The 228,322-nt window shown below is 62.9% G+C and carries 207 protein-coding genes, 4 tRNA genes and 4 rRNA genes (2 of these 215 only partly in view); 78 read left to right on the top strand and 137 right to left on the bottom strand.

What is annotated here, in order from left to right:
• The 11 genes from U0004_RS04595 to U0004_RS04545 all read right to left on the bottom strand — a co-directional run.
• Positions 1–327, bottom strand: partial view of an AmpG family muropeptide MFS transporter gene (locus tag U0004_RS04595; RefSeq protein WP_070254357.1) — the 5' end (the start) only. Its footprint begins 933 nt before the window's first position; only the first 327 of its 1,260 coding nucleotides appear in the window; its start codon is at positions 325–327; its stop codon lies off the left edge, out of view.
• The gene (metW, locus tag U0004_RS04590) at positions 327–938 is read right to left on the bottom strand and encodes a methionine biosynthesis protein MetW (protein ID WP_034784683.1); all 612 of its coding nucleotides are present in this window, start codon (positions 936–938) and stop codon (positions 327–329) included. Before metW ends, U0004_RS04595 begins: the two co-directional genes overlap by 1 nt.
• Positions 935–2,134, bottom strand: coding sequence for a homoserine O-succinyltransferase MetX (metX, locus tag U0004_RS04585; RefSeq protein ID WP_071653281.1), 1,200 nt, complete (start codon positions 2,132–2,134; stop codon positions 935–937). Before metX ends, metW begins: the two co-directional genes overlap by 4 nt.
• A 135-nt stretch (positions 2,135–2,269) precedes the next feature.
• Positions 2,270–4,012, bottom strand: a complete 1,743-nt coding sequence (ptsP, locus tag U0004_RS04580; protein ID WP_034785303.1) for a phosphoenolpyruvate--protein phosphotransferase — start codon at positions 4,010–4,012, stop codon at positions 2,270–2,272.
• Between the two features lie 44 nt (positions 4,013–4,056).
• Positions 4,057–4,326 (bottom strand): HPr family phosphocarrier protein, encoded by a 270-nt coding sequence (locus U0004_RS04575; protein WP_070254359.1) that lies wholly within the window; start codon positions 4,324–4,326, stop codon positions 4,057–4,059.
• Between the two features lie 92 nt (positions 4,327–4,418).
• Positions 4,419–4,823, bottom strand: coding sequence for a PTS sugar transporter subunit IIA (locus U0004_RS04570; RefSeq protein WP_035824452.1), 405 nt, complete (start codon positions 4,821–4,823; stop codon positions 4,419–4,421).
• 13 nt (positions 4,824–4,836) lie between these two features.
• On the bottom strand, positions 4,837–5,793 hold the full coding sequence (gene gshB / locus U0004_RS04565; protein WP_070254360.1) for a glutathione synthase: 957 nt from the start codon (positions 5,791–5,793) through the stop codon (positions 4,837–4,839).
• Between the two features lie 97 nt (positions 5,794–5,890).
• Positions 5,891–7,189, bottom strand: coding sequence for a glutamate--cysteine ligase (gene gshA / locus U0004_RS04560; RefSeq protein WP_070254361.1), 1,299 nt, complete (start codon positions 7,187–7,189; stop codon positions 5,891–5,893).
• 204 nt (positions 7,190–7,393) lie between these two features.
• Positions 7,394–8,929, bottom strand: coding sequence for an ammonium transporter (locus U0004_RS04555; RefSeq protein ID WP_034784678.1), 1,536 nt, complete (start codon positions 8,927–8,929; stop codon positions 7,394–7,396).
• An 11-nt stretch (positions 8,930–8,940) separates the two neighbouring features.
• Positions 8,941–9,279 (bottom strand): P-II family nitrogen regulator, encoded by a 339-nt coding sequence (locus U0004_RS04550; protein ID WP_010393464.1) that lies wholly within the window; start codon positions 9,277–9,279, stop codon positions 8,941–8,943.
• A gap of 11 nt (positions 9,280–9,290) precedes the next feature.
• Positions 9,291–10,058 carry a TorF family putative porin gene (locus U0004_RS04545; RefSeq protein ID WP_070254362.1) on the bottom strand — a complete coding sequence of 256 codons (768 nt, stop codon included), beginning with the start codon at positions 10,056–10,058 and terminating at the stop codon, positions 9,291–9,293.
• A gap of 270 nt (positions 10,059–10,328) precedes the next feature.
• Between U0004_RS04545 and U0004_RS04540 the strand changes: the two genes are divergently transcribed.
• From U0004_RS04540 to U0004_RS04525, 4 genes are all read left to right on the top strand, one after another.
• On the top strand, positions 10,329–10,577 hold the full coding sequence (locus tag U0004_RS04540; RefSeq protein ID WP_034749434.1) for an accessory factor UbiK family protein: 249 nt from the start codon (positions 10,329–10,331) through the stop codon (positions 10,575–10,577).
• 110 nt (positions 10,578–10,687) lie between these two features.
• Positions 10,688–12,208, top strand: a complete 1,521-nt coding sequence (locus U0004_RS04535; protein WP_070254363.1) for a YifB family Mg chelatase-like AAA ATPase — start codon at positions 10,688–10,690, stop codon at positions 12,206–12,208.
• 63 nt (positions 12,209–12,271) lie between these two features.
• Positions 12,272–12,817, top strand: coding sequence for a hypothetical protein (locus tag U0004_RS04530; RefSeq protein ID WP_070254364.1), 546 nt, complete (start codon positions 12,272–12,274; stop codon positions 12,815–12,817).
• A 180-nt stretch (positions 12,818–12,997) separates the two neighbouring features.
• Positions 12,998–13,342, top strand: a complete 345-nt coding sequence (locus U0004_RS04525) for a DUF1840 domain-containing protein (RefSeq protein WP_034749443.1) — start codon at positions 12,998–13,000, stop codon at positions 13,340–13,342.
• Positions 13,343–13,402: 60 nt separating this feature from the next.
• On the opposite strand, the gene rrf (U0004_RS04520) is transcribed toward U0004_RS04525, so the two are convergent.
• The 7 genes from rrf (U0004_RS04520) to U0004_RS04490 all read right to left on the bottom strand — a co-directional run bounded on the left by rrf (U0004_RS04520) (position 13,403) and on the right by U0004_RS04490 (position 20,071).
• Positions 13,403–13,515, bottom strand: a 5S ribosomal RNA gene (gene rrf, locus U0004_RS04520).
• A 179-nt stretch (positions 13,516–13,694) separates the two neighbouring features.
• A 5S ribosomal RNA gene (rrf, locus tag U0004_RS04515) occupies positions 13,695–13,807 on the bottom strand.
• Positions 13,808–13,945: 138 nt separating this feature from the next.
• A 23S ribosomal RNA gene (locus U0004_RS04510) occupies positions 13,946–16,821 on the bottom strand.
• Positions 16,822–17,059: 238 nt separating this feature from the next.
• Positions 17,060–17,135, bottom strand: a tRNA-Ala gene (locus tag U0004_RS04505).
• A 66-nt stretch (positions 17,136–17,201) separates the two neighbouring features.
• Positions 17,202–17,278, bottom strand: a tRNA-Ile gene (locus tag U0004_RS04500).
• 100 nt (positions 17,279–17,378) lie between these two features.
• A 16S ribosomal RNA gene (locus U0004_RS04495) occupies positions 17,379–18,909 on the bottom strand.
• Together the 16S, 23S and 5S rRNA genes with 2 tRNA genes alongside form the textbook arrangement of a ribosomal RNA operon.
• A 385-nt stretch (positions 18,910–19,294) precedes the next feature.
• The gene (locus tag U0004_RS04490; protein ID WP_070254127.1) at positions 19,295–20,071 is read right to left on the bottom strand and encodes an enoyl-CoA hydratase; all 777 of its coding nucleotides are present in this window, start codon (positions 20,069–20,071) and stop codon (positions 19,295–19,297) included.
• Positions 20,072–20,133: 62 nt separating this feature from the next.
• Between U0004_RS04490 and U0004_RS04485 the strand changes: the two genes are divergently transcribed.
• The gene (locus U0004_RS04485; RefSeq protein ID WP_231958534.1) at positions 20,134–21,453 is read left to right on the top strand and encodes an MFS transporter; all 1,320 of its coding nucleotides are present in this window, start codon (positions 20,134–20,136) and stop codon (positions 21,451–21,453) included.
• Between the two features lie 137 nt (positions 21,454–21,590).
• On the top strand, positions 21,591–22,028 hold the full coding sequence (locus U0004_RS04480; RefSeq protein ID WP_070254126.1) for a universal stress protein: 438 nt from the start codon (positions 21,591–21,593) through the stop codon (positions 22,026–22,028).
• 41 nt (positions 22,029–22,069) lie between these two features.
• On the opposite strand, the gene mltA is transcribed toward U0004_RS04480, so the two are convergent.
• The gene (gene mltA, locus U0004_RS04475) at positions 22,070–23,335 is read right to left on the bottom strand and encodes a murein transglycosylase A (protein WP_231958533.1); all 1,266 of its coding nucleotides are present in this window, start codon (positions 23,333–23,335) and stop codon (positions 22,070–22,072) included.
• Between the two features lie 10 nt (positions 23,336–23,345).
• On the opposite strand from mltA, the gene U0004_RS04470 reads away from it, so the two are divergent.
• Positions 23,346–23,492, top strand: a complete 147-nt coding sequence (locus U0004_RS04470; RefSeq protein WP_167468630.1) for a hypothetical protein — start codon at positions 23,346–23,348, stop codon at positions 23,490–23,492.
• Positions 23,493–23,514: 22 nt separating this feature from the next.
• Here the strand turns inward: U0004_RS04470 and apaG are convergent, their stop codons facing one another.
• Complete coding sequence (apaG, locus tag U0004_RS04465) at positions 23,515–23,889, bottom strand: Co2+/Mg2+ efflux protein ApaG (RefSeq protein ID WP_034785627.1); 375 nt, start codon at positions 23,887–23,889, stop codon at positions 23,515–23,517.
• Positions 23,890–24,054: 165 nt separating this feature from the next.
• Between apaG and rpe the strand changes: the two genes are divergently transcribed.
• The 7 genes from rpe (at position 24,055) to U0004_RS04430 (ending at position 30,193) form a co-directional block, all read left to right on the top strand.
• Positions 24,055–24,729 carry a ribulose-phosphate 3-epimerase gene (gene rpe, locus U0004_RS04460; RefSeq protein WP_070254125.1) on the top strand — a complete coding sequence of 225 codons (675 nt, stop codon included), beginning with the start codon at positions 24,055–24,057 and terminating at the stop codon, positions 24,727–24,729.
• Positions 24,729–25,433 (top strand): phosphoglycolate phosphatase, encoded by a 705-nt coding sequence (locus U0004_RS04455; protein ID WP_070254124.1) that lies wholly within the window; start codon positions 24,729–24,731, stop codon positions 25,431–25,433. Before rpe ends, U0004_RS04455 begins: the two co-directional genes overlap by 1 nt.
• A gap of 269 nt (positions 25,434–25,702) precedes the next feature.
• A complete protein-coding gene (gene trpE / locus U0004_RS04450) occupies positions 25,703–27,199 on the top strand; it encodes an anthranilate synthase component I (RefSeq protein WP_070254123.1) in 1,497 nt (498 codons plus the stop codon).
• Position 27,200: 1 nt separating this feature from the next.
• On the top strand, positions 27,201–27,764 hold the full coding sequence (locus U0004_RS04445; RefSeq protein ID WP_070254122.1) for an anthranilate synthase component II: 564 nt from the start codon (positions 27,201–27,203) through the stop codon (positions 27,762–27,764).
• Between the two features lie 65 nt (positions 27,765–27,829).
• A complete protein-coding gene (gene trpD / locus U0004_RS04440; protein WP_070254121.1) occupies positions 27,830–28,873 on the top strand; it encodes an anthranilate phosphoribosyltransferase in 1,044 nt (347 codons plus the stop codon).
• Positions 28,874–28,907: 34 nt separating this feature from the next.
• Positions 28,908–29,708, top strand: coding sequence for an indole-3-glycerol phosphate synthase TrpC (gene trpC, locus U0004_RS04435; RefSeq protein WP_070254120.1), 801 nt, complete (start codon positions 28,908–28,910; stop codon positions 29,706–29,708).
• 20 nt (positions 29,709–29,728) lie between these two features.
• Complete coding sequence (locus tag U0004_RS04430; RefSeq protein WP_070254119.1) at positions 29,729–30,193, top strand: hypothetical protein; 465 nt, start codon at positions 29,729–29,731, stop codon at positions 30,191–30,193.
• Here U0004_RS04430 and U0004_RS04425 read toward each other — a convergent pair.
• The 9 genes from U0004_RS04425 to dkgB form a co-directional block, all read right to left on the bottom strand.
• Positions 30,144–31,313: a GGDEF domain-containing protein gene (locus U0004_RS04425; protein WP_231958530.1), complete on the bottom strand. Its 1,170-nt coding sequence runs from the start codon at positions 31,311–31,313 to the stop codon at positions 30,144–30,146. The two genes, U0004_RS04430 and U0004_RS04425, sit on opposite strands and share 50 nt — an antisense overlap.
• 215 nt (positions 31,314–31,528) lie before the next feature.
• Positions 31,529–33,331: a M61 family metallopeptidase gene (locus tag U0004_RS04420; RefSeq protein WP_070254129.1), complete on the bottom strand. Its 1,803-nt coding sequence runs from the start codon at positions 33,329–33,331 to the stop codon at positions 31,529–31,531.
• 117 nt (positions 33,332–33,448) lie between these two features.
• Positions 33,449–34,057 carry a nucleotidyltransferase family protein gene (locus tag U0004_RS04415; RefSeq protein ID WP_070254117.1) on the bottom strand — a complete coding sequence of 203 codons (609 nt, stop codon included), beginning with the start codon at positions 34,055–34,057 and terminating at the stop codon, positions 33,449–33,451.
• Between the two features lie 13 nt (positions 34,058–34,070).
• A complete protein-coding gene (locus U0004_RS04410) occupies positions 34,071–36,335 on the bottom strand; it encodes a xanthine dehydrogenase family protein molybdopterin-binding subunit (protein WP_070254116.1) in 2,265 nt (754 codons plus the stop codon).
• Positions 36,336–36,345: 10 nt separating this feature from the next.
• Complete coding sequence (locus U0004_RS04405) at positions 36,346–36,804, bottom strand: (2Fe-2S)-binding protein (protein WP_034753534.1); 459 nt, start codon at positions 36,802–36,804, stop codon at positions 36,346–36,348.
• A gap of 132 nt (positions 36,805–36,936) precedes the next feature.
• Positions 36,937–37,653 (bottom strand): DsbC family protein, encoded by a 717-nt coding sequence (locus U0004_RS04400; protein ID WP_034785648.1) that lies wholly within the window; start codon positions 37,651–37,653, stop codon positions 36,937–36,939.
• A 159-nt stretch (positions 37,654–37,812) separates the two neighbouring features.
• Positions 37,813–39,051, bottom strand: a complete 1,239-nt coding sequence (locus U0004_RS04395; RefSeq protein ID WP_070254115.1) for an FAD-dependent monooxygenase — start codon at positions 39,049–39,051, stop codon at positions 37,813–37,815.
• Positions 39,052–39,117: 66 nt separating this feature from the next.
• On the bottom strand, positions 39,118–40,047 hold the full coding sequence (locus U0004_RS04390; protein ID WP_070254114.1) for an LLM class oxidoreductase: 930 nt from the start codon (positions 40,045–40,047) through the stop codon (positions 39,118–39,120).
• Between the two features lies 1 nt (position 40,048).
• Positions 40,049–40,873: a 2,5-didehydrogluconate reductase DkgB gene (dkgB, locus tag U0004_RS04385; protein WP_034785660.1), complete on the bottom strand. Its 825-nt coding sequence runs from the start codon at positions 40,871–40,873 to the stop codon at positions 40,049–40,051.
• Between the two features lie 186 nt (positions 40,874–41,059).
• On the opposite strand from dkgB, the gene U0004_RS04380 reads away from it, so the two are divergent.
• A tRNA-Phe gene (locus tag U0004_RS04380) sits at positions 41,060–41,135 on the top strand.
• Positions 41,136–41,274: 139 nt separating this feature from the next.
• Here U0004_RS04380 and U0004_RS04375 read toward each other — a convergent pair.
• Entirely contained in the window at positions 41,275–41,814 is a 540-nt protein-coding gene (locus U0004_RS04375; protein WP_034784389.1) for a DUF2058 domain-containing protein, read from the bottom strand.
• Positions 41,815–42,079: 265 nt separating this feature from the next.
• On the opposite strand from U0004_RS04375, the gene U0004_RS04370 reads away from it, so the two are divergent.
• The gene (locus U0004_RS04370; protein WP_034784390.1) at positions 42,080–42,385 is read left to right on the top strand and encodes a PsiF family protein; all 306 of its coding nucleotides are present in this window, start codon (positions 42,080–42,082) and stop codon (positions 42,383–42,385) included.
• Positions 42,386–42,435: 50 nt separating this feature from the next.
• Here U0004_RS04370 and U0004_RS04365 read toward each other — a convergent pair whose 3' ends face one another.
• Together U0004_RS04365 and ptsJ are read right to left on the bottom strand one after the other, a co-directional pair.
• Positions 42,436–43,155 (bottom strand): glutamine amidotransferase-related protein, encoded by a 720-nt coding sequence (locus U0004_RS04365; RefSeq protein WP_070254113.1) that lies wholly within the window; start codon positions 43,153–43,155, stop codon positions 42,436–42,438.
• Positions 43,156–43,188: 33 nt separating this feature from the next.
• Positions 43,189–44,490 (bottom strand): MocR-like B6 salvage transcription factor PtsJ, encoded by a 1,302-nt coding sequence (gene ptsJ / locus U0004_RS04360; RefSeq protein WP_070254128.1) that lies wholly within the window; start codon positions 44,488–44,490, stop codon positions 43,189–43,191.
• A 92-nt stretch (positions 44,491–44,582) separates the two neighbouring features.
• Between ptsJ and U0004_RS04355 the strand changes: the two genes are divergently transcribed.
• The 3 genes from U0004_RS04355 (at position 44,583) to U0004_RS04345 (ending at position 50,272) form a co-directional block, all read left to right on the top strand.
• A complete protein-coding gene (locus tag U0004_RS04355) occupies positions 44,583–45,389 on the top strand; it encodes a YggS family pyridoxal phosphate-dependent enzyme (protein WP_070254112.1) in 807 nt (268 codons plus the stop codon).
• Positions 45,390–45,527: 138 nt separating this feature from the next.
• The gene (locus U0004_RS04350) at positions 45,528–47,792 is read left to right on the top strand and encodes a putative bifunctional diguanylate cyclase/phosphodiesterase (protein ID WP_115057406.1); all 2,265 of its coding nucleotides are present in this window, start codon (positions 45,528–45,530) and stop codon (positions 47,790–47,792) included.
• A 92-nt stretch (positions 47,793–47,884) separates the two neighbouring features.
• A complete protein-coding gene (locus U0004_RS04345; RefSeq protein ID WP_115057405.1) occupies positions 47,885–50,272 on the top strand; it encodes a S9 family peptidase in 2,388 nt (795 codons plus the stop codon).
• Between the two features lie 42 nt (positions 50,273–50,314).
• Here the strand turns inward: U0004_RS04345 and U0004_RS04340 are convergent, their stop codons facing one another.
• Entirely contained in the window at positions 50,315–51,310 is a 996-nt protein-coding gene (locus U0004_RS04340) for a cytochrome-c peroxidase (RefSeq protein ID WP_070259844.1), read from the bottom strand.
• A 208-nt stretch (positions 51,311–51,518) separates the two neighbouring features.
• Here U0004_RS04340 and U0004_RS04335 point away from each other — a divergent pair, with 208 nt between their 5' ends.
• Positions 51,519–51,947 (top strand): hypothetical protein, encoded by a 429-nt coding sequence (locus U0004_RS04335; RefSeq protein WP_070259846.1) that lies wholly within the window; start codon positions 51,519–51,521, stop codon positions 51,945–51,947.
• 42 nt (positions 51,948–51,989) lie between these two features.
• Here U0004_RS04335 and U0004_RS04330 read toward each other — a convergent pair whose 3' ends face one another.
• The gene (locus tag U0004_RS04330) at positions 51,990–52,760 is read right to left on the bottom strand and encodes a hypothetical protein (protein ID WP_230522979.1); all 771 of its coding nucleotides are present in this window, start codon (positions 52,758–52,760) and stop codon (positions 51,990–51,992) included.
• A gap of 119 nt (positions 52,761–52,879) precedes the next feature.
• Here U0004_RS04330 and U0004_RS04325 point away from each other — a divergent pair.
• The 4 genes from U0004_RS04325 to U0004_RS04310 all read left to right on the top strand — a co-directional run bounded on the left by U0004_RS04325 (position 52,880) and on the right by U0004_RS04310 (position 56,395).
• Positions 52,880–52,955, top strand: a tRNA-Phe gene (locus tag U0004_RS04325).
• A 286-nt stretch (positions 52,956–53,241) separates the two neighbouring features.
• Positions 53,242–53,583 carry a hypothetical protein gene (locus tag U0004_RS04320; protein WP_070259850.1) on the top strand — a complete coding sequence of 114 codons (342 nt, stop codon included), beginning with the start codon at positions 53,242–53,244 and terminating at the stop codon, positions 53,581–53,583.
• 122 nt (positions 53,584–53,705) lie between these two features.
• Positions 53,706–56,078, top strand: a complete 2,373-nt coding sequence (locus U0004_RS04315; RefSeq protein ID WP_115057404.1) for an acyl-CoA dehydrogenase — start codon at positions 53,706–53,708, stop codon at positions 56,076–56,078.
• A 71-nt stretch (positions 56,079–56,149) separates the two neighbouring features.
• A complete protein-coding gene (locus U0004_RS04310; protein WP_070259852.1) occupies positions 56,150–56,395 on the top strand; it encodes a DUF1059 domain-containing protein in 246 nt (81 codons plus the stop codon).
• Here the strand turns inward: U0004_RS04310 and U0004_RS04305 are convergent.
• Positions 56,392–57,612, bottom strand: coding sequence for a TCR/Tet family MFS transporter (locus U0004_RS04305; protein WP_070259854.1), 1,221 nt, complete (start codon positions 57,610–57,612; stop codon positions 56,392–56,394). The two genes, U0004_RS04310 and U0004_RS04305, sit on opposite strands and share 4 nt — an antisense overlap.
• Before the next feature lie 106 nt (positions 57,613–57,718).
• On the opposite strand from U0004_RS04305, the gene U0004_RS04300 reads away from it, so the two are divergent.
• The 9 genes from U0004_RS04300 to gdhA all read left to right on the top strand — a co-directional run bounded on the left by U0004_RS04300 (position 57,719) and on the right by gdhA (position 68,862).
• On the top strand, positions 57,719–58,357 hold the full coding sequence (locus tag U0004_RS04300) for a TetR/AcrR family transcriptional regulator (RefSeq protein WP_070259856.1): 639 nt from the start codon (positions 57,719–57,721) through the stop codon (positions 58,355–58,357).
• Positions 58,358–58,578: 221 nt separating this feature from the next.
• Positions 58,579–59,967: an FAD-binding oxidoreductase gene (locus U0004_RS04295; RefSeq protein WP_070259857.1), complete on the top strand. Its 1,389-nt coding sequence runs from the start codon at positions 58,579–58,581 to the stop codon at positions 59,965–59,967.
• 92 nt (positions 59,968–60,059) lie between these two features.
• On the top strand, positions 60,060–61,421 hold the full coding sequence (gene trhP, locus U0004_RS04290; RefSeq protein ID WP_070259858.1) for a prephenate-dependent tRNA uridine(34) hydroxylase TrhP: 1,362 nt from the start codon (positions 60,060–60,062) through the stop codon (positions 61,419–61,421).
• A 184-nt stretch (positions 61,422–61,605) separates the two neighbouring features.
• Positions 61,606–62,853: a DUF819 family protein gene (locus U0004_RS04285; RefSeq protein WP_070259859.1), complete on the top strand. Its 1,248-nt coding sequence runs from the start codon at positions 61,606–61,608 to the stop codon at positions 62,851–62,853.
• Positions 62,854–63,124: 271 nt separating this feature from the next.
• A complete protein-coding gene (locus U0004_RS04280; RefSeq protein ID WP_167468629.1) occupies positions 63,125–63,925 on the top strand; it encodes a Stf0 family sulfotransferase in 801 nt (266 codons plus the stop codon).
• Positions 63,926–63,979: 54 nt separating this feature from the next.
• Positions 63,980–65,020 carry a polysaccharide pyruvyl transferase family protein gene (locus U0004_RS04275; RefSeq protein ID WP_139144274.1) on the top strand — a complete coding sequence of 347 codons (1,041 nt, stop codon included), beginning with the start codon at positions 63,980–63,982 and terminating at the stop codon, positions 65,018–65,020.
• A 2-nt stretch (positions 65,021–65,022) separates the two neighbouring features.
• The gene (locus tag U0004_RS04270) at positions 65,023–66,324 is read left to right on the top strand and encodes a Rieske 2Fe-2S domain-containing protein (protein WP_167468628.1); all 1,302 of its coding nucleotides are present in this window, start codon (positions 65,023–65,025) and stop codon (positions 66,322–66,324) included.
• Positions 66,321–67,310, top strand: coding sequence for a glycosyltransferase family 2 protein (locus U0004_RS04265; RefSeq protein WP_070259863.1), 990 nt, complete (start codon positions 66,321–66,323; stop codon positions 67,308–67,310). The genes U0004_RS04270 and U0004_RS04265 overlap by 4 nt, the downstream gene beginning before the upstream one ends.
• Positions 67,311–67,518: 208 nt before the next feature.
• On the top strand, positions 67,519–68,862 hold the full coding sequence (gdhA, locus tag U0004_RS04260; RefSeq protein ID WP_034784281.1) for an NADP-specific glutamate dehydrogenase: 1,344 nt from the start codon (positions 67,519–67,521) through the stop codon (positions 68,860–68,862).
• A 59-nt stretch (positions 68,863–68,921) separates the two neighbouring features.
• Here the strand turns inward: gdhA and U0004_RS04255 are convergent, their stop codons facing one another.
• A complete protein-coding gene (locus tag U0004_RS04255) occupies positions 68,922–69,479 on the bottom strand; it encodes a flavin reductase family protein (protein ID WP_070259865.1) in 558 nt (185 codons plus the stop codon).
• A 176-nt stretch (positions 69,480–69,655) separates the two neighbouring features.
• Between U0004_RS04255 and U0004_RS04250 the strand changes: the two genes are divergently transcribed.
• Together U0004_RS04250 and U0004_RS04245 are read left to right on the top strand one after the other, a co-directional pair.
• Positions 69,656–70,285 (top strand): head GIN domain-containing protein, encoded by a 630-nt coding sequence (locus tag U0004_RS04250; RefSeq protein ID WP_070259867.1) that lies wholly within the window; start codon positions 69,656–69,658, stop codon positions 70,283–70,285.
• 42 nt (positions 70,286–70,327) lie between these two features.
• Positions 70,328–71,125 (top strand): enoyl-CoA hydratase, encoded by a 798-nt coding sequence (locus U0004_RS04245; protein WP_070259869.1) that lies wholly within the window; start codon positions 70,328–70,330, stop codon positions 71,123–71,125.
• Positions 71,126–71,181: 56 nt separating this feature from the next.
• Here the strand turns inward: U0004_RS04245 and U0004_RS04240 are convergent, their stop codons facing one another.
• From U0004_RS04240 to U0004_RS04220, 5 genes are all read right to left on the bottom strand, one after another.
• Entirely contained in the window at positions 71,182–71,919 is a 738-nt protein-coding gene (locus U0004_RS04240; protein WP_070259871.1) for an AIM24 family protein, read from the bottom strand.
• Positions 71,920–71,922: 3 nt separating this feature from the next.
• Positions 71,923–72,564: an AIM24 family protein gene (locus U0004_RS04235; protein ID WP_070259873.1), complete on the bottom strand. Its 642-nt coding sequence runs from the start codon at positions 72,562–72,564 to the stop codon at positions 71,923–71,925.
• Positions 72,565–72,581: 17 nt separating this feature from the next.
• Positions 72,582–73,199, bottom strand: a complete 618-nt coding sequence (locus tag U0004_RS04230) for an AIM24 family protein (protein WP_034784290.1) — start codon at positions 73,197–73,199, stop codon at positions 72,582–72,584.
• Between the two features lie 157 nt (positions 73,200–73,356).
• A complete protein-coding gene (locus U0004_RS04225) occupies positions 73,357–76,521 on the bottom strand; it encodes a S8 family serine peptidase (RefSeq protein ID WP_070259875.1) in 3,165 nt (1,054 codons plus the stop codon).
• A gap of 1 nt (position 76,522) precedes the next feature.
• Entirely contained in the window at positions 76,523–77,338 is an 816-nt protein-coding gene (locus U0004_RS04220) for an NF038120 family PEP-CTERM protein (RefSeq protein ID WP_070259877.1), read from the bottom strand.
• Positions 77,339–77,767: 429 nt separating this feature from the next.
• On the opposite strand from U0004_RS04220, the gene U0004_RS04215 reads away from it, so the two are divergent.
• Positions 77,768–78,682, top strand: a complete 915-nt coding sequence (locus U0004_RS04215) for a histidine kinase (RefSeq protein WP_070259879.1) — start codon at positions 77,768–77,770, stop codon at positions 78,680–78,682.
• Positions 78,679–79,347 carry a response regulator transcription factor gene (locus tag U0004_RS04210; protein ID WP_231958528.1) on the top strand — a complete coding sequence of 223 codons (669 nt, stop codon included), beginning with the start codon at positions 78,679–78,681 and terminating at the stop codon, positions 79,345–79,347. The genes U0004_RS04215 and U0004_RS04210 overlap by 4 nt, the downstream gene beginning before the upstream one ends.
• Here U0004_RS04210 and U0004_RS04205 read toward each other — a convergent pair.
• Both U0004_RS04205 and U0004_RS04200 read right to left on the bottom strand, forming a co-directional pair.
• On the bottom strand, positions 79,344–81,845 hold the full coding sequence (locus U0004_RS04205) for a TonB-dependent receptor (RefSeq protein WP_071653748.1): 2,502 nt from the start codon (positions 81,843–81,845) through the stop codon (positions 79,344–79,346). The two genes, U0004_RS04210 and U0004_RS04205, sit on opposite strands and share 4 nt — an antisense overlap.
• Before the next feature lie 93 nt (positions 81,846–81,938).
• Positions 81,939–82,400 carry an Lrp/AsnC family transcriptional regulator gene (locus U0004_RS04200; RefSeq protein WP_034784295.1) on the bottom strand — a complete coding sequence of 154 codons (462 nt, stop codon included), beginning with the start codon at positions 82,398–82,400 and terminating at the stop codon, positions 81,939–81,941.
• A 99-nt stretch (positions 82,401–82,499) separates the two neighbouring features.
• On the opposite strand from U0004_RS04200, the gene ilvB reads away from it, so the two are divergent.
• A complete protein-coding gene (gene ilvB / locus U0004_RS04195; RefSeq protein ID WP_115057402.1) occupies positions 82,500–84,260 on the top strand; it encodes a biosynthetic-type acetolactate synthase large subunit in 1,761 nt (586 codons plus the stop codon).
• A 98-nt stretch (positions 84,261–84,358) separates the two neighbouring features.
• On the opposite strand, the gene U0004_RS04190 is transcribed toward ilvB, so the two are convergent.
• Positions 84,359–85,216 carry a helix-turn-helix domain-containing protein gene (locus U0004_RS04190; protein WP_070259884.1) on the bottom strand — a complete coding sequence of 286 codons (858 nt, stop codon included), beginning with the start codon at positions 85,214–85,216 and terminating at the stop codon, positions 84,359–84,361.
• A gap of 114 nt (positions 85,217–85,330) precedes the next feature.
• Between U0004_RS04190 and U0004_RS04185 the strand changes: the two genes are divergently transcribed.
• From U0004_RS04185 to bamE, 5 genes are read left to right on the top strand one after another with little or no spacing between them, the layout of a single operon-like run.
• On the top strand, positions 85,331–86,773 hold the full coding sequence (locus tag U0004_RS04185) for a cytochrome P450 (RefSeq protein ID WP_070259917.1): 1,443 nt from the start codon (positions 85,331–85,333) through the stop codon (positions 86,771–86,773).
• A 36-nt stretch (positions 86,774–86,809) separates the two neighbouring features.
• Positions 86,810–87,271 carry a GNAT family N-acetyltransferase gene (locus U0004_RS04180; RefSeq protein ID WP_070259886.1) on the top strand — a complete coding sequence of 154 codons (462 nt, stop codon included), beginning with the start codon at positions 86,810–86,812 and terminating at the stop codon, positions 87,269–87,271.
• Positions 87,268–87,627: a nucleotide pyrophosphohydrolase gene (locus U0004_RS04175; protein ID WP_070259888.1), complete on the top strand. Its 360-nt coding sequence runs from the start codon at positions 87,268–87,270 to the stop codon at positions 87,625–87,627. Before U0004_RS04180 ends, U0004_RS04175 begins: the two co-directional genes overlap by 4 nt.
• 48 nt (positions 87,628–87,675) lie before the next feature.
• Entirely contained in the window at positions 87,676–88,464 is a 789-nt protein-coding gene (locus U0004_RS04170) for a hypothetical protein (protein ID WP_070259890.1), read from the top strand.
• Positions 88,461–88,769: an outer membrane protein assembly factor BamE domain-containing protein gene (gene bamE / locus U0004_RS04165; RefSeq protein WP_070259892.1), complete on the top strand. Its 309-nt coding sequence runs from the start codon at positions 88,461–88,463 to the stop codon at positions 88,767–88,769. Before U0004_RS04170 ends, bamE begins: the two co-directional genes overlap by 4 nt.
• Positions 88,770–88,837: 68 nt before the next feature.
• Here bamE and U0004_RS04160 read toward each other — a convergent pair whose 3' ends face one another.
• The 3 genes from U0004_RS04160 to U0004_RS04150 form a co-directional block, all read right to left on the bottom strand.
• Positions 88,838–90,499: a methyl-accepting chemotaxis protein gene (locus U0004_RS04160; RefSeq protein ID WP_070259894.1), complete on the bottom strand. Its 1,662-nt coding sequence runs from the start codon at positions 90,497–90,499 to the stop codon at positions 88,838–88,840.
• Positions 90,500–90,935: 436 nt separating this feature from the next.
• Positions 90,936–93,092 (bottom strand): DEAD/DEAH box helicase, encoded by a 2,157-nt coding sequence (locus U0004_RS04155; protein WP_071653749.1) that lies wholly within the window; start codon positions 93,090–93,092, stop codon positions 90,936–90,938.
• 271 nt (positions 93,093–93,363) lie between these two features.
• Positions 93,364–94,209 carry an alpha/beta fold hydrolase gene (locus U0004_RS04150; protein ID WP_070259896.1) on the bottom strand — a complete coding sequence of 282 codons (846 nt, stop codon included), beginning with the start codon at positions 94,207–94,209 and terminating at the stop codon, positions 93,364–93,366.
• 135 nt (positions 94,210–94,344) lie between these two features.
• Between U0004_RS04150 and U0004_RS04145 the strand changes: the two genes are divergently transcribed.
• On the top strand, positions 94,345–95,961 hold the full coding sequence (locus tag U0004_RS04145) for a M28 family peptidase (protein WP_070259898.1): 1,617 nt from the start codon (positions 94,345–94,347) through the stop codon (positions 95,959–95,961).
• A gap of 91 nt (positions 95,962–96,052) precedes the next feature.
• Here U0004_RS04145 and U0004_RS04140 read toward each other — a convergent pair whose 3' ends face one another.
• The 3 genes from U0004_RS04140 to U0004_RS04130 form a co-directional block, all read right to left on the bottom strand.
• On the bottom strand, positions 96,053–96,469 hold the full coding sequence (locus U0004_RS04140) for an SRPBCC family protein (RefSeq protein WP_071653432.1): 417 nt from the start codon (positions 96,467–96,469) through the stop codon (positions 96,053–96,055).
• Between the two features lie 140 nt (positions 96,470–96,609).
• Complete coding sequence (locus U0004_RS04135) at positions 96,610–97,308, bottom strand: dienelactone hydrolase family protein (RefSeq protein WP_070259900.1); 699 nt, start codon at positions 97,306–97,308, stop codon at positions 96,610–96,612.
• An 88-nt stretch (positions 97,309–97,396) separates the two neighbouring features.
• Positions 97,397–100,516: a polymer-forming cytoskeletal protein gene (locus U0004_RS04130; protein WP_139144275.1), complete on the bottom strand. Its 3,120-nt coding sequence runs from the start codon at positions 100,514–100,516 to the stop codon at positions 97,397–97,399.
• Between the two features lie 154 nt (positions 100,517–100,670).
• Here U0004_RS04130 and U0004_RS04125 point away from each other — a divergent pair, with 154 nt between their 5' ends.
• On the top strand, positions 100,671–101,675 hold the full coding sequence (locus U0004_RS04125) for a GlxA family transcriptional regulator (RefSeq protein WP_070259904.1): 1,005 nt from the start codon (positions 100,671–100,673) through the stop codon (positions 101,673–101,675).
• A 4-nt stretch (positions 101,676–101,679) separates the two neighbouring features.
• Here U0004_RS04125 and U0004_RS04120 read toward each other — a convergent pair whose 3' ends face one another.
• Together U0004_RS04120 and U0004_RS04115 are read right to left on the bottom strand one after the other, a co-directional pair.
• Positions 101,680–101,913 carry a hypothetical protein gene (locus tag U0004_RS04120; RefSeq protein WP_034784311.1) on the bottom strand — a complete coding sequence of 78 codons (234 nt, stop codon included), beginning with the start codon at positions 101,911–101,913 and terminating at the stop codon, positions 101,680–101,682.
• A gap of 115 nt (positions 101,914–102,028) precedes the next feature.
• Positions 102,029–103,135 (bottom strand): S-(hydroxymethyl)glutathione dehydrogenase/class III alcohol dehydrogenase, encoded by a 1,107-nt coding sequence (locus tag U0004_RS04115; protein ID WP_070259906.1) that lies wholly within the window; start codon positions 103,133–103,135, stop codon positions 102,029–102,031.
• Positions 103,136–103,393: 258 nt separating this feature from the next.
• Here U0004_RS04115 and U0004_RS04110 point away from each other — a divergent pair, with 258 nt between their 5' ends.
• The 3 genes from U0004_RS04110 to U0004_RS04100 all read left to right on the top strand — a co-directional run bounded on the left by U0004_RS04110 (position 103,394) and on the right by U0004_RS04100 (position 106,256).
• Positions 103,394–104,842, top strand: a complete 1,449-nt coding sequence (locus tag U0004_RS04110) for a PQQ-dependent sugar dehydrogenase (protein WP_070259908.1) — start codon at positions 103,394–103,396, stop codon at positions 104,840–104,842.
• A gap of 131 nt (positions 104,843–104,973) precedes the next feature.
• On the top strand, positions 104,974–105,417 hold the full coding sequence (locus U0004_RS04105; protein ID WP_034784316.1) for a thioesterase family protein: 444 nt from the start codon (positions 104,974–104,976) through the stop codon (positions 105,415–105,417).
• A 41-nt stretch (positions 105,418–105,458) separates the two neighbouring features.
• On the top strand, positions 105,459–106,256 hold the full coding sequence (locus tag U0004_RS04100; RefSeq protein ID WP_217495275.1) for a substrate-binding periplasmic protein: 798 nt from the start codon (positions 105,459–105,461) through the stop codon (positions 106,254–106,256).
• On the opposite strand, the gene U0004_RS04095 is transcribed toward U0004_RS04100, so the two are convergent.
• Positions 106,244–106,786: a DUF3016 domain-containing protein gene (locus U0004_RS04095; protein ID WP_070259909.1), complete on the bottom strand. Its 543-nt coding sequence runs from the start codon at positions 106,784–106,786 to the stop codon at positions 106,244–106,246. The genes U0004_RS04100 and U0004_RS04095 overlap by 13 nt on opposite strands.
• 157 nt (positions 106,787–106,943) lie before the next feature.
• Positions 106,944–107,441, bottom strand: a complete 498-nt coding sequence (locus tag U0004_RS04090) for a DUF3016 domain-containing protein (protein ID WP_070259921.1) — start codon at positions 107,439–107,441, stop codon at positions 106,944–106,946.
• Positions 107,442–107,876: 435 nt separating this feature from the next.
• Between U0004_RS04090 and U0004_RS04085 the strand changes: the two genes are divergently transcribed.
• Positions 107,877–109,382, top strand: a complete 1,506-nt coding sequence (locus U0004_RS04085) for a DUF3369 domain-containing protein (RefSeq protein WP_070259910.1) — start codon at positions 107,877–107,879, stop codon at positions 109,380–109,382.
• A gap of 255 nt (positions 109,383–109,637) precedes the next feature.
• Here the strand turns inward: U0004_RS04085 and U0004_RS04080 are convergent, their stop codons facing one another.
• Positions 109,638–111,584 (bottom strand): GAF domain-containing sensor histidine kinase, encoded by a 1,947-nt coding sequence (locus tag U0004_RS04080; RefSeq protein WP_070259911.1) that lies wholly within the window; start codon positions 111,582–111,584, stop codon positions 109,638–109,640.
• A 185-nt stretch (positions 111,585–111,769) separates the two neighbouring features.
• Between U0004_RS04080 and U0004_RS04075 the strand changes: the two genes are divergently transcribed.
• From U0004_RS04075 to U0004_RS04055, 5 genes are all read left to right on the top strand, one after another.
• Positions 111,770–113,317: a C13 family peptidase gene (locus tag U0004_RS04075; protein WP_070259912.1), complete on the top strand. Its 1,548-nt coding sequence runs from the start codon at positions 111,770–111,772 to the stop codon at positions 113,315–113,317.
• A 42-nt stretch (positions 113,318–113,359) separates the two neighbouring features.
• On the top strand, positions 113,360–113,722 hold the full coding sequence (gene czcI, locus U0004_RS04070) for a cation efflux protein, CzcI family (protein WP_070259913.1): 363 nt from the start codon (positions 113,360–113,362) through the stop codon (positions 113,720–113,722).
• 91 nt (positions 113,723–113,813) lie between these two features.
• Complete coding sequence (locus tag U0004_RS04065; protein ID WP_147284976.1) at positions 113,814–115,052, top strand: TolC family protein; 1,239 nt, start codon at positions 113,814–113,816, stop codon at positions 115,050–115,052.
• Positions 115,053–115,064: 12 nt separating this feature from the next.
• The gene (locus U0004_RS04060; protein ID WP_070257734.1) at positions 115,065–116,282 is read left to right on the top strand and encodes an efflux RND transporter periplasmic adaptor subunit; all 1,218 of its coding nucleotides are present in this window, start codon (positions 115,065–115,067) and stop codon (positions 116,280–116,282) included.
• 25 nt (positions 116,283–116,307) lie between these two features.
• Positions 116,308–119,463 (top strand): efflux RND transporter permease subunit, encoded by a 3,156-nt coding sequence (locus tag U0004_RS04055; protein WP_070257733.1) that lies wholly within the window; start codon positions 116,308–116,310, stop codon positions 119,461–119,463.
• A 70-nt stretch (positions 119,464–119,533) separates the two neighbouring features.
• Here the strand turns inward: U0004_RS04055 and U0004_RS04050 are convergent, their stop codons facing one another.
• Positions 119,534–120,043 (bottom strand): hypothetical protein, encoded by a 510-nt coding sequence (locus U0004_RS04050; protein ID WP_070257732.1) that lies wholly within the window; start codon positions 120,041–120,043, stop codon positions 119,534–119,536.
• A 365-nt stretch (positions 120,044–120,408) separates the two neighbouring features.
• Between U0004_RS04050 and U0004_RS04045 the strand changes: the two genes are divergently transcribed.
• The gene (locus U0004_RS04045; RefSeq protein WP_167468627.1) at positions 120,409–121,047 is read left to right on the top strand and encodes an Npun_F0296 family exosortase-dependent surface protein; all 639 of its coding nucleotides are present in this window, start codon (positions 120,409–120,411) and stop codon (positions 121,045–121,047) included.
• Positions 121,048–121,131: 84 nt separating this feature from the next.
• Here U0004_RS04045 and U0004_RS04040 read toward each other — a convergent pair whose 3' ends face one another.
• Positions 121,132–121,368, bottom strand: a complete 237-nt coding sequence (locus tag U0004_RS04040; protein ID WP_139144203.1) for a hypothetical protein — start codon at positions 121,366–121,368, stop codon at positions 121,132–121,134.
• 212 nt (positions 121,369–121,580) lie between these two features.
• Here U0004_RS04040 and U0004_RS04035 point away from each other — a divergent pair, with 212 nt between their 5' ends.
• Positions 121,581–121,955, top strand: coding sequence for a hypothetical protein (locus U0004_RS04035; RefSeq protein WP_081345725.1), 375 nt, complete (start codon positions 121,581–121,583; stop codon positions 121,953–121,955).
• Here the strand turns inward: U0004_RS04035 and U0004_RS04030 are convergent, their stop codons facing one another.
• Positions 121,956–124,955 carry a sensor domain-containing diguanylate cyclase gene (locus U0004_RS04030; RefSeq protein ID WP_256608165.1) on the bottom strand — a complete coding sequence of 1,000 codons (3,000 nt, stop codon included), beginning with the start codon at positions 124,953–124,955 and terminating at the stop codon, positions 121,956–121,958.
• A 263-nt stretch (positions 124,956–125,218) separates the two neighbouring features.
• Here U0004_RS04030 and U0004_RS04025 point away from each other — a divergent pair, with 263 nt between their 5' ends.
• Positions 125,219–125,938: a helix-turn-helix domain-containing protein gene (locus tag U0004_RS04025; protein ID WP_070257730.1), complete on the top strand. Its 720-nt coding sequence runs from the start codon at positions 125,219–125,221 to the stop codon at positions 125,936–125,938.
• Here U0004_RS04025 and U0004_RS04020 read toward each other — a convergent pair.
• Positions 125,922–126,827 carry a sterol desaturase family protein gene (locus tag U0004_RS04020; protein ID WP_070257743.1) on the bottom strand — a complete coding sequence of 302 codons (906 nt, stop codon included), beginning with the start codon at positions 126,825–126,827 and terminating at the stop codon, positions 125,922–125,924. The genes U0004_RS04025 and U0004_RS04020 overlap by 17 nt on opposite strands.
• A gap of 78 nt (positions 126,828–126,905) precedes the next feature.
• The gene (gene queC, locus U0004_RS04015) at positions 126,906–127,628 is read right to left on the bottom strand and encodes a 7-cyano-7-deazaguanine synthase QueC (protein ID WP_034784336.1); all 723 of its coding nucleotides are present in this window, start codon (positions 127,626–127,628) and stop codon (positions 126,906–126,908) included.
• A 222-nt stretch (positions 127,629–127,850) separates the two neighbouring features.
• Here queC and U0004_RS04010 point away from each other — a divergent pair, with 222 nt between their 5' ends.
• Together U0004_RS04010 and U0004_RS04005 are read left to right on the top strand one after the other, a co-directional pair.
• Entirely contained in the window at positions 127,851–129,764 is a 1,914-nt protein-coding gene (locus U0004_RS04010) for an autotransporter assembly complex protein TamA (protein WP_070257729.1), read from the top strand.
• Complete coding sequence (locus tag U0004_RS04005) at positions 129,764–134,188, top strand: translocation/assembly module TamB domain-containing protein (RefSeq protein WP_070257728.1); 4,425 nt, start codon at positions 129,764–129,766, stop codon at positions 134,186–134,188. Before U0004_RS04010 ends, U0004_RS04005 begins: the two co-directional genes overlap by 1 nt.
• A 106-nt stretch (positions 134,189–134,294) precedes the next feature.
• On the opposite strand, the gene U0004_RS04000 is transcribed toward U0004_RS04005, so the two are convergent.
• Positions 134,295–134,534 carry a hypothetical protein gene (locus U0004_RS04000; RefSeq protein ID WP_034753464.1) on the bottom strand — a complete coding sequence of 80 codons (240 nt, stop codon included), beginning with the start codon at positions 134,532–134,534 and terminating at the stop codon, positions 134,295–134,297.
• Positions 134,535–134,558: 24 nt separating this feature from the next.
• Complete coding sequence (locus U0004_RS03995; protein WP_167468626.1) at positions 134,559–134,711, bottom strand: hypothetical protein; 153 nt, start codon at positions 134,709–134,711, stop codon at positions 134,559–134,561.
• Positions 134,712–134,932: 221 nt separating this feature from the next.
• Between U0004_RS03995 and U0004_RS03990 the strand changes: the two genes are divergently transcribed.
• Positions 134,933–135,451, top strand: coding sequence for a hypothetical protein (locus tag U0004_RS03990; protein WP_034784345.1), 519 nt, complete (start codon positions 134,933–134,935; stop codon positions 135,449–135,451).
• A gap of 9 nt (positions 135,452–135,460) precedes the next feature.
• Here U0004_RS03990 and U0004_RS03985 read toward each other — a convergent pair whose 3' ends face one another.
• The 8 genes from U0004_RS03985 to U0004_RS03950 all read right to left on the bottom strand — a co-directional run bounded on the left by U0004_RS03985 (position 135,461) and on the right by U0004_RS03950 (position 145,169).
• Entirely contained in the window at positions 135,461–136,270 is an 810-nt protein-coding gene (locus U0004_RS03985; protein ID WP_070257727.1) for a hypothetical protein, read from the bottom strand.
• Positions 136,271–136,331: 61 nt separating this feature from the next.
• Positions 136,332–136,931 (bottom strand): nucleotidyltransferase family protein, encoded by a 600-nt coding sequence (locus U0004_RS03980; protein WP_231958535.1) that lies wholly within the window; start codon positions 136,929–136,931, stop codon positions 136,332–136,334.
• Positions 136,932–137,086: 155 nt separating this feature from the next.
• Positions 137,087–138,115 (bottom strand): DUF4424 family protein, encoded by a 1,029-nt coding sequence (locus U0004_RS03975; protein ID WP_167468625.1) that lies wholly within the window; start codon positions 138,113–138,115, stop codon positions 137,087–137,089.
• Positions 138,112–140,943: an ATP-binding protein gene (locus U0004_RS03970; RefSeq protein WP_070257726.1), complete on the bottom strand. Its 2,832-nt coding sequence runs from the start codon at positions 140,941–140,943 to the stop codon at positions 138,112–138,114. The genes U0004_RS03975 and U0004_RS03970 overlap by 4 nt, the downstream gene beginning before the upstream one ends.
• Positions 140,944–140,951: 8 nt before the next feature.
• Positions 140,952–141,698: a hypothetical protein gene (locus tag U0004_RS03965; RefSeq protein WP_070257725.1), complete on the bottom strand. Its 747-nt coding sequence runs from the start codon at positions 141,696–141,698 to the stop codon at positions 140,952–140,954.
• Positions 141,691–143,061, bottom strand: coding sequence for a hypothetical protein (locus U0004_RS03960; protein ID WP_092608970.1), 1,371 nt, complete (start codon positions 143,059–143,061; stop codon positions 141,691–141,693). The genes U0004_RS03965 and U0004_RS03960 overlap by 8 nt, the downstream gene beginning before the upstream one ends.
• Before the next feature lie 224 nt (positions 143,062–143,285).
• Complete coding sequence (locus tag U0004_RS03955; RefSeq protein WP_070257724.1) at positions 143,286–144,050, bottom strand: DUF3108 domain-containing protein; 765 nt, start codon at positions 144,048–144,050, stop codon at positions 143,286–143,288.
• Positions 144,051–145,169, bottom strand: coding sequence for a DUF3108 domain-containing protein (locus U0004_RS03950; protein WP_231958525.1), 1,119 nt, complete (start codon positions 145,167–145,169; stop codon positions 144,051–144,053).
• A 149-nt stretch (positions 145,170–145,318) separates the two neighbouring features.
• On the opposite strand from U0004_RS03950, the gene U0004_RS03945 reads away from it, so the two are divergent.
• Positions 145,319–146,023: a PhaM family polyhydroxyalkanoate granule multifunctional regulatory protein gene (locus tag U0004_RS03945; protein WP_070257723.1), complete on the top strand. Its 705-nt coding sequence runs from the start codon at positions 145,319–145,321 to the stop codon at positions 146,021–146,023.
• A 21-nt stretch (positions 146,024–146,044) separates the two neighbouring features.
• Here the strand turns inward: U0004_RS03945 and U0004_RS03940 are convergent, their stop codons facing one another.
• From U0004_RS03940 to pdxR, 11 genes are all read right to left on the bottom strand, one after another.
• A complete protein-coding gene (locus U0004_RS03940; RefSeq protein ID WP_010394693.1) occupies positions 146,045–146,260 on the bottom strand; it encodes a hypothetical protein in 216 nt (71 codons plus the stop codon).
• Between the two features lie 64 nt (positions 146,261–146,324).
• Positions 146,325–148,055, bottom strand: a complete 1,731-nt coding sequence (locus tag U0004_RS03935; RefSeq protein WP_070257722.1) for a response regulator — start codon at positions 148,053–148,055, stop codon at positions 146,325–146,327.
• An 11-nt stretch (positions 148,056–148,066) separates the two neighbouring features.
• Positions 148,067–148,786: a sensor histidine kinase gene (locus U0004_RS03930; RefSeq protein ID WP_070257721.1), complete on the bottom strand. Its 720-nt coding sequence runs from the start codon at positions 148,784–148,786 to the stop codon at positions 148,067–148,069.
• 156 nt (positions 148,787–148,942) lie between these two features.
• A complete protein-coding gene (locus tag U0004_RS03925) occupies positions 148,943–150,748 on the bottom strand; it encodes a family 2A encapsulin nanocompartment cargo protein cysteine desulfurase (protein WP_070257720.1) in 1,806 nt (601 codons plus the stop codon).
• Positions 150,723–151,652: a family 2A encapsulin nanocompartment shell protein gene (locus U0004_RS03920; RefSeq protein WP_034784363.1), complete on the bottom strand. Its 930-nt coding sequence runs from the start codon at positions 151,650–151,652 to the stop codon at positions 150,723–150,725. The genes U0004_RS03925 and U0004_RS03920 overlap by 26 nt, the downstream gene beginning before the upstream one ends.
• 117 nt (positions 151,653–151,769) lie before the next feature.
• Positions 151,770–151,994, bottom strand: a complete 225-nt coding sequence (locus tag U0004_RS03915) for a helix-turn-helix domain-containing protein (RefSeq protein ID WP_034784364.1) — start codon at positions 151,992–151,994, stop codon at positions 151,770–151,772.
• Positions 151,995–152,001: 7 nt separating this feature from the next.
• Positions 152,002–152,997 (bottom strand): serine O-acetyltransferase EpsC, encoded by a 996-nt coding sequence (gene epsC / locus U0004_RS03910; protein WP_070257719.1) that lies wholly within the window; start codon positions 152,995–152,997, stop codon positions 152,002–152,004.
• A gap of 19 nt (positions 152,998–153,016) precedes the next feature.
• Positions 153,017–153,514, bottom strand: a complete 498-nt coding sequence (locus tag U0004_RS03905) for a rhodanese-like domain-containing protein (protein ID WP_081345721.1) — start codon at positions 153,512–153,514, stop codon at positions 153,017–153,019.
• Positions 153,515–153,727: 213 nt separating this feature from the next.
• Complete coding sequence (gene mnmC, locus U0004_RS03900; RefSeq protein ID WP_070257739.1) at positions 153,728–155,359, bottom strand: FAD-dependent 5-carboxymethylaminomethyl-2-thiouridine(34) oxidoreductase MnmC; 1,632 nt, start codon at positions 155,357–155,359, stop codon at positions 153,728–153,730.
• Entirely contained in the window at positions 155,359–155,922 is a 564-nt protein-coding gene (locus tag U0004_RS03895; RefSeq protein ID WP_070257738.1) for a DNA-3-methyladenine glycosylase I, read from the bottom strand. Before U0004_RS03895 ends, mnmC begins: the two co-directional genes overlap by 1 nt.
• A 38-nt stretch (positions 155,923–155,960) precedes the next feature.
• Positions 155,961–157,445 (bottom strand): MocR-like pyridoxine biosynthesis transcription factor PdxR, encoded by a 1,485-nt coding sequence (pdxR, locus tag U0004_RS03890; protein WP_070257718.1) that lies wholly within the window; start codon positions 157,443–157,445, stop codon positions 155,961–155,963.
• Positions 157,446–157,551: 106 nt separating this feature from the next.
• Here pdxR and U0004_RS03885 point away from each other — a divergent pair, with 106 nt between their 5' ends.
• Positions 157,552–158,013, top strand: coding sequence for an OsmC family protein (locus tag U0004_RS03885; protein ID WP_070257717.1), 462 nt, complete (start codon positions 157,552–157,554; stop codon positions 158,011–158,013).
• Complete coding sequence (locus U0004_RS03880; protein WP_070257716.1) at positions 158,014–158,667, top strand: FMN-binding negative transcriptional regulator; 654 nt, start codon at positions 158,014–158,016, stop codon at positions 158,665–158,667.
• Between the two features lie 124 nt (positions 158,668–158,791).
• Here U0004_RS03880 and U0004_RS03875 read toward each other — a convergent pair whose 3' ends face one another.
• The 5 genes from U0004_RS03875 to U0004_RS03855 form a co-directional block, all read right to left on the bottom strand.
• Positions 158,792–158,923 (bottom strand): hypothetical protein, encoded by a 132-nt coding sequence (locus U0004_RS03875; protein WP_256608155.1) that lies wholly within the window; start codon positions 158,921–158,923, stop codon positions 158,792–158,794.
• 10 nt (positions 158,924–158,933) lie between these two features.
• Positions 158,934–159,065: a hypothetical protein gene (locus tag U0004_RS03870; RefSeq protein ID WP_256608153.1), complete on the bottom strand. Its 132-nt coding sequence runs from the start codon at positions 159,063–159,065 to the stop codon at positions 158,934–158,936.
• 10 nt (positions 159,066–159,075) lie between these two features.
• Positions 159,076–160,029, bottom strand: a complete 954-nt coding sequence (locus U0004_RS03865; RefSeq protein WP_034778494.1) for an AEC family transporter — start codon at positions 160,027–160,029, stop codon at positions 159,076–159,078.
• A gap of 99 nt (positions 160,030–160,128) precedes the next feature.
• Positions 160,129–160,566, bottom strand: coding sequence for a CHRD domain-containing protein (locus U0004_RS03860; protein ID WP_070257715.1), 438 nt, complete (start codon positions 160,564–160,566; stop codon positions 160,129–160,131).
• A 166-nt stretch (positions 160,567–160,732) separates the two neighbouring features.
• On the bottom strand, positions 160,733–161,290 hold the full coding sequence (locus U0004_RS03855) for a winged helix-turn-helix transcriptional regulator (RefSeq protein WP_034753667.1): 558 nt from the start codon (positions 161,288–161,290) through the stop codon (positions 160,733–160,735).
• A 254-nt stretch (positions 161,291–161,544) separates the two neighbouring features.
• On the opposite strand from U0004_RS03855, the gene U0004_RS03850 reads away from it, so the two are divergent.
• On the top strand, positions 161,545–161,781 hold the full coding sequence (locus U0004_RS03850; protein ID WP_070278994.1) for a hypothetical protein: 237 nt from the start codon (positions 161,545–161,547) through the stop codon (positions 161,779–161,781).
• Here U0004_RS03850 and U0004_RS03845 read toward each other — a convergent pair.
• The 4 genes from U0004_RS03845 to U0004_RS03830 are packed head-to-tail and all read right to left on the bottom strand — an operon-like array spanning position 161,778 to position 166,465.
• Positions 161,778–162,785, bottom strand: coding sequence for a Csu type fimbrial protein (locus tag U0004_RS03845; RefSeq protein ID WP_070257713.1), 1,008 nt, complete (start codon positions 162,783–162,785; stop codon positions 161,778–161,780). The genes U0004_RS03850 and U0004_RS03845 overlap by 4 nt on opposite strands.
• Positions 162,785–165,136, bottom strand: coding sequence for a fimbria/pilus outer membrane usher protein (locus U0004_RS03840; RefSeq protein ID WP_070257712.1), 2,352 nt, complete (start codon positions 165,134–165,136; stop codon positions 162,785–162,787). Before U0004_RS03840 ends, U0004_RS03845 begins: the two co-directional genes overlap by 1 nt.
• 57 nt (positions 165,137–165,193) lie before the next feature.
• Positions 165,194–165,922 carry a fimbrial biogenesis chaperone gene (locus U0004_RS03835; RefSeq protein WP_225317167.1) on the bottom strand — a complete coding sequence of 243 codons (729 nt, stop codon included), beginning with the start codon at positions 165,920–165,922 and terminating at the stop codon, positions 165,194–165,196.
• Between the two features lie 12 nt (positions 165,923–165,934).
• Complete coding sequence (locus U0004_RS03830) at positions 165,935–166,465, bottom strand: Csu type fimbrial protein (protein ID WP_034778485.1); 531 nt, start codon at positions 166,463–166,465, stop codon at positions 165,935–165,937.
• 349 nt (positions 166,466–166,814) lie between these two features.
• Between U0004_RS03830 and U0004_RS03825 the strand changes: the two genes are divergently transcribed.
• Complete coding sequence (locus U0004_RS03825; RefSeq protein WP_070257711.1) at positions 166,815–167,618, top strand: response regulator transcription factor; 804 nt, start codon at positions 166,815–166,817, stop codon at positions 167,616–167,618.
• Here the strand turns inward: U0004_RS03825 and U0004_RS03820 are convergent.
• Together U0004_RS03820 and pnuC are read right to left on the bottom strand one after the other, a co-directional pair.
• On the bottom strand, positions 167,615–170,173 hold the full coding sequence (locus U0004_RS03820; protein WP_070257710.1) for a TonB-dependent receptor: 2,559 nt from the start codon (positions 170,171–170,173) through the stop codon (positions 167,615–167,617). The genes U0004_RS03825 and U0004_RS03820 overlap by 4 nt on opposite strands.
• A 331-nt stretch (positions 170,174–170,504) precedes the next feature.
• A complete protein-coding gene (gene pnuC, locus U0004_RS03815) occupies positions 170,505–171,095 on the bottom strand; it encodes a nicotinamide riboside transporter PnuC (RefSeq protein ID WP_034778474.1) in 591 nt (196 codons plus the stop codon).
• A gap of 229 nt (positions 171,096–171,324) precedes the next feature.
• On the opposite strand from pnuC, the gene U0004_RS03810 reads away from it, so the two are divergent.
• Entirely contained in the window at positions 171,325–172,080 is a 756-nt protein-coding gene (locus U0004_RS03810) for a substrate-binding periplasmic protein (protein ID WP_254676117.1), read from the top strand.
• Positions 172,081–172,086: 6 nt separating this feature from the next.
• Here the strand turns inward: U0004_RS03810 and U0004_RS03805 are convergent, their stop codons facing one another.
• Together U0004_RS03805 and U0004_RS03800 are read right to left on the bottom strand one after the other, a co-directional pair.
• Positions 172,087–172,788 (bottom strand): isochorismatase family protein, encoded by a 702-nt coding sequence (locus U0004_RS03805; protein WP_217495255.1) that lies wholly within the window; start codon positions 172,786–172,788, stop codon positions 172,087–172,089.
• A gap of 66 nt (positions 172,789–172,854) precedes the next feature.
• Positions 172,855–173,721: a pirin family protein gene (locus tag U0004_RS03800; RefSeq protein WP_070257707.1), complete on the bottom strand. Its 867-nt coding sequence runs from the start codon at positions 173,719–173,721 to the stop codon at positions 172,855–172,857.
• Positions 173,722–173,840: 119 nt separating this feature from the next.
• On the opposite strand from U0004_RS03800, the gene U0004_RS03795 reads away from it, so the two are divergent.
• Together U0004_RS03795 and U0004_RS03790 are read left to right on the top strand one after the other, a co-directional pair.
• Positions 173,841–174,746: a LysR family transcriptional regulator gene (locus tag U0004_RS03795; protein WP_070257706.1), complete on the top strand. Its 906-nt coding sequence runs from the start codon at positions 173,841–173,843 to the stop codon at positions 174,744–174,746.
• A 46-nt stretch (positions 174,747–174,792) separates the two neighbouring features.
• Positions 174,793–175,596 (top strand): metallophosphoesterase family protein, encoded by an 804-nt coding sequence (locus tag U0004_RS03790; protein WP_070257705.1) that lies wholly within the window; start codon positions 174,793–174,795, stop codon positions 175,594–175,596.
• On the opposite strand, the gene U0004_RS03785 is transcribed toward U0004_RS03790, so the two are convergent.
• Complete coding sequence (locus U0004_RS03785) at positions 175,593–175,766, bottom strand: hypothetical protein (RefSeq protein WP_167468624.1); 174 nt, start codon at positions 175,764–175,766, stop codon at positions 175,593–175,595. The genes U0004_RS03790 and U0004_RS03785 overlap by 4 nt on opposite strands.
• 301 nt (positions 175,767–176,067) lie before the next feature.
• Entirely contained in the window at positions 176,068–177,021 is a 954-nt protein-coding gene (gene bla, locus U0004_RS03780) for a subclass B3 metallo-beta-lactamase (protein ID WP_070257704.1), read from the bottom strand.
• 85 nt (positions 177,022–177,106) lie between these two features.
• Between bla and U0004_RS03775 the strand changes: the two genes are divergently transcribed.
• Positions 177,107–177,964: a metallophosphoesterase family protein gene (locus U0004_RS03775; protein WP_230523033.1), complete on the top strand. Its 858-nt coding sequence runs from the start codon at positions 177,107–177,109 to the stop codon at positions 177,962–177,964.
• On the opposite strand, the gene U0004_RS03770 is transcribed toward U0004_RS03775, so the two are convergent.
• Positions 177,961–178,488, bottom strand: a complete 528-nt coding sequence (locus U0004_RS03770) for a dihydrofolate reductase family protein (protein ID WP_070257703.1) — start codon at positions 178,486–178,488, stop codon at positions 177,961–177,963. The genes U0004_RS03775 and U0004_RS03770 overlap by 4 nt on opposite strands.
• A 41-nt stretch (positions 178,489–178,529) precedes the next feature.
• On the opposite strand from U0004_RS03770, the gene U0004_RS03765 reads away from it, so the two are divergent.
• Positions 178,530–179,117 carry a TetR/AcrR family transcriptional regulator gene (locus U0004_RS03765; protein WP_167468623.1) on the top strand — a complete coding sequence of 196 codons (588 nt, stop codon included), beginning with the start codon at positions 178,530–178,532 and terminating at the stop codon, positions 179,115–179,117.
• A 7-nt stretch (positions 179,118–179,124) separates the two neighbouring features.
• On the opposite strand, the gene U0004_RS03760 is transcribed toward U0004_RS03765, so the two are convergent.
• The 28 genes from U0004_RS03760 to U0004_RS03625 all read right to left on the bottom strand — a co-directional run bounded on the left by U0004_RS03760 (position 179,125) and on the right by U0004_RS03625 (position 207,943).
• Positions 179,125–179,802, bottom strand: a complete 678-nt coding sequence (locus U0004_RS03760; RefSeq protein WP_070257701.1) for a type 1 glutamine amidotransferase domain-containing protein — start codon at positions 179,800–179,802, stop codon at positions 179,125–179,127.
• A gap of 22 nt (positions 179,803–179,824) precedes the next feature.
• Positions 179,825–180,982, bottom strand: coding sequence for an iron-containing alcohol dehydrogenase (locus U0004_RS03755; RefSeq protein ID WP_070257700.1), 1,158 nt, complete (start codon positions 180,980–180,982; stop codon positions 179,825–179,827).
• 89 nt (positions 180,983–181,071) lie between these two features.
• Positions 181,072–181,671: a TetR/AcrR family transcriptional regulator gene (locus tag U0004_RS03750; protein ID WP_034778440.1), complete on the bottom strand. Its 600-nt coding sequence runs from the start codon at positions 181,669–181,671 to the stop codon at positions 181,072–181,074.
• 123 nt (positions 181,672–181,794) lie between these two features.
• A complete protein-coding gene (locus U0004_RS03745; protein WP_034778437.1) occupies positions 181,795–182,574 on the bottom strand; it encodes an enoyl-CoA hydratase in 780 nt (259 codons plus the stop codon).
• A gap of 72 nt (positions 182,575–182,646) precedes the next feature.
• Positions 182,647–183,843 carry an acetyl-CoA C-acyltransferase gene (locus U0004_RS03740; protein WP_034778434.1) on the bottom strand — a complete coding sequence of 399 codons (1,197 nt, stop codon included), beginning with the start codon at positions 183,841–183,843 and terminating at the stop codon, positions 182,647–182,649.
• 60 nt (positions 183,844–183,903) lie between these two features.
• On the bottom strand, positions 183,904–184,350 hold the full coding sequence (locus tag U0004_RS03735) for a PaaI family thioesterase (RefSeq protein ID WP_070257736.1): 447 nt from the start codon (positions 184,348–184,350) through the stop codon (positions 183,904–183,906).
• A gap of 62 nt (positions 184,351–184,412) precedes the next feature.
• The gene (locus U0004_RS03730; protein WP_070257699.1) at positions 184,413–186,812 is read right to left on the bottom strand and encodes a 3-hydroxyacyl-CoA dehydrogenase/enoyl-CoA hydratase family protein; all 2,400 of its coding nucleotides are present in this window, start codon (positions 186,810–186,812) and stop codon (positions 184,413–184,415) included.
• Between the two features lie 14 nt (positions 186,813–186,826).
• Positions 186,827–188,617: an acyl-CoA dehydrogenase C-terminal domain-containing protein gene (locus U0004_RS03725; RefSeq protein WP_034753387.1), complete on the bottom strand. Its 1,791-nt coding sequence runs from the start codon at positions 188,615–188,617 to the stop codon at positions 186,827–186,829.
• Positions 188,618–188,694: 77 nt separating this feature from the next.
• Entirely contained in the window at positions 188,695–189,297 is a 603-nt protein-coding gene (locus U0004_RS03720) for a TetR/AcrR family transcriptional regulator (protein WP_034753385.1), read from the bottom strand.
• 258 nt (positions 189,298–189,555) lie between these two features.
• Positions 189,556–189,945 carry an RNA-binding S4 domain-containing protein gene (locus tag U0004_RS03715; protein WP_034778428.1) on the bottom strand — a complete coding sequence of 130 codons (390 nt, stop codon included), beginning with the start codon at positions 189,943–189,945 and terminating at the stop codon, positions 189,556–189,558.
• Positions 189,942–191,105, bottom strand: coding sequence for a cardiolipin synthase ClsB (clsB, locus tag U0004_RS03710; protein WP_034778426.1), 1,164 nt, complete (start codon positions 191,103–191,105; stop codon positions 189,942–189,944). The genes U0004_RS03715 and clsB overlap by 4 nt, the downstream gene beginning before the upstream one ends.
• A gap of 9 nt (positions 191,106–191,114) precedes the next feature.
• Positions 191,115–191,936, bottom strand: a complete 822-nt coding sequence (locus U0004_RS03705) for an endonuclease/exonuclease/phosphatase family protein (protein WP_034778424.1) — start codon at positions 191,934–191,936, stop codon at positions 191,115–191,117.
• A gap of 72 nt (positions 191,937–192,008) precedes the next feature.
• Positions 192,009–192,302, bottom strand: a complete 294-nt coding sequence (locus U0004_RS03700) for a hypothetical protein (protein WP_070257698.1) — start codon at positions 192,300–192,302, stop codon at positions 192,009–192,011.
• A 19-nt stretch (positions 192,303–192,321) separates the two neighbouring features.
• Positions 192,322–192,786, bottom strand: coding sequence for a dihydroneopterin triphosphate diphosphatase (gene nudB, locus U0004_RS03695; protein WP_070257697.1), 465 nt, complete (start codon positions 192,784–192,786; stop codon positions 192,322–192,324).
• 87 nt (positions 192,787–192,873) lie between these two features.
• Positions 192,874–194,676, bottom strand: a complete 1,803-nt coding sequence (gene aspS, locus U0004_RS03690) for an aspartate--tRNA ligase (RefSeq protein ID WP_071653294.1) — start codon at positions 194,674–194,676, stop codon at positions 192,874–192,876.
• 63 nt (positions 194,677–194,739) lie between these two features.
• A complete protein-coding gene (locus U0004_RS03685; RefSeq protein ID WP_034778417.1) occupies positions 194,740–195,381 on the bottom strand; it encodes a DUF502 domain-containing protein in 642 nt (213 codons plus the stop codon).
• Positions 195,382–195,421: 40 nt separating this feature from the next.
• A complete protein-coding gene (locus U0004_RS03680) occupies positions 195,422–195,730 on the bottom strand; it encodes an FmdB family zinc ribbon protein (protein WP_070257696.1) in 309 nt (102 codons plus the stop codon).
• Between the two features lie 79 nt (positions 195,731–195,809).
• The gene (locus U0004_RS03675; protein WP_070257695.1) at positions 195,810–196,412 is read right to left on the bottom strand and encodes a methyltransferase; all 603 of its coding nucleotides are present in this window, start codon (positions 196,410–196,412) and stop codon (positions 195,810–195,812) included.
• 19 nt (positions 196,413–196,431) lie between these two features.
• The gene (ubiB, locus tag U0004_RS03670) at positions 196,432–198,003 is read right to left on the bottom strand and encodes a ubiquinone biosynthesis regulatory protein kinase UbiB (RefSeq protein ID WP_034778413.1); all 1,572 of its coding nucleotides are present in this window, start codon (positions 198,001–198,003) and stop codon (positions 196,432–196,434) included.
• Positions 198,000–198,638, bottom strand: coding sequence for a ubiquinone biosynthesis accessory factor UbiJ (locus tag U0004_RS03665; protein ID WP_070257694.1), 639 nt, complete (start codon positions 198,636–198,638; stop codon positions 198,000–198,002). Before U0004_RS03665 ends, ubiB begins: the two co-directional genes overlap by 4 nt.
• A gap of 152 nt (positions 198,639–198,790) precedes the next feature.
• Positions 198,791–199,747: a Tim44 domain-containing protein gene (locus U0004_RS03660; RefSeq protein ID WP_115057397.1), complete on the bottom strand. Its 957-nt coding sequence runs from the start codon at positions 199,745–199,747 to the stop codon at positions 198,791–198,793.
• A gap of 42 nt (positions 199,748–199,789) precedes the next feature.
• Entirely contained in the window at positions 199,790–200,524 is a 735-nt protein-coding gene (ubiE, locus tag U0004_RS03655) for a bifunctional demethylmenaquinone methyltransferase/2-methoxy-6-polyprenyl-1,4-benzoquinol methylase UbiE (protein ID WP_034778407.1), read from the bottom strand.
• Between the two features lie 29 nt (positions 200,525–200,553).
• Positions 200,554–201,795 carry an RNA polymerase sigma factor gene (locus U0004_RS03650; protein WP_070259601.1) on the bottom strand — a complete coding sequence of 414 codons (1,242 nt, stop codon included), beginning with the start codon at positions 201,793–201,795 and terminating at the stop codon, positions 200,554–200,556.
• A 2-nt stretch (positions 201,796–201,797) separates the two neighbouring features.
• The gene (locus U0004_RS03645; RefSeq protein WP_034778403.1) at positions 201,798–202,142 is read right to left on the bottom strand and encodes a YciI family protein; all 345 of its coding nucleotides are present in this window, start codon (positions 202,140–202,142) and stop codon (positions 201,798–201,800) included.
• 98 nt (positions 202,143–202,240) lie between these two features.
• Positions 202,241–202,693: a gamma-butyrobetaine hydroxylase family protein gene (locus U0004_RS03640; RefSeq protein WP_070259599.1), complete on the bottom strand. Its 453-nt coding sequence runs from the start codon at positions 202,691–202,693 to the stop codon at positions 202,241–202,243.
• A 9-nt stretch (positions 202,694–202,702) separates the two neighbouring features.
• On the bottom strand, positions 202,703–203,146 hold the full coding sequence (locus U0004_RS03635) for an HIT family protein (protein WP_081345865.1): 444 nt from the start codon (positions 203,144–203,146) through the stop codon (positions 202,703–202,705).
• Positions 203,143–207,183 (bottom strand): DUF3683 domain-containing protein, encoded by a 4,041-nt coding sequence (locus U0004_RS03630; protein WP_070259597.1) that lies wholly within the window; start codon positions 207,181–207,183, stop codon positions 203,143–203,145. Before U0004_RS03630 ends, U0004_RS03635 begins: the two co-directional genes overlap by 4 nt.
• Positions 207,184–207,451: 268 nt before the next feature.
• Positions 207,452–207,943: a YqaA family protein gene (locus U0004_RS03625; protein ID WP_034778395.1), complete on the bottom strand. Its 492-nt coding sequence runs from the start codon at positions 207,941–207,943 to the stop codon at positions 207,452–207,454.
• Between the two features lie 201 nt (positions 207,944–208,144).
• Here U0004_RS03625 and ilvA point away from each other — a divergent pair, with 201 nt between their 5' ends.
• The 5 genes from ilvA (at position 208,145) to rapZ (ending at position 213,730) form a co-directional block, all read left to right on the top strand.
• Entirely contained in the window at positions 208,145–209,680 is a 1,536-nt protein-coding gene (gene ilvA, locus U0004_RS03620; RefSeq protein WP_034753344.1) for a threonine ammonia-lyase, biosynthetic, read from the top strand.
• A 221-nt stretch (positions 209,681–209,901) separates the two neighbouring features.
• A complete protein-coding gene (queF, locus tag U0004_RS03615; protein WP_070259595.1) occupies positions 209,902–210,744 on the top strand; it encodes an NADPH-dependent 7-cyano-7-deazaguanine reductase QueF in 843 nt (280 codons plus the stop codon).
• Positions 210,745–211,087: 343 nt separating this feature from the next.
• Positions 211,088–211,570: a PTS sugar transporter subunit IIA gene (locus U0004_RS03610; RefSeq protein ID WP_034753339.1), complete on the top strand. Its 483-nt coding sequence runs from the start codon at positions 211,088–211,090 to the stop codon at positions 211,568–211,570.
• A gap of 39 nt (positions 211,571–211,609) precedes the next feature.
• Positions 211,610–212,545, top strand: coding sequence for an HPr(Ser) kinase/phosphatase (hprK, locus tag U0004_RS03605; protein ID WP_034753337.1), 936 nt, complete (start codon positions 211,610–211,612; stop codon positions 212,543–212,545).
• 321 nt (positions 212,546–212,866) lie between these two features.
• Complete coding sequence (gene rapZ, locus U0004_RS03600) at positions 212,867–213,730, top strand: RNase adapter RapZ (RefSeq protein WP_035824128.1); 864 nt, start codon at positions 212,867–212,869, stop codon at positions 213,728–213,730.
• Here the strand turns inward: rapZ and U0004_RS03595 are convergent, their stop codons facing one another.
• The 8 genes from U0004_RS03595 to U0004_RS03560 all read right to left on the bottom strand — a co-directional run bounded on the left by U0004_RS03595 (position 213,731) and on the right by U0004_RS03560 (position 220,450).
• On the bottom strand, positions 213,731–214,816 hold the full coding sequence (locus U0004_RS03595) for an enoyl-CoA hydratase/isomerase family protein (RefSeq protein ID WP_070259594.1): 1,086 nt from the start codon (positions 214,814–214,816) through the stop codon (positions 213,731–213,733).
• A 135-nt stretch (positions 214,817–214,951) separates the two neighbouring features.
• A complete protein-coding gene (gene hpf / locus U0004_RS03590) occupies positions 214,952–215,314 on the bottom strand; it encodes a ribosome hibernation-promoting factor, HPF/YfiA family (RefSeq protein ID WP_034778388.1) in 363 nt (120 codons plus the stop codon).
• A 69-nt stretch (positions 215,315–215,383) separates the two neighbouring features.
• Entirely contained in the window at positions 215,384–216,862 is a 1,479-nt protein-coding gene (locus U0004_RS03585; RefSeq protein WP_070259592.1) for an RNA polymerase factor sigma-54, read from the bottom strand.
• A 4-nt stretch (positions 216,863–216,866) separates the two neighbouring features.
• Complete coding sequence (gene lptB / locus U0004_RS03580) at positions 216,867–217,622, bottom strand: LPS export ABC transporter ATP-binding protein (protein ID WP_034778383.1); 756 nt, start codon at positions 217,620–217,622, stop codon at positions 216,867–216,869.
• A complete protein-coding gene (gene lptA / locus U0004_RS03575; RefSeq protein ID WP_034778381.1) occupies positions 217,622–218,203 on the bottom strand; it encodes a lipopolysaccharide transport periplasmic protein LptA in 582 nt (193 codons plus the stop codon). The genes lptB and lptA overlap by 1 nt, the downstream gene beginning before the upstream one ends.
• A 25-nt stretch (positions 218,204–218,228) precedes the next feature.
• Positions 218,229–218,840 carry an LPS export ABC transporter periplasmic protein LptC gene (gene lptC / locus U0004_RS03570; protein WP_070259590.1) on the bottom strand — a complete coding sequence of 204 codons (612 nt, stop codon included), beginning with the start codon at positions 218,838–218,840 and terminating at the stop codon, positions 218,229–218,231.
• Positions 218,841–218,882: 42 nt separating this feature from the next.
• Positions 218,883–219,416 (bottom strand): KdsC family phosphatase, encoded by a 534-nt coding sequence (locus U0004_RS03565; RefSeq protein WP_070259588.1) that lies wholly within the window; start codon positions 219,414–219,416, stop codon positions 218,883–218,885.
• On the bottom strand, positions 219,416–220,450 hold the full coding sequence (locus U0004_RS03560) for a KpsF/GutQ family sugar-phosphate isomerase (RefSeq protein WP_070259613.1): 1,035 nt from the start codon (positions 220,448–220,450) through the stop codon (positions 219,416–219,418). Before U0004_RS03560 ends, U0004_RS03565 begins: the two co-directional genes overlap by 1 nt.
• Positions 220,451–220,534: 84 nt before the next feature.
• Here U0004_RS03560 and U0004_RS03555 point away from each other — a divergent pair, with 84 nt between their 5' ends.
• On the top strand, positions 220,535–222,514 hold the full coding sequence (locus tag U0004_RS03555) for a monovalent cation:proton antiporter family protein (protein ID WP_034778378.1): 1,980 nt from the start codon (positions 220,535–220,537) through the stop codon (positions 222,512–222,514).
• Here U0004_RS03555 and U0004_RS03550 read toward each other — a convergent pair whose 3' ends face one another.
• The 3 genes from U0004_RS03550 to U0004_RS03540 all read right to left on the bottom strand — a co-directional run bounded on the left by U0004_RS03550 (position 222,515) and on the right by U0004_RS03540 (position 225,781).
• A complete protein-coding gene (locus U0004_RS03550) occupies positions 222,515–223,672 on the bottom strand; it encodes a GGDEF domain-containing protein (RefSeq protein WP_070259586.1) in 1,158 nt (385 codons plus the stop codon). It abuts the gene before it with no gap.
• A 34-nt stretch (positions 223,673–223,706) separates the two neighbouring features.
• Complete coding sequence (locus tag U0004_RS03545) at positions 223,707–224,558, bottom strand: MOSC domain-containing protein (RefSeq protein ID WP_070259584.1); 852 nt, start codon at positions 224,556–224,558, stop codon at positions 223,707–223,709.
• 128 nt (positions 224,559–224,686) lie between these two features.
• Complete coding sequence (locus U0004_RS03540) at positions 224,687–225,781, bottom strand: type II asparaginase (RefSeq protein ID WP_070259582.1); 1,095 nt, start codon at positions 225,779–225,781, stop codon at positions 224,687–224,689.
• Positions 225,782–225,914: 133 nt separating this feature from the next.
• Between U0004_RS03540 and U0004_RS03535 the strand changes: the two genes are divergently transcribed.
• Together U0004_RS03535 and U0004_RS03530 are read left to right on the top strand one after the other, a co-directional pair.
• Positions 225,915–226,409, top strand: a complete 495-nt coding sequence (locus tag U0004_RS03535; RefSeq protein ID WP_139144268.1) for a tetratricopeptide repeat protein — start codon at positions 225,915–225,917, stop codon at positions 226,407–226,409.
• Between the two features lie 23 nt (positions 226,410–226,432).
• Positions 226,433–227,269: a MipA/OmpV family protein gene (locus tag U0004_RS03530; protein ID WP_070259579.1), complete on the top strand. Its 837-nt coding sequence runs from the start codon at positions 226,433–226,435 to the stop codon at positions 227,267–227,269.
• A gap of 2 nt (positions 227,270–227,271) precedes the next feature.
• Here the strand turns inward: U0004_RS03530 and U0004_RS03525 are convergent, their stop codons facing one another.
• Positions 227,272–228,322: the 3' portion of a TonB-dependent receptor gene (locus U0004_RS03525; RefSeq protein WP_070259577.1), read on the bottom strand. Its footprint extends 1,403 nt past the window's final position; only the last 1,051 of its 2,454 coding nucleotides appear in the window; its start codon lies beyond the right edge, outside the window; it ends in the stop codon at positions 227,272–227,274.

The following is a 228,322-nucleotide window of genomic DNA, read 5'->3' as shown; positions in this document are numbered from 1 at the left end:
CTGCGTGAGCGGATCGAGCATGCCCATGCCGCCGATGGAAAAGAACAGTGCCACTTGCGTCAGGGCCATCCAGCCGCGCCGGCGTCCCAGTCCCAGGATGCGGTAGCGGTCCATCAGGGGCGCCCACAGGAACTTCCAGATGTACGGGAACTGCACCAGGGCGAACAGCCCCAGCGCCTTGACGTTCAAGCCCGACTTGGCCAGCCATGCCTGCAGCAGGTACAGCAGGATAAACAGGGGCAAGCCGGAACTGAAGCCCAGCACCAGCACGGCCAGCATGCGGCCATTGGCATAGGAACGCCAGCCTGGCGCCGGGCTTGTGGTCATCAATGCACCGCTTTTTTACGCAGGCGAAAGACGGCCAGGTCGCCGCGCAGGTTCGGCAGCACGGAGACCATCTTGCCTTCGGCCAGGGCCACGCATTCGATCACTTCCAGGCCGCATTCCTCGGCCAGTTCGCGGAAGTCATTGATGGTTGCGCAGCGTACGTTGGGCGTGTCATACCACTGGTAAGGCAGCGATTTCGACACGGGCATGCGGCCTTTGAGCAGCGCCACGCGGTGCGGCCAGTAGGCGAAGTTGGGGAACGAGACGATGGCCTCGGCGCCCACGCGCACGATGTCGCGCAGCAACGGCTCCACCTGCTTCATCATCTGCAAGGACGACAGGCACAGCACCGTATCGAAGCTGTTGTCGCCAAAGATGGCCAGGCCCTTCTCCATGTCTTGCTGGATCACGTTCACGCCGCGCACGGTACTGGCCAGCACCTTGTCGTCGGCGATCTCGATGCCGTAGCCGCTGCACTCCTTGTCGCTTTGCAGATACTGCAGCATCACGCCTTCGCCGCAGCCCACGTCCAGCACATGCGCGTTATTCGGCACCCAGTGGGCGATGAAGGCCAGGTCGGGGCGCAGCGCGCTCAATTCGTCAAAAGTCATGCGGTCTCCTTCGCGCCCTGGCGGACGGCGGTGTGCTGTGCAGGAGCGGGCAAGCCCGCCCCGATGTCGTTCCATACCTGGCCATAATAGGCGCGCACCATGTTCATGTAGCGCGCATCTTCCAGCAGGAAGGCGTCGTGGCCGTGCGGCGCATCGATTTCCGCATACGTGACCTGGCGGCGGTTGCATACGAGCGCTTCGACAATCTCCCGGCTGCGCTCGGGCGAAAAGCGCCAGTCGGTGGAAAACGAGGCGAGGAAGAACTTGGCCTTCGTGCCCGACAGGGCCTTGGCCAGGTCGCCGCCATGCGCGCGCGCCGGATCGAAATAATCGAGCGCCTTGGTGATCAAGAGATACGTGTTGGCGTCGAAGTATTCGGAAAACTTGTCGCCCTGGTAGCGCAGATACGATTCGATCTCGAAGTCGATGCCGAAGCCGAATTTGTAGTCGCCCGTCTGCGCCGCGTCGCGCAGCTTGCGGCCGAATTTCTCTGCCATGTCATCGTTCGACAGATACGTGATGTGGCCCACCATGCGCGCCACGCGCAAGCCGTTCTTCGGCACCACGCCATGGGCATAGAAATCGCCGCCATGGTAATCGGGATCGGACAGGATGGCCTGGCGCGCCACGTCATTGAAGGCGATATTCTGCGCCGACAGCTTGGCCGTCGAGGCGATCACCACGCAGTGGCGCAGGCGCTCGGGGAACATGATGCTCCACGCCAGCGCCTGCATGCCGCCCAGGGATCCCCCCATCACGGCGGCAAACTGCCTGACGCCCAGTTCATCGGCCAGGCGCGCCTGCGCGCTGACCCAGTCTTCCACCGTGACGACGGGGAAGGAGGCGCCATACGGCTTGCCGGTGGCGGGATTGGTGTGCATGGGGCCAGTCGAACCGAAGCAGGAACCCAGGTTGTTGACGCCGATGACGAAGAATTTGTTGGTATCGAGCGGCTTGCCGGGACCAACCATATTGTCCCACCAGCCCGTGCTTTTCGGTTCGTCCGCGTAGACGCCGGCCACGTGGTGCGAGGCGTTCAGGGCGTGGCAGACCAGCACCGCGTTCGATTTGTCGGCGTTCAGGGTGCCGTAGGTTTCATACATCAACATATAGTCTTGCAGCGATGCTCCGCTTTGCAGCTGCAAGGGTTGCGCAAAATACATGGTTTGCGGCGAAACGATTCCAATGGATGACATGTGTGTCGGTTTATAAAAGGAGGTTGGCCCCACGGGCCATAGTCGATGCAGCACCGCGATGATAGGTGCTGCAACTTTAGCATCAGGACACATCTTGCCGCGCGCGATGTGTCCTGATGCCGATAGGGTGACAGTTTACATGAGCTGCAACTGTTGTACGGCTTCCGCGATCACATTTGGTTCCATGGAACGCATAATTTTGCGCATTTGTGGCGCAATCAGGCCCAGGTCGCTGTTGAGGATCTCTTGCTTGACCGCCAATAGTTGCGCCGGATGCATGGAAAACTCGCGTAGTCCCATGCCCAGCAGCAAGCGCGTAAGCTTCACGTCGCCCGCCATTTCGCCGCAGACGGCCACGTCGATGCCCGCCTTGTGGCCGGCGGCGATCGTCATGGAGATCAGTTGCAGCACGGCCGGGTGCAGCGGGTTGTACAAATGCGCCACCTCGTAATCGACGCGGTCGATGGCCAGCGTGTACTGGATCAAGTCATTCGTGCCGATCGACAGGAAATCCATGCGCTTGACGAACATGGGCAGGGCCAGCGCCGCGGCCGGGATCTCGATCATGGCGCCCACTTCGACCTCGTCGTCGAACTTGACGCCCTCCTCGCGCAGGCTGGCCTTGGCTTGCGCGATCATGGCCAGCGACTGGTCGATCTCGAACGCATGCGCCAGCATGGGAATCAGGATGCGCACCTTGCCAAAGGCGGAGGCGCGCAGAATGGCCCGCAGCTGCGTCAGGAACAGTTGCGGCTCGGCCAGGCAGTAACGGATGGCGCGCAAGCCCAGGGCGGGATTCAATGCCGTATGGTCGGCCTGGTCGAGCGGCTTGTCGGCGCCGATGTCCAAGGTGCGGATCGTCACCACGCGTCCCTTCATCGACTGCACCGTGTTGCGGTAAGCCTCGAACTGCTCGTCCTCGGTGGGTATCTTGTGGGCGCGGCCCATGAACAGGAATTCGGAGCGGAACAGGCCCACGCCGCTGGCGCCCGATTCCAGCGCAAACGGGCAATCCTCGGGCAACTCGATATTCGCCAGCAGGGTGATGGGGGTGCCGCATTTGGTCACGGCCGGCGTCTTTTTCAGCTTGCCCAGCTTTTTGCGCGCGCGCTGCATGGCCGTCTGGCGCTCGCGGTACTGTTCCAGCACCAGGGCGCTGGGGTTGGCGATGACGACGCCGGCATCGCCGTCGATGATCAGCCAGTCGTCCTGCTCGATCAGCATCGACGCCTGCGACATGCCGACGGCGGCCGGGATATCCAGGCTGCGCGCGACGATGGCCGTGTGCGAGTTCTGCCCGCCCACGTCGGTGATGAAGCCGATGAAGGAACGGTCGCGGAACTGCAGCATGTCGGCCGGCGAGATGTCGTGCGCGACGACGATCATCTGCGCCATCAATTCATCTTCGGCGGCCGCCTTGGGCAACAGCTGCTCGGTGCCCAGCAAGACTTTCAAGACGCGTTCGGCAACCTGCTGGATGTCGGCCTTGCGTTCGCGCAAATACGGGTCTTCGATTTCGTCGAACTGGGCCGACAATTCATCGATCTGCGTGAGCAGCGCCCATTCGGCGTTGTAGTGGCGCTTGCGGATGATGTCGAGCGGCGCTTCGGAAATCATCGGATCGGACAGGATCAGCGCGTGCACGTCGATGAAGGCGCCCAGTTCCGTGGGCGCATCCTTGGGCAGCTCGTTCCACAGGGTTTGCAGTTCCTTGTGGACGGTGGCGATGGCGCTTTGCAGGCGCTGGACTTCGGCTTCGATCTGTTCCTGGGCGACCAGGTAATGTTTGACGTCAAGGGCGGCCGGCGCCAGCAGATGCGCGCGGCCAATGGCGATGCCGCGGGAGACCGGGATGCCGTGGAGCGTGAAAGATGCCATGGGGTGACCTGTCGGAATGCGGCTGCGGCTGCGTTCGGCGGGCATTACTCGCCTTCGCCAAACCTGTCATTAATCAGGGCGGTGAGCGCATCGACACATGCCAGCTCATCATCGCCCTCGGCTTCCAGGGTCACTTTCGCGCCCTTGCCGGCGGCCAGCATCATCACGCCCATGATGGACTTGGCGTTGATGCGGCGCGCGTTGCGGGTCAGCCAGACGTCGCTCTTGAACTTGGCGGCGAGCTGGGTAAATTTGGCGGAAGCGCGTGCGTGCAATCCCAGCTTGTTGATGATTTCGAGTTCTTTTTGAATCATTTTTGTATGGTCTCTATCCCTGAATGCACTACGCTGATGACAATCTTGGCCTATAAAACCCGCCGCCTTCAGGGCGGCGGCCATGTACTTCCTTATTCGCCCACGCGGATGCGGTTATCGACGCGCACGGCGCCGCTTTGCGCACCGGCCAGCGCCATCTCCACCACCACGTCGAGCGTGTCGCGGCGATACGTGATGGCGCGCAGCAGCATCGGCAGGCTGATGCCGGCGATGACTTCCACCCGACCCGCATCGGCCAGCTTGTTGCAGCAGTTCGACGGCGTGCCGCCCTTCACGTCGGTAATCACCAGCACGCCGGAGCCGTCATCGAGGCGGCAGATGGCGTCCGACGCCAGTTTCTGCACTTCCGCCAGGTCCTGGTCGGCGACGACGTCGATGGCTTCAAAACGTTCCGTTGGCCCGCGAAACACATGCGCGCAGGCGGCGATGAATGCCTGTCCCAGCGGTGCATGTGTCATGAGCAAAATCCCTACCATAGTCATTCCACCTTTAGCGCTGCTGCGTTTGCGCAACGCCATGCTCGACGGCGTCGATAAACATGGCCGCCACGTCAAAACCCGTCTGCTGCATGATTTCCTGGAAGCAGGTCGGGCTGGTGACATTGACTTCCGTCAGATAGTCGCCGATCACGTCCAATCCTACCAGCATCAGGCCGCGCGCGGCCAGGATCGGACCCAGCTTTTCAGCGATTTCCAGGTCGCGCGCCGTCAATGGCTGCGCTACGCCCGTGCCGCCGGCGGCCAGGTTGCCCCGCACTTCGCCCGCCTGCGGGATGCGCGCCAGCGAAAATGGCACCGGCTTGCCCCCGATGACGAGGATACGCTTGTCGCCCTTGTCGATGTCGGGGATAAACCGCTGCGCCATGATGGTTTGCGCGCCGTTCTCGCTCAGGGTCTCGATGATGGCGCCCAGGTTCAGGCCATCGGCCTTGACGCGGAAGATGCCCGTGCCGCCCATGCCGTCGAGCGGCTTGAAGATGACGTCCTGGTGCTTGGCGTGGAAGGCGCGCAGGCGCGCTTCGTTCGACGTCACCAGGGTCGGCGAGGTGAATTCGGAAAACTGGGCGATGGCCAGTTTTTCATTGTTGTCGCGGATGGCGGACGGCTTGTTGAAGACGCAGGCGCCCTGCTTTTCCGCCAGCTCCAGCAGATACGTGCCGTACACGTATTCCATGTCGAACGGCGGATCCTTGCGCTCGATGATGGCATCCAGGGCCGACAGGCGTACTTCTTCGGTGGACACCACCTTGTACCAGTCGTGTTCGTCGCCCGTCAGCTCGATGTGCTGTACCCGTGCCGTGACGATGCCCTCTTCCAGCGCCATGTCCTTCTGTTCGAAGGCGTACACGGCATGGCCGCGTTTGGCGGCCTCGCGCATCATGGCGAAGGTGGAATCTTTGTAAGTCTTGAAGCCTGCCAGCGGGTCGGCAAGGAATGCAATTTTCATGGTGCGTCCAATCGGGGAGCCTGGATAAGGAATGCTTGATTCTAGCCGAGATCGCCAGGCGCGGTAGTCGGCGCGCCCGGCAAGCCTCATTGGTGGATCAATACACCTCGGGATTCGGGTCCGTGCGCTCCATTTCCAGCGACGCGGCCAGCAAGGCCAGGCGCGCCACCACGCCATACACATAGAAGCGGTTCGGCGCGGCCGTGCCCGGCTTGGCCTTCAAGTCCGGCACGGCATGCTGCTGGGCAAATGCCAGCGGCACGTACTGCGAACCGGGCGCGTTCAGGTTCTGGTCCACGCCACGCTCAGCATGTACGCGGTAGAAACCGCCCACCACGTAGCGGTCGATCATGTAGACGACCGGCTCGGCCACGGCATCCTTGATGCTTTCAAAGGTCGGCACGCCTTCCTGGATGATCACGTCGGTAACGACTTTGCCATCCTTGACGATGGACATCTTGTCGCGCTGCTTGCGCGACAGGTCGCGCACTTCGCTGGCGTCGCGCACCGTCATGATGCCCGTGCCATACGTGCCCGCATCGGGCTTGACGATGACGAAAGGCTTTTCCTTGATGCCGTATTCCTTGTATTTCTTGCGGATCTTGGCCAGCAGCACGTCGACGCTGGCGGCCAGCGCATCTTCGCCCTCGCCTTCCTGGAAGTTGACGTCGCTGCACTTGGCGTGGAAGGGATTGAGCATCCACGGATCGACATCGATCATCTTGCCGAATTTTTTCACCACTTCATCGTAAGCCGTGTAGTGGTTGCTCTTGCGGCGCAAGGCCCAGCCCGCGTGCAAGGGCGGCAACAGGCTTTGCTCATGAATATTTTGCAAGATATCGGGGATGCCGTCTGACAAGTCGTTATTCAGCAGAATCGTGCACGGGTCGAAATCCTTCAAGCCCAGGCGGCGGCCATTGTTCAGACGCACGAGCGGCTCGATGACGAGCATGTTGCCATCTGGCAACGCCAAGGGTGTCGGCTGGGTGATGTCGGGCGACCAGGAGCCGAAACGCACGTGCAGCCCCGTCTGGCGGAAGATCTGCATCAGGCGCGCCACGTTCTGCAGATACTGCGGCGTAGTGTTGTGCAATTCCGGCACGATCAGCAGGTTGCGGGCGTCCGGGCAATACTTGTCGATGGCGGCCATGGCCGCCTGCACGGACAAGGGCAGCATTTCCGTGGCCAGGTTATGGAAACCGCCTGGGAACAGATTGGTATCGACGGGCGCCAGCTTGTAGCCGGCGTTACGCAAGTCTACCGAGCAATAGAAGGGCGGCGTGTGTTCTTGCCACTCCATGCGAAACCAGCGCTCAATGGCCGGCGTCGCGGCCAGAATCTTTTTTTCGAGGTCGAGCAGCGGTCCGGTCAGGGCCGTGACGAGATGGGGAACCATAGTTACATCCTTAAATTATGTGCAGTATTCAAAAAAGCACACAGAACTGCCGACTATATTACCGTGTAAGTACCCCAAATCGGGGCAAAAGCCTTGTTTTAAAGACCTTTTACATTCCCACAACGAAAAAAAGGCACCTCAATGAGGTGCCTTTTCCAGCTGGACATGCCGCGCCGGGGCTCTGGCATGCCAGATAATGCCTATTTAGCCATGATACGCTTGCTCGCCGTGGCTGGTGATATCGAGACCTTCGCGCTCTTCTTCTTCCGGTACGCGCAGGCCGATGACGATGTCGACCAGTTTATAGGCGATAACGGAGACGATGGCCGACCAGAGGATGGTGGTGCCGACCGCTTGCGCCTGCACCCACACCTGGTGGCCGATCGAGTACGGATCCGCCGACATCTTGTTGGTGACATAGTCGAATACGCCCTGGCCGCCCAGTTGTGGCGCAGCAAACACACCCGTCAGCAAGGCACCGAGGATACCGCCCACGCCATGCACGCCGAACACGTCGAGCGAATCGTCGGCGCCGATCAGGCGTTTCAGGCCATTCACGCCCCACAGGCAGACGACACCGGCCAGCAAGCCGATGACCAGGCCGCCCATCGGGCCGACAAAACCGGCCGCCGGGGTGATCGCCACCAGGCCGGCCACGGCGCCGGACGCGCCACCGAGCATGGAAGGCTTGCCTTTGCTGATCCACTCGCCAAACACCCACGACAGGGTGGCGGCGGCCGTTGCCAGCAAGGTGTTGACGAAGGCCAGGGCAGCCACGTCGCCCGCTTCCATCGAGGAACCGGCATTGAAACCGAACCAGCCCACCCACAGCAGCGACGCGCCGATCATGGTCATCGTCAGAGAGTGCGGTGCCATCGATTCGCGGCCGTAGCCGACGCGTTTGCCGATCATGATGGCGCCCACCAGGCCGGCGACAGCGGCATTGATGTGCACCACGGTGCCGCCGGCGAAGTCCAGTGCGCCTTTTTGCCAGATCCAGCCCGCTTTCAGGGCTTCGCTGGCCGAGGTGGCGGCGCTGGTGATCAGGTCAGGCCCGGTCCAGAACCACACCATGTGAGCCGCTGGCAGGTAGGCGAACGTGAACCACAGCACGACGAAGGCCAGCACGGCGGAAAACTTGGCGCGCTCGGCAAAGGCGCCGACGATCAGTGCGCAAGTGATGGCGGCAAACGTGCCCTGGAAAGCAACGAAGACGAACTCGGGAATGACGACGCCCTTGCTGAAGGTGGCGGCGGCGGCAAACGTACCCTTGGCCGGATCCCAGATACCATTCAGGAACAGGCGGTCGAAGCCACCGAAGAAGGCGGTTTTTTCCGTGAAAGCGATCGAGTAGCCGTAGATACACCACAGCACGATGACCAGCGCGAACACCATGAACACTTGCATCAGCACCGACAGCATGTTTTTCGAGCGCACCAGTCCGCCGTAGAACAGGGCCAGGCCGGGGATCGTCATCAAGATCACCAGCAAGGTGCTGATCATCATGAAACTGGTGTCGCCCTTGTTGGCGACAGGCGCGGCGGCTGGTGCTGCAGCAGCGGGGGCCGGAGCGGCGGCGGCAGGCGCTGCGTCAGGAACCGGCGTGACGGCGGGAGCGGCGACGGCCGTGGTTGTGGCCGCCTCCGTCTTGGCGGGCGCATCGGCAAAGCTTGGCGTGGCAATGCCAAACGCACACAGGCAGGCTATCCCAGCTAGCAATTTTGTTATATTTTTATGCATCAATATTCCCCTTAGAGCGCTTCGTTGCCGGTTTCACCGGTACGGATGCGGATGACCTGTTCCAGGTTGTAGACGAAAATCTTGCCATCACCGATTTTACCGGTACGCGCGGCACCTTCGATCGCTTCGATGGCCTGGTCGACAATGGCGTCATCGACGGCCGCTTCAATCTTGGTCTTTGGCAAGAAATCAACGACATACTCGGCGCCACGGTAGAGTTCCGTGTGGCCTTTCTGGCGGCCGAAGCCCTTGACTTCCGTGACGGTAATGCCTTGCACATTGATAGCCGACAAAGCTTCGCGTACTTCGTCCAGTTTGAACGGTTTAATGATTGCAGTAATCATTTTCATGGCAGTCTCGCTTAAAAGGTTTTGGACACGGTCAGCACGAGACCGGATTTCGCCAGATTCTTGCCGTTCGGAGCCAGCGATACGTTATTGGCCTTGACGGCCGCCAGGGAAACGGTCGCCACGCCGAAGTCCTTGGTCACGCCAATCTTGTAATCGCTGTAGCTGAGAGAATCATTGTGCTCGACCTTCTGACGTCCGACATGCAGGTTCAGCATGTAGCCATCATGCACCTCGACGTTGGCACCCACGTCGAGGTAGCCGCTGTTCTTGCTGTCGGCGACACCGAACAGATTCGTCGTCGAATGCGAGTATTTGACATATATCGGGCCATAGCCGAGTTGGCCGTACAGCTCGAAGGTGTTGGCATTGGTGCTCAGTCCATTCGAGGGATAGAAATAGTACAGGCCGCCCACGTCATAGGTAAAATCCTTGCTGATCTCGCCCCGCTTGCCGCCGTAGATATCCCATTCCAGATTGGTGTCGCCGCCGCCATCCTTGATCCATTTGATACTCGACAACCAGGTGCCCACATACAGGCCCGTCGGGTTATGGGTATAGTCGGCGCCGCCGCTGATGGCCGGTTTCAAGCGGCTTTGCGACAGGCCGCGGTAACGGTAGTCGCTGGTCAGCGCCACGTTATAGCTCACCACGTTATCAGGCACGGCTTCGGCCGCAGCAGGCGCCGCCACTGCATCCTGGGCCATGGCGCTACCGCACATGGCGGTCATGGCCAGCGTCAACGCTGCAGCTAAAGTCATGTTCTTGGACAGATTCTTCATGGCGATTCCCTTTTATTGAACTTTTAAAGCGGTTGAGGTTTAAAATCTTGGCTGGAGATCACAAAGCGTTCATACCTTCTTTAGCAGAATACGTGCCAGCTCCATTGCCACCTTGACAGGTGCGTTTCCGGCCACACATACCCTACAAGCCTCTGGGCATGCGGGTACGGGCTGCTAAAGCATTGTGAATTTGCCCAGATTCGCACCAGATTAACGCCGCTGTGCACCGCAATGGTGCGATGCACAGGCCGCACCATAAAAGGACTGACCATGGACATGAATACCTTCTTTAACGATTTGCAAGGCAAGATCCATCAAGCCATCGAAAACTCGCCGGCCAAGGATATCGAGAAAAACGTGAAGTCGATGATGACCCAGGGCTTCGCCCGCCTCGATCTCGTCACGCGCGAGGAATTCGATATCCAGGCGCAAGTACTGGCCAAGACCCGCGCCAAACTGGACGCACTGGAATTGCGCCTGATCGAACTGGAAACGCGCCTGAACGACACCAAGGCGTAAACTGCGGCCGGCAGGGCCCGTTATTGACGGCCTTGCTGGCATACCTCAAGCCTGGCGGCGTTTCTAGCGCTAGACTGATCCTGCCCGCGCCCGCGCTACAGGGGAGTCTGATGAGCCTGGCCGTCCTGAAAAGCCGCGCCCTGGCCGGCATGGAGGCGCCCGAGGTAAGTGTCGAAGTCCACCTTGCCAACGGCTTGCCTTCGTTTACGATTGTCGGCTTGCCGGATACGGAAGTGAAGGAATCGCGCGACCGTGTTCGTGCCGCGTTGCAAAACTGCGGCTTTGAAATGCCGGCGCGGCGCATCACGGCCAATCTGGCACCAGCGGACTTGCCCAAGGAATCGGGCCGCTTCGACTTGCCCATTGCACTGGGCATCCTGGCCGCCTCCGGCCAGTTGCCGGGCGATCAATTACATCACTATGAATTCGCGGGCGAACTGTCGCTCTCAGGCCAGTTGCGCCCCATCCGCGGCGCCCTGGCCATGACCTTTGCCATGCAGCGCAACCAGTCGGGCGCGCCACGCGCCTTCATCCTGCCGCAGGCAAACGCGGACGAGGCCGCTCTCGTCGGCGATGCCTGCATCTATCCCGCCCACAGCCTGCTCGAGGTCTGCGCGCATTTTGCCGCGCACGCCAGCCAGAACGCCCTGCAACGCCACCAGCCCGTGCTGGTAGCGCACGCTTTTCCGTATCCCGACTTTGCCGACGTGCAGGGGCAGCAGCAGGCGCGGCGGGCACTGGAAGTGGCGGCAGCGGGCGGTCACAACGTCTTGATGGTGGGGCCGCCAGGCGCAGGCAAGACCATGCTGGCCAGCCGCTTTCCCGGCGTGCTGCCGCCCATGAGCGATGAAGAAGCGCTGGAATCGGCTGCCGTGCATTCGCTGGGCGGCCACTTCAAGGTGGAACACTGGAAACGGCGGCCCTATCGCTCCCCGCACCAGACAGCATCCGGCGTGGCACTGGTGGGTGGCGGCAACGTACCGCGCCCGGGAGAAATCTCGCTGGCCCACTGCGGCGTGCTGTTTCTCGATGAAATTGCCGAATTCCAGCGCCGGGTACTCGATGTGCTGCGTCAGCCCATGGAATCGGGCGTGATCAGCATTTCACGCGCGGCCCGCCAGGCCGAGTTTCCTGCCCGCTTTCAACTGATCGCCGCCATGAATCCCTGCCCGTGCGGCTATCTGGGGCACGCTTCCGGCCGCTGCCGCTGCACGCCAGACGCCGTGCTGCGCTATCACAATCGCCTGTCCGGCCCGCTGCTCGACCGTATCGACCTGCAGATTGAAGTGGCCGCCATGCCGCCGGCCGCGCTGGGCCGGCAGGCCGGTGCCGGAGAATGCACGCAGCGGATCGCCACGCGGGTAGCGGCAGCCTATGCCTTGCAGCTGGCGCGCCAGGGAAAATCGAACCAGCAGCTGAGCAACACGGAAATCGAGCAGCATTGTCGCCTTGAAAAGCATGGCGAACAGTTGCTGCATGGCGCCATGACGCGTCTGCACTGGTCCGCGCGCACCTATCACCGGGTACTGCGCGTGGCGCGCAGCATCGCGGACCTGGCGGGCAGCCCGGCCATCGTGCAGCCACATGTTGCCGAAGCGATCCAGTACCGGCGCGTACTGCGTGAAATATAAGGCGGCCATGAGCCCCACGCGTGCACGATTGCGCGTGATGGACGGCGCTGCTACCATCTGCTGATGAAAAAAACATCACTTTCCCTCGTCCTGGCGACGCTCGCGGCTGCCAGCGTCCTGTCCGCCTGTAGTCCGAAATTCGACTGGCGCGACTATCGCAGCCCCGATGCCCAGTTCACGGCCCTGTTTCCAGGCAAGCCGGCCGTGCTGACGCGCGAGATCGATCTCGATGGCAAGAAAGTCAGCCTGACCATGACGGCGAGCGAGGTCGATGGCAATACCTTCGCCATTGGCAGCGCCGTGCTCGACAGTGCGGAACAGGCACAAACGGCCCTGCCCGCCATGCAGATGGCCCTGTTGAAAAATATCAAGGGTACCGTGCGCAGCGAAAAATCGGCCTCGGCGGCCAGCAGCACGGCGGCCGGCAGCCATCAACGCAGTTCGCTGAGCATCGAAGCGACGGGGACGCAGCAGGGCAAGCCCGTCCTGCTGGTCGGCCGTTTTGTGGCGCAGGACAAACGCATCTTCCAGGTCATCATTCTCGGTGAAGAAAGCAAGCTGTCGCGTGACACCATCGACACCTTCATGGACTCCGTGAAACTAGATTGAGACTTAACGATCGCTTAAACGGGTGTTTTCACGATAAACAAGCTCTTGTAAATGCGTGCGGTGTCCAACAGATGGCCCTATCCGGCTTGCAAATGTGCAATCCGGGCAATCGGACGGCCTGTGCGACATTTCAAGTCGTGATATTGTTTCGACACTAACAACAAGTTTCAGAAAGCGCTTATGTTGATCTCATTCAAATCCAAATCCTCCCCAGAAGTGCTGATGTACCAGGAACATGCCCAACGCATCCTCGACATCCTGCACAAGAACCCCACGCGCGGCGTCATCACGCCAGCGGAAGCGGGCGATGCCCTGGCCCTGCTGGAAAAAGAAGTCGCGGAAAGCAAATTGCATCCGGAAAACGACATCGAACACGATGCGCATACGCCGGAAACCCTGGAAGATGGCGAAACGGGCGCCCATGCGCGCGCGCAAAAAGTGCATTTTTCGCAGCGCGCCTATCCCTTGATGGAAATGCTGCGCTCGGCCAAGGCGGAAAATGAAAGCATCACCTGGGGCATCTGATCCGATGAACGCTGCAGACGAAAAAAAACCCCGCACACGCGGGGTTTTTTTATATAACAAGCCTGACGATAACCTACTTTCACACTGGTTGCAGCACTATCATCGGCGCAAAGTTGTTTCACGGTCCTGTTCGGGATGGGAAGGGGTGGGACCAACTTGCTATGGTCATCAGGCATAACTTTTTCAACAGCCTGCTCCCAACGGGGCAGCAAACCATCTGATCTGAGGAGGCGAATTATATAGCAATTTTCCTGAAGATGGGACTAAATGTGGGCTTTTATAGCGATAAAAGCGTCAAACAAAAAAAAACCCGACCATTGCTGATCGGGTTTTTCTCTACTGCGAATAACAAGCCTGACGATAACCTACTTTCACACTGGTTGCAGCACTATCATCGGCGCAAAGTTGTTTCACGGTCCTGTTCGGGATGGGAAGGGGTGGGACCAACTTGCTATGGTCATCAGGCATAACTTGTACTGGCGTTTGTCTCCTGTGGGACGACAAAGCCTGAATCTGGAAGAAGCAAAGATTGGGGTAATGACTGGTAGTATCAACACACACGCAACGTTGTACCGTCTTATCCTCTGCACCTGCTAAGGTTATAGGGACAAGCCGTACGGGCAATTAGTACTGGTTAGCTTAATGCATTACTGCACTTCCACACCCAGCCTATCAACGTCCTGGTCTCGAACGACCCTTCAAAGAGCTCAAGGCTCTGGGAAATCTCATCTCAAGGCAAGTTTCCCGCTTAGATGCTTTCAGCGGTTATCTCTTCCGAACTTAGCTACCCGGCAATGCCACTGGCGTGACAACCGGTACACCAGAGGTTCGTCCACTCCGGTCCTCTCGTACTAGGAGCAGCCCCCTTCAAATTTCCAACGCCCACGGCAGATAGGGACCAAACTGTCTCACGACGTTTTAAACCCAGCTCACGTACCACTTTAAATGGCGAACAGCCATACCCTTGGGACCGGCTACAGCCCCAGGATGTGATGAGCCGACATCGAGGTGCCAAACTCCCCCGTCGATATGAACTCTTGGGAGGAATCAGCCTGTTATCCCCAGAGTACCTTTTATCCGTTGAGCGATGGCCCTTCCATACAGAACCACCGGATCACTATGTCCTACTTTCGTACCTGCTCGACTTGTCAGTCTCGCAGTTAAGCACGCTTATGCCATTGCACTATCAACACGATGTCCGACCGTATCTAGCGTACCTTCGAACTCCTCCGTTACACTTTAGGAGGAGACCGCCCCAGTCAAACTGCCTACCATGCACTGTCCCCGATCCGGATAACGGACCAAGGTTAGAACCTCAAACAAACCAGGGTGGTATTTCAAGGTTGGCTCCACGAGAACTAGCGTCCCCGCTTCAAAGCCTCCCACCTATCCTACACAGATTGGTTCAAAGTCCAATGCAAAGCTACAGTAAAGGTTCATGGGGTCTTTCCGTCTAGCCGCGGGTAGATTGCATCATCACAAACATTTCAACTTCGCTGAGTCTCGGGAGGAGACAGTGTGGCCATCGTTACGCCATTCGTGCAGGTCGGAACTTACCCGACAAGGAATTTCGCTACCTTAGGACCGTTATAGTTACGGCCGCCGTTTACTGGGACTTCAATCAAGAGCTTGCACCCCATCATTTAATCTTCCAGCACCGGGCAGGCGTCACACCCTATACGTCCACTTTCGTGTTTGCAGAGTGCTGTGTTTTTATTAAACAGTCGCAGCCACCAGTTTATTGCAACCCTTTCACCCTCATGGAGTAAACCAATCAAGCTACCGGGGCGTACCTTTTCCCGAAGTTACGGTACCAATTTGCCGAGTTCCTTCTCCCGAGTTCTCTCAAGCGCCTTAGAATACTCATCTCGCCCACCTGTGTCGGTTTGCGGTACGGTCTCGTATGACTGAAGCTTAGAGGCTTTTCTTGGAACCACTTCCGATTGCTTCGTGAACAAGTTCACTCGTCTCAACCCCTTGAATTGCGCACCCGGATTTGCCTAAGTGCCTTCTATGAGCCAAAAACCAACTATTCCAACAGTTGGACAACCTTCCGCGATCCGTCCCCCCATCGCATCATACGACGGTGCAGGAATATTAACCTGCTTCCCATCAGCTACGCATCTCTGCCTCGCCTTAGGGGCCGACTCACCCTGCTCCGATGAACGTTGAACAGGAAACCTTGGGCTTACGGCGTGGAGGCTTTTCACCCCCATTATCGCTACTCATGTCAGCATTCGCACTTCTGATACCTCCAGCATCCTTTACAAGACACCTTCGCAGGCTTACAGAACGCTCTCCTACCATATCCAATAAAGGATATCCGCAGCTTCGGTGACTGGCTTAGCCCCGTTACATCTTCCGCGCAGGACGACTCGATCAGTGAGCTATTACGCTTTCTTTAAATGATGGCTGCTTCTAAGCCAACATCCTGACTGTTTTAGCCTTCCCACTTCGTTTTCCACTTAGCCAATCTTTGGGACCTTAGCTGGCGGTCTGGGTTGTTTCCCTCTTGACGCCGGACGTTAGCACCCGACGTCTGTCTCCCAAGCTCGCACTCATCGGTATTCGGAGTTTGCAATGGTTTGGTAAGTCGCAATGACCCCCTAGCCATAACAGTGCTCTACCCCCGATGGTGATACTTGAGGCACTACCTAAATAGTTTTCGGAGAGAACCAGCTATTTCCAAGTTTGTTTAGCCTTTCACCCCTACCCACAGCTCATCCCCTAATTTTTCAACATTAGTGGGTTCGGACCTCCAGGGCGTGTTACCGCACCTTCATCCTGGCCATGAGTAGATCACTTGGTTTCGGGTCTACACCCAGCGACTGATCGCCCTATTCGGACTCGATTTCTCTACGGCTTCCCTATCTGGTTAACCTTGCCACTGAATGTAAGTCGCTGACCCATTATACAAAAGGTACGCAGTCACGGAACAAGTCCGCTCCTACTGTTTGTATGCACACGGTTTCAGGATCTATTTCACTCCCCTTCCGGGGTTCTTTTCGCCTTTCCCTCACGGTACTGGTTCACTATCGGTCGATTACGAGTATTTAGCCTTGGAGGATGGTCCCCCCATATTCAGACAGGATGTCACGTGTCCCGCCCTACTTGTCGTACGCTTAGTACCACCGGTCCGATTTCACATACGGGGCTATCACCCGCTATGGCTCCTATTTCCAGAGGATTCTGTTATCGGTCCGACTATCACGTACAGGCTCTTCCCATTTCGCTCGCCGCTACTTTGGGAATCTCGGTTGATTTCTTTTCCTGCAGCTACTTAGATGTTTCAGTTCGCCGCGTTCGCCTTGCATACCTATGTATTCAGTATGCAATACCCTAAAAGGGTGGGTTGCCCCATTCGGAAATCTGCGGATCAAAGTGTGTTTGCTCACTCCCCGCAGCTTATCGCAAGCTACTACGTCCTTCATCGCCTGTAATCGCCAAGGCATCCACCATGTGCACTTATTCGCTTGTCCCTATAACGTTAGCCTCTGATTACCTAAATAATCAAAGAGCGCTACAGGGATAAGAAAGTACAACGTTGTTGCTTGTTTGTTGATACATACAATCATTACCCATCGATTTACCTTTTACGGCAAACCGATCAATAAATAATCTTTACTTCTTCCAGATTGTTAAAGAACGAAACAGCTTTGATCGCTAAAAGATCAAACCTAAACCTGACGGCTTACGTTTGCACTTTCGAGTAAAACGTGGTGGAGGATGACGGGATCGAACCGACGACCCCCTGCTTGCAAAGCAGGTGCTCTCCCAGCTGAGCTAATCCCCCTGGGGTATTACATACTGGTAGGTCTGGCTGGACTAGTGTCCACCTTACCCCCGGGTCTGTTTTTACTGGTAGGGCTGGTTGGACTCGAACCAACGACCCCCGCGTTATCAACACGGTGCTCTAACCAGCTGAGCTACAGCCCCAACGCGGAACTACTACGACTACTGTTTCTTCTTCATTTAACAGTCGATAAGTGTGAACATTTGATGCGTGAACCAGTTACCTGATTCGTGCAAACTCTAGAAAGGAGGTGATCCAGCCGCACCTTCCGATACGGCTACCTTGTTACGACTTCACCCCAGTCACGAATCCTACCGTGGTAAGCGCCCTCCTTGCGGTTAAGCTACCTACTTCTGGTAAAACCCGCTCCCATGGTGTGACGGGCGGTGTGTACAAGACCCGGGAACGTATTCACCGCGACATGCTGATCCGCGATTACTAGCGATTCCAACTTCATGCAGTCGAGTTGCAGACTACAATCCGGACTACGATACACTTTCTGCGATTAGCTCCCCCTCGCGGGTTGGCGGCGCTCTGTATGTACCATTGTATGACGTGTGAAGCCCTACCCATAAGGGCCATGAGGACTTGACGTCATCCCCACCTTCCTCCGGTTTGTCACCGGCAGTCTCATTAGAGTGCCCTTTCGTAGCAACTAATGACAAGGGTTGCGCTCGTTGCGGGACTTAACCCAACATCTCACGACACGAGCTGACGACAGCCATGCAGCACCTGTGTACTGGTTCTCTTTCGAGCACTCCCCAATCTCTCGGGGATTCCAGCCATGTCAAGGGTAGGTAAGGTTTTTCGCGTTGCATCGAATTAATCCACATCATCCACCGCTTGTGCGGGTCCCCGTCAATTCCTTTGAGTTTTAATCTTGCGACCGTACTCCCCAGGCGGTCTACTTCACGCGTTAGCTGCGTTACCAAGTCAATTAAGACCCGACAACTAGTAGACATCGTTTAGGGCGTGGACTACCAGGGTATCTAATCCTGTTTGCTCCCCACGCTTTCGTGCATGAGCGTCAATCTTGACCCAGGGGGCTGCCTTCGCCATCGGTGTTCCTCCACATATCTACGCATTTCACTGCTACACGTGGAATTCTACCCCCCTCTGCCAGATTCTAGCCTTGCAGTCTCCAATGCAATTCCCAGGTTGAGCCCGGGGATTTCACATCAGACTTACAAAACCGCCTGCGCACGCTTTACGCCCAGTAATTCCGATTAACGCTTGCACCCTACGTATTACCGCGGCTGCTGGCACGTAGTTAGCCGGTGCTTATTCTTCAGGTACCGTCATTAGCAGGAGATATTAGCTCTCACCGTTTCTTCCCTGACAAAAGAGCTTTACAACCCGAAGGCCTTCTTCACTCACGCGGCATTGCTGGATCAGGCTTTCGCCCATTGTCCAAAATTCCCCACTGCTGCCTCCCGTAGGAGTCTGGACCGTGTCTCAGTTCCAGTGTGGCTGGTCGTCCTCTCAGACCAGCTACTGATCGATGCCTTGGTAGGCTTTTACCCTACCAACTAGCTAATCAGATATCGGCCGCTCCACGAGCATGAGGTCTTGCGATCCCCCACTTTCATCCTTAGATCGTATGCGGTATTAGCGTAACTTTCGCTACGTTATCCCCCACTCTAGGGTACGTTCCGATATATTACTCACCCGTTCGCCACTCGCCACCAGAGCAAGCTCCGTGCTGCCGTTCGACTTGCATGTGTAAGGCATGCCGCCAGCGTTCAATCTGAGCCAGGATCAAACTCTTCAGTTTAATCTCTGTTACTTTGCCGTTTTACCGGCACCGTCATTGCTGACGGGTCGCTCACTTCAAAAACAACTGACAGGCCACTTCTTGCGAAGCGTCCTATTTCATTTATTTATTCGTGAACATTTGATATTTTAAGTTAGACGCCAATCCGAAGATTGACGCTGCACTTGCATCAAATGCCCACACTTATCGACTGTTAATTGTTAAAGAACTGTATTCGGTTACTGCTTTCGCGCTATCGACAAAGCGTTGTGTTTGTCAGCTGCGAAGAAGGAAGAGTATGAAGCGTTTGCAGCATTTCGTCAACCTTCTTTTTTACTACCCAGCCCCGGAAGGCCGTCCCTTTTGTGCCGCAAACTAGTGCGTCTCATCGGGGAGGCGAATCATATCAAAGACCGTCGAAGTTTGGCAAGCGCTTTTCCAGGAAAGCGTGCATGCCTTCTTTTTGCGCAGGCGTACCGAAGGCAGCCTGGAACAAACGGCGCTCGTAGGCGACGCCATCCGTCAAGGTGGTTTCAAAGGCGCGGTTGACGCAATCCTTGATCATCATGGCAACCGAGGTCGGCATGGCGGCAATGGTCTTGGCGGCAGCCAGGGTTTCTTCCAGCAATTTATCGGCCGGCACCACGCGCGACACGAGGCCGATGCGTTCCGCCTCGGCAGCGTCGATGGCGCGCGCCGTCAGCAACAGGTCCATGGCCTTGGCCTTGCCGATGGCGCGCGGCAGACGCTGCGTACCGCCCGCGCCTGGCGTGACGCCGACCTTGATTTCCGGCTGACCGAATTTGGCGCTGTCGGCAGCGATCAGGAAGTCGCACATCATGGCCAGTTCGCAGCCGCCACCGAGCGCATAGCCCGCCACCGCGCCCACCACAGGTTTGCGCACGCGCAAGATATGTTCCCAGTTGCGGCTGATGTAGCCCTGGGTAAAAGTGTCCGGATAGGTGTAATCGGCCATGGCGGCGATGTCGGCGCCGGCGGCAAACGCTTTTTCGCTGCCCGTGAGCACGATGCAGCCGATATTCTCGTCGGCATCGAACTTCAGCAAGGCGTCGCCCAGCTCATTCATCATGTTGTCGTTCAAGGCATTCAATGCCTTCGGGCGATTCAGGCGGATGACCGCCACTTTGTCCTGGATATCGATGATCAAGTCTTCGTATTGCATATAGTCTCCTCTGGATGAACACGGTGCAACGATTGTAGCGGCTAACGGCAGCGGCGCGGCAGGTGCGCTGCTATTATTGTGAGCCTGATCATTTTCATATCGAGCAAGATATTTTCTCCTCCCTCTTCCAGTACTGCGCCCATTACCTGCGCGGCGACGGCAGCGCCGCCAGCGTCAATTTCCGCCGCCTGTGGTTCAGCAACGGCCTCAATTGCTTCGGCGCCCAGATCACCTCGCTGGCCCTGCCCTTGTGCGCGGTACTGTTACTGCATGCGACGCCGGAACAGATGGGCATGCTGGTCGCCCTGCAGGCGCTGCCGTTCGCCCTCTTCGGCTTGCCCGTCGGCGTGCTGCTGGACCGGCGCAGCAAGCACCCGATCATGCTGTTCAGCGAAAGCATGTCTGGCCTGGCTCTGGCCAGCGTGGCCGTGGCTTACTGGTGCGGCGTGCTGTCCATGCCGTGGTTATATATAGTGGGGTTCATCATCGGCACGGGCTTCGTCGTCGGTGGCGGTGCCGAACAGGTGTTTCTGACTTTCCTGGTGGGCCGCGACGGCTTGATCGATGCGCAATCGAAATTTGCCGCCACCGAATCGGCGTCGCGCCTGATCGGTCCCGGCCTGGCCGGCGTGCTGGTGCAAGTCTTGTCAGCGCCCGTCGCCATCCTGTGCACGGCGTGCGGCTATCTGATTTCCGTCTTCAATTTGCGTGCCATGAGCGTGCGCGACCCGCACCCTGCCCCATCCGACAAACATGCCTTGCGCGACATCGCCGACGGCTTGCTGTTCGTCTGGCGCGAACCGCTGCTGCGCGCGCTGGCCTGGGGCGCCGGCATCTGGCACTTCCTGTTTTACGCCAGCATGGCCTTGACGGTGCTGTTCGCCACGCGCGACCTGGGCATGAGTCCTGGCGTGCTGGGCATGACGCAGATGCTGGGCGGCGCCGGCGTCTTGCTCAGCGCCTTCATCGTCAAGCCATTGACGAAGCGCTACGGCGCCGGCCGCACCATCCTGATCGGCCTGGCATCGACCTCGCTCTGCTTTGCCCTGACGCCAACGATTCCCGCCGCGCTGTTCGGCAGCGCCGCCGCCAGCGCCTTGGCGTATGCCATATTGATGTTCTTTTTCGATTGCGGCGTGATGCTGTTCTTTATTCCCTATCTGGGCCTGCGCCAGAAAGTCACGCCCGACCCCATGCTGGGCCGCATGACGTCGACCATGCGCTTCCTGACGGTGGCGACGGCGCCGCTGGGCGCGCTGGCCGCCGGCTGGATCGCGGAACACTTTGGCGTGCGCAATGGACTGGCCTGCATCGCGGCCGGCAGCATCCTGTTGACAGCCGCCATGGTGTGGGGCACGCCGCTGCGTAGTGTGCGCACCTGATGCGATGAACAGGCATACACTGCTAAAAGATTGCCTTGGCGACACTATTCACGCCAAAGCCTATGAGGTTTGATTTATATCAAGGTTTGAATTGATATAAATCCATAAGCTGTCTTACATCACTTGAGGAGCACGCTATGTTTAACACCATCTTATTTCCCACCGACGGCTCGCCGTTGTCCGACAAGGCCGCCGAGACCGCCCTCGCCTTCGCCCAACTGAACAAAGCCAAGCTGGTCGCCATCAGCGTGGTGCAGCCTTTCCCGTTTTCGCCGATGGCCGACGGCGGCATCGTGCTCGACGCCAGCCTGTATGAACAACAGATGCAGGAAGCGTCGCAACGCGCCATCGACAAGATCGGCGCAGCGGCCCGCACCGCCGGCGTGCCCTTCGAAGGCGTGGTGGCCGTGTCACCTAGCCCGCACGATGAAATCGTCAATGCGGCGCAGACCTACCATTGCGACATCATCCTGATGGCCTCGCATGGCCGCAAGGGCTTGAACAAGCTGTTCGTGGGCAGCGAAACGCAAAAAGTGCTGGCCCACACGCACTTGCCAGTGATGGTTCTGCGCTAAGCTGACGCCAGACCATCACCCGCCGGCGCCGCGCACCTCCTCTAGCGCGCCGGTGCCTGCTTCGGCAACAACACCCACACGGCGCCGCTCTGCTTCATGCGGCCCGCATTCTCGGCCGCTTCCGCGCCAAAGCCAAAGAAATAATCGACACGGATCGGCCCGCGAATGGCGCCGCCCGTATCCTGCGCCATCACCAGGCGCTGCATGGGGATCTCGCTATTGGCTTGCGTGGTGGACAAGAACACGGGCGCGCCCAGCGGCAGGAAACGCGAATCGATGGCTACCGAGCGCTGCGGCGTCAGCGGCACGCCCAGCGCGCCCTTCGGCCCCACTTTCGGGTCGGGCAGGCGCTCTTCCTTGAAGAAGACATAGCTGGGATTAGCGTTGAACAATTCATCCTTGCGCGTGGGATGGCCGGCGATCCACGCCTTGATGCCTTGCGCGGATGCCTGGCTCAAGGTCAGCTCGCCCTTGTCGACCAGGTAGCGGCCGATCGATTTATACGGATGGCCGTTTTGATCCGCATACGCCACACGCACGGTTTCCTGCGTATCGGTCAACTGCACGCGCCCGGAACCCTGCACTTGCAGGAAGAATGCCTCGACTTCGTCATCCACCCACAGCAATTCCTTGCCCGTGACGGAGGTGGCGCGCTCGATGTCGGCGCGGGTTGCGTACGGTATCACCTTCTTGCCGACCAGCTTGCCGCGCAAGCGCATGTTTTTCAGTTCCGGATACACGCCGGCCAAGTCCACCGAAACCAGGTCGTCAGGCACCTTGTACAGCGGTGTCTGGTATGGACCGCCGCGCTTGCGCGCGCCGTGCAGCAATGGCTCGTAATAACCGGTCACCAGTCCAGTATTGGCGCCATCGGCGGTGACGACTTGATTGGGCACAAAGAAGGTCTCGAAAAACAGGCGGATGGCCTTGTCGCTGTCGGCATTCACCTGGCGCGCAATCGTGCACGATTCTTTCCAGTCCGGACGCTTGACGAGCACGCCGCACGACGCCATAAAGGCGGGCCAGGCCGCGCGCATGTCGTCGCGGGCCCAGCCAGGCAAGGCGGCAAACTTGGCGGGCACGAATGTGGGGGCTGCCGCATCCGTGGCATCCTTGGCGTCGGCAGGCTTGGCCGGCACCGGCCTGACGACGGTCGGCGCGATGGCGGGCGCCTTGCCGCTGGAAGCAGCGGGTGGCGTGGACGGCGTGGTGCAGGCGGAAAGCGCAAGCGCGACGCCACCGGCTGAAACGAGTAGACTACCGCGTGTAAACAGACGGCTGGTAAATGGGCTGCGTGTAAATAACATAGGGGTGCGTATGTGGATCTTGATGATAGAGGCGCTGGTGGCGTTCTTCTTGCTGGCATTTATAGTCTGGTGGACCATGTACTCGGGCAAAAAGCCCGCACCGCCGGCGCGCAAGCAGCTCAGTGAAGAACAGGACGCCACCGAAAAACTGAAATAAGGGGCAAGCCCCCGGCGTTTCCTTAATGCAGGGTGCGCGGCACCGACAGCACGAACTCGGGAATCGGCGCTTCGAACTGATGGCCGTCTTCGGCCACGCAAAAGTATTCGCCATGCATCGAGCCTTGCGGCGTGCCCAGCATGGTGCCGCTCGTGTATTCGAACTGCTCGCCCGGCTGCAGCAGCGGCTGGTGGCCGACGGCGCCCAGGCCGCGTACCTCTTCCACCTTGTTGTTCGCATCCGTGATGACCCAGTGGCGCGAAATCAGTTGCGCGCCAGCCGTGCCCGTGTTGACGACGCGGATCGTGTAGCTGAACACGTGCCGCCCCTGGTCGGGTGCCGATTGATCGGGCAGGTATTGCGTCTTGACCGTTACCGTAAATTCATAAGTCGCCATCGTCATTCCTATTCAGACATTGCCAGTCATATTGAGTGTCGCGCGCGCCGCATTGGCCATCGCGCGATGCGTATTCTGTATTTCACCGTACTTCAATGAGGCACGGTAGCGGCGTCAGGCGTAAAATAGCGCAAATCGCATTTTCTATCCTTTGGCTACTTCACCATGACAACATTCCGTATCGCTCCCAGCATCCTGTCCGCCGACTTTGCCCGCCTGGGCGAGGAAGTGCGCAACGTCGTTACCGCCGGCGCCGACATCATCCACTTCGACGTGATGGATAACCATTACGTGCCGAACCTGACCATCGGCCCCCTGGTGTGCGAAGCGATCCGCCCGCACGTGCAAGTACCCATCGATGTGCATCTGATGGTCAAGCCTGTCGATCGCATTATCCCGGATTTCGCCAAGGCTGGCGCGAACATCATCACCTTTCACCCGGAAGCGTCGGATCACGTCGACCGTTCGCTGCAGCTGATCCGCGACAATGGCTGCAAATCGGGCCTGGTGTTCAACCCCGGCACGCCGCTGCACTACCTGGAACACGTGATGGACAAGATCGACATCATCCTGATCATGTCCGTCAACCCGGGCTTCGGCGGCCAGTCCTTCATTCCGCAAGCGCTGAAGAAGATCGCCGAGGCACGCCGCATGATCGACGAGTCGGGCCGTGACATCATGCTGGAAGTCGATGGCGGCATCAAGATCGACAACATCGCCGCTGCCGCCGCCGCCGGCGCCGACACCTTTGTCGCCGGCTCGGCCATCTTCGGCAAGCCGGACTACAAGGCCGTCATCGACGCCATGCGCGCCGAGCTGGCAACTGTCAAAGGCGCCTGATGCAAGCGGGCACGGTGAAAGACCACGTACTGGCCGGCGTGCGCGCCGCCATCATCGACCTCGATGGCACGATGCTCGACACCGTGCCCGATTTTCATGTTGCCATCAATGGCATGCGCGCCGAACTGGACCTGGCGCCCATCAGCGCCGACGCCATCGAACTGATGGTGGGCAAAGGCTCGGAAAACCTGATCCGCACCGTGCTGGCGCTCGACTTCGATGCGGCCGGCGTGGAACAGCGCTTCGAGCAGGCGATGGACGGTTACCAGCGCCACTACCTGGCCATCAACGGCCAGTTCAGCACCTTGTACCCGGACGTGGAAGAGGGACTGGCGGCGATGAAGGCGGCGGGCTTGCGCCTGGCCTGCGTCACCAACAAGCCGATCGCCTTCGCTCTGCCCCTGCTGAAACTGAAAAACCTGGACCAGTATTTCGAGATCGTCTACGGCGGCGATTCGCTGCCGCAGAAAAAACCGCACCCCATGCCGCTGCTGCAAGTGTGCGCGGACTTCGACTTGCCGCCCTCCAAAGTGGTGGCCATCGGCGACTCCTCGAATGACGCACAAGCGGCCAGGGCTGCGGCTTGCCCCGTACTGACGGTACCGTATGGCTACAATCACGGACACTCTATACACGATACCGATTCCGATGGTATAGTAAAGACACTGCTCGAAGCAGCCCGTTTTATTAGCATGCAAAATTAACCAGCATACTGACCAAACCCAACACCATATCGTGAACACGTTTCTCATCAAAAAACACAATGTCACCCAAACCGGCTCGATTGAGGCCTGGCTTTGGCGACGCTGGCAATCCTGGCAGGCCTAAGGGCCGAGCCGTTACGATTGCTGCCGGCTGCACACGCGTCCTTTGCGCATTTTGCGCATATTGCATGTCCCGGCAAGTTTTTTGATAACCCACCGCAGGGTTTGTGCACTATGCACACTCATACCCTGACGGCATGGAGAGAAACATGACCGAACTCGAATTCAAATCGCTGGCCCAGCAAGGCTACAACCGCATCCCCCTGATCGCGGAAGCGTTCGCCGACCTGGAAACCCCGCTCACCCTGTACCTGAAACTGGCACAGTCCCAACAAGGCGGCAAGAACACCTTCCTGCTCGAATCCGTCGTCGGCGGCGAACGCTTCGGCCGCTACTCCTTCATCGGCTTGCCCGCCACGACCGTGTTGCGCAGCTACGGCAAGCGCACCGAAATCGTCAAGAACGGCACGGTGATCGAAGAGCACGAAGGCAATCCGCTCGACTTCATCGAACAGTTCCAGTCGCGCTTCAAGGTAGCCCTGCGCCCCGGCATGCCGCGCTTCTGCGGCGGCCTGGCCGGCTACTTCGGCTACGACACCGTGCGCCACATCGAGAAAAAACTGGCCGGCGGCGCGCCGAAAGATGACTTGAAGCTGCCCGACATCCAGCTGATGGTGACGGAAGAACTGGCCGTCATCGACAACCTGTCCGGCAAACTCTACCTGATCGTCTACGCCGACACCACGCAGCCCGAATCGTTTTCGAAAGCACAGCAGCGCCTGAAGGACTTGCGCATGATGCTGCGCCGCGGTGTCGATGCACCCGTCACCAGCGCTTCCGTGCGCACGGAAACCATCCGCGATTTTTCCAAGGAAGACTACCTGAAGGCCGTCGCCAAGGCGCATGAATACGTGATGGCGGGCGACCTGATGCAGGTACAGATCGGCCAGCGCATCCGCAAGCCGTATGTCGATTCGCCGCTGACACTGTACCGCGCCTTGCGTTCGCTCAATCCGTCCCCGTATATGTACTTCTATAATTTCGGCGACATGCAGATCATCGGCGCCTCGCCGGAAATCCTGGTGCGCAACGAGAAGACGGCGGACGGCGGCAAGAAAGTCACCTTGCGTCCGATTGCCGGCACCCGTCCGCGCGGCGCCACGCCAGAGCGCGACGCCGAACTGTCGGCCGAGCTGCTGGCCGATCCGAAGGAGATCGCCGAGCACGTGATGCTGATCGACCTGGCGCGCAACGATATCGGCCGCATCGCCGAAACGGGCAGCGTGCAGGTTACCGACCGTATGGTCATCGAAAAATACTCGCATGTGCAGCACATCGTCTCGAACGTGGAAGGCACGCTGAAGGATGGCCTGTCGAACCTGGACGTGCTGCGCGCGACCTTCCCCGCCGGCACCCTGACGGGCGCGCCGAAAGTGCGCGCCATGGAAGTGATCGACGAACTGGAAATCACCAAGCGCGGCATCTACGGCGGCGCCTGCGGCTACCTGTCGTTTGGCGGCGAAATGGATGTGGCGATCGCCATCCGCACGGGCGTGGTCAAGGACGGCATGCTGTACGTGCAGGCCGCGGCCGGCATCGTCGCCGACTCCATCCCCGAAATGGAATGGCAGGAAACGGAAAACAAGGCGCGTGCCGTATTGCGTGCCGCCGAACAAGTGCAAGATGGCCTGGATGGAGGGTTTTAAGATGCTGCTGATGATCGACAACTACGACTCCTTCACCTACAACATCGTGCAGTATTTCGGTGAACTGGGCGAAGACGTGCGGGTCTACCGCAACGATGAAATCACGATCGCACAGATCGAGGCGCTGAACCCGGACCGCATCTGCATCTCGCCCGGGCCGAAAGCGCCGGCACAGGCGGGTATTTCGGTGGAAGTGCTCAAGCACTTCGCCGGCAAGAAACCGATATTGGGCGTGTGCCTGGGCCACCAGGCCATCGGCGAAGCGTTTGGGGGCAAGGTCATCCGCGCCAAGCAAGTCATGCATGGCAAGACTTCCCTCATCGCGCATACGGGCGTGGGCGTTTTCAAAGGCATGCCCAGCCCCTTCACAGTGATCCGCTACCACTCTTTGGCGATCGAACGCGCCTCGCTGCCTTCCTGCCTGGAAGTGACGGCGTGGACGGACGACGGCGAAATCATGGGCGTGCGCCACCGGGAATACGATATCGAGGGCGTGCAGTTCCACCCCGAATCGATCCTCTCGGAGCACGGCCACGCCCTGCTGAAGAACTTTCTCGAGCGCTGATTTTCCGCGCACGCCACGGCGTGCCATCAGTGTCGTCCTGCGCCATCATTGAAGAAGGAAGCATCATGCCGATCACCCCACAAGAAGCCCTGCTGCGCTGCATCGAACACCGCGAAATCTTTCACGACGAAATGCTGTACCTGTTCCGCCAGATCATGTCCGGCGAAATGTCGCCCACCATGATCGCCGCCCTGACCATGGGCTTGCGCGTGAAAAAGGAAACCATCGGCGAAATCGCCGCCGCCGCGCAAGTGATGCGCGAGTTTTCCACCAAGGTGCCCATGGCCGACACCACCAACCTGCTCGACATCGTCGGCACGGGCGGCGACGGCGCGCACACTTTCAATATTTCCACCGCCTCGATGTTCGTCGCGGCGGCGGCCGGCGCGCGCGTCGCCAAGCATGGCGGGCGCAGCGTCTCGTCCTCGTCCGGCAGCGCCGACGTGCTGGACTCCCTGGGCGTCAACATCAACCTGCAGCCCGAGCAGATCGCCCAGTCGATCGCGCAGACGGGCATCGGCTTCATGTATGCGCCGAACCACCATGCGGCCATGAAGCATGCGGCGCCCGTGCGCAAGGAGCTGGGCGTGCGCACGATTTTCAACATCCTCGGTCCGCTGACGAATCCGGCCGGTGCGCCGAACATCCTGATGGGCGTGTTCCATGCCGACCTGGTCGGCATCCAGGTGCGCGTGCTGCAGCGCCTGGGCGCGCAGCACGCCATCGTCGTGTATGGCCGCGACAATATGGATGAAGTCTCGCTCGGTGCCTCTACCCTCGTCGGCGAACTGGTCAACGGCGAAATCCGCGAATATGAAATCCATCCCGAAGACTTCGGCATGTCGATGATCGCCAGCCGCAACCTGAAGGTGGCCGATGCCGCCGAATCGAAGGCCAAGATGATGGAAGCGCTGCGCGGCGAGCCAGGTGCCGCTGCCGACATCGTCGCCCTGAACGCGGGCACGGCGCTGTACGCGGCCGGCGTGGCCAGCTCGATCGAAGACGGCCTGGCGCGCGCGCGCGCCGCCGTCGGCTCGGGCGCGGCGCTTGCGAAACTCGCTCAATTCGTGCAGGTCACGCAGCAGCTGGGCACCCCGGCAAAAGCGTAAGCTCCCCGCCCTCCCTTATAGAATAGCGACCATCATGTCCGACATACTCGATAAAATCCTGGCCGCGAAGGCCGATGAAGTGGCCAAGGCCAAAGCCCGCCGCAGCCTGGCCAGCCTGCGCGGCGACGTGGAAAGCGACAGCGCACTGCGCGCCGGCCTGCGCGGCTTTGAAGCGAGCCTGCGCCAGCACATCGCCGCCGGCAAGCCCGGCATCATCGCCGAAGTGAAAAAAGCGTCGCCGTCGAAAGGCGTGATCCGCGCCGACTTCCGTCCGGCTGATATCGCCGCCAGCTATGCGGCGCATGGCGCGGCTTGCCTGTCCGTGCTGACGGACGAACAGTTCTTCCAGGGATCCGTGGAGTATCTGCAGCAGGCGCGCGCCGCCTGCGCCATCCCCGTGCTGCGCAAGGATTTCATGGTCGACATGTACCAGATCTATGAAGCGCGGGCCATGGGCGCCGACTGCATCCTCCTGATCGTCGCGGCGCTCGACCATGGCCTGATGGCGGAGATGGAAGCGTGCGCCCACGAACTGGGCATGGGCGTGCTGATCGAAAGCCACGACGGCGAAGAGCTGACGGCGGCCCTGAAACTCAAGAGCGCGCTGATCGGCATCAACAACCGCAACCTGCGCACCTTCGAAACGTCGCTCGACACGACCATCAATCTCTTGCCGCGCATCCCGCAAGACAGATTGATCATCACGGAATCGGGCATCCACAGCACGGCCGACGTGCAACGCATGCGCGACGCGCACATCCACAGCTTCCTCGTGGGCGAAGCGTTCATGCGTGCGCCAGACCCCGGCGTGGAGCTGGAACGCCTGTTCAGCTAAACCATGGTAGGCTGGCAGGCATGAGACACGCGATAATCGTCCTTGCCACCGCCAGCCTGCTGTCGGCTTGCCAGACTGCGGCCCCGCCAGCGGCGCGCACGCCCACACCTACGCCCGCTCGCACGCCCGCCGCAATACAGCTCGCCGCCAGCATCGACGCCTACAAATCACTGGTGGCGCAGCAGATCATGGAGGCCAACGCTGCATACACGTTCAGCGGACGCCTGCCGCCCATGCTGCCGGCCATCGTCGTGCTTGACCTGAGCGTGGGGCCCGACGGCGAGCTGAAAAGCGTGCACGTCCACCGTTCGCGCGACAGCGAAGCATCGGCTGCGGCCCTGGCCGCCGTGCGGCGCGTGCAGGCGCTCTTTCCGCCGGCGGCACACCTGATGCGCCGCCATGCCAAGACCTTCGATTTTTCCGAAACCTTCCTGTTCAACGACCAGTACCGATTCCAGCTGCGGACATTGTCCGGTCCACAGTAAGCGCAGCGGTATCGAGTTCGATGCGGTCGCGTCCCCGCTCCTTGGCCAGGTACAGGGCCGCATCGGCGCGCGACAGCAACTGTTCCAGCCCTTCCACCACCGATGCCTGGCAAGCGACGCCGATGCTGACCGTACACGAAGGCAGTCCCGCATGACGAGACTCACGCAGCAAGGTGCGGATGCGTTCGGCCACGCCCAGCGCACTTTGCGCCGGCATGTCCGGCATCAGCACGACGAATTCCTCGCCGCCGTAACGCGCCACGCAATCCGATTCGCGCAAGGCCCCGCCGATGACAGTGGCCACATGCGCCAGCACCTGGTCTCCCACCGCGTGACCGTAGCGGTCATTGATCGATTTGAAGTAATCGAGGTCGATGCTGAGCAGTGTCAGCGGCAAACGGCGGCGCCGCAGATTGCCCATTTCGCGCGCATAGGCGTCGCCAAAGCCGCGCCGGTTCAGCACCTGCGTCAGCGGATCGTGGGTCGAGCGGCGCTCCAGTATCTGCTGCAGGCGACGCGTCGCCACCGTCATGAAGCCCACCGTCAGCAGCAGCGCCATGAAATTGGCGACCGCCAGATAGATGCCGGCCGGCGTGCCGGCCACCGTCAGGTTCACGCTGGCGCCGCCATGCAGCAAGGCAGACACGCCGCGCGCCAGCACCACGATCGCCTGTGTCAGCATCAGCGCGCCAAAGAAAAAACTCGAGAAATGGCGCTCGCCATGGCGCCACACCAACTGCGCCTGGCGGGCGTAAAACAGGAAGACCAGCAGGGAGAAGACCGCCACGCGCGCCGAGAAATCAGGGTGCACCAGCAGCCACCAGCTATTGCCGGCGATGGCCAGGGCAAGTATCAGCAGATAGGCGCGGCGGCTGGGCGCCAGGCCAAAGAATGTCTCCGTGCCCAGCATCGACAGGCCGATGCCAGCCACCAGCGCCGCATTGGCCGCGATCACGGACAATGCCGGCGGCAGCACTTCGCGGGTGCCGAACAGCAGGGACGCGCACACCAGCAACAGCAAACCGGCCGCCCAATGCCCCAGGCCATGCACCTCGCGCCGGAAACTGCGATACACCGAAAACATGACGATGCTCATCGCCCCGCACATTAGGGTCGTCATCAGCATAATCGTTCGGGGATCGAGGGTTTGCACGTTGGGTGCGATCTAAAAGAAGCGGTTCGGCAATTTTAGTTTAGTTAAAGAAAAATTAGTTCATTTGCAGTAAATATGATGGCAAGCCGCCAGTTTCGTCGGATAAATTGCATTTGAGAAATTGTTTCTTGAAATAAAAAACCGGCCAGTGACGGCCGGTTTTCTGTCTTACTGCATGAGCATCATGCCGCGCTAGGACGCTTCGGCCCCGCGGCTTTCTTTGGCGCCGGCAGCAGCGCCAGGCTGACACCCGGCACCCGGTCGCCCTGCAGCACGGCCGCGAACGTCATCAGCTCGTCGCGGCGGAAGGCGTGCACCGCCACCTTGGCGCCCACCGCATAGCGGCCCAGCAGGGTGTCCAGGTTGGTTCCCGTCACGCGCAAGCCGTCGATGGCCACCAGCACGTCGCCCGCGGACAGGCCGGCCAGGTGGGCGGCGCCGCCCTGGTGCACCTGCGCCAGCTTGGCATCGTTGCCGTCGCGGCCCAGGTTGACGTCCAGGCTGGCCTTTTCCGCCTTGCGCGCATCGCTGTATTTCACGCCGAACGGCGCCAGCAGGCGCGCCAGCGGCACGTCGTCCGTGCCGCGGATGTAGCGCTCGAAGAACGGCTTCATGCGTGTGCCGGCAATCTCATCGAACAGGGCTTCGACTTCCGCCGGCGTCACGCCGCGCGCTTTGCCCTTGTAGAAATCGCGGCCATAGCGCTGCCACAAGGCCTGCATCACGTCGTCCAGCGACTTTGCGCCGTTCGTCTTGCTGCGCAGCGTCAGATCGAAGGCCAGCGCGATCAGCGAACCCTTGGTGTAATAGCTGACGATGGCATTCGGCGCGTTTTCATCCTGGCGGTAGTACTTGCCCCAGGCGTCGAAGCTGGAATCGGCCACGCTTTGCTTGGTGCGGCCGCTGCCGCGCAAGACGCTGTTGACGGTTTTCCCGAGCAGCTTGAAATAGGCTGCCTCGTCGATCAGGCCCGCGCGCACCAGCATCAGGTCATCGTAATAGCTGGTGAAGCCTTCGAACAGCCACAGCAGCGGCGAATAGCTTTCCGCCTGCAAGTTGTACGGCGCAAAAGCGGCCGGCTTGATGCGCTTGACGTTCCAGGTGTGGAAGTACTCGTGGCTGCACAGGCCCAGGAATTTCAGGTAGCCGTCGCCGATCTCCGTACTGATCGACGCCGTCGTCGGCAAGTCGGCGCGCGCGCAGATCAGCGCCGTCGAGGCGCGGTGTTCGAGGCCGCCGTAACCGTCGCCGACGGCCATGGTCATGAACACATAGCGGTCCATCGGCGCCTTCTTGGTCTTCGGCTCGAAGAAGGCGATCTGTGTTTCGCAGATGGCTTTCAGGTCGCGGCACAGACGGTCCAGGTCCAGGTTCGGCACCTTGCCCGTGACGACGATATCATGCGGCACGCCATGCGCGGTAAAGGTGGCCAGCGCGAAGTCGCCCATCTCCACCGGGTGGTCGATCAGCTCATCGTAGTTGGCCGCCTGGTAGCTGCCGAAGCCATAGCGCTTCGCTTTCAGTTCCGGCAGGGTGGTGGCCACCTTCCAGGTCTTGCAGGCCGCATCCTTCGGCTGCACGATGTGCACTTCATGCGGCTCGGCCTCCTGGCCCAGCACGCGCAGGAACACGCTGGTGCCGTTGAAGAAGCCGTGATTCTGGTCCAGGTGGGCGGCGCGCACGGACAAGTCCCAGGCATACACGTCGTATTCCACCGTCAACGGGCCTTTGCAAGGGGCGGCTTGCCACGAGTGCTTGTCCAATTTGGTCAGCGCCACGGCCTTGCCTTCGGACTCGGCGCGGATGCTGACGATGTTGCGCGAAAATTCGCGGATCATGTAGCTGCCCGGGATCCAGGCCGGCAAGGACAAGACCTGGCCGATGGCGGCCGGCGACTTGACTGTCAACGTCACCTTGAACATGTGGCCGGCCAGGTCGGCAGCGGCGATGCTGTAGATGATGCCGGCGGCTGGTGTGGTTTTCACTGCGGTTTTCGCTACGGCTTTGCTTGTGGCTTTGCCGCTTGCCTTGGCTCCCGCCTTGGCGGTGATTTTTTGAATCGGTGCTTTCTTCATGTTTTCCTCGTGTCTGGCATGGATGTTCTACAATCGCCCGGGTGCGCCAGGCACCGGCGACAAATCGTCAGGTGTATCAATATCGCGCAAGATGCCGCTGTCGTCCACTGTCACTTCGCATACGGCATGGCTGTTGACGATGCTGCGCGCGCCCTGGTCGCCATCGAGCGCCAGCAGCAGCGGCAAGTGAAAGGCGCTGAAGGCGACAGGATTGCCGCGCCGGCCCTGGAACACGGGCACGGCGATGTGCGCGCCATCGCCGATGGCTTGCGACAAGGCAGCGATTGTAGCCGCTTCCACCCAGGGCATGTCGCCCAGGGCGATCAGCCAGCCCGGCGCGCCGCGCACGTAATCGATGGCGCAGGTAAGCGAGGCGGCCATGCCCGTGTCGGCGTCATGGCAGACGCGCACCTCGCAGCCCAGCGCACCGAGCACGCGCGCCACCTGCGTATCGTCGGCACGCACCACGGCCAGCACGCGCGGCAAGGCCGCCAGCATGGCTTTTGCGGCAACCGCCACCACCGGCAAGCCCGCATGCGGGCCTTCGGCCAGCGGCTGCAATAATTTATTCTGTACGCCGGAAGGGTCGAACCTGCGCCCCCTTCCGGCTGCCAGCAAGATGCCGACCGTACTCAAAAAACCGCTGCCGTCATGCGGCCGCCAGGTCGAATGGCAGCTTGCGCAGGCGCTTGCCCGTCAGCGCGAACAGCGCATTGGCGAATGCGGGCGCCAATGGCGGCACGCCCGGTTCGCCCATGCCCGTTGGCGCGTCGCCCGATGGCACCAGGTGCACCTCGATCACCGGCATGTCTTGCATGCGCGGTACGGGGTAGTCGCCGAAGTTCTGCTGCTCCACCACGCCATCCTTGAGCGTGATGGCCGCACCGGGGATGGTCATGCCCAGCGCCATCAGCGCGGCTCCCTGTACTTGCGCCTCGATCGTCAAGGGGTTGACGGCCAGGTTGCAATGCACGCCGGCCCATACCTGGTGCAGCTTGGGCGCGCCTTCCACCACGGAAGCCGTCACCACGTAGGCGACGACGGAATTGAACGATTCATGCATGGCCACGCCCCAGGCCTGCCCTTTCGGCAGCTTCTTCTTGCCATAGCCGGACTTGGCCACGGCCAGGTCCAGCGCGGCGATGTGGCGCGTGTGCCTGGCGTCGATCAGCTGCTTGCGGTAGGCGACGGGGTCCATCTTCGCCACGTGCGCCGCCTCGTCGATCAGGGTTTCCATGACGAAGGCCGTGTGCGTCGAGCCGACGGAGCGCCACCACAGCACAGGCACGTTCGCCTTGGCCGTGTGCACGGACAGCTTCATCGGCAGGGTGTACGGCTCGCCCATGCCTTCGACCATGGTGCCGTCGACGCCATTTTTCACCATGAAGGCTTCGAATGGCGTGCCGGCCATGATGGACTGGCCCACGATGGTGTGGTCCCAGGCGAGGATTTTCCCTTTGGCGTCGAGACCGATCTGCGCGCGGTGCACATGCGACGGCCGGTAGTAGCCGCCCTTGATGTCATCCTCGCGGCTCCACATCAGCTTTAAGGGGCCGCTCTTGCCCGCCGCCCTGTATGCCTTGGCGACGTTGACGGCTTCGACCACATAATCGGACGAGGGCACGGCGCGCCGGCCGAAGCCGCCGCCAGCCATCATGGTGTGCAGCGTCACCTGCCCGGGTTTCAGGCCGGAAGTAGCCGCGATGGCCGCCTGGTCGCCGGTCTGGAATTGCGAGCCCACCCACATCGTGCATTTGTCCGCTTGCAGGTCGACGACGCAGTTGAGCGGCTCCATCGGCGCGTGCGCCAGGTAGGGGAACTCGTACACGGCTTCGATCTTTTTCGGCGCCTTGGCCAGCTTGTCCATGTCGGCAGGTTTGGCGACCGTGCCCGGCGTTTTCGCCAGCGCCTTGAAGGCGGCCAGCTGCTTGTCGCTGCTGACCTTTTCCACGGCGCTCGTATCCCACTCGATCACCAGCGCGTCGCGTCCCTGCTTGGCGGGCCAGTAGCCGTCGGCGATGACGGCCACGCCGCTGCCGCCACGGTCGGTCTTCACTTCCAGCACCTCGAGCACGCCCTTGATGGCTTTCGCCTTGCTGGCGTCGAATTTCGCCACCTTGGCGCCAAACACGGGCGGGCGCGCCACCATGGCCACTTTCGCGCCGGGCGGCTTGAAATCGATGCCGAACTGCTGTTTTCCCGTGGACTTGGCGGCCGCGTCGAGGCGTTTCACGGGTTTGCCGATGATGACAAATTCGCGCGGGTCTTTCAGCTTGACGGTGGCGGGCACGGGTTGGCGCATGGCCGCGTCGGCAAACTCGCCATACGTCGCCTTTTGTCCGCCAGGGCCATACAGCACGCCCTTGGCGGCACGCACCTGGTCGGGACTGACCTTCCACTGCGCGGCAGCGGCGCCCACCAGCATCGCGCGCGCCTTGGCGCCGATTTCGCGGTACTGCGTAAACGAGTGGGCGATGCTGCCCGAACCGCCCGTCATCTGCATGCCGTAGGCGGCATCCTTGTACTGCTCGCCGGCCGGCGCCAGGGCGCCGTGCACCAGGCTCCAGTCGGCGTCGAGTTCCTCGGCGATCAGCATGGGCAAGCTCGTTTGCACGCCCTGGCCGAATTCCAGCCGGTTCACCTGCACCGTCACCGTGTTATCGGGAGCGATGTGCAAGAAGGCGTTCGGCGCATACACGGGCTTGGCGGGCGCGGCATCGGCCGCCTGCGCCAGCTTGCCTGCGCCGGGCAGGAAAAAGCCCAGCATCAAGCCGCCGCCGGCCGCAGCGCCGGCCTTCATGAAACCGCGCCGCGACACGCCATCGGCAACGGCCACCGGCGCCGATGCCAGCGCCGCGCCCAGGGTCACCCCGCCATGCTGCAATGCTTCCTGATTCAACCATTCGATACGCATGTCGCTCTCCTCAGGCCAGGGTCTTGGCCGCGTCCTTGATGGCTGCGCGGATCCGTTGATAGGTGCCGCAGCGGCAGATATTGCCGCTCATGGCGCCGTCGATGTCGGCATCGCTGGGCGCCTTGTTGGTGCGCAGCAGCGCCGTGGCGCTCATCACCTGGCCGCTTTGACAGTAGCCGCATTGCGGCACGTCGTGGCGTACCCATGCCGCCTGCACGGCCTTGCCAACCTGGTCGTTTTCCATCGCTTCGATGGTGGTGATCTTTTGCGCGCCCACCGAGGAAATCGGCGTGATGCAGGAGCGGATCGGCTGGCCGTCGAGGTGCACCGTGCAGGCCCCGCACAGGGCCGCGCCGCAACCGAACTTGGTGCCCGTCATATTCAGGTTGTCGCGCAGCGCCCACAGGATGGGCGTGGAAGGATCGGCGTCGACCTGCGTGTCGCGTCCGTTGATATTCAAGGTAATCATCTGCTGCTTCCCCTTTTTTGGATTGTTATGGCGTCTACGAACAACACTTGATGATACGACAGCGGAAAAAAGTGCAAAAAAAAGCGCGCCTTGCGAGGGCGCGCCGTCCAGCCTTCCTGGCGACAGCCCGGATTACTTAATGGTCGAGAATTTCTGTTCCAGCGTCTTCGCATCGACCGCGCCCGGAATGCGGCTGCCGTCGGCAAAGAAGATGGCTGGCGTGCCCGAGACGCGCAATTGCTGGCCCAGGGCGAGGATTTTTTCATGCGGGTTGGCGCAGGTGGCGGCCACCGTGGCCGGCGCCTTGCCGTTCAACATCCAGTCATCCCAGGCCTTGTTGCGGTCCGGCGCGCACCAGACATTGCGCGACTTGACGATGGAGTCGGGCGACAGGATGTTGTACATGAAGGTGTAGACGGTGACGTTGTCGATTTCCTTCAGCGCATTCTGGCGGAAACGCTTGCAATAGCCGCAGTTCGGATCTTCGAACACGGCGATCACGCGCTTGCCATTGCCCTTGACGGTCTTCATGGCGGAATCGAGCGGCAAGTCGGAGAACTTGATGCGATTGACTTCGTCCAGGCGCACCTTGGTCAGGTCTTGCGACGTCTTGGCGTCGAAGACGTGGCCGACGAACAGGTATTGCGCGGCTTTATCCGTGTACAGGATATCGCCGCCCGTGCGCACTTCGTACAGGCCGCCGTACGGCGTTTCCTTGACCGAATCGACCTTGGCGCCTTCGCCCAGGCGCGGCTCGATCAGCTTTTTGATGTTCGCTTCCGTCGGCGTTTCCGCGCCGGCGCACGACATCATCAGGCCCGAGGCCAGTACCAATGCGATTCTGCTCATTTTTATCACTATCACTTCTCCACTTGAAACGCCTGGCGGGACTGGCCTCTGGTCCGGCGTCATGATCTCTTTGACAAAACGATCGCCGCAGACCAGCTGCGGCGACCTTGAATTTTCACACCTGCCATTATCCGGCGATATCTTAAGATTCGCTGATATTTACTGATGTCCCAATGCGTGCGCAATCATTTTTCGCTTCAGGGCCGGCAATTTATCCAGCAAGTTTAATCCCAAATTGCGAACCACGCGCAACGGTTCCAGATCGGCGCCAAATAATCGCGCCAGGCCATCGGTCGCCAGCTGCATCAACAGCACGTCTTCCTTGCGCGCGCGCGCATAGCGGGCCAGCACGCGTTCGTCGCCGATGCCGCGGTGCGCTTCGCGTTCGCTGATCGTATTGACCAGCTGCGCCACGTCGGCAAAACCGAGGTTCATGCCGTGGCCCGCCATCGGATGCACCACGTGGGCGGCGTCACCCACCAGGGCCACGCGCGGCGCCACCATGGCGTGCGGACGCATCAGGGTCAATGGGAAGGCGCGCACCAGTTCCGGCTGCAGCGGCGTGAGTTTGCCCAATTTGTCGTGGCAATAGGCGGCCAGGCGCGCGGCCAGGGCATCGGCCGATTCGGCCATCAAGGTATCGGCCAGCGCATCGGGCGCCGACCAGACCAGCGAAACGCGGTCACCCGGCAGCGGCAGCAGGGCGACGATGCCTTCGCTGCCCGTGAACCACTGGTGGGCCGCGCCATGGTGCGGCTTTTCGCAGGCGAAGTTGCTGACCACGCCGCGCTGGCCATACGCGCGGTAATCGAGGCCGATATCGCACTGGCCCCGCACCCACGATTGGGCGCCATCCGCGCCCACTACCAATGCGCAAGTGATGGTGTCGCCGCCATCGAGGTGCACGATGGCCGAATCATTCGTCCATTCCAGGCGGCTGGCGCGGCCCTGCAGCACGCTGACGTTCGGCGCGAACTTGAGGGCGGCGTCCAGCGCCTGGCCCAGATTGCGGTCTTCGATGATCCAAGCCAGCGTGCCCACATGGGCGCCGTAGGCGTCGAAACCGAGTCCGCCCGCCTGCGCGCCGTCGCCGTTGACCAGCATGGCGTCAACGGGCGCCACCCTGTCGGGCGCCAAAGCACCCCATACCTTCAGCGACGACAGCAACTGGTGCGCCGTATGATTGAGCGCATACACGCGCACGTCCCAGCTGGCTTCGACCGGCTTGGCAGCCGAAGCGGGGGCGGGCGCGCTCACCGGGGATAACAGGGTGACGCTTTGTCCTGCCTGGGCAAACGCCAGCGCCGTGGTTTTCGCGATGGCGCCATTGCCGACGATGCAAACGTCGCTGTGGCTATGCATGAAGCGCCGCATGGTAGGGGGAGTGGGACTGTTCATGCGGCCATTATAGCGTTTGCCCCACCCTTTTCAGATAGTCCGGAAGTACAGGACACGTGCCCCAGATCAAGCGGCGCCATGAAAGACGGGCAGCACATGGTCCGCGATCTCCTGCATCGTCTCGGCCAGCGGGCGGCGGTTCTGCCGCAGCTGCAAGCCGATATGCCGCACGCCGGCCGCGCGCATGGCGTGCAGTTCCGCAATCAGGCCATGGCGCCCCGTGCGGCCGCCGAAACGAAAACGCTGCAGCGGCAGGTTCGGATCCTCGTCCAGGTCCAGGTGGATGAAGCTGACATACGGCTTGTCATCGCCAGCCACGGCGCGCCATTGCGCCGAGCGCCGCGCATGGTCGTCCGGCGTGCCAGGATAGGCGAGCCAGCCATCCATCTGCGCGCCGATCCACGCGGGCGACTGCTGCGCCAGGCCCGCCACCAGCAGGGGCAAGGGCGCGGCTGGCTTGGGCAGCAAACGGATGCCTGGCGGCAGACGCGTCTCGCCCCAGTCGCGCAGCATGGCGACCTGCTCGCGGAAGGCGGCGCCGCGCCCGTCGAAATCGCGGCCAAACACGGGATACTCGACGGGCCGGTCGCCGCTGGCCACGCCCAATAGCAAACGCCCGCCGCTCAACTGGTCCACGCTGGCCGCCGCTTTTAGCGTCAGCACGGGCTCGCGCAGCGGCAGCACCACGGCGGCCGTGCCCAGCAAGATGTTCCCGGTGATGCCGGCCAGGTAGCCCAGGTAGGTAAACACCTCAAAGACCTGGGCCGCGTCGCCGAACGACGGGTCGTACAAAGGCACGTCGCGCAGCCACAGGGCCCTGAAACCGAGGCGGTCGGCCAGCTTCGCCAGTGCCGCATGCTGTTTCAGGTCAGGTTCGCCCGGCACGCGGCCGGAGACCGCATTCACCTGGCGTCCCATGGACGACCAGTCATTGTCGAGCGGCAGTTCCAGGCCGATGCTGAAACCGCCCTGCCCCAGCTTTGTCATGGCGCCCATCTCAATCCCACTGCGGCGCCAGGCCGTCCGGGTTGGCCAGGCGTTCGCCCCGTTCCAGGGTCGCCATCTGCGCCATCTCGTCCGGCGACAGGGTGATGCGCTGGAAATGCAGGTTCGCTTCCAGGTTGGCACGTTTCGTCGACGAGGGGATCACGGCAAAGCCCTGCTGCAGCGACCAGCTCAAGGCCACTTGCGCCGGCGTCACGCCGTGCTTCGCGGCGATGGCGGCGATCACGGGGTCCGCCATCACCTTGCCATACGCGAGCGGCATGTAGGCCGTGATGTGGATGCCCTGGCTGCGCACAAAATCGATGACCTTGCGGTTTTGCAGGAACGGGTGGATCTCGATCTGCTGCGTGGCGATTTCCGCCGCCCCCACCGTATCGATGGCTTGCTGCAGCTGCGCATTCGTGAAATTCGATACGCCGATGGCCTTGGTCAGCCCCTGCGCCTTGGCCTCCGCCAGCGCCGCCATGTATTCGGCGACGGGAATCGCGTCCTGCGGCGACGGCCAGTGGATCAGCGTTAAATCCAGCTGCTCCAGCTGCAGCTTGTGCAGGCTGTCTTTCAAGCTGGGAATGAGTTTGTCGCGCCGCAAGCTCTCGATCCAGATCTTGGTGGTGACGAACAGCTCGTCGCGCGGGACGGGGCTGGCGGCGATGGCCTGGCCCACTTCGGCTTCATTGCCGTAGATTTGCGCCGTGTCGATATGGCGGTAGCCGACGTCCAGGCCCGTGGCGACGGAATCGATGACGACCTGTCCCTGCAGGCGGAAAGTGCCCAGGCCGATTTCAGGGATGGCGGTGTGATGGGTGGTGGCGTTCATGCGGTAATCCTCTCAAGTCAGTAACGATGGCCACACTATGCGCCCATCCTTTGTTGAGAAAAATACCGTTTATATCAAATCATATTTGACCCGCAAGCAAGTAATGTGTTGCCTATGCAGAAAATCGGGGGAAAGTCACAGCCGGCTCTTGCATTCCCGTTTTGGTCTGCTATAATTCGCCACCTTGGCCTGGTAGCTCAGTCGGTAGAGCAGAGGATTGAAAATCCTTGTGTCGGTGGTTCGATTCCGCCCCGGGCCACCAAGAATATGTTTTACGTTCAAAAACGCCACCTTCGGGTGGCGTTTTTGTTTGTGGCGCCGTGTATGCGCCACAAACAAAAACGGGCCGCTTCCGGCCCGCAATTACTCCCCGGCGCCGTCAGCGCCGGGCAAGCCCCCTCTTACCACATCAAATCATCGGGAATCTGGAACGCCGCATACGGATCGTCCTCGTCCACTTCCGTGCTGGCCTGTTTCACGCGCACGACGATGGCGGGGTCGCGTTCGGCGATCTTGTCGGCGATGATGCGCGGCACCAGTTCCACGGCGCCGCCCAGGCAGATGATGACCAGGCGGCCCGCCACCAGGTGGGCCTGCACGGCGGCCGTCACGTAGATGCGCTCGATCTTGTTATTAAATGTAAAGTTGTACGGCACGTCGCCGTTGTTGCCCTTGCTCTGGCGGTTCTTTTGCACCATTTGCGCGATCTGCGCCACGATGGCCTTCTGGTTGGCGGCCGCGTCGCGCTGGGCGTTCAGTTCGCGCGCGCGTTCCGCATTCTTGCGCTGGGTCTCGAGCGCGGCCAGGCGCACTTCGTCGACGCTTTGCGTGCCGCTCTTGCGCTCGTCCTTTTTTTGCTTGCTCTTGTCCTGGTTGGCCAGTTTGACCTTCTTCTTGTCGACCAGGCCGGCCTTTAAAAACTGCTCTTGCAACGAGACCATAACTACTCCGTATTGAGGGTGCGCCGGCCAAGGCAGCGGCATCGACCGGTGGAAAGTCGCTAGCATAGCAAAAAACAGGGGGGCTGCCGCCGCAAGATGGCTGCCCGGGGCAGCCGGCAGGTTCCTGGCGCCGGCCAGTAACAAAAAGACACACTCGATTGCAAATTTTGTTGATAAATGTCATATAGTTAGTTACGTTCTGCATATCGGCATTGCCTGCCGGTTGCATGTCCCCTTCCACTGACTGCGTCTACAAGGATTTGCCATGAAACAATTATTCGCCCTCTGCATCGCCGCCGCGTTTGCCAGTACCGCCTTTGCCGCCGCGCCGGAAGCGGCGCCCGCCGCCAAGACGGCCCAACAGTCAAAAATGACGACCTGCAATGCGGACGCCGCCGGCAAGAAAGGCGATGAGCGCAAGGCATTCATGAAGGAATGCCTAAGCGCCAAGCCGGCGCCGGCCATGACGCAGCAAAACAAGATGAAGGCATGCAATGTCGACGCCAAGGACATGAAGGGCGATGCCCGCAAGGCTTTCATGAAGGAATGCCTGAGCGCGCCGAAAAAATAAGCGCCTCGTCTGCTTGCCCCACAACGCCAGCATCATGCTGGCGTTTTTTTTCACGGCGATGCGTAGGCCTGCATGAGCCGGTCAAGGAAACCGAACAGCTTGCCGTTCATGGCCTGCCAGTCGTGGGCGCGCAGGGTCGCTGGCTGCTGCACGAAGCGGTGCGACTCCAGCGTGGCCAGTTCCGTTTCTGAGGCGGCGATCAGCAGGTCGACCACCTCCGGCGTGAACTCCATATGGCACTGGAATCCGTACACCAGATTGCCGTATTCGACGATCTGGCGGGGGCAGCCTTCGCTGTGGGCGATGACCTTCGCGCTGTCAGTCAGGCCCGGCATGTCGCTATGCCAATGCCCGGTCTCCAGGACATCGCCGAAATGGGCGAACTTGTCGTTCGCCTGTCCTTCTCGCGTCAGCATGATGGGGAACTTGCCGATCTCCTTTTCAGGGCTGTGCGCATGGCGCGCTCCCAGGGCAGCGCCGATCAGCTGCGCCCCCAGGCAGACGCCGATGACCGCCTTGCCCGCCGCGGCACATGCGGCGATCAAGGCCTGTTCGGCGGCGGCGTCGAAATGCGGGCATTCCTCGCGCGTCGTCGACGGCGACTGCGGTCCGCCCATGACGACCAGCAGGTCGATGTCCGCGATGGATGGGGGCAGCGGGTCATGGGCGTGGACGCGGGAATACGTGGCCGCGTAGCCGCGCTCGCGTACCCATGTCTCGTAGGCGCCAGGCGCCTCGAACGCTTCATGCACGATGAAATGGACTTTCATGATGTTCCCTTTCTGTGGCGAGGAATTAAAAAACTATGGCCGGCCCAGCACCTGGGCCAGCACGCCGGCGAACGACTGCGCACGCGCTGCGTCCATGGTCGATACGGTGATCCGCAATCCCTGCGCCGGCGCCTGCACACCGAAGGCTTCGCCGCCGCGCACCAGCCAGCCATGCCGGGCCAGCGCCAGCACGGCCGCCTGGCTGCCGCCCGGCAGCGGCAGCCACAGGTTCAGTCCATCGGCAGGACTGGCGCAGACCAGGCCTTGCGCCGCCAGCGCATCGGCCAGGATGCCGCGGCGGCGCGCATAGTCGGCGCGGGCCAGGGCCACCTGCGCGGACACTTCGGGTGACGACAGGCAGGCGCTCACGGCATCCTGCAGGAGATGGCTGACCCAGTTCGTGCCGGGCGCCAGGCGCAGGCGCAGGCGCTGGGCGGTCTGCCCGTCGCTGGCGACAACGGCCAAGCGCAGGTCGGGGCCGAAGATCTTCGATACCGAACGGATCAGCGCCCAGCGCCGGGCAGCATGGGGAATCACGTCCTGGTAGCTGGCGACGGACAGCAGCGAGAAATGGTCGTCGATGATGACCAGCACGTGCGGGTAAGCGGCCAGCACCGCGCGCAGCTGGTCCGCGCGCGCAGCGCTCAGGCTGCATCCGGTCGGATTGTGCGCACGCGGCGTCACGATGACGGCTTGCACGCCTTGCGCCAGCGCCCGTTCCAGCGCCTCGGCCTGCATGCCCTCGGCATCGACAGCCACGCCAACGGCGTGCAGCCCGGCGATGCGCAAGGTGTTGATGCTGCTGACGAAGCACGGGTCTTCCACGGCCACCTTGTCGCCCGCGACCAGATACGCGGCCAGCAGGCGCTCCACCGCATCGACCGCCCCATTCGTCAGGGTGATGTCGTGGCCCTCAGGGCAATCGCCGGCCATCCAGCGCCGCGCCAGGGCTTCCAGCTCCGGATCCAGCGTGGCTTCGCCATACAGGCGCGGGCGGTATGGCTTGCGCGCCAGGGCCGCGCCGACATCGGGCAGCCAGGCAAGGTTAGGATTGCCGCCGCCCAGGTCGGCCAGCGGCGAGCCGGGCAGCAGGCCTTCCTGCTCGCCGGGATCGCGCTGTGCGCGGATGGCCGTGCCCAATCGCCCTTGCGTGACCGCGATCCCGGCCGTCGCCAGGCGCTTGTACGCCAGCGACACGGTATTGCGGTTGACGCCCAAGGTCGCGGCCAGCTCGCGCACGGTCGGCAACTCCTGGCCCGGCGCCAGTTCGCCAGCCTGCGTCAGAGCACGGATGCTGGCGAACAGCTCCGCAGCGGTTTTCCCTGCAATCTTCATGATAGTCTCAGACATGATATATTTTGGCATAGGACAATCATACATCACTGCGGCGACTCCTGCCGCTCATAAGGCTGACACAAGGCTGACACATGAACAATGACACTCCCCTGCTCACTGCGACCATGCACGCGCAGCATGGGCACTGGCCGCAAGCCGTGTCGGTGGACGACTTCCGCCGCAATCTGGCCGCCGTGCACGCGCGCATGGCCGCCGCATGCCAGCGGGTCGGCCGCGATCCGGCCGGCGTGCGCCTGCTGCCCGTCAGCAAGACCAAGCCCGAGGCGAGCCTGCGCCTGGCCTACGCCGCGGGTTGCCGCATGCTGGGAGAAAACAAGCCGCAGGAGGCAGGCCGCAAGTGGGAAGCGATGGCGGACCTGGGCGATCTGCAATGGTCGGTGATCGGCCATTTGCAGACCAACAAGGCCAAGCTGGTGGCGCGCTTTGCCAGCGAATTCCAGGCTCTCGACAGCCTGCGCGTGGCCGAGGCGCTGGAACGGCGCCTGCAAGCGGCAGGACGGGGGCTCGATGTGTTCGTGCAAGTGAACACATCGGGAGAAGCCAGCAAGTACGGCTTGCCGCCGGACGAGGTGGCCGCTTTCCTGCGCGAGCTGCCCGCCTTCCCGGCGCTGCGGGTACGCGGACTCATGACATTGGCGCTGTTGTCGGCGGAAGCCGTGCGCGTGCGCCGCTGCTTCGTTCTGCTGCGCACGCTGCGCGACCGGCTGCGCCAGGATGTTCCCGATGGCATCGGCCTCGACGAGCTGTCGATGGGCATGTCCGGCGACTATGAAATCGCCATTGAAGAAGGCGCCACCGTCGTGCGGGTCGGCCAGGCCATCTTCGGCGCACGGGACACGCCGGACAGCCACTACTGGCCCACGGCGGAAAAGGAATAGACGGCCCGATGCGCCCTGCGGGTGGTCGCGCAGTCAATCATATCGAATGATCAAGATGACATGCAGAACGATACCGCGTAATATTTTTACCATACTGCTCAGCTCGGCAGCACAGCTCCTTGGGGAAAGGACGGCAGCGTGGCCGCGTCAAACGATCTCGCGCACTGGCGCGGACAGATTTTTGCGCGCTTGCTGCAGGCGGTGCTGCTGCTTGGCATCGTCACTGCCATTCCCAGCGCCCTGCTGGCGGCGCGCGAAGCTATCTGGTCCATAGTCGCCCTCGACGTGCTGGCCATCGGCTGGGTCGGTCTCATCTGGCATCTGCGCGCCATGCCCTACCGCTGGCGCGTGTGGCAATTCCTGATCGTCGCCTACCTGGTGGGTGTGGGCCTGCTGCTGAAAATCGGCCCCGTCAGCCAGATCTACATGATGCTCATGCCCGTGCTGGCGGCCCTGCTGCTGGGGATGCGGCCAGCCTTGTCGACCCTGGCCCTGACTTCGCTGACCATCTTTTTCCTCGGCCTGCATCCCGACGTGGAGCTGCAATTGCGCGGCGTGCCCGCCTCCCCCGTGCTGCGCGCGCTGATCGCGGCCCTGAACTTCCTGTTCATCGCCGCCGTGTTGACCCTCTCCTGCGCTTTCCTGCTGCGCCACCTGGAACGCAGCAGCCAGGCCCTGTCGCAGCTGAACGCCGATCTGCGCCTGACGGCCACGGCGCTGGCCCGCCTGAACGACATGGTGATGCTCGCGGAAGTGGCCGATGTCCCGCCAGGCGCGGGTGCGGCGCCGGCCACGCGCATCATCTTCGTCAACGACGCCTTCGAGCGCAGCAGCGGCTATGCGCGCGCCGAGGTGCTGGGCCGCAGCCTGCTGTTCCAGCAAGGCCCCGCCACCGATGCGGGCGAACTGGCGCGCATCGCCGCCGCCATGGCCCGCGCCCAGCCGGCACGCGCGGAATTGCTCAATTACAACAAGGCCGGCAAGGCGTACTGGGTCGAAGCGGAACTGGTGCCGTTCACGGATGCGGACGGCAGGCAGACGCACTGGGTGGCCGTCGAGCGCGAAATCGACGAGCGCAAGAAATCGGAAGCGGACATCCACCGCCTGGCCTTCTACGACGTGCTCACGGGCCTGCCCAACCGGCGCCTGCTGATGGACCGCATCGGCCACCTGCTGGCCGCCGCGCCGCGCGGCCATACCATCAGTGCGCTGATGTTCATCGACCTCGACCACTTCAAGCACATCAACGACGCGCGCGGCCACGCCACCGGCGACGCGCTGCTGCGCCTGGCCGGCGAACGGCTGGCGCAGCTGATGCGCAAGGCCGACACGGTGGCGCGCATCGGCGGCGACGAATTCGTCGTGCTGCTGGCGCACCTGGCCGATGACCTGCACAACGCCGCCCGCGCGGCGGCCCAGGTGGCCGAGAAAATCCGCGCCGCCATCGCGCGCGACTTCGAGATCGAAGGGCAGTCCTATCATTGCAGCGCCAGCATCGGCGTGACCCTGCTGCCGAAAGCGGGCCAGCAGGCGCACGACCTGCTGCGCGAAGCGGACATCGCCATGTACCGGGCCAAGGCGGAAGGACGCAACGGCATCGCCTTCTTTGAAGCGGCCATGCAGGCGGGCGTGGAACGCCGCCTGACCCTGGAAAGGACACTCGCGCGCGCCCTCGATGCCGGTGAATTATGCATGCACGTGCAGCCGCAGGTCGACCGCCATGGCCGGGTGACGGGCGCCGAACTGCTGATGCGCTGGCCGCAGGCGGACGGCGGCCATATCGCTCCCGGCATCTTCATCCCCATCGCCGAGGAATCGGGGCTGATCGTCAAGCTGGGCCACTGGGCCCTGCGCGAAGCGTGCCGCGCCGCCGCCATGCTGGCGCGGGCCGGATCGCCCGTCGCCCTGTCCGTGAATGTGAGTCCGGCCCAGTTTCGCCAGCCCGATTTTGCCGCCCGCGTGCAGGCCGCGCTGGCCGAATACGGCACGCCGGCCGGCGCCCTGATTCTGGAACTGACGGAAGGCTTGCTGATCGACCAGCGCGACGCCTCGCTGGCGCGCATGCGCGAACTGGCGGCCCTCGGCATCCGCTTTTCCATCGACGATTTCGGCACCGGCTATTCCAGCCTCGCCTACCTGACGTCGATGCCGCTGTACGAACTCAAGATCGACAAGCGCTTCATCGACGACACGCCGCACGATGCGCGCGACACGGCCATCGTGCAAGCGATCCTGGCCATGGCGCGCCACCTGGGCTTGCGCGTGGTGGCCGAAGGCGTGGAAACGCAGGAGCAGGCCGATTTCCTGGTCGCCCACGATTGCGACGGCTTGCAGGGCTACCTGTATGCGCGGCCGATGCCGCTCGATGACTTTCTCGCCTGGCTGGCCCAGCGCCAAGCTTAGCTTTCCGACATTTCCTGCACGAAACTCCTCCGCTAGAATACCGGCCTCATAGCCTGTACCTTCACCATCCCCTTTGATTAAAGTGATCCCCGATGCGTCTGGTTCTTCCCCTGCTGCTCACCCTGATAGCCGCCGCCCTGCCCGCCGCGCATGCGGCCCCATCCACCATCCCCCCCCCGCCGATCACGCTGGACCAGGCCATGGCCGACCCCGACTGGATCGGCACGCCCGTCGAAGCGGCATGGTGGGGCTGGAATGGCCAGCTCTACTACAAGCAAAAACGCCTCGGCTCGCCCCTGCGCGACACGTATCAATTGCCAGGCGCAAACGCCAAACTGAATAGCGGCAAGAAGGTCGACGATGCGCAGCTGGCCAATCTCGATGGCCAGCAGATGGTCGTCAACCGCTCCGGCACGCGCGCCATCCTGCTGCGCAACGGCGACTTGTTCGAGCGCGACCTGAAAAGCGGCGCCTTGACGCAAATTACGCGCGGCGTCTCGGCCATCAGCGACCCGCAATATTCCGCCGACGGCGCCGCCGTGCAATACCGCAGCGGCACCGACTGGTTCAGCTGGAGCCGCGCGGAGCGTCTGAGCGCCCCCGTCGCCCTGCTGCGCGCCGCCAAGGACCCGGACGCCACACCGGAAGCGGACGCCCTGCGCGACCTGCAGCTGCGCCTGATCGTCAACCTGGCACGCCAGAAGCAAGACCGCGACGCGAACCGCGAACGCCGCCATGAAGAGCGCCGCCTGGACGCCACGCGCGCGCCGGAACCGATCTACCTGGGCGACAAAGTCACCATTTCCGGCAGCGCCCTGTCGCCGGACGGCCGCTGGCTGCTGTTCGTCACGCAAGACAAGGCGGCCGAGAAGGGCAAGCTGGGCAAACTGGCCCGCTACGTGACGGAAACGGGCTACCCGGACGTCGATGACGAGCGCACGCGCGTGGGCCGCAACATGCCGATCGCGCAAAGCCTGAAGCTGGCCGACCTGCGCACGGGCACCGTGCGCGAGATCGGTTTCGACAGCCTGCCCGGCATCGCCACCGACCCGCTGGCCAGTCTGCGCGCCGAACAGAAGCTGCCGCCCCTGAAAGGCAACCGTGCCGTGCGCATCGACGCCCAGCGCGACGGCATCGCCTGGACCGATGACGGCAGCAAGGTGGCCGTGCGCATCCGCGCCGTCGACAACAAGGATGGCTGGCTCGCCAACGTCGACCTGGCCAACGCCGCCCTCGTGCCCGTGCACCGCATCAGCGACACGGCCTGGGTCAACCGCCGCGCCGACGAATTCGGCTGGCTGCCCGACAACACCACCCTGTGGTATCTGTCCGAGGAAAGCGGCTACGCCCACCTGTACACGAAGACGGGCGCGGCCCCGGCACGCGCATTGACGCAAGGCAAATGGGAAGTGAGCGCCGTCGAATGGAGCCGCGACGGCAAGCATGCCTATTTCATGTGCAACCGGCAGGCGCCCGGCACCTATGAAGTGTGCGCCAGCACGGCAAGGGATGGCGGCGCGCGCGAAGTGACGAATTTGAAAGGCGTGGAAAACTTCGGCCTGTCGCCCGATAACGGCAAGCTGCTGCTGCGCTATTCGACCAGCTATATGCCGGCCCAGCTGGCGACGGTTGCCGTCACGGGCGGCAAGGAAAATATCCTGACCGATACGCGCAGCGACGCCTTCAAGGCGCGCAACTGGGTCATGCCGGAACTGGTGCAAGTACCGTCCATGCATGGCGCGGCGCCGATCTGGGCCAAGCTGTACCGCCCGGCCCAGCTGGAAGCGGGCAAGAAATATCCCATCGTCATGTTCGCGCACGGCGCCGGTTACCTGCAGAACGTGACCCAGCGCTACCCTGTCTACTTCCGCGAACAGATGTTCCACAACCTGCTGGTGGAGCAAGGCTACATCGTGCTCGATGTCGACTACCGCGCCTCGCTCGGCTACGGCAGCGCCTGGCGCACGGCCATCTACCGCCAGATGGGTCATCCGGAACTGGAAGATTTCATCGATGGCGCCCACTGGCTGGCAGCCCAGCACCAGGGAGACATCCGGAACGTGGGCATCTACGGCGGCAGCTATGGCGGCTTCATGAGCCTGATGGCCCTGATGCGCGCGCCGGAAATCTTCAAGTCCGGCGCCGCCCTGCGTCCCGTGACGGACTGGACCACCTACAACCACGAGTACACGGCGAATATCCTGAACACGCCGGACGTCGATCCGCAAGCCTATAAAGTCTCGTCGCCGATCGAATACGCGGACAAGCTGACGGGCAACCTCCTGATCGCCCACGGCATGATCGACGACAACGTGTTTTACCAGGATTCCGTGCGCCTGTCGCAGCGCCTGATCGAACTGAAAAAGGATAACTGGGAAATGGCCAGCTACCCGATGGAGCGCCACGGCTTCGTGCAGCCGGAAGCGTGGTATGACGAGTACCGCCGCATCTATCAGTTGTTCCAGAGAACATTGAAATAGACCCCGATGCCCGCTTGATGCGGGCATTTTTCATGGACTCATTCAGTCAAACGGCACCGGCCGCGGCGTCGTGTCCGACGATGGTGGCAGGATCGGCAGCACGAGGTGCGGCTGCTTGCCCGTCAGGGTTTTCAGGAAGGCTACCAGCTTGGCGTTTTCATCGGGCGTGAAGGTGCGGCCCAGCTGCAGGCGGCCCATCACGTCGACGGCTTGCGTCAACGTCGCCGCTTCGCCATCGTGGAAATAGGGATACGTCAGTTCCACGTTGCGCAAGGTCGGCACCTTGAAGTTGAAGCGGTCCGCATCCTTGCCCGTCACGGCCGAGCGTCCCTGCGCCGTCATCGCCGTTTTATACGGTTCCACCACGCCCATCTTCTGGAAGGTGTTGCCGCCCACGGCGGGGCCGTTATGACAGGCGATGCAGCCGCTCGATTTGAACAGCTGGTAGCCGGCCAGTTCGTCCTTCGTCAGCGCGCTTTTCTTGCCCGACAGCCATTGATCGAAACGGGAACCGGGCGTCACCAGCACCTCTTCAAAGGCGGCGATGGCGCGCGTGACTTGCTCGATGGTCAGCTTATCCTGGCCAAACACTTGCCGGAACTCCGCGCGGTAGGCGGGAATCGAGGCCAGCACGTCGATGGCCAGCTCGTGCGTAAAAGCCATTTCGCCGGGATTGGCGATGGGACCGCCCGCCTGTTCCTGCAAATCCTTGGCGCGGCCATCCCAGAATTGCGCCACGTTCATGCTGGAATTGAGCACCGTGGGCGAATTGATGGGCCCGCGCTGCCAGTTGTGGCCGATCGAGGTCTTGATATTGTCCGTGCCGCCCATGCTCAGGTTGTGGCAGCTATTACAGGAAATAAAGCCCGAACGCGACAGGCGGGGATCGAAAAACAGCTTCTTGCCCAATTCGACCATGGCCGGATTGGCGATCTTGGCGGCAGTGATGGGCTGGATCGGCTCCTTGTCGGCGGCATGCAGGACGCCGCCAAGGGCCAGGCTGGTGATGAAGAGAAAGGGTGAAAGGGTGCGGCGCATAATCTAACTCCTGGAAGCATTCCCGAATCGGCGGCGCGCGCCGGCGCGGGAATGCAGCGCACCGGCCCGGTTGCCACCCGTACATCGCTGGTTGGATGTTGATTTATATTAACTTTGACTAGTTAATAAGGAAAATGACCAGGGTCAAGGTTCTCGCCAAGTGCGAATCGCGCTTGCCATTTACGCAAGCGTGGCACATGATAAAGGCATGCACACACCTACCTACTCCCTGCTGCGCGCCGCGTGCGCCAGCTTCCTGCTGCTGGCCGCCAGCGCCTGCGGCAGCGCCCCCACGCAAGATGATGCGCCGCCCGCCCCCGGCAATGCCGGCTTGCTGGCGCAAATCCAGGCGGAAGTGGGCGTAGCCGCCTGCGATTCCACCCAGCAATGCCAGACCATCGCCATCGGCGCCAAGGCTTGCGGCGGCCCCGAGCGCTACCTGGCCTGGTCCAGCAAGGGCAATGACGGCAAGAAACTCAAGGCACTGGCCCAGGCGCAAGCCGAGGCGAGCCGCAAACAGCAGCAAGCGGACGGCATGATGTCGACCTGCTCCATCGTCACGGACCCGGGCGCCACCTGCGAGGCGGGGCGCTGCGTGCTGCAAAAGAGCGCCCTGGGCGGCAGCGCCGCCATGTAAACAAAGCCGCTGGATCAGCGGCTTGAGTGCTTCTGCAACACGTCAGGACTGCAATTGCAAGGTCTTGACGATCTTGCTCTCCACCTTCTCGCCCGCGCCCGCGGTGGCATTCTTGCTCTCCTTGCGCAGCAACAATAAATGGTCGCCGCTGACGCCATACTGGCGCGTCTCGTCCGACTTCTGGGTAAAGCTGACGACGACAAAGGCGCGCCCGCTCACGTCAAAGTGGAAATGGCTGGCCAGCGGCGTGCCGTCCGCGGCGATCCATACCTCGATGCCGCCTTCGAACTTCTTCACATACTTGCGGTCTTTCTCAGGCACCTTGTCAAGCGACAAGGTAAAGCTGAGCAAACGCGCCGGCTTGCCCTTGTAGCTATCCATCTTTTCGCTGCTGAACACGGCTTCCTCGATCTCGCGCGACAGGGCATCGGCCGCCGACACCATGGAGCGCAGCTCCGTTGCCTTCATTTCCCCCAGCGCAAAGCCGATCGGCGTCTTGACCTTCGGATCCTTCACCCTGGCGCGCTGCTCGGCTTCCACTTTCGCCAGCAAGTCCTTGCCGTAAAGCACCTGCAAGCCCGCCGGCCCGCCCTCGACAGTGACAGTGGCCTGGCCGCTATCCTCTTCCGCCGCCTTGCCCTCGCCCTCGCGGCGCCAGGATTTCGATTCGACCTGCGCCTTGATGGGCATCTGGCCCTGCAAGCGCGCCAGCGCCGCATTCAAATCAGCCAGCCCGTCGGCCCGCGCCGCGCCGCACAACAAGCCGAACAAGCCCGCCGCCGCCAGGCCTTGCACTCCAATACGTCGCTGCATCGCCACATCCCTTCAGTTCATACAAGGATGCCAAAACACTATGTTTTGGCCATCTGTTGCATTTGAACACAGCTAGCTCTGGTCAGGTGGAAAGTCTTTCTGCTATAATTCGCCGCCTTGGCCTGGTAGCTCAGTCGGTAGAGCAGAGGATTGAAAATCCTTGTGTCGGTGGTTCGATTCCGCCCCGGGCCACCAAGAATTCAGCAGAACATAGCAAAAAGCCAACCTTCGGGTTGGCTTTTTTGTTTCTCTTTGCCAAACCCTCCCCCACCACGCCGCTATGTACGCAAACGTACGGACTGCGGCCGCCCAAGAGCACATGCTGCAGGCAGACCACACCCCCTTCCCGCCGCCAGCGTCCTGCGCGACACGGCGCAACGGCCACCTGATCAGATTCTCTCCGTAACACCGCCATGCGAAACTCGCGCCCGACGCCGTCGAGCCGTTCCGTACATCACGGCACACTGCCAAAGGATGCATCATGAAAACTACCCTGATATTGCTCGCGCTCGCCTCTACCCTCGCCTTGACCGCTTGCCAGCGCGAAGCGCCACCTGTCGTGCAAGTCATCGCTGGCCCGGCCGGCGCGCCTGGTCCTGCCGGCGCTACGGGTGCGACGGGCGCTGAAGCCCCTGCCGGCGCGACCGGTGCGACCGGCGCCACGGGCCAGACCGGCGACAGCGGTGCCGCCGGATATGACGGCGCCAAGGGCGCCACTGGCGCACAAGGCAACGATGGTGTTCAAGGCAACGATGGCGCCAAGGGCGACGACGGCGCCAAAGGCAAGACGGGCGACACGGTGATTGTCGTCCCGCAACGCTAATACGCCCCACACCATACAGCACAACGCCAACCCATGCGGTTGGCGTTGTGCGTATGCGCTGTACCGCACAGTAACATTCACCAAATCGGCCTACCCTGTACTTATTACACAGGGAGATACGCATGCTGACGATCCTACTGATGGTAGCCCTGCTGGGCTTGGCTTTACTGTTCGCCCCCGGCCCCGTGCGCCGCGCCCTGCTCACCCCGCGCTTGCTGGCCTTGTTCAAGCGCATCTTGCCAACCATGTCCGACACGGAACGCGACGCGCTCGAAGCGGGTACCACGTGGTGGGACGCGGACCTGTTTTCCGGCCGGCCCGACTGGCCCAAGCTGCTGGACTATGGACGTGCCTCGCTCACGACCGAGGAGCGTCACTTTCTCGAGCATGACGTCGAGCGGCTGTGCGAACTGGTCAACGACTGGGAAACGCAGCAGGCGCAGGACTTGCTGCCCCAGGCCTGGGCCTACATGAAGGCGCAAGGTTTCCTCGGCATGATCATCCCGAAACAATACGGCGGCAAGCAATTCTCCGCCTACATGCACTCGCAAGTGGTCATGAAATTGTCGAGCCGCTGCTCGGCGCTGGCCGTCACCGTGATGGTACCCAATTCGCTGGGGCCGGCCGAGCTGCTGCTGCATTACGGCACCGAAGAACAGAAAAACCATTATCTGCCGCGATTAGCCGCCGGCACCGAGATTCCCTGTTTTGCCCTCACCAGCCCGTATGCGGGTTCCGATGCGGCCGCCATTCCCGACCTCGGCGTCGTGTGCATGGGCATGCATGAGGGCCGCGCCACGCTGGGTTTCCGCCTCACCTGGAACAAGCGCTACATCACCCTGGCGCCCGTGGCGACCTTGCTGGGACTGGCATTCCAGACCAGCGACCCCGAACATCTGCTGTCCGAGAATGACACGCCGGGCATCACTTGCGCCCTGATCCCCGCCAGCCACGACGGCGTGGTGATCGGCCGCCGCCATCACCCATTGAACGCCGCGTTCCAGAACGGCCCCACCTCGGGCAACGATGTCTTCATCCCCATCGACTGGGTCATCGGCGGCCAGGCGCAAGTGGGCAAGGGATGGCGCATGCTGATGGAGTGCCTGGCGGCCGGGCGCGCCATTTCGCTGCCCTCGTCCAGCGTGGGCATGGGCAAGATGGCCGTGCGCGGCACCGGCGCGTATGCGGCCGTGCGGCGCCAGTTCAACATGGCTATCGGCAAATTCGAAGGGGTGCAGGAAGCGCTGGCCCGCATGGGCGCCAACCTGTACCTGATGGACGCGGCCCGCACGCTGGCCGCGCACGCCGTCGACCTGGGCGAAAAGCCGGCCGTCATTTCCGCCATCGTCAAATACCACGTCACGGAACGGGGCCGCGCGCTCGTCAATGACGGCATGGACATTCTCGGCGGCAAGGGCATCTGCGTGGGGCCCAACAACTTCCTCGCCAGCGCCTACCAGCAAATCCCCATCGCCATTACCGTCGAAGGGGCCAACATCCTCACGCGCAGCCTGATCATCTTCGGCCAGGGCGCCATCCGCGCGCATCCGTATGTGCTCAGGGAAATGGCCGCCGTCAACGAAAGCGATGGCCGCAAGGCCCTGCGGGATTTCGACGCTGCCTTCTTTGGCCACGTGGGCTTTGTGCTGGGCAACCTGGCCAGGGGATTATGGTACGGACTGGGCGGCGCGCGCCTGGCGGCCGCGCCCGACACCGGCGCGCCCGCACTGGCGCCCTACTACCGCGCCCTGACGCGGCTGTCGACGGCGTTTGCCGTCATGACGGATATGTCGATGTTCGTGCTCGGCGGCGAGCTCAAGCGCCGCGAGCGGCTGTCCGCCCGGCTGGGCGACGTGCTGGCGCAGCTGTACCTGGCTTCGTCCGTGCTGAAGCGCTACGAGGACGATGGCCGGCCCGAGGCCGACCTGCCCTATGTGCACTGGTCGCTGCAAGATGCGCTGGTCAAGGCGCAGCAGGGCTTGACGGGCGTACTCGACAATTTCCCCGCGCGCGTGCTGGCCGTGCTGCTGCGCACCCTGCTGTTCCCGTTCGGCCTGCCGCATCGCCCGCCTTCCGACGAGCTGGGCAGCGAAGTGGCGCTGGCCCTGCAAACGCCGGGTGCCGACCGCGAGCGCCTACTGGCCGACGGTTATGTGGCCAACGACAACACAGATCCCGTGGCTTGCGCCGAGCGGGCACTGGCCCTGTTAGCCGACGTGCTGCACATCGAAAAACGCCTGAAAGACACGCCCGCAGGCGCAGCCCTGCGGCACCTGCCGCAAAGCCTGTCCGCCATGCAGCAGTGGCTGGCAACGGCCAAGGCCGCAGGCTCGGTCAGCTGCCAGGAGCACAATACCTTGCTCGAATATGCGCGCCTGGTCGACGGCTTGATCCAGGTCGACGATTTTCCCGCCGATGCGGCGCATCTGGCTCAAGGCGGCGGCGTCGTGCAGCGTCTTGATGACGAATCCGCTGGCGAGAGCCGCGCAGCCTAGGCGGGGCTGCTTTGCGGCCTATACTGAATGGAGCGGGTGCGGTGCCCGCTCTTTCCAGAAAGGAGTCGATCATGACGCGCAAATACATCGATTGCAGGGAATTCCCAAGCGACACGCATTGCTCGGTAACCATCTCGGCTGACAGCGAGGAAGAGCTGCTGGGCATTGCTGTGGAACACGCAGTCTCGGTACACCATCACCACGACACGCCGGAGCTGCGCCAGCAACTACGCCAATTGTTCAAGGACGGCATGCCGCCCGAACATCTGCCCATGACCGGGCAAGCCGGCAGCAGCGGGGCCTCGCACGCGCACTAGCCTGCCTGGGCTTGCGCCGGCTTCTGCAAGCGCAAGCCCAGCACGAGCGGCACCAGTGCCGCGTACACGACAATCACCGACAGCCAGACGGCGCCGGGCCAGTACGCCCTGACGCCAAAATAGATGCTGGAAAACACCAGCGGGCACAGCACGGACGCCAGGCTCACGGCCGAGGCCAGCACACCCTGGAACTGGCCTTGCCGGTCCTCGGCCACCTGGCGCGTGGCCAGCGACTGCAGGGCCGGCGCGCCGATGCCGCCCAAGGCGAACACGGGCATGATGGCGAAGATCATCCAGCTGCGCGTGGCAAACGCCATGACGGTCAATGCCACGCAGGCGCAGGCCACGCCCGCCAGGATGGTGGCGCGCTCGCCCAGCAGTTTCACGGCCGGGCCAGGTAGAAAAGCCTGGGCCAGCGCCTGGCACACGCCAAAGGCGCCCAGCGACAGGCCGATCCACAGCCCGTTCCACGCGAACGCATCGTGGCCCCACAGCGCCCAGCACACGCCATACACTTCGCCGGCCGCGCTGAAGGTAAAGAAGATGACGGTAATCGGCAACAAGCTTTTCTCCGAGAAAACCCAGCGCAACGGGCGCAGAGGGTTCAATGCCGCCAGGTCGTTTTTCCCCCGTGTCGGCGTGCGCGAGGGGTGGCGTGATTCTGGCAGCAGATGCCAGGCCAGCAGCAAATTACCGGCATTCAAAACGGCTGCCGCCATGAACGGCAGGCGCAGCCCGTAATCGCCCAGCGCGCCTCCCAGCACGGGACCGATGATGAAGCCTGCGCCGAACATGGCGTTGAGCAAACCGAAGCGGTGCGCCCGCTTCGCCTCGGGAGAAATGTCGGTGATGTAGGCGGTGGCCACGGAAACGTTGGCGCTCGTCAACCCGGCGATGGCACGCCCCAGCAGCAGCATCCACAGGCTCGGCGCAAAGGCGAGGAACAGGTAATTGACGGCCGCGCCCGCCAACGAAAGCAGCAGCACGGGGCGCCGCCCCAGGCGGTCGCTCAGGGCCCCCAGCACGGGCGCAAAGATGAACTGCATCAACGCATACAGGGCCGTCATGATGCCGATATACGGCGCCACGTTATCGGCGTGCGTGACCTCCCGCAGCAGCGCCGGCAGGATGGGAAAGATCAGGCCGATGCCGACGGCGTCGAGCACGACAGTGGTAAAGATGACGGGCAATGCCGCCACAGGAACAGATTCTTTCATATACTCAATCTAAATATGTACTCAGTACATAAAATAGTACGCCCAACCTTGCCGCGCCAGCAAGCCTTATCTGTACTCAGTACACTTCGTGTATGATCGTGGCAACATGACGATTCCTTCCGACCTCCGCTCCCGCAAACGCCTTGCCACCCGCCAAGCCATCTCGAATGCCGCCACGCGCCTGTTCTTCGTGCGCGGCTTCGAGCAGGTGACGGTGGACGAGATCGCGGCGGCGGCCAGCGTGGGACGCATGACGGTGTTCAACCATTTCCCGCGCAAGGAAGACATGTTCTTCGACCGCGAGGAAGAAGGGCGCGAACTGCTGCGCGACGCCTTGCGCCAGCGCGATCCCGCCATCCCGCCCATCGAAACCCTGCGCCTGCTGGCGCACCGGCTGGTACTGGAAGACAGTCCCTACATCACCTTTTCCGCCGCTGGCCAGGGTTTCATTGCCACCATCGAAGCCAGCGATACCTTGAAAGCGCGGGCGCGGGCCATCCGCGACGAACTGGCGCAAGTAGTGGCGCAAGCGCTGACCGAATCCACGGGGCGCGATGCAAGCGATCCCCTCGCGCACCTGGCGGCCAGCCTGCTGCTGGCCACGTGGAGCACCGCCCTCATCGAGGCGCACCGTGCCTTCACGCAACATGGCGACGCGCAACTGGCCAAGGCCGGCTTCCTGTCCCTGGTAGACCGGGGACACACGGGCTTGAACGCCGCCATGGCGGGCACGCCCTACGCCTGAAGCGGCAACCCCGTCGTTCAGGCAGCCCATCGTCTGTCGCAGCGCAAGCCCTCGCACTTCCTTGTTTCAGTTGCCAGCACCTGGGCTTGCGTACCGTCTGGTGCCTTCCTATCATGAAACCACGCGCTGGCAAACGATGCATGCAGGCCGGCACGCGGGGACAGTCCTCCTGCTTCCCGTCACCATACCCATAACCGCATGCAGCCGCTGGGAGGTACACGATGAATACCTTGACGAACGGCCAGCTCAATGAGTTGCAAGCCTCATTGAGAGGGCAACTGTTACAAACGAACGACGCCGGCTACGACAGCGCGCGCGCCGTCTGGAATGCGATGATCGACCGGCATCCGGCCCTCATCGCGCGCTGCGCGGGCATGGCCGACGTGCGCACGGCGCTGGCATATGCGCGCGACCACGGCCTGCCCCTGGCCGTGCGGGGCGGCGGCCACAATATCGCCGGCAGCGCCCTGTGCAACGATGGCCTGGTGATCGACCTGTCCGGCATGCGCTCGGTGCATATCGATCCGCAACAACGCCGCGCCCACGTCGAAGGCGGGGCTACCTTGCACGACTTCGACCACGAGGCGCAAGCGTTCGGCCTGGCCACGCCGCTGGGCATCAATTCCACCACAGGCGTGGCAGGACTGGCCCTGGGCGGCGGCTTTGGCTGGCTCAGCCGCACGCTGGGCCTGGCGGCCGACAACCTGCTGGCGGCCGACGTCGTCACGGCCGACGGACAATTCCTGCATGCGAGCGCGACGGAGCATCCCGACCTGTTCTGGGCCTTGCGCGGCGGCGGCGGCAACTTCGGCGTGGTCACGCGCTTCGAATTCCAGCTGCATCCGGTGGGGCCGCAAGTCACGGCTGGCCTCATCGTGTTTCCTTACGCGCAAGCCAAGGCGGTGCTGACGAAATACCGCGACTTCGTCGACGGCATGCCCGATGAATTGACCGTCTGGGCCGTCTTGCGCAAGGCGCCGCCGCTGCCCTTCCTGCCACCGGAAGTGCACGGCCAGGACGTGCTGGTCCTGCCCGTCTTTTCACCTGTGCAATCTGCCGCCATGCAGGAAGCGATCGAGCGCATCGGCAGCTTCGGCCAGCCGCTGGGCATGCACCTGGGCAGCATGCCGTACACGGCCTGGCAACAGGCGTTCGATGCCCTGCTCACGCCGGGCGCGCGCAATTACTGGAAATCGCACAACTTCACGCAGCTCAGCGACGCGGCCATCGATACTGTCATCCGCCATGCCGGCAAGCTGCCGACGCCGCAATGCGAAATCTTCCTCGGCCTGCTGGGCGCGCAGGCGAGCCGGCCGGCGCCGCAGGATACGGCCTATCCGCACCGCGACGCCCTGTACGTGATGAACGTGCACACGCGCTGGGACGAGCCGGCCGATGATGCGCGCTGCATCGCCTGGGCTCGCGACTTCTTCAACGACGCGGCACCGTATGCGACGGGCAGCGTCTACGTCAATTTCCTGACCGAGGATGAAAGCGGGCGCACGGCCGACGCGTATGGCGTGAACTATCCGCGCCTGGCGCGCATCAAGAAGCAATACGATCCCGCCAACCTGTTCCGCGCCAACCAGAACATCTGTCCGGCCACCTAGGCTGCCACGGCGCAGCGCCTTGCAATCCCTTGATCCAGGGCAATGCAATGCGCTCGCCGCCCGCTTACAATCGCCGGCTTTGCCCCTCCTCCATGCGCCACGCTCCCGAACTCCTCCTGCCTGCCGGCTCCCTGGCCAAGATGCATGCCGCCTTCGACTTTGGCGCTGACGCCGTCTACGCGGGCCAGCCGCGCTACAGCTTGCGTGTGCGCAATAATGATTTTTCGACCTTGCAAGCCTTGCAGGAGGGAATTGAAGGCGCGCATGCGCGCGGCAAGCAATTTTTTGTCGCCAGCAATATCTTCGCCCACAACGCCAAGCTGAAAACGTATTTGCGCGACATGGAGCCGGTGATCGCCATGCGTCCCGACGCGCTGATCATGGCCGACCCGGGCCTGATCATGATGGTGCGCGACAAGTGGCCGGACGTCCCCGTGCACCTGTCGGTGCAGGCGAACGCCGTTAACTGGGCCGACGTCAAATTCTGGCACCGCATGGGCTTGACGCGCGTGATCCTGTCGCGCGAATTGTCGCTCGACGAAATCGAGGAAATCCGCCAGCGCTGCCCGGAAATGGAGCTCGAGGTATTCGTCCACGGCGCCCTGTGCATCGCCTATTCGGGCCGCTGCCTGTTGTCCGGTTATTTCAACCACCGCGATCCGAACCAGGGTACGTGCACGAATTCCTGCCGCTGGGATTACAAGGTGAAAAATGCGTCCGAAGACGCCAGCGGCGACTTGGGCGGCATGCAGGTAGTGCCGCTGGAATTTCACCAGGCGCTGGCCGAAGCCGACAACAACGCGTTTTCCGCCCTGCACCAGCAGCCGCGCCACCCGCTGGCCGACCAGCCATATTTTATTGAAGAAGCCCAGCGTCCGGGCCAGCTGATGCCGATACTCGAGGACGAGCACGGCACCTACATCATGAATTCGAAGGATTTGCGCGCCGTCGAGCACATCGAGCGCCTGGTGAAAATCGGCGTCGACTCGCTGAAGGTCGAAGGCCGCACCAAGTCGCTGTACTACGCGGCGCGCACGGCGCAAGTCTACCGCCAGGCCATCGATGACGCCGTGGCGGGCCGCCCCTTCGATATTGGTCTCTTAGGTCAGCTGCAAGGCCTGGCCAACCGCGGCTATACGGATGGTTTCTACCAGCGCCACCACACGCAGACGCACCAGAACTACATGCGAGGCGCGTCCGAGGCGGACCGCAGCCAGTACGTGGGCGACGTGCTGGGCGTGACGGACGGCTGGGCCAGGGTGGAAGTGAAAAACCGCTTCGCCGTGGGCGACCGCATCGAGGCCGTGCATCCGGGTGGCAACCGCGATTTCACCATTGCGCGCATGCTCGACGACGATGGCAGCGAGATCCAGGTGGCGCCCGGCAGCGGCCACTTCGTGCGCATCGAACTCGACGGGGCCCTCGACAAGGCCTTGCTGGCACGTTATTTGTAACCGCCAGTCTGCCGCGCGGGGTGAGGAACCAGTATCTAAGTGTTTGATTTGGCAAGTAAAAATCCACGCACCACCGTCTAAGCAATTTGTTTAGGCTTCAACATTGCTATACGATACGGCCACCCTGCGCCCGGGGGCCTGATCGGCACCCGGTGCGTCCCTGACACGTTCACCGGAATCCCCGATGCCACCTGCCACTACCGCCCTGATCACCAATGACGCCGTCGTCCTCGGCTTGCTCGCCCTGACCCTGGGGACCGTCTTCTGGACCGCCTCCCGCCAGGATGGCTTCTGGAAAAAGTTTTATACGTATATCCCGTCGCTGCTGATGTGCTACCTGATCCCGGCACTGCTCAACACGTTTGGCATCATCGATGGCAACGCTTCCGGCCTGTATGCGGTGGCGCGCGACTACCTGCTGCCCAGCGCGCTGGTCCTGCTGTGCGTGGCCATCGATTTCGGCGGCATCATCCGCCTCGGCCCCAAGGCCATCATCATGTTCTTGACCGGCACCCTGGGCGTCATGCTGGGCGCCCTCGTCTCGTTCGAAGCCTTGCGTTTGATCCACCCGGAAACGGTGGCAGGCGACACGTGGCGCGGCATGACCACCGTGGCCGGCTCGTGGATAGGCGGCGGTGCCAACCAGGCGGCCATGAAGGAAGTGTTTGAAGTGGATGCCACCCTGTTCGGCCAGTTCGTCGCCGTCGACGTGCTGGTGGCCAACGTCTGGACGGCCGTGCTGCTGTTCCTGGCCGGCCGCGCGGGCGCCTTCGACCGCTGGACGGGGGCCGATTTGACGGCCATCAACGCGCTCAAGGACAGCATCGAAAGCTACCGCACGCAACACGCGCGCATCGCCACCCTGACCGACATCATGATCATCCTCGGCGTGGGCCTGGGCGTGACGGGCCTGTCGCACTTCCTGGCCGGCCCCATCATCAGCTGGATCAACACCATGCCCGCCGCATGGCGCTTGCAGGACTACAGCCTGACGTCGAACTTCTTCTGGATCGTCGTGCTCGCCACCACCTTCGGCTTGCTGCTCAGCTTTACCAAGGCGCGCAGCCTGGAAGGCGCGGGCGCCTCGACCATCGGCTCGGCCATGCTGTACGTGCTGGTGGCGACAATCGGCATGCACATGGACCTGGGCGCCCTGCTCGACAAGCCGTTTTTGTTCCTGCTGGGCCTGATCTGGATCGCCGTGCATGGCGGCCTGATGCTGCTCGTCGCCAAACTGATCCGCGCGCCCCTGTTCTTCATGGCCGTGGGATCGCAAGCGAACATCGGCGGCGCCGCCTCCGCCCCCGTCATCGCCAGCGCCTTCCATCCGGCCCTGGCCCCCGTCGGCGTGCTGCTGGCCGTGCTTGGCTATGCGCTGGGCACCTACGGCGCCTACATCACGGGGCTGATCCTGCGCAGCATGGCGGGGTGATGACGATCCTGGCTTGACCAGGCGATCCGCAACGACAACGCCAGCCTTCGGGCTGGCGTTGTAGTTGGTGCGCGGCTCAACTTGCTAGCGGCCACCAATAGTTGCTAGAGAGAGACATGCAAACATAAATAAAATGCAATTTCGTTCCATAGATAGCATGAAGTACGATAGTATTTTAAAGCAATATATTTTCAAAAGAAGTCAGTTGCTCCCTTGCTTTGAATACATCCGATCGCACGTAACATGGCGCAGCTGGCCTATCTCCCTATTCATGAATGAACGTTCTCCAACTTCGTTGACTGAAGCCAAGTCCGTGTGGACAGGCGCCACGCGCCCGACACCCGCAGAAATGCGTGAGTTTCCTTACGATACTACGTCGCCGGCGTTCCCCGATAAAAAGCTGCTGGTCTGCGCAGCGCCACGCGCATCGAGCAAGCGGCTGGCCCGCCTGTTACTCGGCGCAGGGATCGGCGTGCCGCTGGAGTATTTCAATGACAATAGCGTGCAGGCGCTGACGGAGCGCTGGCAAATCAACAAACAGGATTACCTCGCGCATATTTTTGCCAGGCGTTCTGCGAATGGCCTGTTCGCATCGAATATCCAGTTTCCCCAGATGCAAAAATGGCCGTATCCGCACGACTTTACCGCCTTGTTCGAAGGCGCGACGGTCGTTCATTTGATCCGCGACAACAAGCTCGCCCAGGCGGCATCCCTGGCGACCTGCATGATCACGGGGCGCTGGGGTTTCGAAGTCGCCCCGGTAACAAAAAATTACTCGACCTGGCGCCTCAAACTGGCGGCGCGCAAGGCCATGCAGTTGATTGCCGTGGATGAACAGCTTTGGCAGGACTGGTTCAGGCAACGGGGTATCGAACCGCTCGTCATCAGTACCGAACGTGTCAACCGGCACGACATGACGCTGATCGATGACATCGCCGCCTTGCTCGGCGTCAACGCCGATGCGGCAAGCGCCCAGCGCATGCTGGACGTGGATCGGGGCGCCTACCCGGGTGATCTGGAACTGAAATCGCGCATGCGCACGCTCGTCGAAGAACTTGCGGCACGCGGCTAATCAACGCCCCGCCTCCCCATTTTCCTTAAACACGTACAACAAGAAGGACGAACATTGAATATCTTTATGGTGCGGCCCACCACTCGCAACATCGGCAACGACCTCATCGGCTACGCTACAGCAGAGCTCCTCTACGAAGTGTTCGGAGCAGCCACCAATGTCGTCAGCATTCCCGCCTTGAAGGGACCGCAGTTTGGCGGCCTGGTGCCACGCCAGATCTATGACATGAACCGCCTCGCCGACGCCGTTATCGTCGGCGGCGGGAACCTGTTTGAAAACGGCCAGCTATCCTATGATGTCCAGGCCGTCAATGCCTTGCGCCGGCCGATGATGCTGATGGGCCTATCCCACGGCCGCATCACGGGCCGCGACGGGCAAATGGAAGACCGCACCGATGCGCTCAGCCCGACTGCGATACGGCACCTGGTCGAGCACGCCAAGGTGGCCATGGTGCGCGACACGGGTTCGCAGGAAATCCTCGCCGACCTTGGCGCCAAGGTGACGGTCGGTGGCTGCCCCACGCTGTACCTGCCGCCGAATGCCGAGGGTGAAGCGGCCAGGGGCGGCGTGATCATTTCCATCCGTCATCCCATGCGCATGAGCGTTCCTGCCCCCTTACAGTGGCGCATCGCCGAAGACTTGCGCCGCCTGATTGCCGCCCTGCGTGCCGAATATGCGCAACCGGTCTATCTGGCCTGCCACGACTACATCGACCTCGAATTCGCCGCCGGCTTCCCGGACGCGGCGCCCCTGTACTTTGACGAAGTCGGCCGCTACATCGAGGCGCTGCGCACCTGCAAGCTGCACGTCAGCTACCGCTTGCATGGCTTCCTGCCCTGCCTGGCCATGGGCTCGCACAGCATCAACCTGTCGTATGACGAACGGGGCCGCTCGATGCTGTCCACCATCGGCATGGCGTCGTGGGATGTCGATCTGATGCAAAGTGGCGACTGCGTGAGCGCCATCATGGACCGCGCGCGCTCGGCCGCGCAGTATTACCGCGCCCGCCAGAACGCCCTGCCGCTGATACAAGAATTGCGCCAGATCACGGTGCACGGCTTGCAGACATTGCGCACCCTGGCATCGGAGCAATGAAGATGAGCGCTCCATCCTCGACACAGGGCGTGTGGCTCAAGTGTCACGTCCGTGAACTCGCTCCGTGGGCAACGATGACCGAACGCGTGCTCAGCGAAATCATTTCCACGGTCGAACAAATGAAGGGCACCGCGGCAGCCCAGGTGCTGCGCCAGCATGGCATCGAGCGGCTGCACGAAGTGATCGACACCGACGATGTGACGTCCTTGCGCAACCAGGTGCTGGAACGCTTGCGCCAGCCCTTGCTGGCCATGGCGACGGCCGTCGGCCGCCAGATCCTGGGCTGGGATGGTGATTTCTATGTGGATGACTATTTGATCCTGCGCATCAACTTCCCCTATGAAGTGGCGCGCAAGACCAATCCGGCGAGCGAAAATCCCGGCATTGGCCGCCTCAGCGCGTCCGTGCGCGAGCAATTTCAAGCCCGTAAAGTCGTTGACCCCGTGTACGCGCCGAAAGACTATCACCGGGGCCACCCGCCCGCCGCCTGGGCGCATGGTCCGCACATCGATAGCTGGGCCGGCCATTCGCGGGACGGGCGCAATATCTGGTGGGCCATCGGCGAAGTGCCGGCGGAAGCGGGCATGGTGCTGTATCCGGAATTGGCCAACGCCTCGCTGCCCTGCGAGCGACGCACGCTGTACCTGCAAGCGGGCTACCGCCTGCCGGTGCCGACTTATCTGCCGCTGGCGGCAGGCGAAATGCTGGTCTTCGATCCAGAAGTGCTGCACGGCACGCACCTCAATACGACGGACGCGACGCGCGTGGCCATTTCCATGCGCCTCAATGCTTCCCGCCCGACCTTCGATCCCGCCTGTTTTTACTCGCGCGAATTCTGGCGCCGGGCCGCCGATATCGAGCAGTGCCACGATGAAGTGCTGCACCTGCGCCGCGAAGATAATTTCGGCGCGCCCGTCGTCGCCGCCCCCGTGCAGACGCCGGCAGCCGTTCCCGTCATTGCCGGCCAGCTCGACCAGGCGAGCGGCTTCATACATGGCCAGCTGCCTGCCGCCGGGCCGGACACCCAGCGCATCATCGTCGATGCCGCGCCGTATCGCATCATGCTGGTGCGCACCAGCGACGGCACCCGCGCCTACGACGCGGCCTGCCCGCATTACGGCGTAGACCTGGCCGATGGCGGATCCGATAGCGACAAAGTGTATTGCCCGGCCTGTGCCATCTCGTTCGACTTGCAAACAGGAAAATCATCGTGCCCGTCATTGACACTGCAACCGTATGACATCCGGCAAGACGGCGCAGCCATCCGCATCCGTGTTGCGCCGCCAGAAGCCGTGGCGCCATGAGCGTCGCCCCCGTCAGCGTCATCATTTGCACCAGGAACGGCTGGTCCAGGGGCTTTCTCGACGACACCTTGCAATCGCTGCTGGCCCAGTCCAGGCCCGCGCAGGAAATCTTGCTGATCGATGACGCCAGCAGCGATGGCACGGCCGCCTACGTCCGGCAAGCCTACCCGCACGTAATCATCGTGCACAATGCGGGCACCGGCCTGGCGGCCGCCCGGAACACGGGAGTGGCCGCCGCCCGTTTTCCATGGGTCGCCTTCATCGACGACGATGACATCTGGTGTCCTGGAAAACTGGCTGAACAACTGGCACAGGTACACGCATCAGTAACGCCAGATGCGATCATGTATGTATCGCAAGTTGCCACGCTGAACAGCCATGGCGGCAATCCCGTGGCTTGGGCAACGCCACGGCAGTTTGCCACCTGGCCCGCCTGCCTGCTGGGTTCTCCCATCCAGCCATCCGGCGTGTTGCTCAGCAAACGGCTGCTCTCCCGTATCGGGCCATTCAGCGAACAACTGAAGGAAGGTGCCGCTTACGACTACTGGATACGCTGCCTGAGTGCCGGCATGTCCATCCGCTACAGCAGCAACGTCCTGCTGCACTATCGGCAACATCATCCGCAGATGACGGCACCGGCGCGCAAGTTCGAGCATTTCCTGAATATGGATGCCATTGTCGCGCCCTATCTCGAGCAGCTGGCGCCAGCGCTGGCGAAGCGGATCCGTTGCGCGCGCCGGCTGAACAATCTGCGTTCCCTGCTGAGCCATACCGGCATGCGGGCGGCGCTACGTTACTGGCGCGCCAGCGTGCCGCGCCCGGCATCCAGCCTGCGCACCCTTTCCTATTTCTTGTTAGACACTATTGCATGCCGGGCCCCGCACCGGATTCGCCACACGCTGCGGCAGCGCGCCATGCAGCTACTCATCGGCAAGGAAGCACTCTTGCCTGAGCTGCGCCCGAAACGATCCGGGCATCCGATGTAACGGCCCGCAACGCCAGCGCTCGCGCTGGCGTTTTTTGTTTTTCGGTCATTTTTTCCACCAGACCACTATCTGCTTTGCCTCGCCGCTTGATGGGAAAGCGCGCTCCAGAATGTAGCAGAAACCCCTCAAAACCAAATTTCCGCACCATTTTCGTGCAAAATCTGCGATGATAGTTGCCCAAATAACCGTTTACCTCCATGGAATTCTGATGAAATACGCATCTGCTCACGAGTATGTCCAGCATGTCGCCGCACGCAATCCAGGTCAACCCGAGTTTCTGCAAGCCGTCACCGAAGTCATGGAGAGCTTGTGGCCATTCCTGGAACAGCACCCGAAATACGCGGAACAAGGCTTGCTGGAACGCTTGATCGAGCCGGAACGCGTGGTGATGTTCCGCGTGTCGTGGGTCGATGACCACGGGCAAGTACAAGTCAATCGCGGCTACCGCATCCAGCACAGCATGGCCATCGGGCCGTACAAGGGCGGCATCCGCTTCCACCCTTCCGTCACCTTGTCCGTGCTGAAATTCCTCGCCTTCGAACAGACGTTCAAGAATGCCCTGACCACCTTGCCGATGGGCGGCGGCAAGGGCGGCGCCGATTTCGATCCGAAGGGCAAGAGCCCGGGCGAAGTGATGCGCTTCTGCCAGGCCTTCGTGAGCGAACTGTTCCGCCATGTGGGTTCGGACACGGACGTGCCGGCCGGCGACATCGGCGTGGGCGGGCGTGAAGTGGGCTATATGGCCGGCATGATGAAAAAACTCAGCAACCGCGCCGACTGCGTATTCACGGGCAAGGGCGCCAGCTTCGGCGGCTCGCTGATGCGTCCGGAAGCGACGGGCTACGGCACCGTGTATTTCGCGCAGGAAATGCTGAAAACCCGGGGCCGCTCGTTCGAAGGCATGCGCGTGTCCGTGTCCGGCTCGGGCAACGTGGCGCAATACGCGGTCGAGAAAGCCATGGCCATGGGCGCGAAAGTCATCACCGTCTCCGATTCGAGCGGCACCGTCATCGACGAGGAAGGTTTCACGCCGGAAAAGCTGGCCATCCTGATGGAGATCAAGAACCATCTGTATGGCAGGGTCAGCGATTACGCCGCGCGCACGGGCGTGCGCTTCGAAGCAGGCGTATCGCCATGGCATGTGCCGGTCGACATCGCCCTGCCCTGCGCCACGCAAAATGAACTGAACATCGACGATGCGCGCACCTTGATTGCCAATGGCGTGCAGTGCGTGGCCGAAGGCGCCAACATGCCCACCACCATCGAGGCCGCCAAGGCCTTCGAAGCGGCCGGCGTGCTGTACGCGCCGGGCAAGGCCAGCAATGCGGGCGGCGTGGCGACGTCCGGCCTGGAAATGAGCCAGAACGCGGCCCGCATATCGTGGCCGCGCGAAGAAGTCGATGCGCGTTTGCTGCAGATCATGCAAGGCATCCACGCCGCGTGCAAGCAGTACGGCACGCGCGCCGACGGCACGGTCAGCTATGTGGATGGCGCCAATATCGCCGGCTTCGTCAAAGTGGCCGACGCGATGCTGGCGCAGGGGGTGATTTAATCATCGGCCAACGGTGTTGTCGGATTACGCGCTTGCACGCTAATCCGACCTACACGGACCTACAACATTTCAGGTTTCATTAAACTCTTGCGGCTGATGGTGCGGCCCGACACCATGAACTCGCCGTTGCCACGGTAGTGCAGGGTTTCGGGCAGCTTGGGCGACGTGGCCACGTGGGCTTTCACGCACTCGAAAATGAAGAAACCGCCTTTCGGGTTGCCCGACACCTGGGCCAGCTTGCATTCGAAGTTGGCGTAGCACTCGGCGATCAGGGGCGCGCCCACCTGCTCGGCCGGCTGGGCCGTCAGGCCGAAGGCCGTGAACTTGTCCGTATCTTCGCCGCTGCAATTGCCGATGGCCACCACCTGGTCGACCATATCGGCCGTGGGCAGGTTGATCACGCACTCCATGCTGCGCTTGATCATTTCATAGCTGTGGTTCGCGTCGGAAATGAAGCAGCCCAGCAAGGATGGCGTAAATTCCATCAGCATGTGCCAAGCCATGGTCATGACGTCGCTCTCACCCTTCCACGTTGAACTGACGAGCACCACAGGCCCCGGTTCAAGGAAGCGCCGGATGTCGGCGACGGGATAATCTTCTTTGTGGTAATTTTTCATCTAGTCTCCAGGACGCGGTACGCCATAGCATAGCCCAATGGCGCCTTGCCGGGCGCGCGGCTGCCCGATGGCGGTCGTATCATCCGCGCCGCGATTTGTGCAGTTCATCGCAAATTTCTCCCCAATGGAGATGTTGCACAATAGAATACACTGATCAACTACTCAAGGAAACCGCCATGCGCCCTCTGTTCCTGTTGTCAGTCCTGTCCCTTGCCTGCCTCTCCACCCTCGCGCATGCCGACGAGCAAACCCGCACAGTCGGCGCCTTCAACGCCATCGACATCCGCGGCCCCATCAGCATCGAAGTCGAATCGGGCAAGGAGCAAAGCCTGCTGCTGCGCGGCGACCAGAAATTCCTCAGCGGCGTGATCACGGAAGTGGTCGATGGCGAGCTGAAAATTTCCATGAAGGACAAGGACATCAAGAAGACGGATGGCGACCCGCGCGTCATCATCACCATGCCCACCTTGCGCAAGCTGATCGCGGAAGGCGCGGGAGAAAAGATATTGACCAAGCTCAATGGTCCACGAGTCGATATCAGCTACAAGGGCGCGGGCCGCCTGGCGGCCGATGGACAGGTCGACTGGCTGCGCCTGAAGGCGCAAGGCGTGGGCGAAGTCGATACGAAAGCCTTGTTGGCGAAAAACGTCGACGTCAATTTCGACGGCATCGGCTCCGTCAAGGTGTATTCCTCAGGCGAACTGAACGCCGTGGTGCGCGGCATGGGCGAACTGATCTATTACGGCAAGCCGAAGATCGTGCACAAGTCGATCGCCGGCATCGGCAGCGTCAACGCCGCCAAATAAGATTTCCTAAAATAACAAGGCCAGCAGGCCACTGGAGACCGCATGACCGCAACACATGACACGCAAGCACCGCTGGTGCTGCGCGAGGACGAGGGTGGCCTGGTCACCCTGCGCCTGAACCGTCCCCTGCAATTCAATGCCCTGTCGGAAGCCATGCTGGCCGCGCTGCAGGCTGAACTCGACTTCATCGCCGGGCAGCCGCACGTGCGCTGCGTGGTGCTGGCCGCCGAAGGCAAGGCGTTTTGCGCAGGCCACGATTTGCGCCAGATGCAGGCGACGCGCCAGCTTGCGTATTACCAAATCCTGTTCGCGCAATGCTCGCGCGTGATGCAAGCCATTCAAACCTTGCCCGTGCCCGTGATTGCCCGCGTGCACGGCATCGCCACGGCGGCCGGCTGCCAATTGGTCGCCAGCTGCGACCTGGCCGTGGCGGGCGCGTCCGCGCGCTTTGCCGTGTCCGGCATCAACGTGGGCCTGTTCTGCGCCACGCCATCCGTGGCCCTGTCACGCAATGTCTCGCCCAAGCGGGCCTTCGACATGCTGGTGACGGGCCGCTTCATCGACGCCGACACGGCCGCCGACTGGGGCCTGATCAACGAAACGGTGGCCGACACAGCGCTCGACGAGGCCGTGGCGCGCCTGGCGCAGCAGATCATGGCAAAAAGCCCGACGGCCATCCGCTACGGCAAACAGATGTTTTACCAACAGCGCCAGCTGCCGCTGGACGACGCGTATGCGTACGCGGGCGACGTGATGGCGCGCAACATGATGGAAGAGGATGCGGACGAAGGCGTCACCGCCTTTTTGGAGAAACGGCCGCCCGGCTGGGCGCGGCCTTGAGCACCTGACCGAACCTACTGCGCGTCGGTTCTGTCAGGTACTCTTGAATGAGTAAGCTAACGAGCATCCTTCATCTGCTGCTGGACGGAAAGACTCAAGGTACCGAGGTCTTCCTTGCCCAGCAGCGGCAATTGCGCCAGCAGCTGCATCAGGGCGGAACTGCCCGTCACGTCCAGCTCGGACGACTGCACCAGCACCGTGCCGGCGCCCGTGAAGTCGATCTGTTTTTCCTCGCCCGACAAACTGAAACCGGTCAGCGCGCCGGCGGCCGAGGCCCAGCCCTGCACGTGGGCGTAATCGTAGTGATACGAGGGGCTGGGGCAATCGGCCCAGCCCAGCACTGCCTGCTCGTCCACGCGGCACGGCAGTTCCAGGAAGTGCACGGGTCCGTTCGACGAGGCGATCACCTTGCCCGTGCCGATCATCGTCAGATAACCGGGCAAGGTCGATTCCTGGCAAATCACGTCCTTGGTAAAACCCAGCAGGTTTTTCGCGCGGATGGTCATGTTGGCGTTGTCCAGGTCGTAGCACGCCAGGTCGTTGCCGTTGTCACCCAAGATCAATTGGCCCTGGCCTTGCGCCACGACAAAGTGGTGAATGTATTTCGGTGCATTGAAGGCGTTGCGCACGATCAAGTCGAGCATGCTGCTGCCCATGGCTTCGAAGCGCAGTTCGCCATAGAAGGCGATCATCTTGCCCTTGCGAATGAATATCTGTTCCTTGACGTCGATGACATACGAAAAACGGTTCAGGTTATCGTTCTTCGGCAAGGTATCGGGATTGTAAATCGTCATGGCTTACCTTTCGCTCGCTTGGATGTAGACCGTGCCCTGGCCCGTGAACTTCACCTGGTACGATTCGCCGGACGCCTGGCCGACGAAGGTTTTCCAGTTCAGGTCCGTGACGATGGTCGAGCTCAGCTGCCCCGTATGGCCGATATACGCTTGCGGGTCGACAAACACGGGCACATCCGGCGTGACGGGCAAGCCGATGGCGTTACCATCGGACAAAATCGCCACTTCGCCCGTGCCTTGCAAGGTGGTGGTAAACAAGCCCTGGCCCGAGGCCATGCCGCGCACCACGCCCTGCACGCCGCCCTGGTTGCCGAGGAACATGGTGCCAACCGTCAGGCGCGCATCGAAGGCCAGCAGGGAATCGCTTTCCACATAAAACGTTTCGCCGCGCACGGGGACGATGGTGACGAACAGGCCGCCCTGGGCGTAAAACACGCTGCCCGTGCCACGCGCCGACATCATGGCGTAGCCTTCATTCGTGACGGCGCGCATGGCCAGGCTTTGCACGCCCTGGCCGGCCAGGAAGGAGCGGCTGAACGCCACGTCGCCCTGGTACGACACCATGGCGCCCTTGCGCGCGAACACTTCCTCATTGCCGAGTTTGACCTCAAGCATCTTTTCATTGATCTGCTGATAGACAGGCATCGCGGGTCCTCGCTGACTTAACGTTCGGCGGGCTGGATGAACACCACGCCCTGGCCTGTGAATTTGTGCTGGTACGATTCGCCCGAGCTCTGGCCGATCATCGTGCGCCAGTTGACATCAAAAACGAATTCCTGGCGGATGTCGCCCTTGAAGCCAACGAAGGCGTCCGGGTCCACGCGCAGCGGATGCGCCGGCGTCACTTCCAGCATGATTAGGTTGCCGCGCGAAATGACGGCCAGGTTGCCGTTGCCTTCCACGGTGGTGGAAAACAGGCCCTGGCCGGAACTGGCGCCGCGCAAACCCGCAAAGCTGGTGCCCGTTTTCAGGCTCGTGTCGTAGGCCAGCAGGCTGCTGCTTTCGATGGTCAGCTTTTCGCCGGCCAGCGCCATGACGGTGATCTCGGCCGCATTCTGCGCGAAAAACACGGTGCCCGTGCCGGCGGCCTGCATCACCTGCATGCCTTCGTTCGTCACCTTGCGCTTGAGCGCGCCAAAGATGCCCTCGCCACCGAGCAGGGACTTTTCAAATTTGATGGCGCCCGTATAGGCGACCATGGCGCCGGCAATCGCCAGCACTTTTTCATCCTGCAGGCGCACTTCCAGCAGGCGGTCGGTATTGGTGCGGAAACTGGTCACGCGCGACTCCCCAAGAATGCCAGGGCACAAAGCCATGGCTATCCGACAAGATACCGGTGGCTTTGCCGGCGCGCAAGCGCTATTCCTCCCGAACGGGGATGCGTGCATAAAAAAAGGCGTGCCCGGAGGCACGCCTTGCGTTCACACAATGAACGGTTTATTCCGCCAGCACCGGCCTGGTGCCGCGCGCGTTCTGGAACAGCGGCACGGGATCATTGGTATTGACCTCGACCACCGTCACGCCCTGCACCACGCCAGCCACCTGGTAGCCGACGGCGCCCAGGTGGCGCTTGCCTTCGGCCAGGTTGGACCAGCTCAGAGAGACAGATGCGGTGCCGCCCGTGTAGGCCGTGCCCGGCATCAGCGCCTTGAAGCTGCCGTTGTTCAAGCCCGGCGCCAGCACCCACGACGACAAGGTGTAGTCGGCCTGGCCGTTTTGCGGCGCAAAACCGATCACGCACACCTTGTAGGTGCCGGCGGCAGGCAGGCGCAATTCCACTTGCTCATTGGAACTTTCATTGCCGCTGCTGCCGACCAGCACATTGGCGGCGTTGTAGACCTCCATGTCCATGTCGGTATTCGCGCCACCCGTCGTTTCCGCATCGTAGGTGGCAAAGCGCGCCGCCAGGGTGCCGGCAGGGATCACCACGTTGTGCACGTTCACACCCGTGGCGCCGCCCGCCTTGCAGGCAGCCGATGCGGCAGCGCCTGTCGCCGCCTGGCCGATCGTGCGCGCCTGGCGCACGGCTTCGACGAGACCCGACTTGACGCCGACCAGCGCGCCCGTGAAGCCCGTGCCCAGGGTCAGCACCTTGCTGCCCGTGGCCGCTTCGCTGCTGACCAGCGGAATGGCGGCCAGCGAGGTGCCGCGCGCCGTCAGCGGGCTGCGCACGGTGTGCGTGCCATCCGTCCAGCTCAGGGCGCCGTAGGTCCAGGTATTGGCCGGCGCCGTGGTGCGCGTCAGCTTGACCTGGTACTGACCCTTGGCGCCCGGCGCCAGGTTCAGGCTGGTAGGCGTCACCGCCACCGTATAGCCGGGCAGGCTGGCCGAGACGTTGTAGACGGCGCTGCTGGCGCCCACGTTGGTCACCGTGCGCGTCAGCGTTTGCGTGCCCAGCACGTTGGCCGCCGTCAGCGACGCCAGGTTCAGGTTATAGGCCGTGATGGTACCGATGGCCTGGCACGTGGCGGCGCTGTAGACCTTCAGGTTCAGGCCGCACAGGAAGCGCGCATAGTCGATTTCCGACATGTCGTACACGAGGCCGGGATCGGCCGCGCTGTTCGGCGCAATGTGGCCGGCGCCCTGGCCCCATGGCAGCTGGCCCGAGGTCTTCGCCGTGGCATCCCACGACACGGAACCGTTCAAGCCATCCGAATAGGTGCTGAAGGCCGTCGTCATCAGCGCCGACTTGATGGCCGCGGGCGACCAGTCGGGATGCTGCTGCTTGAGCAGCGCCGCCACGCCAGCCACGTGCGGACTGGCCATCGAAGTGCCGGAATAGAAATCCCACTCGGCCGCCGGCGCCACGCCGCCTGCCGCCACGGCATCGCGCTGCGCCGGCGTCAGGTCGGCCGTCACGCCGGCCAGCACGTTGGTGCCGGGCGCCGAGAGATCCGGTTTCAGGATGTTCGCATTGGCCACGTTCGGCCCGCGCGAGGACCGGTCGCTGACGATCGGCGCCTGCACCGTGGTGTCGGGGATCGTATGCACCTCGCCCAGCGCCGCCGTGCCATCGGGCGTCGCCGCCATGAAGGCCTTCAGCGCGTCGCCCTGCGCCTGCGCCAGGTGCACGGTCGACAGCACGTGCGCCTGGTTGATGATGGTGTTGGCGCCGCCGGCCACGTTGGCGATGATCACGCCCGCCGCGCCGGCCGTCTTCGCATTCGCGCTCTTGTTGACCAGCACGTTTCCGCCACGGTCGCACACGAGTATCTTGCCGGCCACTTTCGCCGGGTCGAGATACGCCGAAGTGGCATCGGCCGCGCCGAAGCAGCGCAGCAGATTGACGTCCGTCGGCGGCACGCCGGCCAGGCCCGCGTCGCGCGAGCGGATCAGCGGCAGCGCCGGCGTCTTCGCATTGCTCGACGCGCCTTCCAGCTTGGTGCCGTTGCTGAGGATGACATTGCCCGCGTACAGGCGGTTGTGGGTGGAATTGGCCACGGTTGCCAGCCACGGGCTGATGTGCGACACGGGTGCCGGCACGTCGGGCGCCGGCGTGGCCGGACCGGAATTGCCGCCCGACGTGGCAACGAATACGCCGGCTGCCGCCGCGCCGAGGAAGGCGACTTCCGTCGGTTCGTCGAAGGCGCCGCCGCCCGCGTTCGGGCCGATGGAGAAGTTGATGACGTTGACGCCATCCTTGACCGCCTGGTCGATGGCGGCCACGCTGTCGGCCGTGGCGCAACCGTTGCGGCCCGTCGATGCGGCCGTCCAGCACACTTTATAGGCGGCGATGCGGGCGCGCGGCGCCATGCCCGATGCCTTGCCCAGCGACACGCCGTTCGAGGTGGCCAGGGCGCCATTGTTGCCGCCGGCCGTGGAGGCCGTATGCGTGCCATGGCCGCCGTGTCCCGTCAGGCCGGCGACGGAATCGCGCGGCGAACGGAATTCCGTCCAGTGCAGCGCCGACGTGGCGGCGCGGTAGTAGCGCGCACCGATCAGCTTGTTGTTGCAATTCTCGGCGGAGAAACCCTCGCCCGTCTGGCAAGTGCCCTGCCAGCTGGCCGGTGGCGCGCCGTACACGACATTGTTGCCGCTGTGGCTAGGTACGCCATTCTCGTCCAGGCGGTCGGCAAAGGCCGTGTTTTCCGGCCAGATGCCGCTGTCGACGATGCCGATGATGATGTCTTCACCCGCGTGCGCCTTGCCGCCCAGCTGCTCCCAGATGCCGCCCGGCTTGTCCAGGCCCAGGAAGCTGGGCGTATAGCTGGTGTCGAGCTGCAGGATGGAGTCGGCGCTGATGCTGGCCACGCCGCTGTTTTTCTTCAGGGCCCGCACTTCATCGTCCGTCAGCAAGGCGGAAAAGCCGTTGAAGACGACGCTGTACTGGTGCGTGATTTCAGCCGCGCTGACGGTGCCGGCCACGGCGGCCTGCTTGGTGTCGAGGTAGCTCAAATAGGCCTGCACATCGGCGGCGCCCACGTTGATGCGCGCGCCCGGGGCCGGCTTGGTGGCGGCCAGGCCGTCGACCTGGCCCGTGTAGGTGGCGGCCGGCTTGTCGACCAATTGCACGATGTAGGAGCGGCGTTCCTGCGCCTGCGCCGCTTGCGCCAGGCTGGCGGCCAGCAGGAGGATACCGAGTGAAACGGGACGTAATTTCATCTCACGCTCCTTGCACGGTGAACGCTGCGAACTTGCCGGTGCGGCGGCGCGACAGCATGCCGATGGCGCCCAGGCCGACCAGCATCAGCATGTAGGTCGACGGTTCCGGCACGGCGCTGATGTTGATGTTGTCGAGCGCAAACTGGCCCTGGTTAAAGGCGGGGAAATCGATGGAATTGCTGCACGCGCCAGTGTCATTGAAAATGCACGCGTTGAAGGTCAGGCCCGTAAACGCGTAGTTGCTGAAGCCGCCCAGCAGGGAAGCGCCCTGGAAATGGTAATTGCCATCGCCGCCCTGGCCGGGAAACGCCAGCGAGGTGCTGATCACCTGGCCGTTGCTCAGGGTGCCGCTCAGCTGCAACTGGCCCCAATTCATGTTGGGCAAGCCGGATACGGGCGCGATGAAGGAATAATCGAAACCGGCCAGGCTGAACGCCTGGTGGTCGGCACGCGAAAAATTCACGCCGCCATCGTTGAGGATGGCCAGGTAATTGCCGGTGGCGCCCTGCGGGCAGGCGGCGATATCGCACGACGAGCCCACGCGGCCATCGAGGATGGCGCCCACGCCGCTGACGCCGCCGCCGGCCGCCGTGGTCGGATCGGCCAGGAACAGCAGGTTGTAGCTCGACGTATTGAGCGTCTGGCCGCTGGCATACACGTCGGGGCGCAAGTTATCGAAGGTCAGGACATCGGCCATGGCCGGCGCCGAGGCCAGCACGGACAAGGTGGCCAGCGCGGCCAGGATGGTGGCGCGACCGCGGGTAGCGGGCGGATTGGCGGTGGCGGGCGATACCCGCGCATGTGATGAACGATTCATTCTATTCCCTTGTTTGTTGTGGATAGATAGGTCGGCAGGTCTGGCGCCCGCTTTCAGCTTTTTCACAAAAGTGTCAACAAATATAGCAAATCGCATAAAACAAATAACATATTTTTAATATCATTTATTTATTTTTTATCTAGCTCCGCGAAACTTTGTTTTGTTTTATCTATGAAAGCTTGAGCAATCTCAACGTTACATTGGAACAACAATGCTGCGCACTGCAGACGTGCGCGCCAGCGTGCCGGCCCGACTTCAGATAAGCTCGAAAACCGCGCCTGCCCACCATCATCTTCCCGTCACATCGCGGTACACCTGTTCCATCCTGGAACACTTGTCTCTCCCCGCCACGCGCCCGGCCACAGCCCCTGCAGCGATGGCATGAAGCTTGCACAACAAAGAGATCGACCGTGCTCAGGGAGCAGCATCATGGAACACTACCAACTGGCCGGCAGCGGCCGCTCAGGCACGCTGCCGGCCCGGCGCATCATCGCGTGCGGCACGCTGGCGCTGGCTTTTTTCCTGCTGGCCGCCAGGCTGGACCTGGCCGAACGGCTGACGCGCGCGCTCTGGCGCCAGGAACACTGGCAACTCGATGAACTGGTCCTGAGCCTGTTGCTGCTGGTGCTGGCGCTGGCCGGCTTTGCCGTGCGGCGCGGACGCCAGGTGGCGCTGCTGCTGGCGCAAAACCGCGCCCTCACGCAGCGCCTGCTGCGCGCGCAGGAAGAGGAACGCTGCGCGCTGGCGCGCGAGCTGCACGATGAAGTGGGACAAGACTGCACGGCCATCCGCGCCGCCGCCAGCTACATCTTGCGCGCGCGCGATGGCGACCAGGCCAACGTGCAGGCCTGCGCCGCCAGCATCGCCCGCTCCTCGGAAGCGCTGCATGCGATGGTGCGCACCATGCTGCGCCGGCTGCGCCCGCCCGTGCTCGACAGCCTGGGATTGGCGCCGGCCCTGCAGGCGCTGTGCGACAGCTGGGCCCAGCAGCACGGCATCGCCTGCCATTTCGCGGCGCACGCCATCCCCGCCGGCCTCGACGACAGCACCGCCACCGCCATCTACCGCCTGGTGCAGGAAGGCTTGACGAACGTGGCGCGCCACGCGGGCGCCGACCAGGCCACGGTGGAATTGCGCGCCGATGCGCGCGGCGTGCTGCACCTGGCCATCGAAGACAATGGCCGGGGCTTGCGCCAGGACATGCAGCAGGACTCCGGTTACGGCATGCTGGGCATGCGCGAGCGCGTGGCCGGCTTGCGCGGCCATATCCGCTGGATCAGCGCGCTGGGCAAGGGCTTGCGCATCGAAGTGGCGATGCCCTTGGCGGCACGGTGCGCGGCATGAGCGCCATGCACGGCAGCATACGGCCGATCCGCGTGATGCTGGTGGACGACCACCCGGTGGTGCGCACGGGCTACCGCCGCCTGCTGGAACAGGGCGGCGACATCGCCGTCGTGGCCGAGGCGGGCAATGGCGAAACGGCGTATGGCTTGTACCAGGAGCACGCGCCCGACGTCTGCGTGACGGATTTGTCCATGCCCGGCATCGGCGGCCTGGAATTGCTGCGCAAGCTGCTGGCCCGCGATGCCGGCGCGCGCGTGCTGGTATTTACCATGCACGACACGCCGCAGCTGATCGCGCGCGCGCTCGATGGCGGCGCCTGCGGCTTCGTCAGCAAGCAGGCGGACCCGGAACACCTGGTCGACGCCGTGCGCGCCGCCCACGCGGGCCGGCGCTACCTGGACCCGCACAGCGCACCGGGCGTGCTGCAAGGCACGGCCCGCATGGAAGCGCAGCGCTTGAGCAGCCTGAGCCAGCGCGAATTCGAAATTTTCCGCCTGCTGGCCGAAGGCCGCAGCGCCGCCGACTGCGCCCGCCTGCTGCACGTGAGCAGCAAGACGGTAGCGAACCACCAGACCTGCATCAAGGAAAAGCTCGACGTGCCCGGCCCCGCCGCCCTCGTCCATCTTGCCCTGCGCAATGGCGTCATTGAGCATATCCACCCTTAAAACGCGTAGCGCAGGCCCACGTTCACGCTGCGTGGCGCGCCGGCCGCATAAAACGTGGCATTGACCATCGGATACTCACCGTTCACGGCGGGCAATGGCCGGGCGGCAAAATTGCCGCTGGCATCGAAACCCGTCGCGCCCAGCTGGGCCGCTGTCGCATATTTCCGATCGAACAGATTATTCACCTGGGCGAACACGCTGAGCCGGGGCGTCAGCTGGTACTTGCCGTTCAGTTCGACCACGGCATAGCCGCCGCTCTTGCCCGCGCCCAAGTACGATGGACCGCCCGCCTGGTGCTGGTTGTTTTCATTGCCGCGCGCATACGCGCTGGAGACGGCCGTCATGGCCAGGCCCACCGTCCAGTCGCGCCCGCCCTGGACATCCACATGCGCCTTCAGGATATGGCTCGGCGTCAAAGGAATGCGGTTACCCGGCGCGATGGCGATATTGCCTTCCAGGCCGGGCGCCTCCGCATCGCTGCTGCTGTTGGCGCTGCCGTTGACGGTTTCCCGGCTTTGGTAGGTCGCCTGCAGCCACGTGTAATTGACGCCGAAGTCCAGCGCGCCCGCCTTGCCGTCGACCGCCAGTTCCACGCCCTGGTGGCGCGTCTTGCCGAAATTCTTGAAATAGCCGAAACCGGCCTGGTTGTCGGCGACGAACAGGATATCGTCATGGTTTTCCGCGCGGAACACGCCCGCGCTCCAGCGGGCCACGTCGCGCCACTGGCCGCGCACGCCCGCCTCCCACGTCTTCGTCACCACCTGTTTCAATGGCGGGTCGCCGGCCATGGCGTTGGGCAGGCGGCATGGGTTTTCCGGGTCGGCGCAACCGAGTTCGATGGCCGTCGGCGTGCGGCTGCCTTCGTTGTAGCCGAAATACGCGCCGGTACCTCCGGCCGGCGCATAGGCGAGGCCGATGGCGGGATTGAAGCGGCTGAAACGATGGTCGCCATCGAGCGAGCCGCTGCCGCCACCGGGCGTGATGGCATCGCGGTTGCGCACCGTGCTGCGGTTGTAGCGGCCGGAGATGGTCAGGGTCAGGTCTTGATTGAACGCCATGCTGTCGCTCGCATACACGCTCCACGTACGCATGCGCCCGCTCAAGTCGACCCGGTTGTCGACCGGCGTGCCATCGTCATCGATCTGCGTGCCATCGGCAAAGAAATCCACGGGCGTGATGCTGCGGTCGGGATTCAGATAGCCAAACTGGCTCGTCTGGCGGAAGGTGGCGTGGCTCGTGTCGTAGGCGGTACCGGCAGTGACGGCATGGCGTGCTCCCGCCACGTCGGCCAGCGCCGTGACCTGGCCGGAAAACCCATAGTTTTCCTGCCGCGTATGGCTGCGGTTGAGCATGCCATTGCACTTTTCGGCCGGCTCATCGTTCAGCACCACATTGGCGATGCAGCGCCATTTGGGGAATGGCGTGTTGGATGCATTCGCCCCGCTGGCGGGAAAGCCCGTGTAGCCGGCCGCCGCCAGGGCCGCCCGCTCGGCCGCGCCGGGCTGGTAGACGGACTGATCGAGCGACTCGTCGTTCAGGTCGCCGTTAAACGTGTGCGTGTCGATCTTGCGGTAGTACACATTGCCGGACAAGAGCAAGGCAGCACCGGCCTGGTGCTTGCCCGTCAGGTTCAACAGGGTCGATTTGTTCTGCGTCAAATCCGGCTTGGTATAGACGCTGCGGTAGTCGCGCGCCAGCAGGCGCTGTTCCTGCAAGCCGTTGCCCGTCAGCGCATTGTCCGCGTGAGACAAGATCAAGGCGATGTCCGTGCGCGCATCGCTCCAGCCCAGCTTGCCAAACACCTGATGCACGTCGGACGGCGAATCGTCGCGCCAGCCCGCCTCCTTGAAGCGGTTGCCCGTCACATACCAGTGCCAGCCTTGCGCATTGCTGCCGCCATGCTCGACCTCGACGGCGCGCCGTTTGTCGGAACCCAGGCGCGCCTCGATGGCGGTGCCGGGACTGCTCCTGCCATCCTTGGTTTGCAGGGCCAGCGCGCCGCCCAGGGTATTCAAGCCGAACAGGGGATTCGAGCCCGGCATCAGGGTCAGCGATTCGATGGCCATGCGCGGGATCAAGTCCCAGCTGACGACGTCGCCAAACGGCTGGTTCAGGCGCATGCCATCCAGATACACGGAGAGCCCCTGCGGCGTGCCCAGCAGGGGCGAAGCCGTGTAGCCGCGGTAGCTGATGTCAGGCTGGAACGGGTTGTTCTGCACCTCGTTGACAACCACGCTGCCCAGGTTGCGGCGCAGGAAAGCGGAAATATCGAGCGCGCCGCTGCGGGCGATCTGCTGCGCGCTGGCCGTCTGCACGGGCGCGGCCAAGGCATCGCGCGGCTGCTCCACGGTGGGCAGCGGCATGCTGCCCGTGATGATGACGGTGGGCAAGTCGCCCGAGGTGGCCAGGCTCGCGGCCAGGCTGGCGTCAGCGGCAAGGTCGGCGGCCTGCGCCTGGCACACCGCCATGGCGGCGGCGGCGAATAGAGTCAGTTTCATGCGTATCCCCAGTTTTATCGTGGTTTTTATTGCGTCCAGTATCGGACAGCCACAGGGGATGCACTAGGGAAAAACTCCCGCCGTGCGGGGGAACTAGCGTTGTAAGGGCAGGTAACTCTGTTTGAGCTGGCGCAACACGAAACTGGATTTGCTGTGGCGGATGCCGGGAATTTTATACAGGCGCTCGCGCAGCAGGCGTTCATAGTCGCGCGTGTCGCTGACGGCAATGCGCAAATAGTAGTCGTAGTCGCCCGAGACGAGAAACGCTTCCAGCACTTCCGGGATCATGGCCAGCGCGTGGCCGAATTCGAACAGGGCCTGGTCGGAATGGTCGTCCAGCGTGACTTGCACGATGACGGTGTCGGCCAGCCCCACCTTGGCCGCGTTGACGTTCACCGTATAGCCTTCGATGACGCCATCGTCTTCCATGCGCTTGATGCGGGCCCAGCATGGCGACGAGGTCAGGCCCACCTTGGCGCTCAGCTCATGCAAGCTGATGCGGGCATCCTGTTGCAGGGCCGTCAGGATGGCGAGGTCGAATTTATCCAACTTCATTCTGTCATCTCCTTATTTCACAGCAAATTTTGCTGAAGATTGCATTCTATACGAAAAAACCAGCAGCCTTTTCTGTCGGGGCGAGCAGAAAATAGACACATGAAACCCGATCCCGATCCCCTCCTCGCTCCCGCCACCGATACTGCGCCGCGCAACGGCGCCAGCGTCCTGATCGACACCCTGCTGGCCCTGGGCGTCGACACCGTCTTCGGCTACCCGGGCGGCGCCGTACTGCCCCTGTACGATGCGCTGCACGCGCAGCCGCGCTTGCGCCACGTGCTGGTGCGCCACGAACAGGCAGCCGTGCATGCGGCCGAAGGTTATGCGCGCAGCACGGGCCGGCCCGGCGTCGTCTTCGTCACGTCCGGCCCCGGCATGAGCAACACCACCACGGGCCTGCTCGACGCCCTGTGCGATTCGATTCCCCTCATCTGCATCAGCGGCCAGGTGGCCACCACCAGCATCGGCACGAACGCCTTCCAGGAATGCGACGCGCTGGGCATTTCGCGCCCCGTCACCAAGTGGAACCGGCAAATCCGCGCGGCCGACGAGACGGCTGGCGTGGTGCAGGAGGCGTACGCGCAGGCCACGCAGGGCCGGCCCGGTCCCGTGCTGATCGATTTTCCCAAGGATATGCAGTTGGCGCGGGTCGCGGCCGGCACGCCGCTGCCGTCCGTCGCCGCCGTCCCTGCCCCCCTGCCCGGCGCGGCCGATATCGAGCAAGCCGCCAGCCTGATCGCCGGTGCGCGCCAGCCCGTATTCTATGGCGGCGGCGGGCTTATCAATTCCGGCCTGGATGCCTGCGCCGCGTTCGGCCAGCTGGTGAAGCTGGCGGCCGCGCCGTGCACCTTGACCCTGCTGGGCCTGGGCGCCTTTCCCGCCTCGCACCCGGCCTTCCTCGGCATGCTGGGCATGCACGGCACCCTGGAAGCCAACCTGGCCATGCATCATGCGGATTTGATCGTCTGCGTCGGCGCCCGCTTCGACGACCGGGTCACGGGGCGGCTCGATGCCTTTTGTCCCGGCGCGAAAATCATCCACATCGACATCGACCCGGCGTCGATCGGCAAGGTGGTGCGCGCCGACGTGGCCCTGCGCGGCGATTGCGCGCCCGTGCTCGCGGCATTGCTGGCGCAGCTGCGCGGACGCCTGCTGGCCGACCGCCAGCCGTGGTGGCAACGCATCGACGGCTGGCGCGCGCAAGACTCGCTGGCGTTCGACGACACGCCGGAAGTGATCGCGCCGCAGGCGCTGATGCGCCAGCTGCAGGCGGCGCTGGACAGCATGGATGGCAGCGACGCCATCGTCGCCACCGACGTGGGCCAGCACCAGATGTGGGCGGCACAGCATATGCGCTTCGAGCAGCCGCGCCGCTGGCTCACCTCGGGCGGCGCCGGCACCATGGGCTATGGACTGCCAGCGGCCATCGGCGCGCAGATCGCCCATCCCGGCAAGCGCGTGGTGTGCGTCAGCGGCGATGCGTCGATTCTGATGAATATCCAGGAGCTGGCCACCGCCGTGCAGCACCGCCTGCCCGTGAAAGTGGTGTTGTCGAACAATGGCTACATGGGCATGGTGCGCCAGTGGCAGGAACTGCACCACGGCGAGCGCTACAGCCACAGCTACACGGAAGCGCTGCCCGATTTCGTCGCCCTGGCACGCGCGTTCGGCTGGCAGGCACAGACGGTGAGCCGGCGCGAGGAGCTCGACGCGGCGCTGGCGACCTGCCTGGAATCCAGCGGCCCCTACTTCCTCGACGTGCGCGTGCATGGCGCGGAAAACTGCTTCCCCATGATGGCGCCCGGCGCGGGGCACCATGAAGTGACCCTATCCAAGGGCAAGGTGTACAGCGAGCGGTAGGTCGGATTAGCGGCGCAGCCGCGTAATCCGACACCAGCGTCTTGCAACAATGTTGTCGGATTACGCGAGACCAGGCCTCGCTAATCCGACCTACGCCCTCAATTCCAGATTCTGTAAATCCAGTAACTTTCATCGTCGCGCATGGCCCGCACCAGCTCGGTGGGACTCAAGCCCGTGATTTCGCGCGTCTCGCGGCAGAAATGGGCCTGGTCGGCGTAACCGCCGCTGGCGGCGACGTCGGACCAGGACGCCGTGCCTTGCAGGATGGCACCGCGCTCGTCGAGAAACAGCTGTTCCGCGCGGCGCATGCGGCGCAAGGTGCGCATGGGCTGGCCGGCCCAGGCCTTGATGCGGCGCTCGACATTGCGCGCGCTGCTGGCCAGGCCCGTCGATGCCGCCTGCACGCCCAGGCGGCGCACCCAGTCCTGCACGGCGCCGGCAGGATGGTCGCCGCTCTTGCGCGCCAGCTGCCAGCGCGGCGCGAGAAAATCTTCCACCAGCCTGACGCGGGCCTCATCGTCCGGCGCCGCCAGCACGGCGTCGGACAGGGCCTGCCAGTCGGCATCGAACAGCGCGTCGAACGGGCGAAACTGGTCCAGCAGGCCATCCATCGACACGCCCGTCAACGCATGCAGCGCGGCCGGATAAAACATGACGACAAACGAACGCACGGGACCGGGGTTGTAGCTGACCAGCGGATACGAGCGGGGGCCGCCGAACAGCGCGGGCGGCATGCGCACATCCCGCAGCGACAGGCCCGGCGCGGCCGCTTCCACGTCGCCCGCGACGGTCCAGATGATGCTGCACATGGGCGCAGCGGGAAAGCGGTTCAGGCGCTGCGCCGGCGGCAGGGGCGCGCAGCCCGTGGTGTCGCGCACGAGGAAGGCGCGCACGCAGGAAGCGAGCGCGGTGCGCGGCGCGATCAAACGGGTCAGGGGCGTAGGGGCGGCAGGCATGGCGACGATTGTACCGGCAATTTCTGGCCGCGCACGATGTCGTATTCGTTCAAGACGCGGGCGCGCAAGCGCGCTACAGTCATGCCATCGTTCCCACTGAAACAGGAGCTTGCCATGCCGCCACTCGACCACGCCGCCGCACCCGACATTGCCCGGCCCCTGCGCCAGATCCGCCGCTTGCCGGGGCCTTTCGCCCTGCCCATCGTCGGCAACAGCCTGCAACTCAAGCTCACGCGCATCCACCGCGACGTGGAAGCGTGGGTGCGGCGCTACGGCCCCTACATGCGCGCCTGGTTCGGCCGCACCCTGGTGCTGGTAGTGGCCGACAGCGAGGCCGTCGGCGCCGTGCTGCGCGACCGGCCCGACGGTTTTCGCCGCCCCCTGAGCAGCTCCATCGTGTCCGAGGAAATGGGCGGCATCCCCGGCCTGTTCCTGGCCGAGGGCACGGAGTGGCGCAACCAGCGCCGCATGGTCATGGCTGGCATGGCGCCTGGCGCCATCAAGGCCTATTTCCCCGCGCTGGTGACGGTGGCCCAGCGCTTGCAGCGGCGCTGGCATCTTGCCGCCACGCAAGGTCAGGCGATCGACCTGGACGGCGACCTGAAACGCTACACGGTCGACATCATCGCCGGCCTGGCCTTTGGCACGGAAGTCAACACGCTCGAATCGGGCGAGGACGTGATCCAGCGCCACATGGACGACATCCTGCCCGCCGTGGCGCGGCGCAGCCTGTCCATGTTCCCGTACTGGCGCTATGTCAAGCTGCCCGTCGACCGCCGGCTGGACCGCGACGTGGCGGCCCTTTCCGCCGCCGTGGCCGGCCTGGTACAGCAGGCGCGCACGCGCATGGCGCACGACCCGGCGCGCCGCGAACATCCGCCCAACCTGCTCGAAGCAATGATCGCCGCCGCCGACCTGGAAGGCAGCGGCGTGACGGACCGCAACGTGGCCGGCAACGTGCTGACCATGCTGCTGGCCGGTGAAGATACGACGGCCAACACGATTTCCTGGATGATTTACCTGTTGCAACGCCATCCGCACACCCTGGCGCGGGCGCGCGAGGAAGTGCGGCGCCTGGCGCCCGACGTGGCGCACTTCACGATCGAGCAGATGGATAGCCTCGACTACCTGGGCGCCTGCGCCAGCGAAGCCATGCGCTTGAAACCGGTGGCGCCCTTCCTGCCCGTCGAAGCGCTGCGCGACACGGTCATCGCCGACATCGCCGTGCCGGCCGGCACCCTCGTGTGGTGCGTGATGCGCCACGACACGGTATCCGATGCGCACTTTCCCGATGCCAGTGCCTTCCAGCCCGAACGCTGGCTGGCCGAAGGCGGCGAGGCGAACAACAAGCGCGTCTCGATGCCCTTCGGCGCCGGCTTGCGCACGTGCCCGGGCCGCTATCTGGCCTTGCTGGAAATCAAGATCGCCATGGCCATGCTGCTGGGCAGCTTCGACATCGCCGGCGTCGACACGCCCGATGGCGACGAGGCGCAGGAACTGATGGGTTTTGTGATGTCGCCCATCGGCCTGACCATGCGCCTGACGCAGCCGCAGTGATACCATGGGGGAAGTCCCATTCATTCGACCTCCCTCATGACTATCCGCCTGGAATCGCCGCAGCAAGCCGATGTGCAAACCCTGATCGCCGAGCTTGATGCCTATCAACAGACCCTGTACCCGGCCGAGTGCGTCTACTCGCTGGACCTGGCGTCCGTGCCGCCGGAGACCCTGCTGTTTGCCGTCGCCCGCGATGCGGCCGGTGCGGCGCGCGCCTGCGGCGCCATCGTCGTCACGCCCGCTTTCGGCGAGGTCAAGCGCATGTACGTGCACCCGGACAGCCGCGGCCTGGGCCTGGCCAAGCGCCTGCTGGCGCTGCTGGAAGAACAGGCGCTGGCGCGCGGCTGCCGCTTGCTGACCTTGGAGACGGGCATCCACCAGCCAGAAGCCATCACCCTGTACGCGCGCCACGGCTACCAGCGGCGCGGACCGTACGGCGACTATCCCGACGATCCATTCAGTGTCTTCATGGAAAAAACGCTGCAGGTGGCGGCATGAGCGCACCCACCGACAGCCTGCTCGACATTCGCGCGCGCCTGCGCGCCTTTGCCGACGAACGCGACTGGGAGCAATTCCACACGCCGAAAAACCTGGCCATGGCCCTGTCCGTGGAAGTGGCAGAACTGGTGGAACACTACCAGTGGCTGCCCACGGGGGCGGACGCGGAACTGGACGAAGCGAAGCGCACGGGCATCCGCCACGAACTGGCCGACGTGCTGATGTATCTGGTGCGCCTGGCCGACAAGAGCGGCGTCGACCTGCATGGGGCCGTGCTGGAAAAGATGGAACTCAACGCACAGAAATACCCGGCGCAGCAGGTGCGTGGCGATGCGCGCAAATACAGCGAATACTGATCCGTCATCCGTGCGTGGCTGCCGCGCAAAAAGGCGTAGCATCGGGCCATGCGTATCCCTCTTTCCCTGCTGCTTGCCTGCCTGCTCACTGGCCCTGTTGCCCTGGCGCAAACCGCGCCCGTGCCGCAAGTCAAAGTCGACGCCACGCGCGACCCTGTCGATAAATCCTACCGCAAGATGCTGCAGGGCGTGGACCGCTTCGAGCGCGACCATGCGCTGGCGCCGCAGGCCGTGCTGCGCTTTCGCTTGCTGCCGCGCCAGCCCGGCGTGGACATGACGGGCGTGCAGCTGCGCATCGCTGGCGACACGGTCAGCATCCCCTTGCCCTTGGCCGAGGACAACAGCTTTGCCCCCGTGCGCCATGCGCAAGCGGCGCGCGAAGACGCCGTGCTGATCGCCAACCGGAAGGCCACCACCATGAGCTGGCGCGCGCAAGTCATCACGCCCGGCTTGCCGCCCGGCACGCGGCGCCTGGGCGACTTGCGCCTGGAATGCCGCGCCGGCATGGATTCCGGCCTGATCTCGAACGACCCGCAAATCATCGCCTGGCTGTCCAGCATGCTCTACAGCACAGATAAAGTGTGTTCCGAGCCGGATGGCAATTATCTGTTTTTCACGGAGCGCCCCCTGTTCGGCGTCACCCTCGTGCATGGCGAACGCCGCCTGGCCCTGCCGTTCACCATGCTGTACGCGGGCGGCGAACAAACGCCCGCCTCGCTGCCCTATTGCGATTGCCAGGTCTTGCTTGACCGCACGTATTACGCGCCCCTGTGGGATAGCAACTGGCCCGATGATACCTTGCTGGAATTTACTTATATGGACGAGGTGGCGCCATGAAGTGGCTCAGTGTCTTCGCGCTGGCGCTGCTTGCCGCCTGCTCCGGCACGCGCGCCTTGCAGGCGAGCAAGAATGTGCCTTACGCAAAGCTGGAGCAGACGGTACAGCCGGGCAGCAGCACGCGCGAACAGGTGCGCGCCGCGCTGGGCGACAGCACATCCATCCGTTTCGACAGCGGCAATGAAGTGTGGATGTACACCTACCCGGCCGCCTCGGGCGCGCAGGGAGAATATGTGATTCTGTTTGGCGGGGATGGGGTGGTGCGGAAGGTGCGCAGCGGCGAAGTGTACCGGGTGAAGAAGTAAAACTACCAAAAAAACAAACTGGGGTCGTACCCTGAGGGTACGACCCCGGTCTTTCGCCGTTGGGGTAATTAGCGTGCTTTCAGCAAGGCCCGCGACGCCACGCCGGCCGCCACGCTGGGACTACGCCCCACGCCGGCAACCTTGCGCTTGGGCGACGCCTTCAATTTGAAGATGCCGATCGACTGGGCCACGCTGTCGGTGCGCTGCGCCAGGTTGGTGGCGGCCGCCGCCGCCTGCTCCACCAGCGCCGCATTCTGCTGCGTGATGCCATCCATGTGGATGACGGCCTGGTTGACTTGCCCGATGCCCTGGTTCTGCTCGCGCGTGGTGGAGGAAATCTCGTCCATCACTTCCGTCACGCGGGCCACCGAGGCGATCACTTCCGTCATGGTGGCGCCCGCATTGCTGGTCAGCACGCTGCCCGCGTTCACGGTGGCGATCGAATGGTCGATCAGGTTTTTCACCTCTTTTGCTGCCGTCGCCGAGCGCTGCGCCAGGCTGCGCACTTCACCGGCCACGACGGCGAAGCCGCGGCCATGCTCGCCCGCGCGCGCCGCTTCCACGGCCGCGTTCAAGGCGAGGATATTCGTCTGGAAGGCGATGCCGTCGATGAGGCCGATGATGTCGAGAATCTTGCGCGACGAAGTGCTGATCTCGTCCATCGTGGTGACCACTTCGCTGACGATGGTGCCGCCCTTGGCCGCGACGGTCGACGCCTGCGCCGCCAGGTCATTGGCCGTGGCCACGTGGTCGGCGCTGTTTTGCACCGTGGACGTCAGCTCTTCCATGCTGGCTGCCGTCTGCTCGAGGCTGGACGCCTGCGATTCCGTGCGGCTGGACAGGTCCATATTGCCCGTGGCGATCTCCGCCGTGGTGATGCGGATATCCTCGAAGTTGGCGCGCACGTCGCCGATGATGCTGTGCAGGTTGATGTTGGTCTGGCGCAAGGCCGCCATCAATTGCCCCATGTCGTCGTCGCGCACCTTGTCGATGACGCCCGTCAAGTCGCCACCGGCCATCTTGCGCGCCACGGTGATGGCGTCGCCCAGCGGTGCAACGAGGGAATTGTGCAGATGGGCCCAGAAATACAGCATCAGCGCCACGGCCGCGGCGGCAGCACCGCTGAGCCAGCTGCGCGTGGCCATGCTCGTGTCGCCGTCGATATTCCACACGGCGCAGCCGAGGATGGCCAGCACCACGCCAAACACGATGCAATGCAGGGCCAGGTCTTGCGACAGGCTCAGCTTGCGCCACTCGGCCAGCCTGGCGGCCCAGCCCTGGCGCACGACGCGGCCATTGCGGATCGCCAGGTTGGCACTATTGCCGTCCTTGAAACTTTTATACAGGGCTGCCGCTTCATTGATCTGCTCGCGCGTGGGCTTGGTGCGCACGGACATATAGCCGATCGGGCGGCCGTTTTCGATGACGGGCGTGATATTGGCGAAGACCCAGTAGAAATCGCCATTCTTGCAGCGGTTCTTGACCATGCCGGTCCATGGCATGCCCGTCTTGATGGTGTCCCACAGGTCGGCAAACGCTTCGGCCGGCATATCGGGATGACGCAAGATATTCTGTGGCGCACCCAGCAATTCCATTTCTGAAAAACCGCTGACTTCAATGAAATACTGATTGGCGTAATTGATGTTTCCCTGTAAATCCGTGGTGGAAACAATCGTCATGCCTTCATTTAATACGTATTCATTTTGCGTGATAGGTGTATTGACCCGCATCGTCGCTCCTCTATTTTTTTTCAACTAGCATAACAAAAACATAAAAACAATATACCACATCAAGCACCCATGATATATCGCGTCGGCGACAGTGACGCCAGTCAAATAATTTAATAAAAGCCAATTCATTTATGTTTTAGAATTTACTTTGATTCAACTTGATTGATTTTATTGAATGTAAAATTTAAATTGCGTGCATACAAAATAATTAATAAAAAATTATGTATCGATGCACCAGCCGATAAATACGCTGTTTGTGCCGATAAAAATGCGCAGAGGGGCATGCCAATTACCGGCACATGGCGGCGCCAGTTGCCAACCATAACGCGGCAACCATGTTCATTTCTTGAGGGAAAATAAAAACTGGCGCGAATGCGCCAGTGAGGGAACTGTCTCCAATCCGCGACACAGGCGCCGGAGCGCCCGTGGGAATGGCTTACTTGTACGTTTTACGGGGTGGCGACTTCGGACGCGGTGGCGCAGGCTTGCGCTCCGTCGTGCCATCGTCAAGGCTGATGCGCAGTTTCTGGCCCGAGACCACGACCGATTTCAGGTGGTCGAGGATTTCCGGCGGCATGCCTTCCGGCAGGTCCAGCACGCTGTAGTTGTCAAAGATATCGATACGGCCGATATGCTTGGCTTCCAGGTTCGCTTCGTTGGCGATGGCGCCGACGATGTTGCTTGGCGTTACGGCATGCTCGCGGCCCACTTCAATGCGGTAGGCCGTCACGCCTGGGCGTGGACGTTCCTTCTTCGGCGCGCGCGGGGCAACTTCGCCCGCGTCCGCTGGCGCATCCTTGAACGCTGGCGCGGACTTGGCGGCAAACGGCTTGCGTGGCGCGGCTGGCGGCGCCAGGTCCGGCGCGTCGCCGTCGCGGCTGATGCGCAGCTGCTGGCCCGCCACCCACACGGTTTTCAGCTGGTCCAGCAATTCTTTCGGCATGCTGTCCGGCAAGTCCAGGACGCTGTAGTCGTCATAGATTTCGATGCGGCCGATGTTTTTCGAATCGATGCCCGCTTCGTTGGCGATGGCGCCCACGATATTGCCCGGCTTCACGCCGTGCTGATGACCGACTTCGATGCGGAAGGTCTGCATGCCGGCGTCGGCCGGACGCTGGATGCGTTCCTTTTTCGGGAAGGCCGGGCGTTCGCCACGGTCGCTGCGCTCGTTACGGTCGAAGCGGTCGCCCCGTTCCGGACGGTCGTTGCGCTCGAAGCGGTCTTGGCGCACGGGACGGTCGTCTTGCCACGTGGCTTGCTCGCGCGCCTTGTTCTTGTCCAGCAGCAGAGGCACATTGCCACGCGCCATCTTCGCCAGGGCGGCGGCGATTTCGATGGCGGGAATGTTCTGTTCGCGTTCGAAGTCTTCGATCAGCGACTGGAACTGTTCCAGTTCGCCCAGGGCCAGGGTTTCGCTGATCTGTTCCTTGAACTTGGCGATACGCACGTCGTTGACGGCCTGGATCGTCGGCAGTTCCAGCATGCCGATAGGCTGGCGGGTCGAGCGTTCGATGGCTTTCAACAGGTTCTTTTCACGTGGCGTGATGAACAGGATCGCTTCGCCGCTGCGGCCGGCGCGGCCCGTGCGGCCGATGCGGTGGGTATAGCTTTCCGGATCGTGCGGCACGTCATAGTTGACGACGTGGCTGATGCGCTCGACGTCCAGACCGCGGGCGGCCACGTCGGTTGCCACGAGGATGTCGATCTTGCCGTCTTTCAACTGCTGGATCGTGCGCTCGCGCTGGGCTTGCTGGATGTCGCCATTGATGGCGGCAGCCGAGAAGCCGCGCGCTTGCAGCTTGCCGGCCAGCTCTTCCGTGCCCAGCTTGGTGCGGGCGAAGATGATCATGCCGTCAAACGCTTCCGCTTCCAGGATGCGGGTCAGCGCGTCGAGCTTGTGCATGCCCGACACCAGCCAGTAGCGCTGGCGGATGTTGTCGGCCGTGCCCGTCTTGGCGGCAACCGTCACTTCGGCCGGGTTCACCAGGTAGGTCGTGGCGATGCGCTTGATGACGGAAGGCATGGTGGCCGAGAACAGGGCCGTTTGATGGCCTTCCGGCGTTTCTTGCAAGATGCGTTCGACATCGTCGATAAAGCCCATGCGCAGCATTTCATCGGCTTCGTCCAGCACCAGGGTCTTTAGTTTGGACAGGTCGAGCGAACCCTTGTCCAGGTGATCGATGACGCGGCCAGGGGTGCCGACGACGACGTGCACGCCGCGGCGCAGGGCCGACAGTTGCGGGCCGTAGCTTTGGCCGCCGTAGATCGGCAGCACGTGGAAGCCGGGGATGTGGGCGGCGTACACCTGGAACGCTTCGGCGACCTGGATGGCCAGTTCGCGCGTCGGTGCCAGGACCAGGGCTTGGGGTGAGCTTTGTTTCAGATCGATGCGCGACAGGATCGGCAAGGCGAAGGCGGCGGTTTTACCCGTGCCTGTTTGCGCCTGGCCCAGCACGTCGCGGTTCGCGAGCAATAATGGAATCGTGGCCGCCTGGATAGGCGACGGTGTTTCGTAACCGACATCCTTGAGCGCGCGAATCAGCGGCTCGCTCAGGTTAAGGTCGGAAAATAAGGAAATTGGTGTATCAGACATGAAATCACTCACAAGTTCGCTCGAATCGCCCAATGCGAAAGAGTGTATCTGCTAGTTTACTCTTTACTGGACCTTACCGGGTGGCCGCATGCCGCAGAACGCCGTTTTTTGCGCCATATCTACGTAAAAAAGCCAGAAAAATCGGCGATCCGCACGCAATTGGCGCGTGATTTTGCCAACATTAAACGATACACAACAATCTGCGGCCTGCGGCAGTTCCATGCGTCAACAGCAACGGCGGGCGCCTCGAGACGATGGCGCCCGCGCCGTTTCAGGTGCGCAAGAACTCCAGCAAGTCCTCGTTCAGCCGGTCCTTGTGCGTCGTCGCCAGGCCGTGCGGCGCGCCCGCATACACGAGCAGCTTGCTGCCGATAATGAGCTCGGCAGTGCGCCGCGCCGAGGCGGCGATCGGCACGATCTGGTCGTCGTCGCCATGGATCACCAGGGTCGGCACGTCGAATCTGGCCAGGTCGGCCGTAAAGTCCGTCTCGGAAAATTGCTTGATGCACAGGTAGGCGGCCGGCATGCCCGCCTGCATGCCTTGCCGCCAGAAACTGTCGCGCACGCCCTGCGACGGGGTGGCGCCGGGCCGGTTGTAGCCATAGAAGGCCTCGCTCAAGTCGCGGAAAAACTGGCTGCGGTCGGCCTGCACGCCGGCGCGGATGTCATCAAAAACGGATAACGGCAAGCCCAGCGGGTTTTCCGCGGTTTGCAGCATCAACGGCGGCACGGCGCCCACCAGCACGGCGCCGGCCAGGCGCTGCGTGCCATGGCGGCCGATGTAGCGGGCCACTTCGCCACCGCCCGTCGAGTGTCCCACGAGGGTGGCGCCCGTCAAATCCAGTGCGGCGAGCAAGGCGGCCAGGTCGTCGGCATAGGTATCCATGTCGTTGCCGCCGAACGGCTGGCTGGAGCGGCCATGGCCGCGCCGGTCATGCGCGATGACGCGGTAGCCGCGCGAGGCAAGGTAGAACATCTGGTCTTCCCACGCATCGGACGACAATGGCCAGCCGTGGCTGAAGACGACGGGCGGGCCGCTGCCCCAGTCCTTGTAGTAGATCAGGGTGCCGTCGGCGGTACGCAGGGTATTGCTCGATTGCAAGTTAGGGCTAGTCATGGAACGCTCCTTGTCGGTGGACCAGCAGCCATTGTGGCCTCAATCGCCTTGCGCGCGCCGCGCGCTACGCCAGAGCATTGCGGTAGAGTAAGATTGCCGCTGCTTTGTTTTCCCGTATTCACTTTTGGAGTTGCCATGCGTTTTCCCTTCGTCCTCGCCGCCAGCCTGCTCAGCACGGCTACCCTCGCCCAACCGCTCGTTACCGAAGCGCCCCTGCGCGCCCATCTGTCCTTCCTGGCCGACGACTTGCTCGAAGGACGCGGCACGGGCCAGCGCGGCGGCGACCTGGCCGTGCGCTACCTGGAAACGCAGGCGGCCGTGGCCGGCTTGCAACCCTTGCCGGATGGCACGTATCGCCAGGCGCTGACCATCGTCGGCAGCAAGGCTTTGCCATCGAGCAAGGTGACCTTCAGCGCGGGCGGCAAGACCTTGTCTCCCGCCTTCGGCCAGGACATAGTCTTTGGCGCGGCGAATGGCCAGCAGAAGGTGGCGTTCGACGCGCCCGTGGTGTTTGCCGGTTACGGCATCCACGCGCCCGAGGAAAACTGGGACGACTTCAAGGGTGCTGATTTAAAAGGCAAACTGGTCATCATGATGGTCAACGATCCGCAACCGACCGCCGCCGAACCCAACCGCTTTGCCGGCAAGTCGCTGACCTGGTACGGCCGCTGGGTCTACAAGTACGAGGAAGCGCTGCGCCAGGGCGCCGCCGGCGTGCTGCTGATCCACACGACGGCATCGGCCTCGTACCCGTGGTCGGTGCCCGCCAACGGCTTCGGCCACGAGCGCTTCAACCTGGCCGGCGCGGGCAATGCCATGGAAGGCTGGCTGCAGGAAGACATGGCGCGCACGCTGTTCCAGGCCGCCAGGCAAGACCTGGACGCCTTGCGCGCGCAGGCGGAAACGCGCGCATTCCGCCCCGTGGCCCTGAACGCCACGGTCAAGGTGGCACTGGACAGCCAGATCCGCAGCATCGAGCAATTCAACGTGGCCGGCATCGTGCCGGGCACGGACCCGAAACTCAAGGACGAAGCCGTGATTTACTCGGCCCACTGGGACCACCTGGGCAAGGACGACGAAGGCAGCGCCCGCTCAGGGCAAAGCGACCATATCTACAACGGCGCCATCGACAACGCTTCGGGCGCGGCCGCCCTGCTGGCCATGGCGCAGGTAGCCGTCAAGCAACCGGCACGCCGCACGCAGATCTTCCTGTGGCCGGCAGGCGAAGAAACGGGCATGCTGGGCAGCACGGCCTATACGCGCAAGCCCCTGTGGCCACTGGCCAAGACGGCCGCCGACCTGAACCTCGACAGCATGAACTTCGTCGGCAAGACGCACGACATCGGCGTGGCCGGCGCCGAGCGCAGCAGCCTGTACGCGAGTGCCGCCAAGGTCGCCAAGCGCATGGGCCTGCGCCTGGCGCCAACGATACCCGACCTGTCCGGCGCCTTTTACCGGGCCGACCATTTTGCGTTTGCCAAGGCCGGCATACCCGCCTTCAACGTGGGCTCGGCCGTGTTCTCCGGCGATGGTTCGTTCGATTTCGTCAAGGACCCGAAAGCATCGAGCGAGCGCCTGGTCGCCTTTAAAAAGGATTACCACCAGGTGACGGACGAGTACAACCCGTCATGGGACCTGTCGGGCATGGTACAGCAGGCGCAGTTCACCCTGAATCTCGGCTATGAAGTGGCGAATGACAAGAATTTGCCTACATGGAACAAGGGCGAGGCGTTTGGAAAAGTAAAACGGTAAGCAGATAGCGGTGAACTAACCCGCAAAGCAAAAAAGGCCGGGGTCAGACCCTCAGGGTCTGACCCCAGTATTTGCCGTTAGCCCTGGCAAATCAAATTGCCATGATGCGTTTCAGGTCCACGAATGCGGTTTCGTACAAATGTTGAAACGCGCCGGTCATGACTTCTTCCACGCCTTCGGCCGCGTCGAACTCGCTCGACCATTCCGCCACGCAGGAAGCGCCGCCCGGTTCGCCCGTGACGCGCAAAGTAGAACGGTAGTTCTTGACGGGGATCGGGCCCGAAACGATGGTGTAGCTGTAGCTCTTGTCCGCTTCGCTGTAGCTTTGCAGGCGTTCGGCGATGATGGCGCCGTCCGTGGTTTTCAGGCGGCGCACGCGGCCGCCGTGCTCGGACAGGCTGGTCTTGATCGAGCTAGACCATTCAGCCAGCGACTGGAAGCCGCCGATAAAATCCCACACGCGTTCGGCGCTTGCCGCCAATGTTACAGAAACAATTACTTGGGCCATCTTTAATTCGGTTCCTCATCCAGGTTTGCCGGGCGCCGTGCCCGGCCGGCCGGAGTTGCCCGGCACAGCCGCTATTTTAACGCCCATGCGGCGTTGCTGCTGGGCGGAAAATAGCAACAGGCCAGCCTGGCGAGGCAGTCTTACAGATTTTCTGCCAGGAAAATCAAGGAATTGCCATGTGCCTGGGCAGCGGCGCGCTGCTGGTAGCTGTCGCGGTGGGTGCAATTGAAACCGTGCTCGGCGCCCGGGTAGATATGGATTTCCACGTCTTGCCGGTCTTCGAAGCGCTCGGCGATCTTTTGCACGGCTTCCGGCGGGATATGGCTGTCCTGGCCGCCGAAATGCATGAGCAGCGGCACCTGGATCCGGTCAGCCAGGTCCAGCTTGTTCTGGATGCCGCCGCCGTAATAGGCGATGGCAACATCGACCAGACCGGCCGCGGCCGCCTGGAACGACAGCCGGCCACCGAAGCAGTAGCCGACGGAAGCCAGCTTGCCCGTCACTTCAGGACGCGCGCGCAGGACGACGATGGTGGCCGCGATATCGGCGTCGGCATGCGGATTGTCGGTAGCCTGCATCAGTTCGACGGCGCGCTTCCAGCCGTCCGCGTCATAGCCCAGCTCGATGTGCGCGCCGGCGCGCCAGAACAGGTCGGGCACCAGTACCACGTAGCCATCGGCCGCGTACTGGTCGGCCACGGCGCGGATGTGCTCGTTGACGCCGAAAATTTCCTGCAACAGGATGATGGCGGGGCCCTTGCCCACGTGCGGCACGGCCAGGTAGGCCTGGAAGCTGCCGTCCGGGCCGGCGATATCGATCCACTGCGATGTTGTGCTCATAGAAAACTCCAGTCTGAGGTTGGGGGAATGCCACAGCCAGGCATGTTACTGGTTTTCCCCACTTTCTGCGCCCGCCCTTTGCCCAGGCTTAGTACATCTCGCGCAGGTAAATCACGGGGCCCGACTTGAAGACGCCAAAGACGACGGTGCCCACGGTGCTGGGCAGGTATGCAATGCCGGGCACGGAAACATCGACGCTGCCGCTCTTGCCGACGCCGGGCGCCGCCAGGGTCAGGCGTCTATTCGGCGGCAAGATTCCCTTGTCGAACGTATAAGTAATAGTGGTGCCAACGGGGAATGCAAAATCCTTGCACACCAGGGTTTTCTTGCAATTGGCAAACACCACCAGCGTGTTGTCGAACGCACTGATGCTGTCCAGCAGGCTGGTAACCCAGGTCTTGCCGTCCCAGTACTGCGCCTGCACCGCCAGGCGTACGGGATAGCGCTCGGAACCGTAATCATGCGGCACCATCAGGCGGCCCGTGAGCACGGTCAGTTGCGCTTCCAGGCCATCGGCCGGCGCCGAGCTCACATTGCCAGCCGCCGGATAGGCATACGTCGCGCGCAGCAGCAGCCCCGTCGGCGATGCCAGTGCGGTCGGCTCCTTGGGCACGGCATAGGCGGCGGGGAAGCTGTAGGCGATGGTGCGCGTGGCAAGGCCATTGGTAAAACTGGTGACAGGCACGCCCGTCACGGCCACAGGTGCTTTTGCCCCATCCGTCAGCGTGCTGCCCGATGGCGCCGTGGGCGGATAGCTGTTCTTCCCCGTTGCCGCGTCATAGGGGACCAGCGACACCTGCGTCGTGTTGATGCCGTCATTCCTGGCGTCGAAGTTCTTCGTCTCATTGCCAGCGGCCGTCTGGGCGCGGATGGTCAGATCAAAGGGCTGGCGCGAATACACGGCACGGTCACCGGCGCACACGAGCGGCGCGCTGCACGGGAAAGGAAACGGCATCTTCACGCCCCCCCCGATGTCCACTTGCTTGATGACCAGTTCCGTCACAAAGTGGTGCGGGTAAAAGAGCACGGTATCGCTCGGTCCCGGCGACGTCAAGCTGCTGCCCAGATATCCGTTTTGCAGCGCGGCCGTGAAATTGATCTTGCCCACTTCGGGCCAGACCAGCGGCGGCGCCGCGATGACGCCCCCTTTCTTCACGAAATCGAGATCGCCGCTGACCTGCGGATTGACTACGCTTGTGTAGAGCGGCGCCTGCAGATTACGGTCGAGCACGACTTTTTGCACAGCGACACCGCTTTCGTTGCCAAAGTTCTTCGTCACGGCATCGAGCGCATTGACGGCCGATAACGTGATGGTCGCCCCCGCCACGAGGGGCGCTGCCGCCAGACCCGCGCGCTGCGTCGGCGCCAGCTTCGTGAACAGAAATTTCTTCGGCGCCACGACGACCGTACCGCTGCCGTTCATGTCCAAACCTTTGTCGCTGCCGCTGTCCGGCTTGTAGGAGGCTGTCAGAAGCAGCGCTCCCGCATCGGCATACAGCATGTTCGGTTTGGCTAAGCCGTCGGCGCCGAACGTCACCGTCACCTTGGTGCTCGACCCGCTGCAGCTGCTCTGGTCGCTGGCCGCCAGGGCAACATAACTATTTTTGGCACTGTCAAAGATGCGCGCAGGCAATGTCCCCTTGTCCGGATTGCTGTACCCGCAACTGAGGTTCAAGTCCTTGGTCTGGCTGGCGAACATGGGCACGCACACGTCCCTGTTGCCGGACGAGGTCTGCAAGGCGCTGATTTCCAGTACGGCCACGTCCTCCGCGTAGCGCGGAACGCCGCTTACCTGGAAGCCGCTGGAAAGAAAGCTGATCTGGCAATTGCTCGTGTTGCCGCCGCTCTTGCACACCAGCGCGCCCGTCGTGGCGGGCGTGCTGACCAGGCTCAGGGTGGCGATGCCCACCGTGGTCTGGCGCACCGTGACATTGGCGTTGACGCCGCTGGTATCGATCTGCGTCGGCACGCCGCCCGGGCTGATGGTAACGCTCACGCCATTCTTGTAGACCGCGCTGCAGCTGGCATCCGCGCAGGCAGTCACCTTCACCGTGGGCACCTGGCAAGTAAGCGCCGTCAGCGGGTGCTCGATCTGGAAATGGTGCAGTCCGCTCGGCGTACTGGGCCCGCACTTCGGCCCCATCGGTTCATTGAAAGCCCAGCCGCTGTTGTTCGTCACGCAACTGCACGGGTTCGATGGCGTATACGCCTTGCAAGTGATGGTTTGCTGCACCCGGCCCTGCCAGCCCAGAGTGATGTGGTCGACCAGCGCATTGCCCGTGATATAGGCGTTGGACGAGTCCAGCGTGACGTTGCCGCCCTCGACGTTGCCCTTCACGCCATTGCCGGAGGCGATGCTCAGGGAGCTGGACGCTTTCACGTCGCCCGTGACCAGCAGGCCGGACGCCTTCAGGTCAATGGTCGGCGACGTCAGGTTGCCCTTCACCTGGCTGCCCGAACCGACTGTCAGCGAGGTACTGGCCGTGATATCGCCCTGCACCTGGCTGTTCGCTGCCTCGATGCTGACGACGGGCGCCTTGGTGGTGCCATTCAGGTTGCTGCCCGAACCGAGGCTGAACGCATTGACAGCCGTCACGTCGCCTGTAATCGACACGCTGGAACTGGTGGTGATGCTGCTGCCGTTGACGGGTCCCGTTATGGTCGAGCTGGAGCCGATGCTGACGTTGCCGCTGGCCTTCACGCTGCCCGTGATCGTGACCTTGGAGTTGCCGCTGATCGAGCCGCCGCTGATGGCGCCATTCAGCGTCGAGCCGGAGGAAATGTCGATATTGCCCGTGGCCGTGATATTGCCCGTCACCTTCACGGGCGTGCCGCCCAGGGAGACGGACGCCGCCGAGATATCAGCCACGAGCACGGTGCCGCCCTGCGACCCCACCTTGAAATTGCCGCCCTTGGCCGTCAGGCTGCCGCCCGTGATCTTCAGATTGGGCGGATTGACATTGCCGATGTCGATATTCTTGTTGGCAGTCAGGGCCGCCGTGCCGCTCATGCTCAAGCCCTGGTTGTAGTCGATGCTCACATCGCTGTTGACCGTCACGCCATAGCCGCTGGCGATGACGACGTTGTCGGTGCTGCCCATGATCAGGCTGGCGCAAGTATATTGGTTGCTGGACGCCGGCAGAGTGCAGCCGCTGACGGCGCCGCCATTGAAGTTGAGCGTCACCGCGTGGGCAAGGGATGAGCCCAACAGCAATGTCAGGGCGGCAAAAAAATGGAGTAAGCGCACGATATTCAGGAATCCGATGGGTGGGGAGCCAGCGGGCGCGCGGATTATTTCATGCTAACCTACGCCATCGCCGTTGTTGCATTATGGCAGTATTTATCCCCCTCGCGCATATCGCATGATCAAGCAAAACCCCAAAGAATTCCCCCTGCGCACCGTCGATATCATCGTCTATCCCGGTTTCAAGGCGCTCGAAGCCATCGGCGCCATGAAGGTATTTGACTACGCCAACACCCATTTGCGCTTGCGTAACCTGCCCGGCGGCTACGACGTGCGTATCGCCTCGACGGCCATCGGCCCGGTCGAGTCGGACACCCTGATGTCTTTGCACGCCAGCAAGGCGCTCGATGCCAGCCGCCTGCCCGACCTGGCCGTCATCGTCGGCTGCCACCACGTCGAGCAAGTCTTGCAGGATATTCCCGCCCTCGCCGCCTGGGTAGTCGAAGCGGCACCCCGCATCGGCACCCTGGCGGCACTATGCACGGGCTGCTTCTTCCTGGCCGAGGCGGGCGTGCTCGACGGCAAGAGCGCGGCCACGCACTGGAGCGCCGTGGACAGTTTGCGCCAGCGCTATCCATTGATACAGGTCAATGCCGATGCGATCTTCGTGCGGGAAGGGAAATTCTGGACGTCGGCCGGCGTGACGGCCGGCATCGACCTGGCGCTGGCCCTGGTGGAAGACGATTTCAGCCGCGATATCGCGCTGGAAGTGGCGCGCGACCTGGTGGTGTACTTGAAGCGACCGGGCGGCCAGTCGCAGTTTTCCGTGCACCTGTCGAGCCAGATGACGACGCATCCGACCATCCGCCAGTTGCAGGGCTGGATCATGGAGCATCTTGCCGAAGAGCTCACCGTACCGCTGCTGGCGGCCAGGCTGGCCATGAGCGAGCGCAATTTTACGCGCGTGTTCCAGCGCGAAACGGGCACCAGTCCCACGGAATTCATCGACACGGCCCGCTTCGAAGTGGCGCGTCGCTTGCTGGAGGACAATGTGTCCTCCTTAAAACAGGTGGCCGTGCAGGCGGGCTTGCATAGCGAGGAGAGGCTGCGCCGCCTGTTTCAAAAGAAACTAGCCATCACGCCGCGCGACTACCGCGAGCGCTTTTCCAGCACGGCGCGCTAGGACGTCAGCGCGGCTTGCCGTGGCGCACGTGGCGCGTGGCCAATTGGCGGCTCTGACGGGCCAGCGGTGTAAACAGCAGTGCGCACAGCAGATACGTGGCCAGCAGCGCCAGCCAGATGGCGGGCGTGGCAAGGCTGGCGGCATTGCTCCACCACAAGGCCAGCAGGGAAGACAGGGCCGCGCCGAGGAAGACGGGCAGCATGCGGCGCAAGGTCGCGAGGTAGGCAGTGGCAAACATGGACGGCTCCCAAAGCAAGGCGGATGTCTTCACACTAGCAGGGGCAGGCGGCGAAGTACAGCCTGCCGCCCTGCCCCGTCCGTCAAGTGTTGCGCAATGAGTACATCCGATGAAATTAGTACAACACGACGGAACGGATTGATTCGCCGCTTTTCATCAGGTCGAAGCCCTGGTTGATGTCTTCCAGCTTCAGGCGGTGCGTGATCAGGTCGTCAATATTGAGCTTGCCTTCCATATACCAGTCGACGATCTTCGGCACATCCGTGCGTCCCCGCGCGCCGCCAAAGGCCGAACCGCGCCATTCGCGCCCCGTCACCAGCTGGAATGGCCGCGTGGAAATTTCCTGGCCGGCCGCCGCCACGCCGATGATGAAAGACTTGCCCCAGCCCTTGTGCGTGCACTCGAGCGCCTGGCGCATCAGGGTCGTGTTGCCCACGCATTCGAACGAGTAATCGGCGCCGCCATCCGTCAGCTGCACGATGGCGTCGACGACGTTTTCCACCTCGTTCGGGTTGATGAAATGCGTCATGCCGAACTTGCGGGCGATGGCCTGGCGCGCCGGGTTGATGTCGATACCGATGATCTTGTCGGCGCCGACCATCTTCGCCGCCTGGATCACGTTCAGGCCGATACCGCCCAGGCCGAACACGGCCACGTTGGCGCCCGCCTCGACCTTCGCCGAGAACAGCACGGCGCCCACGCCCGTCGTCACGCCGCAGCCGATGTAGCACACCTTGTCGAACGGCGCGTCGGAGCGGATTTTTGCGAGAGCGATTTCCGGCACGACGATGTAGTTCGAGAAGGTCGATGTGCCCATATAGTGGAACAGCGGCTGGCCATTCAGCGAGAAGCGGCTGGTGGCGTCCGGCATCAGGCCGCGGCCCTGCGTGGAACGGATGGCCTGGCACAGGTTCGTCTTTTGCGACAGGCAGAACTTGCACTGGCGGCATTCCGGCGTGTACAGGGGAATGACGTGGTCATCCTTTTTCAGGGTGCTCACGCCCGGGCCCACGTCGACGACGACGCCGGCGCCTTCATGGCCGAGGATGGCGGGGAAGATGCCTTCCGGATCGGCGCCGGACAGGGTGTAGTAATCGGTATGGCAAATGCCCGTGGCTTTCAGCTCGACCAGTACTTCGCCGGCGCGTGGGCCGGCCAGGTCGACTTCTTCGATGGTCAGCGGGGCGCCCGCCTTCCAGGCAATCGCGGCTTTGGTTTTCATGTGTGTCATTCCTGCTCGGTTTCAGATGCGCCATTATCGGGCGGTTGCGGGCGCGGCGGTACCGCTGGACCCGCGCTTGTCTGAAAACGCGGCGCATTTGTCCGATGCCGCCGTACCGTGCAGCAGCGCACGGAAGCGTGCCCCATGCGAGGCGTACGCTTGCGCAAGCTCAATCGTGCCGACGCCAAAGCGCGCATTCTTGCAGCAAACCTAGTGTCATACCGTGCAGCCGTTTCATCGTTCCCGCAGGAGACTGACATGCGCCACTTCCTATCCCGGCTTTCCCCTGCCTGGCCAGCTTTGCTGCTGGCCTGCTGCCTGAGCCTGCTGGCATCGTGTGGCGGGGGCGGCGGCCACCATCCGCCTGCCGCCGGCACCGGCAGCCTGAATGTCAGCATCGGCGGCTTGCCGGCCGGCGTGGCGGGCGCCGTCACGGTGGGCGGTCCCGCGTCATACAGCAAGGCGCTGACGGCGAGCACCACGCTCACCGGCCTGGCGCCCGGCGCCTACACGCTCAGCGCCGCCAGCGTGGCGCAAGGCACGGGGACGCTGGCGCCCACGCCCGTCACGCAGCAGGTGCAAGTCAATGCGGGGGCGACGGCCAGCGCCAGCGTCCTGTATGCGGCCGCCACGCCGCTGGCCCTGGGGCTGCAGGAAGTGGCCAGCGGCTTGAGCGCGCCCATCTTCCTCACGGCGCCGCCCGGCGACAGCCGTTTGTTCATCATCGAACGGGCCGGCCGCATCCGCGTGATGCAAAATGGCAACCTGCTGGCCACGCCCTTCCTCGACATCAGTACGCTCACCACCACGAGCGGCGAACGGGGCTTGCTGTCGCTGGCCTTCCATCCGCAATACGCCAGCAACGGCTATTTCTTCCTGTATTACACCAACCTGGCCGGCGATATTGTCATCGAGCGGCGGCAAGTGTCGGCTGGCAACGCCAACGTGGCCGATCCCCTGTCCGCGCTGACCATCCTGACGATGGCCCACCCCACGTTCAGCAACCACTATGGCGGCTTGCTCAGCTTTGGACCGGACGGCTATCTGTATGCGGGCACGGGCGATGGCGGCAGCGCGGGCGATCCGCCCGGCAATGCGCAAAACACCAACGTGCTCTTGGGAAAACTGCTGCGCCTGGACGTCAACGCCAGCAGCGTCGCCCAACCGTATGCCATTCCGCCGGGCAACCCATTTGCGGCGGCAGGCGGGCGCCCTGAAATCTGGGCCTACGGCTTGCGCAACCCGTGGCGCTACGCTTTCGATGTGCCGGCCCAGCTGCTGTACCTCGCCGACGTGGGCCAGGGCAACTGGGAAGAGGTCGATGTGCGTCCCGTGGGCCAGGCGGGCAACAACTATGGCTGGAACATCATGGAAGGCGCGCACTGCTACAACAGTGCCAGCTGCAACCAGGCGGGGCTGGTCTTGCCCGCCATCGAATACGGCCACGATGCGGCCGGCGGCTGCTCGATCACGGGCGGCTATGTGTACCGGGGGGCGGCCTTGCCGGAGCTGGCGGGGCAGTACCTGTATTCGGACTATTGCAGCGGCTGGCTGAAGAGTTTCAGCTACAGCAATGGCACGGCATCGGCCGTGACAGACTGGGGCATCACGAACGTGGGTAACATCCTGTCGTTTGGCCAGGATGGTCAAAACGAGCTGTACATGCTGAGCGGCACGGGCAAGGTGTACAAGATCGTCCGTAAATAGGCGTACGCAAACCTGCGTGCCAGTGAAGCGGACGGCACGCACGCGGCTGAGGGCATTTTTCGACGGGACGCGGGGAACCGGCTAGAATTGACATTTCCGCCGCGCCCTGCGCATCAGACCAAGAGAACACCATGGCCCGTTTGAAACTTGAATTTCCTGAAGACCAGTACTGCTATTCCTCGCAACTGACGGTACGCACGACGGACATCAATGCCGGCAACCATCTCGGCAACGATTCCATGATTTCCATGATTTCCGAGGCGCGCGCCCGCTTCCTGTTCGAATATGGCGTGCGCGACATCGAAGCGGACGGCACCGGCATCATCGTCACCGACCTGGCCACCACCTACCGCGCCGAAGCCCATGCACGCGACCAGCTGCTGTTCGAAGTGGGCGTCATGGATTTCAACAAGTATGGCGGCGACATCACCTTCCGCATCACGCGCCCGCGCGACAACACCCTGATCGCCATGGCCAAGTCCGGTTTTGTGTTCTTCAACTATAAGCTCAGCCAGGTCGTGCCCATGGCGGAAGATTTCGGCAGCAAGTTCCCACAGGTAAACTGGATCGACTGAGGCGCGGTACATTCTGGCCATCATCCTGTATGCTTATCAGGATGTCATGCAAAATTAACCTGCGCCACACCGGCGCCTGCCTGCTGGCCGCCTGCGCGATGGCGGCACCCGGCATCGGCCATGCCGCGCCGCAAACCGTCATCCTGTACGGCGACGACGATTATGCACCGTACAGCTATGTGGAAAACGGCGTTTTCAAGGGCATGTATGTCGACATCCTGCGCCTGGCAGCCAGTGCGATGCCCGATTACCAGCTGGAACTCCAGCCACGCCCCTGGAAACGGGGGCTAGCCGCGCTGGAAAAGGGCCAGGTTTTCGGCCTGTTTCCACCCGGACGCAAGACGCAACGGCCGTACGTGCAACCGTATTCGGCCATGCTGTACCGCGAATCAGTGGTCCTGTTTTGCCATGATGCCGTCATGCGCACGCCGCGCACGCGGTTTCCCGCCGACTTTGCCGGCCTGACCATCGGCGTCAATACAGGTTTTTTGCTCTCGGAAAAACTGATGGCGCCGGCCCGCGAGGGGCTGCTGCGCCTGGAAGCGGCCAAGGGCAATGAAGCCAACCTGAAAAAACTGGCCTTGCGGCGCATCGATTGCTACGCCAGCGACCGCGGCGCGGCGCGCCACACGGCGCGCCAGCTGGGCGCCGAACTGGCCAGTTACGGCTTTCAATTGCACGAAGTGCTGGAATTGTCGTCCGAAGCCACCTACATCGCCTACAGCGCGCGCAATACGCCCGCCTACAAGGCCGATTTCATCCAGAAGATGAATGCCGCCCTGCTTGCCATGCGGCAGAACGGCGAGCTGGCGCGGATCGAGGGTGCCTACTTGCCCTGAACTTGCGGCGGTGTCAAGGAGCTTACCGGATTGCTGCGGCCCTTGGGAGTGATATCAAAGGCGCTTTTAAACCAATCATCGATCAACTGCTTTTCATAGCGCAACGCGTCACCGCTGGAATAGCGATTGAGACGCTGCAGATACGCCATATCGGACATGGCGGATTCGCCACTGGCAATGACCTTGCCATTTTGCTCGAGCACATAACGCAGACGCATGCGCGGCCAGTCACTTTGTCCATTCAGCACGCGCAGGTCACGGCCACCATGGCGTCCCGGCTCTTCGCGTCCCGCCATATCGACATCGGTGACTTCTATCTTCAGTTCCTGTCCCGGCCGCAAGCGCTTGCCGAGGAACTGAAAATGTTCTTCTAAACCCTTCAGCACATCTTGTCGGTCATGCGGTTTGAACGGCAAATCTGAAAACTCTTCCGGCTTGGCAAAAGTCACTTCAACGCCGGCAAAAGCACTACTGCTGGCTACCAGCATCACGGCGGCTATCCAGGTTTTCGTCGCTCTCGAAATGCGCATACAGTATCCCTTTCAAAAAGTCTTACAAGCGGGCAAGCTCCGAAATGCCATTCATCGCGGCACCTTGCTTAAATATACATCAAATGGGAATTTCTGTAGCGCAATATATCAAAAAAGACAAATAACGTCCTGACCCGCATCTCACCTTGCTGGCAACTTATTTACGCATTGATGGCTTTTTTTGCGTCTTGAAGGTGTCGGCAAACCAGTCATCGATCATCTGTTTCTCGTAACGCAGCTTGTCGCCGCTGGAATAGCGGTTGATGCGCGTCAGATAGGACATATCGGACAGGGCTGCATCGGCATTGGCGATGACCTTGCCATCTTGCTCCAGCACATAGTGCAGGCGCATGCGCGGCCAATCGGCCCCGCCGGTCATCACGCGGAAATCCTGGGTGGAGCGCATGGCGGGATTTTCACGGCCAGCCATGTCCAGATCCGTCACATCGATCTTCAGGGTTTGCCCAGGCTTGAGCGACTCTCCCAGTTTCTCGAAATGCGCCGTCAAGTCCTTGAGCACTTTCTCACGCTCCGTCTGATCGAAAGACAGGTCCGTGAATTGTTCCGGCTTGGTGAAATGCACTTCCGTGCCCGCCCAGGCGGCGGTGCTCGCCAGCAAGGCAAGACCAGCAATGAAGGTACGCGTCGTTTTCATGATGAGTCCTTTCAGGAATGTGGATGGCGCTCCGGCCATTCTTTACGTTTTAATATAGCGCGATGTGTTTCATTCTAAAGAGAAACTAATACATTGTTACTTTTCTTGCGCCGTGTAACGAACATGGCGCAGACACAGACTTTTTTTCCAGATTCATTGGCAATATTAATTAAAACAAAGTATTGTCTTGAAAATATAGTTGCCTAAGCGATAAAGTATACATCGTGTCGCCAGCGTGGATTTAAAGTGCTTTTTTGATATGCATGTTGCATGAATTTAGTCAATTATTCTTGCTTGTTGTTAATACTTGGCTGTCAGTCTACAATCGATAAAATGCGCCCGAAAAACGCGCAACGCCAGTAGTGGCGCACAGGCAAGCCTGGCGCGGGCGTCTCAGCATTGCGTCAGTTATGCCTTTTAGCGGAACTCGCCCTTATGTCATTTTTGTCTTCAGCCTCACCCAAGTTACCTCCCTGGAAAGTCCTGCTCGTCGATGATGAACCCGACATCCACGACATCACCAAACTGACGCTGAGCCGTTTTCGCCTGGAAGGCCGCGCCCTGAGTTTCGTGCATGCGTACAGCGGCGCCGAGGCCAAGCAGGTGCTGGCGCGCGAAGAAGACATCGCGCTGGTGTTTCTCGACGTGGTGATGGAACGCGAAGACAGTGGCCTGGAAGTGGCGCGCTGGATGCGCGAAGACCTCGGCAACCAGTTTACGCGCATCGTGCTGCGCACGGGACAGCCGGGACAGGCGCCGGAAGAACGGGTGATCGTCAACTACGACATCAACGACTACAAGGAAAAGACGGAACTGGACCGCACCAAGCTGTTCACCACCACCTTTGCCGCCCTGCGCGCCTACCGCGACATCATGAAGGTGGAAGAGGCGCGCCAGGCCCAGCTCCATTACCGCGAGGGGCTCGAGCGCGTCATCGCCGCCTCGGCGCACATTTTCAAGCAGCGCAACCTGCGCGACTTCGCCAGCGGCCTGCTGCAGCAAGTCGTCGCCCTGCTGCGCCTGGAAACGAGCATGCTGCTACGCCTGCGCGGCGCCAGCGCCATCTCGGGCGAACAGGATTATGAAATCCTCGCGCAGATCGGCGACACGGACGACGGCATCCTCAGCCCGTCCCTGCTGTCACAGCTGGACGATGCCAAGAGCAACAAGATCTCGCGCCTGCACGGCGACACCTATGTGGGCTACTTTCCCAACAGCAGCGGCAAGGCCTCGCTGCTCGTGTTGAAAGGCGTGGAAGAAATTTCCGACCTCGACGCGCAATTGCTGGAAGTCTTCTGTTCCGGCGTGGCGATCGCCTTCGACAACATCCTGCTGACGCAGGAAATCACCGATACCCAGGCCGAGCTGATCCTGCGCCTGGGCGACGTGGTCGAATCGCGCTCGCACGAAGGCGGCAACCACGTGCGCCGCATGGCCGAAGTGTGCCAGCTGCTGGCGCAGGCCTCCGGCATGTCGGAAGAGGAAACCATGGTGCTGCGCCACGCGGCACCCATGCACGACATCGGCAAGATTTCCACGCCCGACGCCGTGCTGCTCAAACCGGGCAAGCTCGACGCGGCCGAGTGGGAAATCATGAAACAGCATCCGACGGTGGGCATGTCCATCCTCGACGGCTCGCAGCGCCCGCTGTTGAAGGCGGCCGCCGTGATCGCCCACCAGCACCATGAAAAATACGACGGCAGCGGCTACCCGCAAGGCCTGGTCGGCGAGCACATCCACAAATACGCGCGCATCGCCGCCGTGGCCGACGTCTTCGACGCCCTCATGCACAAGCGCTGCTACAAGGACGCCTGGCCCCTGGAACGCGTGGTGGGCTACCTGCGCGAAGTGAGCGGCAGCCACCTCGACCCGCAGTATGTGGAGTTGCTGATTGCGAACCTCGACGAAGCGCTTGCGTTAAATCAACGTTTCCCGGATTAACAGGCCGGATTACCCAAGAGCCAAGTGCCCCCTAAGCGATACGCACACCAGCAAACCACGCTTCGGCCCAAGACCCCAACTTGGGCTCTCCGGGCCAAGCGGGCCTGAAAAATGTCGAGGGCAAGGCGCGGCGACGCAGACAGTACGCATGTACGGCAAGGAGCCGCAACGCCGCCATCGGCATTTTCTCAGGCCCGCGTCTCCGGCCCGCCATTTTTAGCCTGGCCGCCGGCGTCGGATTACGCGGCCTTGCCGCTAATCCGACCTACGTGGCTCCAGCGGAAAGCGTATCTTGTAATGCAATCCCATGCCCGGCGCGCTGACCACCTTCACCGTGCCGCCCAGCGGCCCCGTCACCAGGTTGTACAGGATATGCGCGCCCAAGCCGCTGCCGCCGGAACCACGCTTGGTCGTGAAGAAGGGGTCGAACAGCTGGCCCAGGGTGGCGCTGTCCATGCCCATGCCGTCGTCGCTGTAGTCGAGTTCCAGCATCTCGCCGGCCGTCCGCACGCTGATCTTGATCTTGCCCGGCTCGCCTTCGGCAAAGCCATGCACGAGTGAGTTGACCACCATGTTCGTGACGATCTGCGAGACGGCGCCCGGATAGCTGCGCAGCTGCACCTCGGGCGGGCAATCGATGTCCACCTTGATCGGCTTGCCCTTGAGCTTGGGCTGCAGCGACAGCAGGATTTCGTCGAGGTATTTACGCAAGTTAAAGCTGCGCAATTCATCCGACGACTGGTCCACGGCCACCTGCTTGAAGCTGCGCACCAGCGCCGCGGCGCGCTGGGTATTCGTCGTCATGATGCGCAGGGTCTGGTCGATGATATCGAAAAATTGCCGCAAGCCATCTTCATCGAGCTGGCCCCCTTCCAGGTCTTCGCGCGTGAGCTTCAATTCCTGCACCAGATGGCTGGTAGCCGTCACGCAAATGCCCAGCGGCGTATTGATTTCATGCGCCACGCCTGCCACCAGGCGGCCCAGCGAGGCCAGTTTTTCCTGGCGCACCAGTTCCGACTGCGCTTCCTGCAAGGCGCTCAGGGCGCTGTTCAGGGCCGCGTTCTGGTCTTCCAGCGCTTCCTTGGCCTGGCGCATGGCGTTGTCGGCCTGGATGCGGGCCATCGCCACGGCCACATGGCTGGCCATGAAGGCCAGCACGTCCAGTTCCGCCTGGCCATATACGACGGACGTGTCGTAGCTTTGCACGATGATCACGCCATATTTCCGGTCGCCCAGCAGCATGGGCGCGCCCATCCAGCTGGCGATGCCGACATTGCCCAGCGGCTCGTCCATTTCGCCGCTGGCCACCAGCGCCGCATAGCTGCCTGCATCCAGCAGACAGGCTTGCCGGCGCGCCAGCACATACGAGCTCATGCCGATGCCGTAATGAAAGCGTTTCACGGGCGCCTGCGCATCCTTTTCATCGACGAAATACGGGATCGTGATGTCCTTGTTGTCCGGGTGATACAGGGCGATGAGGAAATTTTTTGCCGTCACCAGTTCGCTGATGATGGCGTGCAGGCGCGCGTACAGGGTCGTCGCATCGGAAGCCTGCGCCGACAGGTTGGCGATTTCATACAGCGCATGCTGCAGGTTTTCCGCGCGGCGCCGCTCGGCCACCTCGTGCGCCAGCAGGGCCGTGCGCTCCTGCACCGCCTTTTCCAGCCGGTCCATGCTTTGCATGCCTTGCAGCGCGCTCGATACGTGCGTGGCGATCAGCGCGAACAGGGCCTGGTCTTCCAGGCTGAAACGGTGCTGCGCGTCATAGCTCTGGATAACGATGGCGCCCAGCACCTGGTGCTGCTGGTCCAGCAGCGGACAGCCGATCCAGTGCTCGGCCGCCGTGCCGCCGCCCCAGGCGCCGCCGCCGATGGCGCGCATGGCGTCGTCGTCGGCCGTCATCACCAGTTGCTTGCGGTTGACGATGACCCAGGCCGTGGGCGACTGCGCGGCGCTGGCCAGGCGCACGCCCTCGTCCGGGTCGGGCGCGGCGTCGAACTCGTCGACAAAATAGGGAAAGCGCACGAGGCCATCGTCACGGTCGCTGAGCGCCACGTAAAAGTTCGCCGCATACATGATGCGCCCCAAGGCTGCATGCACCGCCTGCAGGAATTCACTGATATCGCTGCAGGTGCTCGAGCGCTGCCCGATTTCCAGCAACACGGTCTGGACGGCTTCCAGGCGGCTGAGACGGCTTTCCATGGGTGACTATGTACCTTGTGCAAGTATATGTTCTGAAAATCAATATTATCAGTTCAGCCCAGCCTTGGCACGGCATAAAACGGAGAATCTTGCCTTGAAACAGAGCAACACACGCCACGCGCGCATTTGCCACGATGGCAATACAGTGGCAGACTAGGCCCCTTCCTACAGACCAGACCGTCCTCATGACTGCCACGCTACGCGCCTCGCTTCGCCCCTACACCCTCGCCGGCCTGCTGGCCTTTGCCGCGCTGGGCATGCCGCCGCTGTGCGCCGCGCCAGCCAAGGCGCCGGCGGCGGAAACGGCCGATGGCGGACGCTATTTCGGCCCCCTCGTCGCGGGCAAGATGCATGGCCAGGGCCGGCTCGAATACGCGAGCGGCGCGTTTTACGAAGGGGGCTTCGCGCGCGGCGTGTTTTCCGGCCAGGGCAAGCTGCGCCAGGCGTCCGGCGTCGAATACACGGGCGCCTTCCGCCAGGGTGCCTTCGACGGCATCGGCCGCTACACCTCGCCCAAGGGCGAGATTTATGCGGGCAGCTTCGTCAAGGGCAGCTTCGAGGGGCAAGGCCGCTTCCAGGGCGCCGACGGCGCCACCTTTGAAGGCCATTTCAAGCACTGGCGCCCGCACGGCGCCGGCAAGCTGACCGACACGGACGGCACCGTCTTCGAAGGCGAATTCGTCCAGGGCCAGGTGCAGGGCAAGGCGAAAGTCACCACCAGCGACGGCATCCATTACGAAGGCGAGCTGAAAGACTGGAAATTCGAAGGCGAAGGCGTGCTGCGCACGGCCGACGGCGACGAATACCGGGGCGGCTTCAAGAATGGCCAGTTCGACGGCAAGGGCGTGCTGCGCTATGCAGTGGCGCAGGCGGACGGACGGCGCGAAGACAGCGGCAACTGGACGGAAGGCCAGCTGGACGACCCGGCCCTGGACAAGCTCACGCGCGACAATATCGAGCTGGCCCTGTACGGCCAGCAATCCTTGCTGGAACGCAGCCTGGCCGGTGTACTACCGCGCGACGCGGCGAAAAAGATCAATCTGTATCTGCTGGGCGTGGCCGGCGATGGCGCGCAGGAAGTGTTTCACCGCGAAACGGCCTTCGTGCAGCGCCAGTTCGACCGCGACTATGGCACCGTAGGGCGTTCCTTGATGCTCGTCAACAGCCGCAACACGGTGGCGCAACAGCCGATGGCCACGCGCACCAGCATAGCCGCCAGCCTCGACGCGCTGGGCGCGAAGATGGACAAGGCCAACGACATCCTGTTTTTGTTCCTCACCAGCCACGGCTCGCCCGAGCACGAACTGGCGCTGGCGCAAAACGGCATGGACCTGCACAGCCTGCCCGCGCAAGAGCTGGCGTCCATGCTCAAGCACAGCGGCATCCGCTGGAAAGTCATCGTGATCTCGGCCTGCTATGCGGGCGGCTTCATTGCGCCACTAAAGGATGACAACACCCTCATCATCACGGCCGCGCGCAGCGACCGCACCTCGTTCGGCTGCGACGACCAGAACGATTTTACCTACTTCAGCGAAGCGTATTTCAAGGAAGCGCTGCCAAAGAGCGCCGGCTTTGCCGAAGCCTTCGACAAGGCCAAGGTGCTGGTGCAGGCCCGTGAAGCGGCCGACTTCGGCGAAGGCGGCATGGAGACGGAAGAGCATTCCGAGCCGCAGCTGTTCCAGGGCAAGGCCATCGCCGCGCAGCTGAAGGCGTGGCGCGCCCAGCCGCGCTAAGCGCAGCACGGCCGCCCGCCTTTCTGTACAATAGCCGTCACCATGCGCCGATTCTTCCTCATTTTGCTGCTGTTCGTGCTTCCGCTCCAGATGTCCTGGGCTGCGGCGAGCGCGTATTGCCTGCACGAGGAAGGCAAGGCGGCGCAGCACCTGGGCCACCACAGCCACCAGCACAAGGCCGATGCGGACAAAAAACCCGCCGGCGATAAAGCTGAGCAGCAGAAAAAAGGCCAGCCGCACAGCGATTGCAATGTCTGCCATGGCATCGGCCATGCGTGGCTGCCGGCCGGCTCCAGCCTGCCCGTCGGCGACACGGCCTCCGTGAATGCGGACACTTCCCCCTTCTTTTACGCTTCCCACATCCCGGACGCTCCCAAGCGCCCTGACTGGTCGTCGGCCACCTAGGCCGACGGGGCGTTTCAATCACTTTTCGCAGTAAGCCAGGCGCCAGCCTGCGCGTCCCGTCGAATTCTTTTCCATGCTTTTGGAGAATTCGATGTACCGATCCATCTATCTGTTATTACTCTCCGCTGGCCTGCTGGCTGGCAACTTTGTCCATGCGCAAGCTCCACAGGAGACTGCCGGCCCCCTGACCTTGCCTGCCGCGCTGCTGCTGGCCGAGGGCGGCAACGCCACTTTGTCCGCTGCCCGCCATGAACTGGCGGCGCAAGGGGGCGCCCTGCAACAGGCGCGCGCCCTGCCCAATCCGGAACTGCAAACCGTGCTGGAAGACACGCGGCGCGCCACGCGCAGCACCACCGTGCAGCTCAACCAGCTCATCGAACTGGGCGGCAAGCGGGGGGCGCGCGCCGCCGTCGCCCAGCGCGGCGCAGACCTGGCGCAAGCGGGCCTGTCACTGCAGCAGGCGGAAACCCGCGCCGCCGTGACTTCCGCCTTTGTCGACGTGCTGGCGGCGCAGGAAGGCTTGCGCCTGGCCGACAGCGCGCAGGCGCTGGCCGCGCGCGCCAGCGACATCACGGCGCGCCGGGTGACAGCCGGCAAGGCTTCGCCCGTCGAGGAAACCCGCGCCAGGGTCGCCGAAGCGAGCGTGCGGCTGGAGCTGAACCTGGCCCGCAGCACACTGGCCAGCGCCCGCAAGCGCCTGGCCGCCCTGTGGGGCAACGCCACGCCACGCTTCAGTGTCGCCGAAGGACGCCTGGAAACCGTGCCCGAGCTGCCCCCGGCCAGCGAACTGGCGGCGCGCCTGGAGCAAGCCCCGGCCGTGCGCCAGGCGCACAGCGCGCTGGCCCAGCGGCAAGCCATGCTGGACGTGGAACAGCGGCGCGCCACGCCCGACGTCACGCTCAGTATCGGCATGAAGCGTTCGGAAGAGCTGGGCCGCAACCAGGCCATCATCGGCCTGGCCTTGCCGCTGCCCCTGTTCGACCGCAATGCCGGCAACAAGCTCGACGCACTGCGCCGCAGCGACAAGGCCAGCGACGAGCTGGCTGCCGCCCGCATCGCCGTGCAAACGGCCGTGGCCGCCGCTAGCGAACGCCTGGCCACGGCCCGGCTCGACGTGGAAAGCTTGCGCCAGGACATATTGCCCGGCGCCCAGAGCGCCTACGACGCGGCCAGCAAAGGCTTCGAGTTTGGCAAGTTCGCCTTCCTCGACGTGCTCGATGCCCAGCGCACCTTGCTGCAAGCCAAAAACCAATACCTGCGCGCGCTGACGGAAGCGCAGCACGCCGCCGCCGACATCGAGCGCCTGCTGGGCACACCAGCTCCCCTGTAAGGAATACCCTCCATGAACATCACATTGAACAAGAAACAGGCGATCGCCATCGTCTCCATCGCCGCCGCCGGCATCGTGCTGGCCATCCTCATCCTCGGCACGGGCAAGTCCAGCGCTCCTCCTGCCCCTGCCGTCAAGGCGGAAGCACATGCTGAAAAGAAAGACGAACACGGCCACGATGAAGTGGAAGGCAAGCTGGAATTGACGGCGGCCCAAAGCAAGGCAGCCGGCGTCGTCATCGCGACGGCCGCGCCCGGCCGCATCAAGACGACGGTCGCCCTGCCCGGCGAAATCCGTTTCAATGAAGACCGCACGGCCCACGTCGTGCCCCGTCTGGCCGGCGTGGTGGAAGCCGTGCACGCCGACCTGGGCCAGCTGGTCAAAAAGGGGCAAGTGCTGGCCGTCATCGCCAGCACGGAACTGTCGGAACAGCGCAGCGCACTGCTGTCGGCGCAGCGGCGGCTGTCGCTGGCCCGTTCCACGTATGAGCGCGAAGAAAAACTGTGGCGCGAGAAAATCTCGGCCGAACAGGATTACCTGCAGGCGCAGCAAGCGTGGCGCGAGGCGGAAATCGCCGTGCAGAACGCGCAGCAAAAGCTCAGCGCGCTGGGCGCCAGCGGCGCCGGGACCGGGGCCAGCAAGGGTCCGCTGAACCGCTACGACATCCGCGCGCCGTTCGACGGCATGGTGCTGGAAAAACACATCACCCTGGGCGAGGCCGTCAAGGAAGACGCGAACATCTTCGTCATTTCCGACCTGTCGACCGTGTGGGCGGAAATCGCCGTGCCGGCGAAAGACCTGGCCACCGTGCGCATGGGAGGCAAGGCGGAAGTGAAAGCGTCCGCCTTCGATGCCAGCGCGCAAGGCACGATCACCTATGTGGGCGCGCTGCTGGGCGAGCAGACGCGCACGGCCAAGGCACGCATCAGCTTGCAGAACCCGGACATGGCCTGGCGCCCGGGCCTCTTCGTCACGGTGGAAGTGGTCTCCGGCGAAGCGGACGCGCCCGTCACCGTGCACAGCACGGCCATCCAGACGGTGGAAGACAAGCCCGTCGTCTTCGTGCAGGTGAAAGATGGCTACCAGGCCACGCCCGTCGTGCTGGGCCGCAGCGATGGCACCTTGACGCACATCAAGCAGGGGCTTGCCGCCGGCACGCCGTACGCGGCGCAAGGCAGTTTTGTCCTGAAGTCCGAGCTGGGCAAGGACTCCGCCGGCCACGAACACTGATCACGTCAAGCCAAAGGAAACCATCATGTTTGAACGCTTGATCCGCTTCGCCATCGACCAGCGCTGGCTGGTGATGCTGGCCGTGGCCGCCATGGCTGGCCTGGGCATCTACAGCTATCAAAAGCTGCCCATCGACGCCGTGCCCGACATCACCAATGTGCAGGTGCAAATCAATACCCAGTCCGCCGGCTATTCGCCGCTGGAAACCGAGCAGCGCGTGACGTTCCCCATCGAGACGGCCATGGCCGGCTTGCCCAACCTGGAACAGACGCGTTCGCTGTCGCGCTATGGCCTGTCGCAAGTCACCGTGATCTTCAAGGATGGCACGGACATTTATTTTGCGCGCCAGATGATCAACGAGCGCTTGCAGGAAGCCAAGGAAAGTCTGCCCGCCGGCATCACGCCGAAGATGGGGCCCGTCTCCACGGGCCTCGGCGAAATCTACCTGTGGACGGTGGAAACGCAGGACGGCGCGAAAAAGCCCGATGGCACGCCTTACACGCCGACGGACTTGCGCGAAATCCAGGACTGGATCATCAAGCCGCAGTTGCGCAATGTCACGGGTGTCACGGAAATCAATGCCATCGGCGGTTACGCCAAGCAATACCAGGTGGCGCCGTATCCGGAAAAACTGGCCGCCTACGGCATCAGCCTGCAAGACGTGGTGACGGCGCTCGAGCGCAACAACAGCAATGTGGGCGCCGGCTACATCGAAAGGCAGGGCGAGCAGCTGCTGATACGCGCGCCGGGCCAGGTGGCGTCCAAGGACGACATCGGCAACATCGTCGTCGCCAATGTGCAGGGCGTGGCGATCCGCATCCGCGACGTGGCCGACGTGGTGCTGGGGCGCGAGCTGCGCACGGGCGCGGCCACGGAAAACGGCCGTGAAGTGGTGCTCGGCACGGTCTTCATGCTGATCGGCCAGAACAGCCGCGCCGTCTCGCAAGCCGTCGACAAGAAGATGCTGGAGATCAACCGCAGCCTGCCGAAAGGCGTGCACGCCGTCACCGTGTATGACCGCACGGTGCTCGTCGACAAGGCGATCAATACGGTGAAGAAAAACCTGCTCGAAGGCGCCGTGCTGGTGATCGCCATCCTGTTCCTGTTCCTGGGAAATATCCGCGCGGCCGTCATCACGGCCATGGTGATTCCGCTGGCCATGCTGTTCACGTTTACGGGCATGGTGCAATACCATGTGAGCGCCAATCTGATGAGCCTGGGCGCGCTGGACTTCGGCATCATCATCGATGGCGCCGTGGTGATCGTGGAAAACTGCGTGCGCCGCCTGGCCCATGCTCAGCAGAAACTGGGACGGCCGTTGACCTTGCAGGAACGTTTTCACGAAGTGTTTGCAGCATCGCAAGAAGCGCGACGCCCCCTGCTGTATGGCCAGCTGATCATCATGGTCGTGTACCTGCCCATCTTCGCCCTCACGGGCGTGGAAGGCCGCATGTTTACGCCGATGGCCCTGACGGTCGTCATCGCCTTGCTGGGCGCCATGCTGCTGTCGATCACCTTCATCCCGGCCGCCGTGGCGCTGTTTATCGGCAACAAGGTGGCGGAAAAGGAAAACGCCATCATGCGCGCGGCCAAGCGCTGGTATGCGCCGCTGCTGGACAAGGTGATGCGCAACACGCCCGTCGTGCTGACGGGCGCGGCCGTGGCCGTCGTGCTGTCGGGTTTGCTGGCCACGCGCATGGGCAGCGAATTCGTGCCCAGCCTGAACGAGGGCGACATCGCCATCCAGGCCCTGCGCATCCCCGGCACCAGCCTGACGCAATCGCTGGCCATGCAGCAGCAGCTGGAACGCAAGCTGATGGCAAACCACAAGGAAATCGCGCGCGTGTTCGCCCGCACGGGAACGGCCGAGATCGCGTCCGACCCCATGCCGCCGAATATTTCCGACGGCTACATCATGCTCAAGCCCCGCGACCAGTGGCCGCAACCCGGGAAATCGCGCGAGCAATTGTTGGCGGAAATCGAAGCGACGGCCACCAGCTTGCCGGGCAACAACTACGAGTTTTCGCAGCCGATCCAGCTGCGCTTCAATGAACTGATTTCCGGCGTGCGCAGCGACGTGGCCGTCAAACTGTTCGGCGACGACATGGGCGTGCTCGACGGCACGGCGGCGAAGATCGCCGGCGTGCTGGGCAAGATACCGGGCGCGACAGAGGTAAAAGTCGAGCAGACCACGGGGCTGCCCATGCTGACGGTGCAGATCGACCGCGAGCAGACGGCCCGCTACGGCCTCAACATTGCCGACGTGCAGGCGGCAATTGCCACGGCCATCGGCGGGCAAGAGGCGGGCACCCTGTTCCAGGGCGACCGCCGCTTCGACATCGTCGTGCGCCTGCCCGACAGCCTGCGCAGCGACCTGGAGCAGCTCAAACGCCTGCCCATCGCCCTGCCCCTGGGCGCGGCGGCGGAAGGCCGCGCGCGCTTCATCCCGCTCGGCGAAGTGGCCAGCCTGCAAGTGGCGCCGGGGCCGAACCAGATCAGCCGCGAAGACGGCAAGCGCCGCATCGTCATCAGCGCCAACGTGCGCGGGCGCGACATCGGCTCGTTCGTGGCCGACGCCACGCAGCAGCTGCAAGCGCAGGTGGCCATTCCCGCCGGCTACTGGACCAGCTGGGGCGGCCAGTTCGAGCAATTGCAGTCGGCCACGAAACGCCTGGAGCTGGTGGTGCCGGTGGCGCTGGCCCTCGTCTTCGTCTTGCTGTTCGCCATGTTCGGCAATGTGAAGGATGGCTTGCTCGTGTTCAGCGGCATCCCGTTCGCCTTGACGGGCGGCATCGTCGCCCTGTGGCTGCGCGGCATTCCCATGTCGATCTCGGCCGCAGTCGGCTTCATCGCCCTGTCCGGCGTGGCCGTGCTGAACGGCCTGGTGATGATCGCCTATATCCGCCAGTTGCGCGAACAGGGCATGCCCTTGCAGGAGGCGATACGCGTAGGGGCCATCACGCGCTTGCGGCCCGTGCTGATGACGGCGCTGGTGGCCTCGCTGGGTTTCGTGCCGATGGCCATTGCCACGGGCACGGGCGCTGAAGTGCAGCGTCCGCTGGCCACCGTGGTGATCGGCGGCATTTTATCTTCGACGGCATTGACCCTGCTGGTGCTGCCGCTGCTGTACCGGCTGGCGTATGCCGCAAGAGGTAGGTCGGATGAGCGCGCAAGCGCGTAATCCGGCACATTATTGACGCTGGTGGTGGCGTCGGATTACGGCCTTTCAGGCCTAATCCGACCTACGCCTGTCAAGGCCGGCGGTAGCCGCCTTCGATCCAGTTCGCCGCTGATGTGGCGTTGAACTTGAAGGCGGCCGAGGTGCGCACCTTGGCAATCTGTTCGCCGTCGGCGTCGTAGGCGCTCAGTTCCGCGTACGGATGGTCTTCGTCGGGCACGATGTCGAACATCACCTTGATCTGCCCCTCGTCGGTGGCGACGAACAGGTTCTTGTGCAATTGCGCATGCAGCTGCTGCTCGTGGCGGCGCAGCACTTCCGACGCCGTCTTGACCAGCGTGTTGAACGCGTTGACGTCGAGCGGCTTCGGGTTTTTCTTGTCGCGGCCCATGGTCCATGGGCCCACCAGCGCTGGCTCCGGTTCGCCATCCTTGATCATGGCCACGGCCCAGCCTTCATCTTCCTCGTTCTTGATCACGCGCGCCGTCCAGCCATTGCCTACCCACAGGCGCGGCTCCTGGACCGGGGCGTCATTGTCTTGCTCGGCTGCTTCGTCGGAAAAGTCGGGAAAATCGGTACTCATGGCGGTGCTCGTGATGGAAGGTCGGGGCTAGCATGATAGTCGAAAACGCCCGCCCGTGCCGCCTTGCCTTGAGGTAAAGAGCTGCCCGCCATAGACGATCCCGGCGATAAGGCAAGGATACAAATTAGAACACTTACTCTAGCAATCGGCCTTTGATATTGCTCAAGTAAACCTATTATTAATTTGCAATCTGAATTGTGTTTTTTATATTTCAAATATTGCATTTAGTAATGCTTGGCCACAAGAAATTTTCCCAATGCGACGCCCCTCGCCCCTGCACGCCGCACGCATCGCCACGCCAGGCACTCCTTTCGGTCATGACCGCTGTACACAATATACATATAAACATACTAGAGGGACTCAACATGAAAATCTTGACTACGCTGGCCCTGGCCACGCTGACGGTCGCCGCAGGTACCGCAAGCGCCGTCCCCACCTTCACTGCCGGCGGCACGGCACTGGCAGGGGAAGGCCTTGTCACCTCGGTCGCAGGCGCCACGACGATCAACTTCAACGATGGCTTACTACCAAGCAACTACACGGGTGCCGTGTTTACCAGCAACCACCCCAGCTATGCCGCGCAACCGCCGAATGACTTGACGGCCTTCTATTCCGTCGGCGTCTCGGATGGCCAGATCACGCCAGGCACGGCCACCTTCAGTGGCGGACTCAGCTATTTTGGCTTTTACATGGGATCGCCCGACACGTACAACAGCATCGTCTTCACCATGGGCGACAGCAGCACAGTCATTCTGACCGGTTCGCAAATGGCCGCCCTGGGCGGCGTCAGCCCGAATGGCGACCAGTCCGTCGGCCTGTATATCAACGCCTGGGCTGGCGAAGGAGCGAAATTCACCTCGGTCGCCTTCCATTCGCCGAACACGAACGCGTTTGAAAGCGACAACCACGCCTACATCGCCGCCGTGCCGGAACCGGGAACATACGCCATGCTGCTGGCCGGTCTGGGCCTGCTGGGTTTCATGCTGCGCCGCAAAGCGTCATAACGCGGCCATGCGCAAGCCAAAGCCCGCGACGCGGGCTTTTTTCACAACCAGCCATCGCATGGACGGCAACGCTTTATAGCCACCTCAACACATGGACATGGCAGGCCGGCTGGGCCAGGTCAGCGGAGGACCGGGCGGCACCCAGCGCGGGTCGATGGCCGGCAGCGGTGCATGGTAGTTGAATGGGGTGATGATGATCGGCGGTATCGCCGATGGCGCGCCGACGGGCTCGGCGCAGGACTGCGTGGCGCTACGCTGGCGCGTGATTTGATGGTCAGAGGGGGATAGCGATTGATCCCCGGTATCTGCAAACAAAAGCATGTTGCCCTCCTTGCGAGACTGAGGTATTCAGTATAGGACGGCTTGCGCACATTACAAGAAAAGAAATCTTGTTCCAGATCAGCGTTTTTCGTCCCGCCAGCGCCTTCCATACCGTGAAAATGACGGCCTGTCGCACGCCGCTGGCGGCAAGCCGGGCGCGCCCCTACAGTGTGATCATGCAACACCCCATCACCCACACACTGAGGCTCACCATGAAAAAATTGCTCACCTCCGTCCTCATCGTCATGCTCACCTGCCTGTTCCTCGACAAGATCGGCGGCAGCGACATGCACATGCAGTTCAACGGCGACGATGTCGACGGTCCGCTGGAATGGCTGTTCGGCCTGGTGTTTGCCGGCGGCGGCTTGCTGATCGCCGCCATTGCGGTGGTGTGCGCCGCCGTCATCACCGGCGTCGTCCTGGCCGGCGTGGGCGTGGTGCTGATCGCGGTGGTGGCGCTCTGCGTGGTACTGGCGCTGGCATTGAGCACGCCCGTGCTGCTGCCGCTGCTCATTCCCGTCGCCATCGTCTGGCTGATCGTCAGCCGCAACCGCAAGCAGTCGCAAGCGCGTCAGCACAGCCTGTAATCATTGCGCCATGAACTTGCTGAGCACGCCGTCGCTGCCGCCGTCATTCTGCTCGATGCGGTTGCGCCCGCCTCGCTTGGCCCGGTACAGCGCCTCGTCGGCGCGCGCCAGCACGGCGTCGCAATCGGCATCGGTGCCGGCCATGGCGGCCATGCCGATACTCACCGTGACGGTGATCACAATGCCGCCATCGATGGTCAGCGAACTTTCCGCCACGCGCCGGCGCAGCCGTTCGGCAAACACGGCCGCTGCCGACAGGTCGGTGCCGGGCAGCAGGATGGCGAATTCTTCGCCGCCCACGCGGCCCGGCACGTCGACCTTGCGCAGCGCCTGGCACATCAGCGCGCCCAGGTGGCGCAGCACGGCATCGCCCACGGCGTGGCCATACTCGTCGTTGACGCGCTTGAAGTGATCGATGTCGAGCATCAGCACGCTGGCGCAGCTGGCCAGCTCGCGCTGCAAACGGGCATGCTCGTTTTCCAGTGACGCCATGAAGTGGCGCCGGTTCGGCAAACCGGTCAGGAAATCCGTGGTGGCCAGTTGCAGCAGTTCCGCGTTCATGCGCTTGCGCTCGGTGATATCGAGCGAGGACACCATGACGAAATCGAGGCTGTCCGCATGGCCGGGCATCACCAGCAAACTCAATTCATTTTGCCGCGCCGCGCCATCGAGACGCACGAAGCTGCTCTCGCACTCGTACAGGTGGGCGCCGCCAGCCAGCGCCAGCAGCGCGTCGCCGAAACGGGGCAAGGCGCTGTCGTCGAAATTCTGCGCCAGGCCCAGCGCACCGCGGCGCTGATCGTCCTCGTTGGCGCGCACCTGCGCCAGGGCGGCGCCGTTCGCATCGATGATGCGCACCAGCCCCGCCAGTTGCCGCAGCGCGTCCGGATTGGCCTGGAAGTGGGCGCCCAAGTCACGCACGCCCGCTTGTTCGAAGGCATCGAGCGCGGCGCGCACGGCCGACCAGTCCTGTTCCCACAGGGCCACGGGCGCATGGTCGTACAGGCTGCGGAAACGCGCTTCGCCGGCGCGCAGGGCCAGCGCCACTTGCGCCTGTTCGATGGCCATGCCGGCCAGGTGCGCCGCCTCGCTCAGCCGCGCCAGATGCGCCGCGCCCGGCAGCGTCGGCTGGCGGTGATACGCCATCAGCACACCGAGCAGCTTGCCCGAGCCGCCACGCACGGGCTCGGCCCAGCACGATTGCAGCTGGGCCCGCCACGCCAGTTCCATCGTTTCCTGCGCATCGGCATGCAGGTCGCCGACGATCACGCGCTGGCCGTCGCGCACGGCTTGCGCGGCGATGCCATGCACGCCCTGCAGGGTGTCGAGGTCATGGCCATGGCTGGCCAGGTTGAAAAACGCAGGCAAGCTCGGCGCAGCGCCCAGCACCAGGCGGTGGCGGCTTTCATCGAGCAGCAAGATGCTGCACAGCATGGCGGGATGGTCCGCTTGCACGCTCAGCACCACGCTTTCCAGCACCCGTTCCAGCGGCGCGCCCGTGGCCAGCATTTCCAGCACTTGCCGCCGCGTATGTTCGCGCCGCTCCATCTGGCTGCGCTCGCTGATATCGCGGAAGGTCCACAGGCGCGCCTGTTCATTGCCCAGTTGCATGCTGCGCACATATTGCTCGACCACCCGTCCATCGCGCAAGTGCAGCACGTCGCGCCGCTCGCGGTGGCCATGCGGCGCGTGGGCGCGTGCCCCAAGGAACGGCGCCGCCTGCTCCAGCTGGCTTTCCACATGGCGCACCAGCGCCGCGCCATCGGCTTGCCAGTCGAGCGCGTCGGGCACTTGCCACAGGTCGCGGAAGCGCCGGTTCGACGTGAAGATGCGGCCATCGGTATTGTCGACCAGAATGCCGTCGATGGTCGAATCGAGGATGCTGCGCAGCATGGCCTGGCTGCGCTGCGCCGCCTCGGCCATGGCCAGCACGCTCGCCTGCCCCTGCTCCAGCTGGCCAGTCAGTTCGCTCGAGCGCGCCAGCGCCGCCTGGGCGCGGGCGCGGCCCGCCGCCAGCAGCCAGGTGGCCAGCGCCAGCCCGATGCTGGCCAGCAAGCCGGTCCAGGCCACCAGGCGGGGCCGCGCCAGCAGTTCGCCATCAAAGCCCGGCATGGCGCGCATGCGCAAGGTCCAGGCATGGCCGGCGATGGTGATCGCCTGCTGCGACACCAGGCTGTCCGAGGCGACAGACGACAAGGCGCCCGGCAAGCTGTCATACATCAGGGCCGCCTCGGCCAGTTGCGCGCCATCATAGATTTCCAGATCCAGCTGGCGCGCGCCCTCGCCGCCCACGCCCGCCATCAGATCCCCCATGCGGAACGGCGCAAACACCCAGGCGCGCAAGGCGGTGCGCCGCTGCTCCACGCTGGCGTGCGGCAAGCCATTGTCATACACGGGCAATACGACCAGGAAGCCATGCGCCCGGGCGCTGCCGCCATCCTGCACCAGGTGGATCTTGCCCGTCATCGCGGCTTGCCCCGTGTCGCGCGCCTGTTCCAGCGCGGCCCGGCGCACGGATTCGGACCCGATGTCATAGCCGAAGGCCAGCAGGTTGCTCTCGCTCAAAGGTTCCAGATAGGTGATGGGCGCATGCCAATCGCGCTGGCCGTGCGGACGCACGGCATAGCCGGGATAGCCGTCCGCGCGCACGCTGGCCTCATGCCGCGCCAGGGCGGCGCCGGACAGCAGCGGCAGGTAGCCGATGCCATGAATACCGGGAAAGTGGCGGTCCACTTGCTGCACCGCCAGATAGGCGTGGAATTCGCGGCGCGTGACTTCCTGCGAACTGGCATACAGGCCCTGCACCCCGTGCAGCACCTGGATGTAGGTCTGCATGCGGCCGACGATGTTGCCCACCAGTTCGCGCACGCGGAAATCGAAATCGGCCTGCACCTGCTGTTCGCTGGCGTCGTCGGCATTGCGCCAGGCGCCATACGTCAATCCCAGGCACAGCGCCAGCACCAGCGCGGCCAACGCGCGCGGTCCCAGCCAGTGCGACACTGAACGAGCAAACCACGACGTAGACGCGCGTGTAGACATGGCAGGCGAGAAAGCAGGACGGACATCAAACCGCTACACGGCCAGCAACATGGCTGGCGGCGGGCCGCACGACGACCATCGGTAGTCGATGAGAATGATAGTACGTTACAGCAGGCGCCCTTGCAATGCTGAATATTGTATTTAAAAGATCACATATTTCGTCAATGCAATGATGTGTGCCCCAGGAAAATTCGATGCCGTGAAAACCATCCCCACCGGCTGGTATGATCGCCCCGCAATCCATCAACTGGGAGTCGCGTTTGCAGCAGGATAGCTGGCAGGGAACACTATGGCTGGCGCCGGACTTTGCCATCTTGCATGGCGCAGCGGGCGCCACGGACAGCCACGCCCATTATGCGCACCAGCTGATGCTGAGCACGGGCGCGCCCTTCACGGCCAGGCTCGACGGCATCGTCCACACGGCGCGGCACTTGCTGATCGACAGCCTGCGCCCGCACGCCATCCTGGCCGCGCCGGCTTTCACACTGACCATCTATGCGGAGCCGCAGCGCCTGGGTGGCGCGGCCTTGCTGGCCGCCGCCGCCAGCGCAGGCGCGCACAGCCTGGACAGCCTGGCCGCCGCGCTGCAGGCACAACCGAGGGAAATCCTCGCCGACGCGCGCGTGCAGCGCGCGCTGGACAAAGTCGATGCCCTGCTATCGGGCAAGGTCAGCGCGGCCGCCGTGGCCGAGGCGGCGCATTTGTCGCTGAGCCAGCTGGAACGCCTGTTCAGCGCCCAGCTGGGCTTGCCCGTGCGACGCCTGGTGCTGTGGCGCCGCCTGCGCCTGGCCATCCGTTTCATCCTGCTCGGCAGTACCCTGACGGAGGCGGCCCACGGCGCCGGCTTTGCCGATGCCGCGCATTTTTCGCGCACTATGCGCAGCCTGTTTGGCGTGCGCGCCGACCGCAGCTTGCGCCAGCTCGACGTCAAGCTGCTCGATTGATGACTTTACGCAAACCAGCTGGCAACTCGGGCGCGCGCACGCCCTCTTCCGCGCGGAACGGCTCCAGCAGTTGCGCCCCGTATGCGGCCGGATAATCGGGACGGCTGCCGATGCCAAGGTCCTCGCCCCGCATGCGGTAGCCCGGTGCATCGAAACGCGTGCCCAGCAAGCGGTCCCAGCAGGTAAAAAACAGGCCGAAGTTCACGTCGCCGGCCGTGCCGTACTTCATGTGATGAAAACGGTGCAATGGCGCCCAGGCGAATATCTGGCGCAGCGGGCCCATGCGCATGTCGACATTCGCATGCTGCAGCAACAGCTGGATCGCCACGGCAAACGCCAGCACGGCCATGACACGCTCCGGCATGCCCAGCAGCAGCAAGGGCAGCATGCCGCCCGCCGCTTCCAGCAGCAGGTGCAGCGGGTGCTTCATCCAGCCATTGAAGCCATACAGGCGCTGCACGCTGTGGTGCACGGCATGCAGTTTCCACAGAAAATAATAGCGGTGGCTCAGGTAATGCACGAGCGTGATGCCGCAATCGGCGATGACGATCGCCAGCAACAGTTGCGCCCAGAACGGCAGCTGGACTGGCCAGAATGCGCCCAGCGCCAGGTGCCCGGCCAGCAGGGGAAAGGCAGCCAGGCCCAGCAGATACAGCGCTTCATTGACGAGCGCGTGCGCAATGTCGCGCCAGCCGTCGCCGTGATCGTGGTTCCACGCGCCGTCATACGGCAGATAGCGTTCGGCAAGAAAGGAAGTGAGCAGGGCCAGCAGCAGCAAGGGCGGCAAGACCCAGAGAGAATAATGACACACCGCAATCAGGTAACTGGCGGCGCCGATGAAGCCGGCCCAGAACGCGGGGCCGTACAGCGCGGCAAAGAGGGATTTCATGGCAAGGTACTCCTGTGGCAAAAACCACAGCATGACCTTGTCCCCCTCACCGCCGCTTGAAGAAACGGCGCAAGCTGCTTATTTAGCCTGCTTTGCAGCCTTTCTCGCCGCGTATTGCTGGTAGCCATTCGCGCGCAGGGCGCAGGCGGGGCAGGTGCCGCAGCCATAGCCCCAGTCGTGCAGCTCGCCCCGCTCGCCCAGGTAGCAGGTGTGCGTGCCGCTGCGGATCAGGTCGACCAGGGGCTGGCCGCCCAGGTCTTCCGCCAGGTCCCAGCTTTGCGCCTTGTCCAGCCACATCAGCGGCGTTTCCAGCTTCAGGCGCGTGTTCATGCCCAGGTTCAGGGCCACTTGCAGGGCCTTCATCGTGTCGTCACGGCAATCCGGGTAGCCGGAAAAATCCGTCTCGCACATGCCGCCGACGAGCACCGTCAAGCCGCGGCGGTACGCCACGGTAGCGGCCACGGTCATGAACAGCAAGTTGCGTCCAGGAACAAAAGTGTTCGGCAAGCCGTTTTCCTGCATGACGATCTCGACGTTCTGCGTCATGGCCGTATCGGAAATGGCGGAAATCAGGGACAGGTCGATCATGTGATCCTGGCCCAGGCGGCTATCCCATTCGGGCGACTGCTGGCGCATCTGTTCCAGTACGCCGGGACGCACGGTCAGTTCGATCGCATGGCGCTGGCCGTAATCAAAGCCGATGGTTTCCACGCGGCTATAGTGTTTCAAGGCCCAGGCCAGGCAGGTGGTGGAATCTTGTCCACCGCTAAAGAGCACCAGTGCGGAGTCCGTTGCTAGCATAAATTTTCTTTCTATGTTTTCATCTGTTGCAATAGTGCGCAGGGAAACATGATTCCCGGTGCAAAAAATACTTATTCGTCCGCCATCAGTTTACCTATTCCGGTAACATGCAGTCAGCATTTACTCATCTGGAGCACCATGTTTTCTGCACGACCCATACGGCATACGGCTGCCGGCAAGGCGATACGACCACGGATTTTGGCACAAGTAGTGACAAAAGTAATGGGTCAACTGACACTGGCGGCCGCCGGCAGTGTCATCCTGGCATGCCCGGCCGTCCAGGCGCGCGCGCAGGAGGAAACGCAAGAGCGTCCGCAAGACGCGGCCGCCGACACCCCTTCCACGGAAGCGGCGCCCGCCCCGCTGCAGTACGAGGTCAAGGTCAACGCACCGGGCGACCTCGATGAGTTGCTCGAAAAAAACCTGGATCTGGAACGCTTCCGCGGCAACCCGCGCATGGACCGCGAGCAATTGCAACGCCTCGTGCGCGATACCCCCGAGCAAGCCAAAAACCTCGTCGCCACGGCCGGCTATTACACGCCCGTCGTCACGGTGCGCGTCGATACGACGGGCGCCAAACCGGTCGTCATCGTCGACCTTGACCCGGGCCAGCCGGTGACCATCGACAAGGTCGAGCTGGAATTGCGCGGCTTCGACCCCACGCCGCCGCTGGCCGCCAGCGAACCCTACGATACGGAAGCCCTGAAGCGCAGCTGGTCGTTGAAGACGGGCAGCGTGTTTCGCCAGGCCGACTGGGAATCGGCCAAGCGCGCCCTGCTGCGCGAAGTGGTGCAGACGCGCTACCCGCGCGCCCAGCTGGTCGATACGCAAGCCGTGGTCGACCCGGAAACGCACAAGGTCTCCTTGCTGGTGGTACTCGACAGCGGCCCCGAGCTGCGCTTCGGCGAACTGCGCATCGAAGGCTTGAAACGCTACGATGCCAGCATCATCCGCAACCTCGACAAGATACGCCCCGGCGAATACTACAGCGAATCGGCGCTGCAATCGTTCCAGGCGCGCCTGCAGGACACGGGTTATTTTGCCAGCGTGGAAGTGAGCGCCGACATGAGCAGCATCCTCAACGAGCAGATCGAAGCAGGCCAGGAAAGCCAGCAAGCCGAGGTCGAAGGTGCCAGCGCCGCCGCCGAAGCCAAGCCCGTCAACCGCGGCCCCGCGCCGCTGCTGCCGCTGGTGGTGCGCGTGACGGAAAACAAGCAGCAGAACGTCAGCGCCGGTCTCGGTTTCAGTACGAACACGGGGAATCGCGCCCAGCTCAACTATGACAACCTGAACGTGTGGGGCACGCGCTTCAAGAGCGCGATCACCATGGAAACGAAGAAACAGGCGGCGCATGCCAATTTTTACTTTCCAACGACCGAACGCGGCTACAACGACAGCGCGGGCGCCTCGTTCGAGCGCAGCGACATTTCCAACGAAATCACGGCCGTGACCACCATCTCGGCCAAGCGCAACTGGGGTGGCACCAACCTCGAGCGCAGCCTGACGTTCGAGTTCCTCAGCGAAGACAAGACCGTCGTCGGCCTGGAACAGACGCGCAGCAAGAGCTTGCCGCTGACCTATGCCATCACCAAGCGCAGCCTCGACAGCCTGCTGTTCCCCACCAAGGGCTATGTCATCAACGCCCAGGTGGGCGGCGCCCTGCTGCCCGTGCTGACGGACGAGCGCTTCGTGCGCGTGGCCGGCAAGGCTGTGTATTACCGTCCGCTCGGTGAAAAAGGCGAACTGATCGTGCGCGGCGAAATGGGCGCGCTGGGCTCGAAGGAAAAACGCGGCGTGCCGGCCGTCTACCTGTTCCGCGCGGGCGGCGACCAGTCGGTGCGCGGCTATGCCTACCAGGAACTGGGCGTCAAGGAAGGCGACGCCACCATCGGTGGTCGCTACATGCTCACCGGCAGCGCCGAATACCAGTACTGGTTCAAGCCGAAGTGGGCCATCGCCGCCTTCTATGACGCCGGCAACGCGGCCGATACCGTGAAAGCGGCCATGACGCCGAAATCGGGCTATGGCCTGGGCGGGCGCTACAAGAGCCCCGTCGGCCCCATCAATGTCGACGTGGCGTATGGCCACGCCGTCCACGCCTACCGTTTGCACTTCTCTCTGGGATTCACTTTCTGATGTCCGATATTACTACCGAGTCCCACGACGCCGCGCCGCCACCGCCGGCGAAAAAACCGCGCCGCTGGGTGCGCTATGTGCTGATCGCCGTCGCCAGCCTGGCCGTGCTGCTGGGCGGCGCCTTCTGGTTCCTGGGCCGCGAATCGACCTTGCAGATGCTGGTGCAAAAAGTGGCCAGCGCCAGCGGCGGCGAAATCGAAGTGTCGGGCGTGTCCGGCTCGCTGTACAACCGCATGCACCTGGGCCACGTCAGCTACCGCAGCAAGACGCAGCACATCACGGCCGACAACATCGATATCAACTGGTCGCCATTCCAGTTCTTCTCGGAAGGCATCGCCATCAGCGAACTGCACGTGGCCAGCCTGTCCGTGGAAAGCACGGCGCCGTCCGAAGAACCATCGACCATGCCTGCCAGCCTGGCCTCGCCGTTCAAGATCGGCATCAGCGACGCGCGCCTGGACAAGGTGACGCTGGTGAGCGCGGGCGGCAACACGGTGTTTGAAAAGATCCATTTCAGCCTGTCGGGCGACAAGACGCAATGGCAGCTGGAAGACGCTTCGGCCCTCACGCCCTTCGGCCAGGCCACGGCCAGCGCGACGATTGCCGCCACGCAACCGTTCAAACTCGGCGGCAAGGCAAGTTTGACGCAGCTCACCCCCGCCGCCGGTGAAAAACCCGCCGCCCTCGCCTTGCAACTGGGCGGCGACCTGAATGTGCTGAACGTGACAGCCAAGGGCAGCGCGGGCGCGGCCACGGCCGATGCCCAGCTGGCGCTGGCGCCGTTCGACCCTGTCATCATCCTGCGCTCGGCCAGCATCAAAGGCCGCAACATCAATCCGGGCAAGTTCGACGCCACCCTGCCGCAGGCGGACCTGAGCCTGGAACTCGATGCCGCCATCGATACGCGGCCCAACGCGCAAACCGTGTCGGGCAAGCTGGCCATCCTCAACCACGCCACGCCCGGCCCCATCGACCAGCAAAAGCTGCCGCTGCGCCAGTTCGAGGCGCGCCTGGGCGGCACCCTGACGGCCACCACGCTCGAGTCGGCCATCATCGATTTCGGCAACGCGGGCAAATTCACGGGTAGCGGCAAGCTCAACCGCGACGCTGTCGACGGCCCCATCGGCAACGCGCAGCTGACCTTGCACACCGACAAGATCGACTTGCAACACATTTACAGCAGCATCAACAGCACGAAGATCGTCGGCGACATCGTGCTCGACAGCGATGGCAAGACGCAGACCCTGCGCGCCAAGCTGGGTGAAGCCAAGCTGCGCCTGGACGTGGAAGCCACCCTGGCCGACTCGCTCGTGCAATTGCGCAAGGCAACCTTGCAAGCAGGCAAAAGCAGCGTGAATGCGACGGGCCAGATCAGCCTGAAGGACGATCAGCCGTTCAAGGCCGTGGCCAATGCCAGCCGCCTCAATCCCGCCGACTTCGGCGCCTTCCCCGTGGCCGACCTGAACCTCGACGTGCGCGCCAATGGCCACGTGGCGCCCCAGTGGCTGGCGAATGCGGACTTCACCGTACGCCCCAGCAAGCTGCTCGACCAGCCCCTGTCGGGCAAGGGCAAGCTGACGGCCGATGCGGCCCACTTCAGCGGCATCGACGTGCAGCTGGCACTGGGCAAGAACAACGTGACGGCCAAGGGCAACTTTGGCGGCGCCGGCGAAAAGCTGAACTGGAATGTCGATGCACGGCAACTTTCCGCCCTGCAGGGCGACTTGCTGGGCACCGTGCTGGCCAGCGGCGTGGTGCAAGGCACCCTGCAGCAGCCGCGCACGAGCTTTGTTGCCGATGCAAAAGGACTGGGTCTCACCAGCGGCAAGCGCCCTGCGCCGGACAGCGCCATCCACGCCAGCGGCGACGTGGGCTTGACGGGACCGAAAAAGGAAGCGGAACTGAAAATGACGGGTTCCTTGCAAAAGATCAACCCGGCCGCGTTTGGCGCATCACTGCCCAACGGCAACGTCAATGCGGATTTCAACGGCAACGGCCGCCTGAGCGGCGACTGGCAAGTGGCCCTCAACCTGGCCCTGCGCGAATCGACCCTGCAAAACGCCCCGCTGGCCGGCTACGCCAAGCTGTCGGCCAACGTGAAACGCATCGACAACGTGGATACGGAACTGCGCCTGGGGCCGAACAGCCTGCTGGCCAAGGGCGCGCTGGGCGGCGCCACGGACAAGCTGACGTGGAAACTCGATGCGCCGCAACTGTCGACCCTGGGTCCGCGCTTTGCCGGCGTGCTGCAGGCAGCCGGCTCCGTCAGCGGCAAGATGGACGCGCCCGCCGCGCAACTGACGCTCGATGGTCGTGACCTGACCTTCTTTGGCGACCAGCAACTGAAATCCATCAAAGGCAGCGCCAGCGTGGGCGCCGGCCAGGGCGCGCTCGACCCCATGGTCAGCAGCCTGGACATCACGGGCTACAGCACGCCCACCTTCAAGCTGGCCAGCGCCCGCCTGGGGACGACGGGCACGCGCGGCAGCCATACGGTGAGTTTGGCGGCGCGCAACGACGATTTCGACGCCACCGTGCAAGTCCGTGGCAGCCAGAGCGGCGCCGGCTGGACGGGCACCATCGACAGCCTGCAAAACAAGGGCCGCTATGCGCTGGTGCTGCAAGCGCCCGTGCCCGTCAAGGTGGCCGGTCCTGCCGGCAGCGGCGTGGCGGGCCTCGGTCAGCCCGAGCAGATCAGCGTGGGCAACACCGTCATCAAATTGCCAGCAGGCAGCATCACCATGCAAAACCTGGTCAAGAACGGCCCCCGCTGGACCAGTTCCGGCCAGGCGGCCGGCGTGGCGCTGACCTACCTGGCGCAAGTGATCCCCGCGCTGCAGGCCAATGCGCGCAGCGACCTGACCCTGGGCGCGCAGTGGTCGCTCGACATGCAGGTGCCGACGGCCAAGCAGAAAGATCCGTCCCTGGCCGGCATGCTGCATATCTACCGCGAAAAAGGCGACGTGACGGTAGGCGTGGAACAGCCGCTGGCGCTGGGCTTGCGCACCCTGGATGCCCGCGTGGATGTCGCCAACCAGCAATTGCGCCTGGCCGTGAAACTCGATGGCGCGCGCGCGGGCCAGAGCGACATCAATGCCACCGTGCAAATGCTGGGCGGGCGCATCAGCAACGACAGCGCCCTCTCGCTGACGGGCACCACCAGCATCGATTCGCTGGCGTGGCTGGCGCCGCTGACGGGCCAGCCGGGCCTGGAACTGGGCGGTGCCTTGAAGGTCGCGCTGGCCGGCAGCGGCACCATCGGCGCGCCGCAATTGAATGGCGACATCAACGGCAGCAAGCTGCTGGTGAACTGGGCCGACCAGGGCTTGAAATTGCGCAATGGCGTGCTGCAAGCCAAGTTGGCCGGCGATCAATTGCAATTGCAGCGCCTGAGCTTTGACGGCGGCGATGGCAAGGTGCAGGCAGATGGCTGGGTACGCTTTGCGAATGGCGAAGCGAGCCTGGAACTGAAACTGATGGCCGACCGACTGCAGGCGCTGTCGCGCCCCGACCGTACCTTGATCCTGTCGGGCAACAGCACCCTGGTACGCAATGACAAGCGCTTCAGCTTTGAGGGCAAGTTCAAGGCCAACCGCGCGCTGATCGAGCTGGCGCCGCAAGACACGCCGACGCAAAGCAGCGACGTGGTGGTGCTGGGCAAGGAAGTGAAGGGCGGCAAGGAAGCGCCTTCGCTCCCCCTGAATATCGACCTCGAGTTCGACCTGGGCAATGCCTTCCACCTGCGCGGCATGGGCATCGATGCGGACCTGGCGGGCAATGTGCGCGCCAGGGTCATCAACCGCGCCGCGCCGCGCGTGACGGGCAGCATCCGGGTCGTCAATGGCCTGTATGCGGCATATGGGCAGAAACTGGCCATCGAACGGGGCTTGATCGCCTTCACGGGCGCCTACGACAACCCGTCCCTGAACATCCTCGCCGTGCGCAAGCGCCCCGAGGGCGAAGCCTTGTCGGAAACGAATGTGGAAGCGGGCGTGGAAGTGCGCGGCACGGCCCAGGCGCCGACGGCCAAGCTGGTCTCCACGCCAAGCGTCTCGGACAGCGACAAGCTGGCCTGGCTGATCCTAGGCCACGGCGCGGAAACGGCGGCCGGCGATGAAATGGCCCTCTTGACGACGGCTGCAGGCGCCCTCTTCGGCGGCTCCGGCGGCGGCTTGCAGGGCAAGCTGGCCAGTTCGCTGGGACTCGATGAAGTGGGCCTGTCGCAGGCGCAAGGGCTGGAAAGCACGGTCGTCACCGTCGGCAAGCGCCTGTCCTCGCGCGCCTACCTGACGTTCGAGCAAGGCACGAGCACGGCGACGAGCCTGGTCAAGCTGCGCTACAAGCTGAACCGCCGCATCACCCTGCAATTCCAGACGGGCACGAACAATGCCCTGGACGTTTTATATACGTGGGCATTCGACTAGATCGAGCGTAGGTCGGATTAGCGGCGTAGTCGCGTAATCCGACGCCGCCAGAAACAACAAAGGGCGCCTCGGCGCCCTTTTTCTTTGCTCTGCCGCAAAGGCGAGCTTACTCGGCCACGTCGAGCCCCCGCTCGATCATGCCTTCGACGTACGCGCGCAGGTATTGTTCCAGCGCGGGGCCGGACAGCACGTTGGCCGTCAGCGCGCCGTGCGGCGAGCCTTTCAGCACGCCGTCGTGGTACACGCGCGCAATCCAGGCCACGTCCGCGCCCTGGGTGTAATCGAGTTCATAGTCGAACGATTCTCCGCTGACTTTGCGTGTGTAGACTTCCTTGACAATTGCCATCTAAAACAGCCTTTCTTGACGAGATTAACTGGGATGCGGGTGCGGTACGGGATCGTCCTGCGGCACCGGATGCACGGGCCCCGGATGGTGCCCGGGCGCTTCTTGCGGCTCCGGCGCCGGCATGGGTTCATCGACGGGCGCCGGGTCGGGCGCGCGGTGGGCATGGATGATGGACATGGCTGGCCTCCCGGTGGACAAAAGAAGACCATACCACGAGATGCCCGCCGCCTGTCCATATTTGCCTGCCGGCCTGGCGTCCGCGGCCACGGCATGGCGTGACAGGGCATAGTGCTTGCATGCCATGTAAATGTCAACATGCAACTTTGCCGTTTGACAAGCATCGCCGCCCGTCCCCATCTGGCTTACAATCGCTGTTTTACCCGTACCCGATTGCATACATGGAAACCACCACCCTCGCCCTGCTGTTACTGGTCCCGCTGCTGGTCTGGCGTATTTATTCGCGCCTGAAAAAACTGGTGGCGCGCCAGAAATCGCAGCTGTGGCGGCACTGGACCGTGGCGATCGCGTTTCCCGCGCTGCTGCTGTTCCTGGCGACGACGACGAAATTCGACGTCCTGCCCCTGTCCAGCCTGGGCGCCGCTGCCCTGGCCGGCGGCTGGCTGGGCGTGCTGGGCTTGAAGCTGACGCGCTTCGAACACGTCGGCAAGGACTTTTTCTTTACCCAGCACCGCTACCTGGGCCTGACCATCACGATGCTGTTCATCGCCCGATTGCTGTACCGCGGCATGCAAATCTACCTGAACTCGCGCCTCGACGTGCCCGTGCCGCCGCCACCGTTTGGCCAGAGCGCGCTGACCATGGCCGCCTACGGCCTCGTCATCGGCTACTACGCCGTGTATGCGTGGGGCCTCGTGCGCTGGCGCCAGCGCAACCAGCCGCTGCAGGCGCCCGAGTAAGTCATCCCGTCAATAGTACTGGCACAGGCCAGTACACGTCGTCACCGACAGCGCCTGGCGGATCGTCGCCAGCGCCGGCGCCAAGGCGGGATCAAGGTCCTTGTCCGCATCCGCCAGGCTGTTCAGCAGACGCTCGCGCAAGGGCGGCGCCATCAGGCCCGCGTTCGCCGTGGCGTGCTGCGCGGCCGCTTCCAGCATCATTTTCTTTTGCGCCACGTTCCAGAACGCCACCTGCACGAACTGCACCACGTTCGCAAACATGGTGCCCGATCCCTTGTTGAAGGCGCGCGCGCGCATGCGCTCGGCCCCGCTCACCTCCTGCCCCGGCTGGTGACTGAATTCCTGCTCCATTAGACGGATCAAGTGCGCATGGCAATGCAGGCCAAAGGCGAACATGGTGCTCATTTCATCGCCATAATTGGCCAGGTTCTGCGTCACTTGCTCCTTGCGCGCCTGCTGCAATGCGGCGCCCGACAGCGGCAGCGGCAGCGCGAGGCCAAATTGGTAATAGGCCTTGCCCACGTTGGTGGCACGCTCGCACAGGGCCACGCTCTGGTTCATGTCCTGCAGCGCCGCGACGGGCGCCTGGAACAGGCGCGGCGCATCGGTCATCCGGGCAAACAACGCTGCCACATCAGGGTCGCCCAGGCGCGGCAAGCCGCCTTGTGGCGTCGCCTTGGCCATCATCGCTTCCAGGCGCGCGCTGGCTTGCTGGAAATCGGTATAGCTGTCGGCCCAGGCGGCGGGCGCCACGAGGGCGGAGGAAAGGCAGAACAGGCGGCCGATGCGGCGCAGCGGCGGGGAAATCGATAGGGACATCAGATCAGAAGAATACTATTGGATAATTGGTAATTATAGGCAATCTGTATCCATAGTGCATTTAATTGCGTTTTACACCATCACTTGCTTGGGAGATGATGGTGACGCGCGGCCAGCGCGCCGCATAGTCCTTGCTGGCCAGGCGCTGCGCATAGCCATCCAGACTGATGCGCGCCGGGTTGCGCCGCACCACCATATTGAACAGGTCATCGAGGCCATGCGGCGCGACGATGCCGATCTCGCCGTCAGGCTGCAGATAGATGCCAACCGAGGTGGCAAACTCGGGCCAGGTAGCGATGGCGTCGTCGAGCGACAGCAGGGGCGGTACGGCGTAGCCAAACTCGTCTTCGAACCACAGGTGCACCCTGGCCTGGTTGCACACCTCCCACGGCACGCCCGGCAGCAAGGTGGCCAGGCGCTGGCGCAGCTGCGTTTCGCTTTCCGGGCTTGAATCATGCGCATCGAAATACGCCACGTCAACATCGCTCAATGCCGATGGATGCGCATAGCCGTGCAAGGCGTCCCACACGAGATTGCGCACGGCGCCGGCGCCGATGCAGCAGTCCGGCAAGCCCAGCTGCGCAACGGCGTGCAGGGCCTGCATGCACCATGGCGTGCTCCTGACGATGGCGCGCAGCCGCGCTGCCAGTGCCGGCTGCATACTCACGCGTGGGTCCAGGATCGCTTCCAGGCGCGCGCCGGCTTGCTGGAAGCGCCATCACTGTCGGCCCGGGCGGCGGGCACGGCAAGCAGCGCGCCCGGGAACAGCATACGCAGTGGGTGCTGATGAGCAGCAGTTTCCAAGGCGCGTTCTTTCTATTTCGTCAGCAAGTAATTGCTACGCAACGCAGGCGCCTCGCCCGTATTCCCGCTGCCATTCTCGACATTGCCGAAATATACGTTCAGATCCTGCTGCGGGCGGAAGTTGCGCAGCTTGACTTGCAAGGTGGTGGGATTGATCTTGGTGAACGTGCCGGGGAAGCACAGGCTGATCAGCTCATCCGGCTTGCCCTTGACCAGGTTCAAGGTAAAGTCTTCGATGCCATTCTTCCAGGTGTTGCCCGTCTTCAGGATGTACGAGACCCATTTGGCATTGACGAAGCCGCTCTCGCCTTGCTGCGCCGCCAGGCGATTCCACGTCTTGTAGAAAGCCTTGTCGCCACAATACTTTTGCTCAAACTCCTTGCCGTCGCCCAAGTAGGAGGCACCGGGGCCGGCGGCCACGAAAGGCGCATATTGATGGCGCACGCGCACCGTTTTTCCAGCAGGGAATTTCTGCCGCCACTGGTAAACCACCGTCACGGACCAGGCTGGCACCCATTCTTCGTCTTCGGACAGCTTGGCCAGCAAGCCTTCGGCGATCATGGCTTTTTGCTGCGCGGCGCTCAAGGGCGCCACCTTTTTTTCGAACGGGCTGAACGACGGAAAATAAGCGACTTGCGCGTCCGACAGGCCTAGCTGCGCCAGGCGCGCCGTCACGTCACGGCTGTCGAGTTTGGCGACCAGCACGGTCTGGTAATCCTTGCGCTTGCCGTCGACCTCGATCGAGAACTGCTGCGGCTGGCCGTAATACGTAGGCGACTGGTGGTAGCCGGCCTCGTAGGCAGGCAGCGGAAAGATGATGGTCTCTTCCACATCGCTTTTCGATTCGTTGAGAAACTCGTACTCGACCTTGATCAAGTCCGGGCTGACCGTCAGCACCTCCTTTTTCATGGCCACGGCGTCGCTCTTGCCGACGATAATGCCGCCGGTACCGACCGAGCCGATGCCGTCGTTGGCCATTGCCGGCGCCGAACACGCCAGCGCCAGCGCGGCAGATGCCAGCAAGGTGCGCACCAGCATCATGCCGCCTTGCCCGAGACGGGATCGACCCGGCGCTGCAGCACGAAAATCGGTTGCGCCCATTGGGTATCCTTTTTCTTCTTGCTGGTGATCAAGGTCAGCTCCGACGGATCGTAGACATCCGTGTTGTGCGTCAACGGCGTCGTCATCAGGTATTGCGCTTCCGTGTTTTTCAGGAACTCGCCGACCAATTGAATGTTGCGGATATCGAGGTGGGCAAACGGTTCGTCGATGAAGACGAAGCCGCCGGAACCGTCTTCCGATTTCAGCAAGCCGATCAACAACACCAGCGACTTCATGACCTGCTGGCCGCCCGACGCTTCGCCGTCATTCATGCCGATCACGCCCTTGCCGTCGAACTTGAAGCGCACATGCAAGCCCGCCTGCGACAGCTGTACATCGTCGTTTTCCAGGCGCACGGGGTCGGCATGCACTTCGATGCCGGCCAGTTCGCCCAGCTCCTTGATGTTCTTGCTGTACGTCTTGATGGTGTAGCGCAAGCGCTCCATGTAGGCGCCGCGGGCATTGCCCGTCGCTTCGATGGCCCGGTTGTTCTGGTAGCGGCGCTCGTCCGTTTCCGACTGGCGGCCATGCAGCTGGTCCGACAGGCGGTGATGCTGGTCGATGACGGTGGCGTCGAGTTCCCAGTCGTCGCGCGCCAGGCTGTTTTGCAGGCTGGCCACGCGCAGATCGACCTGGTGCGCATTCTGGTGCTCGGCCACAAGGGCAGCGCGGCGTGCGGGACGGCGCCAGCTTTTCGGCAAGTGGCGCCATGCATGGCGCAGGGCCAGCAAGGCGCGCGCATGCTCGGCGCGCTGTTCGATCTGCTTCTTGTAGCCGAGGCGCGAACCGGCTTCCGCTTCCGACAAGGCCAGGCGCGCGTTTTGCCACACGGTATCGGCACGCGTGCGCGCCACGGTGGCGTTCTTCGTCAGGTTTTGCAGCTCGCCCAGGCGCCCGCCCACTTCCAGGCGCTCTTCCTTGAGCGGCTTCGAGTTACGCAGCGCTTCGGCGAATTCTTCCTGGCGCGCACTGAGTTCCTTGGCCGCGTCGACGCCGGCGATGCGCGCTTTCAAGGCGCCCACTTCTGCCGCCAGCTTCGAGATCGCCAGGGTCAAGGTGTCTTCCTGGCCTTCCAGGCCCGGCAAGGAGCGCAGCAGCGCTTCCAGGCGGCCGCTGCGACCAGCCTGGCCGAAGCGGTAGCGCGACGCTTCCACGAACAGCGAGCGGCCGCCGCGGCGTTCGCGGTGATACGCCTCGGGCGTGATCCACTCTTCGTGGTTGCCCAGCTTGAAACCCGCTTCGACGGAGTCGACGCGGGAAATGCGCGACAGCTGCTCGATCAGCCAGCTGGGCACGGGCGCGGAAAATTTCACCACCGCCAGCAAGCTTTCGTCTTTTGCCACCGGCGCCGTGACCAGGTCCGGCACGATGAAGTGGCGATAGCGTTCCTTCTCGGCCAGGCGGTAGGCGGCAGCCGCATCCTTGGCCTTGTCCAGCAGAACCACCGAGGCGTAACCGCCCAGCACGCCTTCGACGGCGCCCTGCCAGCGGCTGTCCGTCACTTCGACGATGTCCGACAGCATGGCGTGGCTGATCCCCGCGTCGCGCAGCGCGCGGCGCATGCCGCGCACATTGTCCGGCTCCGGCATGGCCGTCTTGCCTTGCAGCGCGGCAATCGTCGCCTGCTCAGCGGCGATACGGGCCGACAGGGCGTCGCGCTGCTGGCGCTGCTGCAGCAATTGCGCTTCCTTCTGCTCCAGCTGGGCCGCCACTTCGGCGATGTCGCTGCCCGAGTCGGCCGCCAGCTTGTGCAGACGTTCCTTCTGTTCCAGCAGGCTGTCCAGCGGTTTCAGTTTGCTATTGATCAGGGACAAACGGCTCTGCAAGCCGATCGATTCCTGTTCCAGCAGGGTTTCGTTCATCTGTGCGTCGGACAGGGCCTTCGCCTGCGCGGCCAGCGCATTGCGTTTATCGGTCAGCTGCTGGTCCGCCTGCGCCATCGGTTTGCGCGCATCGCGCAATTGCCGGCTGGCGATGGCCGCCTTTTCGCGCGCCTCGTGGTACTGCAAGCTGGGCAGCACTTCTTCCAGCAGGTTGCGGCGCTCTTTATGCAGCCCTTCCCACTGGTGGTAATTGGCCACGCGCAGGCGCAAGCCTTCCAGGTTGGTTTTCGACGCCTCGAGTTCCGTCTCGAAGCGTTTCAACTCCACTTCCGTATCGCGCTGGTGGCGCTTGGCTTCGTCGTAGGCGTCCAGCACTTCCTTGTCGCCAAACACCTGGAACACCAGGTCGAGCAGCTGGCGCGGCGCATATTCGCACAATTTGTCCGTCTCGCCCTGCTCCAGCGCCAGCACCTTCGACATGGCGGGCGACAGGCCCGCATTGGCCAGGCGCTTGCGGTAGTTTTCCACGCCCAGCCAGTCGTTGGCATCCGTGATGTCCTCGATCTGCACATTGCCCGGACGCATCAGATACTGGCGCTTCCAGTCGCCGCCGTTCTTCTGGATCTGGCAAAACAGGGTCACTTCATCGTCGCTGAAGAAGCCGGAACTGCGGAACGGGCGGTTCGACAGCTGCTTGCCCACGTTCTTGTTGTCGACCACGGCGCGCAGCCAGGCCGTCTGCTGGCCCGAGTGGCGCGCATAGTGTTTATACGTGCGGCCCATCGAGCAATCGAGGCCAAACAGAGTGCGCAAGGCGTCGAGCAAGGTGGTCTTGCCGGAGCCATTCTGCCCCGCGATGGTGATGATTTTCGCGTCGAGCGGAATATTCTTGATGCGCTGCCAGTAATCCCAGTGCACCAGTTCAAGTGATTTGATATGAAACATGGGCGCTTTCAGTGAGGGAGGTCGGACGCGGGCTCGTCGCCGGCGTCAGGCAGGTCGCCGATGTCGGCGGACAGGTCGTCTGCCAGGTCGGCGTCGAGCAGTGAATCGCCGCTGACGGCCACCAGGCGTGCCGGTGCCCGCTTGAACACGTCGGCCAGGGCGCCATTGATGATGCGCTCTTTCAAGACGTCCGTGTCCATCATCAGGTCCAGCAGCGGACCTTCCAGGATGAAATCGCCGCGCCGCTCGATAAAGCCCAGCTTGGCCAGGGTGCCCAGGTTCATGTCCATGCGCGTCTTCTTGCCCAGCTTGTCGCCGAAGTCGGACAGCAGCGCCTTGTAGGAAATGCCGATCGACGCGTCTTCCGCGCGCGGCAATGGCTTTTCCGTGCCGAACATATCGTTCTGGTCGTCGTCCGCGTGCTGGTGCGTTTCCTGGCGTTCGCGCTTGGGCAGGATGATCTGCGCCCACAGCACCACCAGCAAGGCCACGCCATCGCGCGCCAGGCCGAAATTATTGTTTTGCCACACGTCGCGCGCGCCGAAGATCTTCGGCTCGATAGTGCGCGTCAGGGCCAGGGTGACATGGTCGGCATACACGTTGTCGAGCAGTTTCAGGCCGCAGGCCAGCAGGCGCGCATCGATCTCGGCGCGGAACAGCTCGTCGGACAGCACGCGCTTGACGAGCTTGTCGTCGCGGCGCAGGGTTTGATGCGTGAGCAGGCGCGCAATCAGGATTTGGGAATCGTCATTCATCGGCGGTGCCGCTATCTAAATCAAGTGAAACATTCAGTGAAAGCGAGGCGATCGACATGGCCGCCACGTGGGGGTCGGTCAGTTGGACCATCTCGTCGGTCGGTGTAAAGGTAATCGGCAGACGGGCCAGTTCCGCCGTGGATCCCTGCAAGCTCGCTTCGGACACGTCGCCCAAGAGCGGCAGCATGGAGGCGCGGTACGAGGCCACGGCAAAGCTGGCCGGCAGCAGCGAGTCCTGCACGGGCACCGATTTCGGCCCCTCTTCGCCGATGCTGGGGAAATTGCCCAGGCTGGCGAAGTTCGACAGGCGTTCGAGCAAGTCATCGAGTTCAAGCTGCATGGCGGGTCCGTCGCTGATGGTGGTGGGCGCGTCCTCGCCGCTGGGCAGGCCCGTGTTGATGACGCCTGCCGCCCGTTCGGACAGCAGTTCCGTTTCCGCCACGTCGATCATCTCGGCCGGCGTGGAGAACAGCGGTACGACGGGCTGGTCGATGGCGCCCTCGGCCAGGCTGGCCAGGTCGTCATGCAGCAAGAGCCAGCGCTTGATGTCCGTGGTCGACAGGCCCGATTGGCCCAGGTGCACGCGCTGGCGCTCGATCTGGTTCAGGGCGCGCGAAAACATGCCTTGCATGTTCAACAATTTACTTTGTGCGCGGCCAATCGCCTGCGCCGCCTTGTGCGTGGCGCTGTCCGCGTTTTCGTCGGAAGTAATCGCCACAAGAATCTCGGAACCCTTCTCGACCCAGTCGCACGCCATGTTCCACTTCGCCTGCGCCGTGCGCAAACGGAATTCGGAACCGGAAGCGATGGCGTCGGAGAATTCTTCCGTCAAGTCCACCAGGCGGCCCAGCAAATGCTGGAGTTGCTCGACCGACACGCCGCCGACGGCTTGCGCGCCCGCCACCTGCGACAGCAGGAAACCCATTTCCGCTTCATCTTCCGTCTGGCCCAGGCCCAGCAGGCTGTCGATGGCGGACAGCACATTGCGCGCCATCGGCGTCACGCGGTACACGCCCTGCTGCGCATCCCACGCCAGCAACTGGTTCGAGCGCAGGCGCAGCAAGACCGTTTCCAAGCTTTCCGGCAACAGATACGCCAGTTTCGTATTGATATCGGCGCGCGTATAGGCGGACGTGGCCGCATCGGACGCGAGTTCGCGCAACACCAGCAGACGCACCAGCACGCCATCGAAACCGCCGTGGAACAGGGCCGTAAACACTTGCAGCAGGGGCTGCGCCCGCTTCAAGTGAAATACCTGCTCGATCTCGTCGGCCGAAATATTGGGCTGGAAATGCGCCTGCAAGGAATCGTGATGCTCTTGCTCTGTCTGATTTGCATCCGTAGCCACGGCTGCACTTGCCATTATATCAATCATTCTTTTCCGGATGAGTGTTCAGCGGGCGGCGCTGCGGGCTAACGCGGCGCTGCGGGGCGGGGGCGTCAGTATATCAGTTCTGACATGCAATTTAGCGCATGGGAGGGGGAGGTGCGGACACGGCGCAACACGGCCGGTGCGCCGTGCCGGGCCAGGAGGATGAAATGGGGGACCAAACGCGGCATGCCTGGACCCAAACCATTAGTGAACACTTACTTCTTGACGATCTTTTGCAAGGTTTGCTCGACGTAGTCGCCGTCTTCATCGGCGAACGTCACCTTGACCGGATACCATTCCAGCGACGGCGCCAGCCACAGGTCCACTTGCTGGCCCTTCTTGTCCGGCGGCGGCGCCTTGACCAGGTGCACGGCCTCCACCAGACCCTGGCCGGTGGCGACGGTCTCCTGCTTGACGACCTTGAAGGTCCACGGTTCGGCGTCGTGGCGGCCGGCAACGAAGAAGCTCCATTCCGAACCGGGCGTGAATTTTTCGGGCGCGGCGCGCGCCACGCTGACCAGTTGCCAGACGGTGCTGTTGCGGTCCTGCTCGCCGCCTTTCAGCGGATAGCTGTCATCGCCCTCGCTGAAGACGATGGTCTTGCTGTCGCGCTTGAAGGTGGTGGTGGCCGCTTCCTTGCGGAAACGCTTTTCCACGAACTGCGCCGGCGCCAGGCCGAAATCGTCGACCGTGCCTTCGCTGCGCTGCTCGAGGATCTTGCCGAACAGGGCCGCCTTGGTTTCGGCCAGCAGCGAGTACTTGCCGTCGCCGGCGCGCCAGTTGCTGACCGATTCGCCCGACAGCGCAATGCCGCGCTGCTTGGCCTTGATCGAATACACGAGGTCAGCCGATGGCGCCAGCTTGTACGGGCGCTTGATGACGGGATGGTCCACGGGCTCGTCGGCCGCCATGGCGGGCGTCAGGGTGGCGGCCAGCAGGCTGGCCGCCAGGATGCGTTTCAAGGTAGTCAAAGTGGTCATTTATTTTCCTGTTGATTCATTTACGGAGATCTTGGTCACGGTTTGCGTGGTCAGCGCCCCGTTCGCTTCGGTATTGCGTATTTGTACCGGATACCATTGCATCGATGGCGCCAGCCAGATATCGAGCTGCGACGAATACGTGCCGGGCTTCGGCGGCCGGCGCAAATGCCAGGTCACCAGCCGCCCCATCTTGGTCTCCAGTTCTTCCTCGCCCACCAGGTGGAAGCGGAACACGGTCGCTTCCTTTTCCTCGCCGACGAGAATGTCGATATTGCCCACCAGCTGGTTGACGTCGGCGCGGCCGATGGCGGCCAGCTGGAACGGCACCGTGGCCTTGTCTTGCACCCCTTCCTGCCATGGCGCCGTGGCCGTCGTGGCCGAAAACGTGATGGCCTTGGCGTCGCGGTTGAAATGCGTGGCCGTTTGCGCGCGGCCCTTGCGTTTCTCCGTGGCCGTGACGGGCACGATGCCGCTGCCATCGATCACGCCTTCGCTGGTCAGCACCAGCAGGTTGATGCGCGTGATCAGCATGCTCAAGCCCACCTCCAGCTTCAGCTGATACGCGTCGCCCCGGTTTTCCCACGCCATCGCGGCCACGCCCTGCCACTTGGTGCCGTCCGCATCGCGCCGGTCCACGTGCAGGTCGAACTGGGCCGACGCGGGCGCATTCGTCTTGTAGTGCCGTGCCTGCTCGACGGGCGGTGGCGGCGGCGCGCTGGCCGGCACGGGTGCCGCTGCCACGGCGGGTGCGGGCGCCGTGATGGCCGGCGCAGCCACCGCAGCCGGCGCGGTCGTGGCCGGGCCTTCCGGCACGTCGCTGACAGGCGCCGTCAACTGCGGCGTTTCGCTCGACGCCAGCTCCGTCAGCGGCGGCGGTGGCGGCGGCCTGGGCTTGGGCACGGGCCGCAGTTCGGGCGGCGGTGGCGGCGCCGCCGGCAGGGGCTGGATCGGCTCGGCGATCAAGGCCATGCTGACCACCTGTGCATGATCCTGCCCCAGCGGCACGATGCTGGCATGCGAGGTGAGCCATTCCAGCGCCACGTAATGCAGTGCGCCGATGACCGCGACAAAGATGACGGTACGGCGGCGCGGCGACGAAAAGAAGGAAGCAGGCATCATAAGGCGTAGTGTAACGCTTCCGCCCCGCTTCCCGCTTCTTGCCCGTGCTCAACTCTTAATGTTTTATGTAAGAAAATGTTGGCGGCATTGCGTCAGTTGCAAGCCGATATCTGCTACGCTAAGCCTATCCATCTACCAGGAGATTTCGCATGGCAAACCCGCAAATGCCCCAAATGCCGGGCGCAGCAGTTGTGACCGATACGCTCGACTTCGTCAAAAACCTGTGGGGCAGCATGAGCGTGCCCGGCATGGGCGTGCCTGGCATCACGGCGCCTACCATGTCGGTGGAAGAGCTGGACAAGAAAATCAACGACTTGAAAGCCGTCGAAGCGTGGCTGAACCTCAATACCAGCATGCTGCGCGGCAGTATCCAGGCGCTGGAAGTGCAGCGCGGCACCATCGCCACATTGAAATCGATGGGTGCATCACTGGCGGCGGCCATCACGCAACCGGGCGCCAGCGAGAAAACCGTGTTTGAATCGGTGCCCTACGCTTCCGCGTTTTTCCAGCAGGCCGCGCCTGCGGCGCCTGAACCGAAACCGGCGCCCGCACCAGCGCCCGCACCGGAACCCGCTGCGGCGGCGCCCGGCGATGCCGGCAGCCAGTTGGCCAATCCAAGTGCCTGGTGGAATTTGTTACAAGATCAGTTCAAGCAAGCCGTGTCGACGGCCATGTCGCCCGATACGGCCAGTGCGGCAGCGGCCAGCTTTGGCAGCGTGAGCAAAGCCAAGCCAGCGGCCAGCAAGCCGGCCAAACCTGCAGAGGCAGGCACGGCAGCCAAGGCCAAGGCCCCGCTGCGCAAGGCGCCCGCGAAACGCGCGGCACCCAAGGCTAAAGCGCCAGGCAAGGCCTGATGCTGCAAGCCGGCGATATGATCAGGCGATACGATGAATGCGGATCGCCTCGATCATGTTGTCGGCCTGGCGTTTTACGTCACCGATCGTGATCAGGCCTTCGTCGGCCAGCGCCTTGGCGTGCTCGTACGAAGACTGGAATGTTTCCAGCGTGTCTCCCTTGGCGGCGACCGGGCGTACCCAGGCAATACTGCCGACTTTCATTTTTTTGTACACTTCATTGACCACATCACGCATAGTTTCCTCCTTATTGTTGTAAAGCAACTCAAGCACGGGCGAACCCACGCTGGCCCCTAGTTTATCATCCGGCACGCTCGCGCATGGATTTTCCGCCTTTTTCCGGCGCCGGCGGCGCTTTTTCCGCGACCACGACGGCCTCTTCCGGCCCGGGCGGCGGCGTCAGCTGCACCAGTTGCTCCATCAATTGCGCGAAGCGTTGCTGCCCTGGTGCAATTTTGTCTACATACAACAACACTTCCATGGCCTCGGCCGCCAAGTCGGCCTGAAACCCGCGCTGCTGCAGGAAGGACACGATGATTTGCGCGGAATTGAACAGGATGCGCAAATTGTTCGGCAGTTTTTCGCGCGCCGCGCGCATCCAGGCGACCGCTTCGTTGAGCTTGTCCGTCTTCCACAGCAGCACGCCCTTGTTCATCAAGTCCGACGCTTCCTTGCGCGAAGCGATGATCAGGCTGGTGCCTTCGTCGCCCATCTTCGCCTTGTCGAAAATCTTTTGCACTTCGTCCTGCACCACCTGGTTGTCGTGGTTGTTCTTCACCACGTAGCACAGCAGGCCGGCCGGCGCATCCTTGACGCCGACGGCGAACAGCAAGGTGGCCAGTTCCATGCAAATGCTTTTCTCGGGCCGCGCCGGGTCTTCAAGCAGCATGGCTTCGAGCTCGTCGCCGCACTTGCGGGCGCGCCGGTAATCGCCCGTTTCATGGTGCACCATGCCTTCCGTGATCTTCGCGCGCAAACCAATCTGTTCGGGCGAGAATTCGCGCTGCGCCAGCAACAGCCATTGCAGCGCCTCCTTGGCATCCTTCTTCAGGCCGCACACGCGCGCCAGGCCCAGATAGGCGTCCGGCGTCTTCATGACGGAAAACTCGCCGATGGAAATACACTTGCGAAAGGCCTTTTCCGCCATGCTGACATTGCCGACCTTCAAGGCCGCCAGTCCCAGGTTGCGCTGGCGCGGCACGGAATTGGGCGACAGGCGCGCCGCCTTTTCCAGCACGCCGCACGCTTCCTCGTGCTGCCCCATCAACTGGTAGGCGACGGCCATCTGGTCGTAGGCGTCGATGTAATACTTGTTTTCAACGATCACGCCCTGGAAGATCTGCCGCGCCGCCTCGTGTTCGCCGTTATTCATGCGGATCTTGCCCAGACCCGCCTTGGCCCAGCTGTAATCGCGCTCGGCCAGCACTTTCTCGTACACGGCACGGGCCTTTTCCGGTTCGCCGCTCTTCAGCAGCAAACTGGCCTTCATGCGCAGCAGTTCCAGCTCGTGCAGCTTGTTGAGCTCGATCTGCGCGTCGCACAGCTTGGCCGCGCGCAAATAATCCTTTTCCATGCAAGCCTGGTCGATCTCGCGAAATACCTGCTTCTTGTGCCATACGCGGTTCAGGCGCGTCAGCAGCACGCCTTCCGTGATCGGCTTGATCAGGTAAGCGTCGGGCTGGTGCTCGGCCGCGCCCATCACGGATTCCACGCTTTTCTCGGCCGATACCATCAGCCACACGCTGGACGGCGCCGTCAGGTTGCGCACGCGCGTCTCTTCCAGCACTTGCTGGCCATTCTTGCCTTCGCCGAGGTTGTAGTCGCACAGCACCACGTCGTAGCGCGTCTTGGCCAGCAGCTTCATGGCTTCGCCGCCGCTGGCCGCCTGGTCGATATGGCGCGCGCCCAGGTTGCGCAGGGATTCGCGCAGCAGGATGCGGATGCCGATGAAGTCGTCGACCAGCAGATAATGTTTGTCGGCCCAGTCGGTGCTGCCCGCTTCGGCGGCGGTGGCGTGGCTGTCTGTCGTCATGGATTCCTCGTTCAGGGCAGGCGCAGGATGAAACAGCCGCCGCCCAGGGCGCCGCCATTTTCCAGCGCGATGCTGCCGCTGCTGCCCCGGTGCTTGTGCATCTTTGCCACTTCGCTGGAAAAATACAGTCCCAGTCCCGTGCTGTTGGTGGAAAAGTTCACGCCGGCCGCCATGCCATCCATGGCCGCGCTGCCCGCGTCGAGCAAGGCCTGCGTATAACCGTCGCCATTGTCTTCCACGCGCAGTTCGAGCAAGCCATCGGCCTCGCAGACCGACAGGCGGATCGTGTCCTTCGTGTAGCGGATGGCGTTGTTGATGGCGTGCGCGAGCACGCCGATGACCAGGTCTTCATCGAGGGTCCAGATCAGCTCGGGCGGACAGGCCGTCTCCAGCTGGATGCCTTTCGAGGCCAGCAGGATCTTTTCCTGGTCCACCACCTGGTCGACCACCTGGCTGACCAGCTGCGGCTGCACATCGAACGGGTAGCCGGGCTTGCCCACTTCCTTGTACAGGGCCAGCAGCTGGATCAGGTTATCGTTGAGGCGCTTGGTCTGGTACAGCATCTGCGCCATCTGCAGGTAGGCGGGGTCGGCCTGGGGCGAGGGCTTGGCCTGCTCGGCCGCCAGCAGCGACTCCAGGGTGCCGCTGACAACGCTGATCGAGTTTTTCATGTCGTGCACGGTCGACGCCAGGAACAGGAAAAGCTCGGGCGAGCTGTGTTGATCTTCCACCGGATATCTCCTTGGGCCGCAGCTTGAATATTGCCAAGGATAAATTATACCGCCAGCATGCGCGCGCCTGCCAGCCGCGCGTAAAGTCCCTGACTTGACGCAACAATGCCGCCCCCGCTTGCGCAAGGGCGGCATTGGACGGCCAAGCCGGCAAGATCAGCGGCGTGCGGCCGCCAGGCGTTTGACCACGACGATCATGCGGTCGATTTCCTCATACGTATTGTAGAAGGCGAACGATGGCCGCACGGTCGCTTCTACGCCGAAACGGCGCAAAATCGGCTGGGCGCAGTGGTGGCCCGAGCGCACGGCGATGCCCTCGTCGTTCAGGGCCCGCCCCACTTCCGCCGGCTCGTAACCGGCCAGCACGAACGAGGCCACGCTGGCCTTGTCAAACGCCGTGCCGATCAGGCGCACGCCAGGAATCGCCTGCAGGTGGTGCGTCGCATATTCCAGCAGCGCGTGCTCGTAGGCGGCGATGTTTTCCAGGCCGATGCGCTGCACGTAGTCGATGGCCGCGCCCAGGCCCACGGCGTCGGCAATATTGCCCGTGCCCGCCTCGAAACGGTTCGGCACGCCCTGGTAGACGGTGCGCTCGAACGTGACGTCGGCGATCATGTTGCCGCCCCCTTGCCATGGCGGCAATTGCTCCAGCAAGTCCGCCTTGCCATACACGGCGCCGATGCCCGTCGGACCGAACACCTTGTGGCCCGAGAAGACATAAAAATCGGCGCCCAGCGCCTGCACGTCCACGCGCAAATGCGACACGGCTTGCGCGCCATCGACCAGCACGCGCACGCCGGCCGCGTGCGCCAGCGCGATGATCTGCGCCACGGGCGTCACGGTGCCCAATGCATTCGACACCTGCGTCACGGACACCAGCTTGGTACGCCCGTTGAGCAGCTTGCGGAATTCATCGAGCAGTATCTGCCCGCTGTCGTCGACGGGAATCACGCGCAGGGTCGCGCCCTTTTCCGCCGCCAGCTGCTGCCACGGCACGATGTTGGCGTGGTGCTCGAGCTGCGAGACGATGATCTCGTCGCCGCTGCCGATGTATTTGCGGCCAAAGGTGTTGGCGACCAGGTTGATGCCCTCGGTGGCGCCACGCACGAAAATGATTTCATTGGGCGAAGCGGCGCCGAGGAACTGCGCCACCTTGGCGCGTGCCGCTTCATACGCATCGCTGGCGCGCGCCGCCAATGCGTGCGCCGCGCGGTGGATGTTCGAATTTTCGTGCGCATAGAAATACGACACCCGGTCGATCACGGACTGCGGCTTGTGCGTGGTGGCAGCATTGTCGAACCAGGCCAGCGGCTTGCCGTTGACCCGTTCGGCCAGCACGGGGAAATCGCGCCGCACGGCATGCACGTCGAACGGCGCCGGCGTCTGGTGCTGGCCAGGCTTCGCCGCCGAAGGCAGCTCGGTCTGGAAATAGAACGCGGGCGGGCTGTTAGCCGACGATACGGGCAGCTGGCGCGCGGGTGTCTGCTGCGGCGTGGCAAACAGTCCCCGCACATCGTCGGGTGCCGCTTGTCCCAACCCCTGCTGCGCCAGGCCGTCGAGCTTGCCGTTCGACACGGGATAGCCATGCGCGCCGCCGACAAAATAATAAGGCGACGGCGCACTCAGGGCGGACAGGCGTGGCGTCGGCACGGAGGCCGGCGCCGGTGCAATCGGCGACTCCAGCGGCGCCGTCACGGGCGGCACCTGCGCCGTCGCCACGCCGGGGGCGATGGCGGCAAACGAAGGGCCGGGCTGCGGCGGCGGCCGGTTCGCATAGCGGGGCGCCGCATCGAGCACGCTGCCGGAACCACCGAGGCTGGGCGATTTGTCAAGCACAGGCGCCAAGCCCGGCAGGCGGGCAAAGAATTCACCGGCCAGGCGGTTCAGGGTCGCTTCATCAGGTAAGAACGGGACGGCAGGCAAGCCCGCCGCGCCATCACTTGTAGGTGTCTGGGTAGTCATGGTATTTACCGATCTCCACGTCTTCCAGTACGGCCAGCGCATCGTCGGTCAGCACGGCCAGCGAGCAATACAGCGAAATCAGATAGGACGAAATCGCATGGCGGTTGATGCCCATGAAGCGCACGGACAGGCCCGGGCTTTGCTCGCCCGCCAAGCCAGGCTGGAACAGGCCGATCACGCCCTGCCGCTGTTCGCCCGCGCGCAACAAGATGATTTTCGTCTTGCCGTCTTCGATCGGCAGTTTGTCCGATGGCACCAACGGCACGCCGCGCCACGTGAGGAACTGGGAGCCGAACAGGCTGACGGTCGGCGGCGGCACGCCGCGGCGCGTGCATTCGCGGCCAAAAGCGGCAATGGCCAGCGGATGCGCGAGGAAAAAGCCCGGCTCCTTCCACACTTTCGTCAGCAGTTCGTCGAGGTCGTCCGGCGTGGGCGCGCCCGTCAGGGTGAAGATGCGCTGGTCGTCGTGCACGCTGGCCAGCAGGCCGTAGTCGGGATTGTTGATCAACTCGCTTTCCTGGCGCTCCTTGATCGTCTCGATGGTCAGGCGCAGCTGCTCCTTGATCTGGTCGTGCGGGCTGCTGTACAGGTCCGACACGCGCGTGTGCACGTCGAGCACCGTGCTGACGGCATTGAGGAAATACTCGCGCGGCTGGTCGTCGTAGTCGACGAAGGTTTGCGGCAGTTCCGACTCGTCGCGCTGCGAGCAGGCGACGCGCACGTCCTTCGGATTCTTCACGCGGTTCAGGCGGTAGATACCCGCTTCCACAGGCAGCCATTGCAGCAGGTGCACGAGCCAGCGCGGCGTGATCGTGGATAACTGGGGGACGCTCTTGCTTGCATTGGCCAGCTGGCGCGCGGCGTTATCGCCCAGCGCGAACTGGTTCTCTGTTGCTTCTGCCATGACTACTCCTGATGAGAAAAGTGAATATGCTTATCTGAAAAACGAATAAAGTATCGGACGTCTCCCCTCTTCTCTCAACATGCTATCGCCATCAACGCGGCGTTTAATCGACCCGCCTCAATCCACCAATTCCGGCTCGCAGCGCGCCATCAATCCCGCCAGGCCGATGCCCAGTGCGCCGGCCAGCTTTTCCACCGTCAGCAGCGACGGCGTGGCGGCGCCCCGTTCGATCTCGCCGATGAACGAGCGGTTCAAGTCGGCCGCTTCGGCCAGGCGCTCCTGCGACCAGCCATGCCCTTCGCGTAACTGGCGCACGGCCAGTCCAAACTGTTTGATCAACATGCTGTCCTCATGGGTGGTGGGCAAAAGCGGGATGGGATGGCGCCGGCAACTCCGGCAGCTCCTGCGCCTCCTGCTGGTTATGCGCTTGCGTGACATGGCTGCCGGGCGCCACGCTGCGGGTCAGCCAGACATTGCCGCCGATGACCGAGCCCTGGCCGATGGTCACCCGTCCCAGGATCGTCGCGCCCGCATAAATGACCACGTCGTCCTGCACGATGGGATGGCGCGCCAGTCCCTTTTTCAGCACGCCGTCGGCGCCGGCGGGAAAGCGCTTGGCGCCCAGGGTCACGGCTTGATAAATGCGCACCCGTTCGCCGATGATGGCCGTCTCGCCGATCACCACGCCGGTGCCATGGTCGATGAAAAAACTGCTGCCGATGATGGCGCCCGGGTGGATGTCGATGCCCGTCTGCGAATGGGCCACTTCGGCGATGATGCGTGCCACCAGCGGCGCGCCCAGCGCATACAGGGTGTGCGCCAGGCGGTAGTGGATGATGGCCAGGATGCCCGGATAGCACAGCAGCACCTCATCGACGCTGTGCGCGGCCGGGTCGCCATGGAAGGCGGCCGCCACGTCCGTGTCGAGCTGGGCGCGGATGCGCGGCAGCGCGCGGGCGAAGCGCTGCACGATGGCCAGCGCCTGCTGTTCGATGGAGACCGTCTGCTGCAAGCCATGCTGGCGCGCGTGGTAACTGAGCTCGCGCCGCACCTGTTCGTGCAGCCCCGTCAAGGTCGTGTCGAGCGTATGGCCGACAAAGAAATCCTCGCTCTCCTGCTGCAGGTCAAGGGGACCCAGGCGCATGGGGAACAGGGCTGCGCACAGGGCTTTGATGATGTCGTGCAAATGCTGGCGCGACGGGAATTCGCGCGCGCCGCACTCCTGATTGCTGGCCAGTCCATCGCGCCATTGCTCGCGCACGGCGCGCAATTCATCGACGATCTGGCGCAGTTCCCATTGCGGCTGCGCGGCAAGGGAGACAGGGGGAATGGCTCGCTGGTTCATGGTGGTCCCGGGAAGAGAGTTAATCTTGCAGCCAAGGCAGCGCATGCCAGCGCCAGCCACCGCTGTGGCCACGCTGCTGCTGCTCGTCGAGGTCGCCCTCGAAGCCTTGCGCGATATTGAAGACATGCGTGAAACCTGCCTTGGCGGCCGCTTCGGCGGCTGCGGCCGAGCGCTTGCCGCTGCGGCACAGCAGCACCACGACGGCATTCTTGCCGCCCACCTTCGCTTCCAGTTCGCGCGTAAAGCGGGGATTGCGGTTCATGGACGTGCCGGTCGCCCACGCCACGTGCAGCGAGGCCGGCACGTAGCCGACGAAGGTGCGTTCCTCGTTGGTGCGCACGTCGACCAGCACGGCTTTGCCGGCCTGCACCAGCTGCCACGCATCCTGCGCGCTGACGATACCCGCATACGGCAAGCCCTGCGCCTGCGCCTGGGCGCGCGCGAGATTGAGTACCTCGTCAAAGGCCGCCTCGCCGTGCCCGGCGCGGGGATCGAAAATCAGTTCTGCAGCAGCCATCTTTCCACCTCTTTATTCCGTCGTCAAAAACCAGCACGAGTCCACTGTAGCGAACTTATGTTGTTCGGAAAACAAATTAAAAAGAGTTTGGAAAGCTGAAAAACGTATATGGGGTCGGTGTATGGGGTCAGACCCTCACACGCGTTGGCGCCAGGCTTGGCGTCAGCGGTGTTGGGGGTCTGCCCCTAGCCCTCGCCTGCTCTGCGCCTACGCTCAAGCAGCGCGGCGGCGTTCGCGAAGTAAAAAACGGGCAGGATCGAGCGCCTCTGCCAACTGACGTTCCAGCGGCAGCGGCTCGCCCTCCAGCTGGCATGCCAGCAGCTCGGCCGCCAGCGGCGCCCAGATCAGGCCGCGCGAGGCGTAACCGAGCAAACCAAACAGGCCAGGCCAGCGCGGTACGTCGCGCAGGCGCTCGCAGCGGCCTGGGACGCCGGGGTCGGGCAAGGCGCCCGCCAGCGGCAGGCGGTCCGGCGCCATGCAGCGAAATCCCGTGCGGCCCGCCAGCGGCGCATCGAACGGGGCGACGCCCAGGATGTCGGCGATCTTCCCAATATTGTCTTCCTGGCTCGATGGGCGCAAGTCGGTGTCCGCATCGGCATCGTAGCTGGCGCCCACGCAGACGACACCCTGGTGCGCCGGCGTCATGTAGGCTTCGCGGCAGACGACGAACGGCAACGAGGGCAAGCTGCCTTCGGCCAGGTGCGTGACCTGGCCGCGCACGGCGTCCAGCGGCAGGCCCGCCGCCTGCTCGAAATCGACGGCCCCCGTGCCGGCCGCCAGGATGACGGTGGGCGCGGCCGCGATCAAGGTGCCTTGCGCATCGCGCACCAGCCATTCCTCATCGCCACGCTCCAGGCGCAGGGCGCTGCTGGAAAAGCGCCGCGTGAGCAAGGCGCCGCAGGCGTCCAGCATGGCCGCGCAGACGGAAGACGGGCGCGCCCAGCCGCCCTGCTCGAACCACCAGGCACCATCGGGCGCCGGCGCGCCCAGCATGGCGCTCGCCTCGGGCGCTTCCAGCCAGCGGGCGAATTCGCGCGGATACAGGCCACTGGCGGCGATCTGCCGCTGCACCTGCGCATGCGCGCCGTCGCGCGCCAGGTGCAGCACGCCGCTTTGCACACCCACGATGGCGGCGCCGATGCCGCCCAGGTCTTTCCAGCGGCTCAGCGAGTACAGGTAGGCGGTGCGCACCAGGCGCGTGGCGATATTGTCGTCCTTCGACATCAGCGGCATGAAGATGCCGGCCAGGTTGCCCGACGCCTCGCTGGCCGGCTGCGCGTGGCGCTCGATCAAGGTCACCTTCCAGCCGCGCGCGGCCAGCCGTTCGCAGGCGGCCGCGCCGGCCACGCCCGCGCCGATGACGATGGCGCGCCGCTCGGGCACGGTAACGGCCGCGTACTCTTCGCGCCGCGCATAAAACACGGCGCGCAGGCGGCTCTCGTCGAAGACAAACCCATTCTTTTGCAGGGCGGCGCGCTGCGCCTCGTCCAGGTGCACGGCCTGCAGGCGGGCGCCGTCCATCATCAGGCGCGCCAGCACCGGCGTGGCTGCGGGCACCCAGGCCAGGTGTACTTCATCGACTCGCGCCGACAATTGCGCCAGGCAGGCATCGGGCTCGCCGATCAGCACATCGAGCGTGACGAGGCCATCGTGCGACACCATGCGGTGCAGGCCCGGCACGCAGGGCGGCCACTGTGCACGCCACTGCTCGGGCAAGTGGCGCGCATCGACGGGACGCGGCGCCAGCGCGATGTAATGGAGGCGGCGGCCGCCATGCGCCGCACAGGCGGCGCGCAAGCGGGCGCCGTCAAAATCCGTGTCGAGCAGGACGAGAGCGCGGCGCATCAGCGCCCCGCCCGGCAAAAGCAGGTGGGTGCATGGTCATTGACCATGCCGATGCCCTGCATGTAGGCGTAGATGATGGTCGAGCCGACGAACTTGAAACCCCGCTTGAGCAAGTCTTTCGAGAGTTTGTCGGACAAGGCCGTCTTGGCGGGAAACTCGCCCGGCTGCCAGCTGTTGACGATAGGCTGGCCATCGACATACGCCCACAGGAAGCTGTCCAGGGTCTGCCCTTCCGCGCGCAGGCGCAGGTAGGCTTGCGCATTCGTGATGGCGGCCGCCACCTTCAGGCGGTTGCGCACGATGCCGGGATCAAGGAGCAGCTGCGCCACCTTGTCCCGGCCATACGCGGCGATTTTTTCAGCATCCCAGCCGTCGAAGGCGGTGCGGTAGGTATCGCGCTTGTTGAGGATGGTTTCCCAGCTCAGGCCCGCCTGCGCGCCTTCCAGGTTCAGCATCTCGAACAGCCGGCGCTCGTCGTGGCAGGGCACGCCCCACTCTGTATCGTGGTAGTCGAGATAACGGGGATTGGCCGGGTTGGCCCAGGCGCAGCGGGTAATATTCATGGTCGTGTTCTTCATGTGCAGGCAAGTCCCAGTATAGTTTATCGGCCGCGCAGGATGCGGCCCAGTTCCTGCAAGCCGTGCGCCATCTCGGCCGGGGGAATCGCCGCAAAGCCCAGCAGCAGCCCGCGTGGCGTGACACACTCCGGGCCTGCCGCCGGATCCGCATAGTGGCCCAGCGGACGCAATTCGATGCCATGTTCCAGCCCTGCGCGCGCGACGGTATCCTCATCGTGGCCGGCGCGAAAATACGCGCACAGTTCCAGGCCGCTGTCGGCCGGGCCGCACGCGAGCTGGTCGCCCAGTTCGCGCGCGATACCGCGCATCAGCAGGTCGCGCCGTTCGGCATTGCTGTCGCGCGTGCGGCGGATATGCCGGCCAAAGTGCCCTTCGGCGATGAAGTCGGCCAGCGCCATCTGCGGCACGATGGCCGTGTGCCGGTCCATCACGGCCTTGGCTTGCACCAGCGCGTCGGCCAGCGCGGGCGGCGCCACCATATAGCCCAGGCGCAGCCCCGGGAACAGCACCTTCGACAAAGTACCCACGTACACCACGCAGCCGGCCCGGTCCAGGCTTTGCAGCGAGGCCAGCGGCGCGCCCGAGTAGCGGTATTCGCTGTCGTAATCGTCTTCCACCAGCCAGGCTTTATTTTGCGCGGCCCAGGCCAGCAGGGCCAGGCGGCGGGGCAAGCTCATGCTCACGCCCAGCGGCATCTGGTGCGATGGCGTCACGTACGCCAGCTTCGCCTGCGGACAGTGCGCCACGCCATACGCCACGTCCAGCCCCTGCGCATCGACGGGAACCGGGAAGACGCGCGCGCCGGCCGCGCGCAGCGGGCCGCTGGCGCCCCGGTAGCCGGGCGACTCCATCCAGGCCGAGTCGCCCGGCGCCAGCAGGATGGTCGACAGCAGGAACAGCGCCTGCTGCGAACCGGAAGTGATGACGACCTGCTGCGGCGTGCACTGCACGCCGCGCGAGGCTTTCAAGTACACGCACAGCAGTTCGCGCAGCGGCAGGTAACCGGCCGGGTCGCTGTAGCCGAAATGGTGGTCGGGCCGGCGCCAGCGCCGCGCTTCCAGGCGGTTCCACACGTCGAACGGGAAGTGGTCGATGCGCGGCATGCCGACACGGAAAGCGCGCAACGGCCCCCGGTGGAACGCCACCTGGCGCATGGCCGCCACCACGCCCTGCCCGCGCGCCGACAGGGGCCGCAGCAGGCCGGGCGCGTCCGCCCTGGCGGGCGGCGCTGCCAGGGGGACGTCGATGCTGACAAAGGTGCCCCGCCCCACGGCGCCGTCGAGATAGCCTTCGGCCGTCAGAAGCGCATATGCATTGAGCACCGTCTGGCGCGACACGGCCAGCAGGCGGCAAAACTCGCGCGTGGGCGGCAACTGCATGCCGGGACTCATGCGGCCATCGAGGATGGCCGCCTTGATGGCCGCATACAGCTGGCGAAACAGCGGCTCGCTGGCGCCGCGCTGCAGCGGCAAGGCGGCGATGATCTGGTGCAGGTGGGATGCTGGCATGGTGGCGCTCTTGAATTGGTAGCTTAAAGATAGCACTTATTGGCTGTTTTAAATAGCCAAGACTGACGCTAAGATGGCACATCCCTTCTACTCTTGCGGAGCACCCATGCATCAGTTTTTCGCCACCGTCGCCTGGCAGCGCGACGGCCAGGATTTCGCCAGCCAGCGCTACAGCCGTGGCCATGCATGGCAGTTCGACGGCGGCCTGACGGTAGCCGCCTCGTCGTCGCCCCTGTCCGTGCCCCTGCCCATGTCGGTGGCGGAAAATATCGATCCGGAAGAAGCGCTGGTGGCCGCCACGTCGAGCTGCCACATGCTGTTCTTCCTGTCGCTGGCGGCGCAGCGCGGCTACGTCATCGACGACTACCGCGACGATGCCGTCGGCGAACTGGGCAAGAATGCACAAGGCCGCCTGGCCATGACGCGCATCGTTCTGCGTCCGCGCATCGCCTTCGCGGGAACGCCGCCCTCGCCCGACGCGCTGGCGGCCCTGCACCACGACGCACACGAGCGCTGCTACATCGCCAATTCGCTGACGGCCGACGTGGTCGTGGAAGGAGCGCACTAGATGTACACGCCCGCCAGCTTTCGCGAAGAGCGCCTCGACGTGCTGCATGGCCTGATCGCCGCGCATCCGCTGGGCGCGCTGGTGCGCCATGGCGACTATGGCCTGTGCGCCGACCATCTGCCGTTCGAGATCGCCGCGCCCACGCCCGAGGCCCCGTTCGGCATCCTGCGCGCCCACGTGGCGCGCACCAATCCGCTGTGGCGCGGGGCCGGCGGGAACGATGAATGCATGGTGATTTTCCAGGGGCCGCACGCCTACATCACGCCCGCCTGGTATGCGGAAAAGCAGCGCAGCGGCAAGGAAGTCCCTACCTTCAATTACGCCGTGGTGCATGCCCACGGCCCCTTGCGCGCCATCGACGATGCGGCGTGGCTGCTGGGATTGGTGGAGCGGCTGACGGCGCGCCATGAAGCGGGGCTAGCCGCGCCATGGCAGGTGGCCGATGCGCCGGCCGGCTATATCGGGAAACTCTTGAAAGCCATCGTCGGCATCGAAATCCCCCTCACGCGCATCACGGGAAAATGGAAGCTGGGACAGAACCGCAGCATGCAGGACCAGGCCAGCATGGCGCATGGCCTGGCGCTGGACAACCAGCCCGGTGCGGCGCAGGCCCTGGGCGCGCTGATCGCCGCCAACGTCACGCCAGCCAGCTGACGGCCGCTGAAAACGTTAGAAACGACAGCGCCGTCGAGACCAGAATGATGCGGGCGATGCGCGCCGCGCAGTGCTCACGATGATGCGCAAGGCGCGCGGCGTGGCCCGGGCCAACGAGTCACCCTCACGCCAGCCAGCTGACGGCTGCCGAAAACGTCAAAAACGACAGCGCCGTCGAGACCAGAATGATGCGGGCGATGCGCGCCGCGCAGTGCTCACGATGATGCGCAAGGCGCGCGGCGAGGCCCGGTGCCACTCGGCCACCCTCACGCCAGCCAGCTGACGGCCGCCGAAAACGTCAGGAACGACAGCGCCGTCGACACTAAAATGATGCGGGCGATGCGCGCTGCGCTGTGCTCACGATGATGCGCAAGGCGCGCGGCGAGGCCCGGTGCCACTCGGCCACCCTCACGCCAGCCAGCTGACGGCCGCCGAAAACGTCAGGAACGACAGCGCCGTCGAGACCAGAATGATGCGGGCGATGCGCGCAGTATTCGCGCCGAAGCGTTCCGACAGCAGCGAGACGTTGCTGGCGCTGGGCAGGCAAGCCACCAGCACCATGCAGGTCAGCGCGAACGGATCGAGCGGCGCGCCCAGCGCGATGGCCGCGTGGCCGATGCCCCACACCAGCAGCGGATGCAGCAGCAGTTTTTTCAGCGCCACGGGCACATATTCTCCCAGGGGCGCGGGGTCGCTCGTGCTCATTTGCGAACGGGCCAGCACGGCGCCGATGGTAAACAAGGCGACAGGCGAGGCGGCGTCGGCCAGCAGGCCCACCGTCTGCATCAACGGCTTGGGCAAGGCCAGTTCCAGCCACGACGACAAGGCACCGAGCACGATCGCCCACGGCATCGGATTGCCGGCCATGCCTTTCATGGCATTGACGACGGCGGCGCGGCTGCCGTGCGCGCCGCCGCTGCCGATGCGCGACAGGGCGATGCACAGCGAGCTGGTAATCAACATGTCGACGACGATGGTGACGATGACGGGACCAGACGAACGGGGGCCGAGCAAGGTCAATAGCAGGGGCACGCCCATGAAGCCCGTATTCGGGAAGGCCGCCACCAGCGCACCGAAGGCGGCGTTGTTCCAGTCGATGCGGTGGCTCAGGGTCATGGCCATGGTGACGCCCACCATGATCAGCGCGCACAGCAGGTAGACGCCGAACACGCTGGCGTCGAGCAGCTGCGCGATGGGCGTGGCGGCGCCGAAGCGGTACAGCATGCAGGGCAACGCGAAGTACAGGACAAAACTGTTCAAGCCGCCGATGGCGGCCAGCGGCAGCAGCTTGCGCCGCACGGCCAGGTAGCCGCACAGCACCAGGGCGAAAAAGGGAAAGGTGATGGCGAGGATGGTCAGCATGGAGCGCCATTGTAGCGCGCACCGTGCACCGGCCGCCTGGCGCAAAAAAAGGCCGCTCGCGCGGCCCAAGGAGGTTTCGGGGATAACGCCGCTGGCCGGCTAGGGCTTGAGCTGGGCGCGGATCTCGCCTGCCGGATAGGCGGCGCTGTGCACGTTCACGTACAGGTTGCCGGCCTGGTAGCTCGCATACTGGGGCGGCGTGAGCACGGCGCCGGCCGGCACGGCAAACATGCCTTCGGCGGTTTTCACCAGCGGCACGATGACGGGACCATTGGCGCCGGCGGGCGCTTCATGGATATGCGCGACGGTCGCCAGCATGCCCGTGTAGCGCACGCCGCCGCTGACGCTGCGATCGCGGGCGACGCGGAGATTGCTGCTGCCGCTGGCCGTGCTGGTATTGGCAGGCACTTCCTGCGCCCCCGTCAAGGTGACGTCATGGCCGCCCGGCTCATGCGGGCCATGGGAACAGGCGCCCAGCAGGACGGCCAGCGCCAGCACGCTGGCGGCGCGGCAAGCGTGTTGTTGCAGTGTGCTCATCGCAGTACTCCTTTCACGGACATCGGCTCACGGCTAGCGCCCTGCCCCGCCCACACAGCCGGGCCGGGCTTGCGCCGCACTTGAGTTGCATAGTGCGACAGTAACGCCATGCCGCCGTGTCCGCTTTGCTGTACGCCAAACTTGCTGCTCGCCTGCCAGCGCATCCTCAGGCCAGGTGGCCTTCCGCCACCCAGCCGCGGTTGGCGGCCGGCGCCTTCGGCTTGGGTGCGATGCCGCTGCTTTTTTCCGCATCGAGGATGATGCTGCGCATGCTGTCGCTGGCGGCAGGTCCTGGCGCGAATGCGTAGTACTCGTCATTGATGGGCAAGCCCGTCGTGGCGTCGACCAGTACCGGATCGGCTGCCAGGCCCGTGTCGCGGCTGGCGATGACGAGGCTGGCGCCTTCTGGCGCGAAGTTTTCATTACCCCAGGCAATAAACGCCAGCAAGACGGGCTTGAAGGCGCGCCCGGACTTGGTCAGCACATAGTCGTAGCGGGGCGGCTTGGCGCAATACAGGCGGCGCGTCATCAAGCCCCCTTCCACCAGGTCGGCCAGGCGGCGCGTCAGGATGGTGGGCGCGATCTTGAGGCTTTTTTCAAATTCGTCGAAGCGCGTCTTGCCATAAAACGCTTCGCGCAGGATGAGGATGCTCCACCATTCACCCACCTTGCCCAGGCTGCGAGCAATCGGGCAAGGCAAATTATTAAAGTTGGTATGTTTCATGGCCATCTCCTCACGTTGATTCAACACAACAATCGAAAAAGTATTTCAGTTGCAATACGGAAACTTAGTTACTATCATCTTGAAAGCTACGCTCACCCCATGATGGCGGCCTGAAAATACGCACAAACTCACACTTTTCTTGTTCCAGTACAATCATGGCTCGTTCTGTCCCCCTCAACCCGGTACGAAAAATGGTGTCAGCCTTGCCATGCGGCGTCGCTGACCACGCCCGTTTTTCGCCAGATGCATCCAAGATGACTCCTTTGAAGCTTGCCGTACTGCCAGCCCTGTTTGCCCTTGCCGTTTGCCAGACCACCACCGCCGGTACCGTCTCTTCCGCATCGTTCCAGGCCACCTTCGTTGTCCACGATGCGTGCACCATCGTCTCGCAGCGCGGCGGCGCCCAGGTACGCTGCCAGCACAACACGCCCTATCTGCTGCTCCAGCAGGCAACGCCATCGGGCGCCGACCTCGTCACCGTCACGTTCTAAAAATAAATCGTTGCCGTCACCGTATCCTTGTAGTCGCCGGGACGCGGCGACACCTGCGCCGGCACGCGGCCGTAGATCGTCAGCGGCACGCTGGCGCCCGTACCCGTGCCTGTCACCATGCTGGTGCCAGCCGTGCCATCGCCCCATGGCGCACCGTCGAGGGTGGCTGACAGCAGGTAACTGACCTTGTCCGTGGTGACGGTGTTCTTCATTTGCCGGTTGGCCACATTAAGCGCCACGCTGCCGCCGTTGAGGGCAATCTGGTAGGCATTGTTGTTCACGCAACGCACGGACAAGGTGCTGGTGCTGCGCAGGTTGCCCGTCAGGATGGAAGCGTTCGCAAACGCCATCGGCGTGGCCGTGATGGTGCAATCGTTGATGGCCGTGGCATTCACCGTGAAACCGAAGCTGCCGCTGCTGGCCGTGCACCCCTGCAGGTTGATGAGGCCATACGTGGTGTAGGTATAGGTGCCCACGCCGGCAAAGCTCGACGTATAGGCGGTATTGGCATTGGCGACCGTGGGCACGGCGGCCAGGGCCGTGCCGGCGGGGATCTTTGCGTACACGGTAAAGGTGGTGGAATACGTGCCGGGCGGCGCCAGCAAGCCGGCCGACAGGATCATGCCGAAGGTCGACGGCGCGCCCGTCACGCCGGCGCCGCCCCAGATCTTCGCCGTCGCATACGAATTGTCCACGTACACGTTGTACTCCATGCGATTGCTGCCGTTGCCCAGCTTGCGCGGCAGGGCCGACGTGGAATTCGTGCCCAGCCCCAGCGAGATGCACACTTGCGCATTGGGCGTGAGCAACTGCCCCAGGTTCAGCGACGAAAACAGGCAGCTGAAGGTGCCCGTGGCCTGCGCCACGTAATCGGTGCCGGAAATCGGGCTGACGGCGCCGAAATTGATATTCGTCATGCTGACCGTGCAGGTGTCTGCCGCCTGCGCCACGCTGCCCCAGGCGCAGCCCAGCAGCAGAGTCAGCGATAACAGCAGGCGGCGCATCAGCGGCCTGCCCCGGCGCCGGCAGCAGCGCTAACGCAGTGCAGCGGCCCGATCACGGGCAAGCCGCCCGCCGCCGGACGCGCATAGGCAAAACGCACCGTGCAGGCGCTGTCGCCCTCGCCAACTTGCAGCTGATTCTGCTCAAGCAGATCATCGACGAAAACGATGCCGTCAAATCCCACCACCGTCTGCTTGCCGCTTTGGACGTGCAACACGGGCAAGCCCGTGGCCAGCGGCCTGCCCTGCGCATCCTGGACGATGACGGTGGCCGCGCTGTAGCGATCGATGGGAAAGGCCGCCAGCACGCCCGCCAGATGTTGCGGCACGACATTGATATTGCTCACGGGTACCCGCGCGTCAACATCGAGTTCATCCGTGGCGATGCTGATCTGGTTATTGCCATAGGGATTCAAATTCGGCACCAGCAGATAGCCGCTCCTGCCCGTCACGCCGATCTGGCGGTTTTCATGCAGCACAGGAATATTGCCCACGCCACCCGTGGAAACCAGCGCAAAACCGTTGCCCACCTGGCGCGCCGTCTCGATATGGCCATCCATCAGCACCAGCGCGCCAGCCGCACCCAGCGAGGAGGCATTGCCCATGCTGCTGCTTTGCGTGCGCGCGCTCACGCGGCCGTCATTGCCCAGGTATTCCACCTGCGCCTGGCGGTAGGCATTGCTGCCCGCCGTACCGGCCTGCAAGTTCCAACCGAAGCCGCCGCCAAAGTCCGCCGCGCGCTGTGCGCTGATGCTGCGGCCGCTCTCGCCGTTCTGCCGGCTGCCGTTCACGCTGATGGCCAGATTGTTGTCGAAGGCCATGCTCAGGCCAAAGTAGAAGCCCCGTTTCTCGCGTTGCCGCAAGTCCTGGAACAGGCTGGCGTTGAAGAACAGGCCGTGAAACAGGGTGGCCGAATAGCCAAAGGTGGCCAGCTTCGATGGCGGCGCGCCAGGCGTGCGGTAGCTGATGTAGCTGCTGCTGATGCTGCTTCCTGCCGGCAATGGCAGGCTGACGGTAAGGCGGTCCGCCGCGCGCACCACGGGGCTGCCGTCGCGCGAGGCCAGGTCGCCAAACCCGGCGCTGGCGCGCACGCTTTGCGCATCCACGCTGAAGCGCGGCCCCATGTACTGGTAGCCGGCGCCCAGCTGCACGCCACGGCTGTGGCCGGCGCTGGCCGACAGCGAACCGTTGAGCACGCCCGCCTGGCCCAGCCGCACCAGTGCGCCCGCCCCCGCCTGATACAGGCCGGCGGCCAGTTCCGCATGGCCTTCAATCGTCAAATTATCGCTGACGCCGTGGCGACCGGAAGCGCTGGCGACCAGTTGCCGTTCATAGCCGAACAGGCGGCGGCCATAGTCGCGCCGCACGGCGCCCGCCTCGACCGAGTAATCGCTCAAGCCGCCGGCCAGCATGCGCGTATCGACATACAGGGGCAGCACGGTCGTCACGCTGCGCCCCAGCGCATCGCGCGTGATGATGGTGGCTTGCCCGGCGCCATTGATGCCGGCCACCTGGTTCAGTACAAATGGACCGCTGGGTACGCTGGCAGCATATTGCTGCACGCCGTTGACATACAGGCTCAGCGACGAAGGCACGAGCGCCGTGCCATCGACGGAAGCGACAGGAAAGGTCAGCAGGTCAGGGCGCAGCTGGAAATTCTTGCGCCACTGCAGGCCGCCGACGCGCACGGCGCGGCTCCAGCTGAGCGACGAGGAAATCAGGTCGCCCACCTGCCACGTTTGCAAGGTCTCGGGGTCCGCGTGGCTCCAGAAGGTGTCAAAGCGCATGTATTTGCGCTGGTCCGACCCCAGGTTCACCGTGCCGGTATTGCTGAAGACGCCGCTGTCATTAAAATAACGCAAATCGTTGAAGATGGCGGCGCGCCGCGTCTGGCCCAGCTCCGCATACGCTTCGTAATTGAGCACGGCACCGGGCGTGACGCGCGATGGCGGCGTCTGCGCCGCCGTGCGCGCGCTGATGCGGTAAGGCGAGCGCAAGTCGTCCGCCACCTGCAGCGACACGCTCTGGCGCGCCGCATCATAGTCATAGCGAAGTCCGGGAATCGCATCGAGCGCCACCTCGGCCTGACCGGATGCGCCCAGGCGCGCCGGGTCCAGCCCCAGCTGCTGCAGGTTCGCCACACTGCTGCGCAAGCCTTTGCCCACCTGGGTAAAGCGCAAGATCAGCCCGGTTGATTCAGCATTCACAGTGACCTCCAGATACAGTTCATTCGGCGCCGCCGGATCGCTGGGCAAGCTGGCGGGACCCGGATCGGCGCCCGTCACGGCCGCCGCATCGGCCCTGGCCAGCGGCGCCATGGCCAGCAGCAGCAAGGATGCCAGGACGCATTTCATGGTTTCGCCGCTTGCGCCCTAGGCGCGCAGCAAGCCGGCCCGTCATGGCAGCCATGTTCAAGGTGTCGAATTCTTGGCAATGAGTGCCTTGGCATTCACATTTACCGCAATACTCAACGGCCCATCCAGTTCAGCCTCCCTGGCAACGGGCAGGCGCCATACGCGCATGCGTGCCGCCAGGACATAACCAAACAGCCCCTTGCTGATGACAAACTCCTTGCCCGCCTGATTCGTCAATGTCATCGCACCGATCTGCGCATGGAAATTGCCGCTGTTCTTGACACGCAACATCCACTCGCCCTGTTCGCGGAACACTTGCCAGTCGAGCACTTCCTTGCCCGGCGCACCGGCCGGCAGCACGAACACGGGCACCGAGTAGCGCAGGCGGATATCGACGCCGCTGCGGCCCGCCTCATCTTCGCGGCTGACTTCATCGATGAGCACGCGATACGTCTTTTCCTGCGCGACAGGGCCAGCCTGGGCACGCACCAGGCGGATCGTCTGCCGGCTGTTGGCGGCGATTTCGACGATCGGCGGACTGGCCACCAGTTCCTGCGTCGGCGCCAGCGTTTCCTCGCCATCGCGCTGATCCCAGACGAACACGCGCACCTGCCCGTAGATGGGCTGGTCGCCGAGGTTTTGCAGGCTGATGCCGGCCGCACTCTGTGCGGCGCGCAAATTGAGCGTCACCGGCGAAATCTGCAGGCTGGCGCCGTGCGCGCCCGCAGCGCAGCAAGCCAGCAATGCCAGCACGCCTTTCATCAGGGAAGCAGCACAGGCCTTCACGCAGCGCCTGGCTTAAAAGTAAACGGTAGCCGTGATCGTCGACTTGTAGGTATCGGGGGCCGGTGTCGCTTGCGGCGGAATATTGCCGTACACCGTGATCGGCTGCGATGAGCCGTTGCCGGTGCCGCCGACGGTATTCGTGCCCTGGGTATCGCCCCACAAGGTGCTGCCTGCCGTCTGGTACAGATTGAATTGCACCGTCCCCAGGTTGCCGCCCGTGCCGCTCATATAGCGCGTGGTGCCGGTCGAGCCGGTACCGGAGCCGGCCGTCAAGCCCACGTTATACAGCGTGGTATTGGTGCAGGTGACGTTCACGGTCGTATTGACGTTCACGGCAGTAGCCAGTACGCCCTGACTTTGGCCAAAGTCGAGATTGGCCGCCGCGATGGTGCAATTGGCGATGATTTTCAGGGTGACGTCAAAGGTGGTGCTGGCGCTGCCATTCAGATACACGGCTGCGTCGGCGCCACGAGGCAGGAGCGCCGTGGCGGCAATGGCCACGCTGGCAGCAACGATAAGGCGGGGAAAAATAACTCGCAACATGATACCTCCTGATGATGAAACATCATTAATGAGCCCGCCAATATGGAGGGCGTCGAGGATAGTCACGGTATTGCCGGCGTTTTCTTGGGCACGCAAACCAGGACGACAAAATACTTGCGCCGGGAGTCAGGAATCAAGGGACTCCGGCATTATTTGCAGCATTGGCAAAACAGATTTTTTGGCAATCGACATTGCTTAAAATCAATGCATGAGTGAATTATTGGCGATCTGGGAAATCCGCGCTTCTTCTCGCGGAGAAACATCTTTTGAAATACGAGAAAAGCAGAAAAAAAAGAAAAAGCGAGGCATAATAAGCCACAACTTGCTTTTTGGTTAAGTCATCCATGCCATGCCATTGACCAGCGAAACCATCAAAAAAAACATCTTGATCGTGGATGATTCCGCGTTCGAGCAGCGCATGCTGATGGAGCTGCTCAGCGAGCAGCCCTACCGTTTCAGCATTGCCTTCAATGGCTACCAGGGCTACCAGCTGGCATTGGCCACGCATCCCGACCTGATCCTGCTCGATGTGCGCATGCCCGAGATGGATGGCTACACGGCATGCCGTCTGCTCAAGGCCAATCCCGAAACGGAAGAGATTCCCGTGATCTTTCTCAGCGGCGCCGATGCCGCCAAGGAACGCATCATGGGCTTGCAGGTGGGGGGCGTCGACTACATTTCGAAGCCGTTCACGCCGGAAGAACTGGCCGCGCGCATCCATATCCACCTGGGTTTGATGCGTAAAAGCAACAGTACCTTGCCAACAACGGCGCCGATCAGCGACAAGCTGCAGCATCCCGACCTGGTGTTCGTCAATGCGGTCAAACAGCTGATCCTCGACAACCTGGGCAGCCTGCCGAACCTGTCCGAAATCGCCCGCAGCGTGGGCACCTACCGCGAAAAGCTGACGCTGATGTTCCGCGAGCAAACGGGCATGACGGTCTTCGCCTTCATCCGCGAAGCGCGCATTGCCCGCGGCGTGGAATTGCTGCAGCAGACGGACATCGACGTGCAGGATATCGCCCTGCTGATCGGCTTTCACAACGCGGGCAACTTCGCCACCGCCTTTCGCGAACGCATGGGCGTTCCCCCCAGCGCCTACCGCCAGCGCCTGCAGGAGCAGACGGGGCAGCGGCAGGCGGCGAGTGGTTAGAACTTGTAGTTCAGCTTGAGCGCCGCAACGCGTCCACGCGGATCGGCCTGGGTAAAGTCAAAGCCGGTGGAAGCATAGTCCCAGGGCGCGCGCTTGTTGGCCAGGTTTTGCACGATGAAGGTGACGTTTGCTGCCGGCGTGACTTGCCAGCTGCTGGTCACGTCGAACGTGCTGAAGGCAGCCACCGATTCATCGAGGTGCTGCTGCTGCGCATAGCTGCCCACGTAGTTCCATGTGAGCGTGGACGACCACTTGCCCTGCTCCCAGGTGGCCGACGTGACGCCGCGCCATTTCGGGATGGAGCCGAAGTAGTTGGTGCCGGCGCCATCGGTCAGCGGTGCGCCATCGGACAGCGGTTCGGCAAAGCGCAGCACGCGGCTCAGCTGGCCGGCCAGGGTCAGCTTGCCCCAGTCCTTGTCGACGAAGCGCTGGCGCAGGTCGATATCGATGCCCGACACTTCGCGCTGGCCCTGGTTGCGGAACTGGCGGTACAGGGTCGTGATGCGTCCATCGGCACCGCGCGTGATCTGTTGCGGCGCCGTGCTTTCATTCTCGAGGATGGTGGTGGCGCTGGCCGTGCCGATCACGCCATCCTGCTTGATACGGTAGTAATCGAGGCCGATGCTCGAACTGCTGGTGGGCGACACCACCACGCCCAGGTTCAGGTTTTTCGACCGCTCGGGGCGCAGGTTCGGATTGGCGATGGTCATGACCGTCACGCCGCGCGACTGCGTCGGCGTCAGGGGATCGCGGGCATCGATCACGCCGGTATAGCTGACGGCCGTGCTGTCGGTGATTTCCGGCAGCGATGGCGCGCGGAAGGCACGTGAAACGGTGCCACGCAGCAACAACCATGGCGCCGCCTGGTAGCGCGCGCTGGCCTTGGGCGAAAACGCATTGCCGAAGTCGCTGTAATGGTCGGCGCGTCCCGCCACGTTGACGGACAGGTCTTTTACGACGGGCACATTGAATTCGGCAAACAGGGCCGACACATTGCGCGAGCCGTTGATGATATTGAGTGCGGGGCGCAGTTCCGTGCCGGACAGCACGGCCGTCGAGGTTTGCGAATCCATCTTTTCGCGGCGCCACTGGGCGCCGGCGGCAAATCCCAGCGGGCCAGCCGGCAGGTCCCAGATATCCTTGGCCGCCGAGAAGTCGAGCGTGTCGAGCGTCGATTCGGCCGGGCGCAGGGTCGACAGGCGCAGGCGGTTGCGCACGGCTTCGCTGTTTTGCGACTGGTCAAAGAAATTGTAGCTGCCGTCGGCCAGCACTTTCTGGAATTCGTAGCGGTTGACGAAGTTCTGCACCGTTTCCTCCAGCTTGCTGCTGGAATGGGCCACGGCCGTATCCCAGTCCCAGCCCGCCCAGGTGCCCTTGGCGCCAGCCAGCGCGCGGTAGAAGGTGACGCGGTCCTGCTTCAGGCGCGGTCCCAGGTCGAACAGCGTGGCAGTAAATGGCAAGGGCGTCGTGCCCGGATTGTTCGGATGGCCCACGGGCAGCACCACGGGAATGGTATCGAGCAGCTTGGTGCTGTTGTTCCACACGCGCGTGGCGTTGTTCACCGTCAGCGGCGCGCTGAAGGTCTGGTCGGCGCGCGAATAACTGTGCAGCAAGTCGACATAGGCTTCCGTGTCCGCGTTCAGCTTGAGGGTGCCGCGCAGCGACGAGTGGATGCGCTGGATGCCCGGGATCAGCGTTTTATACGGCGCCGGATTGTAGGCCAGCACCTGGCCGCTGCCAGTGGGATTGATGTCCTTGTACGGCACCAGCTGCAGCGGGCCACGCACGCCGCCGAGGGTCTTCGTGGGGTCGTTGCCGGCGTAATTCGTGGCGGTCCAGCCCAGGCTGCCGCGCTGCTGCTGGCGGTAGTCGGCATCGCGCAGCCATGCCACGTCGCTTTGCTGCAGCTTGTCGCGCTGCTGGGCATCGACCGAAAAGACCACGCTGTAGCCATCTTCCTCGAGCTTGCCGAAACCCGTTTGCAGCGCGGCGCTCTTTTCGTGCTGGCCCGTGCCTTGCGTCGAGCCACCCCATTGCGCCGTGATATCCGTGCCCGTGAATTCCTTGTACAGGATGATGTTGACCACGCCGGCCACGGCGTCGGAGCCATACACGGACGAGGCGCCATCCTTGAGCACCTCGATGCGCTGCACGGCCGCCATCGGCAGGCTGTTCAGGTCAACGAAGGTCTGCTGCAAATCCTGCGCCGTGGCATAGCTGGCCACGCGGCGGCCATTCACGAGGATCAGGGTATTTTGCTGGCCGATGCCGCGCAGCGACAGGCCCGAGGTACCGGCCGAGAAACTGCCCGTATATTGTTCGTTGTAGCTGTTGCCGCTATTGGCGGAGATGGCGCGCAGCACGTCCGACACGCTGGTCTTGCCGCCGGCTTTCAATTCCTTGGCCGTGATGACCTGCACGGCGCTGGCGCCCTCCTTTTCGCTGACGCGGATATTCGATCCGGTGACGTTAACACGCAGCATGTCGTCCTCGGCATGGGCGAAGGCAGGAAAGGCGGCGGCGATGGCAAGACTGATGGCGAGTGGTTTGAACATGGTTTCCTCTTATTGGGATTGCAGCCTTTTTCCGATAAAAAAGGCCGAGCAGGGGCACGCGGACCGGGTGGGCCAGCGGGCAAACGACAACGAAATGGATGGAATGACTTAGGGGATGCGTGGACGGGCACGCACCGGCATCCACTGCGCCATGCATTGCATGGTCAGCTGGTGCGGGACGGCGGAAAAACAGGCAGAAATGGCAAAACGCAACATAAAAAACACCGGTAAGCGGGGAAAGGCCACTATATCCCGGTGTCTTTAGCGCGTGAACGAATTAAAAATTGATTGTATATATGATTTGAATCTAAGGACTTGGTAGATGGCAATATCAAGCGTCGGCAATCACCGCAGGCGCCTGCGCCGCGCGGCGTGCCTGCACGCCCCACCAGTACCAGGAAATCAGGGCATTGATCCAGTAGGCCGCATACAGCACGGCCGTCAGGTGCAGGCCGCGGCTGTAGTAGAGCGGCACGGCCACGGTATTGACCAGCAGCCAGAAAGCCCAGGTTTCGATGCGCCGGCTCATCAGCAGGAATTGCGCGATGATGCTAAATACCAACACTGCCGAATCGATGAAGGGCGCGTAGGCATTCGTAAAGCGGTGCAGCAGCATGCCGTAGATCGCCACGGAGGCGATGCCGGCCGGTACCACCCAGGCCAGGCTGCGCCAGCCCGTGCGCGTGATCGGCAAGGGCTTGCCGTTGGCGCCGCGCCGCCATTGCAGCCAGCCGATGACGCAGGTGACGATGAAAAACAGCTGCAGCATCACGTCGGCGTACAGGTTGACCTGGAAAAACAGCACGGCAAACAGCACGCAGCCGACCATGCCGATCCACCAGGAATGAATATTATTGCGTCCAGCCAGGATGATGGAGGCAGTCATCAGCACATTGGCGGCGATCTCGAGCGGGGCAGTCAAGCGGTCTTCCTTTGCGGGGCAGTGGTGGCACCGCGCCACTATAGCCGATTACACTGCACGGTGTTCGCCGCGCCGGAGGCGGCACCCATGGGGGAAAGCGGCAAAAAACGCGCAAACATCGAGGAAATGCGAACCAGGCCGGCCTTCAGCGGCCGCAGCCCTTGACTTCCCTGGCCATTCTGGCAAATTGACTATCAAGTTGAAACTCCAGGGAAGCTCCCATATGCGCATGCGCCATCTCCTGTTTGCGGCAGTGCTCGGCGTATCTGCCCTGCCCGCCGTGGCTTGCCGCATGACGATGGCGCTGGAGCAGTGGCCGCCGTATGTCTACCGCGATGCCCAGGACCGCTATACGGGCCTGGACCTGGATTTGCTGAAAGCCATTTTCAAGCAAGCCCGCTGCACCCTGGTCACCTTGCCGGAACTGCCCACGGCGCGGCGCCAGCTGCTGTTCCAGAAAGGGGGACTGGACCTGATGCTGGCTGCGTCGGAGACGCCGGAACGCCAGTCCTATGCGCGCTTTTCCATCCCGTATCGCGACGAAGCCGTGGGACTCTTCAGCAAATCCGGCGCGCCCGGCAGCCAGCGCCAGATCGCCAGCTTCGCGCAGCTCGCGCGCGGCAACTCGACCTTGCTGGCGCCCAAAGTGGGCTGGTATGGCGCGCAGTACGCGGCGGCCCGGCCGGTGCTGGAAAAGGCTGGCCGCCTGAATGCGTTCGGCAGCTTCCAGCAAGGCGTGCGCATGCTCGATGCGGGCCGCGCCGACCTGCTGCTGGGCGACGTGCTGGCCGTGCGCCACGAAGCGCGCCTGCAGGGCGTCGCCTTGAGCACCCTGCCCTTCCTGGCCCTGCGCGCCCCCGTGCACCTGATGCTCAATGCGCGCACGACCAGCACCGCCGACCTGGCGCGCCTGAATGCCGCCATCACGCACCTGGAACAGCGCGGCGTGCTGGCGGCGATACGCAACAGCTACGAAGCACCGTAGCGGAGGTCAGCCCTTCGATGCCGCCTCGAGGATTTCCAGTTTCGTTTCGCGGCCATTCTTTTGCACGCCCTGCGCCTTGTCGTAGCTTTCGATCAGGGCGCGGTACGGCGGCACGATATGGTCGGTCATGATGGCGGCGAATTCCATCGCATCGGAGCGGTTCCAGGTGCTCATCACTTCAGCCAGCACGGCATACGTGTCGATCGGCACGGCGCCCGCCTGCGTCACGCGCGCCATGGTGATATCGGTGGCCATCTTCGACCAGTTGCCCGAGGCGTCGATGATGGCAAACACCTTGTAGCCGGCCGCCAGCGCGCTGATGGTGGGAAAAGCCATGCACACGCTGGTGAGCGTGCCGGCGATCAGCAGGGTCTTGCGGCCCGTCTTTTCGATGGCGTCGACCCAGGCCGGATTGTCCCAGGCGTTGATCTGGCCCGTGCGCGGGATGTAGACGGCGTCCGGGTTGAAATGGTGGATTTCCGGGATCAAGGGACCGTTCGGGCCGTCCGGCACGGAAGCGGTGGTAAACGTCGGCATGTTGGCCAGGCGCGACAGCTTGGCCAGCGCCGTGACGTGGCCGCGCAGCACGTGCTGCTCGATGTCGCGCACCAGCTGGAACAAGCCGCTCTGGTGGTCGATCAGCAGCATGACGGCGTCGTCGGGATCGATCATCGGTGGCAAACCTTGGAAGTTGGCGGGGGTGCTCATGGTGGTCTCCTCAAAAAACCATGCCGCGGGATGCGGCATGGGTACTGCACAAATTAATGACGCACATTACGGCGCGATACGGGCGAAGCGGCCGCTGTTGAAATCCTCGAATGCCTGCACGATTTCCGCTTCGCTGTTCATGACGAACGGACCGTGGCCGACGATGGGTTCGTCGATCGGCTCGCCGCTCAGCAGCAGAACCACGGCGTCGTTGTTCGCTTCGATGGTGATGCTGTCGCCATCGCGCTCGAACAGCGCCATCTGCGCTTCGCGCACCACGCTCTCGCCATTGACCAGCACCGTGCCGTGCAGGACGATCAGCGCCGTGCTCCAACCCCTGGTCACGGGCAGCTCCGTCAGCTTGCCCTGAGCCAGGCGCATGTCCCACACCTGCATCGGCGAAAACGTGCGGGCCGGGCCATGCTGGCCGTCGAAGTCGCCGGCGATCACGCGCAACGAACCGGCATCGTCCGGCAGCGCCACCGTGGGAATCGTGTCGCTGGTGATGGCCTGGTAGCCGGGCGCCGTCATCTTGTTTTGGGCCGGCAGGTTCACCCACAGCTGCACCATTTCCAGGGTGCCGCCCGACTGCGTGAAGGCAGGCGAGTGAAACTCTTCATGCAGGATGCCGGCGCCAGCCGTCATCCATTGCACGTCGCCGGGGCCGATCACGCCGCCCTGACCCGTCGAATCGCGGTGCGCCACTTCGCCCTTGTAGACGATGGTCACCGTTTCAAAGCCGCGGTGCGGGTGCGAACCGACGCCGGGAGGACGGGTGCCGGGCGCAAATTCGGCAGGGCCGGCATAGTCGAGCAGCAGGAAGGGGCTCAGCTGCTTGCCATGGCCGTTATACGAAAACATCGAGCGCACGGGGAAACCGTCGCCGACCCAGTGCTGGCGGGGTGCGCTGTAGATACCTGTGACTGTGTTCATCTCGATCTCCTGTTGGGGTTTGCATTACGATGAAGACAGAATACGCTTGCAACGATGAAGCCGGCAGACGGTAAAATATGCCATCAGCGTTCCAAAAATAGAACGATTAAGGAGATGGCATGCAGGACTTGAATGACTTGTATTACTTTGTACAGGTGGTCGACCATGGCGGCTTCGCGCCGGCCGGGCGCGCGCTGGGCATGCCGAAATCAAAACTGAGCCGGCGCATCGCCCTGCTGGAAGAGCGCCTCGGCGCGCGCCTGCTGCAGCGCACGACGCGGCATTTTTCCGTCACCGACGTGGGCCAGACGTTTTACGAGCATTGCAAGGCCATGCTGGTGGAAGCGGAGGCGGCGCAGGAAGCGATCGAACTGACGCGGGTCGCGCCACGGGGCACGGTGCGCCTGTCCTGTCCCATCGCCCTGCTGCACTCCCTGGTCGCGCCCATGCTGGCCGGCTTCATGCGCGAGCATCCGCAAGTGACCTTGCTGCTGGAAGCGAGCAACCGCCGCGTCGACCTGGTAGCCGAAGGCATCGACGTGGCTATCCGCGTGCGCCCGCCGCCGCTGCCCGACAGCGACCTGGTGCTGCGCGTGCTGGCCGAACGCAGCCAGTGCATGGTGGGCAGCCCGCTGCTGTTCGCCGGCGCGCCCGTGCCGAAGGCGCCGGCCGACCTGGCCGACTGGCCCAGCCTGGCCCTGGGCACGCCGCAACAGCACTACCAGTGGGATTTGTACGGCCCCGATGGCGCGCGCGCCCAGTTGCGCCACGTGCCGCGCTTCGTCACGGGCGACATGCTGACCCTGCGCGACGCGGCCGTGGCCGGCGTGGGCGTGGTGCAGCTGCCGACCATGATGATCACCGAACAGGTGGCCGATGGCCGCCTGCTGCCGCTGATGGAGCAGTGGCGGCCGCAGCGCGAAATCATCCACGCCGTTTTCCCGTCGCGGCGCGGCCTGCTGCCGGCCGTGCGTACGCTGATCGACTACCTGGCGCACAGCTTCGCCGCGCTGGAGGAAGAGTGAGGGTTTTCAGGTACGATGGCATACCCTCCAATCGCCTGGATACCGCATGCGTTTATTGATTTTGTCGGACCTGCACCACGAGTTATGGCGCGACGAAGCGCCGCAGGGCGACCTCGCGCTCAGCTGCCCCGACGTCGTGATCCTGGCCGGCGACATCGACACGGGCGCCCGCGCCGTCGCCTGGGCCGCCAGCACATTCGCGGGCCTGCCCGTGCTGTACGTGCATGGCAACCACGAAGGCTATGGCCACCACCTCGACAAGGTGCGCCAGGAGCTGCGCGCGCTCTGTGCGGCCACGGACAATGTGCATTTTCTCGACGCCGATACCCACGTCATCACCGACAAGGCTGGCAACGCCGTGCGCTTCCTGGGCGCCACCCTGTGGACGGATTTCCGCCTGCTGGGCGACGATACGCGCCAGTCGGCCATGCGCGACGCGGAAGCCGTCATGAACGACTACAAGCGCATCCGCCTGGCCAGCATGGGCTTTCGCAAGCTGCGCGCGGCCGACACGGCCATGTTCCACGCGCAGCAAAAAGCCTGGCTGGCGCGCGAACTGGCGCAGCCATTCCATGGCGCTACCGTCGTCATCAGCCACATGGCGCCGTCGCTGCTTTCGGTCGATGATGCCTACGGCAACGAAGGGTGTTCGCCCGCCTATGCCTCTCGCCTGGACGAGCTGGCCGCGCAGGCGGACCTGTGGGTACATGGCCACATCCACGCCTCGCGCGACTACCGCATCGGCCAGTGCCGCGTCGTATCCAACCCCTGCGGCTACAAGACGCGCAGCGGCACGCCGCAAAATCCCCAGTTCAACCCGAACTTCATCGTCGAACTGGGCACGCCCTAGTCCTCGGCCTTCAGGCGCCCCGCCAGCAATTGCTGCAGGCGGTGCTTGCCGGCCCGGCGTGCCGCGCGCGGCGACGCTACCGACTGGTGCGCGCCGGCGCCGCCGCGCAGCCTGGCGGCTGCCACCAGCGGATTGCGCGGCTTGGGCGTGGCTTTTACTTTGATCTTCATGGTGCTTCCTTTCAATCCTTGATGCATGGGCATCACGGTATTTCCTGTCCTTATATGGGGTCGTGCAAAACAAAAAACCCCGGCGAGTTTCCTCACCGGGGTTTGAAGGACACCGGCTCGGGATCGGCAATGTGCCGATGGCCCCGAGCGTCATGCACGGGGCTAGTGGTCGTACTTGCTGCCAGCCTGCTCGAACATGGGTTTCCTTTCTTTAATCTGGTTAATCTGAACTGCGGAGGACGATTCTGCACCTTATGCTGCAGTGCGTCAACCGCTTTTCATGGCGAAGACGCCAACGTTGTTATTTTGTCGCGGCCGCTTTTTCTTTCGCGATGCGGGCATCGAGCTTCGCTTCATTTTTGGCAGCGTAGTGGCTGCATGCCTGCGCATCGATGAAGGGATTCGGCGTGACGCCTTCCAGCAATTGCGTCAGCTTCTGGTCGCCGCCGGAGTGGTCGGGGTGGGCCGAGATCAGGATATCGCACGGCAGCCGGGCAAAGTCCTGCATGACGCGGCGGAAGGCCGGCGTCAGGTCCGCATGGCGGTCATCGCCCAGGTAGTGAAAATCGTCGGCCGCCACCGGCGTGAGGCTCGCGCCGAAGACCACGCTCAGGCATTCCTTGCGCTCCGCATCCTCGCACGACACCCAGGTCCAGCTGGTGCTGCCCGGCGTATGGCCGGGCGTGTAGCGCGCCGTGATGGTCACGTCGCCCAGCTGCAGGGTTTCGCCATCGGCGATCTCGCGCACATTCTCCACGGCCGGCATGGGATCGATTTCGCCCGCTTGCGGGTCCATGGCGAGCACCGATCCCGCGCGCAGCGCCTGCGCGCCGAGCGGGCTGGCGATCACTTGCGCGCCGCTGTCGCGGGCCAGGGCGGCGATGCCGCCCGAATGGTCGAAATGCGCTTCCGTATTCAGGATGAACTTGATGTCTTCCAGGCGAAAGCCCAGCTCGAGGATATGTTCCTTGATGGCGGCCACCGATTGCGGCAACGCGCCATCGATCAGGATCAAGCCTTCGCGCGTGTCGATCAGCACCACGCTCAAGCCGCCCACGCCCACGTAATACGTGTCGCCATGGATGCGCGCCGGTTGCTGCGGACGGTTCCATTGCGCCGCATACGGCGAGGCGATCGGCTGCGTCAAGGGATCGACGGCGGGGGTGGCGGGCGTGGCGGCATGCGCGGCAAACGGCAGCGCCATGGCGGCCAGCGCGATACTGAGCAAGGTCTTGGGAAAGAAGAAAGGCGGCATGCGGCTCCAGTAATGAGTGTGCGGTAATCGATGCCACAGGGTAACGTCGCTACCCTCGCGCGGTCAAGCAGACGGACGCAGCGACATGCGCTACGATAGAGGCCCATTGACTGCCGTGCGCCTCGCCGCGCCTCCTGCCATGCGTTTGCTGATCCTGTCCGACCTGCACCTGGAAGTCTGGGGCGAAGACACGCCCGCCATCGATCTTGCCGCCTGCCGACCCGACGTGGTGATCCTGGCCGGCGACATCGATACGGGCAGCAATGCCATCGCCTGGGCCGCGCGCACCTTCGGCTCCCTGCCCGTGCTGTACGTGCACGGCAATCACGAGGGCTATGGGCATCAGCTGGAACACATGCAGGATGCCGTGCGCGACGCCTGCGCCAGTGCCAATGCGCAGGGCGCCGGCATCCGCCTGCTCGACGGCGATGCCGTGGTACTCAACGGCGTGCGCTTCCTCGGCGTCACGCTGTGGACGGATTTTCTGCTGTTCGGCGCGGAGCGCCGGGACGAAGCCTTGAACGCGGCGCAAAGCTACATGCCCGACTACAAGCGCATCAGCACGGGCGGCGACACGCCGCGTCTCTTGTGCGCGGCCGACACGGCGCAGCTGCACGCGCAGCACCGCGCCTGGCTGGAACAGCAACTGGCGCAACCCTTCGATGGCAAGACCGTCGTCATCACCCACATGGCGCCCTCGATGCTGTCGGTGGAAGAGCAGTACGCGACGAACCTGGGCTCGCCCGCCTTCGCCTCGCAGCTGGACGCGCTGGTGGCGCAGGCGGACCTATGGGTGCATGGCCACATGCACGCTTCGCTCGACTACCGCGTCCAGCAGTGCCGCGTGGTCTGCAACCCCTGCGGCTACAAGCGGCCCGATGGCACGCCGGAGAATGAACGCTACGATTCCGGCTTCATCATCGACCTCTCCAGCGCGGTTTAATTTTTCCGATAGCGCAGCTGCACCACGCCGCTGGGCAGCTGGCGCGTGCCGTCCAGGCGCCAGTCGCTGCGCGGCAAGCCATCCTCGAACAGGCGCACACCCCTGCCCAGCACCACGGGCAGCACGGACAAGGTCAGGCTGTCGATGGCGTCTTCGCGCAAGCCGGCACGGATGACGGCGCCGCCATCGAGATACACGTGGCGGCAGCCCTCCTCTGCCAACCCCTCCAGCACTGCACGCACGCTGCCTTCGCGGCGCTGCTCGCCATGGCGCGGCGCGAAGTCGCGGTGGCTGAGTACCACCACGCGCTTGCCCGCATATGGCCACGGTTCGAAGCCCAGCACAGCGTCATACGTGGTGCGGCCGATCAGAAGGGTATCGACTTGATCCATCAATGCCGTGTAGCCGGTGGCGTCGGGCGAGTCGGGGGCCAGTTCGGCCAGCCAGGACAAGTCTCCATTTTCTCCGGCGATGCAGCCGTCGATGCTGATGCCGAGAAAAACGCTGACAGAAGTTTTTTTCATGGGTGTGCTTTCATTTAATTCTACAGTGTAGAATTATGCCCATGAAAACCCCAAAACTTCAAGTCATCGGATCTCCCGTGCGCCGCGCCGGGCGTCCGCACCGCGCCCTCCCCGCACTGGACAACGCCAGCATCCTGCAAGCGGCCCTGGCCCTGCTGGAAGAAAAGGGCGAAGCGTTTTCCATGCGCGCGCTGGCGCAAAGCCTGGGCGTCGACGCCATGGCCCTGTATCACTACTACGCGGGAAAAGAGGAATTGTTGCAAGCGTTGATGGTGCAGCGTTTTGCCGCGCTCGATCCGTGCCAGCCACCGTTTACGCGGCGCCAGGCGGCGCCACGGCGTGTGCTCGCGCTGTGCGCGCTATACCTGGAACTGGTCAGCGCCACGCCGTATTTCGTGCGCCTGATGGCGCGTGGACTGGTGGCGCAAGCCGACGTGGCCGAGCGATTCACGGCACTGTTCGAGCTGGCTGTGGAGAGCCTCGACCTGGACAAGAAAACCCGTCAGCGCGGGCGCGATGCGCTTGTCGATTTCCTGCACGGCTATGCGCTGGCGGGCAGGCCCGCCAGCGACACAGCCTGGCATGCTTCGGTCGGCCTGATCCTGGCGGGCATGGCCGCCCGGAACTAGCCTGGCATCAGGCCAGCAACTTGAGCAGCGCCTGCGCGGCCGCTTCCGACGACGCGGGATTCTGGCCCGTGACCAGCAAGCCATCGGTGACGGCATACGGCTGCCAGTCGCCCAGCTTCGAGTAGACGCCACCGTTTGCCTTCAGCATGTCCTCGACCAGGAAAGGCACGATCGCGCTCAAGCCGACGGCGTCTTCCTCGGTATTCGTAAAGCCCGTCACCTGCTTGCCGCGCACCAGCGGCGTACCGTCGGTTGCCTTCACGTGACGCAGCACGCCGGGCGCGTGGCAGACGGCAGCGACCGGCTTGCCGGCGGCGATCATCTGTTCGATCAGCGCGATCGAGTGCGGATCTTCGGCCAGGTCCCACAGCGGGCCATGGCCGCCCGGATAGAACACGGCGTCAAAGTCCGCTGCCTTCACGTCGGCCAGCTTGCCCGTGTTGGCCAGCACGGCTTGCGCATCGGCGTCCTGCTTGAAGCGGCGCGTGGCATCCGTTTGCGAATCCGGCTCGTCGCTTTTCGGGTCCAGCGGCGGCTGGCCGCCCAGCGGCGAAACGACCGTCAGCTTCGCGCCCGCTTCTTGCAGCGCATAGTAGGGCGCGGCGAATTCTTCCAGCCAGAAACCGGTTTTCTTGCCAGTGTTACCGAGTTTGTCGTGCGAGGTGAGTACCATCAGGATGTTCATATTGCTTCCTTTTATGTCAGAGTTACAGTGCTGCTTCGAGGATACGGCGGCTGCGCGCGAGGTCGATATCGCGGTGTTCGCCGAGGGAGGTCATGCCATGTGCTTCCAATTGCGTCAGTACCGCTTCCACCGCTTCCTGGCCCAGCTGATAGGCCGATAAACGGGTCGGGATGCCCAGCCCTTCAAAGAAGGCGCGGGTGCGGGCGATGGCCGCGGTTATGCGCTCGTCGTCGCTGCCCTGCGTGATGTTCCAGACACGCTCGCCATACTGTAGCAATTTGCCGCGTTTCTGCTCGCGCTGCACGTCCAGCAGCGCGGGCAGTACCAGGGCCAGGGTGCGCGCATGGTCGATGTCGTACAGGGCCGTCAGTTCGTGGCCGATCATGTGGGTGGCCCAGTCCTGCGGCACGCCGGCGCCGATCAGGCCATTCAGCGCCAGGGTGGCGGTCCACATCAGGTTGGCGCGGGTGGCGTAATCGTCGGGCGATGCGACGGCCTGCGGCGCGATTTCGACCAGGGTCTGCAGCAAGCCTTCGGCAAAGCGGTCCTGCACCTTCGCCTGGGCCGGGTAGGTCAGATACTGTTCCGTGGTGTGCACAAAGGCGTCGACCAGGCCGTTGGCCACCTGCGTGGCCGGCAAGGTAAACGTTTTGCTGGGGTCGAGTACGGAAAATTGCGGATACAGCAGCGGGTTGCGAAAACTCAGCTTGTCATGCGTGGCTTTTTTCGTCACCACGCCGCCGCTGTTCATTTCCGACCCCGTGGCCGGCAAGGTCAGTACCGTGCCAAACGGCAGGGCGCGCTGCACATTGGCGCCGCCGCGCTCGGCGATTTCCCACGGCTCGCCGTCGTACAGGGCGGCGGCGGCGACGAACTTGGTGCCATCGATCACCGAGCCGCCACCGACGGCCAGCAGGAAGTCCAGCTTTTCGTTGCGCACCTGGGCCACGGCGCGCATCAGGGTTTCATAGCTGGGATTGGGTTCGATGCCGCCAAACTCCTGCACGCTGCGCTGGCCCAGCGCGGCGCGTACCTCGGCCAGAGTGCCAGTCTTTTCCGCGCTGGCGCCGCCGTACAGGATCAGCACGCGCGCATCGGGCGGCACCAGCGTGGACAATTTGGCGACGGTATCAAGACCAAAGACAATACAGGTCGGGTTATGGAATTCAAAATTTTTCATGATGTCGCCCCTTATTATTAGACTGGTCGTCTAGAATGCAGTTCAAAAAAACGCGGACGATTGTCATCCGCGTACCTGGCGCCCGCCCATTAGTCCGGCGGCAGCTGCAACATCGCCAGGGTTGCCCGCCAGGCAGTTTGCAGGGCGCTGGCATCGCGCCGCAGCTTGGTCAGCATCGCCGCGCCCAGCCACAGCTGGTACAAGGTGGCAGCCATCTGCGCCGGATCAGCCACCGATGGCAACGAGTCGTCCACCCTGCCCCGCGCGATGGCCAGCGCCAGCCTGGCGATGATGCGGTGGGTGCCATCGAGCAGCGCCACGCGCATCGGTTCCGACATGTCCGCCACTTCGCTGCTGAGCTTGACCACCAGGCAGCGGCAGTCGCAACCGCTGCCATCGAGGCTTTCGCTCGTCCAGCTGGCCCAATACGCCATCAGCGATTGCGCCGCGTTCTGGCCGGGCTGGCCCAGCACGAGCTCCATTTCATCCAGGTAGCCGGTGACGTAATCTTCCAGCATCGCTTCGCCAAACAATTCCTTGGACTTGAAGTAATGGTAGAACGAGCCCTTGGGCACGTCGGCGGCCGACAAGATCTCGTTCAGTCCCACGCCGGCAAAGCCCTTGCGCGTGATGATGGCCTTGCCCTGGTCGATAATGTGCTGGCGCACGTCGGTGTATTCAGCTTTCATGCGAGGTATTCTAGCACAATTAGACCAGTCGTCTAGCGCGAGTAAACCCGAGAAGCAAATTCTGGGGTCGGACCCTGAGGGTCCGACCCCAGCAGTGCCGCATTTGGGTTTGCGTCCTGGAGCTTAGGCAAACTTCTTGAAATCCGGCTTCCTCTTTTCAAAGAAGGCCGTAAACGCTTCCTTCGCTTCGGCGCCGCCCAGCATGGCGCTGAACAGTTTGTTTTCGTCGGCGATGGCCGCCTTCATCGGTTCCATGCGGCTTTGCTTCATCAGGCGCTTGGTGGCGCGGATCGAGGCGGCCGGCAGGGCCACCAGCTTGGCGGCCTGGCCTTGCGCGAAGGTCATCAAGTCATACAGGGGCACGACCTTCGACACCAGGCCCATTTCCAGCGCTTCGCTGGCCGGGAACGCTTCGCCCAGCATCAGCTTTTCCGCCGCGCGCGGGTAGCCGGCCAATTGCGTGAGCAGCAGGCTGGAGCCGAATTCCGGGCACAGGCCCAGCTGCGTGAACGGCATCGAGAAGCTGGCATTGTCTGCCGCGTAGACCAGGTCGCAGTGCATCAGCAAGGTGGTGCCGATGCCGATGGCCGGGCCGGACACGGCTGCCACCACGGGCTTGCTGCTGCCGTACAGGGCGCGCATGAACTGGAACACGGGACGGTCATGATCGAGCGAACCATCCTTCGGACGCGCCGTCTTCATGAAGTCATCAAGGTCGTTACCGGCCGTGAAAATCTCGCGCTTGCCGCAGATCAGGATGGCGCGTACTTCATCATCCGTCTCGGCCGCCACCAGCGCATCAGCCAGGGTCTGGTACATGGCGCCCGTGATCGCATTCTTGCGTTCCAGGCGGTTGAATTCCAGGGTCAGGATGCCCTCGCTCTTGCTGCACAAAATATCCATGTCGTCTCCAAAAGATAAAGGGCGCCGGAGTCATCCCACAGCGCCCTGTTTTATTGCTTTACTCAGCCAGACTTATACGCGTTCAAAAATTCCGGCCGCGCCCATGCCGGCGCCCACGCACATCGTGACCATGCCGTACTTCTGCTTGGTGCGCTGCAGCGCGTGGATCACGGTGGCGGCACGGATGGCACCGGTGGCGCCCAGCGGGTGGCCCAGGGCGATCGCGCCGCCCATCGGGTTCACTTTTGCCGGGTCCAGGCCCAGGTCGCCGATGACGGCCAGTGCCTGTGCCGCAAACGCTTCGTTCAGCTCGATCCAGTCCAGCTGGTCTTGCGTGATGCCGGCGGCGGCGCACGCTGCGGGAATGGCGAATTTCGGACCGATGCCCATGATTTCTGGCGGCACGCCGCGCACGGCGAACGAGGAGAATTTCGCCAGCGGGGTCAAGTTATGCTCGCGCAGGATTTTTTCGCTGACGATCAGCAGCGCGCCGGCGCCGTCGGACATCTGCGAGCTGTTGGCGGCGGTAACGCTGCCCTTGGCGGCGAAGACGGGCTTCAGCTTGGCCAGCGACTCCATCGACGAATCGGCGCGCGCGCCTTCGTCCGTGTCGACGGTGCGGCGGCTCACGTCGACCTGGCCGGTAGCCAGGTTCGGCGTGCGCGTGATGATTTCCACTGGCGTCGTTTCCGCCTTGAAGAAACCGGCTTGCTGCGCGGCGATGGCGCGGCGGTGCGATTCAACGGAGAACGCGTCCTGCTGTTCGCGCGACACTTTCCATTGCTGCGCCACTTTTTCGGCCGTCAGGCCCATGCCGTAAGCCATGCCGATGTTTTCGTCGCTGAACATGTCCAGGTTCATCGATGGGTGGTGGCCCATCATCGGCACCATCGACATCGATTCGATGCCGCCGGCGATCATCACGTCGGCTTCGCCCACGCGGATGCGGTCGGCTGCCATGGCAATGGCCGTGATGCCCGAAGCGCAGTAGCGGTTGACGGTGACGCCGCCCACGGTTTTCGGCAAGCCGGCCAGCAGCACCGAGTTACGCGCGATATTGAAGCCCTGCTCCGCTTCCGGGAACGAGCAGCCGATGATGGCGTCGGTGATCAGCGCAGGGTCGAGGCCAGGCGCTTGCGCCAGGGCCGATTGCAGCACGCGCACCAGCAGGTCGTCCGGGCGGGTGTTCTTGAACATGCCGCGCGGCGCCTTGCCGATCGGGGTGCGGGTTGCAGAGACGATGTAGGCGTCTTGAAGTTGTTTGCTCATTTTATGCTTTCAAAGATGTTGAACGAGGTTCGTGTTCTGTCGAATGTCCGGGGTAGAGGCTTATCGCTTCTGCGACAAATACCAGTCCACCGTCACCTGTGCCGCCAGCGTGCCCTCAAAGTCGAAAATATCGACTTCCACGGGAAACGCCACCTTGCCATCCTGCGCCAGCTGCGCCTTCAAGGCAGCCAGGTCGCCCGGTACCCGGCCTTCGGCGCGCGTCGCGCCTTTGGCCACCTTCTGGTACTGGATGCGCGACTCCTTGGCCACCGGGCGCAAGCCCAGTATCAGCTCGGCGAAGCCGCCAGCCATGGCCGCGCCGGAAGCCGTTTCGGCCAGGGTGAACAAGGCACCCGCATGCTGCGTGCCCAGGTGATTATTCAGTTTTGGATCTTCCGGCATCGACACCTTGGAGGTGCCGGCGCCGATGTCGTCGATGCTGATCCCCAGCAGCCGCACGAAGGGCAAGGTGTCCATCATCTGTTGTTTGATACGGTCATACACCATGCTTGGCCTCACGCGCAGTAATACTTTAAATACCAACGGCAGGATCTTCATCGACGCTGTGCTTAGTTGCGGACCGGCTTACCGGTCTGCATCATGCCCATGATCCGTTCCTGGGTTTTCGGATGGTTCAACAGCTCCAGGAATGCCTTGCGTTCCATATCCAGCAGCCACTGTTCGCTGACGAAACTGCCCTGGTCCACGTCGCCGCCCGATACGATCTCGGCGATCATCTCGCCCAGCTTGAAATCGTGCGCCGAAATGAAGCCGCCGTCGCGCATGTTGACCAGCTGCGCCTTGATGGTGCCCCAACCGTAACGGCCCGTCACCTGGATCAGCGATGGCAACGCTGGACGGAAGCCCGCGTCGAACATGGCGCGCGCTTCGACCTTGGCCACGTGCAGCAGCTCGTAGGCGTTGAACACGATCACGTCGTCTTCCTTCAGGTAGCCCATTTTTTTGGCTTCCAGCGCCGATTTCGACACGTTGGCGGTGGCGGCATTGGTGAAGCCCGTTTTCAGGAATTGCAGGATGTCGTTGCCCTTGGCTTCCTTGTAGGCGCGCTGCGCCGCTTCCTTCAAGCCGCCGCCGGCTGGAATCAGGCCCACGCCCACTTCCACCAGGCCGATGTACGATTCGATCGAGGCCACGCGCTTCGACGCATGCAGCGCCAGCTCACAACCGCCGCCCAGTGCCAGGCCGGCGACCGCGGCGATCACCGGCACGTTCGCGTATTTCAGCGACATGAAGGTGTTCTGCAGTTCGGCGATGATCGGATCGACGGCTTTCACGCCGCCTTGCATGAATGCCGGCAGGGCCGATTGCAGGTCGGCGCCGGCCGAGAAGGCACCGCCTTCGGCTGCGTCTGCGTGCCAGATCACCAGACCCTTGAAGTTCTTTTCCGCTTCGGCCAGCGCCAGTTTCAGACCGTTGATCACGCCTTCGCCGATCACATGCATCTTCGTCTTGAACGAGATGATCAGCACATCGTCGCCCGTATGCCAGACGCGCACGGATTCGTCTTCGAAGACGGTGGTACCGGCCGTCTTGCCGTCGATGGCACCGCTGCCCAGGACGGGCGCGCGGAATGGCTGGCGGTCATACACGGACAGGGTCGAACGCGGCACGAAGCTGTTCGACACGGCGGAGTACGAACCTTCCGGCGTGTGCACGCCGCCTTTTTCAGCGACCGGACCTTCGAAGACCCAGGCTGGCAGCGGTGCATTGCACAGCGCGTGGCCGGCGTCGATATCTTCCTTGACCCAGTTGGCCACCTGCAGCCAGTTCGATGCCTGCCACGTTTCAAACGGGCCGACGTTCCAGCCGAAACCCCAGCGCATGGCGAAATCGATGTCGCGCGCATTGTCGGCCACGGTGTCCAGGTGGATGGCAATGTAGTGGAAAGCGTCGCGGAAGATCGCCCACAGGAACTGGCCTTGCGGGTTCGTCGATTCGCGCAGCGCCTTCATCTTCTTGACCGGATCCTTTTCCTTCAGGATGCGGGCGATGATGTCGGCCGCCTTGGCGCCGCCAGCCACATATTCACCGGTAGCGAAGTCCAGGCGCTGGATCTCCTTGCCGACTTTCTTGTAGAAGCCCGCGCCGCTCTTCTGGCCCAGCGCGCCTTTTTCCACCAGCTGCGCCAGCACGGCCGGCGTCTTGTAGACGGCGGCGAACGGATCGTTCGGCAGGTAGTCCTGCATGGTCTTGATCACATGGCCCATGGTGTCCAGGCCGACCACGTCCGCCGTGCGGAAGGTGCCCGACTTGGCGCGGCCCAGCTTGGCGCCCGTCAAGTCATCGACAACGTCCACGGACAGGCCGAATTTTTCGGCTTCGTGCACGATGGCCAGAATGCCGAACACGCCAACGCGGTTGGCGATGAAGTTCGGCGTATCCTTGGCGCGGACCACGCCCTTGCCCAGGGTGGTGGTCAGGAAGCCTTCCAGCTGATCGCTGATCTCGGGCTTGGTGAACTCGGTCGGGATGATCTCGACCAGGTGCATATAGCGCGGCGGGTTGAAGAAGTGCACGCCGCAGTAGCGCGATTTCAGGTCGGCGTCGAAGCCTTCGGCCAGCTTGGTGATCGACAGGCCCGAGGTATTCGAGGCGAAGATCGCGTTCGGGCCGATGTGCGGTGCGACCTTTTGATACAGGTCATGTTTCCAGTCCATGCGCTCGGCGATGGCTTCGATGATCAGGTCGCAACCGGCCAGCAAGTCCAGGTTGTCTTCGTAGTTGGCCACCTGGATCAGCGCGGCGTCATCCTTGTTGCCCAGCGGCGCAGGCGACAGTTTTTTCAGGTTCTCGATGGCGCGCAGCACGATGCCATTCTTTGGACCTTCTTTTGCCGGCAGGTCGAACAGCACGACCGGCACTTTCGCGTTGATGCAGTGGGCGGCGATCTGCGCGCCCATCACGCCGGCGCCGAGGACGGCTACTTTTTTAACGATGAAATTGGTCATATTTTCCTCAAGTCTTAGAACAGGTCTGCGTCGAGTGCCATCAGGTTGGCCGAACCGGAACGCGCCTGACGGATCAGGGTTGCCGTTTCAGGCTGCAAGCGGGCGAAGTAGAAACGTGCGGTAGCCAGTTTGGCGGTGTAGAACTTGTCGCCGCTGGATTCTTTTTCGAGGGCGATCTTGGCCATCTGCGCGAACAGGTAGCTGTAGATCATGTGGCCGACGACACGCAGGTAAGGCACGCATGCCGCGCCCACTTCGTCCGGATTCTGGAAGGCCTTCATACCGATTTCCATGGTCAGCTTGGTGACTTTGTCGCCCAGGTCGCCCAGTGGCGTAACAAATTCGCTCATCGCTTCATCGGTGCCGTTGTCTTCGACAAAAGCCTTGATCTTTTCGCCGAACTTGCGCAGCTTGGCGCCGTTATCACCAAGGATCTTGCGGCCCAACAGGTCCAGCGACTGGATCGTGTTCGTGCCTTCGTAGATCATGTTGATGCGCGCGTCGCGCACATACTGCTCCATGCCCCATTCCGAGATGTAGCCGTGGCCGCCGAACACTTGCATCGCATCCGAAGTGGCGATCCAGGCGTTATCGGTGATGAAGGCCTTGATGACGGGCGTCAGCAGCGCTACTTCGTCGGCCGCTTCCTTGCGCACGTCGGCGTCAGGGTGGTGCAGTTCGCGGTCGATCTGCAGCGCCACGTAGGAAGTGAAAGCGCGCGCGCCTTCGGCGTAGGCTTTGCCCGTCAACAGCATGCGGCGCACGTCAGGGTGCACGATGATGCGGTCGGCCGGCAGTTCCGGGTTCTTGATGCCGGACAGCGAACGCATTTGCGTGCGGTCCTTGGCGTAGATCAGCGCGTTCTGGTAAGCGATTTCCGTCAGGCCCAGCGACTGCATGCCCACGCCCAGGCGGGCCGCGTTCATGAAGACGAACATGGCGTTGAGACCCTTGTTCGGCTGGCCGATGATCCAGCCTTTCGCGCCGTCCAGGTTCATCTGGCAGGTCGAATTGCCGTGGATACCCATTTTTTCTTCGATGGCGCCGCAGGTGATCGGGTTGCGCTCACCGACCGTGCCGTCCGCGTTCGGCAGGAATTTCGGCACCAGGAACAGCGAGATGCCTTTCGAGCCTTCCGGTGCGTCCGGTACGCGGGCCAGCACCAGGTGCAGGATGTTTTCCGCCATGTCGTGCTCGCCGGCCGAGATGAAGATCTTGTTGCCGGTGATGGTCCAGGAACCGTCCGCCTCAGGCAGCGCTTTCGAGCGCAGCAGGCCCAGGTCCGTGCCGCAGTGCGGTTCGGTCAGGCACATGGTGCCCGTCCACTCGCCCGACACCAGCTTCGGCAGATACACTTCCTTCTGGTGGTCGGTGCCGTGCTCCTTCAGGCACTCGTAGGCGCCGTGCGACAGGCCAGGGTACATGGACCAGGCCTGGTTCGACGAGTTCAGCATTTCATAGAACGAATTGTTCAGCACGACAGGCAAGCCCTGGCCGCCGTATTCCGGATCGCACGCCAAGGCCGCCCAGCCGCCTTCAACGTACTGCTTGTAGGCTTCCTTGAAACCTTTCGGCGTGGTCACGCTTTTCGTGACGGGGTCGTGGTGGCAGCCCTCGCGGTCGCCGGAGTGGTTCAGCGGGAACAATACTTCGGAGGTGAATTTGCCGCCCTCTTCCAGCACCTGGTTGATGATGTCGGCGTCGACGTCGGCGTACGATGGCATTTGCTTCAGTTCTTCTTCCACTTGCAGGAACTCATGCAGGACGAATTGCATATCCCGGATTGGCGCGACGTATTGACCCATAATTTTCTCCTGAAGGCGATTAGCTAAAGTGTTGTACTTGTAGTGCGTGTGCGTTATTGCGGATACTGCCTGACGGCTTATTTGCTTGTGACGGAATTCTGGTACGACGCCAGCAGGCGGATAAAGCCCGCTTGCGCCCGTTCGATGCTGCCCGGCACGCGCAGGAAACGCGCGTCGTGATGCAGGGCCAGGATCAGGCCATACATCTCGTACACCAGCTGCTGGGCGTCCGTGTCCGCTTTCAGGTCGCCCGTGGCGATCGATTGCTCGACACAGCGCAGCAGCGCACCCTGCCAGGCCCGCACCATGGCCACGAGGGCTTCGCGGATGGGGCCCGGACGGTCGTCATACTCGACGGCGCCGCTGATATAGATGCAGCCGGAAGCGATTTCCACGCTGACCCGCTTGACCCAGCGCGCAAACATCGATTGCAGGCGCTGGATGCCGCGTGGTTCTTTCATGCTGGGGAAAAAGACTTCTTGCTCGAAACGATAGTGATAGAGCTTCAGCACTTCCATCTGCAAGTCTTCGCGCGAGCCAAAGTGGGCAAACACGCCCGACTTGCTCATGTTCATTTTGTCCGCAAGCAGCCCGATGGTCAGGCCTTCCAGGCCGTCGCGGCTGGACAGGTCCAGCGCCACGTCGAGGATGGCTGCACGGGTCAGTTCGCCCTTGCGCATGAATTTGACTGAAGTATTCAAGAGTACCGTTCTAAAAGTGATGTTGCCGATTTGGCGGACTGAAGCGAGAGTAAAAAAAAGCACGCTCCGAAAAAATCCGAACGCTCGTACTATTATCCACTACCACGTAAAAGTCAAACGGGAACTTTAGAGCCGGCGTTCTATTGGTGCAGCGCAGCATTCTAAAGCCGCGTGTTTCTATTGATTTCAGGCAGGCAAAAGCGTCGCGCGCCCTTGCCTGCCCACAACAGACGAACCTCAGGAAAGGTCGCCTGCCTTGCTCAGTTGACGACGGTCGCGCTTGGTCGGCCGCCCCTTGATGGTGGTGCCCGGCTCGCGGAACAGCTTGCGCTCCTCGGCCAGTTGCTCGCGGCGGGCGATGCTGGCCGGCGTTTCGCCATACAGCAAGCGTGCCACGGGGGCCGCGCCGCGCTTGTCGGACAGGCCCAGCACGGCCACTTCCCACGTCTCCGCGCCATTATCGATGGCCAGCTCGTCGCCCACGCGCACGCTGCGCGCCGGTTTGACGCGCTCGCCGCCCACTTTGACCTTGCCCGTGTCGACGGCTTCGCTGGCCAGCGAGCGCGTCTTGAAGAAGCGCGCCGCCCACAGCCATTTGTCCAGCCTTACCGTTGTCATCTCGTTCATGCGTACTTGCCTACTGAAAAAATGCGCATCACCAGCCGGTACACGAGAAATGCGGCTTCATAGCCGATGCGCTGGAAACGCCCGATGTGCTTGAAATCATCCTGGTGAATGACGATGCCGTCGGCCACGCCCTGCTCGATGTGCTGGCGCAGGCTTTGCGCGAACGCCACGTCCTTGATCACCACGTTCGCTTCCTGGTTCAGGAACAGGCTCAGCGCGTCAATATTGCTGGAACCCACCGTCGCCCAGTCATCGTCGACGACGGCCACCTTGGCGTGCAGCTGCGTCTTGCGGTATTCGACGATCTTGACGCCGGCGGCCAGCAGTTTCGGGTAAAACGAGTGCGCCACGGCATCTTGCATGCGGAATTCGCCCACGCCGATCAACAGGACCACGTCCACGCCCCGCAGGGCCGCCTGGGCCAGGGCGTGGCGCAGCTTGTGCCCGGGCGCGAAATACGGGTTGGCCAGCATCACGCTCTTGCGTGCCTGTCCCAGCGCCTGCAAATAGGCGCGCTGGATGGTGCGGCGGTTGCGCAGGTTGTCGCGCACGACAAAACCGGCCACGACGGGGTTCTTCGCCAGCTCCTTGCTAACGACGCGCATCTTGCGGTACAGCTTGATACGCCGCACCAGGTTCATCTTGCCCAGCCTCGCCCACTGCGCCTGCACCTCCTCGTGGATGGCGTCGACCAGCGGGCCCTTCACCTGGACGGCGAAATCCCAGCGCGGCGCTGCCAGGCTGATGTTGTGGTCGTAGTCGCAAAACATGTCGTCGTTGATATTGATGCCGCCCACCAGGGCGATCTCGCCATCGGCCACGCAAATCTTGCGGTGCGTGCGCGTGATGCCGCGCCGGAACCACGGATTGAAGATGCGGTGGTGCACGCCAGCCGCTTCCAGCTGCGCATGCATGGCCTTGACCCGGCGGTTGCCCGTGCCGAACCAATCCGTGATCATGCACACCAGCACGCCGCGCGCGGCGGCACGTTTGAGCGCATCGAGCACCAGGGTGCCCGTGGCGTCGTCGGCAAAGATATACGTTTCGAAATAGACTTCCGAGCGCGCGCCGTCGATGGCGGCAATCAGCGCGGGGAAATAATCGGTGCCGCAATACAGCAGCTTGATGTCATTGTGGGCGATGAAATTGACTGTGCGCATGCTGGCAGTCTACGCGAGTTTCAAAGCGGCAACGATCGGCGCGTGGTCCGACAGTTTTGCCCACAGGGTGCCATGCATCACTTGCGCGCCTTCCACGTGGAAACCGCGCACATAGATGCGGTCCAGGCGGAACCACGGCAAGGCGGCGGGAAAGGTGCGCGCCGGCACGGGGATCGGCGTCTTCGTCTGGCGCCGCGCCAGGGTGCGCACCAGGTCGCCCAGGGCCGAATTCGACGCGCGCTGGTCGAATACTTCCACCACGCCGAGCGCATTGCGCAGCTTATCGCTGAGCGTGTTGCGCCAGTCGTTGAAATCGCCGGCAATGATGACGGGTTCGCCATTCGGCGCCGATTCCATGACGGCATCGATCAGCGCCTGCGTCTGGCGGCCCCGTCCCGATTCGAACAGGCCCAAGTGGACGACGTAGCAGTGCACGTCCGCCTGCGGCGTCTTGAGCACGCAATGCAGGATGCCGCGCTGTTCGTAGGCATGGTCGGACACGTCGTGATTGGTTTGCGAGGCGATGGGAAACTTGCTCAGCAAGGCGTTGCCATGGTGGCCATGGTCATACACGGCATTCATGCCGTAGGCGGAATGGTGCTCGGCGCCGGCAAAGAACTCATGCTGCGACGCTTCCGGCCAATGCTTGTGGCCGTTTTTCTCGGCGCCAAAGCGGGCCGCATTGCGGTCGTGCTTGCCTTGCACTTCCTGCAAAAAGACGACATCGGCATGGAACAGGGCAATCGCCTGCTTCAAGGCATGCACGCGGGGCAAGCCCCGCACGGAGGAGACGCCCTTGTGTATATTATAAGTTGCTACGCGGATTTTCATGCCTTGATTCTACTCCCTGACAGGCCCCGCGCGGCGCCGGCGTAGGTGCGCGTGCGCACCTACCACGCACAATCAGGCCAGCATGCGTCCCACGCCCGCCGTCACGCTGACGATCAGCGCGGTAATGCCGGCCGCCCATACAATCTTGACCAGCAAGGGCGCGCCGCGCCAGGCCACGGTGCGCTTGCCCTTGGCAAACGCACCCGGGTGCAGCAGCCAGCCGATCGCCATCAGCGGCATGCCGATCGGCGGCGTGCGGCCGGGCACGGTGGAGCCAAACAGCAGGAAGATAAAGCACAGGCAAAAAACGATGCCCAGGGTGCCCAGCAGTTTTTGCTGCGTCGTCAAATGTAACCAGTTCAACATGGAATGCTTTCTAGGAAAATCAGGTGGGGCGCGCCAGGCCCGTCATGGCCGGCAATTGCAAAATCGCTTCCGCGTTGGACGACGAGAAACAGCGGTCGGCCGCCGCCAGGTAGGGCAGCCACGCGTACTGCAAGTGTTCGCGGGGACTCAAGGTGATGGCGATGTCGCGCGGCACTTGCACGCTGAACACGTGTTCCGTGTTGCGCGTCACGCCAGGCGCATAACGGTGGCGCCAGATCGGATAGATCTCGTACACATTCGACAAGTTCCAGTCGCGCAGCACGATGTCGCGCCCATCGGCAACGATGCCGGTTTCCTCGCACAATTCGCGCGCGGCCGTCTGCAGCAGCGGTTCGTCGACGGCATCGACGGAACCCGTCACCGATTGCCAGAAACCGGGCTGGCCCGCGCGCTCGATCAGCAAGACATCAAGGTCAGCCGTATGGATGACGACCAGCACGGAAACGGGAATTTTATGGCTCATATCAAGAATGAAAAAGGCGCCTCGCAGCGCCTTTTTTGCCTCAGCAAGTAAAAATGGTAGCGGCCGCATGAACGGCCGCCTTGGCCATTACGCTACTTTTGGCTCGGTGCTGCGCAAGCGGATGTGCAGTTCGCGCAATTGCTTCTCGTCCACTTCCGACGGCGCATGGGTCAGCAAGTCTTGCGCGCGTTGGGTTTTCGGGAAGGCGATCACGTCGCGGATCGATTCGGAACCCGTCATCATGGTCACGATACGGTCCAGGCCGAATGCCAGGCCGCCATGCGGTGGCGCGCCATATTGCAGGGCATCGAGCAGGAAGCCGAATTTCAGCTGTGCTTCTTCGGCATCGATCTTCAGTGCACGGAAGACCTTGCTTTGTACTTCTTCGCGGTGGATACGGATCGAACCGCCACCCAGTTCCCAGCCGTTCAAGACCATGTCGTAAGCCTTGGCGATGCAGGCGCCCGGATCGCTTTCCAGCATGTCTTCATGGCCGTCTTTCGGCGCCGTGAATGGATGGTGGGTTGCCGTCCAGCGATCCGCTTCTTCGTCATGCTCGAACATCGGGAAGTCGACCACCCACAATGGCTTCCACACGTCTTCGAACAGGCCGGCTTTCTTGCCGAACTCGCTGTGGCCGATCTTCACGCGCAGCGCGCCGATGGCGTCGTTGACGACCTTGGCCTTGTCCGCGCCGAAGAAGATCAGGTCGCCGTCTTGCGCGCCCGTCTGCTCGAGGATCGTGGCAAGCACATCGGCAGGCAGGAACTTGACGATCGGCGACTGCAAGCCTTCAGGACCCTTGGCTTTCTCGTTGACCTTGATGTAAGCGAGGCCCTTGGCGCCGTAGATGGCGACGAACTGGGTGTAGGCGTCGATTTCCGAACGGGGCATGCTGCCGCCTTGCGGTACGCGCAGGGCAACCACGCGGCCGCCTTTCATGTTCGCGGCGCCGTTGAAGACCTTGAATTCGACCGACTTCATGACTTCGGTCAAATCCGTGAAGGCCAGCTTGACGCGCATGTCCGGCTTGTCGGAACCATACAGGCCCATCGCTTCGGCGAAATCCATCACCGGGAACGGGTTCGGCAGGTCGATGTCCAGGGTGTTCTTGAAGACGACGCGTATCATGTCTTCGAACAGGTCGCGGATTTCCTGTTCCGTCAGGAACGAGGTTTCGCAGTCGATCTGCGTGAATTCAGGCTGGCGGTCAGCGCGCAAGTCTTCGTCGCGGAAGCACTTGGTGATCTGGTAGTAACGATCGAAGTTGGCAACCATCAACAGTTGCTTGAACAACTGTGGCGATTGCGGCAAGGCGAAGAAGCTGCCCGCGTTGACACGCGACGGCACCAGGTAATCGCGCGCGCCTTCTGGCGTCGACTTGGTCAGCATCGGCGTTTCGATGTCGATGAAGCCCAGCGCATCGAGGTACTTGCGCACTTCCATCGTCACCTTGTAGCGCAGGCGCAGGTTGTTCTGCATTTGCGGGCGGCGCAGATCCAGCACGCGGTGCGTCAGACGCGTCGTTTCCGACAGGTTGTCGTCGTCCAGCTGGAACGGCACGGGCACGGAAGGGTTCAACACTTCCAGTTCCGAGCAGACCACTTCGATCTTGCCCGATTTCAGGTTGTTGTTGATGGTGCCTTCGATACGGTTGGTCACGACGCCCGTCACGCGCAGGCAGAATTCGTTGCGCACGGCTTCGGCGACCTTAAACATCTCCGCTTGTTCCGGGTTGCAGACGATTTGCACCAGGCCTTCACGGTCGCGCAAGTCGATGAAAATCAGGCTGCCGTGGTCGCGGCGGCGATGTACCCAGCCGCACAGGCTGACGGTTTGTCCCAGCATGGCTTCGGTAACGAGGCCGCAGTATTCAGTACGCATAGACATAAAATTCTCAGTTCAGGTTAGTGAGTGTTCAATCCGGCCACGTCCCGCATGGGACGCCTGCCTTTATTCTTTGGCTGCCGGGGCCGGTACAGCAACAACTTCCGCAGGCGCCACCACGCCCATCGAGACAATATATTTGAGCGCCGCATCGACGCTCATGTCGAGTTCGACGACATCGCTGCGCTTCATCATCAGGAAAAAGCCCGATGTCGGATTCGGCGTCGTCGGCACATACACGCTGACAAAGTCACCCACCAGGTGGTTCGCCGCATCGCCGCCCGGCACGCCGGTCAGGAAAGCGATGGTCCAGGAGTTCTGGTGCGGATATGGCACCAGCACGGCCTTGCGGAAGGCATTGCCCGACGGGGAAAACAGGGTATCCGACACTTGCTTGACGCTCGAATACAGGGAATTGACGATGGGTATGCGTTGCAGCAATTTTTCCCACAGTTTCACCACGTAATTGCCGACCAGGTTATTCGTCAGCAAACCCGTAAAGAACACGATCAGCACCGTCAATACCGTGCCCAGGCCGGGAATGGTGCTCAGCGCGGGAATCTTGTGGCCGAACCATACGCTGGGCTGCGTACTGCCGGGCACCAGCAACAGCGACTGGTCCATCGTGCTGATCACCAGATTCAGGACCCAGGCGGTAATGGCCAGGGGAACCAAAATCAGCAATCCGGTAATAAAGTATTTACGCATCAGTTTCTCGGTAATGGATCGTATCGGCGCGGCGCGCTTTTCAGTCCGCTTTCGGCGCAGTGGCAACCGGGGCAGGCGCAGGTGCAGCAACAGGCGCGCTCTCGGCAGCCGGGGCGGGCTTGGCGCCATCGGCGGGGCCCGTTGGAATGGCCGTGGTGGGCGCCGTGCCGCCGCGGAAATCGGTCGCGTACCAGCCAGTGCCCTTCAATTGGAAACCGGCGGCCGTCAATTGTTTCTTGAAACTGGGCTTGCCGCACGACAGGCACACCGTCAGTACTGGATCGGAGATCTTTTGCAAGACATCCTTGGCAAAACCACACTCGTCACAACGGTAAGCGTAAATCGGCATCTCTACTCCGAGAAAATCATCAAAAACCCTGAATTATAAAGCTTTTCCTTTGTCCCCAGCGGAAAATGCCCCGCCCGCCTCACTCCGCCCGGCGGCGCCAGCTCATCCAGCGCTCCTTGCCGGCGAAGACGGCAATGGAATCGTCCACGGCTTCGTCGGCCAGGCAGTCGAAATGCGGCGCCAGCAATTCCTGCAGTGTCTCACGCGATATGCCAAATGGCGGCCCCTTGACATTGTCATCAAAGAAAAAGTAACCGGCCAGCATGGCGCCCGGCGCCAGCAGCTGCGCCCAGCGGGCCGCCACCTGCGGCCACATGGCGCGCGGCATGGCGCACAGGAAGGCCCGTTCATAGATCAGGTCCAGCGGCGCAACGGGTTCCCAGGCAAAGAAATCCGCTTCCACCACCTGCCCTGCCCGCGCACCGACGACAGCGCGCGCGGCGGCCACGGCGGCCGGCGAAAAGTCGATGGCCGTGGCATCCCAGCCGTGATCCAGCATGAAGACCAGTTCATAGGCCGAGCCGCAGCCAGGAATCAGGCAGCGCAGCGGCGCCGGGCTGCCTGCAACAAAGCTGCGCAGGCGCGACGGCACGCCGCCCTGGTCCCACGGCGTGAATTGCTTCTCGAAACGCTCGTCCCAGAAGGCGGGCGACAGCGGATCGCGGGTGGTGAAGTCAGCCATCACTTGCGTCCTCAGGCCGTTAAAACGGTAGTTGATGCCAGCGCATGAACACTTGCAAGCCCAGCGCGCCGAGGGCGAAGGCGCCCACGAAGTACACGATAAAGCTCAGCAATCGATTCGTCTGGCGTTGCTCCGCCAGCAAGGTTTTCATCAGTTCCACCTCGTTTTCGCGCGGCTCGCCATGCACCGTCAAGGCCTGGTGCAGCAAGCGCGGCAATTGCGGGAAGATGTGCGCATAACGGGGCGCCTCTGCGCGCAGGCGCTCCATGAAGCCTTGCGGCCCCACCTGGTTGCTCATCCATCTTTCCAGATACGGCTTGGCCGTTTGCCACAGGTCCAGTTCCGGGTCCAGCTGGCGGCCCAGGCCTTCGATATTGAGAAGGGTCTTTTGCAGCAGCACCAGTTGCGGCTGCACTTCCACGTTGAAGCGGCGCGAAGTCTGGAACAGTCGCAGCAAAACTTGTCCGAAAGAAATATCCTTCAGCGGACGGTCGAAGATCGGCTCGCAGCAGGCGCGCACGGCCGCTTCCAGCTCATCGACGCGCGTGTCTTTCGGCGCCCAGCCCGATTCGATATGCGCCTCGGCCACGCGCTTGTAGTCGCGGCGGAAGAAAGCGAGGAAGTTTTGCGACAGATAATCCTTGTCGTAGTCGTTCAACGTTCCCACGATGCCGAAGTCGAGCGCGATATAGCGGCCGAACGATTCGGGCGCGATCGACACAAGAATATTCCCCGGGTGCATGTCCGCATGGAAAAAGCCGTCGCGGAACACTTGCGTGAAGAAAATTTCCACGCCATCGCTGGAGAGCTTGCGCAAATCCACGCCGGCCGCCACCAAGCGCTCGGTCTGCGACACGGGAATCCCATACATGCGCTCCATGACGATGACGCTGCTGGAGCAATAATCCCAGTGCATTTCCGGCACCAGCAGCAATTCCGAGTTGGCGAAATTGCGGCGCAGCTGGCTGGCGTTGGCCGCCTCGCGCATCAGGTCCAGCTCGTCGTGCAGGTATTTGTCGAACTCGCCCACCACTTCCTTGGGTTTCAGGCGCTTGCTGTCGGCCCACAGGCGGCTGGTCCAGTCGGCGGCGATGTGCATCAGGGCCACGTCTTCGTCGATCAGCTTTTTCATGCCTGGACGCAAAACCTTCACGGCCACTTCGCGGCCATCTTTCAAGGTGGCGAAGTGCACCTGGGCAATCGAGGCGGATGCCACCGGTTCGCGCTCGAAGCTGGCAAACAGCTGATCCGGGTGCGCGCCGAGGGACTTGGTGATCTGCGCGATGGCCAGGTCGGAATCAAACGGCGGCACCCGGTCTTGCAGGCGCGCCAGTTCTTCGGCGATGTCGAGCGGCATCAAGTCGCGCCGGGTCGACAGCACCTGGCCGAATTTGACGAAAATCGGACCCAGCTCTTCCAGCGCCAGGCGCAGGCGCAAGCCCCGTGGCGACGACAGGTCGCGCCAGAAAATCAGGGTGTCGATCAATTTGGCGGTGCGGGGAACTTGCAGACCAGAAATCGCTATCTCATCCAGACCGTACTTGATGGAAACACGGATGATTTTAAACAGGCGCAGGAATTTCAATATCATGTAGACAAATCCGGTGAGGAAGACTGCGGCTGGACGGCGGCGGCCGCCTTTTCCAGCCGGGCAAGGCGCTTGGCCAGGCGTTCGACGTCATCGCGCACGCGCGTCACGCCAGCGGAATACTCTTGCAAGGTAGAAGGACGGATCAGCATGGGCTGTTCGTCGAGAAAATATTCGGCCACGTTTTCCGCCAGTTTTTGCTGGCCCGTGCGCACAAAGGCGGCGGCATCCCTGGCACCGGCAACCAGGCGCGTTGCCAGCATGGGTCCCACGACCTTTTCCAGGTCGTGCTCCGCTTCCCAGCGCAAGCCCTTGCTCAATTGCGAAATCGCATTGGCAAACTCGGCATCGCCTTCGATCTTGACGTAGGAAAACGCCCGCTCGCGGTTTTGCAGGATCAGCGGCACATCGGACAATTTCACGCGGATGGTGACGTTGGCCGGCATATCGGCCGGCGCCGCCTCCAGCATGCCTGCGCTGTCGACGCGCAGGCGCAAGGCCACGGCGCCCGTGTCGATACAGGCCAGCTTGCCAGCGTGCACGGCCAGCTGCTGGCGCGCCCACGGTTCTTGCGCCAGCAAATGGTTAATTGTCGCGATGACGGGCGTCATCAGGGAGAGATCGGGAAGTGGTGCCATCTATATACAGCGCGCCAGGCGCGCCCCTAAAAAGAAAAAACCGCCCGTAAAACAACGTGGGCGGTTTCGATCTTACCAGTTCAGCAGGAAATATCTGTTAAGCATCATGCATTCCGCATGGACTTAAGCCATTATTCAGCAAGTTTTTACAATTAATTCAATTGCTGGATGCCTGCCAAGACCCAGCCGCTATTGCCGCTGACGGGTTTCGACATATTCCATACTTCCGCGAACGGTTCCGCTGCCGCGCCAGGCGCCGAACGGATCAGGCCCGTAAATTTCACGCTGGCCAGGTAATCGTTGACGCTCGTCTCGATGCCCAGCAGTTCGGCATCGATGGTGACGACATCGGTAAAGTCCGGCTGCGCGCCCCGTTCCTGGATTTGCATGCGCAGTTCCGCATACACTTCCGGCGATGTGAATTCGCGGATATCGTTGACGTCCGCCTTGTCCCAGGCCGCTTGCAAGCGAATGAAATTGCTTTTCGCGTGACGCAGGAAGGCATCCTTGTCGAAGTCGCCTGGCACGCCCCATGGCGCGGCGGCCGGTGCCGGGACCGGGACCGGCTTGTCCAGGCCTACGCCGGACGAGACAGGCTGCAGCGGCGGCAGCGGTGGAATGCGCGATCCGATGTCAGGCACGTTGCCGGCTGGCGCAGGCTGGTTGCCGCCAAAACCCGCGAACGGCGCATTGCCGCCAGCATTGTTGTCGCGCTTGCCACGCACCATGCGGTAGATGAAGAACGCCACGCCGGCCAGCAAGGCCACCATCAGCAGGGTGCTGATCATGCTGGCCAGGGCGCCGCCCAGGCCAAAATGCGACAGCAGCGCGCCCAGGCCCAGGCCCAGCAAGGCGCCGCCCAGCAAACCCTTCCAGCGGCTCGGCGCCTTGGCGGCAGGCGCCGGCGCGGGGGCCGGCGCAGGTTGCGCCTGGCGTGGCGCGGCGGCCGGCGCCGGCGTTGGCGCCGGTGCGGGCGCCTGGCGGCCCACGTTTTGCGACTGGCGGCCAAACGAACGGCCACCGCCCATGGGACGGGCCAGCGCCTCGCCCAGCATGGATACCGTGGTCGCGGCCAGCATCATGCCGACCATAAATTTCTTCAATTTCATTCCATCTCCTAAAATCACCGGCTTGGTGAGTTACAGCTTGAATTACATCTTGATGCCGGTATGCAAAGCGGCAATGCCTGCCGTCAAATTGTAGTACTGCACGCGCTCCAGGCCCGCCGTTTCCATCATGGTCTTCAGCGTTTCCTGGTCCGGATGCATGCGGATCGATTCTGCCAGGTAGCGATAGCTTTCCGCGTCGCCGGCGATTTTCTGTCCAAACCACGGCAAGACCGAGAACGAATACAGGTCGTACGGCTTTTGCAGGGGTGCTGCCACCTTGGAAAACTCCAGCACCAGCAGCTTGCCGCCCGGTTTCAGCACGCGGCGCATTTCCGCCAGCGCCACATCCTTGTGCGTCATGTTGCGCAGGCCAAAGGCCACGCTGACACGGTCGAAATAATTATCGGGGAATGGCAGCTTTTCCGCGTCACACAACATGGTGGGGGTGAGCAAGCCGCGATTCAAGAGGCGGTCGCGGCCCACGCGCAACATCGATTCATTGATATCGGTCAACCAGACTTCGCCGGTAGGGCCCGCCTGCTTGGCGAATGCCTTCGACAGGTCGCCCGTGCCGCCGGCAATGTCGAGCACCTTGAAACCGGGGCGCACGCCCGCATTGGCAATGGTAAACGTCTTCCACAGACGGTGCAGCCCGCCCGACATCAAGTCGTTCATCACGTCGTATTTGGCAGCGACGGAATGGAACACCTTGGCGACTTCGCGCACTTTGTCGTCTTCTGCAACTGTTTTGTATCCGAAATGGGTCGTATTGGTCATGGTAGGCAGTCTGTTTGAACTTGGGAGCATTATACAAGCGGCAGGCGCATTTCCCCGTGACGCCGGAGAAGGTATTGCCTTTCCACTGCATTCGAAGCCAGCATTGCCGCCCGGGCATACGCCGCCAGCGCCCCCGGCCGGTCGCCCTGGCGGCGCAGCAAGTCGGCCCGGGCCGCGTGCAGATAGTGCGAATTAGCAAGGCTGGGCACGGTTTCCAGCCGCGCCAGCCAGGCCAGGCCGTGTGCGGCACCGTGCGCCATGGCGCAGGCGATCACGGCATTGAGCAAGATCAATGGCTCCGGCTTGTGCCGCAGCAAGGCGCCGTACAGGGCGCTGATCTGGCGCCAGTCCGTCTGGCTGGCCGTGGGAACTTTGGCGTGCAAAGCGGCAATGGCTGCCTGCAACTGATATGCCCCTGGCGCGCGCGCAAGCAAAGCCAGTTCCAGCAGCACCAGTCCCTCGGCAATCAGGGCGTCATCCCACAGGCGCCGGTCCTGCTCTTCCAGGGTCAGCAAATGTCCCTCGGGCGACAGGCGGGCCGGACCGCGCGACGCCTGCAGCAGCATCAGTGCCAACAGCCCCTGCACTTCCGGCTGGCAGGGCTGCAGGCTGTCAAGCAGCCGCCCCAGGCGCAGCGCCTCGGCGCACAGGTCGGCGCGCAGCAGGGTGTCGCCGCCGCTGGCGCAATAACCCTCGCTGAACACCAGATAAATCACGTGCAGCACTTGCGCTAGCCGTTGCTGCAATTCTTGCTCAGGTGGCAACTCGAAAGGAATGCGCGCTTCGGCGATCTTGCGCCTGGCGCGCAATAAGCGCTGCGACAGGGCCGCTTCCGCCACGCCGAAGGCGCGCCCGATCTCGGCCGTGGACAAGCCACACAGGGTGCGCAGGGCCAGCGCCACCTGCGCCTCGGGCGCCAGCGCGGGATGGCAGCAGATGAACAGCAGGCGCAGGCGGTCGTCCCCGATGGCGTGCGCTTCTTCAATCACGGCCGCCGGCAGGCAGGACAGCACGGCTTCGGCCTCGCTGACGCTCTTGCCCGCCCGGCGCACGTGATCGAGGCCCGCATTGCGCGCCACGGCACTGAGCCAGGCGGCGGGATTATCGGGGATGCCCGCCCGCGGCCACAGTTCCAGCGCCTTGCGGCACGCTTCCTGCAACACATCTTCCGCCAGACCCAGGTCGCCGAAGCGCCGCATCAGGCCGGCCAGCACCCGGCCCTTTTCCTGGCGAAAGACGTGCTCGACGGCCGACAGGGCGTCGCCGGCCATGTTTATGCCGTGACAGGCCGTACTTCGATGGTGCCCAGGGAGGCGGCCGGACAGCGCCCGGCCCAGGCCAGCGCCTCGTCCAGGTGGGCGCAATCCAGCAGATAATAGCCGCCCAGCTGCTCCTTGGTTTCCGCGAACGGCCCATCCGTGATGACAGGCTTGCCGTTTTGCACACGCACGCTGGTAGCGCTGCGCACGGGCGCCAGTTCCGCGCCCCCGCGCAGCACGCCAGCGGCCTCCAGGTCTTGCGTATAGCTGGCAAAGTCGGCCATCAGGCTGGCCATCTGGCCCTCCTCCATGGCTTCATAGCGCGCCTCGTCGGCGTAGATCAGGATCATGTATTCCATAGTCTCTTCTCCAAAAGAAAAATGCCCGCAAGCGCGGGCATTCATACGACGAATGGATATGCGGCAATCCGACAAGCTTACCGCATTATTTTTTCAGCTTAATGTTTATGCCCGCAGCTCGGACCGTGGACGTGGCCGCCGGACGATTGCTTGACCGTCATGTCGGCCTTGGCGTCGCGGCCGCTGTCGCCCGGATAGCCGGCTGCCGTCAGGCGGTCCAGGTAATCCTGCCACAGGGTCGCTTGCTCCGCGCCCAGCTTGTACAGATAAGCCCAGGTGTACAGGCCGGAATTGTGGCCATCGCTGAAGGTGGGCTGCACGGCGTAGTTACCGACCGGTTCCAGGCCCGTGATGCCGACCAGGCGTTTTCCTAATTGCAAGGTTTCCTGGCCCTTGCCATGGCCTTGCACTTCGGCCGACGGCGAGTACACGCGCAGGTATTCGAACGGCAGCGCAAATTCGCTGCCATCATCGAAAGCCACGTCGAGCACGCGCGACTGGTTATGCACGGTCAAGCCGGTGGGTTTGGGCGTTGCTACTTTTTCAGTCATGACAATACTTTATGCGGATAAACGTTGAATGATGGCGTCGCGCAAGGCCGGCAACAGGGCGCGGCGCGCGGCCAGCACCTCGGGTGCCGTCTCGCGCTGGATCACCGCCCAGCTGGGATTCGGAAAATGCGCATCGTCGCGGTAGCGGGGAATCACGTGCCAATGCACGTGCGGCGTCATATTGCCGAAACTGGCCACATTGACCTTTTCCGGCTGCATCACTTCACGCACGGCCAGTTCGACTTGCCACACGACTTCCATCACATAGTTGCGCTCACCGGGCGTCAAATCCGTCATTTCCTTCACGTGTTTGTTCCAGATCACGCGGCAAAAGCCGGGATATGCAGGGTCGTTGACGGCCACCACGGACAGGCGCTCGCTGCGCCACAGCAAGGCTTCACAGCCCTGCTTGTTGGCAAAGCCATCGAGCAGTGTGCACAGATCACAGGTCACACGAGCACCCGTTCGATGCCGCCGTCATTGGCGCGTTTCACGTAATCCGGCATCCAGTTCTCTCCCAGCAAGTGTTTGGCGATCTCGACGACGATGTAGTCGGCCGTCGTGCCCGAATCGTCATTGTAGCGCGACAAGCCTTGCAGGCACGACGGGCAGCTGGTGAGGATTTTCACGTCGCCAGTAAAACCGTCGCCGCGCAGCTTGTCGGCGCCCTTGACCATCTCTTCTTCCTTGCGGAAACGCACTTGCGTGGAAATGTCGGGGCGCGTGACGGCCAAGGAACCCGATTCGCCGCAGCAACGGTCATTCTTCTCGATCTTCACGTTGTCTACCGTGCTGATCAGGGAATTGATGGTCTTGCCCGATTCCTGCAGCTTCATCGGATTGTGGCATGGCTCGTGGTACATATAACGGGTGCCGTTGACGCCTTCCAGCTTGACGTTTTTCTCCAGCAAATACTCATGGATATCCATGATGCGGCAGCCAGGGAAAATCTTTTCAAACTGGTAGGTGGCCAGCTGGTCGTAACAGGTGCCGCACGAGACGAGCACCGTCTTGATGTCCAGGTAATTGAGCGTGTTGGCCATGCGGTGGAACAGGACGCGGTTATCCGTCATCATCTTCTCGGCCTTGTCGAACTCGCCCGCGCCCCGCTGCGGATAACCGCAGCACAGGTAGCCCGGCGGCAAGACCGTCTGCACGCCCACTTCCCACAGCATCGCTTGCGTGGCCAGGCCCACTTGCGAGAACAAACGTTCCGAACCGCAACCAGGGAAGTAGAACACGGCTTCCGTATCGGCCGTCGTCGTCTTCGGATTGCGGATGATCGGGATGACCTTGTCGTCTTCGATGTCGAGCAGCGCGCGCGCCGATTTCTTCGGCAGGTTGCCCGGCATCTTTTTGTTGATGAAATGGATCACCTGCGCCTTGACGGGCGGCTTGCCCGTCGATGGCGGCGGCGCCTTGGTTTGCTTCTTGGCAAACTTCTTCAGCAAGTCATGGCCCAGGCGCTGCGCCTTGTAACCCCAGCCGATCATGACCTTGCGCGTGGCGTTGATGGTCACGGGATCGGTGGCGTTGAGGAACATCATCGTCGCCTTGGTGCCCGGATTAAAGCTCTTCTTGTCCATCTTGCGCAGCAAGTTGCGCATGTTCATCGACACGTCGCCGAAGTCGATATTGACGGGGCAAGGCGTGACGCATTTATGGCAGACCGTGCAATGGTCGGCCACGTCTTCGAACTCTTCCCAATGCTTGATGGAAATACCGCGGCGCGTCTGCTCTTCATACAGGAACGCTTCGATCAGGGACGAGGTCGCCAAGATCTTGTCGCGCGGCGAGTACAGCAAATTGGCGCGCGGCACGTGGGTCGAGCACACGGGCTTGCACTTGCCGCAACGCAAGCAATCCTTGACGCTGTCGGCGATGGCGCCGATATCGCTTTGCTGCATGATCAAGGATTCGTGGCCCATCAGGCCGAACGATGGCGTGTAGGCATTGCGCAAGTCGGCGCCCATGCCTGGCAGGTTCAACAATTTTCCCTTGTTGAAACGGCCTTCCGGATCGATGCGCTGCTTGTAGCTGCGGAACTCGCCGATCTCTTCTTCCGTCAAGAATTCCAGCTTGGTGATGCCGATACCGTGTTCGCCGGAAATGACGCCATTCAGCGAGCGGGCCAAAATCATGATGCGGCCCACGGCTTCATGGGCGTCCTGCAGCATTTCGTAATTGTCCGAGTTGACGGGCAAGTTCGTGTGCACGTTGCCGTCGCCTGCGTGCATGTGCAGCGCGACAAAGACGCGCGAACGCAGGATGCGCGCGTGGATGGCGGTGGCCTCGTCGAGGATCAGCTTGAATGCGGCGCCGTTGAAGATCTGGCGCAACTGGGCGCGGATTTCCTGCTTCCAGGTGATGCGCACGGTGCGGTCCTGCACCACGTCGAACAGGGTGGCGTCAGGCTGCGTTTCCAGGCGCGCATCAAACACGGGCAGCAAGCGTTCCATGCCCAGTTCGGCCAGCTCGTCCTTCACGTCCGCCAGCGGACGGTCCAGCTGGGCCAGCAGATAAGTCCAGCGTGCCGTGACTTGCGCCAGCAACTGCTGTGCCTGCTCGGCGCGGTCGCCCAGCATTTCCGCATCGTCGACCCGGTCGTCCGATGCATCGTCGCTCTTGCCAACAGGCAAGTTGCCCTTGCCAAAGAATTCGCTCAGGGCATCCGCCAGTTGCAGCTTGTTCTTGATCGACAGCTCGATATTGATGCGCTCGATGCCATCCGTGTATTCGCCCATGCGATTGAGCGGAATCACCACGTCTTCATTGATCTTGAACGCATTCGTGTGCTTGGCGATCGCCGCCGTGCGGGCCCGGTCGAGCCAGAATTTCTTGCGCGCTTCCGGGCTGACGGCAACAAAACCTTCGCCCACACGGGTGTTGGCGATGCGCACCACTTCCGACGCCGCTTGCGCGACGGCGTTTTCATCGTCGCCGACGATGTCGCCAAACAGGGCCATCTTCGGCAGCACGCCCCGCTTCGACTTGGTGGCGTAGCCGACGGCGCGCAGGTAGCGCTCGTCCAGGTGCTCCAGGCCCGCCAGGCGGATGGTCGTATATTGCTCGCCCTTGGCCGGCAAGCCATCGAGGTAATCCTTGATTTCCACGATCGACGGGATCGCATCGCGCGCCTGGCCAAAGAACTCCAGGCAGACGGTACGGGCGAATTTCGGCATCTTGTGCAGAATCCAGCGCGCCGACGTGATCAGGCCGTCGCAGCCTTCTTTCTGGATGCCCGGCAAGCCGGCGAGGAATTTGTCCGTCACGTCCTTGCCCAGGCCCTCTTTACGGAACTTGCGGCCAGGAATTTCCAGGATTTCCGTCTTGAACGGTGCGTTCGGCTTTGTCGCGTCGCGCGTGTTCGGGTGACGCCATTCCAGCTGGAAACGTGCCAGGGCGATATCGTGGATCTTGCCCAGGTTATGGTCGAGGCGCGTGACGTCGAGCCAGTCGCCGTTGGGGTCGACCATGCGCCACGAAGCCAGGTTGTCCAGCGCCGTACCCCACAGCACGGCCTTCTTGCCGCCCGCATTCATGGCGACGTTGCCGCCGATGCAAGAGGCGTGCGCCGAGGTCGGGTCGACGGCAAACACGAAACCGGCCTTCTCGGCCGCTTCCGACACTTTATTCGTGATCACGCCCGCGCCCGAATTGATCGTCGCGTATTCGTGCGTGAGACCCGGCAAGACCGTCATTTCCACGGCGCCCAGGGTAATGAGTTTTTCCGTGTTGATGACGGCCGACATCGGCGTCAATGGAATCGCGCCGCCCGTGTAGCCGGTGCCGCCGCCGCGCGGGATGATGGTCAGTCCCAGCTCGATACAGCCCTTCACCAGGCCGGCCATTTCCTCTTCCGTGTCGGGCGTCAGGACGACGAACGGGTATTCCACACGCCAGTCGGTGGCGTCCGTCACGTGCGACACGCGCGTCATGCCGTCGAAGCGCACATTGTGTTTTTCCGTGTAGCGGCCCAGCACCTTGACCGTGCGCTTGCGCAAGTCGTAGGTCTTGCGGAATTCGTCGCCAAAGTCGGCCACGGCCTTGCTGGCCGCTTTCAGCAGCAACTCCACATTGGCGCTACGCGCCTTGGCAACTTCAGGCGATTCGCCACTGGCGGCCACGTCGCCGCCGGCCGCATCGATGGACAGGCGGCGCTTGTCGACTTCGGCCAGGCGGTGATGCAAGGCATCGATCAAGCCCTGGCGGCGCTTCGGGTTGTCGAGCAAGTCATCTTGCAGATACGGATTGCGGCGCACGACCCAGATATCGCCCAGCACCTCGTACAGCATGCGGGCCGAACGGCCTGTCTGACGGGCGCCGCGCAGCTCGTCGAGCAGGCGCCAGGAGTCCTCCCCCAACAGGCGTATGACGATCTCGCGATCGGAAAACGACGTGTAGTTATACGGGATTTCGCGCAGGCGGCTTGCTGCGGGACCATTCGGCGTTTCTGCCAGTAAAGCTTGGATATGTGCGGGAGCGTTCATGGAGTGTGGTGACGATGTGGACTGGACCCTAAAGGCCCATTTTATCTTATTGCGCCGCACCATGCCGGAACAGCCTTAGGCCGCCTAAGGTTTAAACACCCCATCCGCCACCATAGCAAATACGGAAAAGCCTTCTTTTGCATGAATAAAAAATCAGTCTTGGTGATTTTTTGACGCAAAAATGCCAAGAATCGGACTCTGCTGCAAACTATCGAACTGCCCAAAAATGGGGCAAACTGGCGTTGCATTACGCCCGTTTGCCTGCCGTTTACGCCAGCATTTGTCCAATCCTGTGCCATACGCCATCGGGCACGTACAGCAGCAAGCCCGTCATGGTCAGGTAGCGCGCGCACTTGCCGACGGCCATGTAGGCCACGCTGGGCCAGAACGGCAGCTTGAGCCAGCCGGCCAGCGTGCACAGGGGGTCGCCCACGAGCGGCAGCCAGGCCAGCAGCATGGTCTTGGCCCCATAGCGGGCCAGCCAGCGGAACCAGCGCGTGTCGCGCTCCTTGGCAAACGCCTGCTTGGCCCGGTAGCCCATCCAGTAGTCGACGATACCGCCCAGGGTATTACCCAGGGTGGCGACGCCGATGGCGGCCCAGAACAGCGCGGGATTGGCCTTGATGACGGCAAAGACGGCCGGTTCCGAGCCGAGCGGCAACAAGGTGGCGGAAATAAAGCTGATCAGAAAGACCGATGTCAGCCCGACTTCCGGCGCTGCGATCAGTTGCAGCAGCCAGGCGATTGCGGATTCGATCATGGAACACTTCGCGATGCAGTAAGGCTCTCCATTATAATGAAGAGCAGCTTGCGCGCCGCACAATCCGCGCCGGCCGGCAAAGGCCTACCCGCCCGCAGTTCCATAGAGCATTATTGTCGCCAGGCTATCCGCCGCCGCGCCGCCGCTATCGCCCGACACGTTCCAGACCCTTTCTGGCCCAGAATCACTTGCTTGCAGACTATGAACATCGACTACCTCAAGAAAATCCTGACCGCCCGCGTCTATGACGTCGCTACCGAAACGCCACTGGAACTGGCCCCTGCCCTGTCGCAGCGCCTGAACAACCAGATTTACTTCAAGCGCGAAGACATGCAAAGCGTGTTCAGCTTCAAGATTCGTGGCGCCTACAACAAGATGTCCAAGCTGAGCGAAGCGGAACGCAAGCGCGGCGTGATTTGCGCCTCGGCCGGCAACCATGCCCAGGGCGTGGCCCTGTCGGCCGCCCGCATGGGTTGCCGCGCCGTCATCGTCATGCCGACCACCACGCCGCTGGTCAAGGTCGAGGCGGTCAAGGGCCGCGGCGGCGTGAACGTGGAAGTGGTGCTGCACGGCGAGTCGTACACGGATGCCTACAACCACGCGCTGACCCTGGAAAAGGAACAGAAGCTGACCTTCGTGCACCCGTTCGACGATCCGGACGTGATCGCCGGCCAGGGCACGATCGGCATGGAAATCCTGCGCCAGCACGCCGGCCCCATCCACGCCATCTTCGCACCCATCGGCGGCGGCGGCTTGATCGCCGGCATTGCCGCCTACGTGAAACAGATCCGTCCCGATATCAAGATCATCGGCGTGCAAAGCGTCGATTCGAACGCCATGGCCCGCTCGCTGAAAGCGGGCGAGCGCGTGACCCTGAACGACGTGGGCCTGTTTGCCGACGGCACGGCCGTGCGCCTGGCCGGCGAGGAAACTTTCCGCCTGGTGCAGGCGTATGTCGATGAAATCATCACCGTCGACACGGACGCCATCTGCGCCGCCATCAAGGATGTGTTTACGGATACGCGCAGCATTCTGGAACCGTCCGGCGCGCTGGCCATCGCCGGTGCCAAGGCCTATGTGGAACGGGCCAGCCTGACCAAGCATCCCGTCAACAATGAAACGCTGGTCACCATCGCCAGCGGCGCGAACATGAATTTCGACCGTTTGCGCTTCGTCGCGGAACGGGCCGAACTGGGCGAATTCCGCGAAGCCGTGTTTGCCGTCACCATGCGCGAACAGCGGGGCAGTTTTAAACGTTTCTGCTCGCTCATCGGCGCGCGCAACGTGACGGAATTTAATTACCGCATCAGCGATGAAAAAGCCGCGCACGTGTTCGTCGGCATCCAGATTGCTGACCGGCATGAATCGAGCGTGCTGGCCAAGACCTTCGAGGAACACGAATTCAAGACGCTGGACCTGACCCACGACGAGCTGGCCAAGTCGCACATCCGCCACCTGGTGGGCGGCAAGAGCCGGCTGGCGCAAGACGAGCTGCTGTACCGCTTCGAGTTCCCCGAGCGCCCGGGCGCGCTGATGCGCTTCCTCGACAGCATGGCGCCGAACTGGAATATTTCACTTTGCCATTACCGCAGCCAGGGCGGCGACGTGGGCCGCATCCTGATCGGCTTGCAAGTGCCGCCCGATGAAATGGGAGAGTTCGCCCGCTTCCTCGATACCTTGGGGTACCGTTACTGGGATGAGAGCAGCAATCCTGTGTATAAGCTGTTCCTGGGTTAAATGGAGTACACCTAACCAAACCTACTGCGCGTCGGTATAGGTGGCTTGCGATGCTCACCGTACTAAAGTACGGTTGCGCTTCTCGGCCACCTCTCCCTTCCGCTCGCTACGGTTTTGTTAGGTGTTGAAATTGCTCGAACCAGACTGATTCCTTTGCGCCAGTGCTTACCGTCCTAGTAAATAGGCTACCATGCGTGCTTGACTGAATTCACGCCATCACCATGACCACCACCAACGACCTCGCCGAACTGTCCCCGCTGGGCAAAAGCTCCGCCTACCGCACCGATTACGCGCCGGAATTGCTGTTTCCCATTCCGCGCCAGGGCAAGCGCGACGAGCTGGAATTGCACGGCACCTTGCCGTTTTTCGGCCTCGATATCTGGAATGCGTATGAACTGTCGTGGCTGAACCAGCGTGGCAAGCCGCAGGTGGCCATCGCCAAGGTCAGCGCGCCGGCCGATTCGCCGAACATCATCGAGTCGAAATCGTTCAAGCTGTACCTGAACTCCTTCAACCAGACCAAGCTGGACAGCCCGGATGCGCTGGTGGCATTGCTCAAGCAGGATTTATCGAACGGCTTCGGCGCGCCCGTGCAAGTGGAACTGACTTTGCAGGAAGATTTCGGCAAGCTGAAAATGGGCGAGTTCGATGGCGTGCTGCTGGACCGCCTGGACCTGGAAATCACGCAATACACGCCCTCGCCGCTGCTGCTGAAGGCAGCGCTGGACGAAGCGCCCGTGGAAGAAAAACTCGTCTCGCACTTGCTCAAATCGAATTGCCTGGTGACGGGCCAGCCCGACTGGGGCAGCGTGCAGATCGAGTATGCAGGACCGCAGATCGACCAGGAAAGCCTGTTGCGTTACCTGATCGGTTTCCGCGAGCACAATGAATTCCACGAACAATGCGTGGAACGCATCTTTGTCGATATCTTGCGTCAGTGCAAGCCGCAAAAACTGTCCGTGTATGCGCGCTATACGCGCCGCGGCGGCCTCGATATCAATCCTTGGCGCAGCAACTTCAGCACGGGAGCGATGCCGGGCAATCTGCGCAACGCCCGTCAGTAACATTAGGCAACACCGCGCAGCACCATGAAACCATGCCAACAGGAATGTTGGCTGTGTTTTAAAACAACGTTGCAGTAGTGCCGCAGAGCATGTCAAAGACGCTGAAAAATCGGAAAATCGGCATTCGGCGGCGGAAAAACCGGCGCGCCGCGTGTTTTTAATCAAGAAATAGCCGATACACACCGATGTTATTTTTTTGCTAAAATGATGGTGACATGGGCTGTAGCGCCCACTGCGCCCGCAGCGGGCGTATACTGTTGAGAATTGGCGTTACAGGCCGCCGAAACAGGCCTATAATTCGGCTCGCAAGCCCTCTGCGCATTGCACCATTTCATTGAGTGTCATGACTAATCTTAGCAAAATACTATCCCTCGAAAACGTCCTGCTGGACCTGGAAGTCTCCAGTAAAAAACGTGCCTTCGAGCAAGCCGGCCTGATCTTCGAAAACAATTACGGCATCGCCCGCTCTACCGTCTCGGACAATCTGTTTGCCCGCGAACGCCTGGGCTCGACTGGTCTGGGCCATGGCGTGGCCGTGCCGCATGGCAGGGTCAAGGGCAGCAAAACCTTGAAATCGCCGCTGGGCGCCTTCGTCCGCCTGGCCGAGCCGATTCCGTTCGAGTCGCCCGATGGCAAGCCTGTCAATCTGCTGTTTTTCCTGCTGATTCCCGATCATGTCACCCAGCAACATCTGGAAATCCTGTCGGAAATCGCTGAAATGTTTTCCGATGACGCCTTCCGCACGGCACTGGCCACGGATCCGGAACCGAAATCCGTACATTCGCGCATCGTCAATTGGCAACCTAGTCTGCAAGCGGCGGGTTAAACTTCAGGTATTCCTCCACTCCTGAAGAAGAAGACTGCCATGTTGCAAACGCCACTGACGATACAACGCCTGTACGACGACAATCGTGAAAGTCTGCAACTGGGCTGGTTCGCCGGCTTCCCCGGCGGCGAGCGCCTGATCTCGGGCGATGTCTCGTCGGCCGCCGACCAGGTAGGCCACTTGAACCTGATCCATCCGGGCCGCATCCAGGTCTTCGGCCACCAGGAAATCAATTACTACCAGCGCCTGAAGGTTAACACGCGCACCCACGTGATTGGCGAGCTGATCGCCGGCGGTCCGCCCGCGCTGATCATCGCGCAAGGGCTGGAAACGCCGCCCGACATCCTCGCCATCTGCGACGAGCAAAACATTCCCCTGTTCTCCACCCCGCTGCCGGCCGCGCAAGTGATCGACTTCCTGCGCGTCTACCTGTCTAAAAAGCTGGCGCAACGCATCATCATGCATGGCGTGTTCATGGACGTGCTGGGCGTGGGCGTGCTGATCACGGGCGATTCGGGCCTGGGCAAGAGCGAACTGGGGCTGGAACTGATTTCACGCAGCCACGGCCTGGTGGCCGACGACGCCGTCGAATTCTCGCGCATCGCACCCAACATGATCGAAGGCCGCTGCCCGCCTTTGCTGCAAAACCTGCTGGAAGTGCGGGGCCTGGGCTTGCTCGATATCAAAGCCATCTTTGGCGAAACGGCCGTGCGCCGCAAGATGCGCCTGAAACTGATCGTGCATCTGGTGCGCCGCAACGCGCTGGAAGAGGAAGTCGAGCGCCTGCCGTTCCTGTTCCCCACGGAAGACGTGCTGGGTTTGCCCGTGCGCAAGGTCGTCATCCCCGTCGCCGCCGGCCGCAACATCGCCGTACTGCTGGAAGCGGCCGTGCGCAACACGATTTTGCAACTGCGCGGCATCGATACCTTGCAGGAGTTCATGGAGCGGCAACGACTCGCCATGAGTGGCGATTAATATTGCCAAGGAGTTCGCCCTTGCAAGGGCGAACCGTTACGCAGGCACGCAGCTGTGCTGCGTGAATTCCCTGCTGCACCAACGACTCGCCATGAGTGGCGATTAGCAAGTAGGTCGGATTAGCGCGGCAACGCCGTGCGTAATCCGACGACATTGTTGGCCCATGCCGCGGTGTCGGCTTACGCGCGACGCGCTAAGCCGACCTACGGTCGTGACGAGAGCGCCCTGCCAATCCCGGCAATATCACATTCCAAATTGCAATAATTTGTAAAGATAATTGCCTTGGAAGCAGAGCGCCGATCTTTATTGTATGATCGGCGTATGCATATCGTCCTTATCACCGGAATATCCGGCTCCGGTAAATCCGTCGCGCTCAATGTGCTGGAAGATACCGGCTACTATTGTGTCGACAACCTGCCGCCGGCCTTGCTGCCCAGCCTGGTGCAGACCCTGCTCGACGAAGGTACACCGCAACTGGCCGTCGCCGTCGATGCGCGCAGCGCCGAGTCGCTGACCAGCCTGCCGCACAATGTGGCCCTGCTGCGCGACCAGGGGCATGACGTCAAGGTCATGTTCTTGACGGCCACCACGCATTCGCTGGTGGCGCGCTTCTCGGAAACGCGGCGCAGCCATCCGCTGTCGCACGAATTGCGTCCGAACCAGAATCCGGCCAGCCGCCGCACGCTGATCGAGTGCATCTCGGAAGAACGCGAACGCCTGTCAGCCATCGAACAGCTGGGCCATGTGATCGACACGTCGGAACTGAGCGCCAACAAGCTGCGCGCCTGGATCAAGGATATCGTCGCCTCCGAACGCGCACCGCTGACCCTGTTCTTCGAATCGTTCGCCTTCAAGCTGGGCGTGCCGCTGGACGCCGATTTCGTCTTCGACGTGCGGGCCTTGCCGAATCCCTATTACGACCTGGCGCTGCGCCCGCTCGACGGCCGCGATGCGCCCGTGATCGCCTTCCTCGACGCGCAGCCGAGCGCGCTGGAACTGCTGGCCGACATCCGCGCCTTCATCGAGAAATGGTTGCCGTCATTCAAGTCCGACAACCGCAGCTACCTGACGGTGGCCCTGGGCTGCACGGGCGGCCAGCACCGCTCCGTGTACATGGCGGAGCGGCTGGCGCAGTATTTCGGCCCGAATGAACGCGTCGTCCTGCGCCACCGCGAACGCAGCTAATTAGTCGAGGTGGCGCAGCGGATGCGCCGCGGCTGGCCAGACGGTGGCAAAGAAGCGCGCCACCATGGCCGCATCGACGTCGTCCAGGCTGGCAGGGTTCCAGCGCGGTGCATTGTCCTTGTCGACCACCAGCGCGCGCACGCCCTCAAGCACTTCGCCATGTTCGAAATTGTGGCGCACCACCGTGCGCTCCAGGCGCAGGCAATCGGCCACGCCCAGGTGGGCGCCCCGCTGCAGCAATTCCAGGGTCACCGACATCATCAAGGGCGAACGCAGGCGCATGGCCGCCAGCGCCTTGGCCGCGAACGCGCTGTCATCCTGCGCCAGCGAGGCCATGATGGCGGCCACGGAAGGGGCGCCGAAATGGCGGTCCAGCGCCGCGCGCGCCGTGGCCAGGGGAGACACCCCCGCCTCGGCCTGGAAAGGCGCCGCCAGCGCCTTGATAGCCACCGGCAAGGCATCTCCCCGCGTCGATTCGAACAGGTCCAGCAGCGCCCCCATCTGCGCCTCAGGCACGTAGACATCGGCCAGCCCCGTGTACAGGGCATCGGCCGCGTTGATCGTCAAGCCCGTCAAGCCCAGGTACAGGCCCAGCTGGCCGGCCAGGCGGGATAGAAAATAACTGCCGCCCACGTCGGGAAACAAGCCGATATTGACTTCCGGCATGGCCATGCGCGTGCGGCCCGTCACGATGCGCAGGCGGTTGCCGGGCCCGGCTTGCGCCACGCCCATGCCGCCGCCCATCACCACGCCATCCATCACGGCAATATACGGTTTCGGATAGAAATGAATAACATGGTTTAAAGCGTATTCTTCCGTAAAGAAATCCTCCAGCAAGGCGCTGCCGCCTTGCGGCGTGGCCAGGCCCGCATCGTAAAAGAAACGGATGTCGCCGCCGGCGCACAGGGCTTTTTCACTGCTGGAGCGGATCACCACGGCGTCCACCTGCGGATCGTCGCGCCAGGCCAGCAGGGCCGCGCTCAGGGCGCGCACCATCTCCAGCGACAGGGAATTCAAGGCTTTCGGACGGTCGAGCACGATATGGCCCGTGCGGTTGCGGATGGAAGTCTGGACGAAGTCGCTCATGGCAGGCAGGAAAGAAGTGAAAGTGCAAACATTTTAGCCCCTGCGCGGCGAACATTGCGCTCAAAAGGTCCAGGCGCAAAAAAGGGCGCAAGATGTGCGCCCTTAGTTGATCACAACTGCTGGAAGCGGGTGGCCTTAGACGGCGACGACGGCTTCTTCCTCGGAGTTGTCTGGCAGATGCTTGATCGCCTCTTTACCGTGCCCTTGCACTTTGGTTTTGTATTTCATCACTTGCCTATCGAGCTTGTCGATCAGGGTATCGATCGCGGCGTACAGGTCGTGCGCCAAGCTTTCCACATAGACAGTCTTGCCGCTCAAACGCAGGTTGACTTCAGCCTTTTGACGTTTTTCTTTCTCTTTGAGGTTATCCACGGTCAGAATCACGGCGATATCGATGACTTGATCGAAATGACGTTTCACGCGCTCCAGCTTCGTTTGTACGTATTCACGGATGGCTGGTGTCACTTCGAGATGATGTCCGCTGATGGTGAGATTCATACACACTCCTAAAGATGATCGGGTTCGTGCGGTCCATCCTATCCGGCCCGCAGAGGAACCGAAAAAAACTTACAAACACTTACGCAGGCTCACTGGCGGAATTTTCAACGCTTCCCGGTATTTGGCAACAGTACGTCGCGCAATCACCATGCCTTGTTCCCCCAGCATGTCCGCAATCTTACTGTCGGATAAAGGATTTTTAGGGTCTTCTGCTCCTGTCAGTTGCACGATCAATGCCCGTATCGCCGTCGATGACGCTTCGCCCCCCGCTTCGGTGGCGACGTGGCTACCAAAGAAATATTTCAACTCGAACATGCCGTGCGGGGTCAGCATGTACTTTTGAGTTGTTACCCGCGAGATAGTACTCTCGTGTAAACCCAGTGTATCAGCTATTTCACGGAGCACAAGGGGACGCATGGCAACGGCCCCATGCGAGAAAAAGTTCTTTTGTCTTTCTACTATCGCCTGCGCCACGCGCAGGATCGTGTCGAAGCGCTGGCGCATATTCTTGATCAGCCACTTGGCTTCCTGCAACTGTGCGCCCATGGCGCCCTCGCCCTTGCCCTGCTTGAGCAAGTTGGCGTACATGGCATTGACGCGCAGGCGCGGCATGACATCGTTGTTCAGCGTGACTTGCCAGCCATTGCGCGCGCGCTTGACGACGACGTCGGGCACCACGTAATCGGACACGTCCGAGGCGAACACGGCGCCCGGATGCGGATTGCACTGGCGAATCACCGTCTGCGCTTCGCGCAAGTCTTCATCGTCGCAATCGAGGGCTTTTTTCAGCTTGTTGAAATCGCGCTGGGCAAACCAGGCCAGGTGCTTTTCCACGATGACGAGGGCCATGCGGCGCGTCACCATGGCGATGTGCGGCAAACGCTTGATTTGCAGCGCCAGGCATTCGGAGGCATTGCGCGCGCCCACGCCGGGCGGATCGAAACTTTGCAAGAGAGACAAGGCCGTGCGCATCTCGTCAGCGTCGATTTCCAGCTCTTCCGGCAGGCGCGCCAGGATGTCGTCGAGCGACTCTTCCAGGTAGCCATTGTCGTCGAGCGCATCGATGATCAGCTCGACCAGCGCGCGGTCGCGCAATTCGAGTACCGTCACGCGCATCTGCTCCATCAGGTGTTCGCGCAGGGTACAGTGATGGGCCTCCAGTTGCGGGCGCGAATCCTCGTCGTCGGGCGCCTTGCCGCGGCTCGCCTCGCTCCAGTCGCTGTCGCCGCCATCCGCGGCGGCAGGACCCTCGCCGGCATCGCCGTCAAAGGTTTCCGCTTCGGCCGGCGCTGTGGGCGCTTCCTGGCCTGGCGGCTGGGGCGGCGCTTCGGCCGGCGCTGCCGTGGAACTCAAGGCGCCATCGGACAGCAGGCGCAGCGAGCGGTCGAGCGGATCATCGAGGCGCTCGAGCAAGGGATTGTCCGTCAGCAATTGCTCTAGTTCCTGATGCAATTCCAGGGTAGACAATTGCAACAGGCGTATCGATTGCTGCAACTGCGGCGTCAGTGCCAGGTGCTGCGAAGTGCGCAGCTGCAATGATTGTTTCATTGGCTTACATGCGGAAGTGTTCGCCCAGATAGACCCGGCGTACCGACTCGTTCGCGATGATGTCGTCGGGGCGTCCCGACGCCAGTACCGAGCCCTGGTTGATGATGTAGGCACGATCGCAGATACCCAGCGTCTCGCGCACATTATGATCGGTGATCAGCACGCCGATATTGCGCTCCTTCAAGAAACGCACGATGCGCTGGATCTCGATCACGGCGATCGGATCGACGCCGGCAAACGGTTCGTCGAGCAGCACGAAACGGGGATCGGTGGCCAGCGCGCGGGCGATTTCCACGCGGCGGCGCTCGCCACCGGACAGGGACAGGGCCTGATTCTCGCGCAGCTTTTCAATCTGCAAGTCAGCCAGCAATTTATCCAGGCGCACCTCGATCTCGGCCTTCGTCAGCGGACGGCCTTCGACGGTCTGAATTTCCAGCACGGCGCGGATATTGTCTTCCACCGTCAGCTTGCGGAAGACGGACGCTTCCTGCGGCAGGTAGGACAGGCCCATCTGCGCGCGGCGGTGGATCGGCAGGCTGGAGATGTCCACGCCGCTGATATCGATGCTGCCGCCATCGGACGGCACCAGGCCGACGATCATGTAGAACGAGGTGGTCTTGCCGGCGCCGTTCGGGCCCAGCAAACCCACCACTTCGCCGCATTCGACTTGCAGCGAGACATCATGCACGACTTGCCGCTTACCATAGGTTTTTTGCAGCCCGCGAACGATCAGGGTGCTGCCGCAACGAGTATTGTCCATTATTTCTTTCCTGGCGCGGGCGTGGCCGGCGCTTTCTCCGCCGCCGGTGCCTTGGTTTTCGGCTGGATCACCATGCGCACGCTGCCGCCATCCGGGGTGCTGGTGCCGCTGTTGGAATTTTCCATCGCAAACACTTCCTTGCGGCTGTCATACGAGATGAAGGCGCCATTGGCCACGTCGGTCACTTTCGTGCCTTCCAGGCGCGTCAGCTTGGCCCTGGAAAACAGTTTCACCACTTCCGTCTTGTTGTCGTATTCCACGCGCTCCGCTTCGCCTTCCACCCACAGGTCGCCCGCGCCATCGCGCTTCTGGCGGAAGGTGGCGAGCTTGCCGGGATCGGCCCAGAAGGTAATGAACTGGTAGCCTTGCGGATCTTCCGTGATCACGGCGCGACCCGCCTTCATGGTCAGGGTCCCCTTGACCAGCACGACGTCGCCCGTCAGGGTGCGCACCTGCTTGATGTCATCGACGTGGCCACTGCGTGCCGTGATGACGGCTTCCTTCTCGGAATCGGCCTTCTCGGCATGCGCCACGCCCATGATGGCCAGGGAAAATACGGTCAACAGCAAGATGTTCTTCATAGTATGGTTTCCTTGTTTCATTCTGTCATTTTGCCGCCGCGGCCGGGCGCGGTTTCGGCGGGAGGACCATGCGCAGCGCATTCTGCACTTCCACCACGCCGGTGGCGTTATTGGCTTTCATGCCGATGCCATTGAGGCGCGAGGTGCCCGTCAGGATATCGACAGGCACGTCCGTTTCCATTCTTTCCTCATCCGGGAACACCGTCAGCGCTTCCGTCTTGACTGTCAGGTTTTGCGCCTTCGGACTGGCCACGCGGTCGATCACGACATTGCGGTGCAGTTGCAGCCGGGTATTGTCCTGGTCGATATGCGCCAGTTCCGCATTCATGTTCATCGGTGGCATGCCTGGCGTGAGCTTGCGCACGAAGGGCCGGTCGATATCGGACGAATCGTCGAGCGGATAATGCGTGAGCTTGGTGCCCGACACGATATAGCTGGGTTTTCCCGTCAAGTCCATGCGCACCAGGCTGAAATTGGTAATGAAATAGTCGGGCTCATCCAGATGCTTGCTGGCCGTGATGTCCTGGCTATTCTTGTTCATCACCTCGAGCAGCCAAAAGCTGCCCAGCGCGACAACAACCGCGCCCAGCACGGTAAAAATCATGCGCCAGCGATGGGCGCCTCCTGGCTTACGCATAGGGCTTCACTCTTTCAAATGTCACTGGCGAGGCGGCGCGCCTCACTCCAGGAACGGCGCCATGACGCGCGCATAATTGTCCTGGGCACGCAGCAGGAATTCGCAGATCTCGCGCACCGCGCCGCGGCCGCCGCCGGCCTGCGTCACATGGTGGGCCAGGCCCTGCACTTCCGGGCGTCCGCCCGGCACGCTGACGGCAAAGCCGACGCGTTTCAGGATGGGCGCATCGATGACGTCGTCGCCGATATAGCCGCATTGCTCTTCCGTCAAGCCCGTCAGCGTCAGCAGTTCGCGAAACGGCGTCAGCTTGTCGTGGCCGCCCTGGTGCACGTGGGTAATGCCCAGGTCTTGCGCGCGGCGCGCCGTGATGGGCGAGCGGCGCGCGCTGATGATGGCCGTCTGCACGCCCGATTCCTGCAGCAGCTTGATGCCCAGGCCATCATACACATTAAACGTTTTCATCATCTCGCCGTCCGGGCCGAAATGCAGGCTGCCGTCGGTGAGCACGCCATCGACGTCAAAGATCATCAGTTTGACCTTGGCCGCGCGGGCCAGGTTGTCCGCGACGCTATCCATCAGATCACCTTCGCTTGCGTCAGATCATGGATATGCAGCGCGCCCACCAGTTTGCCGTCGGCATCGACGACCAGCATCTGGTTGATGCGGAACTGCTCCATCACGGCCACGGCGTCCACGGCCAGGCGTTCGGGCGCGATGCTGCGCGGCTGCGCATGCATGACGTCGCGGATCGCCACTTGCGTGAAATCCTGCACGCGCTCGAACATGCGGCGCAAGTCGCCATCCGTAAACACGCCCACGGGACGGTTGTCCGCGTCGACGACGGCCGTCATGCCCATGCCTTTTTTCGTCATTTCTTCCAGCGCCTGCAGCAAGGAAGCCTGCACGGGTACTTTCGGCACGCGTTCGCCGCTGCGCATGACATCATGCACGTGCGTGAGCAGGCGACGGCCCAGGGCGCCGCCCGGGTGCGAGCGGGCGAAATCTTCTTCCTTGAAGCCGCGCAAGTCGAGCAAGGCCACGGCCAGCGCGTCGCCCAGGGCCAGAGTGACGGTGGTGCTGGCCGTCGGCGCCAGATTCAGCGGACAGGCTTCTTTCTCAACAGAAATATCCAGGTGCACGTCGGCCAATTGCGCCAGACTCGAATTCGGCTTGCCCGTCATGGAAATCAGCACGCCACCCATGCGCTTGACGACGGGCATGATGGCCATCAGTTCCGACGATTCGCCGGAGTACGATATGGCAATAAAAGCATCTTCCGAAGTGACCATGCCCAGGTCGCCATGGGCCGCTTCGGCCGGATGCACGAACAGGGCCGGCGTGCCGGTGGAAGCGAGGGTGGCGGCAATCTTGCGCGCGATATGGCCGGATTTGCCAATGCCGGAGACGACGACTCTTCCTTTGCATTGCAACAACATCGCCACGGCGCGGCCCACGCTGTCGTCCGTGGCCAGGCGCGCGTGCAGCGCAACGATGGCGTCGGACTCGATCTGCAAGGTGGTGCGGGCCAGCGCGACGGCGCGCTCGGTCGTCGCTTGCATGTCAATTCGATCAAAAGCTTTCAGCATTGTTTTTTCATGGGTTACACTCATGCCCAAAGTATAAACGAATTAGGAAAGCAAAAAACTTGCCAGTCACAACAAACAACGATTTCCATTGACCGCACCGGGCAACCCATGTTTTCCTCGCTTGAACTGACCCTGATGTTACTCGGCAGCGCCGTGCTGGGCGTGGTCGCTTTCAGAATGTTGCATTTGCCGCCCATGCTGGGCTACCTGGCCGTCGGCATCGTCATCGGCCCCCACGCGCTGGGCCTGGCGGCGGAAAACGAGGCCAGCCACACCCTGGCCGAATTCGGCGTCGTCTTCCTGATGTTTTCCATCGGGCTCGAGTTTTCCCTGCCCAAGTTCCTCGCCATGCGGCGCATCGTCTTCGGCCTTGGCATGGCGCAGGTGGTCACCACCATCATCGCCACCGTCTTCTTCGGCTGGTTCGTCGGACATTACCTGTCCGCCTACATCCACCTGAGCTGGCAAGCCGCCTTCGCCCTGGGCGGCGCGCTGGCCATGTCGTCGACGGCCATCGTCTCGAAAATGCTCACGGAACGGCTGGAACTCGAAAGCGAACACGGCCGCAAGATCATCGGTATTTTGCTGTTCCAGGACTTGGCCGTCGTGCCCCTGCTGATCCTCATTCCCGCCCTCACGCGCGATTCGGACAACCTGGCCGAAACCCTGGCCTGGGCCGGCGGCAAGGCCCTGGTGGTGCTGATCTTGCTGCTTTTCATCGGCCAGAAGCTGGTGCGCGGCTGGCTGACCATCGTCGCCAAACGCCGCTCGCAAGAGTTATTCATGCTCAACCTGCTCCTGATTACCCTGGGCGCGGCCTGGATCACGGAACGGGCAGGACTGTCGCTGGCCCTGGGAGCGTTTGTTGCTGGCATGCTCATTTCCGAGACGGAATTCAAGCACCAGGTGGAAGAGGATATCAAGCCCTTCCGCGACGTGCTGCTGGGCCTGTTCTTCATCACCGTCGGCATGCTGCTCAATATCCGTGTGGTGTTTGAGAACTGGTGGCTCGTCCTGCTGCTGCTGTGCGGCCCCGTGCTGCTCAAATTCGCCCTGATCGCGGGGCTGGCCCGGCTGTTCGGCTCCAGCAACGGCGTGGCCCTGCGCACGGGGCTGGGACTGGCGCAGGCGGGCGAGTTCGGCTTCGTGCTGCTGAACCTGGCTGGCGGCATCAAGCTGATGGACCCGTTCGTCGTGCAGGTGGTGCTGGCGTCGATGGTGCTGTCGATGCTGGTGGCGCCCTTCCTCATCGCCAAGTCCGACGCCATCGTCATGAAACTGGCGGCCAACGACTGGATGATGCAATCGTTGGCGCTGACCAAGATCGCCACGCGCACCATGGCGTCGCAGAAACACGTGCTGATCGCCGGCTTCGGGCGCAGCGGACAAAGCCTGGCCACCCTGCTAGCGGAAGAAAAGATCGAATACCACGCGCTGGACCTGGACCCGGAACGGGTGCAGGAAGCGCAGCTGGCCGGCGCCCATGTCTCGTATGGCGACGCAGGCCGGCGCGAAAGCCTGGTGGCGGCCGGCATCTACCGGGCCAGCGCCGTGGTGATCACGTATGCGAATACGCCTTCGGCACTGAAGTTATTGCATTTGCTCAACGAAATGGCGCCAACCCTACCCGTCATCGTGCGCAGCCACGACGATACCGACCTCGACCAGCTGAAGAAGGCGGGCGCGGCCGAAGTGGTGCCGGAATTGATGGAAGGCAGCCTGATGCTCGCTTCGCATGCGCTGATCATGATGGGCGTGCCCCTGCGCCGCGTCGTGCACCGGGTGCAGGCGGCGCGCGAAGAACGCTATGCGTCCTTGCGCGGCTATTTCCACGGTTCCAGCGACGCGGGCGACGATGCCGAGCTGGAACGCCTGCATACGGTCACCGTCAACGAGGGCGCGCACTGCGTGGGACTGCCCTTGAGCACGATCGACGTGGCCGGCTGCGGCGCGTTTGTGACCGCCATCCGCCGCGGCCGGGGCCGCCTTGATGTTACCCCCGAGACGCAGCTGGCCAGCGGCGACGTGGTGGTGCTGCGCGGCACGGCCGACGCCGTGGCCAAAGCAGAAACCTTGCTATTGAAATAATTAGCCGGGCTGCGCCTGCCAGCTGACGACCTTGTTGCGACCATCGGCCTTGGCCTGATACAGGGCCTGGTCAGCGTGCGCCACCAGCTGCTGCGCCACCGTTTCGATGGGGAGTAGCGCCGCGTCCGCTTCCAGGCTGGCCACGCCGATCGACACGCTGACCCACGCTTGCGCGCTGCCCGGCAAGTCAAACATGGTGCCGGCGATGCTGGCGCGAATGCGTTCGGCAACAAAGGTCGCGCTATCGAGGTCGGCGTCGATCAGCAGGACGACGAATTCCTCGCCGCCGAAACGGCCCAGCGCATCGGAGCGGCGCAATTCCGTGCGGATGCGCGTGGCCACCTCGCGCAGCACTTCATCGCCGCCCTGGTGGCCATGCGTGTCATTGACCAATTTGAAATGGTCGATGTCGATATACATGCATGAGATGCAATAATTCTGGCGCCGCGCGCGGGCGATTTCCTCCAGCAGCCGGCGGTCGATATAGCGCCGGTTGTAGACGCCCGTCAAGGAATCGGTCAAGCCGATGTATTTGAGCATTTCATTGCTGATCACGTTTTCCAGGCATATGGCGATGATGGACGCCATGTGCTTGATGAAATCCGTGCCCAGCGCGGGCGTAAAGCGCGTCACGTCGCTGCTGGCCAGGTTCAGGCTGCCAATCAGGCGCTTGTTGCGCAGCAAGGGCACCAGCGCCACGCTGCGCAGAGCGTCGATCTGCGGAAAACGCGGGCCATGCACGGCCGCGTCGAAGGCACCCAGCAGCGGCAGCGGCGGCAAGGCCGCCTCCCCCTCGGCCACGGACGCCGGCGGAGCAAAACCCAGCTCCGCCACGGCATGCACAAACAGCAACTGCGGGAAGGCGCTGAAATCGACGCCCAGCTTTTCCATCACCAGCACGATATCGTCATCCTCGTCGAGCAGGCTGAGGGTGACGCCGTCGAGGTCGGAAATCACGGGCAAGGTGCGGAAGATGGTGCCGATCAATTCGGGAAAGGTGGACGCGCTGACGATTTCCAGGTCGAACGCCTGGTGCCGGCACATGATGTCGTGGTTGCGCTCGACCTGTTCCAGCAGGAAAGCCATGCGCGCGCGCAAAGCCTGGTTTTCGGCTTCGAGGCTGGCAATGCGCGGGTCCGGCGGTATTGCTTGATTCATAGAAACCTTAAACCCTTGTGTGCGGGCGCCATGCTTAAAATGCCAGTTCGAAACCGATGTCCTGCCCCACCACGATACGCTCATCGCCGCCTTCGGTGACGATGGCGTTCATGCCGAAGCAGATGGCGCCGTCGAGCTCGGGTTTGGCGCGATAGCCATGCATGACGTCGAGCGGGTCCGGGCCGGGCACGCCCGTGGCCTGGTCCACCGACGGGATCGGGCAGCGCGAACACGGCTTGACGGGTTTCAAGGTGGTCGCGCCGAATTGCAGGAAGTCCGCGTAGTCTTCCTCGAAGGCGCCGATGTCGCCAATGACGAGGTTGGGACGGAAACGGTTCATCGGCAGCGCTTCACGGCCGGCGGCGCGCAGCTTGTCATTGACATCGGCTAGCGAGGCGGCACCGGCGATCAGCACGGGATAGCCATCGGCAAACATGGTCGAGGCAGCCACGCCATCCGTCCATTTGGTGCTGGTGGCGCGCACCACGTCCGGGTGAAAGCGCGCCAGGCGGCACGGCACGCCGATGGCCTTGGAAAACCACGTGGCCGTGACGTCGTCGCAATCGTAGGCGCGCACGGTATCGTCCCACACTTGCACGTCCAGCATCGGTGCCAGTTGCGGGTGCGGCAAGCCCAGCTCGATTTCCAGGCGCAGCATGCCCGGCGCGCGCAATTCCAGGGTCGTGGCCTTGATGGATGGCACGATCAGCGCCATGCGCGGATATTCGCGCTGGGTCAGGAAGCGGCCTTGCGCATCTACCAGCATCCATTCGCGGTCGAACACGTGCTCGCTCATCAGCCCGGAACGCGTCAGGACGGCCTCGCGCAAATGGATGCCGGCGCACGATTTGATCGGATACAGGATGATGTCGGACAGGATAGCCATGGACAGGGGAGAAGGAACAGTATTGCTGCTTCTGCCAGGAAATTATTCAGAAGCGAAGTATGGCAGCAAAGCGGGCAAGCGTAAATCTACCAGGCCCAGCCGCAGTGGCTGGGCCGGCATGACCGCGATCAATAGGTATAGAAGATACGCTGAATTTCTTGCGTGCTATTCGTTTTGGTCAGGGCCAGCATCAGCAGGATGCGGGCTTTTTGCGGGTTCAGGGTGTCGGATACGACACTGTCGAGTTCATCGTCGTTGGCTTCGCCATTGCGCGCCACGATGCCCTGGCCGACGCGGCTCGAACGCACGATCAGCACGCCCTTCTGGCGCGCTTCCACCAGGGCCGGCTTCATTTGCGCGGCCACGCTGCCATCGCCCACGCCCGCGTGGATGATGCCCTTGGCGCCAGCAGCAATGAAGGCATCGATGCCGACACGGTTCATGTTCGCGTAGCCGTAGACGATATCCACTTGTGGCAGAGCATCGAGCTTGCTGATGTCAAATTCCGATTCCAAGGTGTGCTTGCGGGTCGACTGGCGGTAAAAGAAGGCCTTGCTGCCCTGGATGTAGCCCAGCATGCCCAGTTCCGGCGACTTGAAGGTGTCGGTGGTCGAGGTGTTGGTTTTGGTCACTTCGCGCGCGGCGTTGATCTGGTCGTTCAAGGCCACCAAGACGCCCTTGCCCACGGCTTCCTTGCTGCCCGCCAGCATCACGGCGTTGTACAGATTGATGGGGCCGTCAGCCGAGATGGCCGTCGATGGACGCATGGCGCCCACGACCACCACCGGTTTGTGGCTTTTCACGGTCAGGTTCAGGAAGTACGCCGTTTCCTCGATCGTGTCCGTACCGTGCGTGACGACGACGCCATCGACATCGTTCGAGGCCAGCAGCACGTTGATGCGCTTGGCCAGGGTCAGCCAGTGGCTGTTGCCCATGCTTTCGCTGGCGATCTGGAACACTTGCTCGCCTTTCACATTCGCCACTTTCTTCAATTCCGGCACGGCCGCGATCAGGCGCTCGACGCCCACGGTGGCCGAGGTGTAGCCAACGGTGGTGGTGCTGTCGGCGCCGCTGCCGGCGATAGTGCCGCCCGTGGCCAGGATCACCACGTTCGGCAATTTGACGGCCGCCTGCTGCGCGCGCGCCGGGGAGGCGGCGATAAAGCCCATCAGCAAGGTAGCCAGCATCAGCTGTGCACAAGAATGGAATTTGCGTGAAAACATGGTGCTCCCGTGAAGTGTACTGTCAAAAATAACAAAGTCGTGTGCAAATTATATGCCATCCATGCCGGGGCAAATCCCGAATTCATGCGTATCGCACAAACGTGCGCGCCTTCCCATGCGCTACAGTGGCGCCATGTCCACACTGCTCCCCTTCCGCTCTTGCTTCGTCCTGCCGCTGATCCTGATCGCGCTGGGCGCCTGCTCCACGCAAACCGAACTGCGCACGGCCGCGCAGCAGGAGCAGTTCGCACGCGAGGCGGCCAGCCAGGGCGACTGGGCGCAAGCCATGCGCAGCTACGCGGACGCCGTCGCGAATGTCGAACTGGGCCGGGGCGACTTCGCTTGGCAGGCGCGGCTGCACCACCAGGCGGGACGCGCCGCCAGCGGGGCCTGCCGCTACGATGCGGCCGAATTTCATTTCCGCCAGGCCATCGCGCTGGCAAAGAAGAGCGAATACTCGAGCGCCCTCAGCTACAAGGCGCTGATCGACCAGTATGAACGCCAGGGCAAGGCGACGGAAGCCTTGGCCGTGCGCAATGAGCTGGGCGGGCCTCAAGCGTCGGCGCTGGGTGCCTTTGCCGACCGGGAATCGCTGCCGGTGGGCAAGCCTTGCAGCACACCACCCTAGTCACGCTGCATGGGAGCCCGTCGATGAGCATCGCCCGTACGCTGCTGACAACACCCCTGCTCCTGGCAGCAATGGCGCCCGCATGCGCCGCAGAGCCGGCATTACCCTTATGGGAAGCGGGCGTCTTCGGCGGCACGGCCGTCACGCCCGCCTATCCGGGCGCCAGCGAGCGCTCGACGCGCACGCTGGCCCTGCCCTATCTGATTTATCGCGGGAAAGTGCTGCGCGCCGACCGTTCCGGCGTGGGCGCGCGCCTGCTCAATACAGAGCGCCTCGATTTCGATATCGGTTTTGCCCTGTCGCTGCCGGCCAGATCCAGCGACGTGCCGGCCCGGCGCGGCATGTCGGACCTGGGCACCCTGGTGGAATTTGGCCCGCGCCTGAAAATCAAGCTGGCCGAGCCGACGCAACACAGCCGTCTGGGCCTGGAACTGCCCTTGCGCGCCGTCATCGAAGCGCGCGGCGGCCTGCGCCGCCAGGGCGCCACGTTCGAACCGCGCCTCGTGTACGCGCTGCAAGGCGATCAGCAGGCATGGCATGTCGATGCCAGCCTGGGCGCCGTGCTGGGCAATGCCTCCATCAACGATTACTTGTATGGCGTCAGCCCCGCGTTTGCCACCGCTCAGCGCCCGGCGTATGCGGCAAAAGGCGGGCTGATGCTCACGCGCCTGGGCCTCGGTGGTTCGTACCGGCTGCAGCGGGACTGGCGCGCCTTTGCCTTTGTACGCTACGACACTTACACAGGCGCCGCCAACCGCGCCAGCCCCCTGTTGCGCCAGAGCAGCGGCACCTCGGCCGGCATCGGCCTGATGTGGACGTGGCAACGTTCAAGCAGCCTGGCACGGGGCCCGGACGAATAGGCTTAAAACTCCGTCGTGGCAGACAGCATGACGGTGCGCGGCGCGCCCAGGCCCAGGCTGGTCCATTGCGGCAGCGCCCAGTACGCCCTGTTGCCGACGTTCGTCACGCTGGCGCGCACGGTCAGGGGCCGGCCAGCCGCCTGCGTCGCATAGCGGGCACCCACGTCAAACACGGTACGGCCCGGCACGGACATCGAATTGTCGGCATTGATGTACTGCTTCGATGCCGCCGTCGCATTTGCCGTCAGGGTCACGCCGGGGATGACGGGCGTATCCCATTCGACACCGAGCTTGGCTTGCAGCTTGGGCACGCCCGTGGCCTGTTTGCCCTGGTTGGCGCCGCCCACCGTCTTGCTCAAGACGGGATCGACATACGCCACGCCGCCCATCAGGCGCACGTCGCGCAAGGGCGAACCGAAGAAGCCCCAGTCGATGCCGCGGTTGCGTTGTTCGCCGCCAAAGGAAAAGATATTGCTGACCGGGTCGACATAGCTGCTGGGCCGCTTGATTTCATACACGCTGACCGTATGCGCGAACTCGCCCAGGTCGACCTTGAGGCCAAGCTCCGCCTGCTTCGACTTGTACGGCGCAAAGACCTCGCCCGAGTTGGCCGCCGTCAACGGCGCCGTGGCACCCTGGCTCAAGCCTTCGATGTAGTTGCCGTACAGGGAAATCGTCTTGCTGGCCTTGACCAGCAGGGCGACGGCCGGCGTGGTGGCGCCTTCGTCATAGCGCGAGGTGCGCGCGCCCGTCTTGATGTTGAAGTTATCGCTGAGCACTTCCTGGCGGCGCAAGCCCACCGTCAGCTGCACGGTGTCTTGCGCAAAAGAAAGCGTATCGACCAGCCCGACACTGGCCAGGCGCAGTTCTGCCTTGGAAATTTGCGGCGCCTCGAAGCGCGTCGCCGGCCCCCAGACGGGGTTGTAGATATTCGTGATCCAGTCTTTCGCCAGGGTATTCCTGCGGCCGTACTGCTTGTCCGTATGGTGATAATAGGTGGCGTTGACGGCCCATTGATGGCCGATATCGCCCGTGCGCAGCTTGCCCCGCAAG

This window comes from Janthinobacterium lividum (assembly GCF_034424625.1).
In the GTDB taxonomy this organism is placed as follows: domain Bacteria; phylum Pseudomonadota; class Gammaproteobacteria; order Burkholderiales; family Burkholderiaceae_D; genus Janthinobacterium; species Janthinobacterium lividum.
Note: the sequence above shows the minus strand (reverse complement) of the source record. Positions and strands in the feature narration are given on the sequence as shown.

Excerpts from the sequence above, each read along its gene's own strand:
- metW (WP_034784683.1), bottom strand. The coding sequence starts at position 938 with ATGACTTTTGACGAATTGAGCGCGCTGCGCCCCGACCTGGCCTTCATC.
- metX (WP_071653281.1), bottom strand. The coding sequence starts at position 2,134 with ATGTCATCCATTGGAATCGTTTCGCCGCAAACCATGTATTTTGCGCAA.
- ptsP (WP_034785303.1), bottom strand. The coding sequence starts at position 4,012 with ATGGCATCTTTCACGCTCCACGGCATCCCGGTCTCCCGCGGCATCGCC.
- U0004_RS04575 (WP_070254359.1), bottom strand. The coding sequence starts at position 4,326 with ATGATTCAAAAAGAACTCGAAATCATCAACAAGCTGGGATTGCACGCA.
- U0004_RS04570 (WP_035824452.1), bottom strand. The coding sequence starts at position 4,823 with ATGGTAGGGATTTTGCTCATGACACATGCACCGCTGGGACAGGCATTC.
- gshB (WP_070254360.1), bottom strand. The coding sequence starts at position 5,793 with ATGAAAATTGCATTCCTTGCCGACCCGCTGGCAGGCTTCAAGACTTAC.
- gshA (WP_070254361.1), bottom strand. The coding sequence starts at position 7,189 with ATGGTTCCCCATCTCGTCACGGCCCTGACCGGACCGCTGCTCGACCTC.
- U0004_RS04555 (WP_034784678.1), bottom strand. The coding sequence starts at position 8,929 with ATGCATAAAAATATAACAAAATTGCTAGCTGGGATAGCCTGCCTGTGT.
- U0004_RS04550 (WP_010393464.1), bottom strand. The coding sequence starts at position 9,279 with ATGAAAATGATTACTGCAATCATTAAACCGTTCAAACTGGACGAAGTA.
- U0004_RS04545 (WP_070254362.1), bottom strand. The coding sequence starts at position 10,058 with ATGAAGAATCTGTCCAAGAACATGACTTTAGCTGCAGCGTTGACGCTG.
- U0004_RS04540 (WP_034749434.1), top strand. The coding sequence starts at position 10,329 with ATGGACATGAATACCTTCTTTAACGATTTGCAAGGCAAGATCCATCAA.
- U0004_RS04535 (WP_070254363.1), top strand. The coding sequence starts at position 10,688 with ATGAGCCTGGCCGTCCTGAAAAGCCGCGCCCTGGCCGGCATGGAGGCG.
- U0004_RS04530 (WP_070254364.1), top strand. The coding sequence starts at position 12,272 with ATGAAAAAAACATCACTTTCCCTCGTCCTGGCGACGCTCGCGGCTGCC.
- U0004_RS04525 (WP_034749443.1), top strand. The coding sequence starts at position 12,998 with ATGTTGATCTCATTCAAATCCAAATCCTCCCCAGAAGTGCTGATGTAC.
- U0004_RS04490 (WP_070254127.1), bottom strand. The coding sequence starts at position 20,071 with ATGCAATACGAAGACTTGATCATCGATATCCAGGACAAAGTGGCGGTC.
- U0004_RS04480 (WP_070254126.1), top strand. The coding sequence starts at position 21,591 with ATGTTTAACACCATCTTATTTCCCACCGACGGCTCGCCGTTGTCCGAC.
- mltA (WP_231958533.1), bottom strand. The coding sequence starts at position 23,335 with ATGTTATTTACACGCAGCCCATTTACCAGCCGTCTGTTTACACGCGGT.
- U0004_RS04470 (WP_167468630.1), top strand. The coding sequence starts at position 23,346 with ATGTGGATCTTGATGATAGAGGCGCTGGTGGCGTTCTTCTTGCTGGCA.
- apaG (WP_034785627.1), bottom strand. The coding sequence starts at position 23,889 with ATGGCGACTTATGAATTTACGGTAACGGTCAAGACGCAATACCTGCCC.
- rpe (WP_070254125.1), top strand. The coding sequence starts at position 24,055 with ATGACAACATTCCGTATCGCTCCCAGCATCCTGTCCGCCGACTTTGCC.
- U0004_RS04455 (WP_070254124.1), top strand. The coding sequence starts at position 24,729 with ATGCAAGCGGGCACGGTGAAAGACCACGTACTGGCCGGCGTGCGCGCC.
- trpE (WP_070254123.1), top strand. The coding sequence starts at position 25,703 with ATGACCGAACTCGAATTCAAATCGCTGGCCCAGCAAGGCTACAACCGC.
- U0004_RS04445 (WP_070254122.1), top strand. The coding sequence starts at position 27,201 with ATGCTGCTGATGATCGACAACTACGACTCCTTCACCTACAACATCGTG.
- trpD (WP_070254121.1), top strand. The coding sequence starts at position 27,830 with ATGCCGATCACCCCACAAGAAGCCCTGCTGCGCTGCATCGAACACCGC.
- trpC (WP_070254120.1), top strand. The coding sequence starts at position 28,908 with ATGTCCGACATACTCGATAAAATCCTGGCCGCGAAGGCCGATGAAGTG.
- U0004_RS04430 (WP_070254119.1), top strand. The coding sequence starts at position 29,729 with ATGAGACACGCGATAATCGTCCTTGCCACCGCCAGCCTGCTGTCGGCT.
- U0004_RS04425 (WP_231958530.1), bottom strand. The coding sequence starts at position 31,313 with ATGACGACCCTAATGTGCGGGGCGATGAGCATCGTCATGTTTTCGGTG.
- U0004_RS04410 (WP_070254116.1), bottom strand. The coding sequence starts at position 36,335 with ATGCGTATCGAATGGTTGAATCAGGAAGCATTGCAGCATGGCGGGGTG.
- U0004_RS04405 (WP_034753534.1), bottom strand. The coding sequence starts at position 36,804 with ATGATTACCTTGAATATCAACGGACGCGACACGCAGGTCGACGCCGAT.
- U0004_RS04400 (WP_034785648.1), bottom strand. The coding sequence starts at position 37,653 with ATGAGCAGAATCGCATTGGTACTGGCCTCGGGCCTGATGATGTCGTGC.
- U0004_RS04395 (WP_070254115.1), bottom strand. The coding sequence starts at position 39,051 with ATGAACAGTCCCACTCCCCCTACCATGCGGCGCTTCATGCATAGCCAC.
- U0004_RS04390 (WP_070254114.1), bottom strand. The coding sequence starts at position 40,047 with ATGGGCGCCATGACAAAGCTGGGGCAGGGCGGTTTCAGCATCGGCCTG.
- dkgB (WP_034785660.1), bottom strand. The coding sequence starts at position 40,873 with ATGAACGCCACCACCCATCACACCGCCATCCCTGAAATCGGCCTGGGC.
- U0004_RS04375 (WP_034784389.1), bottom strand. The coding sequence starts at position 41,814 with ATGGTCTCGTTGCAAGAGCAGTTTTTAAAGGCCGGCCTGGTCGACAAG.
- U0004_RS04370 (WP_034784390.1), top strand. The coding sequence starts at position 42,080 with ATGAAACAATTATTCGCCCTCTGCATCGCCGCCGCGTTTGCCAGTACC.
- U0004_RS04365 (WP_070254113.1), bottom strand. The coding sequence starts at position 43,155 with ATGAAAGTCCATTTCATCGTGCATGAAGCGTTCGAGGCGCCTGGCGCC.
- ptsJ (WP_070254128.1), bottom strand. The coding sequence starts at position 44,490 with ATGAAGATTGCAGGGAAAACCGCTGCGGAGCTGTTCGCCAGCATCCGT.
- U0004_RS04355 (WP_070254112.1), top strand. The coding sequence starts at position 44,583 with ATGAACAATGACACTCCCCTGCTCACTGCGACCATGCACGCGCAGCAT.
- U0004_RS04345 (WP_115057405.1), top strand. The coding sequence starts at position 47,885 with ATGCGTCTGGTTCTTCCCCTGCTGCTCACCCTGATAGCCGCCGCCCTG.
- U0004_RS04340 (WP_070259844.1), bottom strand. The coding sequence starts at position 51,310 with ATGCGCCGCACCCTTTCACCCTTTCTCTTCATCACCAGCCTGGCCCTT.
- U0004_RS04335 (WP_070259846.1), top strand. The coding sequence starts at position 51,519 with ATGCACACACCTACCTACTCCCTGCTGCGCGCCGCGTGCGCCAGCTTC.
- U0004_RS04330 (WP_230522979.1), bottom strand. The coding sequence starts at position 52,760 with ATGCAGCGACGTATTGGAGTGCAAGGCCTGGCGGCGGCGGGCTTGTTC.
- U0004_RS04320 (WP_070259850.1), top strand. The coding sequence starts at position 53,242 with ATGAAAACTACCCTGATATTGCTCGCGCTCGCCTCTACCCTCGCCTTG.
- U0004_RS04315 (WP_115057404.1), top strand. The coding sequence starts at position 53,706 with ATGCTGACGATCCTACTGATGGTAGCCCTGCTGGGCTTGGCTTTACTG.
- U0004_RS04310 (WP_070259852.1), top strand. The coding sequence starts at position 56,150 with ATGACGCGCAAATACATCGATTGCAGGGAATTCCCAAGCGACACGCAT.
- U0004_RS04305 (WP_070259854.1), bottom strand. The coding sequence starts at position 57,612 with ATGAAAGAATCTGTTCCTGTGGCGGCATTGCCCGTCATCTTTACCACT.
- U0004_RS04300 (WP_070259856.1), top strand. The coding sequence starts at position 57,719 with ATGACGATTCCTTCCGACCTCCGCTCCCGCAAACGCCTTGCCACCCGC.
- U0004_RS04295 (WP_070259857.1), top strand. The coding sequence starts at position 58,579 with ATGAATACCTTGACGAACGGCCAGCTCAATGAGTTGCAAGCCTCATTG.
- trhP (WP_070259858.1), top strand. The coding sequence starts at position 60,060 with ATGCGCCACGCTCCCGAACTCCTCCTGCCTGCCGGCTCCCTGGCCAAG.
- U0004_RS04285 (WP_070259859.1), top strand. The coding sequence starts at position 61,606 with ATGCCACCTGCCACTACCGCCCTGATCACCAATGACGCCGTCGTCCTC.
- U0004_RS04280 (WP_167468629.1), top strand. The coding sequence starts at position 63,125 with ATGAATGAACGTTCTCCAACTTCGTTGACTGAAGCCAAGTCCGTGTGG.
- U0004_RS04270 (WP_167468628.1), top strand. The coding sequence starts at position 65,023 with ATGAGCGCTCCATCCTCGACACAGGGCGTGTGGCTCAAGTGTCACGTC.
- U0004_RS04265 (WP_070259863.1), top strand. The coding sequence starts at position 66,321 with ATGAGCGTCGCCCCCGTCAGCGTCATCATTTGCACCAGGAACGGCTGG.
- gdhA (WP_034784281.1), top strand. The coding sequence starts at position 67,519 with ATGAAATACGCATCTGCTCACGAGTATGTCCAGCATGTCGCCGCACGC.
- U0004_RS04255 (WP_070259865.1), bottom strand. The coding sequence starts at position 69,479 with ATGAAAAATTACCACAAAGAAGATTATCCCGTCGCCGACATCCGGCGC.
- U0004_RS04250 (WP_070259867.1), top strand. The coding sequence starts at position 69,656 with ATGCGCCCTCTGTTCCTGTTGTCAGTCCTGTCCCTTGCCTGCCTCTCC.
- U0004_RS04245 (WP_070259869.1), top strand. The coding sequence starts at position 70,328 with ATGACCGCAACACATGACACGCAAGCACCGCTGGTGCTGCGCGAGGAC.
- U0004_RS04240 (WP_070259871.1), bottom strand. The coding sequence starts at position 71,919 with ATGACGATTTACAATCCCGATACCTTGCCGAAGAACGATAACCTGAAC.
- U0004_RS04235 (WP_070259873.1), bottom strand. The coding sequence starts at position 72,564 with ATGCCTGTCTATCAGCAGATCAATGAAAAGATGCTTGAGGTCAAACTC.
- U0004_RS04225 (WP_070259875.1), bottom strand. The coding sequence starts at position 76,521 with ATGAAATTACGTCCCGTTTCACTCGGTATCCTCCTGCTGGCCGCCAGC.
- U0004_RS04220 (WP_070259877.1), bottom strand. The coding sequence starts at position 77,338 with ATGAATCGTTCATCACATGCGCGGGTATCGCCCGCCACCGCCAATCCG.
- U0004_RS04215 (WP_070259879.1), top strand. The coding sequence starts at position 77,768 with ATGGAACACTACCAACTGGCCGGCAGCGGCCGCTCAGGCACGCTGCCG.
- U0004_RS04210 (WP_231958528.1), top strand. The coding sequence starts at position 78,679 with ATGAGCGCCATGCACGGCAGCATACGGCCGATCCGCGTGATGCTGGTG.
- U0004_RS04205 (WP_071653748.1), bottom strand. The coding sequence starts at position 81,845 with ATGAAACTGACTCTATTCGCCGCCGCCGCCATGGCGGTGTGCCAGGCG.
- U0004_RS04200 (WP_034784295.1), bottom strand. The coding sequence starts at position 82,400 with ATGAAGTTGGATAAATTCGACCTCGCCATCCTGACGGCCCTGCAACAG.
- ilvB (WP_115057402.1), top strand. The coding sequence starts at position 82,500 with ATGAAACCCGATCCCGATCCCCTCCTCGCTCCCGCCACCGATACTGCG.
- U0004_RS04190 (WP_070259884.1), bottom strand. The coding sequence starts at position 85,216 with ATGCCTGCCGCCCCTACGCCCCTGACCCGTTTGATCGCGCCGCGCACC.
- U0004_RS04185 (WP_070259917.1), top strand. The coding sequence starts at position 85,331 with ATGCCGCCACTCGACCACGCCGCCGCACCCGACATTGCCCGGCCCCTG.
- U0004_RS04180 (WP_070259886.1), top strand. The coding sequence starts at position 86,810 with ATGACTATCCGCCTGGAATCGCCGCAGCAAGCCGATGTGCAAACCCTG.
- U0004_RS04175 (WP_070259888.1), top strand. The coding sequence starts at position 87,268 with ATGAGCGCACCCACCGACAGCCTGCTCGACATTCGCGCGCGCCTGCGC.
- U0004_RS04170 (WP_070259890.1), top strand. The coding sequence starts at position 87,676 with ATGCGTATCCCTCTTTCCCTGCTGCTTGCCTGCCTGCTCACTGGCCCT.
- bamE (WP_070259892.1), top strand. The coding sequence starts at position 88,461 with ATGAAGTGGCTCAGTGTCTTCGCGCTGGCGCTGCTTGCCGCCTGCTCC.
- U0004_RS04160 (WP_070259894.1), bottom strand. The coding sequence starts at position 90,499 with ATGCGGGTCAATACACCTATCACGCAAAATGAATACGTATTAAATGAA.
- U0004_RS04155 (WP_071653749.1), bottom strand. The coding sequence starts at position 93,092 with ATGTCTGATACACCAATTTCCTTATTTTCCGACCTTAACCTGAGCGAG.
- U0004_RS04150 (WP_070259896.1), bottom strand. The coding sequence starts at position 94,209 with ATGACTAGCCCTAACTTGCAATCGAGCAATACCCTGCGTACCGCCGAC.
- U0004_RS04145 (WP_070259898.1), top strand. The coding sequence starts at position 94,345 with ATGCGTTTTCCCTTCGTCCTCGCCGCCAGCCTGCTCAGCACGGCTACC.
- U0004_RS04140 (WP_071653432.1), bottom strand. The coding sequence starts at position 96,469 with ATGGCCCAAGTAATTGTTTCTGTAACATTGGCGGCAAGCGCCGAACGC.
- U0004_RS04135 (WP_070259900.1), bottom strand. The coding sequence starts at position 97,308 with ATGAGCACAACATCGCAGTGGATCGATATCGCCGGCCCGGACGGCAGC.
- U0004_RS04125 (WP_070259904.1), top strand. The coding sequence starts at position 100,671 with ATGATCAAGCAAAACCCCAAAGAATTCCCCCTGCGCACCGTCGATATC.
- U0004_RS04120 (WP_034784311.1), bottom strand. The coding sequence starts at position 101,913 with ATGTTTGCCACTGCCTACCTCGCGACCTTGCGCCGCATGCTGCCCGTC.
- U0004_RS04115 (WP_070259906.1), bottom strand. The coding sequence starts at position 103,135 with ATGAAAACCAAAGCCGCGATTGCCTGGAAGGCGGGCGCCCCGCTGACC.
- U0004_RS04110 (WP_070259908.1), top strand. The coding sequence starts at position 103,394 with ATGCGCCACTTCCTATCCCGGCTTTCCCCTGCCTGGCCAGCTTTGCTG.
- U0004_RS04105 (WP_034784316.1), top strand. The coding sequence starts at position 104,974 with ATGGCCCGTTTGAAACTTGAATTTCCTGAAGACCAGTACTGCTATTCC.
- U0004_RS04100 (WP_217495275.1), top strand. The coding sequence starts at position 105,459 with ATGTCATGCAAAATTAACCTGCGCCACACCGGCGCCTGCCTGCTGGCC.
- U0004_RS04095 (WP_070259909.1), bottom strand. The coding sequence starts at position 106,786 with ATGCGCATTTCGAGAGCGACGAAAACCTGGATAGCCGCCGTGATGCTG.
- U0004_RS04090 (WP_070259921.1), bottom strand. The coding sequence starts at position 107,441 with ATGAAAACGACGCGTACCTTCATTGCTGGTCTTGCCTTGCTGGCGAGC.
- U0004_RS04085 (WP_070259910.1), top strand. The coding sequence starts at position 107,877 with ATGTCATTTTTGTCTTCAGCCTCACCCAAGTTACCTCCCTGGAAAGTC.
- U0004_RS04080 (WP_070259911.1), bottom strand. The coding sequence starts at position 111,584 with ATGGAAAGCCGTCTCAGCCGCCTGGAAGCCGTCCAGACCGTGTTGCTG.
- U0004_RS04075 (WP_070259912.1), top strand. The coding sequence starts at position 111,770 with ATGACTGCCACGCTACGCGCCTCGCTTCGCCCCTACACCCTCGCCGGC.
- czcI (WP_070259913.1), top strand. The coding sequence starts at position 113,360 with ATGCGCCGATTCTTCCTCATTTTGCTGCTGTTCGTGCTTCCGCTCCAG.
- U0004_RS04065 (WP_147284976.1), top strand. The coding sequence starts at position 113,814 with ATGTACCGATCCATCTATCTGTTATTACTCTCCGCTGGCCTGCTGGCT.
- U0004_RS04060 (WP_070257734.1), top strand. The coding sequence starts at position 115,065 with ATGAACATCACATTGAACAAGAAACAGGCGATCGCCATCGTCTCCATC.
- U0004_RS04055 (WP_070257733.1), top strand. The coding sequence starts at position 116,308 with ATGTTTGAACGCTTGATCCGCTTCGCCATCGACCAGCGCTGGCTGGTG.
- U0004_RS04050 (WP_070257732.1), bottom strand. The coding sequence starts at position 120,043 with ATGAGTACCGATTTTCCCGACTTTTCCGACGAAGCAGCCGAGCAAGAC.
- U0004_RS04045 (WP_167468627.1), top strand. The coding sequence starts at position 120,409 with ATGAAAATCTTGACTACGCTGGCCCTGGCCACGCTGACGGTCGCCGCA.
- U0004_RS04040 (WP_139144203.1), bottom strand. The coding sequence starts at position 121,368 with ATGCTTTTGTTTGCAGATACCGGGGATCAATCGCTATCCCCCTCTGAC.
- U0004_RS04035 (WP_081345725.1), top strand. The coding sequence starts at position 121,581 with ATGAAAAAATTGCTCACCTCCGTCCTCATCGTCATGCTCACCTGCCTG.
- U0004_RS04025 (WP_070257730.1), top strand. The coding sequence starts at position 125,219 with ATGATCGCCCCGCAATCCATCAACTGGGAGTCGCGTTTGCAGCAGGAT.
- U0004_RS04020 (WP_070257743.1), bottom strand. The coding sequence starts at position 126,827 with ATGAAATCCCTCTTTGCCGCGCTGTACGGCCCCGCGTTCTGGGCCGGC.
- queC (WP_034784336.1), bottom strand. The coding sequence starts at position 127,628 with ATGCTAGCAACGGACTCCGCACTGGTGCTCTTTAGCGGTGGACAAGAT.
- U0004_RS04010 (WP_070257729.1), top strand. The coding sequence starts at position 127,851 with ATGGGTCAACTGACACTGGCGGCCGCCGGCAGTGTCATCCTGGCATGC.
- U0004_RS04005 (WP_070257728.1), top strand. The coding sequence starts at position 129,764 with ATGTCCGATATTACTACCGAGTCCCACGACGCCGCGCCGCCACCGCCG.
- U0004_RS04000 (WP_034753464.1), bottom strand. The coding sequence starts at position 134,534 with ATGGCAATTGTCAAGGAAGTCTACACACGCAAAGTCAGCGGAGAATCG.
- U0004_RS03995 (WP_167468626.1), bottom strand. The coding sequence starts at position 134,711 with ATGTCCATCATCCATGCCCACCGCGCGCCCGACCCGGCGCCCGTCGAT.
- U0004_RS03990 (WP_034784345.1), top strand. The coding sequence starts at position 134,933 with ATGGAAACCACCACCCTCGCCCTGCTGTTACTGGTCCCGCTGCTGGTC.
- U0004_RS03985 (WP_070257727.1), bottom strand. The coding sequence starts at position 136,270 with ATGTCCCTATCGATTTCCCCGCCGCTGCGCCGCATCGGCCGCCTGTTC.
- U0004_RS03980 (WP_231958535.1), bottom strand. The coding sequence starts at position 136,931 with ATGCAGCCGGCACTGGCAGCGCGGCTGCGCGCCATCGTCAGGAGCACG.
- U0004_RS03975 (WP_167468625.1), bottom strand. The coding sequence starts at position 138,115 with ATGATGCTGGTGCGCACCTTGCTGGCATCTGCCGCGCTGGCGCTGGCG.
- U0004_RS03970 (WP_070257726.1), bottom strand. The coding sequence starts at position 140,943 with ATGTTTCATATCAAATCACTTGAACTGGTGCACTGGGATTACTGGCAG.
- U0004_RS03965 (WP_070257725.1), bottom strand. The coding sequence starts at position 141,698 with ATGAATGACGATTCCCAAATCCTGATTGCGCGCCTGCTCACGCATCAA.
- U0004_RS03960 (WP_092608970.1), bottom strand. The coding sequence starts at position 143,061 with ATGGCAAGTGCAGCCGTGGCTACGGATGCAAATCAGACAGAGCAAGAG.
- U0004_RS03955 (WP_070257724.1), bottom strand. The coding sequence starts at position 144,050 with ATGACCACTTTGACTACCTTGAAACGCATCCTGGCGGCCAGCCTGCTG.
- U0004_RS03950 (WP_231958525.1), bottom strand. The coding sequence starts at position 145,169 with ATGATGCCTGCTTCCTTCTTTTCGTCGCCGCGCCGCCGTACCGTCATC.
- U0004_RS03945 (WP_070257723.1), top strand. The coding sequence starts at position 145,319 with ATGGCAAACCCGCAAATGCCCCAAATGCCGGGCGCAGCAGTTGTGACC.
- U0004_RS03940 (WP_010394693.1), bottom strand. The coding sequence starts at position 146,260 with ATGCGTGATGTGGTCAATGAAGTGTACAAAAAAATGAAAGTCGGCAGT.
- U0004_RS03935 (WP_070257722.1), bottom strand. The coding sequence starts at position 148,055 with ATGACGACAGACAGCCACGCCACCGCCGCCGAAGCGGGCAGCACCGAC.
- U0004_RS03925 (WP_070257720.1), bottom strand. The coding sequence starts at position 150,748 with ATGACTACCCAGACACCTACAAGTGATGGCGCGGCGGGCTTGCCTGCC.
- U0004_RS03920 (WP_034784363.1), bottom strand. The coding sequence starts at position 151,652 with ATGGCAGAAGCAACAGAGAACCAGTTCGCGCTGGGCGATAACGCCGCG.
- U0004_RS03915 (WP_034784364.1), bottom strand. The coding sequence starts at position 151,994 with ATGTTGATCAAACAGTTTGGACTGGCCGTGCGCCAGTTACGCGAAGGG.
- epsC (WP_070257719.1), bottom strand. The coding sequence starts at position 152,997 with ATGAACCAGCGAGCCATTCCCCCTGTCTCCCTTGCCGCGCAGCCGCAA.
- U0004_RS03905 (WP_081345721.1), bottom strand. The coding sequence starts at position 153,514 with ATGGCTGCTGCAGAACTGATTTTCGATCCCCGCGCCGGGCACGGCGAG.
- mnmC (WP_070257739.1), bottom strand. The coding sequence starts at position 155,359 with ATGCGCCGCGCTCTCGTCCTGCTCGACACGGATTTTGACGGCGCCCGC.
- U0004_RS03895 (WP_070257738.1), bottom strand. The coding sequence starts at position 155,922 with ATGAATATTACCCGCTGCGCCTGGGCCAACCCGGCCAATCCCCGTTAT.
- pdxR (WP_070257718.1), bottom strand. The coding sequence starts at position 157,445 with ATGCCAGCATCCCACCTGCACCAGATCATCGCCGCCTTGCCGCTGCAG.
- U0004_RS03885 (WP_070257717.1), top strand. The coding sequence starts at position 157,552 with ATGCATCAGTTTTTCGCCACCGTCGCCTGGCAGCGCGACGGCCAGGAT.
- U0004_RS03880 (WP_070257716.1), top strand. The coding sequence starts at position 158,014 with ATGTACACGCCCGCCAGCTTTCGCGAAGAGCGCCTCGACGTGCTGCAT.
- U0004_RS03865 (WP_034778494.1), bottom strand. The coding sequence starts at position 160,029 with ATGCTGACCATCCTCGCCATCACCTTTCCCTTTTTCGCCCTGGTGCTG.
- U0004_RS03860 (WP_070257715.1), bottom strand. The coding sequence starts at position 160,566 with ATGAGCACACTGCAACAACACGCTTGCCGCGCCGCCAGCGTGCTGGCG.
- U0004_RS03855 (WP_034753667.1), bottom strand. The coding sequence starts at position 161,290 with ATGAAACATACCAACTTTAATAATTTGCCTTGCCCGATTGCTCGCAGC.
- U0004_RS03850 (WP_070278994.1), top strand. The coding sequence starts at position 161,545 with ATGACTCCTTTGAAGCTTGCCGTACTGCCAGCCCTGTTTGCCCTTGCC.
- U0004_RS03845 (WP_070257713.1), bottom strand. The coding sequence starts at position 162,785 with ATGCGCCGCCTGCTGTTATCGCTGACTCTGCTGCTGGGCTGCGCCTGG.
- U0004_RS03840 (WP_070257712.1), bottom strand. The coding sequence starts at position 165,136 with ATGAAATGCGTCCTGGCATCCTTGCTGCTGCTGGCCATGGCGCCGCTG.
- U0004_RS03830 (WP_034778485.1), bottom strand. The coding sequence starts at position 166,465 with ATGTTGCGAGTTATTTTTCCCCGCCTTATCGTTGCTGCCAGCGTGGCC.
- U0004_RS03825 (WP_070257711.1), top strand. The coding sequence starts at position 166,815 with ATGCCATTGACCAGCGAAACCATCAAAAAAAACATCTTGATCGTGGAT.
- U0004_RS03820 (WP_070257710.1), bottom strand. The coding sequence starts at position 170,173 with ATGTTCAAACCACTCGCCATCAGTCTTGCCATCGCCGCCGCCTTTCCT.
- U0004_RS03810 (WP_254676117.1), top strand. The coding sequence starts at position 171,325 with ATGCGCCATCTCCTGTTTGCGGCAGTGCTCGGCGTATCTGCCCTGCCC.
- U0004_RS03805 (WP_217495255.1), bottom strand. The coding sequence starts at position 172,788 with ATGAGCACCCCCGCCAACTTCCAAGGTTTGCCACCGATGATCGATCCC.
- U0004_RS03800 (WP_070257707.1), bottom strand. The coding sequence starts at position 173,721 with ATGAACACAGTCACAGGTATCTACAGCGCACCCCGCCAGCACTGGGTC.
- U0004_RS03795 (WP_070257706.1), top strand. The coding sequence starts at position 173,841 with ATGCAGGACTTGAATGACTTGTATTACTTTGTACAGGTGGTCGACCAT.
- U0004_RS03790 (WP_070257705.1), top strand. The coding sequence starts at position 174,793 with ATGCGTTTATTGATTTTGTCGGACCTGCACCACGAGTTATGGCGCGAC.
- U0004_RS03785 (WP_167468624.1), bottom strand. The coding sequence starts at position 175,766 with ATGAAGATCAAAGTAAAAGCCACGCCCAAGCCGCGCAATCCGCTGGTG.
- bla (WP_070257704.1), bottom strand. The coding sequence starts at position 177,021 with ATGCCGCCTTTCTTCTTTCCCAAGACCTTGCTCAGTATCGCGCTGGCC.
- U0004_RS03775 (WP_230523033.1), top strand. The coding sequence starts at position 177,107 with ATGCGCTACGATAGAGGCCCATTGACTGCCGTGCGCCTCGCCGCGCCT.
- U0004_RS03770 (WP_070257703.1), bottom strand. The coding sequence starts at position 178,488 with ATGAAAAAAACTTCTGTCAGCGTTTTTCTCGGCATCAGCATCGACGGC.
- U0004_RS03765 (WP_167468623.1), top strand. The coding sequence starts at position 178,530 with ATGAAAACCCCAAAACTTCAAGTCATCGGATCTCCCGTGCGCCGCGCC.
- U0004_RS03760 (WP_070257701.1), bottom strand. The coding sequence starts at position 179,802 with ATGAACATCCTGATGGTACTCACCTCGCACGACAAACTCGGTAACACT.
- U0004_RS03755 (WP_070257700.1), bottom strand. The coding sequence starts at position 180,982 with ATGAAAAATTTTGAATTCCATAACCCGACCTGTATTGTCTTTGGTCTT.
- U0004_RS03750 (WP_034778440.1), bottom strand. The coding sequence starts at position 181,671 with ATGAAAGCTGAATACACCGACGTGCGCCAGCACATTATCGACCAGGGC.
- U0004_RS03745 (WP_034778437.1), bottom strand. The coding sequence starts at position 182,574 with ATGGATATTTTGTGCAGCAAGAGCGAGGGCATCCTGACCCTGGAATTC.
- U0004_RS03740 (WP_034778434.1), bottom strand. The coding sequence starts at position 183,843 with ATGAGCAAACAACTTCAAGACGCCTACATCGTCTCTGCAACCCGCACC.
- U0004_RS03735 (WP_070257736.1), bottom strand. The coding sequence starts at position 184,350 with ATGGTGTATGACCGTATCAAACAACAGATGATGGACACCTTGCCCTTC.
- U0004_RS03730 (WP_070257699.1), bottom strand. The coding sequence starts at position 186,812 with ATGACCAATTTCATCGTTAAAAAAGTAGCCGTCCTCGGCGCCGGCGTG.
- U0004_RS03725 (WP_034753387.1), bottom strand. The coding sequence starts at position 188,617 with ATGGGTCAATACGTCGCGCCAATCCGGGATATGCAATTCGTCCTGCAT.
- U0004_RS03720 (WP_034753385.1), bottom strand. The coding sequence starts at position 189,297 with ATGCGCAAGGGCGAACTGACCCGTGCAGCCATCCTCGACGTGGCGCTG.
- U0004_RS03715 (WP_034778428.1), bottom strand. The coding sequence starts at position 189,945 with ATGAACGAGATGACAACGGTAAGGCTGGACAAATGGCTGTGGGCGGCG.
- clsB (WP_034778426.1), bottom strand. The coding sequence starts at position 191,105 with ATGCGCACAGTCAATTTCATCGCCCACAATGACATCAAGCTGCTGTAT.
- U0004_RS03705 (WP_034778424.1), bottom strand. The coding sequence starts at position 191,936 with ATGAAAATCCGCGTAGCAACTTATAATATACACAAGGGCGTCTCCTCC.
- U0004_RS03700 (WP_070257698.1), bottom strand. The coding sequence starts at position 192,302 with ATGTTGAACTGGTTACATTTGACGACGCAGCAAAAACTGCTGGGCACC.
- nudB (WP_070257697.1), bottom strand. The coding sequence starts at position 192,786 with ATGAGCCATAAAATTCCCGTTTCCGTGCTGGTCGTCATCCATACGGCT.
- aspS (WP_071653294.1), bottom strand. The coding sequence starts at position 194,676 with ATGTCTATGCGTACTGAATACTGCGGCCTCGTTACCGAAGCCATGCTG.
- U0004_RS03685 (WP_034778417.1), bottom strand. The coding sequence starts at position 195,381 with ATGCGTAAATACTTTATTACCGGATTGCTGATTTTGGTTCCCCTGGCC.
- U0004_RS03680 (WP_070257696.1), bottom strand. The coding sequence starts at position 195,730 with ATGCCGATTTACGCTTACCGTTGTGACGAGTGTGGTTTTGCCAAGGAT.
- U0004_RS03675 (WP_070257695.1), bottom strand. The coding sequence starts at position 196,412 with ATGGCTGACTTCACCACCCGCGATCCGCTGTCGCCCGCCTTCTGGGAC.
- ubiB (WP_034778413.1), bottom strand. The coding sequence starts at position 198,003 with ATGATATTGAAATTCCTGCGCCTGTTTAAAATCATCCGTGTTTCCATC.
- U0004_RS03665 (WP_070257694.1), bottom strand. The coding sequence starts at position 198,638 with ATGGCACCACTTCCCGATCTCTCCCTGATGACGCCCGTCATCGCGACA.
- U0004_RS03660 (WP_115057397.1), bottom strand. The coding sequence starts at position 199,747 with ATGAAATTGAAGAAATTTATGGTCGGCATGATGCTGGCCGCGACCACG.
- ubiE (WP_034778407.1), bottom strand. The coding sequence starts at position 200,524 with ATGACCAATACGACCCATTTCGGATACAAAACAGTTGCAGAAGACGAC.
- U0004_RS03650 (WP_070259601.1), bottom strand. The coding sequence starts at position 201,795 with ATGGCCGGCGACGCCCTGTCGGCCGTCGAGCACGTCTTTCGCCAGGAA.
- U0004_RS03645 (WP_034778403.1), bottom strand. The coding sequence starts at position 202,142 with ATGGAATACATGATCCTGATCTACGCCGACGAGGCGCGCTATGAAGCC.
- U0004_RS03640 (WP_070259599.1), bottom strand. The coding sequence starts at position 202,693 with ATGACTGAAAAAGTAGCAACGCCCAAACCCACCGGCTTGACCGTGCAT.
- U0004_RS03630 (WP_070259597.1), bottom strand. The coding sequence starts at position 207,183 with ATGAACGCTCCCGCACATATCCAAGCTTTACTGGCAGAAACGCCGAAT.
- U0004_RS03625 (WP_034778395.1), bottom strand. The coding sequence starts at position 207,943 with ATGATCGAATCCGCAATCGCCTGGCTGCTGCAACTGATCGCAGCGCCG.
- ilvA (WP_034753344.1), top strand. The coding sequence starts at position 208,145 with ATGAACATCGACTACCTCAAGAAAATCCTGACCGCCCGCGTCTATGAC.
- queF (WP_070259595.1), top strand. The coding sequence starts at position 209,902 with ATGACCACCACCAACGACCTCGCCGAACTGTCCCCGCTGGGCAAAAGC.
- U0004_RS03610 (WP_034753339.1), top strand. The coding sequence starts at position 211,088 with ATGACTAATCTTAGCAAAATACTATCCCTCGAAAACGTCCTGCTGGAC.
- hprK (WP_034753337.1), top strand. The coding sequence starts at position 211,610 with ATGTTGCAAACGCCACTGACGATACAACGCCTGTACGACGACAATCGT.
- rapZ (WP_035824128.1), top strand. The coding sequence starts at position 212,867 with ATGCATATCGTCCTTATCACCGGAATATCCGGCTCCGGTAAATCCGTC.
- U0004_RS03595 (WP_070259594.1), bottom strand. The coding sequence starts at position 214,816 with ATGAGCGACTTCGTCCAGACTTCCATCCGCAACCGCACGGGCCATATC.
- hpf (WP_034778388.1), bottom strand. The coding sequence starts at position 215,314 with ATGAATCTCACCATCAGCGGACATCATCTCGAAGTGACACCAGCCATC.
- U0004_RS03585 (WP_070259592.1), bottom strand. The coding sequence starts at position 216,862 with ATGAAACAATCATTGCAGCTGCGCACTTCGCAGCACCTGGCACTGACG.
- lptB (WP_034778383.1), bottom strand. The coding sequence starts at position 217,622 with ATGGACAATACTCGTTGCGGCAGCACCCTGATCGTTCGCGGGCTGCAA.
- lptA (WP_034778381.1), bottom strand. The coding sequence starts at position 218,203 with ATGAAGAACATCTTGCTGTTGACCGTATTTTCCCTGGCCATCATGGGC.
- lptC (WP_070259590.1), bottom strand. The coding sequence starts at position 218,840 with ATGCGTAAGCCAGGAGGCGCCCATCGCTGGCGCATGATTTTTACCGTG.
- U0004_RS03565 (WP_070259588.1), bottom strand. The coding sequence starts at position 219,416 with ATGGATAGCGTCGCGGACAACCTGGCCCGCGCGGCCAAGGTCAAACTG.
- U0004_RS03560 (WP_070259613.1), bottom strand. The coding sequence starts at position 220,450 with ATGAGTGTAACCCATGAAAAAACAATGCTGAAAGCTTTTGATCGAATT.
- U0004_RS03555 (WP_034778378.1), top strand. The coding sequence starts at position 220,535 with ATGTTTTCCTCGCTTGAACTGACCCTGATGTTACTCGGCAGCGCCGTG.
- U0004_RS03550 (WP_070259586.1), bottom strand. The coding sequence starts at position 223,672 with ATGAATCAAGCAATACCGCCGGACCCGCGCATTGCCAGCCTCGAAGCC.
- U0004_RS03545 (WP_070259584.1), bottom strand. The coding sequence starts at position 224,558 with ATGGCTATCCTGTCCGACATCATCCTGTATCCGATCAAATCGTGCGCC.
- U0004_RS03540 (WP_070259582.1), bottom strand. The coding sequence starts at position 225,781 with ATGTTTTCACGCAAATTCCATTCTTGTGCACAGCTGATGCTGGCTACC.
- U0004_RS03535 (WP_139144268.1), top strand. The coding sequence starts at position 225,915 with ATGTCCACACTGCTCCCCTTCCGCTCTTGCTTCGTCCTGCCGCTGATC.
- U0004_RS03530 (WP_070259579.1), top strand. The coding sequence starts at position 226,433 with ATGAGCATCGCCCGTACGCTGCTGACAACACCCCTGCTCCTGGCAGCA.